Source organism: Bacillus sp. JZ109 (assembly GCF_053903135.1).
This window is the reverse complement of the sequence record NZ_CP096388.1, coordinates 402,679-633,364: the sequence shown is the minus strand read 5'-3', so window position 1 is coordinate 633,364 and position 230,686 is coordinate 402,679. Positions and strand designations below refer to the sequence as shown.

The window sequence follows — 230,686 nt, the reverse complement described above, 5'->3', positions numbered from 1 at the left end:
GCTCATTGATTATCAGCTTATTGATTCAACTGAGGAGCTCGCGGCTATATTAGGCTGCGGGCACCCCTCCTCTATCCATAAAATCACTCGGGTGCGGCTGGCAAATGATATTCCGATGGCGATTGAGTCCTCACATATTCCGTTTGAGCTTGCGGGTGAATTGAACGAATCGCATTTTCAGTCGTCGATCTATGATCATATTGAAAGGTATAACAGCATACCGATTTCCCGTGCAAAACAGGAGCTTGAGCCAAGCGCTGCCACCATGGAAGAAGCGAATATTCTTGGTATTCAAAAGGGAGCGCCTGTCCTATTAATTAAACGAACGACATATCTGCAGAACGGAACTGCTTTTGAGCATGCAAAATCCGTATACAGAGGCGACCGTTATACATTTGTCCACTATATGGATCGTCTTTCATAAAAAAAGCCTCCAACCCTTTTTAAGGATTGGAGACATGGCGAAAATCAAACTGGTCTGGTGCCGGACGATATGTTTCTTTTTTCGTCTTGAACTTCCAGATCGGTGATTTCGTTTTGCCGTTAAAACTGTCTTCCACTATAATGTACCAATAATAAACAGACTGCGGTTCAAGATGATCCCAGCGGAATTCAGCTGTATCCCCGCTCTTCACTTGCTCCCGTTTTCCGAGCTCTTCATTGGTATATACGTTACATTCAAAATAATCGGTTTCCACCTTTTTGATTCTTGGCTTCAAATCAAGCGAAAGGGAAAATTCATCCTTGTTGCCATAGGTATCCGTATCATAGTAATTCTTATCCTTTACATACGGAGAATACGTCGATACGTGCACCATGTCATTGGCCTGGTCAAATTGAAGCAAACGCAAATACCCTTGACCGCCTTCTGGCCCGCCCTGATAATCGGCCAGCATTTGATGCACAAGACGATCCGGTTTCCCATCACCATCATCATCCAGCTCATCTGTTTTTCTCATCGCACTATGATAATGCCCGCTCAATACCATCACGACATTCGGGTTCGGCTTTACGATTTCTTTGAATATTTTCTCTCCGATCGGGCTTCTGTTTCCGCTGACCAGCAAATACTCATGAAAAGCTAAAATTGCCATCCGGTCAGGGTGTTTCTTCAGCACCTGATTCATCCACGCGATGTCTTCATCCGTAATGCCCCACCCCATGTACAGCATGATATAATCATTGCCGTTGCTAGAAATCAGATCATAATGTCCGCGGTTATTTTTATAGGAACCGCCATAATGCAATTTTTTATCAAAACGATCGCTGCCAAAATATTTGCCAAACGCCCTGTAGGAGCCGTCCTTATGCCCGACATCGTGATTGCCGGCCAGCACGCCGTAAGGAATTCCGTTCTTATCCAGAACGGACATTGACCGATCAGCGTTTTTCCACTGTCTGATATCGGCGGAATCATCTACAATATCACCCGTGTGGAACACATATTTGATATTGAGCTGCTTTTGATTATCTTTTATCCATTCGGTCTGTTTATCAAAAATATGCGGATAGCTTTCGGCGTAATACTGTGTATCAGACATCCAGACAAATGTGTACATATCCTTCGCAGGAGGAATTTCATCCTGTACAATCACATTCATTTTCGACTCCCGTACAAAATCGGCGGCAATCACAGACGCTTTCAGCGTAAACGGTTTGTCATCCTTCGCGACGAAGCTGTCAACAGGCTGCCATTCGTTTGTCCGATAATTCCAAGCATACATCGTCACCTTTCTCCCCGGCAAAGAACTGCCCTTCCAAACCGCTTCTGCCAGATCATTCTCATCAATTGATGGATCAACCGTCACTTCAAAGCGATGATAAGGGAAAAGCTCTTTGTTTTCTGTCGATACTGTTTTTCCATCAGCAGCTGATACCCGCTCCAATTCTTTATTCGTAAATGGGGTCTCCCTTTCCGGCACAAAGCTTTTCGGCGGTTCAGTCAGTGACGCGTGCTTAAATATTTTCACATGATTTCGCGCTGTATATTGAAATCCCCTATAAAAACCAACATCCATGGCATCATTCGTCGGATCTTTCACCCGGACAGAAAGCTTGGCCTTATGCGTGTCGGCATCGCTGTCTATAACCTCCGGCTGGTCCGGATGCTCTCGTTCGGTTTTAAACGTCCTCTCAATCACTGTTTTATTGCCCGCGAGATCCGTTGCTGTCACTTTTAGAGAATGTTTTCCCGGCAAAAGGTCAGAAGATGACGTATGATATGGGAGTGTAATGCTTTCTCCATCTAAAGACGCCTCCGCTTCCTCAATTTTGCTCCATTTATCATACATATCGGCCTGCAGGATAAGGTTTCCCTTATACGTTTGCCCCTCGGTGATATTCGGCTCAATGTGAGGTCCTGAATTATCTACCCGTACAACCAGGCTGACATTTTCCTTGCCGTCGCTTGCTTGAATATGGTGAGCGCCTTCAGAAAGCTTTGATGTGTCCCACTCCAGCAGCTGTGATGTAAATAGTCCGTCAGGCAGATTGAACTGAAATTGCCAGCTTTTATTCGAGCGCTGATTATCGCCAATAAAGAGTTCCTTCTCAGGAGACACCCTCTGATCCCTGATCACCGTTCCATCCGATAACACCAATCGGGCGTTTTTGACTAAGAAGTCATCACGGTTTTCAGCCGTATCAAACGGAGACACCTTCGAACCCGATCGTATTGTAATACGCTGCAGCTGCTTCCCTTTCCGAAGCAGTGTCTCTGGCAATGGAACAGAATAGGTGCGGTATTTATTTGTTGTATCATCGAACACCTTCAGCACTTTTCCTTCCATCGTTACCGCGTTTTTAAAATAAAGGTTCGTTTTCCTCGTATCGAACGCAAAATATACTTCTTTTTCCATCGCGGGCTCTGTCACTTGTTTTTTCCCGTCAATCCATAGCTTAATGCGGTCAGCTCGCCCTTCTGTCGTGGCTTTGAGAAATTGAGTTCCCGACAGCGTGTCTCTGTTTTCAATATTCATCCGCAGACCGTGCGACTTGCTTGTTTGTTTAATATCAATCATTTTGACCGGCGTTCTCGCTTCATTGATCCCGTCCCCGGCCGCCACATAATACTCTAGCTGATCCTTCCCGATCAATTCAGGCGAATACACAATATAATGGTAGAGATTATCGTTGCGGTCTTTTTCAGCAAGAATTCGCTTAAACGGTTTGTTCTCATCCGTCCGGTAGTAAAAGGCCGCTGTTTTCACTAGACTTCGGTCCCGTATGTCAGCCCGCAGCTCAATGCTTTCAGCAGGGCGGACAGGCTTGCGGTCAGTCAAATCCTCAATGACCGGCTTTTCTTTATCGAGCTTGATTTTCCGTTTCTGCTCGGGCACCTGTGCCTGTAATACGGTTCCGGGAGACGGATTCTTTTCCCCGATTGAAATGTTCAGAAGTTCTGCGGTTCCGTTCAACGGATACTTATAAAGCACTGATGACAGCCGGCGCAGCGCATGTTTCCGATAATGCGCAACCGAAATGTCCTTTCCTGTATTCGTTGATATCACAACGGCCCGCGGCCTCGTATTGGCCATACCCTCTGTCTCGTCTATCACCGCGAGATTTTTTCCTTCTTTTAGTTGTGTCTGATAATAACGATTGAAATCCTCTGACGTCAATTCTGGATGCCCGGCAGGCTTCAGCCAGACGACAAACGTTTCGCCGGATGGTATCAAGATCCTTTCATCAGGTCTCCAAATCAGATCGGAGTCAGGCCCTTCTTTTGGGTAGCGGTAACGGAAATGGTAGTCTTTAAAATCAATCGTTCTGTCAGTCGTATTAAAAATCTCAATAAATTCATAACCGTCTGCACGTCCTATATTCTTCGTATCAACCGCCAGCTCTGTGATCAGAAGCTCCGGAATATGGGCAAGGTCAGCCTGGTATCCTTCAAGCTTCAGTTTCTTCGTCTCCGACTCCACCCGCTGCTTCCCATTCGACATCACAATGTAATACTCAAGCTCGCTGTTCCAAATCAAACGTTTCGGAATTTGTGCCAAAAACTTGCGGACCGCTCCGGGGGTCGGGTCCATCGGCACCATTTTGTAGCCCAGCTCATTACTTTGTTTATAAAAAAGAAAGGCGGAAAATGCTTGATACGAATTATCGCGAACTTGAGCCTCAATCATTAGATTGTTTCTCATTTCAGCTTTCACATCAATTTGAGGAGGATTTTCAAGCAAGGGTATGTAATGAGGCGTTTGAAATAGTTCCTGCTGTACAACAGGAAAAGCTTTTGATTCATGATGGCCGCCAGACAAAACGGAAAGAAAAGACAGTAATATAGAAGCAATAACCGTGTATTTCCTCATCAAAGCACCTCCCTTTTCATGTATTTTGCGTCTGAACAGGGAAGCTTATGAGTTCATTTTTGTGCATAAAGAACAAAAAAACGTCTGCCTCTTGAAAATTCCACTATTCCCCAGTAAACTAAGGATAGTTAACCAGTTAACAATTAAATCAGAGAGGCAAATTGATGAACAACAGCATTCATGATGAATTATTTCAAGCTATACAACAATTCGCATTAAAAAGAGATAAACGCGTCTGGCAAAAGGTGCAGATTCCGTCCTCACAACATCTCGACCACCTCAAAAAAGACTGGACATTGACCCAGCTTCACATTGTTTCCTGTTTACATACCAGCAAAAATGTGAATAACAGCTTCTTAGCATCCCGCTTACATATCTCAAAAGCAGCTGTTTCAAAAGCAATTCAAGCTTTGTTGAAACATAACATCATTACAGTGACAAAAAAGCCGGGCAACAAAAAAGAAATTTTTTATACGTTAACTGAAAGCGGCAAAGAACTGGCGGGGTTACATGAACGGCTTCATCAAAAAGCAAAGGAGCAATACAAACAGCTCTTCAATGAATTTTCAATTGATGAGTTGAAAACAGTGACTGCGTTTATTAACTTGTGGATCAAGCATATGTAAAAAAGCCTCACCCGCACGGGAGAGACCTTTCCATATTATTAAGCCCTGTCAAATACAATATGAAGTGAGACGGGTCCGCGTGTATACAGACCGGACTCAGCATAACAAAAATCTTCCTCTAATCTGATATTCCGCATCTTATCCAGCACAATATTAGCTACAATTTCGATTTCGGTTTTGGCAAAAGCTGCTCCTACACAGTTATGAATGCCGGATCCGAAAGCGAGATGCCGGGCGGCGCCGCTAAAAGCGCTCTTGATGCCAAGATCTTCCCGATGAATATTAAACACGTCAGGCTGTTCAAATGCTTCAGGGTCCCGGTTAGCCGCACCGATCATACAAAAAACAATCGTATCTTTTTTGATTTCCATACCGCCGACCACTGTATCTTGGGACAGCTGCCGCGGAATCAGCTGAACCGGCGGTTTATAACGCAATGTCTCCGCAATGGCTCTCGGAACTAACGAACGGTCAGCCAAAACATCATTCATCTGCTCAGGATTGTTGAGCAAATGGTAGATCATCAGTGCCAGCGTCTTATCAGCCGGTTCCGTTGCGGCTAACAGCACATTAAGAATCAGTGCGAGTATATCCTTGTCCGACATCGCCATGCCTTCATATTCAGAAGTACATAGGATGGAAATTAAATCTGATCCCGGATTGACGCGACGTTCTTCAATGACCGGCATCAAGTATTGGGAAAGCTGTTCGCTGCACCATAACGAATGTGCCCGCGCTTCAGGAGATTGAGAGATACTCGTGATAAAATCGGCAACTCCGCTGTGCCACTCAGAGATTTTTTCATGGTCTCTTTTATCCAGCCCGAGCATGTCCATCGTGACGCACACCGCAAACGTCTTTCCAAAATCATTGACGAGATCAATTTTCCCTCTTTCAAGATAGGGCGCTAACAAGTTTTCTGCATTTTGTTTAATCAATGGAGACAGATGATCCAGTGCGTCACCGATGAAGCTTCTCACTACAATTCTTCTTTTGGCAGAGTGTTCTTTTCCATGCATTTGGGCCAGTACAGGGCCTCGCATTACTGGTTCGGCACGCTCAACAAGTGATTTCGTCGTGAAAATATCCGGATGCTGAAGGATATAGCGGACATCATGATAGCGGCTGATAAAATAACTGTCTATCGACTCTTCATAATGAACCGGATCTTCCTCCCGCAGTTGTGAAAAATAAGCATATGGATTGTTTTGAAATTGATCAGAAAGCACACTAAACAATTTAATCGATTGGCTCATGTTTTACTCCCCCTATCATCCTTCACATGTGATCCGTTTCTCAGAAAGCATCTGCGCCATTTCCTGTACAATGAGATACCCTTGATTCGGCCGCATACAAATAGAAAATTCATGGTTACTGATCTTCTCACCGAGCTTCCACGGACGATGATAAGCAAGGAGCGTCTCTTCCACCTCTAAAATATCCGGAGCTCCGATAAAAAACGGCAGCTCAGCTATGACATATTCCACAGCCAAATTCAGCATATCCTCACTGACTTCTTCCATCATCAAACTGACGCCCCGTGCACGCCCGATTATCGCTTCACGAGACATGTCCAAACAAGCATGTCGAAAATGAGGCTGCTCAAAAAAAGCATGTTCAACTTCTTGTCTCAACAGCTGGTAGGCTTTGTTATCCATAAAATCAGAAAATGTATGAATCGCCTTCGGATCCCCGCCATGAGCCACAAGAGCTCTTTCTGCAAATCTCCTGTTTCGTGATACCTCTTTCCTTACTTTTCGTTCAGCCTTTCCTCTCGGAGTTCCAAGCGCTTCTAGAAGATTAGCGGCCTCATGCCCCGCAAGTAAAACAGAAACGCTTTTAAATTGAGCTTTCGCCCATCCAATTAATCTGTAAATATAATCCTCTGAAAACCTGCTGTTAAATGGGCTGATCCCCACCAAAACATGCCTGCGCCGTTCAAATATTTCTCTGCAGTTTTCCGTTAATGGCTCAGCAATAAAATGCACAGACCTTCTTTCCGTTACCATTCCGGTCATCTCATTCACCCCTAAAACTTATCCCGCTTTAAGTCATCACCCTCAAATACAAGATGGAATAGCTAGAACAACTGAACAAGACGAATGGCAGGCATCACTTAAAGTTTCCAAATGTTTTTTAAGATTTTAATAATCATTTTCAATACCCATATCATGATAAATGTTTACTAGTAAACATTAGTCATTTTATCCCTTTTCCTTCCAAACGTCAATATGATCTGTGCCCAAATATTTGAAAATAAATGTAAACATCACATTTTCCACACACTTTTTACACGCATATTCAGCATGACATATCAACAAATAGTCTAAACACCAACAATTGACAACGAAAACAAGAAAAGATAAAATAAAATTGTTCACCAGTAAACGATTTGTTTTATTGTTTCATCGTAAACTATTATTCCTAAGAAAGAAGGTAGCCTATGTCTGATTTGACAAAACAGATGATATACGACATATACGTGAGACTGCTGCACCTTAATGAACAAAAAGCGAACACTTCACTTCAGCAATTTTTTAAGGAGGCCGCAGAAGAAGATGTAGCTGAAATTCCCAAAAATATGACAAGCATTCACGTCATTGACTGCATCGGCCAGCATGAACCCATTAACAATGCGGGGATTGCCAGAAAAATGAACTTATCGAAAGCGAATGTAACGAAAATCAGCACAAAACTGATCAAGGAAGAATTCATTAACAGCTATCAGCTGACAGATAACAAAAAAGAAGTTTATTTTAAATTAACCCGTAAAGGCAGACGGATTTTCGACTTACATGAGAAACTGCATAAAAAAAAGGAGCTGGCTTTTTACCAATTCCTCGATTCATTTTCACAAGAAGAACAAAAGGCTGTATTGAAGTTTCTAGAGCAGTTGACGTCAACACTTGAAGCAGAACAAACCGATGGGACTCCGGACAAACCTGTAAAGTAAACAAAAAGGCGGTGTACACTTTGGCTCATACAAAATCAAAGGCAGTATTGATCTTATACACTGTTTGCTTCAGTGCATTTTTTGCATCTTTAAGCCAGAACATTTATTCACCTATTCTTCCGATCATTAAAGAATCATTCCATGTTTCCACAGCTATGGTGAACCTGTCAGTCTCAGTTTTTATGATTGTGACAGCAATAATGCAAATTATATTAGGAGCGATCATTGATTTTAAAGGCGCTCGGATCGTCTTGATTACCGGTATTCTGGCAACGGCAGCAGCCAGCATCGGCTGTGCGGTGACTACTGACTTTACTTTGTTTCTGATATTCAGAATGATACAGGCAGCCGGTTCCGCAGCACTGCCTCTTATTGCTGCCACAACGATCGGACAGCTGTTTACAGGCAATGAACGCGGGAGTGCAATGGGAACGTATCAAATGCTCCTGTCTGTCGCACCGGCTATTGCCCCAGTTCTAGGAGGATTCATAGGCGGAGCAGCCGGATACGAAGGGATTTTTTGGATACTTGCGGCCATCTCGATCGTTTTGCTGGTGACAAACAGCATCACCTTTCCTAAAGATTCTCCAACTGAATCTATGCAGCAAGCCAAAGGCAATGTGTTCGCTCATTATAAATCAATATTTACAAATCGAACAGGGAACGTCATTTTGACTTTAAGTTTTGTTCTCTTTTTCATTTATTTTGCAGTAATTGTCTACCTCCCAATATTGCTGACAGAGCATTACCATATAGATGTGGGTATAGCAGGACTGTTATATTTGCCGCTGGCGCTGAGCACGATTGCAGGTACGTTTCTGTTTAAAAGAATACAGGCAAAAATCGGGCTGCACACCTTGTTTATCGGAAGCAATGTGATTGCCGCCTGCAGCATCATTTTATTTGCTGTTACACATTCCGTTTCTCTCGTTCTCATGGCTCTGACGCTGGCACTGTTTGGCATCTCGATGGGGGTTATTCCTCCCTTGTACTCTACAATGATTACTAATGAATTTGAGCACAACAGAGGGAGTGCAATCGGAATGTTTAACTTTATCCGATATACAGGCATGGCAGCAGGTCCGATGGTATCTGCCTACTTGCTCACAATGATGCCGTCTGCCATGTCCTTTAGCCTCCTAGGCCTTGGATTTGCCGCATTGAGCTTTTGCCTTCTTCCGCCAATGTTTTCGCCGCAGAAGCGCACGAAACAAAAAAAGCACCACATGTAAAAAAGCTGCCTTTGCGGGCAGCTTTTTTTATTTTTTTCTAAGCGGCTCTAAAATGCCTTTTTGAATCAGCAAATGGAAGACCGACAGGATAACGGATGCCCATATCGCTGTGCCGAAGCCGTCGATTTGAAAGCTGTCACCCATTATGGACGCGGTCATCATAAGCGTGATGGCGTTAATCACAAACAAGAAGAGTCCAAGCGTCACCATGGTGACCGGCAGTGTAAAGATAATTAAAAGCGGTTTAATCAGCACGTTTAAGATCGATAAAATGAGGCTGGCGATAATCGCTGCCCCAATGCTGCTGATATGGATGGAGTCAATATATCCATCAATGACGATTAATAACAATGCATTGACTAAAATGCTGACTGCCCATTTTACCATGTCATTTCATATCCCTTTCTGACGGGACGATAAAAATCCAAATGATATAAATGAGCAAAACCGGCAAGACACTTGTCATAATGGCTAAGATGACAGTTATGACTCTGAGGAGTGATGCGTCCCAATTGAAATATTCCGCGAGACCTCCGATAACACCGGCGATTTTCTTATTTTTTTCTGAGCGATAAAGCTTATTCATTCGATCACCTCTGTGAGTACTTTAGTTTGATGGCGCCTGTTAGTGATTCTGAGAAGACGGTGATGTTTTGATCATGTGCTTGATTTGAAGTGAACATCATTTCTTTTTGAATGGTATCATTTTTTTCCTTCAGCATCTCAACATCCATTAATTCATGGGACAGCGAACCAAGATTGCTTTTCAGCTCTGCCTTCACTGCGAGATCGTCCGGAATCGCAAGCTCCACACTTCCAGTCGTTGTTTTTGCATAAATGGAGCGGCAGTCTGATTCTGTTACGTTAATCGCAATATTTCCGTTAAAGCTTTGAACGTCAATGGATTCGCTTTTCCCTCTGAGATCGATCAATCCGTTAATGGTTTCCGCTTCTATCGTTCCGCAGCTGTGGCTGGCGAGCTTAATTTGCCCGTTGGCCGTTTCAGCTATGGCTTTTTCGGCTGTTAAGTGCGAGAACGACAGCACGCCGTTTGTCGTTTTCGCTGAGAACTCTTTTACATGTAAATGTTCCCCTCTGACCGGACCGTTAAACAGCTTCACTCGAATCTTATCATACTCCTTCTGAGGAATATACAAAGTGACATTCGTTTTCATCGTCTTTTTCTCAGTACGGATAAAAAACTTATTTCCTTTGATTTCACATTCAATATGCTGAAGAAATGCGTGTCTCGCCGCATCCTGGCTATCAGCGCGATATACCTTCGCCTGGCATTCCGCTCTGATATCGTCATCTTCCCAAGGGACGATATTCACGCTGCCATTGGCAATTTGCAGCTCAACACTGGAAAAATCAGTATCTTTAAATTGAAAAATGTGCTGAACATCATACGCATGGCCAAAGTTTAAATCAAGGTCAACTTCCTTGACCTTTTTTACAGCAGAATCAATCCAGTCAAACAGCTTGGCTCCTAAAGACGGCTTGCCGCTTTCTTTTTTTGCCGTTGTAAATGGCTCTTCCTCGTCATGAACGTGAACTGAGAGCGCTGTGATTTTCTCTTCTTTTTCCTTGTAGTCGCTGTCAAGCTTTTCAATCAGTGTCAAAGCTTCTTGTGCTGTAAGCTTCCCTTCCTCAACAAGCTTAAGGATTCGTTCCTTTTCTTGCTTCATTACGATCTCCTCCCCATTGTCTACTTATGCTGCACGCAGGACCTTAATGCCCTGAATCACATTCCAAATAATAATGCCAATGACAACTAAGAAATAAATAACCGCTCCCCCGATGATTACAAATACAGGAAGCAAGCTGTCTCCATCAATCGCAACGGCTCCGCCAAGTAAAGCAATAAAAAGGAACAGCCAGCCGACAAACGGAACAATGTGAGAAATAAGAGAGCGTATCGCATGGTGTTTTGTTTCTTTCTCATTTACAACAAAATATGCGACAATCGGCACAATGATTGGCGCAATGAACACACTGAAATAACAAAGTGATGCAATAATAGCTTGATTACGGTTCAATTCATTCCACACTCCTATTGTGAATTGTCCATGACAAAAGATCAGGGACGTTTTACTTATTTATACGTTTAAAATCTCTTCAGGTTTCAAATTCATTCTTTAGACATGCTCCGATTTACGGAAATTGGATTTTAAAAAGTTTTAGAAGTAGAATCTTCCGGCTATACCGATTACAATATGTAAAAAGCTTACGGCAACCAAGGAGGCTGGACAAGCAATGGAGAAAGATCCCAGTGACTATACAGTAACACAAGAATCAGTGTTAAAGCTGATTCATGAACAAAAAAGAATGAATCGTGAAATGATCGCCGAGCTTGAGCAGATTCACGGACCCTTCCCGATCTCTCACGATATCCAATATATAAAAGTGCTGCTCGACAGCAGCAACACGCATATTGTTCAAGATTTAATGAGTGTAAGTAAGCAGCTGTATAAGAAGACTTTGTAATTGCGGAAAACATATCATTCATTATAACTGAAACAAAGTTAAAGGTTAGATGACAATATCTTGCCTTTTTTGTTTTGAAAAAACAAGTGATTCCCTGGCTGTCACAAAATGATTGTAACAAAAAAAGCCTGCCGGCACATCCAGTTAATGGACTCTGTCGGCAAGCTGTAACTATCAGAAAGAGATAGCCGTTCAAAATTAACGTAACAATTGAAGCACGTTTTGCGGCTGTTGGTTTGCTTGGGCAAGCATCGCTTGAGAAGCTTGAGAAAGAATGTTGTTCTTTGTGAAATCGCTCATTTCTTTCGCCATGTCAACGTCACGGATGCGAGACTCAGCAGCTGTTAAGTTTTCAGAAGAAGCACCAAGGTTGTTGATTGTGTGCTCTAGACGGTTTTGTACCGCACCAAGTTTAGCACGTTGGTTTGAAACACTTGTAATTGCACTATCGATTTTAACAATCTCAGTGTCAAAACTAAAATCATCTGCTGAAACATCGATACCTTTTACTCCTAAAGTTGTTGCATCCATGTTACCAATTGTAACATTAATATTTTGGCCAGCATTTGCACCAATTTGGAATGTAAATCCTGCTGTTTCACTACCGTCTAAAAGTTTTTTTCCGTTAAATTCAGTACGTTGAGAAATTCCATCGATCTCTTCAGTTAAAGCATCCATTTCATCTTTAATTGCAGTTAAATCTTCAGTTTGCTGTGTACCTGTGTTTCCTGCTTGAACAGTAAGTTCACGCATACGTTGAAGGATTGCATGGGTTTCAGTCAATGCACCCTCAGCTGTTTGGATAAGAGAAATTCCATCTTGAGAGTTTTTAGAAGCCATTTCAAGACCTCTGATTTGTCCTCTCATTTTTTCAGAAATCGCAAGACCCGCTGCGTCATCTCCCGCACGGTTGATGCGAAGACCAGAAGAAAGTTTCTCCATGTTTTTTGAGCTCGCACTGTTGTTTGAAGACAAACGGTTTAGTGTGTTAAGCGCTGCAATATTGTGGTTGATTCTCATGTGAAAAATACCTCCATGTGTATATGTTTTTGAAATCAAAGACTTCCTTTTCTTTGATTTCTGGCGTATCAGATTCCAATAAAGCTTCTAACCTATGTAGATTCAGTTATTGCTTAAGGATGCCTTTAAGCCCCTTAATAGGGTTTGTCTGCTTAATTTGGAAATCATCATCCGCCTTTCAATTCATATATCGACAGCAATTTGTAAATGTTTAGGCGTTTTTCCAAAGAAATTTTACCAAAGACGAATCTAAACCTATTATGCCGTAAAGAAAAAGCTTGCCTGCTAAGCCCAAGGATGGACTTGCTGACAAGCTGTTCTCTCGTAATAAAGTTTTTAAGATGTAGCTGTTTCTTTCGCTTTCAAGAGCGATTTCATGCGTGTTTTGTCACGTTCGATAACAGGCTGCAAATAACGGCCTGTATACGATTCTTCCACTTCAGTGATTTCCTCAGGCGTTCCTGACGCGACAATGGTTCCGCCTCCGGCTCCGCCTTCCGGGCCCAAATCCACAATGTAATCGGCCGTCTTAATGATATCAAGGTTGTGCTCAATAACCAGTACAGTGTCTCCGTTGTCTACCAACCGTTGCAGCACGACAAGAAGCCTGGCGATATCGTCGACATGCAAACCTGTCGTCGGCTCATCTAAAATGTAGAGCGTGCGTCCGGTCGAGCGTTTGTGCAGCTCAGATGCGAGCTTCACGCGCTGCGCTTCTCCGCCTGACAAGGTCGTCGCCGGCTGGCCAAGCGTAATATAACCTAAACCAACATCATAAAGGGTTTGGAGCTTGCGTTTGATTTTCGGGATATTTTCAAAGAAAGAAAGAGCATCTTCAACTGTCATATCAAGCACATCAGAGATGCTTTTTCCTTTGTACGTCACTTCAAGCGTTTCACGGTTATAGCGTTTGCCGTGACACACCTCGCATGGAACGTATACGTCAGGAAGGAAGTGCATTTCAATTTTAATAATCCCGTCTCCGCGGCAGGCTTCACATCGTCCGCCCTTCACGTTGAAGCTGAAACGGCCTTTTTTATAGCCGCGGACCTTCGCTTCATTTGTCTGCGCGAATACATCACGAATGTCATCAAATACACCGGTGTATGTCGCAGGGTTGGACCTCGGCGTTCTTCCGATTGGCGCCTGGTCAATGTCAATGACTTTGTCTAAATGATCCAAACCTTTAATCTCTTTATGGCTGCCGGGCTTCGCTTTCGCTTTATGAAGCTTTTGCGCCAGCGCCTTATGCAAAATTTCATTAACGAGTGTACTCTTTCCTGAACCGGAAACACCTGTAACTGCTGTAAACGTCCCAAGCGGGAACTTGGCATTCACTTTTTTCAGGTTGTTTTCTGAAGCACCTTTAATTTCAATGTAACGTCCGTCCGGCTTTCTTCTTTCAGGAGGCAATGGGATAAACTTTTTCCCTGATAAATAGCTGCCCGTTAATGAGTTTGGATCTTCCATCACTTCTTCCGGCGTACCCGCAGATATCACCTGTCCGCCGTGAATGCCGGCTCCCGGTCCAATGTCTATTAAATAATCTGCTGCCATCATCGTGTCCTCATCATGTTCGACAACAATCAGCGTGTTCCCGAGATCTCTCATATTTTTCAGTGCGCTGATCAAGCGGTCGTTATCACGCTGATGCAGACCGATAGACGGCTCATCTAAAATATAAAGCACACCGGATAAACGCGAGCCAATTTGAGTCGCCAGCCTGATGCGCTGCGCCTCTCCTCCGGACAATGTACCCGCTGCCCTGCTCAATGTCAGGTAATCGAGACCGACTTTGTCCAGAAAGCTTAAGCGCTCCACAATTTCGCGCAAAATCAAATTGGCGATCTGCATATCCTTCTCAGAAAGGGTAAGGTCTTTAAAGAAGGCAAGTGCGTCGGCGACAGACAGCTCGGTAATTTTTCCAATGTGGCGGCCGTCAATCAGTACGGCAAGCGCCTCTTTCTTTAACCGATAGCCTTTGCACGTCGGACAAGACTTCTGAGACATATACTGCTCCATTTGCTCACGTATGAAATCGGAGCCTGTCTCCTTATAGCGTCTTTCAATGTTGCGCAATACGCCTTCAAATTGAATTTCACCTTCGCGGATTTGTCCAAAATCATTTTCATATCGGAAATAAATCAGGTCATCTCCGCTGCCGTACAGCACTTTATCCAGTTGATGCTTCGGCAAATCTTTGACCGGCACATCCATATCAATCCCGTAGTGGGTGCAGACTGCCTCAAGCAGCTGAGGATAATATTGTGAGCTGATCGGTGTCCAAGGGGCGACCGCATTCTCCTTCAATGACAAATCTTGATTGGGGATGACAAGATCGGCATCCACTTCAAGCTTCATTCCGAGACCGTCACACGTCGGACACGCCCCGAACGGACTGTTAAACGAAAACAGACGCGGCTCAAGCTCACCAATTGAAAATCCGCAGTGCGGACAGGCATGATGCTCGCTGAACATCAGCTCTTCCTCACCGATGACATCGATCATAACCCGTCCTTCACCTAAACGGAGCGCCGTTTCCAATGAATCTGACAGCCGGGCTGCCACGCCTTCTTTCACGACAATCCGGTCAATGACTACCTCAATGGAATGCTTCTTGTTCTTTTCTAATTCGATATCGTCGGAAAGCTCAGCCATCTCGCCGTCAATTCTGACTCTGACATAGCCTTGTTTTCTAATCTGTTCAAGCACTTTGACATGAGCGCCTTTTCGGCCCGAGACAATCGGCGCCAGCACCTGAAGCTTCGTCCGTTCCGGGTATTCCAGAATTCTGTCCACCATTTGCTCGATGGTCTGGGATGTAATCTCAATTCCGTGTTCCGGACAATGAGGCTTCCCTACTCTCGCATATAAAAGACGCAGATAATCATAAATCTCAGTTACCGTACCGACAGTAGACCTCGGATTGCGGCTCGTTGTTTTCTGATCAATGCTGATGGCGGGAGAGAGCCCCTCAATTGCATCCACATCAGGCTTATCCATTTGCCCTAAAAACTGGCGGGCATAAGCAGACAGCGACTCGACATACCGTCTCTGTCCTTCAGCATATATCGTGTCAAAGGCAAGGGAGGATTTACCTGATCCGGACAAACCCGTGACAACGACAAGCTGATCTCTCGGAATCGTTACATCTATATTTTTCAGGTTATGCGCCCTGGCTCCCTTCACCTCTATCCGATCCATAGCCATTTGTTCATCATCCTTCCGCTTTTAGCTCTAAAAGTAAATCGCGAAGCTCCGCGGCTCTCTCAAAGTCAAGCGCCTTGGCGGCTTCCTTCATTTCATGCTCCATCTGTTCAACGACTTTCTGGCGTTCTTTCTTCGTCATTTTCGACAGCTTCGGCGCAGCTTTTGTTTTGTATTCCGCTTTATCCTCAGCTGCTACTGTGGCACGAATGACATCGCGAATTTCTTTATTTATCGTTTTCGGCGTAATGCCGTGCTCTTCATTAAACCGCTCCTGCTGCTCGCGTCGGCGTTTTGTTTCATTAATCGCAATTTCCATAGACTTCGTTATTTTATCGGCGTACATAATGACGCGGCCTTCCGCATTTCTCGCTGCCCGTCCGATGGTCTGGATCAGCGACCGCTCCGAACGAAGGAAACCTTCCTTATCCGCATCCAAAATCGCAACAAGGGATACTTCGGGAATGTCCAAACCTTCCCTCAGCAGGTTGATGCCGACAAGCACATCGTACTTGCCAAGGCGCAGGTCGCGGATAATTTCAATCCGTTCAAGCGTCTTGATTTCAGAATGCAGATAGTTTACTTTAATGCCGATTTCCTTTAAATAATCGGTCAGATCCTCTGACATCTTCTTCGTCAAAGTTGTCACAAGCACCCGTTCATTCCGCTCTATTCTAGCTTGAATTTCGCCGATCAAGTCGTCAATCTGACCTTCGATTGGACGGACGTCAATAAGCGGGTCAAGAAGCCCCGTCGGACGAATGATCTGTTCGACCATTTCATCTGTATGTTCAATCTCGTACGGCCCTGGTGTTGCGGATACATACACGATATTGTGCATATGCTTTTCAAATTCCTCAAAACGAAGCGGACGGTTATCAAGCGCTGATGGAAGCCGGAAGCCGTGATCCACGAGCACCTGTTTCCGCGCCTGGTCTCCGTTAAACATGCCGCGCACCTGGGGAATTGTCACATGCGACTCATCCACCACGATCATAAAATCGTCTGGGAAATAATCAAGAAGCGTATACGGCGTTGAACCTGGAGGCCGCAGAGTCAAATGTCTTGAATAGTTCTCGATGCCGGAGCAGAAACCCATTTCACGCATCATTTCAAGATCATATCTTGTCCGCTGCTCTAAACGCTGCGCTTCAAGGAGCTTTCCGTTTTCATGCATGACCTTTAGCTGCTCCTCAAGCTCCTTCTCGATATTTTGAATCGCCTTCTCCATTTTCTCGGCCCGCGTTACGAAGTGGGAAGCCGGGAAAATCGCAACATGATCTCGGTCGCCGAGAATTTCTCCTGTCAGCGCATCCACTTCCCGAATCCGTTCGATTTCGTCACCGAAAAATTCAACTCTGATACAATGCTCATCACGGGATGCCGGAAAGATTTCCACTACATCCCCGCGCACACGAAATGTACCGCGCTGAAAGTCGATATCGTTGCGGGCATATTGGATGTCTACAAGTTTTCTGAGCAGCTCATTGCGCTCAATTTCCATTTCAGTCCGCAGTGACACGACCATTTCCCGGTATTCCTCAGGCGAACCGAGGCCGTATATACAAGACACACTCGCAATAATAATGACATCTCTGCGCTCAAACAAAGCTGATGTGGCGGAGTGTCTCAGTTTATCAATTTCATCATTAATACTAGCGTCTTTCTCTATAAATGTATCCGTTTGAGGCACATACGCCTCCGGCTGATAATAATCATAGTAGCTGACAAAATACTCGACAGCATTGTTCGGAAAAAATTCCTTGAACTCACTGTAAAGCTGTCCAGCAAGGGTTTTGTTATGGGCAATCACGAGAGTCGGCTTATTGACTTCTTTAATCAAATTAGACACCGTAAATGTTTTCCCAGTTCCTGTCGCACCCAGCAGAGTCTGATGCTTCTTGCCCTCCTGAATTCCTTTCACAAGCTTTTCAATGGCTTTCGGCTGATCTCCCTGGGGCTGATATTTCGAGACTAACTCAAAGCGATCTTTCACAAAAATAAGCCTCCGTTTCTTTAACGAAATCTTCCTATAGATATAGTAACACAATGGAAAGCAAAATCACTAAAAATACGAACTAAAGTTCGGTGGTTTTTTATTTCCAGCTGTTTTTGTGTATAAAAAACCTGCTTTTAAATCGTAAAAGCAGGTATTCAGTCTTTATATTCATTATGTCCGATTTATTCTTCTTTTTTCTCTGCAGCTTTTTTGGCCATGTACAGTCCGCCAGCCACAAGAGACACAACATCCAATCCTACAATAAAATACGTTTCTGTATAGCCTTTTAAATAAGAGGCAAACAGCAATGCAGCTGTTAAAGCGATCGCCACATAATGATTAAAGGTGACTCTAGTAAATAGAACAACAAGCATAAAAGGGAAAAACAATGCAAAAACGGCTTTTGTAATCAACAAAAACCCTCCTCAGGGATTCTTCATCTGATCTGATTATAGTAAAAAATGAAGAATCGGACAATCGTGCATTCGCTCCCTCTCCTACACCATACCCCTTTTCAGCCAAAATCAATCACCATATTTGCATTTTGGTGCTGGTCAAAACTTATTCCATGGTGCCGCTGTTCTAATCAGCGGCACTTTTTTTATTACATCATCAAGTCCGTCGCCAGATTCCGAGAATAAAAGAAAATAGGCATACAGTACCAGTACGGCCGCATTTTCCAGGATAATATAACCAACTTAACTATTCATTTTATTTAGGACTTTCTGCGTTTGACAGCATTTTCCTGAAAACCTACAATTGAATGATAGTGTTTACTATCATTTTTTAAACACAGGCTCCGCAATAAAAAGACTAGAGAGAAAAACAAAATGAATGAAGAAAAGAGGGGTTTCAAATATGTATTCTGTTTTATTTCGCCAGGCAGAAGAGTCCAGCCAGCTGGCTGGAGCAAAAGGAATGAATTTGATTAAATTGACCAAACACGGTCTTCCTGTTCCGGACGGGTTTATTATTCAAACGAATGCGCTCGCACGTTTTATGGAGGACAACCAGCTTCAAGAGACTAGTGAAAACGTCGAAAGCGGGATCATTTCTGGAACATTTTCGGATGAGCTGAAAGATGAGCTGACTAGTTCCTTTTATAAGCTTAGAGAATCATATCGATCCGTAGCCGTGCGTTCTTCGTCTGCTTCGGAAGATTTAGAAGGCGCCTCATTCGCGGGTCAATATGAAACCTACTTAAATATCAAAACAGAGGAAGAGTTTCTGGCTAAAGTGAAAGAATGCTGGGCCTCATTTTTTTCTGGGCGGGTCAGCAGCTATAAGAAAAAAATGAACAATCAAATCGCAGAGTCGTTAATGGGAATAGTCGTTCAGGGGCTGATCGATTCAGAAATGTCAGGTGTTATCTTCAGCCGCAACCCTGTTACCCATGATGATAGAGAGCTTTTAATCAGCGCCAGCTACGGGTTGGGTGAAGCTGTTGTTTCAGGAAGTGTTACCCCAGACACGTTCATTGTTAATAAATCTTCGTTTGAGATTCAGAAAGAAATAGGTGCAAAGGAAATCTACATGGAGTCTGCGGCAGAAGGAATTGCTGAAAAAGAAACGAGTGAAGACATGCGCAGCCGTTTTTGCCTTACAGATGAACAAGTGATTGAATTGGCTGAAATCACAAAAAAAACCGAAGACCTGTACGGATATCCTGTCGATATAGAATTTGGAATTGCTGATCATCAAATATACCTTCTGCAAGCTCGCCCGATTACAACCATTGATCAGGACAAAAAGGCGGCAGAAGAAAAACGCAGCTTCATGATTACCGACACTGATATGAATGATTTCTGGCTTAACATGGAGTCTAATATTGAAGGTCCGGTGAGTCCGTTATTTTCATCCTTCATCGTGCCAGCATTGGAATATGGCTTGAAGAAGAGCATGCAAAAGTTTCCGATTGGTGTAGTTGTTGATGAAGTAAAACTTTATCGCGGACATATTTATTCCAAAAACCAAGGTGGACAGCAGCCTCCTTCTGAAGACTGCGGCAAAGAGCTTTTCCCGATTTTATCGGAGCATATGTATGACATCATCAATCACACATACCTCCCTTTTTACCGGACACTGGACCAGCTCGCACAAACTGAGCATACCGCAGAAAGCGCACTGGATGCTTTTCAAAAACTAAAGGCCTTTTATCTCACGGCTTATGAAGAGCACTTCAATATCGTTTTCCCGCAAATCCTTTTAACAAACAAACTGCAAGCGATGTATCAGGACATTCAAGGAGAGTCCGAAAACGCTCATTTTTATGAGATGCTGACAGGAAAAATGAACAAATCACTGGAAACGGACCGTTGCTTATGGCTATTTTCTATGGAAGTTCAGGAGAACCCGAACCTTCTGACCATTTTTGAAAACAACAAGCCTGAACAGCTCCAGGAGAAATTAGAACAAACAGATGAGGGGAGACACTTCCTGAAGAACGTCCATGAATTCTTGCAAGAATACGGATGGAGATCTGTTAAAAGTCATGATCTGATTGAACAAATCTGGGTGGAAAATCCGTATTTCGCTCTGGCTAATATTCAAAATTATGTCCGTAATGGCTATCATTTTGACAATGAATTTCAGAAAACGAAAGAAAAACGAGAGAAATTATACAATGAATTCTTGGAAAACATAGAAGATCCCGGTTTGCGCACCGAATTTGACCGCTATTATCAATGGACACTGAACTCTGCAAATATAAAAGATGATCACCACTTTTATATTGACGCCATGCTGGATGCCAAGGCGAGAATCTTTCTGCTGAAGATAGGTGAATTGCTGGCGGAAAACGGTGTCATTCAAGATCGTGAGGACCTTTGGTTTTTATATGACGACGAAGTGGAACAAGCGCTTCTTCACCCTGTATCCCTGCAAGAAAAGGCTGAAAAACGCAGACAGATTTTTCATGAGTATGAGCTGGCCCAAGCCCCTGCCTACCTCGGCACCCCGACAAAAGAACAGCTCAAAGCAGCTGAAGAAATTGTCGGCGCTGTGATAGAGGATGAAAAAAACACAGAGAATCATATTTTTGGCATTGCGGCATCAAGCGGCATTGCGACAGGTCCGGTGAAAATCATTCGGGACGCCAATGAATTTTCTCAATTCGCGCCTGGGGACGTACTCGTTTGCAAGATGACCACACCGCTATGGACCAGCCTGTTTCAAGACGCCAAAGCGATTATTACAGACACAGGCGGCATTTTGTCTCACGCTGCGATTATTGCCCGTGAATACGGCATTCCAGCCGTTCTCGGCACACGCACGGCAACCGAAAGACTGCGAGACGGTGACATCATCACTGTTGACGGAAGCAGCGGCAAAATCACAGTTGTCAGCCGGTCCTGATGCGTCCCCCTCTTTCTTATACAAGCGGGGCGGGTGTATACTTGTCCTGCCAGTATACTCGTGAGGTGAAACGTATTGAGACCGACAAACAAGAGAATCCTTGACGCTGCCATGCAGCTGCTCGTCAAAAAAGGATATCGCGCAACAACTACAAAAGAAATTGCAGAAAAAGCAAATGTAAGTGAAGCGACGATTTTCAGGAACTTTAAAAACAAACAAGGACTAGTTGAGGCTTTGCTTTCTCAGCATTCTTCAAACAGAGGCAGCATTTTGGAACAAACAGAAGGGGATTTGTACAAAGACCTGCTTCATATCGGAACCTGTCTCTTGGAGGAGCTCGAACATAGAAAAGATATCATTAAAATCAGCTTTCGTGAACCGGCCATGTTTCAGGATGTCATTAACCACGTCACTGAATATCCCCAATCTATGAAACAGCTATTGGTTGATTATCTCAAAACAATGGGTGAGAAAGGGGTTATTCAGACAGGAAATGAAGCGGAGCATGCCGACGTGTTCATGTCGATTATCTTCGGTTATTTCATTCACCGTCTCCACTTAGGAGACCGGGTCATATCAATGCCCCAGGAAAAAATGCTGGAGCACAGCACAGCTCTATTTGTCAAAGGAATTTCTGCTGATTAACTCCTTGGCATAATAAAAAGGAGGATCCCAATGAGCTCAAGAAAAGAATGGGCGCTGATCGTCTCGCTATTATTGGGGGCCATTCTGGCTCCCATTAATTCAACGATGATCGCGGTCGCGCTCTCATCTATTTCCCATACGTATAACGAGTCCATCGCAAGCATCACTTGGGTGGTTACCGTTTATTTAATCGTGATGGCAGTCACACAGCCGATTGCAGGAAAGCTGGGTGACATGTACGGCAATAAAACAATGTACTTATGGGGAGTCGGCCTTTTTCTAATCGCATCTCTAGGCTGCGCCCTTTCACCGAGTCTGCTCCTGTTAATTGTTTTTCGGGCATTGCAGGCTGTCGGCGGGGCATTGCTTACGCCAAACAGCATTGCCATTATCCGGCATGTTGTTTCTGAAAAACGCCTACCGAAAGTGTTTGGATTTTTCGGACTGGGTGCGGGACTTGGTGCAGCACTCGGGCCTTTTATCGGCTCTATACTGATTGACAGCTTCAGCTGGCATTCGATTTTTTGGGTCAACATCCCGTTCCTCGCTATTGCTTTATTTACGGCATTAACGATGTTTCCTCAATATAAAGAAAATAAATCTGACGCGCCGCTGGATATCATCGGCTCTCTCTTGCTTGCAGGCAGCATCGTTTCCATTATCCTGCTGACGAAAAATGAGGCTCCATGGGGATATGCGGTATACAGTGTATTGATACTTCTTTTTGTTCCGCTTTTTTTCAGAAGAGAAAAACGTACCAAGCACCCTATCATTGACTTTGCACTGTTTAAAAGCTCAACCTTTACAAATGCGAATTTATCAGTCTTGTTAAGCAATTTGATGATGTATGCCGTCTTATTGATTATGCCGTTATTTATGACGAACCAATTTGGGCTTAATACGTCTAACAGCGGGATGGCGCTTTCTATATTTTCAATCTTCATGTCAGCCAGCAACTGGGTGGGCGCGCAGCTCCATCACAAATGGGGAGCCAAAAAAATCATTTTTCTTTCATTTGCCATGATGGCTGGTGCGAATCTATTATTTTTGCTGTTAAGCAGCTCGCATTCTGTCTTGTTCCTCATGCTCTCTCTTATCCTTGGCGGGCTCGCTTCCGGAGTCGGTCTGACCAGCATGCAGGTGTCATCCCTTGCCACAGTAGACCCCGGAATGTCAGGAGTGGCATCCGGTATTTTCTCGACCTTCCGTTATTTCGGAAGCATCATTTCATCAGCCTTAATTGGCCTGATTTCGGGATATCACATCCTATTTATGATTCTCTTTGCTGTATCCATCATCGGCGTTTTTGTTTCATTGGGCATCAAATCTGATGAAACGGCACGGATAGAAAAAAACTCAGCGTAACACAAAACAGCCCGGCATCGCATCTTCCTGCGGTGCCGGGCTGCCTTTTATGATCCAGAAGCGACTGCTTCGTCTTCACGGTCATCCTTTACGAAGAGGATGCCCAATTCATGATGTTCTCCTTCATAAGAAGCTCGCTGGTCAAAACGAATTTCTCCATTCAAACCGATAATTTCAAGCTTCACATATGCACGGTTATGCTGAAGCGCTTCATAGAAATCAGAAACGTTCTTAACCGGTATGCCATTGACTTTCGTTATGATTTCCCCGATTTTCAATTCCAGGTCCTCAGCCGGCGTATTGGGGATAATCCCAAGCACCATTAAGCCCTGATCCCTTTTCGAGAAGTAAAACGGAGCCGCGTTATCATTCACTCTTTGCTTTATGGACAGAAAAATGCGCCCTAACAAAGCAGTACAGACCGCTGCACCCGCAAGCGGCGTCCACAGTAAGCTCGCTGCACCGAGAACTGCGACGGCAAGACCGAGAATACAAACGCGTTTCGCTGTGATCCTTATACTCGTTTCAGGCAGCGATCCCTGTACCCTTTGTCCAAATCCGACAAAGTAAGGAATCCATAGAAAATGGAATGAGCCGCCGGGAACAGTAAACACGGGCCACCAGCTAAGGTGCGATTCTAAACCATTACCGGGCACGAGAAGGAACAGCGGCAAAAGCCAAACCCGTTTTGCCAGCTGCTGTCCGATCGGCAAACCGCGGCTGCTTACGACAAGTGCCGGTGATGTTCTCACATGCGCAGAACGATAAGCAACCGCTCCTTCAGTGATAATCAGCAAACCTAGAAACACAGCTACAGCCGGCCAAACAACTGCAAATCCTTGCGGAAATCTCTCCAGAAAGGGCTCCGCCTGATATATTTGCAGTCCAAAACCTATCAGCATACTCACACTGACGATATATGCAGCAGACATCCAGTTTGCGCGAAGAGTGAACGCTGCCGCTGCAGTGATAACGGCAATAATCGCAAGTAAACCGAGAGGAATCGATAATCCGAGTCCACCTAAAATAACTGACAAAAGAAGACCTGGAATCAGTCCCTTTGTATATGTAAATTTCAGATCATCATAAATATCTGCTATTCTTGTATGAAAGGTTTTTCGTTCCCGTTTGATTCTTACATAGCCGAAAGCCAGGGTTATGATGATAAAAAACCAGAAAAGCGGGTGTAAGAAGAACAAGCCCGCGCTTTTTAACAGTTCAATTCCCCATTGAACAGACACTATCTCTCACCGCCTCAAGCCAAACATGTTACTCATATTCTATCAAATATTAAATGGCTTGGATATCCTCAGGAGAGTTTATCTCTCTTGCGTCATCCACAGCGTGACATTCGATAGTGAAAAATCCTTTAAATAGTGGTTTACATCCACATCCAATAACCCGCTGATTAGATGCATCGACCTTTTTATATCTGTCAGATTAATTCCTAATCGCTTATGATTTTTCATTAAGTAGTTAAAATAATGTTTGGCGCATTCCTCATTAATGTCATTTACTGATTCGACATTGGTGTAATTGACCAAATATCTGCTGAACAGCATAAGAAGACTTAGTGCTTTTGTAGCTGAAAATGTTACGTCTTGTGTTCTGTCTTTTAATTGTTCCACTAATTCATAATATTTTTTTTCACGCACAATACTTGCCCTCTTCAATTGTGAACCCCCATTTTCTTTATACAGATAAGCACGGGCCAGTATAAGCAGCAGTACTGGAGTGCTAACAAGCATTCTCGCTAACGTTACTCTTTAAATACCTGTCGTTCAGCTGCCATTAACCTGATTACTGTTCTTTTTAGAACCTTCTTATATTGTATGAAGTAAACAAAGACTAGGCAACTTGCAAAAGTTTCATTTTAAATGCATATTAACTCGTTAGAAAGTCTCTCTCATATATTGATATCGGGTAATAACAGTCCTTTATAAATGTTTATTTGTGAAAATTTTTTTAATTTCTTGTCAAAAACTCATTTTTTATGTGACTTATGATCCATAATCTCTTTAAGCACAAAGAAACAGGAGATGGAATACCATCTCCTTTAATTGACAAATAATGATTTCAATGCTGTTTGAAGCTGCAAATCATTTTTTTCATCTGATTTTTTCTTTTCTATCTGCCGGTTTAATGTCTCTGCAGTGCGAGTGTCGATCACACCGGTTTTATTCAGCTTGTTTTGATCCTGAAAAGCCATAACCGCTTTTTTCATGTCTTTGCTGAAATAGCCATCCTCACGTCCCGGATCAAAGCTGAGACCTTTTAACAATACCTGCGCATGCTTGACGTCTTCATTGTTCATGTCCACTTTAAGCGGCTCTTTCAGCTGTAAAGGCCCGGCGGAAAAATAATCGGGCTGCTTAATCGCAATGGTCGGTTCAATTCCTTTCTTATGAATCCAGTTTCCATTTGGCGTCAGCCACTTGTAAAGCGTTAATTTGATGTTGCTGCCGTCCCCCATTGGCACAGCCTGTTGAACCGTTCCCTTTCCAAAAGACGTATCGCCTACAACATCATAATGGCCAGCTTCCTTTAATGCGCCGGCAAGAATTTCTGATGCAGAGGCACTTCCTTTATCCGTAATCACATTGACAGGGTACGCTTTTTTATGGGTCAATGTTGAAAAATAACGTTTTTTATCCCCATTGCGTTCAGCAATCTGAATATACGGCTGATTCTTTGTAACGAAATGCTTAAGAATTTCTTCCACACTTTGAAGATATCCGCCCGGGTTGCCGCGTACATCAATGACAAGTCCTTCTATTTCTTTTTTCTCAAGCTCCCTCAGCGCTTTTGCAAAATCCTCTGCGGTGTGCTCAGAAAAAGTAGAGATGGCAATATATCCGACAGAATGCCCCTGTACTTTTTTCTCTGATGCAAAAACCGTTTCGAGTGGAATCTCAGCTCTCTTGATCCGGAATGACAGCTGCTTCTTCGTTCCAGGCCGCTGAATCTTCATTGAAACGCTGGACCCTTTTTTTCCTCTTATTTTTAACACAGCGTGGTTTAAATCCTTGCCGGCCATCGATTCTCCATTGATGCTGATAATTTCATCATTAGGCTTCAACCCGGCTTTTTCCGCTGGCGATTTCTTGAATGGGGAAACAATAATAATTTTGCCGTCTTCCATGCCAACCTCAGCCCCGATGCCTTCAAATGAGGAATCAAGAGAATCAGAAAATTGCTTAGCTGTCTGCTTATCCATGTAAACAGAATAAGGATCATTTAGCGTAGACAGCATTCCCTGGATGGCTCCCTCGAGCAGCTTTTCTCTATCTACTTTTTCTACGTACTCATTCGAAATTAACTCATACGCTTTTTCGATTTTGTCCATAGCTTTATCCCGTTCAGAGTCAGCTTGTGCCGTCGCGGGAACTGCTGCAGTCTGGGGCTTATCCATCTCAAGCAGGTTGATTCCCGCATATACACCGGCGCCTCCGAACAGCATGCTCCCTGCTGCTATCACAGCCATTATTTTTTGATTCATCCTTTACTCCTCCTGTATGCCAGACTGTCTTTACCAAAACCTAGAGATAGTATATGTAAAGGATGGAGATTTCATGTAATCATAGAAGAAAAAGAAGGCAAATGAAAAGCCGTCCCGAAAGCGGAACGGCTTTTTCACTTTATACTCGCAAAAACTTGCGGATGGAAGTCAGACTTCCCCATACTCCAATTACTGCGCCGATTGCAATCAGCACTAGCGAAACTTGGAATACAAATGGATTATAAGGAAGAAGAGAGACAAATGATCCTTGAACCTTTGGAACGACCCATCCGATGACGTATTGGTAAGTGCTCAGCACCAGTGCAATCGGAATCACAGAACCGAATACGCCTAGCAGCAATCCTTCAAGGAAAAACGGCCAGCGGATAAACCAGTTTGTCGCGCCGACAAGCTTCATGATTTCAATTTCTTTTCTTCTTGCGAAAATTGTAATTTTAATGGTGTTGGAAATTAAGAACATCGCCGTAAATACCAGGCCGATAATTAACGCGATTCCAATGTTGCGGGAAACGCCGACCACTTTAAACAAACGGCTGACCTCTTCTTTTCCATAAGTGACTTTATAAACATGATCCATTTTTTCGATCTTTTTCGCCACGTTCGGCGTATCATGCGGATCTGTCGTTTTGACGACAAACGCATCATTAAGCGGGTTTTCCTGATCCTTCATTGTCAGAGATTTTCCGCTGTCACCAAAACTGTCAACCAGCTGGTCAAGCTCTTTTTCTTTAGATGAAAAAGTAACACTCTGAATGCCCTTCAGTTCCTTAATATCGTTCTGAAGCTTGTCCTGTGCCTTCTGATCTGCAGTCAGATCAATCAGCACTTTGATTTCAACTTGTTTTTCAGCATTCGTGGCCATGTTATTCAAATTCAGCATAATCACTAAAAACACGCCGACTAAAATCAGCGTAACGGTTACAGCACTAATGGATGCAAATGTCATCCATGTGTTTCTACCGAGAGATTTAAAACTCTCACGCAAGTGGCGCCCGAGAATTTTAATCATATGAACCATACTCCCCTCTTGACTCATCACGCACAATGATACCATCTTCGATTGCAATGACACGTTTCTTCATGGTGTTTACGATTTCTTTATTATGTGTCGCCATCACGACTGTTGTCCCGCGGTTGTTAATTTCCTCCAGCGTCTTCATGACTTCCCAAGACGTATCCGGATCAAGGTTTCCTGTCGGTTCATCAGCAATGACAACATCAGGATTGTTCACAATTGATCTTGCAATAGATACACGCTGCTGCTCCCCGCCTGAAAGCTGGTCAGGAAATTGTCGCGCTTTATGCTTCAACTGCACGAGATCAAGCACTTCAAGCACCCGTTTCTTAATGACAGACGGCTGTTCTCCAATCACTTCAAGGGCAAATGCCACATTTTCAAAAACAGTAAGTTTCGGAAGAAGCTTGAAATCCTGAAAGACAACGCCTATTTTGCGGCGCACGAAAGGAATCTCTTTTTCTTTAATTGTCGCGAGATCTTTATGATTGATTAAAATTTGTCCTTTTGTCGGTTTTTCTTCTCTGTAAATCATTTTAATAAAAGTAGATTTACCCGCTCCGCTCGGACCAACAACATACACAAACTCGCCGGGATGAATGGTAACAGAAATCCCATTGAGCGCTTTTACGCCGTTCGGATAGGCTTTATATACTTCCTTCATCTCTATCATGAAATCACCTAATCTTTTATATCATTTTATCTATCACACGGTCATACTCTTCGAATGCATTCGACAATTTATGACCCATTCATTTGTAAAAAGATGAAAAATCTGAAAGTTCCCTTTTTCAATACACTTCATTATACGTCAAATTTAGACATAATACTATTACAGTTTCTTTTCATTCATATTGTCAAGGCATAAAAACATCCTTGCCGGCACTCGGCAAGGATGTTTTTATCTTACTTTTTTTCTGACAGCCATTTGGCAATAACAGCGGCTTCGTTATCCTCTACAAGCCCCTTTGGCATATTGCCGCGGCCGTTTTTAATAATGCTTTCAATTTTGTGTTCATCGTATTTGCCTCCGACCTCTTGGAGATTAGGCCCTGACACACCTTCTAAATCCTTGCCGTGGCAGCCTACGCAGCTTTGCTGATATAATTCTTCCCCTTCAGATGCAGTGGCTTCCGTCTTGCTGCCGGTGTCTGCCTTCTCTTCTTTTGCATCGTTTGATCCGCAGGCAGCTAACAGAACAGAAAGCGCAAATCCAATCATTAGTATCGATAACTTTGATTTCATGTTGAGAAGCACAACTCCTTTACGATCTCTTCCATATTATAACCTCGTTTAAGCGCGTTTGAAACCCTCGCCCAGCACCTCGCTCGCGTCTGCTACAATCACAAAAGCTGACTCATCAATCTGTTTGACGATTTGTTTCAATTTGGTGAATTCAGTTTGCCCAACCACGCACATTAAAATCGGACGGTCATCGTCAGTATATCCGCCGACTGCAGAAATTTTTGTCACGCCTCTGTCAATCTTCTGTAAGACAGCCTCCTTGACAGCCTGCTCCTGCTTTGTAATGATGAGTGCCATTTTTGAACGATTAAAGCCGACTTGCACAACATCAATGGTTTTGCTGGACACATAGACGCCAAGCATGGCATATAAGCCTTGCTCAATATTAAATACGATCATAGCCGTAACAACAATCATTCCGTCAATGATGGCGAGGCACTTCCCCAATGACAGACCGGAGTACTTATGAATGATCTGTGCAGCCAAGGCTGTACCTCCCGTCGAACCTTTCCCTAAGTACACAATACCAATTCCGATACCTATCCCGACACCGCCAAAAATCGCCGCCAAGAGTTCATGATGAGTGGCGGGCTGAATATCCCTTGTCAGAAACACTACTAGCGGCAAAAACACAGAACCTGCAAGCGTCTTTAGTCCAAATTTCCCGCCGAGCAAAATGACGCCAGCAATAAATAAAGGGATATTAATAATCCACTGTACATACGCTGCTTCAAAACCATATGATTGTAAAATCGTACTGATCCCGCTGACACCGCCGGCGGCAATCTTATTCGGAAGCAAAAATACATTAAAGGACACGGCCGTAATCGCTGCTCCTATCAATATGTATACATAATCCCGTAAAATCCACAATGTTTTATTCCGTACGTCCATCATATATCCTCCGTTTCTTCCAATGCTCTCCGATAGCATTTTAATCCTTCCCTGATTAGATGTAAATAACACCCAAATACAGTGGTAATATGCTAAAGCAGCAGTGAAATCAAGGATATAAGGAAAAAAAACACACCCGTATGCATCAGGTGTGTTTTTCAGCTTATGAAAGCTTAGAACGCAGGTAGGCATCAATAAACGTATCAATGTCACCATCCATTACAGCTTGAACGTTCCCCATTTCTGTATTGGTCCGATGGTCTTTTACCATGGAATACGGATGGAATACATAAGAACGGATTTGGCTGCCCCAGCCGATTTCTTTTTGTTCACCGCGAATTTCATCCAGCTCTGCCTGCTGCTCTTCAATTCTGCGCTGATACAGCTTGGCCTTCAGCATTTTCATGGCTCTTTCACGGTTTTTAATTTGTGAGCGCTCCGTTTGGCATGTCACAACTACGTTCGTCGGCAAGTGAGTAATCCGAACGGCTGAATCCGTCGTATTGACGTGCTGTCCGCCCGCGCCGCTTGCACGGTACGTGTCAACTTTAATATCCTCCGTACGAATATCAATATCAATTTCATCGTTAAATTCAGGCATAACTTCACATGAAACGAAAGATGTGTGGCGGCGGCCTGATGAATCAAATGGTGAGATCCGCACAAGACGATGGACACCTTTTTCTGCTTTGAGATACCCGTAAGCGTTATGTCCTTTGATGAGCAATGTCACTGACTTGATTCCAGCCTCGTCACCTGGAAGGTAATCGAGTGTTTCTACTTTAAAGCCGCGGCGCTCTCCCCATCTTGTATACATTCTAAGAAGCATAGAGCCCCAGTCCTGTGACTCTGTACCGCCAGCACCAGGGTGCAGTTCTAAAATCGCGTTATTTTTATCATACGGTTCGCTGAGAAGAAGCTGAAGCTCAAACTCATTGAACTCTTTTGTTAATGATTTTAGTTCTTTTTCAAGCTCAAGCTGGAGATCAGTGTCCGGCTCTTCTTTCAAAAGATCATGAGTCATTTGTAATTCTTCGTGGGATTCATTCAATTTTTTATACGAATTGACATAATCCTTTAAACCGTTTGCTTCATTTATAACCGTTTGAGCTTTTTGCTGATCATTCCAGAATTCCGGATCAGCCATTTGTTCATCTAGCTCAGCAATGCGGGCCTCCTTTGATTCGAGGTCAAAGAGACCCCCTAAAGTCCGCTAAACGAGAAGCCATATTTTCGAGCTCTGCTCTGATTTCTGATAATTCCATTTCATTCACCTCATTAAAAGATCCGCAGGCGCCTGCAGGCGCCGCGGTCAGTAAACTTGCCGGGGCGAACTATTCAGTACGGCCGCAGCAATTTTTATATTTTTTCCCGCTTCCGCAGTGGCATGGGGCATTTCGTCCGATATCAACCACTTTGCGAACCGGTGCTTTCTTCGCTTTTTTGTTATCGTCGCCTTCTTGCGGCTGATGAGCTGTTGTTTGGCCTTGTACAACCTCTTCACGCTCCAGATTATTTTCAATCTCAGCCTTCATCACAAATTTTGCGACTTCGTCCTCAATTGATTCAATCATATGCTCAAACATCGCAAAGCCTTCCATTTGATACTCACGAAGCGGGTTCGTCTGCGCGTAAGCACGAAGGTGAATCCCTTGGCGGAGCTGATCCATCGCATCAATATGATCCATCCATTTAGAATCAACGGCACGAAGAACGATAACTTTTTCGAATTCGCGCATTTGCTCTTTTCCGAATTGCTCTTCCTTCTCATTATATTTTGTGATGATGCGATCCATAATGAGCTCAAGCATTTCATCCGGTTCTTTCCCGAAGATATCGCTCTTCTCAAGCGCACCTTCATCAAGATAAGTTGTGTTGATAAGATCAACTAGACCGTCAAGCTTCCACTCCTCAGGAAGCTCTTCTCTTGGCGTATAGGCTGCAATTGCGCGTTCGAGAGAAGACTTGATCATATTTTCAACGATTTCACGCAGGTTTTCAGAGTCAATGACTTCAAAGCGCTGCTTATAAATGACCTCACGCTGCTGGCGGAGAACATCATCATATTGCAGAAGCTGTTTACGCGAATCGAAGTTATTGCCTTCGACACGTTTTTGAGACGATTCAACCGCGCGAGAGACCATTTTGCTTTGGATTGGAGTAGAGTCGTCCATGCCGAAGCGGTCCAGCATCGCCATTGTCCGCTCAGCTCCGAATCTGCGCATCAATTCATCTTCCATAGAAAGATAAAATTGAGTAATCCCCGGGTCTCCCTGACGTCCGGAACGACCTCGAAGCTGATTGTCAATCCGGCGTGATTCATGTCGTTCTGTTCCGACTACAGCGAGTCCGCCAAGCTCTTTTACACCTTCGCCAAGCTTAATGTCCGTTCCGCGCCCCGCCATGTTAGTCGCAATCGTAACTGCGCCTTTTTGGCCGGCCTCTTCAATGATCTGCGCTTCACGTTCATGGTTTTTGGCATTTAACACTTGATGCGGAATTCCTTTGTTTTTAAGCAGCTTAGAAATCAATTCAGATGTTTCAACGGCAACCGTACCGACTAGAACAGGCTGTCCCGTCATGTAACGCTGTGCGACATCCTCCGCAACTGCCTTAAACTTTCCTTCCATCGTGCGGTAAATTAAATCCGGGCGGTCATCACGGACAACAGGCCTGTTGGTAGGGATCGTGACAACCTGCATGTTGTAGATGTTGCGGAATTCTTCTTCCTCTGTCTTAGCTGTACCCGTCATACCGGCAAGTTTTTCGTACATCCGGAAGTAATTTTGGAACGTAATCGTCGCCAAGGTCATGCTTTCGTTTTGAATCTCAAGCCCTTCCTTCGCTTCAATCGCTTGGTGAAGCCCCTCACTGTAGCGGCGGCCTTTCATCAAACGTCCCGTGAAGGAATCAACAATAACAACCTGTCCGTCTTCCACTACATAGTCAACGTCCTTTTGCATCGCAACGTGAGCTTTTAAGGCCTGGTTGATATGGTGGTTGAGCGCGACATGCTTCACATCAAAGAGGTTATCGATGCCGAACGCTTTTTCCGCCTTCGTCATTCCTTCTTCAGTAAGCTGTACAGCTTTTGTTTTGATATCGTACGTGTAATCCTTCTCCGCTTTTAACGTGCGGACAAAAGCATTTGCCTGTACGTACAGCTTAGTGGATTTTGCAGCTTGTCCAGAAATGATAAGCGGTGTTCTCGCTTCATCAATTAAAATAGAGTCAACTTCATCTATTACCGCAAAATGAAGCGGGCGCTGAACCATCTGCTCTTTATAAAGAACCATATTGTCACGCAAATAATCGAAGCCAAGCTCGTTGTTTGTGGAGTAAGTAATATCAGCGGCATAAGCTTCCCGTTTTTCGTCTTTTGACATTGAGTTTAAATTCAAGCCGACAGTCAGACCGAGAAACTCGAAAATTTTCCCCATTTGTTCAGCGTCACGGCTTGCCAAGTATTCGTTGACAGTCACGACGTGTACGCCTTTACCTGTTAACGCATTTAAATAAACAGGCAGAGTAGACGTTAATGTTTTCCCTTCCCCTGTTTTCATTTCCGCGATATTTCCGTCATGAAGCGCTACGCCCCCCATGAGCTGGACTTTAAACGGAAACATACCTGTTACGCGGCGTGAAGCTTCTCGAACAACAGCGAAAGCTTCAACAAGAAGATCATCTGTTGTCGCCCCTTTTTCAAGACGCTCTTTAAATTCAATTGTTTTATGTTTCAACGCGTCGTCAGAGAGATTTTCATAGTCTCCGCGAATCGCATCAATATCGTTAGCAATTTTTTCGTATCTATTCAGCGTACGTTTTGTTGGATCAAACATTTTATTTAAAATTCCAAGCATTTATAACGCTCCTCTATCATCACATGCCTATTTTAAAGGCATGTATAAATAATTTACTAGTCCATGTATACCTCTCATTATCATATCATACCTTTTGTTATTTCCAAAGAATTTGCAAATAAGAAAAACAAAAACCTTCCGCGGACATCACGGAAGGCTTCTCTTCATTATTCAGTCGGTTCAATTAAGCCATATTTCCCGTCATTTCTGCGGTACACGACATTTGTAAGGTTTGTTTCCGCATTTGTGAAAACAAAGAAATTATGGCCGAGCATATTCATTTGCAGGATCGCTTCTTCACTATCCATCGGCTTTAAATTAAAGCGTTTCTGACGGACGATATCCAAGCTCTCCTCCTCTTCTATGTCATCCTGAACCGCAATATCTGTATCAGAGCCAAGACCGTTTGCCAATAAATATTTTGGAGAGCCCTGCTCACGGAATTTACGGTTTACTTTCGTTTTATGCTTACGGATTTGACGTTCCAGTTTGTTTGTTGCGAGATCAATTGCGTTGTACATATCCTCGTTATGCACCTCGGACCGAAGCGCCAGATCTGTCATCGGAATCGTAACCTCAACCTTAGACTCCTTGTCATTGTAAAACTTCAAGTTGACGTTCACATCAGCATCCACGCTATGGTCAAAATAGCGCTCCAGCTTGCCGATCTTCCTCTCGACATGATCCTTTAACGCGGGTGTCACTTCAATATTTTCTCCTCTGATGTTATAGTTCATCAAAGAACGCCTCCCTTTTATTAAGGATATGTATCTATTTCTCTTTTACCCTTTACAATTCCTGCTGAAACATAAATCTTTTGTGAAAATTCAGTGAACTTTGTCGAATTTTGTTTGTATTTGCTCTGTTATTGGCGGTTCGGAGGTATATGTATATGCTGATTGAACGAAACAAATACCTCACACACGCCTAATTGATTAAAAAGGGTTCCATACATTGATGAATAGACAGCATCCATTTTCTATAATGAATCAGAAAATGTTCCTTTAAATACTCACAGAACTCATGAGAGGGAAAAGAGAAAGAGACCAATTGATCAAACTCCGCAAAAATTTGGTCAAATGCTTTCACACAAATTTCAGCACACCGCGAATCCATAATGAAGAGAAGTGTTGAATGTGTTGAATCCAAATAAAAAAAGGCTTGGATCAGATCTTGGTAGATCCGATCCCCTTCTGTTTTTGATAAATTCTCTTCAGCCTCTATCAAATAACACAACCCTTCTTCAATGGTAAAAAGAAGATGATAATAAGCTGATAAAAGCGTATAATCTTCAATGCTCTTCAAGGCACTCACCTATTTACGCTTGTCATAATATGTGCCGTCAATCGTAATGTTGTTATAAGGATTTAAATACGTCGTATGCATCACACGTTTTCTTTTCATCTGCTGAAGTTCTGCTGCGATTGACTGCTTCAGTCGTTCCATTTCCTTCACAATAAGCTGATCCCATGTCAGCACAAGCTTCATCTGCTTTCGCTCTTCTTCTGAAAGCGGCAGAGATATCTCCTGAATCAGTTCAGACCGTGTAGCCACAAAGTCTTCAATTTGTTTTAAAAGTTCATCGCTTTCCGGCGTATTTTGTATGTGTGACAGCATACTCTTCGTCTCAGTGTATAGTTGATCTATATTATTCATGCGATCCCGCCTGATCCGTGCCGGTCCTTCCGCTCACTTTGAATGGCCTGTTTCCAAGCATCGCGAAAATCTGTTACATAGCCTTCAACCTCAGCCAGCATGCCCGTATCATTTTTGATATTTGCCTGTACCAATCTTCGATACATATAATCGTACATCGCACCCATGGAAGCGGAAAGCTCTATGTTACGGTTAAGTGTAAAATTTAATTCCTGAATAATATTTTGCGCTTTAATCAGATTCTCATTTTTACGTTCCATATCATCATTCTCGATGGCCTGAGAGGCAAGTCTTATAAATTTCAAACAGCCATTATACAGCATAAGCGTCAGTTCACCGGGTGTAGCCGTATTCACTGAATTTTGCTGATAGGCTGTATAAGGATTTTGGATCGCCATGTGTCATCCTCCAAATTACATTTATTGTACAAGAAGCTGTGATAAATAGGACGCTTGTTCGTTCATTTTTTGAATCGCAGAATCCATTGCACTGAATTTTGAATAATAGCGGTTTTCTATTGTGGTTAACCGGTCCTGCATTTTGGTAATATCAGTGCTGATCGTATTTAAATTTTTACCGATTGAATAATCATTGGTTCCCATTGTCGAGTTGCCGGCTTTTGCTTCAATGCTTTTCACCGTACTTTTCAGGGTGTCACCGATGCGTTTCATAATCCCTTTATCACTATAGGCGCTGCTGTTCGATCCACTTGTAAATAAAGCGGCAACACTTTGCGGATCTTCTTGTATTTTGGCTTTCAGTTTGTCTTCATTAATCTCTAAATGTCCCCGCATTTGGTAAGTACTTGAGGTTGTTATGCCGAATTCTGTCAATTGATAGGTTTTCCCATCCGCATTAACTTGAGTATAAAAGTCAGTCCGCATTTGGTTCGTGCCGGTGCTGATGCTGGAATCATTTCTAAGCAATCCGCTTTTTGCCTTCTCCTCCCAGAGCTCTACCTCTTTATCGGACATGGCTTCTTTTTGTTCACTTGTCAACGGAGTATAGTCTCGGTATTTTTCTTCTTTCAGCTTTTCATTCAGGCTGTCAACCATTTCATTGTATTTATCTACAAACTCTTTGATTTGATTATAAATCCCGTCAACATCAGTAGAAACAGATGTGGTAACAGGACCTGTGGCTGCAGTTGTATTTTTAATCGAGTAAGTAACACCATTCACCGTGAAATTGTTTGTCAGCTTCTCCATTTCAAAGCCGTTAATTGTGACTTTGGCATTTGTGCCTTCTTTGTAAGCAGTGAGCTTATTATCAGCATCCAAAGAAAAACCAAGCTGACCGGACATAAAGTCAGCTGTAGCAGAGTCTGCTGCCTGTATACTGCCCCCTGCACCTGTTGCTTTAGAAGAAAACGCAATGGTTTCTACGTACTCTGTACCATTCCAAATTTTATCTTTAAAAGCTGATACTCCTAGATCTGAACTGTTAAGTTTAGAAATCACATTATCAATCGTATCGGCGCTCGTCACACTGATGTTCACTGTTTTTGCCGTTGTCTCACCAGGCGCAACAACGTTAAATGCCAAATTATAATCGCCTTGTGTATAATCCGTATAATTGTTTGCCTTATACGTTGCTGCGGTTGCCAAGCTCGCCACTTCAACAGTAGAAGAAGAGTTTGGTGCACTTGCGCTTCCTGTAGCAGTTAACACAGACTCATTAGAGCTTGTCACAGTTTTGCTCTGATACGTGCTAGGATATGTCAACGTATTTTTAGACATATAATCTTGCAATTCTTTTATTTTTGTATTGACTTCACGATAGCTGTCACGCTGCCATTCAAGAGTCTGCTTTTTTTGCTTCAGCTTATCAAGCGGCGCTCTTTCTGTCTGCATCAGCTTTGATACAATATCATCTATATCCATTCCTGATGCCAGACCTGTTATTCTTGTGACCATCTCAAACCACTCCTATTCTACTTTTTTTCATCTACAAATAACCCGAGAAATTCAGTCATAGCCGCATAAAAATCAAGCCACCGTTTTGGTGGAATTTCGCGGATCACTTCATTTGTAGAGTCCTCTATTACTTTTACATAGTATTCATTTAACTTCTCATGAAGCTCAAACTTCAGGTGAACTTGCGAAGGTTCCAAAAGCTTGTTCATTTCCCCCACCATTTCAGCAAGATTGGTATATGAAACTTGATGAACAGGAACCTCGTTATCATTATCTTTCTGATTATGTATTTGAGTATCATAACGATCCCAAACAGGTTGTAACGTAGTGAGCCTTTCAATGTTCAATTGATCATCCCCTATGCCCCAATCTATCGTTTATATCGACTAAATCGAGATAAGATTACACATATTTTTGGAAAAAAATCTTCTGTTTTAGATTTCTTGTTTGGAAATACATTTATAAAAAGTTAGTGGAGAATCCGGTTATTATATCACGAGTTAGTGACAGCAAGGGGGAAGTATTCGGAGCTAGAAACATTAAATAAAAGACCTTGGCGTTGCCAAGGTCTTTTTTAAAATTAACGTAATAATTGAAGTACGTTTTGCGGCTGTTGGTTTGCTTGAGCAAGCATCGCTTGAGAAGCCTGAGAAAGAATGTTGTTCTTTGTGAACTCACTCATTTCTTTAGCCATGTCAACGTCACGGATACGAGACTCAGCAGCTGTCAAGTTTTCACCAGAAGCGCTTAAGTTGTTGATTGTGTGCTCTAGACGGTTTTGTACCGCACCAAGTTTACCACGCTCAGAAGATACTTTGTTAATTGCAGAATCTACTTTAGTTAAAAGCGCATCTGTGTTAGCTGCCGTAGCTGTTGTTACTTTGTAATCTGCTTTTAACATGTCAAGACCTGTAGCAGCAGTACTCATATCCCCAATGTTAACTGTTAATTGTTGACCTTTGTTGGCACCGATTTGGAAAGTGAATCCATTTGTCTGCGTACCATCAAGAAGGTTTTTACCGTTAAAAGCTGTACGTTGAGAAATTCCATCTACCTCATCAAGAAGGTTATCAATTTCATCTTGAATGGCTTGAAGGTCTGTCGTTGCATCTTGAGTACCAGTGTTACCCGCTTGAACAGTTAACTCACGAACACGTTGAAGAATTGAGTGAGTTTCAGTCAATGCACCCTCAGCTGTTTGGATAAGAGAGATTCCGTCTTGAGAGTTTTTAGAAGCCATATCAAGACCTCTGATTTGTCCTCTCATTTTTTCAGAGATCGCAAGACCTGCTGCGTCATCTCCCGCACGGTTGATACGAAGACCTGAAGAAAGTTTCTCCATGTTTTTTTGTGATGCACCGTTGTTTGAAGACAAACGGTTCAGTGTGTTAAGCGCTGCGATATTGTGGTTAATTCTCATTTTTATTTCCTCCCTGAATATGTTGTTAAGGCACGTCCTTGTGCCCTTATTTTTGTAACTGGCGGAGTCTTTTTCGCCTCCTCCCGGCTACATCATTAATATCGGATTGTCTCTGATTTTGTTAATACAAAAATAAAAAAATCCTCACTTTTTTTGTGAGGATAATGCGGAGATCACATCGCTGGATAAGGCTGCCGCACGGTTATTTTCTTCCTGAATGGTCAAGTAGATTTCTTTCCTGTGAATATCAATATGCTTTGGGGCGTCAATTCCAAGCTTCACTTGATCCCCCTCAACCGCAATCACTTTCACTTCAATATCAGCACCTATTTGAATCGCTTCGTTTATTTTCCGCGATAAAACTAGCATGATTCTCCTCCAATCGGATGCTTTGTCGTATATGAGGAGTCGTGTAAAACGACTTGCTTAGCCATCATGTTCTTGCGATTCACAATAATGGGGGCCAATAAATTCGCAGTAGAATTTTCAAATGGCTCTGCCATAGTCAATATTGTCATGACTTCTACGTCTTGAATATTATCGATATCCAAAAGTTCAGCAGTTGATTCATCAAGGTCAAATTCATAATTCTTAAAAAAGATAAACGGACTTACAACGATAAACGCAAGATTTTCTGAAGTGACGGACTGCAGTGCCACGAATGGGGAGTCTTCTGAAAGCGGAAGTATGACGAACTGTTTTTCTTCTAAAAAGCCTGGAATCCCGCTTTCAAAAAGAATGATTTGTTCTTCTTTTATGTTCATTTGGCCATGGTACTTCGTATGAATGATCATTTTTCACGATCCTTTTCTTTTTACTTTTCGGGTGATTCTTTCGGGTATTCTACATCTATATTTAAATCAGGGTATTGGAGCATGTCAACCTTAACATTTCCTGGCGTATATTCAACAATTGGCTTATGCGGCTCAGCCTGAATAACAGGCTTTCGCGGCGTAATCTGAACATCAAGCTGTGACGGAGTATATTGTATTTTCACCCTAGATAGAGAAGGAGCATAATTTTCGCCTAATTGAATTTGGTGCATTTCAGAGTTCCTCCTTGCTTGTGAAGCGATTGGGTTCCCCTTATTTTCAATCCTCATAAGCTCGTCGCCTTCTTCTGCAGTGCGTGCTATTCCCTCCATTACATTCTCATGCCCTTGTTGGGCGGCTTCTTCAATTCTCTTGAAAACATGCTTTCTGTCTAATTCTTCCCATGCTTGTGTCTGGTCAATCGTGAGTTTTCCAGATGTCACCGATATTTCCATTTCCGCACTCGGCTGTTCGATCTCTAGATCAGCTTGAGGCTGCTCCATTTTTAAGCTGGCAGGCGTCGTTGTTAAACCAATTTTTCCTTGAACACTATGCATAATCAATCTGGGAATCTGCATCACTCTACCTCCTGAACTATAAAAAAAGCGAACTCCTAAGAGCCGCTTACTTTAAAAAGTCAATCAATGTAGGCTGAACAATTTGCGCATTAACAGCCAGAGTAGCCCTGTGAACGCTTTGCTGCGCAATAAATTCAGTTATTACTTCTTCCAGTTCTACATCTTCATTGTCTGATAACACTTTAGTAGCTGTTTCTTCTTGCGCTGATAGTCTTGTATTAACCAGTTCAAGACGATTATATCTCGCTCCAAGATCAGATCGTTCAGCGCTCATGCCGTCAGAAAAATGATCAATATCATCTAAAACACTGTCCATGCCATCTAGCGAACCAGAATTTAGTGCTTTCTCAAAAGAATCAAGCATTTCAAATACATTCTGCCCGCTTTCAGAAGTGCCTCCAAAAGCTGACTTTGGATCTGAATTCACTTTCAATGACATATTATTTGATATATTGACTACGACATCAGCTGTATCAGAAATTGTATAAGTTCCGTCTCCGTTATCTGTAACCGGAGGCTTATCTGAATTTGTGCCATTAAAGATATATCTGCCGTTCACTTGTGTATTCGCAATATTTAAAAGCTGTTCCTTTAACTGCTTTACCTCTACGCCAATCGCTTGCCGCTCCGACTCGCCGTTTGTATCATTTTGAGCTTCAACCGCTAATTCTCTGACCTTTGACAGGATGTCAATTCCTTCTGTAATGTTTGTTTCTGTGTTTTCGAGCCAGGTAAAGGCTTGAGAAGCATTGCTTTTGTACTGCTGCACTTGAGACAGTTGCGTATTATACTTTAAGCTTTTCATTGCTACTACAGGATCGTCGGAAGCTTTTGAGATTTTTTTCCCTGAAGAAATCTGCGACTGGAGTTTATCCAGCTTCGAGTAGCTCGAACCGATATATCTCAGTGAGTTTTGCTGTATCATGCCTTGTGTTACTCTCATGTGACTCTACCTACCTTCCTCCAACACCCATGCCGTTGATCACTTTATCAAGTAATTCGTCTTGTAAAGTCACCATTCTTGCAGCTGCATTGTATGCGTGTTGGAATTGAATCATATTCGTCATTTCTTCGTCTAAAGAAACTGCGCTCATTTGCTGACGGTTTATGTCAGCATCATTCAGCTGTGTTTCTGTATTAGACGCCAGTCGATTAGCCTCTTGAGCTTCGATCCCTAGCTCGCCAATCAGACCCGCATAATAATCTAAAACACTAGTTTCTTTACCGTTAATAGTTATTTTACCGGTTAAAACATTTGCTAATTTTGTAGCATTTGCGTTATCGTTGGCTGCGCCAGTCAGTGAGAAAGCAATGTTTGCGCCTTTTGAATCTATTATGCTGTCAGCCACTTTGATCTTGCCCGCCGCGCCCTTGGCAGGTTCAGTTTCACCGCCAGTAAAATCAAAAAAGTCTCCGCCTTGTTCACCGCTCTTGGTCACACCATTTCTGTGCACTTCATTGAAAGCTTTCGCGAATTCAAGCGCCATATTGTCAAGATCAGAAAGCATTTCCGGGTATACGCCCTTTTCTTGGCCATCTGCTGTTATATACCCATAAGACTCTATAAATCCTAAAAGGGATCCCTTGCTGCTAAAGGACTCCGCCTGCACAGCTGTATCCCCGATTGAAATACTTGATACTAACCCAGTTTCATTATCATAGTTGGCTGCAAGTTCTGAAACCTCGTAATTTTTACCGTCCAAAACAGTTCCTAGCGACTGTTTATTTTTATCAAGGATTTCAATTGATACAGTTCCTTCAGCAGATGCAAGTGCATTCCCACCTGATTTGTTGTAGTTGACTTTGATATCAACCATTGAGGATAATTTATCGATCAGCAAATCTCGCTGGTCATATAAACCATTCGGAAGAAGCCCGACCGGCTCTACTTGTGCAATTTGCTTATTTAAACTGTTTAATTGAGAAAGCAGAGAATTGACATCCAACACAGTTGTATTTAGCTCTGCTTTTAAATTCGATTGGACATTTGTAAGTGATTCAGAAATATAATTAAACGTTTCAGCTACAGCTTGTCCTTTTCGAGCAACAACAGAACGTGCACTTTCTTCATTTGTATTATTCGATAATTCCTGCAGGGAATTCCAAAACGAATTGAGCACACTGTTCAAGCCGCTGTCATCCGTTTCATTTAAAACGCCTTCCATTTGGGACAGCGCTTTTGCCTTCGTGTCATAGTATCCGGCACTGTTGTTTTGAAGACGGTATTGGTAGTCAAGAAAGATATCTCTTATTCTCTCAACTGATTTTCCTTGAACGCCCGTACCCATTTGTCCCGCTGTTTTTTCTGCATTTTTAGATACAGCAGGGAAATAGTCAGTTGCCTCCAATGAGACCCGCTGTCTTGTATAACCATCAGTATTGGCATTTGCCACGTTATTTGCAGTAGTGCTTAACGCTGCCTGCTGAGCGCTTAACGCCCGCCTTGCAGTTTCAAGCCCCATAAAGGTAGATGTCATTTTCTGAATTCCTTTCTGCTAAGCTTTTGAATCAAACAGTTTCATTTGGCTGCTTTTCGGCAGCTCAGCTTTAATTGATTTGCTGTAATTGAAGTTATTTTCCTTAGGAACCAGCATATCGTACGAAATAGAGATGAATTGCAGCGCGTCTCTTGTCAGCTGCCTATTCATCTCATTTACTTTTTTCAGACGTCCGAGAACTTGAGAAAGAGATTCGTATAATTGTTCCAGCTCTTCCTTTTCACTGCCTGAGGTTTTGGCGATACATGCGGAAATAGTATTATTTTCGCTATATCCGAGAAAGGCCGAAGTTGTTTTGATCCGGTCATCTTCTGTCTGCGTGATTGCTTGAATATATTTTTGCTCTTTTGTCAAAATGTTAGAAAGCTCTTTTGTTTTGCCGGCTTTGAGCGCTTCCGTCTTTTCTTCAGACAGCGTGAGCAGGTGCTCATGCAGAACGCAAAGTCGCTTCAATTGTTCAATAATTGCCTTCGCTGACATGGGCTTTCTCCTTTTTTATTGCTTTTTATAAAAATTAATTATATTTTTCGCGATATGATTTGCGTCTACTTTGTATGACCCGTTTTCAATTTGCGCTTTAAGCTGCGCAATTTTTTCCTGTCGTGAACCAGTGACTGCGTCGGATGCATGTTGCATTTCTTTAGCCTGTGATGAAATTTCAATTTTATCTTGAGGCTGTGCAGCAGTTTTTTGCACCGCTTGCTTATCATAATTTTTTTGATATGGATTAACGGATTGTGTTCCAAATTGATTGATTTTCATAGGATTCCTCTCGCTTTCCGTTGCAGTCTTTAAACAATCTTAACCCTTTTATCGACTGCGTTTTCAGTTAGTTTAGGGAATCAGCTGTTTTTGGTATTATAGGCATAGTATGTGTCTTTTTTACTATTTTCTTTCTCGATTTTCAGAGCATCCTCGTGGTTCAAATGATCCATTTGATCCTTAATATCGGACTGGCAAGCCTTGCAGAACTTGCCTTCTCTAATCGATGTCCCGCACCTTTCACAAGGGTATGCCAAATTAGGAAGATGAGTGATCTGAATTCGCTTCTGCCTGATGAATTTCAATATCAGCTCTTCTTCCACACCTGTTTCCTCAGTTATCCGGCTCAAAGTTGATTGCCGGTTTTCCTGTTTTCTTAAAAATTTATAGACAGTCTCAAATGATTTTTCTTCTTCCTTAATACACGCCTGACATACGGTTTGCAGCTTTGTTTTTAAAAATAAAGCATTGCATTTCGGACAATTAGCCAGTTCTCCCATCTTTTTTTCTCCTTATTAGATAATATGCCTGTGTCAATTTCTAGTGATTATATCGGCATAAAAACAGAATCATTTAGCTTCTGATCAAGGTAAAAGATGACACTGAAGCGGCTTTTCCTTTTTCTAATAAACAGCGGGCTGCGAAGTGCAAGGTGGCGCCTGTTGTATAAAGATCGTCTATTAAAATGATATCCATACCTTCTGCTGAATTATTTTTTGTATCAAAAATGCGCTCTGACAGCAGGCGTTCTGTTTTCTTTTTCTTTGACTGTTTCTCATTATTCAGGCGAATGAGGGGATGGTGGGAAGGCCGGTCTAAACATTCTGCCAAGAGCTGTGCCTGGTTAAATCCGCGCTCTTCTTCCCGTTCCTTGCTCAGCGGAATAGGTACAAGAACAAAATGCTTATCGGGGTAAACCTTAGAAAAGGTTGAAGAAAAATCACTTTTAAATGCATTTATGATTTCTGCATCTCCTCTAAATTTAAAACGGGAGAGCGTTTCTTTCATCATATCATTATATGTGTAAACTGAACGGTTCTGACGCAATAGCAAACTGTCTCTGATCCTTGTTCTCCACACCTCGCAATCCCTGCATACGGCATGAACAGATTGAGGTCTGCCGCACAGGGGGCAGATATGTCCTGTGATTTTCTTTAATTTGCTTCTGCAAGAATAACAAACCTTTTCATCAGGCTTTAGTAAAAAAAGGGCTCTCCATGTAACATCTTGAGAAAATTGCGAATCACATAATAAACAGATCAGTTTATGAATACCTCCTCCTGCTTCGTGTGACATAAATCGCTTGGACTCTCTGAAACTACTGCAGCAGATTCAGCCAAAATGACAAGCATTGCTGTGTTTTTTTGTTTATCTACCAGCTCAGCTTTCGTATATGCGATCTTTTTAAGATCAGTAACGTAGGATGGACTCACTTTGTTTAAAGAAAGTGCCAATACATCGTTCTGGCATACTTGGCAAGTACAGGCCATATGAAGCTGGTCCATATATCGGTCGAGCAGTTCTTTCATTACGATTTCTTTTGAATTGACAAGCATTTTTACAGCTCCTCATCATCGGTTATATGAGTATACTGTACCACGTTTTCAAATAATGGCTAGTCTGTACATTCAACTTTTGCTGCCAATTCATTCATTTCTTTTATATGCTTTCTTGCATCGAGCATACTCTTTGTTTTGCCGAAGTGAAAGAAAATGACATCGCCGTCCGCATATTCTTTATGCCGGCCGGTTCTTCCTGCAATTTGAACAAGTGCGCTTTCCGTAAAGATAGGTGATTCCGCTCCTAGTACACCCGTTTGCACCTTGGGGACTGTGACGCCTCTTTCCAGTATTGTTGTTGTGATTAATAGATCGAGCTGACCATCTCTGAATTGCTGCACTTTCTCCTTTCTATGCTTGTCTTCCGCGTGCACAGATGCGGTTCGGCAATGAACACCTCTAAAGCACGCAGCAGCCTTTTCCAGAATAGAAACGGAAGGAACGAATAAAAAAACAGGCCTCCCTTCTTTTACATGAAACTCTATCCATCTTTTCACCGCTGGCGGAATTTTATTTCGGTTTAATTTCTTCTTCCAGTTTCCACACCATACAAAGCGCGGTTCGGGTAAAGGTTTCCGGTGGTGTCTTGCGGGGATGCGAACTGAATGTAACTGTCCGTTCAGTGCTTTTCTTTTTAATTCTTTAGGAGGTGTTGCACTTAAATAAACGAGGGTGCTGTTTTTCTTTCTTGCTTTTTGAACAGCGAATTGAAGGGTTTGATCAGCAGAATATGGAAAAGCGTCAACTTCATCAATGATCATAACATCGATTGCATCTTTATATCGCAAAAGCTGATGCGTAGTGGAAATCATAAGCGGAGATAGCCGCCCTTTGTCATCGCTTCCTCCGTAAAGCGCTGAAATTTCAGCACCCTGAAAGGCAGCCTTGAGCCTTGGAGCAAGCTCTAATACAACATCGGTGCGAGGTGTTGCAATACATACACGCAGTCCTTGATTTAACGCTGATTCTATACCAGGAAACAGCATTTCTGTTTTGCCAGCGCCGCAAACCGCCCAGATGAGGAGCTCTTCTTTTTTTGATATTGCTTCAATTAAAACATTGGCGGCTTTTTGCTGTCCGCTTGAAAGCTTGCCGTCCCATGTCAGTTTAATTGACTTCCAGTTTGGTGCATTTTCCTCTTCCCATGAATATAAAGGAACCTCCTCACTCACTCTGCCCATCATGACACAGGAACGGCAATACAGCTTATTCTTTCCAGATGAGTGATAAAAAGAAAAATATCGCTGATCAGTTTGGCCGCACCTATTACATCTATATCCCCGTTTATTTATGGATATAGAATTTTCAGCAGTGATATATCCATTCTTGATATGCCATTCAATCATCTCATCGGAAAATGAGAGCTCAGTCCTGAGCAAATGACGGCTTCGAAGCGTCTGCTGCAATTCTCTAGAAAAGGAACTGTTTTTTTCAACTGGCACATTCACATAGCACCGCCTCCTTTCGAGACAGTATGCCTGAATGAATATTTTCTGTCCAACTATTAAAATAAGAATATAAAAAAAATCTCCGCTCTAAAAACGGAGATTTTACATTATTTAAAACACCAGCAAATTCCTAACGCACCTTCACCCAAATGAGTGCCGATTACCGCGCCAAAATAGCTGTTATAAAATTCAACATGAGGATATTTTGCAGAAAGCTCTTCAATGATTTTCGCTGCTTCTTCCTCTCGATTAGCGTGGATAACAGCAGCTCGCATAGGCAACCCTTTACTCGCATCTTCGTCTAAAAGCTCATAAATTCGCGAAATTGCTTTTTTACGTGTGCGAATCTTCTCAAAAGGCACAATTACCTTATTGTCAAAATGAAGGATAGGCTTTACCTTTAGAAGACTACCAATGAAGGCTTGGGCGCTGCTTAATCGCCCGCCGCGCTGAAGATGAGCTAAGTCATCTACCATAAAATAAGCACGAACTGTTTTTTTCATTTCTTCCAGTTCTTTTATAATATCTTCCGGCGATGATGCTCCGTTTTTGATTAATTCAGCAGCTTTAAGGGCATAAAAGCCTTGAGCCAAGCAACTGATCTCTGAGTCAAATGGATACACATCAATATTGTCGACCATCGAATCAGCCGCTGCTGCACTGCTGAATGTTCCGCTGATCCCGCTGGAAAGATGGATACTGATAACCGCATCATAAGACTTGCCAAGCTCTTCATATAGCGCAACCAACTCGCCGATTGGCGGCTGAGAAGTCGTCGGGAGCTCATTATGCTTTTTCACTTCTTCGTAAAAGCTTTTCCAGTCCAACTCAATTTCTTCACGGTAAGTCTCCTCCCCAAAAACAACCTGGAGAGGGATCATATGTATCTGATGTTGTTCACGCATTTCTTTCGGAATATATGCCGTGCTGTCTGTTACGACTGCAATATTCATAGCTTCGATACCTGCCTTATTGCTTTATAACTCTATTGTAAGGGAAACGGCAGCCTAAAAAAAGACCTGCCTAGAAAAAGGCAAGTCTCCTATTATACTATCTCATTTCTACCCAGCCATTTTTAATGGCGACCACAACGGCTTGCGTCCGGTCGTTTACATTCATTTTTTGTAAAATATTGCTGACATGGTTTTTAACGGTTTTCTCACTGATAAACAATGATTCACCAATTCCGCGGTTGCTTTTTCCGTCTGCAAGCATCTGCAGCACTTCACATTCCCGCCTAGTTAAAATATGTAATGGTCTGCGGATTTCAGGGTAAACCTCATGTTGAGGGTGTGCAGAAACTCCGCTTGTTGCAAGGCGGCGGAATTCGTTAACGAGGTTGTGAGTAACCTTCGGATGAAGGTAAGATCCGCCCTCAGCCACTACTTTAACCGCTTCAATTAATGTATCAGCATCCATCTCTTTCAGCAGATAACCTCTTGCACCTGTTTTCAGGGCATGTGTTACATAATTTTCGTCATCGTGAATTGATAGAATAATTACTTTAGATTCAGGATACAGCTCTACAAGCTGTTTTGTAGCTTCCACACCATTTACGTTTGGCATATTGATATCCATGATCACAACATCAGGATGATAGTGCTCAACAATACGAGCCGCTTCGTCTCCGTCATCACCTTCGGCTACCACTTCAAAGGTAGGTTCAAAATCCAATATCCGTTTAACACCTTCACGAAATAACTGATGGTCGTCGATAATAACAATGTTTACTTTAGTCACAAGCCACGCCTCCTTGTATTATTGTTCTATATACTCTAGCATTCGGTCAATATGCCTTTTGGCTCTATTTTACAAATCATAGTCAAAGAGATAACGGAACCTTAATCATAATAAATGTCCCAAGACCTATTTTCGAATCTATTGTCATCGTTCCTTCCAATAAATCTACTCTTTCTTTCATGCCCAGCAAGCCGAATGATTTGTTTTTCTTCTCTTTCGCTTCCTTCAGGTCGAACCCTTTACCGTTATCTTTTATCATTAAAATCACAAAATCCTTTGTGATCTCAACTTTGACTGTAATTTCTTCAGATTCAGAATGCTTTAGCGCATTAGACACAGCTTCCTGTGCGAGCCTGAAGAGCGCAACCTCAAACTGAGGCGCTAGCCTCTGATCCTCTGTTTCTCCAATGCACTGAAAATGTATTTTGACCTTCCCGTTATATTCCTCGGTTGTATATAGATATTTTCTTAAAGTTGGAATCAGGCCTAGGTCATCAAGGGCCATCGGTCTTAAATCATATATAATCCTTCTCACTTCGTAAAGGGCATTCCGAACATTTTGGCGTAGATTTTTAATTTCTTGGAATCCGTCCTCTGCGCCCCGGTCACGGAAAATCCGCTCGATTAATTCCGATCTCATCATAACATTCGCCAGCATTTGAGCTGGTCCGTCATGGATTTCTCTTGAGACTCTTTTTCGCTCTTCTTCCTGCGCCTCAATAATTCTTAAGCCGAAATCCTGTTTTGCCTGAGCATCAGCAAGAAGCAGTCCAACTTCGCGCAAATCCTGATTCAAGTAGTTGAGCACAACTGTAATTTGGCTTACTAATGATTCTGACCGCTCAATGATTTCCTGAAGCCCTAGCAATCTGCGCTCCAAATCGTCCCGCCGTTCGCGCAATTGCTTCTCACGCTGCTGGATCATCGTCAATTCTACCTGCAGCTTATGGGCTTTTTCATAAGCATTGCGGATTTCCTCTTCACTGAATCTATGAAAATTACGGCTGACCTCGGATAAACGGTTTCTCGCATGGCGGGTTTGCACTTCAAGTTTATCGCCAAGCTCGATCACTTCATACACCTGCTGTTTAATTTGTTTCAGTTCTTCAACCAGCTGTTCATACTGCTGGCGTGACTGCTCACCGATTTGAAAAACTTCGTCCTTGCTCCCGTCAACGGTTTTCAGCATCTTCATCAAAATAGAATCCAGCACTTTGGAATCCATCTTTGTTTTATTCATAATTTCCCTCCGTCACGGCGTTGTCATATATTTTTATTATAAATGTAATTGATCTGCAAATTATGTCGAATTATAATGAAAGAATGCGTATATTCTAGAAAAAAACATTTTTATATACTATCTACTCTTTATGATACCAAAATACGCACAAAAATTCTAAAGACTGTACGAATTTGTATAGGCAGTCTTTTATGCTTAGCAGGAGGGTCAGCTAGCATGCTGCACAGCTATTTTACTGTGAAAGAAGCAGGAGAACACGAGATTGTTATAGAAAAATCGCGTTTTATCTGTCATTTAAGCCGTGTTTCTACCGAACAAGAGGCACAGGAATTTATACAGAAAATAAAGAAACAGCACTGGAATGCGACTCATAATTGCTCGGCTTATGTTATTGGCGAGAATGATCATATCCAAAAAGCCAATGATGACGGGGAACCAAGCGGTACAGCGGGAGTGCCGATGCTCGAGGTTTTAAAAAAACGCAGGCTGAAGGATACTTGCGCCGTCGTTACACGCTACTTCGGAGGCATTAAGCTTGGTGCTGGCGGATTAATTCGCGCTTATGGGAAATCAGTGTCTGAAGGATTAAATCATATAGGTGTTGTAGAACGGAAGCTTATGCGAATCATGCATACTTCTGCAGATTACACATGGCTTGGCAAGATTGAAAATGAATTAAGGGAGTCACAATTTCTGTTAAAGGAAATCCATTATTCAGAAAATGTTGAATTCGAAACATACGTCGAAGAAAAAGAAACAAACGCTTTTTCTGAATGGATGACAGAACTGACAAATGGAAAGAGTGATATTAAAGAGGGAGAGTTGACGTATCTTGAAAAAGCCGTCAATCACATAAAGGAGACTGAATAATGGCTGAACGCGTTAGAGTGCGTGTGCGAAAAAAGAAAAAGAGCAAACGCAGGAAAATTTTAAAAAGAATTATGTTATTGTTCGCCCTTGCACTATTGGTAGTTGTAGGGCTTGGCGGGTATAAACTTTATAAAACAATTAACGCTGCGGATGAATCGTACGATGCCCTATCCCGCGGGAATAAATCAAATCTTCGCAACGAAGTTGTAGACATGAAGAAAAAACCGTTTTCTATTTTATTTATGGGAATAGAGGATTACGCGACTAAAGGACAAAAAGGGAGATCAGACTCTCTTATTGTTGTTACCCTGGATCCCAAAAATAAAACCATGAAAATGCTGAGCATTCCGCGTGACACACGTGTGCAATTAGCTGGTGACACAACGGGAAGCAAGACGAAGATCAATGCCGCTTACAGCAAAGGCGGTAAAGATGAGACAGTTGAAACTGTTGAAAACTTCTTGCAAATCCCGATTGATAAATATGTCACAGTTGATTTTGACGGATTTAAAGATGTGATTAATGAAGTCGGCGGTATTGATGTAGACGTGCCTTTCGATTTCGATGAAAAAAGTGATGTAGACGAAAGCAAACGGATTTACTTCAAAAAAGGCGAGATGCATTTGAACGGCGAAGAAGCCTTGGCATATGCCCGGATGAGAAAACAGGATAAACGCGGAGACTTTGGCCGTAATGACAGACAAAAACAAATCTTAAACGCGCTGATTGACCGAATGTCAAGTGCAAGCAACATTGCTAAAATTGATAAAATCGCAGAAAAAGCCAGCGAAAACGTTGAAACCAATATTCGCATTACTGAAGGTTTAGCGCTTCAGCAGATTTACAGCGGCTTTACCAGCAAAAAAATCGACACATTGAGCATTACAGGTTCTGATTTGTATTTAGGGCCTAACAACACATATTACTTTGAACCTGATGCTACAAATCTCGAGAAAGTCAGAAAAACGCTTCAAGAGCATTTAGATTATACTCCTGATACAAGCACTGGCATTTCCGGTACCGGAAATGCAACAGACGGGACTGACAGCTCAAGCAGTTCTGGCAGCACTGGCACAACAACTGACGGGACGACGAGCGGAAACAGCTATTCGAATGACAGCAGCACAAGCTCAAACAACAGTACAACGAATTCAACAACTGATTCATCCTATTAAAAAATGCCCGGTCCTTTTAGAGGATCGGGCATTTTTGCGCAGAAAAAAACTCCGGCACATAAGCCGGAATTTTTAATTCCTTTTCACCAGCCGTTTATAAAACTTTGTAAACGGCTTAAATTTTTCATTCACGAGTCCTGTCACTTCTGCTATGATTTGCATAAAAATAATTAAAATGAAGATAATAAACAAAGAAAGCCAAATTGTGGCACTTTTAAGTACTATCGCACTGATACTGAAAATAAATCCAATTAAATAAATAACTAAGACCGACATCCGATGTGAAAGGCCAAAGGCCATCAATCTATGGTGAATATGCGACTTATCAGGCGCTGAAATCGGCTGTTTGTTTAATATTCTCCTGATGATAGCAAATGTTGTATCAAAAATCGGTACGCCTAATATAATAATCGGGATAACGATACTGAACAATGTGACACTTTTATACAGGCCTAATAATGAAAGAATCGAAATACTATACCCTAAAAAAAGTGATCCCGTATCTCCCATAAAGATTTTTGCCGGGTGGAAGTTGTAAAACAAAAACCCCAGCGTGCTGGCAATAACCACTAATGAGAGTGACAGAATGAGCACTTTTCCGCCGGATAGCGCCATGACAGCGATCGTTGACAGGCCGATAACAGAAAGACCGGCAGCAAGGCCATCCAATCCATCAATCAGGTTAATTGCGTTCGTGATGCCGACAATCCATAATACCGTCAGCGGATAAGCCATCCATCCTAACTCAAACCGTTCTGTTAAAAAAGGTACTGAGAAAAAGTCCATTTTTAAGCCAGTGCTTACAATCATTATGGCTACACCTAATTGAATCAAAAACTTAACTTTTGCACTTAATTGATATTTATCGTCAAGAATACCTAACACAATAATGATGAATGCTCCGACTGTAATTGCCGTCATCCTTGTTTCTGTGTAAATACCGGATGCAAGCACGCCTGCAACCACCCCGATAAATATGGCCAGCCCGCCCATACGGGGCATGATTTTGTCATGTACTTTTCGATTGCTGGGCTGGTCAACTGCACCTATTTTAATCGCAATCCTTTTTACGATTGGGGTTATGATTAAAACTGTCAGCAGCGAGACAATAAACGCAACAACAATGCGAATCATGCGTTCGTCAAGCATAAAGAAGTCTCCTTTGGAATTAAATGAAGTCTTTATTTATATAGAGAACCGTTCCTTCCATTATACCTTCTCCTTAGTTATTATAACAAGCTTCATCAAAAAGAAACACGTATAATCAAAAAACGCGCATCCCAATTTATAGGACTACGCATGTTTTTGAATCCCTGTATATTTCATAATTTGTCTAAATAAGCAATTCCAATCTTGTGTCCGGGCGATGTTTCGGCGCATTTCTTTATAGGTTTCGTCTCCGTTTTGTCCGAGAACTTTTTCACAAGCTGCTATAAAATCAATTGGATGATCACCTTCTACATATTCGTATACATACGGCTTTTGCATTTTTGAGGTTGACGGGAGATTAGAGCCGACGACAGGTTTTCCTGCCGCTAAAAATTCAAATAGTTTCAGCGGAAACACAGCTTGATTATACGGTGATTGTTTATATGGCATGATGCCAATGTCGATAAGCTCCATAAAATGCGGAACTTCTTTCGGATCTGCCGGGCCGGTCCATATGACATTTGGAAGCCTCAGCAGCTCTTGAAACGAAACATCACCATTGGTGGCATCCGGGCCAACCCATAAAAATATCCAATCAGGCTTTTGCAGTGCCGCTTCTTTAATCATTTTAAAATCGAGCTTCGGTTTAATCCCGCCAATAAAGCCTAACACCGTTCCTTCTCTCCCCTGCAGTATACTGCGATCGGTAGCTTGTTTATGTGCAGAAAACAGCTCATACTCCACACCGTTTTCCACAGTATGAACCTTTTCTCGTCCTGCAGTCAGTTTTTTGTCTACTTCCTTGTGAAGATAATCTGATGAACAGGTTATTGAATCTGCTCGTTGTATAATTCTCAGCTCTGCCGATTTAATGACTTTTCGCCGGAATTCAGACAGCAGATTTGATCGGCCGCTGATCGGCGCCGCCCATAAGTCACTGCAGTCATAAATGACCTGATCCCAAGGATACAGCGAAGACAGCAGCGGGAATCCCGGAAACGTGTACCATAAACAGCAGCGTTCACCGTTTGCAGAAGCAGATGTAAGCTCATCGAGTAATGGGGAGAGCTTATGTCTGTAAAAGACATCTGTATATCGTCCGAAACGAAACATTTTTTTCTGCAGCAGGTCTTTGACAGCGAATTGCCTGATGCCAGAATGGACTTCCTGAAACTCTTTCCCTTGGACACGCGGAGCCGGACATACCCAAATAACTTCCTTCGTTTCCTCCTGAGCAGCTAAAAATTCTGCCAGCCGGTGCCTTCTGTATCTCAATTGGTCTTTTCCCCATTCAGCAGTGGCAACGATGACATGAATGATTGCTTCTTTTGTTTCCACCTTCATCACCTTTTCTCTCTGTTTGCGGCTATAATCTTTTTTTCACCGCGTTTTTTGCATATTGAACAAAACACCATGTTGCTTTTATAAAATGAAGCCGTTCGATCTCCCTGTAGACAAACCACGTTTTTTTCGCAGCCTTCCATTTGTTGCTGGAAATTGAGTTATTGACAAGCCGATATTCAGCCAGGCATTCATTCATTCCATAGGCAGTAAATCCTTTTTTTAAAAGAGACAGCCATGTGGCTAAGTCCTGTCTCGTTCTGATATTCGGCATTTGGATCTGTCCCGTTTGCTCCCTGTCAATCATCACCGTCAAGCAGCCGATAATTGTATTTTTCAGGGCGTCATCGTACGTCAGGCTTTCCGGCGCATGAATAAATTTATCGAGTGGGGTCCCGTCCTGCGCCATTAAGCTGTAGCCCGTGAAAGAAAACGCACAGGAGCGCTCCATCATAAACTCAAGCTGCTTTTCCAGTTTGTCTTTTTTCCATTTGTCATCACTGTCCAAAAATGCTACGTAGCGCCCTTGAGCGCGTTCCAACGCTTTGTTGCGAGCAACCGCAGCTCCGGAGTTCTCTTCCAAATACACCACATGAATTCTTTCGTCTATTTTTTCATACTGCTGTAAAATGTCGCGGGTCCCATCCGTTGAGCAATCATCCACGATAATCATTTCCCAATGAGGATGGCTCTGATCTAATACCGAATGAACCGTGTCTTCAATATAGTCACGCGCATTATAGGAAGGTGTAATGACAGATACGAGAGGTTTCCAATTGGTCATGATCACATCTCCATCGTATGATTTTAAAAGGATTCTCTGAAAAATTCAGGAATGACAACGAACATAAAGGCAATCGTAAGGCCAATCATAACGCCGAGAACTGCTTTCTTTTTCGGAGACATTCCCCCGCCTGCTGTCTCACTTACGGTTTCGGAATCAGTAATACTGGCCGCTTTCAGGTTAAGCTGTGTGTTTTTGAGCTCATATAAAAATCTCTCTTTATCCACTTTGGAATCCTCGCTCACCGACTCGCCTTCAAGCGCGTCTATGCTGCTGCGGATAACGGCTTCTCTTTCTGCATACAGCTTTTGATCATTTTTGAGGAAGGTGGAGGATATGGCGTTTAAGACAGATTCCGTTCTATCCTTATCCTCGTCGCTATAGCTTAAAGTCAGTAACGATTTGGATTCCGTTTTGATGGTAAGCTTCTCTTTGATCTCTGCTACATCTTCATCCTTTTCATCAGGAAGCGCCTCCTTCAAAAAAGAGTCGCTCTTAAGCAGAAGCGGAATCTCTTCTGTGCTGTTATAAACCGGATGATCATAGCTCCCCACAGCCAAAGTATCTTCAGCTGTATAGCTCTTTTGATCAGCGATCTGTGACGGCAGGATATACCCCGCCGCACCTAATATAATTGGCACCGCTATGATCCAAATGATATTTTTTTTTATGCGACGGGCTATTCTTATCAATATATCGTTCATATAAGTCTCCCTGCTTTTTGTAGTCTGTTTATCTGTACATCGGCTCAGGCATTTGTCTGGATCGCCTTAACACATTCACGGCGGCGATGACGAGCGCCATAAACACCCAATGGAAAAATAAATTTGAAACAGAGCTTGGGCTGATACTTGATACCAGGAAACTGACCATAGCGGTAATAAGTCCTTCTGTGATCAGTTTTGACTGATTTTCTAATTTTCTTTCATAAAACTTGTAAAGCACCCATATGAGGTAGGCATAAACGGACAGATATCCCAGCATGATGAACAAGCCAAAATTAGCAAGAATTTCAACAAGCCAGTTATGCACCTCTGCCACATTGTCAGTATCATATACAGCATAATGCTCAAGATAATAGGATACATTTCCTGCCCCGACTCCGAATCCGTATGAATCAAGGAAAAAATGCCAAGCGTTTTTCAGCAGATTTGCCCGAGCCACATTTGATGGAAGCCTGTCATGAAATGAATGCAGCGTCTGCGGAGCCAGAAACAGCTCCCAAAACTTTGAATAGATTTTGCTGGCGAAAAAAACTGCGAAAAGAGCAATTCCCGCCGCCGACAGCCATATAGCCATTTTCTTTAAAACAGGCGGCAATACAATGAAGATGTAGACAGCAATACCTGCAAAAATACCCAGAAGGCTGGCTCTTGAACCAGTGGCAAAAATTAAATACAACGCACAGAGCGAGAGCACAAGGCCAATTGCCTTGATGTATCCATTCTTAATGTTTTTCATCATCGTGATGTAAAAAAAGAAGCTGATGGATAAAAAGGTCGCAAAGTCATTTTGATTAAAAAAGACCGATGTCGGATAATGCTGCTTATACTCCGGTCCGCTGTACAATGTGGAACTCGCAAGATGATGGTGGGTGATATGATTGTAAAAGCCAATGATCATCAGAAATACCGTCATCACCAGCCAAATGGCATAAACAATCATCAGCCGCTCCATTTTTTGCACGTACATGACAATAAGATAAATGAAGAAAATTCCCATTGCCAATAAGGCTAAATACTTGAGGCCAACTGTTACCGACTTGGCCCACAGCAGAGAAACAAGGCCATATATAAACCAAAAGGCGAAAAAGAGTAAAATCCCTTTTACTTGCAGCCCATGCCATCTTTCAATATGGGTTCGATTCCGAACCATGCCGAAAATATGAAGGCAACCCGCTGCGATGAGCAGAAGCCGGTAAAGGAACAAACTGAAAAATCCAAGATGAATAGCGAAAAATGCATTATTTAAAAAAGTGCAGGCGATCAAAATATAGATTACAGCCATAAAGAGCCGTTCTTTTGTTGTAAATGCGGTTGCAAGCGTCAGTAAAAACAGGCCAATTGCCAACACCGCAAGCACAGCAGCCATCTGCATGAAACCTATATCTTTATGGATGGCTCCCAGCAATAGGACGACTCCAAATATAGCAGCGGCCAGTAACGCTAGCGTATGGACCGCTGATCGTTTGATACTCACATGTTTAACCCCTTTCCTGATGTTTCAGGAGCCGGCGGCCGAGCCTAGCAGCCGGCAGCTTCAACCAAGTAACACTTTTTCTTTTTATAAATTGACGCTTCCCAAGTCTTTAGCCAATTCTTCAAGCGGCAAGCCCGGAAAATACTTGTCAGAAGGTTCCGTTCCCCGAACAACGGGACGGCCGATAGAGTGATAAATGTATCCGGCTGCCTGCATCTCTTCAAGTGAAAATAAATTTCTGCCGTCGATGATGACTGGCTGTTTTAAGAGGGTTTTCACTTTTACAAGCTCCATTTCTTTCACTTCCGGCCAATCCGTTAAAATCAGGCATGCATCAGTGTCTTCCATCGCAGCATACACATCTGTGTAATACTCGACCTGTTCGCCAAGGATCGCTGAAGCTTCAGGAATAGCAATCGGATCGTATGCTTTTACATGGGCGCCCAGCTGCTGCAGCATTGGGATAATATCAAGCGCTGGAGCGGATCTCACATCGTTCGTATTCGGTTTGAAGGCTAATCCCAGGACTGAAATGGTTCTCCCTTTGACGCTTCCCATAACAGTCAAAAGTTTATCTACAATATGAACACGCTGCTTTTCGTTCGTTTCAATGACAGCTTCGATGAGCTTGAATGGATAGCCTGCCGATTTTGCGATTTGAAGCAACGCGGTTGTATCCTTTGGAAAACATGAACCGCCGAATCCAATACCCGCTTTAAGGAACTTTCTGCCGATACGGCTGTCAAGACCAACACCATCAGCAACTTTTGAAACGTCTGCGCCGACTCGCTCACAAATGTTTGCGATATCGTTGATAAAGGAAATCTTTGTCGCCAGAAATGCATTCGCGGCGTATTTAATCATTTCTGCACTTTCTAGGTTTGTTTTAATGACAGGAGCATGGAATGGCTGATGAAGTTCCTCAATGATGGCAGCGGCTTTATGACTTGTTGAACCAATCACGGCACGCTCCATATTCATCGTGTCATGAATCGCTGACCCTTCCCGAAGGAATTCAGGGTTAGATACAACATCAAATGAGTATCTCCCCTTTGAGGCTTTTTGAACGATAGATTGCACCAGTTTCCCTGTTCCAACCGGGACTGTGCTTTTATTTACGATCACTTTGTAGCCGTTAAGATGCTCACCGATTGTTTTCGCCGCCGCTTTGACGTACGTTAAATCAGCTTCACCTGTTTTGGACATAGGCGTTCCGACTGCAATATAAATAATATCTGAGGCCCGAATGGCAGACGGGATATCGTTCGTAAAGGTCAAGCGCTGATCCAGCACATTTTTTTCAACTAAGTCTGCAAGCCCTGGTTCATAGATTGGGATTACCCCATTTTTCAGACTTCTGATTTTTGATTCATCGATATCACAGCAAACAACTTTATTGCCGATCTCCGCAAAGCAAGTGCCTGATACGAGTCCTACATAACCTGTTCCAATGACAGCTATTTTTTTCACAGCGCTCATCCCTCTCCTGTAAAATGATCTTCCTATTTATATTGGTCGCAGTTTCTTACGATTAAACGGACGTTTTCGTGACCGTCTGATACTGATGATGCAAAGCCTTGGCGTTTTTCCCTGCGTCAAATTGAGCTTGCACGGTTTCATACAAGTCATCTGCTACTTCCGGCTTCCATATTTGCTCATGTTCGTACCGAGTGATCGCTTCTGCCAAGGCTTGAGCGGATTTCGGTTTAATCAGCAGATGTTGGTGCTTTCCGAATAAAGACGACACTCCGCCAACATCCGTACAAATAACAGGAACCCTTAGCGCCAGCGCCTCAATCACAACAGTCGGCATCCCCTCACTGTAAGAAGGAAGTACAAATAGATCTGCCGCAAGTAAATAGTCTCTTACCTGATGATTCGGCACTTGGCCTGTGACGATATGCCCCTTCTGCGTCAGCGTCGATTTTGCGGGACCATCCCCGACAAAGACTGCCTTAGGAGAGTCCTGCAGCGATTCGATCGCTTCAGACAGTTCAAAAATGCCTTTCTCTCTGACCAGCCGGCCGACATAGACAGCCAGACGCTGATCGAGCGGGAGTCCGAGTCTTTTTCTGATTTCCTCTTTCGTCTCCTCATTCTCCTGAAAGCGGCTGAGCTGTATGCCGATTGGCAAAACCGAGCTGTCAAAGCCCGAAAGCTTTTTGGCTTCTTCCTGAAGCTTGTGGCTGACTGCTAAAACAACTGACGCAGAACCTACGGCACGCTTGAAGGCTTTAAACGCTCCTTTGCTGTAATGCGGATAGACATTCACATCACTGCCATGCAAGGTCAGGACATAAGGAATTTGCGCTGACTTTGACACGACTGCCGCAGCCCCGCCCGATGGCATGGCAAAATGCGCATGGATCAGATCCGGATATAGGTCGCGCTGTTTCATGGTTTTTAAAACGGCTGATGCGATTCTCCGATGAGGCTGCGCCCACTTCAGCTGGCCGGGAACTGCCCGATAGAAAGGCCGGTAAACCGGTATTCCCTTTCTAATCTCATACTCCGGTCTGGCATCCTTTTTTCGATATGTCTTTTTCAGCATGCGGACAGGTGCTGAATGAAAAGGCCGTGGGCATATCACAGTGATATCAAGCCCGAGTTTTTGCAGCTCTTGCACCTGTGTCTCATGAAACACACCCTCTCCGGGTTTCATACTGCTCGGATATACGCTTGTGATCCACAAAATCTTCATGACAAACGTCCTTTTCTTAGTAGTTTGCTTTTTGTTTGAGGGTACGCTTTTACCAAAAGAAAGAGATAGCACAGCGCCCCGGCCGCAACTGAAATGGCCAGCCGCATTTCTGCCTGCATACTGAAGTGTTCGGTACTGAGGCTTACACCAAACGCGATGATGCCCATCGCCGCAGTAATCAGAAATGGCTTCATAATCGACTGGAAATAAGCCGAAAGGTTAAGCTTGATGACATATGCCAAAAGCCAGCGCCCGATCAGGAAATTAACAACGCTGATAATGGCATACACCCATGCGACTGTCAGCAGGCTTCCCGTCTGTACAGCTGCAAACAGTGATAATCCGTACAGCAGCAGCACGCCGGAATCCCAATAAAACGCTAAGTCAGCTCTTCCTTTAGCCAGCAACACAGATCCATTTGGATTCATGAGCACTCTTAGTATTCCGACAATCGCCAGAACATTTAGGATCGGAACAGCAGCAAGCCATTTTTCTCCGAAAACCGCTGTGATAAAGGCGTCTGACACAGACACGAGCCCGATTAACAGCGGAAACGAAACAAGCGCCAGCATTTTTGTCATATTCAGAAAGCCTTCTCTGATCACGCTGTTTTCATATTTGTTTTTTGCGAAAACAGGGAATGCCACCCGTGTGACAATCGGATTGATCTTCAAAACCGGAATGGTGACAATCTGATAAGCGAGGTTATAAATCCCCAATGCTTCAGCACCAATAAACCGGCCGATCAAAATCATGTCGATATTTGCTCCCAGTCTGTTCACAAGACGGGATGAAAGCTGAAAGGCTCCAAAAGTAAAGAAATCCTTCAGGCCTCTCAAATCAAAAACAAAAGCAGGATGCCACTTTTTTCGGTATACAGCCCAATATAAAATCCCTTTACTGGACTGCAGCAGGACTTGAGAAATCACGTACGCCAAAATCGCATCCATCATAAAAACTGCTATCGCTAAATATCCGAATGACAATACATTTGAAAAAATCTCTATTTTGCTTAACGTATTAAAATGCAGCTGCTTTTGCAGCATATACTGATATTGCTGTCCAATTGGCGCGATCAAAAACATAATCGCCAGAATCCGAACCAGAAACACCAGCTCTTCTCTTTGATAAAATCCCGCAATGACAGGACTGCTCACATATAAAAGAACAAACAGCAAAACGCCCGTCATAATGTTAAGCCAATACAATGTTGACAGCTGGCGCTCCGTCGCGTCGTCTCTCTGAATTAATGCTGCGCCAAAACCCATATCGAGCACAATCTGGGCGAAAACTGTAACCGTTGTGATCATGCCGACAAGCCCAAATTCTGTTAAGGTCATCATATTTCCAAGCAGGGCAAACTGAACAATTTGTATGATTGTAATACACATGGTTGAAATACTTGTCCACTTTGCACCGCTCATGATTTGTTTTGTAATACTTGGCATCATATTCCCTACTTCTTTTTAAGCTCAGATTGATGGTGAATAATGGAATCCCGTTTTATCTTGCACCATCACCCGTCCAAACTACTTTACAAGTTTTTAACATAATTTTTAATTCTAAAGTGAAAGTCAGATTGCGAATGTAATATAAATCAAATATCAGCTTTTCCTTCGGCGTCATATCGTAACCGCCGTTCACCTGAGCCCAGCCGCTCAATCCCGGTTTAACAGCCAGACGCTGTGTAAAGCCTGGAATCTCATTCTGGAATTTTTCCGTAAATACGGGCCGTTCCGGACGAGGGCCAATCATACTCATATCGCCTTTCAGCACATTAAACAGCTGAGGAAGCTCGTCAATTCTCGTTCTTCTGATAAAAGCTCCGATCCTTGTCACCCGCGGATCTTGCTTCTGTGCCCAAACCGCCCCAGACTTCTCGGCATCTATTTTCATGGAACGAAGCTTATAAAGCTTAAATAGTTTCCCGCCTTTCCCTACGCGTTCCTGCGTATAAATGGCAGGCCCCGGCGTCTCCAAACAAATCAATATTGAAAATACCGCAATCATTGGCAGCGCAATCGCCAACCCAATGAGCGCAAACCAAATATCCATTACGCGCTTTATTGCCAAATAACGAGCCGTCTTTTCAGATAATGTAAAAGAATGTATTTGCTGAACTGAGAATTCACGACTCACATTCATGCTTTTCTCTGCACTCACTGACACACACCTCACGATTTGTTTGGGATGTTATGATGACCTATGCCAGTCAGTTTAGCAGACGGATGTTAATTGGATGTAAATGGTATGTTAAGAAGTGTGAATTTGTTATTTTTTCTGACATTTATCCGTAAACTTTTTATTGTTTTAGACACTTTTTTTAAAAATTAAGCATATTGTTTAAAAAAAGAGACAAATCATTTTACTGATTTGTCTCTTTTCGTTGTGAAGCATTTAATATTGAAAATAAAACTTTGATTTAGAGGTTAACAGCTTGTATTGAACCTCAACCATTTTACTAAAGAATAACATGGATTTTCGTTCCACATTCCTTGTGTCCAAGACAATTGCTTGGTTATCCACTTTTGCACTTATTTTATTTTGAGAAGTGTTTATCGCAAATTCAATTAATCGCTCTTTCTTTACATGAGCTAGCTGTTCAAGCAAACTCTGCACGTTTACCGTCAATTTTGTGCAATTAGGCTCTAACTCTATACGTTTTACCGGTAATGAGATTTCAGACTGTCCGGTATTCACAATCATTTTTGAATGATTTGGCAAACAGATCTGCTTATCTTTAAAAATAAATGATAAATCTTTTGATTCAGTTTCATATGAAAGTTCTGCTTCAGTATAGGCATGTTTCTTTATATCAATCGAAAGATTATCGTAATTCATTGTGAAATATGGTCTTGCACTGAAGACAAACAACGCATTATGCCCTAAATACATCGTGTTTGTTGAATACTTATACGCAGCACGCTTGTTTCCGATTCTCGCCCTTAATTTATAGCCATCTATTGACGATTCAATAAAGAAATCCCAAACGCCTAAATCTTCTTCTGCAGATGCCAGTTCATCAAACTTGCACTCAAATGTAAATGTTGAATTTTCATACTTAGCCGGCGCAATGTATTTTTCCGCCTTTGTATCACGATGAACAAATACTCCTGTCAGAGATTGATTTTGATTCGTTTCATCATCCAACAATTTGTGTTTAATGGTTCCTTGAATGCTGAGGCTGTGATCGCTAAATTCAATATTCTGCAGATAATGTTCAAGCTTATTTTTATAATTTACTTTTAATAACTCTTCAGAAATTGGATAGCGTTCTAAGCTCGGATAACGTGCAATTAAATCCCCATTATTTACAACACAGAACTTTTTAATGTCTTGTTCTTCACGCTCATACTGGGTTAACCCCTGCAAATCATTATTCCGAATAAACAGCAGCCGCAATTTGATATGCGGAAGCACAAATTGGTCAGCCTCTTCAGGTACTGCATGAATAAATGAGGACAAATATTTAAACCATTCAGCTCTTTCTTCATCTGTCTTCATTTTTATTGTGACATTTTTTGTCCGCGAAAAATCGAAATGCCTGTTTAAAAATACTGCCATCAGTTTCGTTTTTCTTGCTTCTTCTAGATCACTAGCCTTGATAGCAGAGATAATATCTTCCATTGCTCCATAAAAGTTCTCTGGGGGAACATAAGCGACACTCATATGCTCACCGTCTCTTTTGACCAGATAGTAATAATCATAGTCAGCTGAAACAGAAATCTTCTTTGCTTTTAAATAAGCGTTCATTGTGAAGACTTGATCTTCCGCTGCTTTTATGTGAGTAGGGAAGATGATTTGATTTTCTTTTAAAAGTGAGGCTTTAAACAGTTTTTGGGGTCCCAATGTGAAAACAATTTTGGAATCAACCAAATCAACATCTGGATTTGTTTCCTTAAACATTGATTTGGGAACACCTCGGCCGTTTATCCCTTTTAACTTACCTAAAGTAATATCTGAATCATTCTCTTTTGAGAAATTGTACCATCTTAACAATGCTTCATTGCCTAGATAGTCATCGGAATCAACAAACAGGATGTATTCACCTTTGGCAATTTTTATTGCATCATTCCGCGGTGCACCTGGACCGCCTGAATTTACGGTTCTTTCAATAACAACAATATTGTCATATTTCTTTTTATATTGATTCAAAATGTCTAAAGATGAATCCGTAGATTTATCATCGACACATATAATCTCATAATCCTCTTTTGGCATCGTTTGGTTAACTAAGCTATCAAGACATTCGGAAATAAGATCTTCTGAATTATATACAGGGATAACAATGCTTATTTTCATCGATTACCTCACTACCCTAATGGATCGGTTATATTTTTGCCTGATAATTATATCAAAAACATCTGTCAATAAGAATAGGCCTAACCTTAAATTTTGTTAAACTTTTACATAGCATATGTGGTTTAAAATTTTTCTCATTTTATCGTATAAAAAAGCTTGCCGGCAATTCCTGATGGGTTCTGCCGGCAAGCCGCTATTGATGTCTACTAATTTAATCCCCTAATAATATCCAATGATTCCTTCATATATTGCTTGAGCTGCTTTTTCTTGATACAAAGCACTCTTTAACTTACTTGCGTCGTTCGCATTTGAAATGAACGCCAGCTCCGCTAAACTGCTCGGCATCGTTGATTCTCTGATGACATGGAAATTCCCGATTTTCACGCCGCGGTTTTGAGTATTGAGTGCTTTATAGAGTCTGTTTTGTATTTCTGTCGCAAGCCGTTTGCTGTTTTCTGACTCATATTTTGTATAATAGTAGGTTTCAGTACCGGTTGCTGCTGGGCTCGCTGAATTGGCGTGAATACTCACAAATAGGTTTGCATTATTGCTTTTTGCTTTTGCAACCCGCTCCGAAAGCTCTAAGAAAACATCTGTAGATCTGGCCATAATCGGAATGGCTCCACCATTGGAAAGTTTGCTGTTTACAAGCTTAGCAACGGCAAGGTTAACATCTTTCTCTTTTAAACCATTACCTACCGCGCCGCTGTCATAACCACCGTGTCCTGCATCCACAAATACCTTTTTGCCTACAATTACATTTTTAAGCTGGTTCACGACATTTGTTGTCACTGAAATAGTTCCCCCAAGAACTGTGAAGGTATTCTTGCTATTTGATCCGATGACTGTTCTTGTTGCAGTCGGCAATGAACCGGCGTCAGTAAATAGCATTGGGCGATTTTGCTTCGCCGCCAGCACAGAACCCGCTAAAGCATCTGCATATTGATAGCCATTGCTGACAAATGCAGCTTTTGATGAAGAATAATATTTTTTCGCTATGTTTGCAGCCACTTCAAAACGGCTGTTTCCGCCGATTCTTGTTGGTGAAGGAAGCTGGCTGTAAACATTTTTAGAGACACTGATTTCTCCTCCGACCACAATAGTCGATGATGTCCCTTTGCTGTTCATCGCACTTTTCGTTGGTGCAGGAATGGAGCTTGCAGTAGTCAGTAAAATTGGAATACCATTACGGGCAGCATAAGAACCGATCGCCAGACTGTCAGCATATGCCGTGCCATTTGCGATTACCGCTTTTGAATTTGAAGATAACTTTTTAGAAATATTTTGGGCAACTTCATAGCGGCTTCTTCCGCCGATCCGTTCCACATTGGAAATACCCAATTTTTTAATGTCGCTTACAACGTTGTTAGAAACACTGATCGTTCCGCCAATGACGATGACCTTGCTCGGTTTAAGCTGGCTGATTCTGTCTTTAGTCGGCGCAGTCAGTTTAGATGATTCCGTCAATAGAATCGGGGCATTGTATTTGTAAGCCAAAGGTGCAGCAGTTAATACATCGGCATATGCTGTTCCGTTTGCTATAACAACCGTGCCCGCACTGCTCCAGCCTTGTTTTGATACATTTACTGCAACCTCATATCTGCTTGCTCCATCCAGCCTTGTAACAGAGTTTGCCGCAAACGCATTTGGTACAAATAACACGACTCCTAGTATCAGCATAGGTATGCTTTTAAGAAAGATCCGCAAAGATAGTCCCTCCAAAGATTCATAATGATTCATAAATCAAATAACGAACAAAGGAGGCATCTCGCCTCCTTTGACTCTAACAATCTTTTAATAGCTTGATAGAGTTGTTCCCGGATAGTAAAAACTTAAAATTGTTGTATAAGATTGTCCGGCAGCTGCTCTGGCATTGGCTCCGTACTGACTCATGCCTATGCCATGTCCGTATCCTTTACCGCTAATGAGAAAGGCGTTTGTATTGCTTGAGACAGAAGCGTATGTACTCTTCATATTCGAAGCGCCAAGCATTGTTCTCAGCTCTGTTGCCGGTACTGAAATTGTTGCCGTTTTTTCACTCAGGCTTCCATTTGAAAGAACGTAGCCATTTGATTTTTCTTTCACGAAATATGAGAATGTGACACTTGCTGTTTCCGGCCGCTGACCGGCAGTTTTCTCCGTGCTGAATTTCACACTGGATATTTTTGTGATTTTGATAGACTCAGCATTGCTGTATTTATTTTTAATAAACCAGCTTTTCAAACCGCTCAAATATGCTGAATTTGTTTCATTTTTAGAGCTCCACCAAGATCCAGGGCTTTTCAGATTCAGAGCGCTTTTATCAATCTGGGTTTTATTTAAAGACAGAGACCAGCTGATTTGCGGGTCGTATGTATCTTTTTTGGCGATTAAATAAGGAAGCTGGCTGCTCCACACCTCACCGCTCGCTTCTGTATAGCCGCCGTTGCTTGAGGAATACGTAGCTGAAATCAAATTTCCATTGTATTTCAAAACTTTTCCTTTTGTAGCTTCAACAACTTCTGAAGTTTTCGAATTCCAGTCATATCCGCCATATACCTGAAAAGCAGTGGTGTCTTTTACTTCTTTTCCGGCCGAATTGATGGAATAAGTTCTCGCTGCGACAGCTTGGGCTTTAAGCGCTTCTTTCTGCCAGCTGGCCGGCATTTCATGAGGCACAACACCCTTTAAATAATCTTCAAAGGGGATATTCACATTGATCGGACGAATATATTTGCCTGACTCTATTGTAAATTTCATGTTTCCGAGATATGGCGTTCCATTTAGACTGATAGAATTTGTAGTTGCATACTTTTTAGGCTGTGCTGTAAAAGACGTTCCAAGCGTCTTGATTGCAGTACTGTTTTTATAAAGCACCAGGTTTCCGCCGGTTAACTTGACTGTATATCCAGTTCCTGCAAAAGTATCTGCCAGTTTGTTCTTTAGCGTATCACTGATGGAGATGCTTCCTCCAAGCAGTGCAAATGACTGAGTCCCTTTTGACGCTACCACATCAGCGACTGGTGACGGCAGGCTTCCTGATTCAACCAGCAGTAAAGGGCTTCCCTGCTTTGCTGCAAGCACAGATCCCGTTAATGCATCCGCGAATGTTTGGCCGTTTGACATAAATACCTTTGTTGCTTTCATATTTAATTCTTTAACGATATTGGCAGATACCTCATATCGTGAAACGCCGCCAATCCGTTTCACAGTTGCCTTCTTTTTTAATGCAGCTTCCACACCAGTGCTGACACTCAACGGACCGCCGACAATTGTAACCTTGCTTGGAATTTTGTAATCACTGCGGATGTTATTGTCTCCCGCAAGTAAAATCGGATAACCGTTCATTGCAGCATATGGCGCGATTGACAGGGCGTCCGTAAAGACCATGCCTGTGGCCACTACTGCCTGGCTGTAATTCCCCATCCGATCGGCTATGTTTTTAGAAACCTCGTAACGGGTTGCTCCGCCAATCCGATCGATAGAACCATATTTTTTTAATGTATTTTCTACATTTTTAGAAACACTGATTGTCCCGCCAATGATGAGAATATTGTCAGGATTTAATTTTGCAATTTCGCTTTCTGTTTTTGGTGTTAGCGCATCTGCGTCTGTTAATAAAATCGGTGCATCGTACTTTTTGGCAAGCGGGGTTGCTGAGAGCGCATCGGCAAAAGCGTCCCGATTAACAATGACCACAGTCGTTGGATTTGTCCATCCGGCAGAGGCGACATTATTGGCAACATCAAAACGAGTTGCTCCTCCATATCGCTCCGTATCCGCAATTCTTGAGCCGGAAATTTCATATCCGCCTGTGATATCGACATCCAAACTTGATTTGCTGCCTACATAATTACTCAGCTTAACCGAAATGGTTTTATCTGCGGCTTTCGCAGTCTGCATAAACGCCGGACATGCTACAGCCGCCGCAGTGACTGACGATAGAAGCAAGAGCTTCATTTTTTTCAAAACATGGAACCCCCTAAGAGTTTTTTATTACTTTGTCTCAAGATCCTTAAGCATTAAAGCGCCATTTGAATCTTTTGTATATTTGACAACAACTTTTTGCCCTTCTGAAATGCTGTTCATTTTGTCCTGAAGGTCTGAACCAACCTGAATCGACGTCTCTTTATCATCAATAGTGACTGCAATTGTATGGCTGTCCGCCAAACCGGCAAAAGTGCCTTCCTTCGTTACTGTCTCTTCTGCAGCTGCATCCTGGCTGTCTGAATTTGTTTCTGCTCCTGATGTGTTCTGAGCTGTGCCGCACGCAGACAAAAGAAGCAGCATTGAGAACATTAAAATAGCAATTTTTTTCATTCCTATATCACCTCTCCACTTTTTATCGACAATTTTAAGCTTATTTTAAGATTTCTTTCAAAACAACGAAAAATTTTTGCGGATTTTCTTAAAATACCGAAACATTTGTTACAAGGAGCCGTCTATTGTAAAGAATCAGACAAATTTTAGTTGTTTTCAAATATTAAGAAACTTATAATCGTACTAGATTACAAAAAAGCGAGGACTTTATTATGAGAGCTGAAAAAAGAAAGAAAAAAAGAAAGGCGTTACTTGTCATTTTAGCCATTGTGGCCGTATTTGTACTCGGAACTGGAGGCTATGCATACTACTTATGGCATAAAGCAGCATCAACCGTGGCAAGTATTCATGAAAGCATTGATAAATCGAAAAAGAGGGATAAAGAGGTCAGTATCAATAAAAAAGATCCTTTTTCCGTCTTAATCATGGGTGTGGATGAACGCGACGGCGATAAGGGCCGTGCCGATACGCTCATTTATATGACTGTTAACCCAAAAACGAATACAACCGACATGGTCAGCATTCCGCGTGACACGTATACAAAAATTATCGGAAAAGGCACAATGGATAAAATCAACCATTCATACGCTTTCGGCGGCACGCAGATGACGGTTGACACGGTCGAGAACTTCCTCGATGTTCCGGTTGATTATTTTGTAAAAGTGAACATGGAAAGCTTTAGAGACGTTGTTGATACACTTGGCGGCATTACAGTTAACAGCACATTCGCCTTCAGCTATGACGGTTATTCGTTCGGCAAAGGAGAAATCACACTGAACGGAAAAGAAGCGCTCGCTTATACCCGGATGAGAAAAGAAGATCCGAGAGGCGACTTCGGACGCCAGGACCGCCAGCGCCAAGTCATCCAAGGTATTATTAATAAAGGCGCTAATATTTCTTCCATCACGAAATTCGGAGATATGTTTAAAGTTGTTGAAGATAATGTGAAAACGAATTTGACCTTCGATAACATGTGGGATATCCAGTCGGATTACAAAGGTGCGCGGAAACATATTAAACAGCACGAACTAAAAGGTACAGGCACGAAAATCAATGGAATTTACTACTACCAAGCTGATGAAAGCGCCCTTTCCGATATTACAAAAGAGCTGAAGGAAAGCCTCGAAAAGTAAAACAAAAAGAAGCTTCGCACAATGTGCAAAGCTTCTTTTTTATTTGCCTGTAAATGAATCCGGTTGTTCTTTCCGATACCCATAATGAAACAGCAATTCTTCCACAATCCGGCGGGAAGCCTCTCCATCTCCATACGGATTAGAAGCCTGGGACATTTTCTTGTACTCATCATGATCAGTTAACAGCTGTTTTGCCAGCTGATAAATGTTTTCCTCATCCGTCCCTGCAAGTTTCAGCGTTCCCGCTTCCACTCCTTCAGGCCGTTCCGTCGTATCACGCAGAACAAGCACCGGTTTCCCGAGAGATGGGGCTTCCTCCTGCACGCCGCCCGAATCTGTCAATATAAAATGCGATTTCGCTGCAAAGTTATGGAAATCAATCACCTCTAAAGGTTCAATCAGATGCACTCTGTCAGAATCACCAAAATGCTTCTGAGCCGCTTCCCGGACAACAGGATTCAGGTGCACAGGGTAAACGACTTGTACATCTTCAAATTCCCCTACAATTCTGCGGATGGCCTTGAACATGTTTTCCATTGGCTCACCCAAATTTTCCCGGCGGTGAGCGGTCAAGAGAATCATTTTATCCTCACCCACCTGATCGAGAACAGGATGTGAGTAACCATCCCTAACCGTTGTGTTGAGTGCGTCAATCGCTGTATTGCCCGTTACAAAAATAGAGTCGGCCTTTTTGTTTTCTTTTAATAAATTGTCTTTCGCCTGGCCTGTCGGAGCAAAATGCAAATCAGCAATCGCCCCTGTCATCTGTCGATTGAGCTCTTCCGGAAACGGGGAATACTTATTCCCTGTACGGAGCCCCGCCTCCACATGACCGACAGCAATTTGATGGTAAAAAGCGGCTAGGCTTCCGGCAAACGTCGTCGTCGTATCACCATGGACAAGCACAATATCGGGTTTGATATCTTTAAACAACTCATCCAATTTTACAAGTGCGTTAGACGTAATCTCTGCCAGTGTCTGCCGCTCCTTCATAATGTTCAAATCGAAGTCAGGCTTGATGTGAAACGCATCTAACACCTGATCGAGCATCTGTCTGTGCTGTGCAGTTACCGTTACATAGGAATCTATTTCAGGATATTTTTTCAATTCAAGCACAAGCGGTGCCATCTTGATCGCTTCAGGCCTGGTCCCGAAAACGGTCATCACTTTTAGTTTTTTCATATTTGTCACCTGGTTTCTTTGTTTAACGGGCTGTTAGATAGAATTTCGATTGGTCCGATTGTATAAATAGATCTACTTTCTTCTTTATTTTAAAGCACCATAGCTTTTTTTCAATATTTTTACTGCAAAAGTACACACTGACATCCTTTTTCGGAACCAATGTGGTTTTATAAGAATTAATGGATAAAACAATATTGGTGTTTTGTAAATAAGCCGGAGCAAACTTTTGCTGAACGAGATTCCGATCAACCTGTATCACTGTCCCATCAGCTGAACTGATTTGATTTTTTATTGGGATTAAAAACTCTTGGTTATTGCATTCGAGCAATAATAAAGATTGCTTCGGAAAAAACAATTGGCTTCCAGGAAATACGAACGTTAAATGCTGGTCCGAATCATTATCTCTGAATTCGACTTTCAGAACTTCCTGCTTTCTGATATCCACCGACAAATTATCATAGGTTTTAGTAAAGTACGGCCGTGCGCTGAAAGCATATTCCCCGTTATTCCCAATATATTTAGCATGTTTTGAATAAGGATACGGTTCTCTGCTGCTGCCAATTCGGACGCGTTTTTTATAGCCGTCTATCCCCGATTCAATAAAGAAATCCCAAACACCAATATCTTCTTCATGAATAGCCAAATCAGTAAACTTCGTGAGAAATTCAAATTCTCCGTCCTTGGAATACACTGGAGAAATGATTTTTTCAGTTTTTCTATCACGGTGCACCCAAATGCCGTATAAAGTTTGCATAGCTTGATGCTCTGGTTGTAAAGCCGTGTGGGTAACCGACCCTCTTAATGTGAAAGTGTTGTCCTTCATTTGAAATTCGCTCACGTAATGACTGATTTTGTTTCTGTCATCAACAATCCGTTCATTCTCTGCCAAATGATATGAGATAAGGCTGGGATAGTTTGCTATGATATGACCATTTTTAACTGACGTATATTGGGCCATATTTTCTTTATCAGCTTCAAACTGCTTCAAGCCCTTTAGGTCATTATGGCGTACAAAGTGTAATTTTAACCGCGTATGAGAATGAACAAGCTTATCAATTTCCCGTGGTATATTTTGTTCAACAAAATGATGCAGCTCTGTCATCCATGTTTGCTGCTCCCGTTCGTCCTCGATTGTTACGGTAAAGTCCGTTGTTCTGGAAAAATCAAAATGACGATTTAAAAACTTCGCCATAAACTTCATTTTGCGATTATGTGAAAGACGGCTATTACGAATCATATCTATGATTACCTTCATTGCGCCATAGTAGCTTTGAGGCGCAACGTATGCAAACGTCATATGCTCGCCGTCATGCTGTACAGCATAGTAATAATCATAATCGGCCAAGACAGAAATTTTGTCCGCTTCTAAATAAGCCTGCATGACAAATACCTGATCCTCTGTAGCCTGTATATTAGAGGGGAAATATATGTCATGCATTCTAAGCAGTGAAACTTTAAAAAGTTTTGTCGGTCCTATTGAGTAAACAAGCGGAGATTTTACAAGATCCGCCTCAGGTTTCGTTTCCTTAAAAATAGCTTGCGGGACCGATCTGCCGTTTACACCGACCATTTTCCCAAGCACAATATCTGAATCATGCTGTTTTGCAAATTGATACATTCTCTCAAACGCTTCGATTCCTACATAATCATCGGAATCAATAAAAAAAATGTATTCACCGTTCGCAGCACGTATCGCCTGGTTTCGCGGCTCTCCCGGCCCTCCCGAGTTTTTTTCTCGTTCTATAACCGTTATATTAGAATACTGTTCACTGTACTTTTTTAATATTGAAACCGTGCCATCCTGAGAACAATCATCTACACAAATAATTTCGTACTCATTATTCGGCATGGTTTGTTGAACCATACTATCCAGGCAGCGGGAGATAAAATGTTCTGAGTTGTATGTGGGTACTGCTGCAGTAATTTTCACCATGACACCTCTATCCTTATCCGCTTCTATTTCATTCACAAAAGCTCATATAATGAACAAAAACAGTATAAAAAAGCACTATTTCGTCATTTCAAATACTTCTTCCCATCTTTCAAATAATCGGGCTTCACTATATTCAGTATCCATTAAGTTCTTTGCGTTTTTTCCGTATTGAATGGCTCTCTCAGGGTTGTCGTACAAATAAATGATACTTTCAGCAAGCATGTCAATATTATCAGGTTCTACAAGCATTCCCGTTTCGTGTTCTTTTATGAGCTCCCTCGGGCTGTATTTCACATCAAAACTGACAACAGGGGTTGCGCACGAAAACGATTCACAAATCGCGAGACTAAACCCCTCAAATTTTGATGTTAATAATGTGGCAAGTGCCTGCTGATAAAATGGAGCAGGATTTGCGACATACCCTTTTAAATGTACATTATCTAACTTAAGATCATCGATCAATTGCTGGTATTCCTTATGGCCAGGACCGCTGCCATATATATTCAGGACAATATCCGGCCGGGATTTTTTTACGATTCCCATTGCTTTTATGACCTTATCGATCCCTTTTTCCTCATGATATCTGGCCACCATGACAAACTCGTTTTTCTTTTTTTCATACGTTTCTAATTTTTCAAGCCTTCTTGGTGCATGAGGAATAACAAAAATATTATTGTTCGACTCAAAATCCTTCATGATATCTTCTTTTTGTTCATTCGTTAATACGATCAGCCCGTCATAATCCTTAATATGCTCCATCGCATATTGATGATTGTTTCGAACTTTGCTGCCTAACGTATAAGGATAATCTAAATGATTTGAGTGAACACAGTAAAATCTTTTTGCCAATCCTGCACGCATTTCATTTACTTTTGAAGCACTTCCGACTCCATCACAGATGATAATAGGGTCCTTTTCTTTCTCACATAACGTTTCAAGCCAATGTGTATGAAACTGGTGCTTGTTTTTGAAAAATACAGCTTCCTTTTCATCACGGCCAAACAGCATAACTCCTTGACTGGCTCCTGTTTTAAAATGGTACCATTCTGTTAAATAACAGAAACCGTCGGGTGCTGTGTAGTGAATTTGATTGATTTTTCCGCTTCTTGTATCGAATATCACAGTTTTATTTACATAACCGCCATGAAAGAATTCTCGCTTTGTCATTTGCATATTTTCATTGAAATGATCTACATATAAAAGATTATCCGACTCATCCCATTTTTTCTTTTTTATATATAAGCCATTCTTGAAGTATTCCGTTTCTAATTTTTCCTCATTATGATGCGCAGCATATGGTTCTTCAAAGCGATTACAATTTTGATCATAGTAACTTTGTTGCGCTTCCCCAATTTTTATATGCTTATGCTGATTTTTATAGTCATCATAAATATTGAGGATATTTACATCAGCATGCAGCCTTCCAGCGCTCTTCAGCACTTGCTCAATCTGATCATAATTGTCTTTATAATCAAGTGTAACCAAATCGATTTTATGGCCGCGCTCCGCAAATGTAAAAGATCTTGACATCATAGAGCTTGTAATGCCGCCTTTTTCAATGTCTATTTCATATATTAGTGAAAAGATCCTTCTCATCTTCAAGCTCCTTCTTCTGGTAAAACCTTGTCTGCTATTTTTTCACAAACAGCCGTTTCATTAATTTTCTCCGAAATCCCTCGGCAGTCTGAACACGCAAATAATTATTTTCTTTTTCTAAAGTAACTTGCCAGCCTGAAATACTTTGTTCTGATAATGGAATTTCCTTTGAACCGGTTATTCGCACACCTGATGCAAAGAAGCTATTATCCCACTCGGAACAGAGATGCAATTCAATGGTGGACAACTGATCTAATACAGAGTGAACACGAAGTGTACCGCTTACGGTAAATATTAGTTCTTCCTCGCTGTTTACTTTTGCGTTAAACGTGCTTTCAGTGCCGCTCTTTTTATTTTTTAACTTCCAATACATTTTATGGCGGCCTACAGAATGGGGAGGAATGCAGCCTTTAAATTCAACCTTGGCTGACAGATATAAATCGGATTTTGATTGCCATTCTGCCATTAACAGCTCAACATTCATATCCTTCAATTGATTATTAAATGGCACCTGATCTATTAGTTTGTCCACAAAACGCTTGCGGGTAAACGGCTCTTCAGAAACGTAATAAATATTTGTGCGAGGCCCCGTATTTTTAATTATGTCATGATATCTCTTCAAGGAAGGAACCACGAAAGCATCAAGGTGGCCTATTTCCTTTTCAAGGTTTTCCAACATCTCATTCGTCTCTATAAAACCTAGATACATGGAAGAATATTCAACTGAAAGAGATTTTAATGTAGTATATAACTCAACTTCAGAAGTCATAAATAAATAATCCGCTTCCTTTATCAAGCGGCTCAGAAAATAACGGGAAAGTTCATTTTCTGAATACAATACACTGACTATATTCTCTTTTTCGTCAAAAATGACAATTTTTTCAGTTGTTCCATCATTCTTATACCATTTTGTCATATAACAAGTGCCATCTGCCCTTAAATAAAGATGCTGCTTCGGTTTGTTAGTGTCCAGATCCATGTACATTAAGCTGTGTACATATCCAGACAAATCATATTCTTCCCTTTTAAACCTTTGCCTGCTTTCATTAAAGTAATCAATGACAGCAAGTTCTCCTGATGCTGTAAACCTTTGATATTTGATATAACGTCCATTATTGTAATAACGATAAATTGGCTTATTTGGTTCTTGAATATATGTTAAACCTTCTTGTTCAATCGGATGCTTGATTTTATCTTTCTGAGGTTCAGAACCTTTAAAGTAGCTGTACATATTAATAACAGCAGTATCTTTAAAAGAAGAAGGCCCATTGGGCTCATGATGTAAAGTGACAATTTCCATTGGATAATTCCAATCGATCGTATTGATACTAAACTTTTTTGCAGCATTCAGCTCTTGACAAACAAATGCTAATTTTGGAGTAGAAACCTTAATTGTCATCATCTATTTATTACCTTTCGAATAAATTCGTACAGTCACATTTTCAGAACTACATTATATCACTTTTGCTGAGCAGGCTCTAGAGATGAAGAAGCTGTTATATTTCTTGAAATACCGGATCAGGTGAAACTGTTATATCTATCAATTAATGATATTTTTTTGTATTTCCTCGACCCCAAAGTCACTGAATTGACTCTTGTTTAATATTGGTTTTTCTTATATGATTAAATGTGTTTAACAGAATGAAAATAGGGTATTGATGAGAAAAGAAACTCAAACATTTTAAATACTCAGCATTCAAAAGAGTGACCCTAAATCTGTTCTTAAGGAAGGTGCTTTGAAATTGAAAAAAGTACGTAAAGCCATAATCCCTGCCGCAGGTCTCGGAACGAGATTCTTGCCGGCTACGAAAGCAATGCCGAAAGAAATGCTTCCTATCGTTGATAAACCTACCATTCAATACATAATTGAAGAAGCTGTTGAAGCCGGTATTGAAGATATTATTATCGTAACAGGAAAAAGCAAGCGTGCGATTGAGGATCATTTTGATTACTCTCCTGAGCTTGAAAGAAACCTAGAAGAAAAAGGAAAAACTGAGCTGCTTGAAAAAGTGAAAAAGGCTTCTAACCTGGCTGACATTCACTATATCCGCCAAAAAGAACCTAAAGGTCTCGGACATGCTGTCTGGTGCGCGCGCAACTTTATCGGCGATGAGCCGTTTGCGGTACTGCTTGGAGACGATATTGTTCAGGCTGAAACACCAGGGTTGCGCCAATTAATGGATGAATATGAAAAAACACTTTCTTCTATTATCGGTGTTCAGCAGGTGCCTGAAGAAGAAACACACCGCTACGGCATTATTGACCCGCTGACAAGTGAAGGCCGCCGTTATCAGGTGAAAAACTTCGTTGAAAAACCGCCTAAAGGCACAGCACCTTCTAATCTTGCCATCTTAGGCCGTTACGTATTCACGCCTGAGATCTTCATGTATTTAGAAGAGCAGCAGGTTGGCGCCGGCGGAGAAATTCAGCTCACAGACGCCATTCAAAAACTGAATGAAATTCAAAGAGTGTTTGCTTACGACTTTGAAGGCAAGCGTTATGATGTTGGTGAAAAGCTCGGCTTTATCACAACAACTCTAGAATTTGCGATGCAGGATAAAGAGCTTCGCGATCAGCTCGTTCCATTTATGGAAGGTTTACTAAACAAAGAAGAAATCTAAACAAAAAGGCTATTGGACATTCATCCAATAGCCTTTTTTTATTTCAACATCAAAGTCAGTGTATGCTCTTCATTATCAACTGCAAAAACCTGATCAGCTGTATTCACAAGAAAACGCTTCTTGCTGCTGTCATACAATACATCGCTATCACTTAAGGATAGTGACGCCGGGGTGATAGGAGAAATGTTATGAAAAATAAGCTCTGTTGCTTTATCATTCTCCAACACATAGCTGATTTTTTCATAATCAAAATCTAACGTTTTTCTGCCGTCAGCCGTATCCCCTTCAGTATATCCATTCAACTTGGATTGAATGCTGGTTCTGCTGTCTCCCAGGAATTTCAGAAAGTATTCATAGGAAGAAGCTGCGTTTTGCGAGACATAAGACGTAAATGCAGCGGCATGCAATTCAGCATGTTTCATGTTAGCTGCAACAGCGCTCTTTTTCACATAATAAGAGTGCCCGTCAAATTTTATTTTCGCTGCTTGTTTGCCTTTTGCAGCTACCGTCACCTCTGTACCGAATGGCAGTGTAACGTCAGCCTTCTGTTTCAAACCCTGATCTTTATAAGCAGCGGCTTTTTCATTTGCTATAAACCCTTGCTTATTGACTGCAGTTAAGCGTTCCTCTGACTTGCCCTTTGCATTGCCATGATGGTTCTTCACTTCATTTTGCGGAATAGCGCCAAACGAAGCAATTGTACGAAGCGGAGCATTAAAGAACATCGTTCCTGCCATGAATACAGTCAGGATAGACAAAATAGCAATTTGAACCGCATTAGCCAATGATTTCGGCTTTTTCTTCTTTTGGCGGAAACGGGCAAACGCTTCAGGATCTTCTTTCTTCCTCTCTTCCGTCTGCTCTTTTTTATATGTCTCTTTTTCTTTTTTAGACAGCTTATTAAACCAGTCAATAAACGCTTTATACTCTTTGACAACCGTTTTTGTTTCATCAAACATACGAAGCTCGCCATAGTGCATCCAAGCAACACGGTCACACATCTTTTCAATCTGACCGATTGAGTGGCTGACAAAGAAAATCGTTTTTCCTTGCTTTTTAAACTCATTTATTCTGTCTACACACTTCTGATAAAACGTTTGGTCCCCTACAGAAAGCGCTTCGTCAATTATTAAAATGTCAGGGTCAATATGCACGGAAATCGCAAAACCGAGACGAGATTTCATCCCGCTAGAATAGTTTTTAACCGGCTGATTAATAAAATCGCCAATCTCGGCAAATTCAACGATGCTGTCATACATATCATCAATTTCTTTATTGGTTAACCCCATCATCAAACACTTGAGCCGGACATTGTCCCGGCCCGTTAATTGGTTATTTAAACCGGCAGCAATCGCAATCAGCGACGGCTGGCCGTTCATTTCAATTTCACCGCTGGTCGGCGGAATAATTTTAGCCAGCAGGTTAGACATGGTTGATTTCCCTGATCCATTTATCCCTACAAAGCCGATTGTCTCTCCCTCATACACGTCAAAGGAGACATTCCGCACAGCAAAAAAACCATTATCCTTAGCCGGAAAAAACAATCCTTTTATCTTGTCCGATTGTTTTTTATACAAATGATATTGCTTTGAAACATTTCGAAACGAAACTTTTAGTTTCATCGTACAATCTCCTTACGTATTAAAGAAAGTCAACAAACTTGTCTCTGAATTTCATATGCAGAATAGAACCCACTAACAATAAAAGGAATGTGAACAGCCAGAAATACAGCGTGTACTTCATGTCTTGGAAAAACCATTTTCCGTCTAAGAAGCTGTTCCTAAATCCTTCTATCAGATAAAAAATCGGATTCAGCTTAAGCACAGGCAGAAGATTCGGGTGATTTTTCCCGAGCTGCTCTGAGATATTCCAAAAAATCGGAAGTAAAAAGAACAATAATCTGGTTACGGCCTGCAGCAGAAATTGATAATCTCTGACAAGCACACTGATTGTAGAGTTAAACAAGCTAAATGAAAACATAAACACAATCATGCAGATTAAATAGTAAATATATTGTATCCAATGCAAGCTAGGATAAATACCGCTTGCTAAAAGCACAATGACATAAACACCCATCATTACAAAATAACTAAATAAATTTGAAGCAATCACAACAGAAGGCAGTGAACTGATCGGAAAATTCATTTTCGCCACCATATTGATCCGTTTAAATACACTGTTTGATCCATCCAGAATCGTCGGGCTAATAAAAAACCACGGGATCAAACCAGCCAGCATCCAAACAATAAAAGGAACTTCTCCAATACCTGTTATGACTGGCTTGCTGTTACGAATCCCCATACCAAATACAAACCAATACGCCAGCATTTGAATGAGAGGATTGAGAAACTGCCATAATACGCCAAGATAATTCATCTGATACTGAGACTTTGTCTCATACGAAGCTAAGCGCAAAATTAAAGGAAACGATGTCACTTGCTCTTTTACGATTCTTACTAATGCATTCATTGTTTATCTTCCTTAGACTTAAATGATTTTTTGGATCTTTCGGTTAAAGAAATTTGAAAGCACCGGTGAATATTGTAACAGATATTCATTCATTTTTCATGTAATAGTCGACAGACCCACTTGTTAATTTAAAAATCCAATATACAACTAATATAAAAAGAATAGTTCTAAAAAAAGATAAGATAACAACAACCTTATTTTAGAACTATTCATGTAATTAATTTTTCATTTGGTCTTCTGATGTGATTTTTAATAATCTGTTAAAAAATTCTCTGTAGTAATCTGATTCATAATGAGAATAAGATAAACCATAAGGATATCTTTCATCTCCTATAAACTTTGTATCAGACAAATCTATTACCTTTGCTGAAGGGGCAATAGACAGGAAATAATTATCTAATTTATCCCAAAAGTAATTATTTCTCCTTATCATTGGAATATCATCAAATGTTTTTATTTTACCATCCATTCCATAATATGTTTCGGTAAATCTGCCCTTATTCAATATAATTTTATCTTCAGGAATAATGGTTTTTAACTTATCGAGAAATTTACCAATATTTTTCTTCCAAAGCTCAAAATACCTCTGATTTTCATGATGATTTATGATGTGTATGTTATCCCAATTTGATAAGAACTTACTTACTTCAATAAAATAGTTACAAGTCACATAATTATTTTCCTGAGTTCTAATGACCGGCTTACTCGCGTCGCAATAAAAATCAATAATAATGTAATCCGGTTTTGCTTCTTTCAACTTTACAAAGAAGTTTTTTTTAAAATCCGTTTCTACCCATGGCCGATCACTTTCTTTAACATCATTAAATTGATTAAAATCTATATCTACAGGATCAGACATCAAACTGATGACTGATGAATGGAATTGTGTATAACAACATTTATAAAATTTTTTGTAATCAGGGTTAAAAAATGATGACGAATTGAATGCATTTCTGCTAAAACAAGTACCTAAAACAGCTATATTAAGTGTATCTGCATCTTTATTTGAGTCAAAAAGCATATACAAAGATAATCGATTTCCACCATTTTTAAAGAACTTCACTTTATATCCATCAGCTATATTAAAATAATCAGTCTCAATATTTTCATTACAGCTAATATAAACATAGTCTTTACTATCAATTAAAATGAACACGTCCCATACACTCGCATGATCTTTTCTTAGCAATTTTAACAAATTTCCTTTGTCTATCTCACAAAAAAATCGATCACCGTTATTTAGAAGACTGTATTCTTGAGAAAAATAATATTCGAAACCATTTCCTTTTTTCTCTCTTTTTCTAAAAACTACTTTACATTGTGAATTTATCTTAGTATTTATCTTAATATAAAGCCTTACGATCTTGTCATTTTCTTCAAATGAGGTTAATTGAGCAATATTTGTATCTTTTCGATATGTGTGCAGAGATAATGAGTTGCTTCCTGTTTTGTTTAATTTGACATAATGAAATGGGTGGCTTCTCAGTGCACTTAATTTATCAAGAGAACTTGGCAATTCTTTATCAACTAAACAAGAAAGCAAAATAGATTCAGAATTATTGTCTAATTTGATATAAAAATCCCAAATGTTTGAATCGTCAACAATAATATTATCCGGAAGATTATATAAATCAAGGTCAACCTCAAAGTGGTCATCAGTTTGAGACAGTTTTCCAAGTTCTATTTGTTCTTCATGAAATTGATAAAGGGTTCCATGTGGCCTACGTGAAAGAACGAATAGTAAATCGTTGTTTTCAAATAATTTATGCTTCTCTCCCTTTATTTGAAGTTTTAAATGAAGCTTGTCAGGTGAATTACCCTCTTCAATACTAAATATACTGAATTTTGCATTGTCAGGCTGTACTGTAATGACTAATTTATTATTCACTAATGAGCAGACCCCAAAATACAAAGAATCTGGTTGCTTTATTTCTAGTTTGTGTTGACCATCGAGACAGCTAATTAGTAATTGGGCATCTTGGTTTAATACTGTCAATTCCCACTCATTAGAGAAGGCGAGTTTTTTCGACTTTATTATATGAGCAAATTTCACTTCACATAAGAAATAACCTTCCTTATGCATATAAGAATAAGGAAGCTTTATCTGAATAGGCTGCTCAAAGGCTATGTTATTAGTCTTTAATTTTAAAGCCAGGCCCTCAAATTCCTCGATTCTGTGTGTATGACCAAAGATTATCCACCCATCATTTTTAAGATTTACAGAAATGTTCATTATCTCAATTTTCACGATGAATCCTCCGTATACTATTTATTTAAAGACTGAGTTTTTTAACTGGTCCAAAAAATTGGTATAGTAATCCATTGTATAATGAACATAAAATTTGCCCCATGGATGGTTTTCATATGAATTATATTTTTTATTTTCGAATAAACTTATTGCCTCTACATCACTGAAGCTGTCTAATACGTACGAATCAAATTTGCTCCAAACACTATTATAATAATCAACATCAATTATCTTGATGTTTCCTCCATTAATAAGCAACTTTTTCTTATCTTCTTTATCAAAAAAATGATGAACATTTCTTGCACTATTTAAGATAATTTTGATATCGGGACAATTTAATTTCACATAGTTATAAAAAAGATTAAACTTTTGTTTCCATAGTGAAAAATATTTTTCAAAATGATCTTCAATATTAAAGCTTTGCTTTTTATTTTGAATTGAAAGTTTATAGTAATTTGTTTTAGGAAGTGTCCACCTGTTATTTGTAATATACTGATTGCTAGAAATTTCTACGTAACCAAAATGCACATCTGCAAAAAAATCTAAAATTAATATATCTGGCTGAACAGATTTAATCTCGGTTAGAAAGCTATTCTCAAAATCCGTCTTTAAAGTGTTTTTTTCATGATTAGACATGTTCTCATTATCAATAACAATGTAGTTAGGTTTACTCATTGTTGAAATAATGGACGATTGGTTTTGGGTCAATACACAATCAAAAAAATTTTTATAATCAGCATTAAATTGAGAGTTAAAATTATCCCGTGTAACACAACTACCGTAAACCGCTACTTTTTTCATTTCTTTATTCCCTCTTTAATATTAGTTCCTAGACTAATAATTTGTTGATAAACACGTTTACAGTTTTCTTTATCCGTATACTTATAAAATTGATTTACTCTATCAATATATTTGGCATCCATTATACAATCGTTTTCCATACAATTTATCAGCTTATCAACTAAAGCATCTTTATCAGCAATTACTTCTCCAAACCCCATTGAATTGTAATCAAAATACCCTTTTTCCAAGTGATTTTTTTCGTATTGGAAGTAAAAAACAGGTTTTTTAAGATAAGCAAAGTCAAATGCAACGGATGAATAATCTGTAACTAAAATCGCACTATTATTGAAATGATCTCGATAACTTTCATTAATGTCCGCAATCCTCACTGAACTATTTTTGTTGAAATCTTTCAACTGCTGAACAATATTTGGATGCGGGAAGAATACGATCTCGTATCCTTTTTCATTAGCCTCATTAATAAGTTTAGCATCATTTAATAAATTATTAAGTTCATTAAAATAAACTGAGTTTTTAAAGAGTGGTGAATAATCTCTTTTCCCTGTTTGCGGATTTATTTTTCCTACTAAATGATTTCTCCATGTTGGCATAATTAATATCTTTTTATGATTATGATTAACAAGCTTATCAAATCTAGGAAATCCAGTTAGAATTACTTCTCTTTTTGAATAATTATAATGACCATTAATTATAGACTCATACTCAGGTTGAGCGGCTGTTATAAATAGTCTAATATTTTTCTTATACTTATTAAGCCATCCCGAAATATCATCTTTCGTAATTCCATGTTGAAGAAAAACAAAGTTAAATTTAAATAAGTCCTTATAATATTTCCTCATATTCACAAACGGGTTGACTACATAATCATCTGCATGTGAAGAGATAATTTCATCGGCAAGTAAATGTAAAAATTTGTGCTTAGGTGACCCGTATGCAACAACTGGTCCTATTTTTTTCAGCCTGTTATAATCTGGACTATCTTTACTGATAATAAAATATTTTTTGATGCCATCATTCTGCTGCATTGCATATTCAAATAATGCTTCAGCATTATCATCTGCCTTGTTGATTCTATCCATAAAAAGCCATACTCTTTTATTTTTCTTTATTTTATAGAGGTGTTCCATAATCTTTCTTACATTTGATGCTTTCTCAGCACCTATTTTATTAAAGGTCTTAAAACGTCTTTGAGCCCGCTTTTCTTTTGCTCTAATAATCTGATTTTTATCTTTTAGAACTACTAAATTATTAAGTTTATGATCGAAATAAATCCCTATACCATTTTTGGTATAGAAATCAACTATATGTTTATCCAGCGGGAATAATCGTCCAAAGTTAATTTTTACTTTTATTAGTTTTCCATTTGATGAAATCATCATTTCAATATTCGAGTTATTTGCAAGCTCACCAACTGGGATATCAACCTTAAAGCCCAGGTACTCTTTAACTGGCTTATTTAAGCAATATAAGTTGTGTACTGTTCTATCAATTTTTTCGGCATGATATATTTTGTCATTGACACATGCTTTCACTTCTAATTCTGCGGCATCAAATAATGAACCAAAATTACCTTCAAGGGTTAAAATCCCCTTTTCAATACTTAATAGCTCCATTGTTATAGCTTCATATCTCATAGAATTAATTAATTTCTCTTTAAAATATAAATTCACATTACGATTCAAAAAGATCTTTTTAAATACATTTTTTTCATTTCGATATTTCAATTTGATTAAAAAATATTTTCTGTGTAAGTTTAGAGATTTTTGTTCAAAGATTATGTCGTCATCTATAAATGCAAGTATTCTTTCTAGCAAGTCAAAAAACTCTTCAACTTCCTTATCCGTCAAAACATCAGTTCTGTCTTCTATATTTATTCTCCACTGCAAGTCATAGGCAATCATATACTGAATGTATCTTGGAACGTATCCTAATGTTGTAATACTATGATTAATTAATTCTCGAGAGAAATTCTTCAAATAATCTACATACCATTTTTTATCATTTTTACCTGTTTGAGTTGCAGATGACGCATCTTCTCTTCGTCGATAATTATATTGTCCTTCTGACACAATACCGTATACTTGGCGCTTCATTATAATTTTAGTCAGCCATTCACTATCTTCAGCGTAGGCCATATCTTCATTAAAAAAGTGATTTTTAACAGCTTCTTTTTTCACGAATGAACTTGGTGCTGATAATTGAATTCCTGTATGTTCTTTCAAGATATGAACTAGCCTAGTTTTATCAAATTTATAATTTAATAAGTGTGGACCACTTGTTTTACCAAACATCATCATTGGAATAGAAACTACATCGACTTTAGAATAATTCTTTTCAAAGAAATCATATACTTTTAAAAGGGTTGAAGGGGACAATGTATCATCAGGATCTAAGAAATTAATATATTTACCTTTGGCATATTTTAAACCCTCATTACGCGCACTACTTGCTCCGCCATTCTCCTTATCGATAAAGACTATATTTTCTGGATACGCTTCTTTATACTTTAAGCAAATTTCCCCTGATGCATCAACACTTCCATCGTTGACTAAAATCAACTGTATATGATGCTCAAAATCAAGTGCCTGATCAATTATGCTTGTTATTGCTTCATCTAAAAATTCTTCAACATTGTAAATTGCCATTATAATAGAAAAGAAAAAATTCTTTTGTTCCAAGTTTTCATTCTCCTTTTGAATTTTGTTTTATAGAAAAGAATTAGATTCGTATTAACCTCTTAAATAATTTATTTAAAACATTGACTTTTTGGAGATAAACATAATGATTATCTTTTTCAACTATAAACCTAAAAAAAATAACTCCTAAAGGAATTTTTAATTGGTAAGAAGAATATTTTCTATCTCTAACAGTAGTTTTCCAAATAACAATATTCTTTTGTGTTTGTTCATTTAACTTGGCCCTTATGAATTTTTTTCCATAAGAGATGTAAACATTATTTTCATCTTTAATTGCAGATTCTTCATTACTCAAACTCACAGTTAGCTCAATAGAAAATTTATTGACTCTCCATGAAGTAATTACAACTTTTTCGTTTTCAATTTTTCCTATTTGAATAAGTTTATTAACAGGATAACCCCATCGTTTAAATGAAATCAGATACTCTTTTAAGTATGTTTTCATTTTTTGATTGATAATTAACTTTTCATCCATATATTTTAAAATTTTATATAATTCTCTGAAGAACTCCAGTTGTTCTGTCTCATCTAGTACTTCATAAATCAAGTTATTGTTTTTTTGAATAATAAATAACTTTACATGATTTAGAATTAAGCATTGAATATAAGGTATTACCTCACCGTATTCCTCTAATGATCTTTTGATCATTTCCTCATAACCATTTTTAAGTAAAAAAGTATACCTATTTTTTTTATACCATGAAGTGTCTACGAGAGAATTTTCCTCTTTTCTTTTTCTATAGAAATACTTAGCATCAGGAATAAGACCATATTTTTGTTCTTTAATTAAAAAAGTATTAATAAATAAAACATCTTCCCAAAAATCCATCTGTTCATTAAAAGAAATTCCTAAACGATCTATTGCTTTTTTCCGAAAAAATGTTCCACCAATGTGATAGTGAACAGAAGAGTAATTATCAGTTATGTTTACAATGTTTTTATTACTTTTAAATCTATAATTAAGTGAATGCTCTCCATTTTTATTGTCAAAGAAAAATAGCGGCAGCACCGCTAAATTAATATCGGTATGTTTTTTAAAAAACTTTAATACTTCTACAATAGCATTTGGTGAAATTTTGTCGTCTGAATCAATAAAGCCTATAAATTCACTATTTTCACAAAATTTTAATCCATTATTTCTTGCTAAACTGACATTTGGTGTATCTTGATAAATAATTTTTATATTATTCGGAAATGCTGTTGCATATTTTTCACATATGTTTTTCGAATTGTCGATACTATTATTTTCAATTAATATAATTTCGATGTTTTCTTCAAAATTAAAAGTTTGATCAATGATACTGTCAATGGCTTCACTTAGATATAACCCCGAATTATAAACAGGCATTACAATTGAAAACAACATTTCAAGTACTCCTTTAAAAGAAAATGTTTTTATCCAAGTATTTCTTCAACAACTTTTTTAGATGAATCACCTTTTTCCAAATAACAAAATTGATCATAAAACGAAGTAAGGTTTTCATCCTGCTTATAGTGCTTTGTTTTGTGTATGGCTTCAATTACTTTTTCTGTTGTTTTAAGAAGAGGTCCCGGAGCACATTTTTCAAAATCATAGTAAAAGCCTCTTAGTTTATCTCTATAAAATTCAATATCAGGAACATAAAAAAGGATCGGCCTTTTTAAACCGGCAAAATCAAAAAACACCGAAGAATAATCTGTTATTAATATATCTGATATTAAATATAGCTCTCTAATATCATTATGATTTGAAAAATCATAAGCAAAACCCTTGTACGCAGTTAAGTTAATATTCTCAGATACAAGATAGTGCATCCTTAAAATAAGAATATATTCATCACTTAATTGGTCTTTAAGACTTTCTAAATCTAAAACCATATTAAATTTATATTTACCTTTAGCATAAAATGAGTTGTCTCTCCAAGTTGGGGCATACAAAATAATTTTCTTATCTCTATCAATACCTAATCTGTCTTTTATTTTTAGCATTTCTTCATATTTATTTTCTTTATGTAAAAAGTCATTCCTCGGATAGCCAGATTCAATAAAGGTTCTTTTAAACTGAAAAGCACTTCTAAAAATCTCCGTAGAGTATGCATTAGGGGAAATGAGATAATCCCATTTACTAGCTTCTTTCAGGAAGTTTTTTTTATATTGTTCAGTCGTCGTGCCGGGCATATGTACTTCGTCCATGTCATTTGCAAGTTTTTTTAGGGGAGTTCCGTGCCAAGTCTGCACATATGTGGTTTTTCTCGGTTTTGGGATCCATAACGGCAAGCGGCTGTTTGTTATCCAATATTTCGCTGTAGCCATATACCATAGCCATTTGAGAGAGAATCTTTTTAAATATTTCACATCTAAATTATCAAATAAATCTTTGTTTCTTTTATCTATACTCCAGATTAATCGGTAATCATATTTATCTTTATTTTCCTCAAGATACTCAAAAATTGCTCGTGGATTACAGCTGAATTGTTTGCCGGAATAGCTTTCGAAGATGATTAATTTTTCATTCCTGGGCAAAAGCCCAATTGTTCTAAAAGCAATTGAGTATACTCTGACCAATAGACTTCTATATTTCATTAAAATCTTTGATTTCATTTTAGACTCCTTAAATGTCGAACAATTAAATACTTATCTCAGCAAACAAGAAAAAAAGAAGCAACTGAATTACTTCAAGCCTCTTTAAGTTAGTGCTTCTATAAACTAGCCATGTCTTTTTTGATTTGGGTAGTTGAAATGCCTTCTGTTCTCGGAAGGTAAATGACCTCACAATATTCCTTTAAGAAGTCAAATTTCCCTTTCCAATCATCGCCGATCACAAATGTATCTATATCGTACTTTTGAATATCTGAAATTTTTTGTTCCCAGTTTTTTTCGGGAATCACTTCATCCACAAAATCAATTGTTTCTAAAATGAATTTTCGATGTTCATAGGAATGATGCGATTTTTTTTGTTTTTGAAGATTAAATTCATCTGTAGATAATCCCACGATTAAGTAATCACCCAGATTTTTTGCTCTTTGTAGCAGCTTCATGTGTCCATAATGAAATAAATCAAATGTTCCGTACGTTATCACTTTCTTCATCAGATAACATCACCTTCCAACTGTTTTCAACTGAGAGTACCAGAAAAAACCACAAACCTTAACAGATTGTTTATAATTTCGACACATTTTTTACGTACCATTAATATTGAACAATAATAGCATAAGTTCCTATAAAAGTTAAGGCTCTTTAAAAATGTCAATCACCAGCATTTTTTGGTATCATCGTTGTATTGATGTATAATTTTTACAGGTCTAATGTCTTATCCATACCCATTATAACAAGTTTTCTTTTTCGAAAAAATCGAATCTTTTGTCGTGTTTTTAAGTGAAACGATTTTCTTTCTGCTGCGTCATTTATTTTGTACGCCCTCCTCATATTAATTCATCGTCAAAACGTGAAGGAATTGTAATGTGAATGTTAAAAGTTCCTAAAGATTTTTGTGGTAAGATAGAGTAAAATGTTTTCAGACAAAGAGTCTTTAATCAAACTATACGAATGACACGTGTTTTTTATAGACATATAGATGAAAAGGAGGGTTGATACGATGCAAACGAAACCCATTAATCAATTAGATTTTGTAGACGGTGAACTGACTTCATTTGTATCACATTTAGAAATGTCATTTTTGGACCAGAATAAAGGTGCGTTCATCGTAACAGCGAATCCTGAAATCGGATTTGAAGCGATGCAAAATCCGCGTTATGAAGCGGTTCTTTCATCTGCTGATTTTATTTTGCCGGATGGCATTGGTGTTGTGTTGGTTTCCAAGCTAATTGGTAAGCCGCTTCAATCCAGAATCGCCGGTTATGATTTGTTTACGTCTTTGCTTGAGAAGGCTGATCAAAAGAAAAAACGGGTTTTCTTTTACGGTGCAGCTAAGCATGTGATTGCTCAGACAATCGAGCGAGTCGAACGTGATTATCCTGGGATTGAAATTGCCGGATATTCTGACGGTTATGTGAAGAATCAACATGAGGTGGCAGACAAGATCGCAGCCTCAAATCCTGACATGGTATTTGTTGCTTTAGGTTATCCTAATCAGGAGTTCTTTATCCATAAATACCGACATCTATTCCCTCAGGCTGTTTCTGTAGGGCTGGGCGGAAGCTTTGATGTGTTCAGCGGCAATGTCAAAAGAGCGCCCTCATTTTTTATCCGTTTTCACCTTGAATGGATGTACAGGCTGATCACAAACCCTGCGCGCTGGAGAAGAATGCTTAGCATTCCTAAGTATGTTACAGCCGTGCTGAAACATGAACGAACTTCAGCAAAGCCGCAATATACGGGACAGGTCAAAGATCAATCACGCCATCTGTAATGGGCCTTAAAGGAGCTATGGTATGTAATGAAATGCATGAATCTTTCGCTGTGCCTGCCGACAATCCGCGGCAGCCGTTTTGAGCTGATGACAGATTGAAATCCTGGTTTGCGTTTTTTTACTATTTGTTCATCAAAGTCATCGGCGCATTGCTGTTTTGGGTCAAACCGGGAAGTCAAGTGACCCTTCTTGTTTCCTTTCCTGATAATGCCCGGGCAATATTAAAGGAATATCAGATGGGACACTACTCATTTCCCATTCATGTACTTCTGACCCAGCATGCCAAATCGCTGGAAACAGAATTTCCTGAGCTTACTGTTTCAGTTATTAACGAAAAACACCCGCTTCATATATATAAAGCGGTCTTTTCTATGCTGAGCAGTAAAGCTGTGATTGTTGATAACTATTTTGTTTTGACAACCGTTTTGACCTGCAGACCTGATATCGAGTGTATCCAAGTTTGGCATGCGAATGGAGCGTTTAAACGATTTGGGTTAAAGGATATCAACACACAGAATCGTTCGCGGGCTGACGTGAGACGCTTTCGCAAAGTGTATGCTTCATTTGACCGGATTGTCGTCGGTTCTGAACATATGGCTGACATATTCAAGGAATTCTTCGATATAAAAGGTGATAAATTTCTTCGGTTTGGCGTGCCTTTAACCGATGCTTACTATGAGGTGAAAGAAAACAGCAATGACCTTAAAAGCAAATATCACCTGCCAGCAGAGAAAAAAATCATCCTGTATGCGCCAACCTTTAGGGATCATCAGTTTGAAAGCTTTTCGCTGCCGTTTTCAGAAAAACAGCTGCAGCATGATTTAAAAGGAGAATATTTACTTGCAGTAAAACTTCATCCTGTTATGAAGCAATCTGCTCAATTGCATGGGGATAGTGCGTGGATAAAAGACGTATCAGATCTCCCTCTTGCAGACCTTTTAAAAATGAGTGATCTGTTAATATCAGATTATTCTTCTGTCCCTTTTGAATTTGCTTTGCTGGACAAACCCATTTTGTTTTATACGTATGATATGGAGGCTTACAACAGAACCCGCGGTTTAATCTGCCATTATACAGAGGTAATCCCTGGGGTTCCTTGCCGTGATTCAGGAATGCTCTTGGACCAGCTGAAAGATATGAACAGGCTTCAATCTGAAGTGGAGCGCTTTTCACGTGAATGGAATCTGTACTCGAGAGGGAATGCCAGCAAGCTGCTTTTAAGCTATGTAAATGAGAAATTAAACTGATCTTTATATATAATAGAGATCGGTATTGCAAATAATATGAAAACCTTTTATAAAACATTATGTTGTAGTAAGGAAGGAGTCATTTTATGATTTATGCTGAGATTCTAGCCGGTGGAAAAGGTTCCCGCATGGGGAACGTTAATATGCCAAAACAGTTTTTGCCGTTAAATAAACGCCCAATTATCATTCATACGGTTGAAAAGTTTTTATTAAATGACCGTTTCGATAAGATTTTAATCGTCTCCCCTAAAGAGTGGATTAACCATACAAAAGACATTTTAAAGAAATTCATCGGGCAGGATGATCGCCTGATTGTCGTTGAAGGCGGCAGCGACCGTAATGAATCTATTATGAGCGGCATCCGCTATATTGAAAAAGAATTCGGTATTCAGGATGATGACGTGATCATCACTCACGATTCTGTGCGTCCGTTTCTCACTCATCGCATTATCGATGAAAACATTGATGCTGTTCTTCAATACGGCGCGGTTGATACTGTTATCTCAGCCATTGATACAATTATTGCTTCAGAAGACCAGGAATTTATTTCTGATATCCCTGTCCGCGATAACATGTATCAGGGGCAAACACCGCAAAGCTTCCGGATCAGCAAATTGGTCGAGCTTTATAATAAACTGTCCGATGAGCAAAAAGCTGTCCTTACTGACGCTTGCAAGATCTGCTCGTTAGCGGGTGAAAAAGTGAAGCTGGTCCGCGGTGAAGTCTTTAACATTAAAGTAACGACACCATATGACTTAAAAGTGGCTAATGCCATTTTACAGGAGCGAATTTCACAATGATTAATCAAACATATCGTTTAGTTTCTGCCCGACAATTTGAAGTGACATATAAAGATAAAGTTGTCCATTCAGATAAGGTCGTCGTCCGTCCTACCCATTTATCCATCTGTGCTGCAGACCAGCGTTATTATACTGGCTCACGCGGCAAAGAAGCGATGGACAAAAAACTGCCGATGGCTCTGATCCATGAAGGGATCGGAAAAGTCATGTTTGATCCAACAGGCACATTTAAAGTCGGAACCCGGGTTGTTATGGTGCCAAATACACCGGTTGAAGAGCATGAAGTCATCGCAGAGAATTACCTGCGTTCCAGCAGATTCCGTTCAAGCGGTTATGATGGATTTATGCAGGATTATATGTTCATGGCGCCTGATCGGCTTGTTGAGCTTCCAGACAGCATTAATCCGCATGTCGCAGCCTTCACTGAGCTTATTACAATTGCAGTTCACGCGCTTTCCCGCTTTGAGCGCATGGCGCATAAGAAGCGTGACACATTCGGTGTCTGGGGGGACGGAAATCTCGGATTTATCATGACGCTTCTACTGAAGAAAAAATATCCAGACAGCAAGGTGTTTATTTTCGGAAAAACACCTTACAAGCTTGATCATTTTTCTTTTGTTGATGCAGCTTATCAAATTAACGACATTCCTGAAGATGTCAGAATTGATCATGCCTTTGAATGCGTGGGCGGACGCGGCAGCGAAAGCGCAATTGAGCAAATCATTGCCCATGTCCATCCTGAAGCGTGTGTAGCGCTCCTAGGCGTGTCTGAATACCCTGTTGAAATTGAAACAAGAATGGTGCTTGAAAAAGGGATTACGCTGATCGGCAGCAGCCGCAGCGGACGCGAGGATTTTGCCCGTACTGTAGACTTTTTAGCTCAATACCCTGAAGTCGTTGATTATTTAGAAACATTAGTTGGCGGACGCTTCCCGGTACGCAGTATTGAGGAAATTACAAACGCGTTTGAAGCAGATTTGACTTCATCTTGGGGAAAAACTGTTATTGAATGGGAAATTTAAACAGTGAAAACATTCCTTACACGAATTGTAAAAGGAGTATTCGGCACTGCTTATAAACTATTGAGCGCTTTATTACCAGTACAGCACAACAAAATTGTCATAGCTTCCTATCGTGAGGATCATTTAAGTGATAATTTTAAAGGTGTCTATGAAAAGCTGAAGCAAGATCCGTCTCTTCGCATCACCCTGCTGTTCCGCAAGATGGATAAGGGGCTGATTGGACGAGCTGCATATTTGCTTCACCTTTTCAGCTCGTTATATCACCTTGCAACATGCCGCGTGCTTTTGTTGGATGATTATTATTTTCCTTTGTATGTTGTGCCAAAACGAAAGGAAACTGTTGCCATCCAGCTTTGGCATGCTTGCGGCGCGTTTAAAAAATTTGGCTACAGCATTGTGAACAAGCCGTTCGGCCCTTCTTCTGATTATTTGAAGATTGTTCCCGTGCATTCAAACTATGATTATGCCATTGTCAGTGCACCCGCTGCCGTTCCGCATTTCGCCGAAGCCTTTCAAATGGAGCAAAAGCAGATTTTGCCGCTCGGCATTCCAAGAACGGATTATTTTTATCATAAGGAACATATTCGCACTGTACTGGATGAGTTTCATCGGGTTTATCCTGAACTGAAGCATAAAAAAAAGCTTTTGTATGCTCCTACTTTTCGAGGCAGCGGACATCATCAAGAGGGTGACGCTATACCGCTTGATCTGCTACAATTAAAATCGGCGCTAAACCATAAAGATTATGTCGTGATCCTCCATCTTCATCCGTATATGCGCAAACATGCGCACACGGAAGAGGATGATTTTGTGCTGGATTTAACTGATTCGTACTCTTTGTACGATTTGATGGCAATCTCTGATGGGCTGATAACCGATTATTCTTCAGTTATTTTCGAGTACAGCCTGCTGAAACGTCCGATGTATTTTTACTGTCCGGATTTAGAAGACTACTTGGAAGAACGTGATTTCTACTACCCGTTTGAATCGTTTGTACCCGGGCCGATTTCGAAAGACGTTCCATCGCTTGTACACGATATCGAGAGTGATCACGAGGCTGATACGAAACGTATTGAAGATTTTTCACAGGCATTTATCACCCATCAGGACGGCAAATCTTCAGAGCGGGTGGCCGATTTTATTTCATCATTTTTAACATCTGGTGCCGATTAGGAGAAAGTGAGGTACAAAGTGAAGCTGGCAAGAAAGATTAAGAACAGACTTTTCAGATCAAAAAAGAAAACGCAAAAAGAAAATGCAGCTGTCATTGTCCATCCAGCTGATAACAGGGTTTTTTCTCTATTTGATAAAACGAAGCGAATTGAAGAAAACCAGCAAGTCCCTGTCAGAAAGATTTCTGAGTTTTCTTGGAATGGGTCAATTCTAAAAATTGCGGGTTATATGTATATCAAGGGCCTGCCGCTTCAAAAAGAGGATCAGGTTCGAAAACGTTTATTATTGGTGAACAACGGTGTTTTATTTACAGCTGTTTCACTGCGGGATGTTCCGGTAGATAAGCTGTCAATTGATACTTCAAATGTGCCTGGAGCCTATAAGTGGGCAGGATTTTCACAGCAGATTAACTTTTCTAAGCTGATGAATGACAAACCTCTTCCGCAGGGCGAGTATAAGCTGTTTCTCGAGATTGAAGCTGTAGATGACCAAAATGTAAAACATCAGGAAGTGCATACAGTCGGAAATGTAAGTAATTTCCTTTCTAATGATGTGTATGCCACAAAAATGGAATTTCATTCTGCTAAAAAGCTGATGAAGTTCAATTTGATCGTTAATTATGATGAGGGCGAAAAGACGATTAATTTGTCTTGCAACAAACTGCAGGAAATTGATCCGAGCCTTTTGGAGCTGGATACTGGAAAAGAGGCAAACCGCTTTTTGCGCAAGCTGAATACAAGCTTATTCCATTTTGTTTATGATGTATTCCGCCTGCTTCCAATTAAGTCTAATAAAATTGTATTTGCTTCTGACAGCCGGCTTGATATGACAGGAAACTTCGAATTTGTTTATGAAGAGCTGCTGAAACGTGAAGAAAATTTTGATTTCAAATTTTTCTTAAAGAGCAGCATTCGAGATAGAAAAAGCCTGTCTGAACTGATGTCGATGGCTTATCATTTTGCGACAAGCAAAATCATTTTTATAGATGATTTTTATCCGATTATTTATCCGTTAAAAATCCGTAAAAATGCGGACCTTGTCCAGCTGTGGCATGCTGTCGGCGCTTTTAAGACATTCGGCTACAGCCGAATCGGTCTGCCAGGAGGACCGTCACCGCATTCGAAAAACCATAGAAACTACACGAAGGTTATTGTCAGCTCTGAAAATATACGGAAGCACTACGCAGAGGGCTTTGGGGTAGACATTGAGAACGTCATTGCTACGGGCGTACCGCGAACAGACTTTTTCTTTGATGAAGCGAAGAAGGCATTTGTAAAAGAACGCCTTTACACGGAATATCCGTTTCTAAAGGACAAAAAGGTCATTCTTTTTGCTCCAACCTTCCGCGGAAACGGTCAGCAATCAGCTCATTATCCTTTTGAAGTGCTTGATTTTGACCGTCTGTATCGAGAGTTAAAGGATGAATATATCTTCTTATTCAAAATTCATCCATTCGTACGAAACGATGCCAATATACCTTATCAGTACAGCGATTTCTTTTATGATTTCTCTTCGTTCAGGGAAATTAACGAGCTATTGCTCGTAACAGATATTCTGATAACGGATTACTCTTCTGTTTGCTTTGAGTATGCTTTATTAAATAAACCAATGATCTTCTTCAGCTATGATGTAGATGATTATATTCGCAAACGTGATTTCTATTACGATTACTTTGACTTTATTCCTGGCCCTCTTGCGAAAACGTCTGAGCAAATGATTTCGATCATTAAAGAAGAGAAGTATAACTTTGAGCAAATTGATTCATTTGTTCATTATTTCTTCGATGATCTTGATGGAAAAGCAAGTGAGCGAGTCGTCGATCAAATTGTTTTCCCTCAGGAAGAAGAGCCATCAGAGGATAAGGTTCTTAAAAGATAAATCAAAAACACCTTTTGCAGCCGCAAAAGGTGTTTTTTTTATTGATATTCCGGAACATCAAAGTAAAGTGTATAGCCGTCCAGCAATGAATACAGGCTGTACATGCGGTTTACTTGTTTGTACGCCCAGCCGATGTCTGTTGCGTATTGATGTGTCGCTGTAGCTGACCATCTCATTTTGTACAGTGTGTCCTGATTGTAAGCTGTGTTGTGGATATACGATGAGCCTATGAATTTAGCTCCGCCGATAATGGCCGCTTCTGGTGTGAACCAGCCCTGTTCGTACGCATATTTGGCTCCGTAGTAATTCGGATTGCTGTCGTATGCTCCAATTCCATACATGTTGTATACGGTTTTTCCGTTATAGGTTAATCCATTGGCTAAGGCGGATGTCCCGTTTCCTGTTTCCAGAAGAGCGTGTGAGATTAAATACAGTTCGTTGATGCTATATTGATTGGCGGCATCGATAAATGCCTTTGCTCTCCCTGTCAGGATGCCTTTACCCGCAAGCACTTTCTGATTGACCTCAGTAACGCTGAGGCCCGCTGTCTGTGACAGCTTGAGAAATTGGAAGTAGTATTTGCTGTCTCTGGAAAAGTTATTCGGATCCACGTATTGAACTACTTCATCACTGCTTGCGTTTCGCCAGCCCAAATTGATCTTAGCCCAGCCGTTTATCTGTCCGATGATTTTCACTTTATCGCCTTTTTTAAATTGGCCGATCACGTTTGTCGGGCTGACTTCCGGCGTTGACCGGATATTTAGTACATCAGCCGTAACGGTTGATGTTGCTGTATTAATGTACGTGAGCGATACGTAAGCCGCTCCGTCTGTTTGCGGACTTACTGTCATTTGTTTTTGGACCATATCACGAAGCGAGAGATTGTAATTTGTTTTCATGATTTGCGGGCCGTTTTTGATCTTCACGATAGATGATGTCCATCCGTATAATTGTTTTAGCTTCGTTGATGCCGCAGCAGCTGTATCATTGCCTGTGAACTGCTCATTTACGCTGATTTTATAAAGCGTATTGCTTTTCGTTGTATAGCTCGGGGTTACACTTTTCGATTTAAGATAGGTTAACCCATTGTTCAATGCTGTTTTGCTGCTGAGCTGTGTTGTCACGATTTTGTATTGTGTATATGCAGTCTGGCCTGTTTTTGATGTTGTGACTGCGATTTTATTTTGTTTGAAAAATGTTAAAACGCGGTCAATCTCTTCTTGGCTGATGATAGCTTCAGTTGTGATTTGGTAGCTGCTCGCAGCTGTCTGACCGGTTTTCTGGCTTGCTGCTGATATATGATTCGATTTGAAAAACGTGAGTGCCTGATTGACTTTCGTTTGATCAAGCAGAGATTCGGTTGTGATTTTAAACGTGTCAGCTATTTGTTTTTTGACGGATTTCGCAGAAGCACTCAGCTGATTTTTCTTTAATATGTTCAAACCCTTTGTGACCTTTGCTTGATCTGATGTTTCTTCTGAGATGAGCTGATATTGATTTTCTGCTGTTGATCCAGCTGCTGTTTTTGCAGCTTTTACTTTTTTCTGAGCAAAGAAGGCTGCTGCTTTGTTTGCTTGCTGCTCGCCTAAAATCTTTGCCGTCGTGATTTGATAAGCTGCAGACGTTGTCGTTTTTTTGACGCTGGATGACGTGTAATGCCATTTTTTCTTTTTAAAGAAAGTGTCTATTTTTTGGAGCTGCTGTTTTGTTATACCCTTCATATTCACGGTATATGATGTGCTTTTTCCAACCTGTTGATAACTGCCGGATACGCCGGTGTTTTTCTTGATTTGGCTGATGGCATCCTTTACTGTATTCAGTCCTTTGAAATAAGCTGATTGGACATTGTATGACTCAACGGTTGTTTTTTGATTGATGGACTTGTAGCTGCCTGTGATGCCAGTGCTCTGTTTCAGCTGCTGCAATAGAGTCTTGGCATTCGCTTCACCTGAAATGGCAGCAGTTGTGAACGTATAATAGGCTTGCCCTTTCACCGTTTCCTTTAATGATGCATGCAGCCCCGATTCCTTTTGGAAGGCGTTTTTGATCTGCGCTGCTCTGCTGTCTCCCACGATTGTGCCAGACTGAATGGTTGTGACAGACACCGTGTGTGTGATGGGCTGATACGAGCTTTTAATCCCCGTTTGCTTAGCCAGGCTCTGGATAAGCGCCTTGACTTTTGTCTCATCAGCAATGTCTGATGTCATGACGTTCATATAGGGCTGAGCTGCTCCGTAAGCTTTTACAGCGCCAGCCACTCCCGTCTCCTGTTTCAGCTTTGCTAGGATAGTGTTGGCCTGTTTTTCTCCGGAGATGGCACCTGACGAGATGGTGACATATGGCTGTTTGCTTCCAACAGGACTTGACGTTCCTGTAATCGATGTCTGTTTGGCGAGTCCGCTCAGTATTGCTTTCGCTTCTGATTCGCTATGAATGCCTGAGGCGGAAATTTGGTAGGTCGTTGTTGTGCCTGAAGCCTGATAGGATGCATCCCAGCCAGTATCTTTTTCCAGTTTGGCGACAGCTTGTGAGGCTTGGCTTTCTGTACTGAACGTATTCGACGGCTCTACTTTATATAGTGAGTAGTCGGTATACGCGGCTGCCTGGGCAGAACCAGATATGGCAAAAAAGGCAAGGGACGCGGCGGATAGAAGCATAGGTGCGATTAGTCTCTTTTTCATTCCTTCTCCTCTTTCTTATTCTATGAGTATATAAAACTAGTTTATTTATCGGCACGCGCATGCTTCATTTATAGGTGAATCACTTCCATTTTCTAATAAAAAAACTTAATCTCAAAGTGAGATTAAGTTTAAATATGAGACACGATAAGGGTACAAGTTCCTTTTATCGTAAAATCGGGCATTTGAGACGGCAAAATAAAGTGATCGCCTTTTTTGAGCAGACATGTTTTGTCCTCATACATGAGCAAACCGCTTCCTTCTATCACGCTGCAAATCAGAAAGGATTCATCCTGAGCCATTTCAGCTTCGCCATTGATGTCCCATTTATACACCGAAAAATATTCCCCTTGGACAAATGTTTTAATGGTTATGCCTTTTCTTGATTCTGTCGATTCATCTATATACCCGTCCACATGAGGAACCGTGGCGGCATTGACCGCTTTGGCAAAATGAAGCTCTCTTGGCTTCCCGTTGTCATCAACCCGGTCATAATCATACACCCGGTATGTGGCATCTGAATTTTGCTGAGTCTCTAAAACAAGGGCCCCCTTGCACAATGCATGCAGCGTTCCGCTCGGCACATAATAAAAATCACCCGGTTTAATTTTGATTCTTCGCAGCAGGCCCTCCCAGTCACCGCTGTTGATCATTGTGACAAGTTCGGTTTTTGAGCGGGCCGTATGCCCGTAAATGATTTCTGCGTTTTCCTTACAGTCGATAATGTACCAGCATTCCGTCTTGCCGAGTTCTCCCTCTTCGTTTTCTCCGGCATAGTAATCATCAGGGTGAACTTTAATTGACGTATCTTCCCTCACATCCAGCAGCTTTGTCAGAAGCGGAAACCGATCCCCCTCTACGCCGCCGAATACTTCACGGTGCTCTTCCCAAAGCTCGATTAATGTCTTTCCTTTATACGGGCCATTTGCAACAGTGCTCGGTCCTTTTGGATGAGCGGAAATGGCCCAGCATTCCCCCGTTGATTCTGAAGGAATACTGTATCCAAATCTATCTCGTAAAGCGGTTCCGCCCCAGATTTTTTCTTTAAACACAGGCGTTAGAAAAATCGGTGATTGCGTCATGATCCGTACCCCTCCCCTGTAAATAACTGATCATCATTTTCCCGGTGCGCCCCTCTTACAAACGCCCGTATAAGCTGTCTTTTTTCCGATGACAACATATGTACAAAGCATCATCTTTTCACTACCCCTTCAAAGAAAACGCTTCCTATCTATTATATCACGTCGAAAAGAAGCTTTGTTTCAGCCTTTTCCTCGATAAGAATAATTCTCCTTTTTTGATACAAATTAATAAAAACCGTCAATCTGTTTACGAAGGAGAGAAACTATGCAAATCGACTCTGATCTCCAACGCAATATAGAGACATTGAAAAAAAAGTTGGGACAAAACGACGATATCATGTTTTATACGTTTTCATTTGGAGGCAGCAGACAGAAAGCGTGCCTACTGTATATTGACGGTTTGACAGAAAATAAACTTCTGGCGCAATACGTCATTTCTCCTTTACAAAAAGAAGCGTTAGACAAAAAAGAGGGCTTGATTGAAGATTTATCCGCTTTCTTTTTCGGCTATCATCACAATGTAATCTCTACTATAAAGGAAATACAGCAGCTTATTTTTTCCGGACATGCCATCTTGCTGGCCGATGGATACAGCGGAGGGCTGGCTTTTGATACGAAAACATTCATGACGCGCGCCTTTGAAGAACCTTCCTCTGAAATCGTAGAACGCGGTCCGAAGATTGGCTTTATTGAAAATCTCCGGACAAACACGGCGCTTTTACGAGAGCGGACGAGTGACCCTAATCTCATCATAAAAGAAATGACGATAGGCAAAAGGACAAAAAAAAAGATAGCTGTCGCATATATTCAGGATATTGCCCCTGATTATGTCGTAAAAGAAGTGTTTAAACGCCTAAAATCCATCATAACAGATGATTTGCCGGAATCAGGCACACTTGAGCAGCTCATTGAAGATGAACCTTTTTCGATCTTTCCGACGATCTTAAGTACAGAGCGTCCAGATCGTGTAGAAAGCTCATTGTTGGAAGGCCGGGTTTCCATTTTGGTGGATGGCACGCCGTTTGCACTCGTTGTCCCCGCAACGCTTGATGAATTTATTCATTCACCGGATGATTACAGCCAGCGCTGGATTACAATGTCACTTATTCGTTTGCTTCGTTATTCCAGCATCCTGATTACCATTTATTTGCCGGGCTTATATATTTCTCTCGTTTCCTTCCATACGGGGCTTTTGCCGACGAGAATGGCTATTTCAATTGCAGGCAGCAGGCTGAATGTGCCCTTTCCGCCTTTTGTTGAAGCCTTTATTATGATATTTACGATAGAACTGATCCGGGAAGCCGGTTTACGGCTGCCAAAGCCGATCGGACAGACGATTGGGCTTATTGGAGGCGTTGTCATCGGACAGGCAGCTGTGCAGGCGCAAATTGTCAGCGCACTGATGGTCATTGTCGTTTCCGTTACGGCATTGGCGTCCTTTACCGTTCCTTCATACGCCTTTAACTTTCCGCTGCGGATTATTCGTATCGCAGCAATGATAAGTGCAGCTGTATTGGGCATGTATGGCGTCATCATGGTCTTTCTGTTAGTAATTGGCCATTTAATGCGTTTGAAAAGCTTTGGCCAGGATTACATTATTCCGATAATGGCACAGCCCGGACAAGATTTGAAAGACACGATTATTCGCGTTCCCACCCTATTTTTAAAAAGAAGACCTACCCGCAAAGGCACAAAAGATAAAATCAGACAAAGGTGATGGCTATGAGGCAATCAGAGGACAAGCTTACATTTATGCAGACGCTTATTATGGTAAGCAGTACAATGATCGGTGCTGGCGTCTTAACCCTTCCCCGCTCAGCCGCTGAAACCGACAGTCCGATTGGATGGATCATGATCCTGCTGCAGGGCGTTATTTTTATTATTTTTTCTCTGCTTTTTTTGCCTTTTCTTCAACGAAACAGCGGGAAAACGATTTTTGAGCTCAACAGCATTGCAGCGGGAAAAGTGGTTGGTTTCTTTTTGAATGTATTTATTTCCCTGTATTTTATCGGTATCGTATGTTTTCAGACACGGATTTTAGGCGAGGTTGTCGGATTCTTTCTTTTAAAAAACACACCGATGGCGGTTGTTGTGATCATTTTTCTGGCAGTTGCCATTTATCATGTGGCTGGGGGCGTATACCCCATTGCGAAGGTATATGCATATATCTTCCCTATTACAATTATTATTTTTCTCATGCTTTTGATGTTTAGCTTTCGTTTGTTTCAGTTAGATTTTATACGGCCCGTTTTTGAAGGCGGCTTTCAAAGTTTTTTTTCTTTATTTCCTAAAACCCTTTTATATTTTTCTGGATTTGAAATTATTTTTTATCTCGTTCCCTTTATGAAAGATCCAAAGCAGGTAAAAAAAGCTGTCGCCTTTGGTATTGTAACCTCAACTGTTTTCTACAGCATTACTTTGTTTATTGTCATTGGCTGTATGAGTGTGGCTGAGGCAAAAACAGTGACGTGGCCGACGATTTCACTCATTCATGCATTAGAAATCCCGGGCATTTTTATTGAACGGTTTGACCTGTTTTTACAGTTAACTTGGACAGCACAGCAATTTGCATGTATGCTCGGCTCCTTTAAAGGGGCGCATATCGGATTAACAGATATCTTCCACCTGAAAAATAAAAACAATCCTTGGCTGCTTACTGCATTGCTGGCTGTTACATTTTTTCTATCAATGTTTCCTGAAGATCTTAATGCCGTGTTTTATTACGGTACACTTCTCGGATATATATTTCTAGGCATCATTGTAATACCATTTTTCATCTGGTTTTTAAGCTGGATACAGAAAAAACTGGGGAGGGGGCAGCTGCAATGAAGACAATGCTGAAACTTTTTGTAATGGTTCTGATGCTGCAGATGCTCTGCGGATGCTGGGATGTAAAAAATATTGAAAAATTGTCTTTCGCGAGAGGACTTGCGCTCGATGAAACGGATGACCACCAGTATAAATTAACATACCAAAACCTTCTTCCCCAAAGTGAAGACAGCCAAGCATCCGGAAAACCCGAATTTGTTAATGTGACATCCCATGGGAAAACCATTCTAGAAGCAGTCAGTGATGTATCCATCAAGGACCCTCCTATTTATAGCGATCATTTAAAAGTCATTCTTCTTGGAGAAAAGCTAATGAGGAATCAAAACATAGATCAGGTCTTCAATCATTTTATCCGGGATGATGAGCTGCGGCGCAGCAGCTATTTGATGGCAGCAAGAGGGAAAGCCGGAGATATTTTCACAAAAGGAAGTCCGAAGCAGCAGCTGCCGATGCCTTCCGAAAAGCTAATTGATCTGACCAATAACAGCGGGTATAACGGGAAGATTATGATGCCGCTTCGTATCGGCAGAGCTTCTATCTATTGCCAAAATGGCTACAGTTTTCTTATTCAAGCCGTAAAAAACCAAAAGGGAAAAGCCAAGTATGACGGTTCAGGCGTTATCAAAAGAGGCAGCAATAAACTCGTTGGGTTTCTTTCAGCTGATGAAACCCAAACACTGACATGGGTCATGGGGACGATCCAAGGCGGTGTCATGCCAACGACAGATAAAGGACATCCGATTACGTTTGAAATTAAAAAGTCGAAAACGAAAATTAAGCCCGTCATTGAAAACGGAAAGCCTGTCTTTCAGATTTCTGTTAAAACAAAGGGCATCCTGACAGAAGACCAAAACCCGAATGAAAACTCCTTTAGCAAAAGTTATTTGCACAGGCTGGAAAACATTTTTGAAAAAAAGCTTGAACGAGATGTAAAGCAGGTGATGGATAAACTGCAGCACGAGTATAAAACCGATCCGGTCTTTTTATCAGACCACATAAGGATTCAACACCCTGACTACTGGAATAAAGTAAAAGGGCATTGGGATGAAATATTTTCTGAGACTGATTTTAAGTACGATATTTCTTTTAAAATCATTAACTTTGGCACGGTGGGAAAGTAAGCAATCAAAAGGGTGCGCATGATCGCGCACCCTTTTTTATGTTCCGACAGTCTGCTGTTTTCCGGCCGCTCCTCCCTGTCCGTTTTTGTCCCGTAAATCCTGCTCAATTTCTTCAAGGCTTTTTCCCTTTGTCTCTGTCACTTTAAATCGAACAAATAAGAACGCCATGATACCGATCGCGGCATAAATCAGGAATAAATAACTGATTCCGATCGCTTCCATTAATATTGGATAGGTTAGTGAAACAATCAGTGTCCCAACGTGCAACATTAAGGTCGAAACACCGGTCCCGATTCCTCTGACGTGAAGGGGGAACAATTCAGGAAGCATCACCCACACAACCGGTCCCCAGCTGACCGCAAAGACAACGATAAACACGCCTAAACAAATGACGGTCGTCCATGAGGCAGCCGGAGTGTTATCGAAAAAGAGATTTACTAAAGCGAGAACGATCAAGCTGATCACCATTCCCGCATTCCCGAATAGCAATAACGGCTTTCTTCCAATCTTGTCGATGATTTTAATCGCTACTAATGTCATGACAACATTGACTGTGCCGATTCCGACCGTGCCTAAAATCGAAGCGGAGTTTCCGAATCCGACGTTTGTAAAGGTCTTTGGCGCATAGTAGATGATCGTATTCGTTCCGATAAATTGCTGCAAAAAAGCGAGTCCCAAACCTGCAATAAGCGCTGGGCGCACCCATGGATCGAACAGCTCCTTCAGGCCGCCTTCATCCTGCTTTTCCGCTTCTTTTATATCATGTATTTCCTGATCAATATCTTTTGTGCCACGCAATTTTTCAAGAATTTTCTTCGCTTTGCTTTCTTCGCCATTCGTGAACAGCCAGCGCGGGCTCTCCGGCATAAACAAAATGCCAATGAGCAAGAGCAATGACGGCACGGCAGCCAATCCAAGCATCCAGCGCCACGCTTCGGCATCGGCAAATATGTAATTGACAATGTAAGAAAGAAGGATGCCGACCGTGATCATCAGCTGATTCAGTGATGACAGCGCCCCGCGTTTATGTTTTGGCGCCAGTTCAGATAAATAAAGGGGCACGATTGTCGTCGATGTTCCGACTGCAAGTCCCAAAATGATGCGAAACAGCACCATGACTCCCGTATTTGGGGCCAGTGCCACACCAAGACCGCCTATACAAAACAGCAGCGCGGCTGCCATAATTGCTTTTTTTCTTCCGAAACGGTCAGTCAGCTTGCCGGCTGCTCCTGAGCCTAATATCGCCCCAACCAGCAAGGAGCTGACAACAAGACCTTCTGTAAACGCGTTTAAGCCTAACTCCTTTTTCATAAATAAAATAGCTCCGGAAATCACTCCGGTATCATAGCCATATAACGCGCCTCCAAGAGCTCCGAAAAAATAAAGCCATATATTTGACTGCTTTTTCATAAAAATGACTCCCTTTCTCCATCAGCTGCAATGACATTGTCTGTGGGATTTTTTTAGAAATCTTTTAGCCTCTTTTTCCGGCTATTAAACCTTTTTATTTTGCTGATCATAGGTTTTCCAATCATTTACTTGTATTTTTTTCAATGTCACTGAAACATTTTACCTGCTGCGGCGTCCAATATAAGGTGATTCAGCACATCATCATTATCAATTTTCAAAAACAAGAACTTATAAATATAGGAATATTTATCGAAAAATGTCTTTCGAGGAGTTGCCCCATGGCAAATAGAATGGTACGCTTCAAATATTAAAGAAACGTGAGGTATTGATATATGGAAGAACGAACACAACGCAGAAAGAAAAAGAGAAAACTGAGAAAATGGGTGAAAGTCGTTGCCGGTTTAATGGCTTTTCTAGTCATTGCGGCAGGCTCTGTCGGCGCCTACGCTTTTGTAAAGCTGAACAATGCTTCTAAGGAAGCTCACGTCAGCCTTGCACGCGGAGAACAATCCGTAAAACGGATCAAAGAATTTGATCCTGGAAAAGATTCATTTTCTGTATTGCTCTTAGGAATTGATGCCAGGGAGAAAAACGGCGAGACCGTCGATCAGGCAAGAAGTGACGCGAATGTGCTGGTTACATTTAATCGGAAAGAAAAAACAGCTAAAATGCTGAGCATTCCGCGTGATGCCTATGTAAATATCCCAGGCCACGGGTATGATAAATTCACACATGCTCACGCCTACGGCGGCGTTGACCTGACTGTGAAAACAGTTGAACAAATGCTGGATATTCCCGTCGATTATGTCGTAGAAAGCAATTTCACGGCTTTTGAAGACGTCGTAAACGAGTTAAATGGCGTCAAAGTAACGGTAAAAAGCGATAAAGTCATTCAGCAAATCAAAAAAGATACAAAAGGTAAAGTCGTTCTTCAAAAAGGAACACATACGCTTGATGGTGAAGAAGCGCTCGCTTACGTAAGAACACGTAAAGCAGACAGTGACCTTTTACGCGGGCAAAGACAAATGGAAGTGCTGAGCGCCATTATAGATAAATCAAAATCATTGAGCTCAATTCCGGCTTATGATGATATTGTGGATACGATGGGGCAAAATTTAAAAATGAACTTATCTCTTAAAGATGCCATCGGCCTGTTCCCGTTCATCACTTCATTGAAATCAGTTGAGTCTATTCAGCTGACGGGTTATGATTATGAACCTGCCGGAGTCTATTATTTCAAATTGAATCAGCAAAAGCTGCAGGAAGTTAAAGAAGAGCTGCAAAACGATTTAGGTGTATAATGAACGGGATGGCGATTACGCCATCCCGTTTTACATATTTCCTTATTGAAAATTATCAAAGTAACGATTAGCCTTAATTTATATGGATTATGTTTCACAGGCAAGCTGAACATACTACACGAAGCAGCTTCATTTTTAAGGAGGTTCCCCTACATATGAAATGTATTGCGATTGATCTTGACGGAACATTACTGAATAAAGAAAGCGTCATTTCTGTGGAAAACAGAGAGGCGATCAAGCGGGCCGTTGATGCCGGCATCCTCGTCACCATTTGCACGGGAAGAGCGACATTTGATGTAAAAGCGCTGCTGAATGACTTGGACATCCCTATCATTGCAGCTAATGGCGGTACGATCCATGACACGGGTTACCGTTTGATCAGCCGGACATTAATGGATCAGGAAGCTGGTAAAGCGATTGCTGATTACTTACTTTCAAAAAACATTTATTTTGAGGTATATACAGATGACCATCTGCTATCTCCTTTTGACGGCGAAGCTAAGCTGCACGCGGAGCTTGACATTCTAAAGAGCGCAAACCCAAACGAGCAGACGGATGAATTGTGGCAAGGAGCCATGACTCAATTCAAACAGTTTGGCATTAAACCAATCCCTCATATCGAATCGGTTTTTGACGGGAGTGAAAACATTTATAAGCTTCTTTGCTTCTCCTTTGATATGGACAAGCTGAAACAAGCGAAGGAAGAACTGAAGCATCATAAAAAACTGGCTCAAACCTCTTCAGGAAAACATATTATCGAAATCCTGCCGGCCTCGTCAGGAAAAGGACGCGCGTTAACAAAGCTCGCTGACCTATACGGAATTGAACCACAGGATATCTATGCGATCGGCGATAGTCCAAACGATTTATCCATGTTTGAAGTCGCCGGACACCGTATCGCCATGGAAAATGCGATTGATGAATTAAAAGAAAAAAGCACCTTTGTCACAAAAAGCAATGACGAAAATGGTGTGGCCTACTTTATAGACCAGCTTCTTTCAGGACAATATGCATAAAGAAAAGACTCCAGAGATTGGAGTCTTTTTCTTTTATTGCACCCGTATACTTCCTGCGTATTTATCCTTCCAATATGTGCTCGTGTTCATATTGGTGATGGTCACGCCGTTTGATAATGTGACATGAACAACTTGTCCGTTTCCGATATAGATGGAGGGATTTAAGCTTGTTGATTGAAAGAACACAATGTCTCCCGGCTTCAGGTCCGCCTTCTCAATCTTAGTTCCGGCATTGTACTGGCTTGTTGCGTATCGAGGCAGGGAAATACCAGCTGCTTTCTGGTATACATATTGGACAAATCCAGCTGTATCAAATCCTGTCTCAGGTGTTACTCCGCCCTGTTTATAAGGTACTTCTCCGACATAAAGCGTCGCTTCGGAAACAATCGGATTTTCTTTCGGGATTGTCAGGTTGTCAAATCGGCGAATACCCGTCATCTTCGATTTCCAGTAATCCTCTGACAAATAGGAAATGGTTACTTTTTCTGACCGGCTTGCCTGAATGAACCTGCCTGCGCCCGCATAAATGCCTGCATGTGAAATTCCCGTTTTATACGTATTGCTGAAATAGACGACATCACCAGGCTTTATGTTCTGAGGGGCTACCTTCTCGCCCACTGCCCACTGCTGTTCGGCTGATCGTGGCAGATAAATGCCGAGTGCCTGTTGAAACACATATTGCACAAGCCCCGAGCAATCAAAGCCCTCTGACGGCGTGCTTCCGCCAAACACATATGGGACACCGATATATTTTTCAGCCTCCTGTACGACAGGAACATCAGCCGTTGCCGGATCGGCAGCGATTCGTCTCGCCCCGATATAAGTTCCGCTCCAATAGCTGCTTTTTTTGTAATTGGTGATGATAACCCCTTTTGACTGTGTACTGTGAACCATTTGGCCGTCTCCGATATAAAGGGCGTCATGTGTCGGAACAGTGCCGGTGCTTCCCTCTTTCTTGAAAAACAAAATATCACCCGGCTTCAGGTTTTCCGGCTTTACAGCTGTTCCGATTTTATACTGGTCGTTTACAGATCTCGGCAGATGAATATCAGCCTTACTGAACACATATTGTATCAATCCTGATGGATCGAAACCCTCTTTCGGCGTTTCCCCGCCATATTTATACTGATATCCAAGCAGGTTTTTTGCTTCGCTGACAATCAATTCTGATGATGTATCAGCTTCCGCAATCTCCGCTTTTGTCATAATTGGAACCAAAAAACAAATGATAACCGCCACAAGCAAAAACTTCTTCCAGTTTGCCAGTGTGTTCACTTTTATTATCTCCTCCTCTTTTTGCAGTTTTAACATCGGTATTTTTTTGAATATGTTAAGAGACTTTTTGATATTTTTACAGAATGAATATGCTGGGCAAATAAAAAGAGAGTGTCTCATCAGACACTCTCTTTTTTGAATTATTTATTGGCGTTTACCGGTTCTTCCTGCTGTTGGATTTTATTCATTTCCATATCAATCTTCTGTTTTTCCTGATCTGTCAGCTGATCATTGAATTTAAAAGCTGACATAAACATGAACACGATGGCTACGGCAACAAATGGCCAGATGGCTTTGACAAATTTCATCTTTATCACTCCGTTTATTTAGATTTTAGTTTGTCACTATGATCAATATCAAACGTCAGTTTTCCGTCTTCTACTTTCCAAGCGAAATTAGAGTCTTTCGTCAGTTCGCGAATAATGGTTTTCTGTTTAAGGCTGTCTTTTTTCACAGGTGCAGGTGTCGCTTCATGGATGTCGATCGGTGTCACTTCAAAGCGTCCTGTTCCATTTTTCTTCAGGTGATACTGAACCAGTGCACTGTCTCTTGTTCTCGTCCAGCCTTGGTCAAAGACAAAGTTGCCGAGGCTGTAGAAAATGACGGTTCCGTTATATACTTCAATCGGTTCTAAGACGTGCGGATGATGGCCGACGATGATGTCAGCTCCCGCATCAGACATGGCTCTTGCAAGCTGGCGCTGGCGGTCATTTGGATCATTGTCATACTCTTGTCCCCAGTGTGACTGCACAACAACAATGTCCGCATGTTTTTTCGCTTCTGAAATCATAGGGATGAAGATTTCAGGATCTGCGGGCAGCACGCCCGGCGTATTCTTTTTAGCCGCAAAACCTTTCCCGGACACATCGGTAAAGCCAAGCGTCGCAATCGTTACCCCGTTGACTTTCTGGTACGAAATTTTCTTTTTCGCATCACTTAAGCTGTATCCCGCTCCAACGATATCAAGGTTTTGCTTCGCAAATTCTCCAAGTGTATCTTTCATGCCCTGAACGCCGTAATCCATTGCGTGGTTGTTGGCGCTGTTGAGAACTGTGAAATTCATGTCCTTCAAGACTTTTACTGATTCCTTATTCGTCTGCAGATGAATCTTTTTATCTGCTTGTTTATAATTCTTTTGATAGGTTACCGGGTTTTCAAAGTTTCCTGCTACATAATCCGAAGCTCTAAAGATCGGTTCAACATATTGAAAAATACTGTCTGCCCCTTTTTGCTCCGTTACTTTTTCAACATAGCGTCCCATCATAATATCGCCTACAAATGAGGCTGAGAGTACGTCGTCAGAATACGTTTTGACCTTCGGCGTTTCCGCTTTTCCCGCCCACATGAAAGCGAACATAAGGACAAAAACGATCGGAATGGCAATAAATACGTGCTTATTGGTTTTCTTTTTTTGCTGTTTTGTCAGCTTTAGCAGCTTTTCATGAAAGCTCAGTTCTTTTTTCATCGTTTGACACACCTTACATTAAATTAAGTAGTAAACAAACATGATTGCAAAGGTCGCTCCGCTCAATAGCAGCGTGCTTCCGAACGTAATAGTTAAACCTTGTTTCTGAATGGTATTGGCAATTAAACCTGGCACGATGATGCCGATTCCTCTAAATTCTGCGATTTCAAATGGTACAATCGGGTATAGAAAATCAAATGCGATTTTCAGTACGATCCCTGTTATCAGCATGGCAGCGAATTTTCTGCGTCCGTACAAAATCATAAATTTGGATAAACCGTATTTCACAATGACATACGTGAGCAAGCTCACTAGCAAAACAAGTAAAATAAAGACCGGCTGATTAAACACAAGTCCTAAATATCCCGGTACAACAAGTCCTGCCGGCACGATCCCTGTTTTTTCCGCAAAAATTAAACTGAGTAGTACACCTAAAATTAGTGCGATGTATAAATCTGATCCGAACATGTCTGCATTTCCCCCTAGCTTACGAGCTGCTTTACCTTGTATTCGTGGATTTTTTCAATTAAAGGCTCTGCGGCACCATGAATATTGCCGACGCCATATATGACACGGTTGTGCATTCTTTTCTTTAACAATTCCATAATTTCATCTGTTGACTTATACTCTAGATCATGCAGTTTGTCTGCAGGAATTTTGCCTTCTTCGTAGGCTTTTACGATCGGTTCTGTTGTTTCACCGATTAAGATTAGTTCACTTGCTTCAATATAAGGCAATACGTCATTTGCGAATTGCTGTGTCCGATCGACACGGTCTGCGCGGCAGTTCATGATGATGATCGGATCATCGGTCGGGTAACCGATTTCTTTTACACGTTTCCATATATTCAAAGTAGAAGAAGCGTCGTTTGCGGCAAACCCATTAACAAAGTGCCCAGGCTCGCTCGGACTGATCAGCGGAAGAATTCTCATTGCTCCCGGATCTGGCGGCGCATTCAGCATTCCCTTAAATGCTGTTTCTTCGTCAATGCCGAGTGCTTGAGCCACACCCAGCGCCAGAGAAGCGTTATCAGGGAATACCATGTATTCAAATTTACGTAAATATTCATCTGTAATTTTTGAGTTATCAGCAATGATGACTTTTGTGTTTCGTTCTTTTGCTTTTTGTTTAAAGAACTCGGTATATTCACTATCTGTAATGACAAGATGGCCATTATAAGGAATTGTAGCGGTAAACGCTTCTGCAATTTCATCAAGCGTCGGCCCCATGACATCCATATGGTCTTCTAAAACATTCACAATGACGCCGATATTGGCCTGCAGAAGTTCTTCCTGAAAGATGATTTGATAATCTGGGTTAACAGCCATGCATTCACTGACAATCGCGTTAGCCCCTCTTTCTACTGTTTCTCTCATGACTTCTTTTTGCTCTCCGATATTCGGCCCCTGAGGTTTCCGTTTAATCGGCTTTTCCTCCGGTGTGTCCCAGTAAATCATTCTTGCATCTGTTCCTGTTGTTTTTCCAACAGTTTTGTAACCGGCTTCTATTAATATTCCGGTTGTCAGCCTTGTCACAGTCGATTTTCCGCGGATGCCGTTAATATTCACCCGAACAGGGAGGGCATCAATGTTTTTCTGATGTCGTCGTTTTTCTAATATTCCGATGACCAGTATGACAGCACAGGCTATAATGAGTAACCACATTGCTTTTCGACATCTCCTTCTATATTGTTGTAAATTCATTCATCAGTATATAGAATCACTATGAATTCTCAATCGGCATTATGTAACATAATCTTCCCTAATCGACTAAGCCAAACTTCTCTTTTGAAAGAGATTTTATACCTACAAACTGTTTTCTATTTTTGGAAAACAGCAGGACTTACACCTTATCACTTTTTTTAAAAACCAAAGAAAATGCGCTTTCATTTTTCTCCTGATATCCTTCTGGACGTATAGTCACACCCCGCTGTTTGTATTTAATATGCATTTCAAATCAATCTTTTTTCAGCCTGTGTTATCAAGCATCTCCTGCTATCATGCGTGTTTCCGGTTCTTATGAACACAAAATAGTTTTATCCTGTTTCTTAAGGACAAGGTCATAATGTCATCCTTTCTGCATGGAAGCGGCAATATTAGGCCCATTCCAAAATGACTAATGGGACCAGCCATGAAAACGCTAAACATACGAGTCCGAATTCTCTAACATAATTAAACATTTTCTGGGATGATAGTCTTTTCTGTTTCTCACCATTTACAGGTCTAAACGCATGACTTTGAAACAATTTTAATAAAACTTAATATTTGTTCAAGAAATCTTCATCCATATTTGTGAAGACTTTGTCAAAAAAAGAGTGAAAACCTTAAATTTTTCAATTATATATACAATTTACAAGTAGATTTCTTTTGATATTTTTATTGCTAACTTCGGATTGTTCATGATAATCTATCTATGTAAACGGTTACATAAACAAGGAGGAGCTGTTTTGGCTACAATTAAAGATGTCGCCGGAGCGGCGGGCGTTTCAGTTGCGACGGTTTCCCGCGTCCTGAATGATAACGGCTATGTACACGAAGAAACGCGAACGCGTGTCATAGCTGCGATGGCGAAGCTGAACTATTACCCGAATGAAGTCGCCAGATCTCTATATAAAAGAGAATCCCGACTGATCGGACTTTTGCTCCCGGATATCACAAACCCTTTCTTCCCCCAGCTTGCCCGCGGTGCGGAGGATGAATTGAACCGGGAAGGCTATCGCCTTATTTTCGGCAACAGTGACGAGGAATTGAAAAAAGAACTTGAATACCTTCAAACCTTTAAGCAAAATCATGTCGCAGGCATTATTGCCGCAACAAATTACCCGGATCTCGAGGAATACAGCGGCATGAATTATCCAGTTGTTTTTCTGGACAGAACACTTGAAGGGGCTCCTTCTGTGTCCAGTGACGGCTATACAGGAGGAAAGTTAGCCGCTCAGGCTATCATTCACGGAAAAAGCCAGCGCATTACGCTCTTGAGAGGACCCGCTCACCTGCCGACCGCTCAAGATCGATTTAACGGTGCTTTGGAAATCTTAAAGCAGGCTGAAGTTGATTTTCAGGTCATTGAGACGGCTTCATTTTCAATTAAAGATGCACAATCGATGGCGAAGGAGCTGTTTGCCGCTTATCCAGCGACAGATGGTGTGATCGCGAGTAATGATATTCAAGCCGCTGCCGTTTTACATGAAGCATTGCGGCGCGGAAAAAACGTGCCGGAGGACATTCAAATTATCGGCTATGATGACATTCCGCAAAGCGGACTTCTGTTCCCGCCACTTTCTACAATTAAACAGCCCGCATATGATATGGGGAGAGAAGCTGCCAAACTGCTTTTGGGTATCATCAAAAAACAGCCGCTGGCAGAAACGGCAATTCAAATGCCTGTCACCTATATAGGAAGAAAGACGACAAGAAAGGAAGATTAAGATGCGTAATATTTGTGTGATTGGTAGCTGTTCTATGGATTTAGTGGTCACCTCGGACAAACGCCCAAAAGCCGGTGAAACGGTTCTTGGCACGTCATTTCAGACTGTGCCGGGCGGCAAAGGAGCAAATCAGGCCGTTGCCGCAGCCAGACTTGGGGCGCAAGTGTTTATGATTGGCAAGGTCGGAGACGATCATTATGGAACAGCTATTTTGAATAATCTCAAAGCTAACGGCGTTTGCACTGACTATATGGAACCGGTTACACATACGGAAAGCGGAACCGCTCATATTGTGCTTGCTGAAGGCGACAACAGCATTGTCGTTGTCAAAGGCGCGAACGATGACATCACCCCAGCGTATGCGTTAAACGCGCTCGAACAGATTGAAAAGGTCGATATGGTGCTGATTCAGCAGGAGATCCCAGAAGAAACGGTTGATGAGGTGTGCAAATACTGCCATTCTCATGATATCCCGATCATGCTAAACCCAGCACCGGCCCGCCCGCTCAAGCAGGAAACAATTGATCACGCCACCTATCTGACGCCAAATGAACACGAGGCTTCGATTTTATTCCCTGAGCTTACCATTTCTGAAGCTCTGGCGCTTTATCCGGCAAAGCTCTTTATTACGGAAGGAAAACAAGGCGTCCGCTATTCGGCTGGCAGCAAAGAGGTGCTCATCCCGTCCTTCCCTGTAGAGCCCGTTGATACAACCGGAGCCGGTGATACGTTTAACGCAGCATTTGCCGTGGCCCTGGCTGAGGGAAAAGACATTGAAGCCGCATTGCGGTTTGCCAATCGTGCCGCTTCCCTTTCTGTCTGTTCCTTCGGTGCCCAAGGCGGAATGCCGACAAGAAATAAAGTAGAGGAGCTGCTGTCATGAAAAAACACGGTATACTGAACAGCCATCTTGCCAAGATTTTAGCCGACCTTGGCCACACTGATAAAATTGTCATCGCGGATGCCGGACTGCCGGTTCCTGACGGCGTTTTGAAAATTGATCTTTCACTGAAGCCGGGCCTTCCGGCTTTCCAAGATACAGCGGCAGTGCTCGCTGACGAGATGGTCATCGAAAAAGTCATTGCTGCAGCTGACATAAAAGCATCCAATCAGGAGAATGCGAAATTTCTAGAAAATCTTTTCTCTGAACAAGAGATTGAATACCTTTCTCACGAGGAGTTTAAGCTGCTGACAAAAGAAGCAAAGGCAGTCATAAGAACAGGAGAATTCACACCATATGCCAACTGCATCCTGCAGGCGGGTGTGCTTTTCTAGAAAGGAGGATGAAACATGCAGATTGAAATGAAAGACATTCATAAAGCATTCGGAAAAAACCAGGTGCTGTCAGGTGTTTCCTTTCAGCTCATGCCTGGCGAGGTTCACGCATTAATGGGAGAAAACGGCGCCGGCAAGTCCACGCTTATGAACATTTTGACAGGCCTGCACAAATCGGATCATGGTCAAATCAGCATAAACGGAAACGAAACGTATTTTTCCAATCCAAAAGAAGCGGAACAGCATGGAATAGCCTTTATCCATCAGGAATTGAATATCTGGCCGGAAATGACCGTTCTTGAGAATCTATTTATCGGTAAAGAGATATCCTCCAAGCTGGGCGTCTTACAAACAAGAAAAATGAAAGCGCTAGCAAAGGAGCAGTTTGACAAACTCTCCGTCTCTCTTTCTCTTGATCAAGAAGCCGGCGAATGTTCCGTCGGACAGCAGCAAATGATCGAAATCGCAAAAGCGCTTATGACAAATGCCGAGGTCATCATTATGGATGAACCGACCGCAGCGTTGACTGAACGTGAAATCAGCAAGCTCTTTGAGGTCATTACAGCGTTAAAAAAGAACGGCGTCTCCATTGTCTATATTTCGCATCGCATGGAAGAAATTTTTGCGATTTGCGACAGAATTACCATCATGCGTGACGGAAAAACGGTAGATACAACAAACATCTCAGAAACTGATTTTGATGAAGTCGTCAAAAAAATGGTCGGACGGGAGCTGACTGAACGATATCCAAAACGCACTCCTTCTCTCGGTGACAAAGTATTCGAGGTGAAAAATGCCTCCGTAAAAGGGAGTTTTGAGGATGTCAGCTTCTATGTGCGTTCCGGTGAGATCGTCGGTGTTTCAGGATTAATGGGAGCCGGCCGGACAGAAATGATGAGAGCGCTGTTCGGCGTTGACAGGCTGGACACGGGTGAGATATGGATCGCTGGGAAAAAAACGGCTATTAAGAACCCGCAGGAAGCCGTGAAAAAAGGTCTCGGCTTTATTACAGAGAATCGCAAGGATGAAGGGCTCCTGCTCGACACCTCGATCCGCGAAAATATTGCCCTGCCCAATCTGTCCAGCTTCTCACCAAAGGGTCTCATTGATCATAAGCGGGAGGCTGAATTTGTCGATCTGTTAATCAAACGCCTCACTATCAAAACAGCATCACCGGAAACGCACGCACGCCATTTATCAGGAGGAAACCAGCAAAAAGTGGTGATAGCCAAGTGGATCGGCATCGGACCGAAAGTGCTTATCTTGGATGAGCCAACCAGAGGTGTGGATGTTGGCGCCAAACGAGAGATTTATACGCTGATGAATGAGCTGACCGAACGCGGCGTCGCTATCATCATGGTGTCATCAGAGCTGCCTGAAATTCTGGGAATGAGCGATCGGATTATCGTTGTCCATGAAGGCAGAATCAGCGGAGAAATCCATGCGCGAGAAGCAACACAAGAACGAATTATGACACTTGCCACGGGAGGGCGGTAATATGAAAACGGAACAACTGCAAACAGAACAAAAACGGATTCACTTCGACGGAGTCATGCAAAAACTCGGCCCGTTTCTTGGTTTATTTATTCTCGTTATCATTGTATCTATTTTAAATCCCAGCTTTCTTGAACCGCTGAATATTTTAAACCTGCTTCGCCAGGTCGCCATTAACGGATTAATTGCGTTCGGGATGACCTTTGTCATTTTGACAGGCGGCATTGATCTTTCTGTCGGCGCTATTCTTGCCCTGTCCAGTGCTTTAGTTGCGGGGATGATTGTGTCCGGTGTCGATCCGGTTCTCGCGATCATCCTTGGCTGTATCATTGGTGCCGTACTAGGCATGATCAACGGATTATTGATTACTAAAGGAAAAATGGCGCCCTTTATCGCCACGCTTGCGACCATGACTGTGTTTCGCGGACTGACGCTAGTGTATACAGATGGAAATCCGATTACCGGACTTGGCACAAACTACGCTTTTCAGATGTTCGGACGCGGTTACTTTTTAGGCATTCCTGTACCGGCGATTACGATGGTTCTTGCCTTTGTCATCCTTTGGGTGCTTCTTCATAAAACACCATTCGGACGCCGGACGTACGCAATCGGCGGCAACGAGAAAGCCGCGCTCATTTCAGGCATCAAAGTGACGCGCGTGAAAGTGATGATCTATTCTTTAGCCGGGCTTTTATCCGCTCTTGCAGGTGCCATATTGACTTCCCGCCTGCATTCGGCCCAGCCGACTGCGGGGGAATCGTACGAACTTGATGCTATCGCGGCAGTCGTCTTAGGCGGAACAAGTCTTTCTGGCGGCCGAGGACGCATTGTCGGCACGTTAATCGGGGTACTGATCATCGGCACACTTAATAACGGACTTAATCTGCTTGGCGTCTCATCATTTTATCAGCTGGTTGTCAAAGGGATTGTTATCTTGATTGCGGTATTATTAGACCGCAAGAAGTCAGCTTAGGAGGGTTTTCACATGAAAAAGGCTGTATCCGTCATTTTAACGTTATCATTATTTTTGTTAACCGCCTGTTCGCTTGAGCCTCCCCAATGGGCAAAGCCGTCAAACTCGGGGAACAAAAAGGAATTCACCATTGGCTTGTCCGTCTCAACACTTAATAATCCTTTTTTTGTCTCATTAAAAAAGGGTATCGAAAAAGAAGCTAAAAAACGGGGAATGAAAGTCATCATTGTTGATGCACAAAATGATTCATCGAAACAGACGAGTGACGTGGAAGATTTAATTCAGCAAGGTGTTGATGCATTATTAATCAACCCGACTGATTCTTCGGCGATCTCAACGGCAGTAGAATCTGCAAACGCAGTCGGTGTGCCCGTCGTAACAATCGATCGATCTGCCGAACAAGGAAAAGTTGAAACCCTCGTTGCTTCCGATAATGTAAAAGGCGGTGAAATGGCCGCGGCGTTTATTGCCGACAAACTTGGAAAAAGAGCAAAGGTGGCAGAGCTTGAAGGCGTCCCCGGCGCATCTGCCACACGGGAACGCGGCTCAGGATTCCATAACATCGCAGACCAAAAGCTCCATGTTGTCACAAAACAATCAGCTGACTTTGACCGCACGAAAGGCCTGACTGTCATGGAAAACCTGCTGCAGGGACATCCTGATATCCAAGCTGTTTTTGCTCACAACGATGAAATGGCGCTCGGTGCTCTAGAGGCAATTAACAGCTCGGGGAAAGACATATTGGTGATCGGTTTTGACGGCAATAAAGATGCGCTCGCTTCCATTAAAGACGGAAAGCTGTCAGCCACCGTAGCTCAGCAGCCTGAATTAATCGGTAAATTGGCTACAGAAGCAGCAGATGATATTTTGCACGGAAAAAAAGTGCAAAAAACAATATCCGCGCCTCTCAAACTAGAAACACAAAAATAATTGTCTGATGTTTAGGAACCTGCGATAACGTGAATAGAGATATAGAATGAATTATTTCTCTTACGTGAGGAGAGGAACGGCATGAACAAACCAACAAAAATATTTTCAACATTAGCACTTGCGGCTGGAATGACTGCGGCGGCTGCTGGCGGCGCTGGAACGATCCATGCTCAACAGCCAGAAACAACGGTAAGCATTGATGATTTATACAGTTATCCGATTGATTCTTATTTGGTATCAGCAGAGGCTCTAAATGTCAGAACGAAGCCTTCCGCATCAAGCCAGAAAGCCGATACGCTGCACCTAGGAGATAGCTTAAAGCTGATTTCCTTCTCAAATGCTGACTGGGCAAAGGTTCAGTATAAAAACGGAAAAATAGGATTTGTCTCCACTCATTACATTGTAAAAGCAGCGACAACGGTAAAAACCAAAACAAAAACAAAAGTATATACTTCCGCTGACGGAAAGAGCATTAAGACTCTTCCAGCAGACACAAGCGTTTCTTTTTTAGGCTGGAGTAAAACGAATAAAGGCGGTTTTGATTTTGATTGGGTATTCGTTGATTACGGCGGTGCGACAGGTTATATGAAAACAAAGGATTTACACATGACAAAATAATTGAGAGGGATTCCGCATTTATGCGGAATCCCTTTTATTATGAATTGATTTGTCGCATTCCCAAGATATTTCTCAGGAAATATTGTCGTATGCTGTGTCGAAACCTTACATGATCATCGACATTTTTGTTCACGCTAAAAAGCGGAGGTGTAAATATGGATCAATTTGAAGCAGCATATGAATCGTATAAAGCCCGGCAAACAACTGTCGATCAAGAAAATGTTCCATCTGGAAAAGAAGAAATTATTGCTGTTAGAAGAAATGAGGAAGACAATATTATCGCAGTGAAAACCAATACAGGAAGAGAGCTCGACTACCCTACTGCGCTGTCAGAAGCAAAATCAGGAAAACTCGCTCATGTTGATGTCTTCCATAAATACGGGCGTGACATTTTGCGAAGTGAACCGGACGGCATCAAGGAAAATAACCTGTCTGAGCTGCCGGATTTTTAAACAAATACAGCCCTGCCGTATGTTGGACAGGGCTGTATTTTAAACAAAAGGCTGCTGGATGTATTCGGCTAACCGTTTTGCACTGTGAGAAATATCCTCTGCAGCTGCATAATTCACGCCATAGAACACATATGGAGGCAGATACTTCATGCCGATCAGATTACTCGTGGCCTGAAATGGTTTCAATAGCTCACTGATCGAGTAATGATTTGCTCCGCCCGCTTGATATTTTTCCGCTTCGCTCCCTGTTGATACAGCCAGCATCAGCTCCTTGCCATGCAAGGCATTTCCTTCTGAACCAAAAGCCCAGCCGTAAGTCAGCACAAGATCCTGCCATTTTTTCAAGAGCGGCGGAGAGCTGTACCAATATAGCGGGAATTGAAAGACAATCCGATCGTATTCCTCGCACAGCTGCTGTTCCTTCGCAACATCTATTTCTTCATCCGGGTATTCCTTATAAAGATCCCGTACTGTGATATTGTCATGTTTACTCAATTCCTCAGCCCACGCCTTATTGACAACTGAGGTCTCCATATGAGGATGAACTGCCAAAACCAATATTTTCATCAGACCACACCTTTACTGTTTTGATGTTATTTTATCTAAAATCAGGAAAAGAGCCAAATAAAAAGAAAGCCCTGTAAAAGGGGCTTTCTTTTTTTCTTTTATTCAGGGCTTCCTTCAGTTGTTTCGATATCTTTCGCAAAATCAGGGTTATCCAGATTCGCATTAAAGAAATCCGCTGTGTTCGGAAGTCTGAGATTCATGTTCATTTTTTGAGAAATCGTAACCGTGCAATCCTCAAGCACATAGTCAAAAACGTGTCCGCCTGAATTGCGTCCTTCGTCAATGAAGTGCAGGTGATAGCCTGAAACGGCGATTCCGTTTGCATAAGCTGGTGTCAAGAAACCTACGATCGTCCCTCTCACGTTGTCGAAGTTGAAAATCGGCTGTGTTTTGACCGCTTCAACCATTGGCACGTAAGGTTTTTCTTGAAGTTCTACCGTTCTTGTCTGCACCTTTTTAAACAATCCGTCAATACGAATTGCATAAAATAAGTTTCTGCTTGGCAGCATGCTGTTGATCTCTTTTTCAAAGTCTTCGCGTGTCATTTTCGCATCAATTTTGTGCGTCATGTCCGGTGTAAAGAACGTAAATGAACAGAACGGTGAACGGTCTCCTTTTTGGACCGGTGTCGCGGTTCCGTCTGAGCGAAGACGGTAAAATTCGCCGTCAAACCCAATCAGCTCTCCGTCAAGCTTGTTAAAGGTTCCGATACCGAAGTCTCCATATTTCGGAATCTCTGACAGTTCAAAATCTCCGTCATATACTCCGTCTAATAGAGAAGTCATTGTTGATACTTGATAAATCTGGCTCACAGGCTGATCTTTTTGACCGCGGCTGAGCACTTGAATGTTGCTTTCTCGTTTCATATTTCCCTTCACTCCTTTTATTTAGTGCTGTTCATAAAACAGTGTCGTGATGCGCAGAGTGCTAGAGAGCTTTCGTTTTCATGAGTTCCCCGAATTCTTTCGGAAGCTTGTCACTTGCTAAATTAATGTTATCACTGTAGTCAACCGGGACATCGATGATGACAGGACCTTCAGCGTTCATGCCTTGACGCAGAACATCTGCCAGCTGGTCTGGTGATTCCACGCGCAAGCCAGTTGCTCCGAAGCTTTCCGCATATTTTACGATATCGATATTTCCGAAATCGACCGCAGATGTACGGTTATATTTTTTCAATTGCTGGAATGCAACCATGTCATATGTGCTGTCGTTCCATACAATGTGTACAATTGGTGCTTTTAGTCGTACCGCTGTCTCTAATTCCATTGCTGAGAATAAGAAACCGCCGTCACCCGAGACAGAAACCACTTTTTCTCCCGGTTTCACCAATGAAGCGCCGATTGCCCAAGGAAGCGCAACGCCGAGTGTTTGCATACCGTTACTGATCATTAATGTTAACGGCTCGTAGCTGCGGAAATAACGTGACATCCAAATGGCGTGCGAACCGATATCGCAAGTTACTGTAACATGATCATCGACTGCATTACGCAACTCTTTAACGATTTCAAGAGGGTGCGCTCTGTCTGATTTCCAATCTGCAGGCACCTGCTCACCTTCATGCATATATTGTTTTAAATCAGAAAGAATTTTCTGCTCACGCTCTGCAAATTCCACTTTCACAGCATCGTGTTCGATATGATTAATCGTGGACGGAATGTCACCGATCAATTCAAGATCAGGCTGGTAAGCATGATCAATGTCAGCGATAATCTCGTCTAAATGGATAATTGTCCGGTCTCCATTGACATTCCAGAATTTCGGATCATATTCAATCGGGTCATAGCCGATCGTCAGAACAACATCTGCCTGCTCTAGCAGTAAATCGCCAGGCTGGTTGCGGAACAAACCGATACGGCCAAAATACTGATCCTCTAAATCTCTAGAAAGGGTACCGGCAGCTTGATATGTTTCAACAAATGGAAGCTGAACCTTTTTCAAAAGCTTGCGAACCGCTTTAATTGCTTCCGGTCTTCCGCCTTTCATGCCGACCAAAACGACAGGAAGTTTTGCTGTTTGGATTTTTGCTATGGCCGCACTGATTGCATCATCTGCTGCAGGACCGAGTTTTGGTGCTGCAACAGCACGCACGTTTTTCGTATTTGTGACTTCATTCACAACATCTTGCGGAAAGCTCACAAAAGCGGCCCCAGCCTGCCCTGCTGACGCTATCCTAAATGCATTTGTAACAGCTTCCGGTATATTTTTTACATCTTGAACTTCTACACTGTATTTTGTAATCGGCTGGAATAGCGCCGCATTATCCAAAGATTGATGTGTCCGTTTTAAACGATCTGCACGGATCACGTTTCCAGCAAGCGCAACGACAGGGTCTCCTTCAGTGTTCGCTGTCAGCAGGCCTGTTGCCAAGTTAGAGGCACCCGGTCCTGATGTGACTAACACGACTCCCGGTTTTCCAGTTAAACGGCCGACTGCTTGGGCCATGAATGCTGCGTTTTGTTCGTGCCGAGCAACGATAATTTCAGGTCCTTTATCTTGTAAAGCGTCAAATACCGCATCAATTTTTGCACCTGGAATGCCAAATACATGTGTGACACCTTGCTCCACCAAGCAATCAACAACAAGCTCCGCCCCTCTGTTTTTCACAAGGGATTTTTGTTCTTTTGTTGCTTTTGTCAACACCCTCACTCCTTATTATGCATTTTAAACGTAAAATTTTAAATATCTTGTGATAAGTTTCACTATACACTCTTTGGAAATTGACCTCCAATATCGATTCGCCTTATGATTAATATGTAATACGAATTATTAACCTATGGAAAGGAATGCATATTGAATGGAGCTTCGCCATCTTCAATACTTTATCGCAGTAGCCGAAGAGCTTCATTTCGGAAAGGCTGCCCGGCGGCTGAACATGACGCAGCCTCCTCTCAGCCAGCAGATCAAACAGCTGGAGGAAGAAGTCGGAGTTACGCTTCTGAAAAGGACAAAACGATTTGTCGAGCTTACCGCAGCAGGAGAAATCTTTTTAAATCATTGCCGCATGGCCTTGATGCAAATCGGACAAGGAATTGAACTGGCACAGCGGACGGCCCGCGGCGAGCAAGGCCTTCTCGTAATCGGTTTTGTCGGATCAGCTACATATGAATTTCTGCCGCCGATTGTCCGGGAATATCGTAAAAAATTCCCATCTGTGAAAATAGAACTGCGTGAAATATCCTCGTCTAGGCAGCAAGAGGAGCTACTAAAGGGCAACATTGATATTGGTATACTTCATCCTCCCTTACAGCATACAGCTTTACATATCGAAACCGCCCAAAGCAGCCCTTGTGTTTTAGCTTTGCCTAAGCAACACCCATTGACTTCTAAGGAATCAATTACGATTGAGGATTTAAGAGATGAACCAATTATTACTGTTGCTAAAGAAGCATGGCCTACTCTATACATGGATTTTATTCAGTTCTGTGAACAAGCGGGCTTCAGACCCAACATTGTCCAGGAAGCCACAGAATATCAAATGGTGATTGGTTTAGTCAGCGCCGGAATTGGTATGACATTTGTTCCTTCCTCAGCCAAAAAATTATTTAATTTGGATGTTACTTATCGAAAAATGGACCAAATACAGCTTAATGCCGAATGGGTTATCGCTTACCGCAAAGACAATCATAATCCGCTTATAAAGCATTTTATTCATATTTCAAATTGTCAGCAGACAAGAACTAAAGAGAGTGATGCAGGTACATGAACGATACTTGCAATCTCTTTTTTCTTTTGGGATTCTTATGGAAATTTTATTAATTTAATATAATCGCTTAGTACAACTTCATATCAGTATACGTATACATACAGTACAAATAGTTGGCAAGGACATTAGTAAGCGCAGGACATTAGTTTGATTTTAAAAATGAAAGATAGAGAGGTGAAGTAAATTATTGAGTTCACCGGCATATTCACATTGCTCGCTTTTTTCGTAACAATGATTTTTATTTTCTGGAGACCAAAAGGACTAAATGAAGCTATCCCCGCCACATTTGGTGCTTTAATGGTTTTATTGTGCGGAAGTGTGTCATTGGCAGACTTAGGGGAAATCGGAACAAAAGTCACGGGTGCATCGGTTACAATCCTTGCCACTATGATTATGGCCATTGCACTAGAAAGCTTTGGTTTCTTTTATTGGGTGGCTGCAAAACTGCTCCAACAATCCAAGGGTTCAGGCATCAAGCTTTTTTGGCTAACCAATTTGCTCTGCTTTCTCATGACCATTTTCCTGAATAATGATGGGAGCATTTTGATCACAACTCCAATCCTTTTGCTTGTACTAAAATATTTAGGTTTAAAAAAACATCAAAAAACCCCATATTTATTAAGCGGTGTTTTAATAGCCACAGCCTCTAGCGCACCGATTGGCGTAAGTAATATTGTTAATTTAATTTCTCTCAAAATCATTGGAATGGATCTATATCTTCACACTGCCATGATGTTTGTCCCTAGTATGATGGGACTCATTTTTATGACTTGTCTACTGTTTATGTTCTTTTATAAACGTCTTCCCAAGAACCTGCCAGATATACCGAGCCATTTTCAGTCTCTGCGGCATAGAAGGTACCATCCTCTTCATTCGCCATCAGCTCCTTTACCAGAACGAAATCAAACAAAAATCATGTTGTTTGTGCTTGCATTTGTTTTTCTCGTCAGAATGAGTCTATTTGCAGCATCATATACCGGTATTTCTGTTCCTCTAGTCGCTGTCATCGGATCTTTTATCCTGTTGAGCTGGAGATGGATTTATTTCAAAACCTCCCCAAGAGACTTGTTATATAAATCGCCTTGGCACATTTTTATATTCGCTTTTACTATGTATGTCTTAATTTATGGTCTGCATAATATTGGATTCACTGAGTTACTTGTGAATTATTTTGAACCTGTCGTTTCTGGAAGCCTCGCCCACGCAACTTTCGCATCAGGTATCTCTACTTCAGTTTTTTCTAATCTCTTTAACAACCATCCAGCTTTAATGATCAGTACTTTTACCTTAACTGAAATGACCCTGAATCCTTCAACAACAAAAATCATCTACTTGGCAAATATTATCGGCAGTGATATCGGTTCATTATTATTACCTATGGGAACCTTAGCAACGCTTATTTGGATGCATATATTAAAACAGCATGATGAAAGTATTTCATGGGGCGAATATATAAAAACGACCATTATCATCATTCCGCTGACTGTTCTTTTTACGTTAACATGTTTATATTTTTGGATCAGTTGGTTATTTCTTTAGTACAGTATGAAACGAAAAACTGCCTTCTGCTATTCAAGAGGGCAGTTTTGCATACACTAGGGAAGATGCATTGTCTTTAGATGATTTAACTTCCAAATGATTGGCTCTCCATTTGCGTTAATAAGCTCAATGATATTATTAGAGACATCCTTTAATAGACCAACTTTTTCTGGCACCTCTCCCATATCAAATATGACCAATTCACCAATATTTTTTTTGATCTGCTCCTCAAAATTACGCACAAGAGGAACTTTGGAAGGCACGACAGGCAATTGTGAGTTGTCAAGAGTGTACGGTGTTTGTTCAGTTGAATAAGGGGTAAACCATTTTAAATGATGCATAGATATAAAAAGTATTTTAAATACAGGTGAGAAAAATACAATATAATCGTTTAAAACATTTGTAACATACCCATGGATCGATCGACCCCCAGTTACATAAACTTCAATAAACTGGCCTTTGACCTTGTTTAATGTATTTCTATATGAAAAAGCTTGAGTTTCTGCCTCTATCATTGGATCTTCCGGATTGATCAAAAATGGCTTCTCAGTACTGGTCATTATTTTCGCCTTTTTCATTTGATGAAGATGCAACAAGGGAATATAAAGATAATTGCAGCCATCAAAAATAACAAAAATATCCTGTCCGATATCTATGAGGGTGCCGACAAACCTTGTATCTCCTGAAATGACAACCTCAACATCTGTGTTAAGGAATTGATTCAAACCTTTCACGATTCTCCTCCTTTAACTGAAAAAGGGCATCACTTAATCTGATGCTCCTCCATTATCTATTAAAATTTACGTTTCCAGTGATAGTCTATCGTTCTGACAATCGTTTCATAGCTATAATCTTCCTTTTGTTTTCCTGAACTTTTTATTGAACTTGAATAACCTGGTGATCTTGATGATTGATAATCTGAAGATCTTGGTGATCGTTTAGATGATTTTGATGAACTCTTTGAACCTGATGAGCTGTATGATTTTGATGATTGATAATCTGATGATCTTGGCGATCGTTTAGATGATTTTGATGAACTTTTTGAACGTGACGAACAGCCAGATTTGGATGATTGATAATCCGAAGATTTTAGTGATCGTTTAGATGATTTTGATGAACTTTTTGAACGTGACGAACGACCAGATTTGGATGATTGATAATCTGAAGATTTTAGTGATCGTTTAGATGATTTTGATGAGCTATATGATTTTGATGAGCTATATGATTTTGATGAAATGAACGAATTGCTGTCCTTATCATTATTGTCTTCCTGGCTTTGTTCATTCTTTTGATCCTCTTTTTTGTACGACCCTTTTGGGCCTAAGCTGATGCTTTTTATGTGATAAGAATAGATGCGAAGCACCTCTTGATTTTTCACTATAGTATAATGGCCGTCGGCATTATCTACAAGGATACCCTCAATGGCTTCCGGACCTCCACGATTAATTGAAACCCATTTATGAGTCAGACTCTTAAAAACCTCTCTTAAATCATCAGCTTCCAAGACACCTGATGGCGTCTGTCCTTCTATTTTCAAATCGGGCTCATGTTTACTTATACTCTTTATGTGATGGATATTAAAATACACTACCCCATCCTCATTTGTGTTTAACGCAGCGTAATCATCTCCCAGCCAGACCAATCTTCCTTTTTTAGATTCCGGACCCCCTTGATTAAATTGAACTGATTGGTTCATGAATTGTCCGATTAAGCTATGAAAATCGTCAGCGTCGGGCATTTCCTCAGTCTCAATTGCTGTGGTGCTATTATTGGTATCCTCAGTAATACTTTTCACATGATCCAACTGATAATAAATTATTTTTTTTTCAGCTTGTAAAGCAATATAATCTGATTTTACAGCAGTTAATTTCCCTTTTTTAGATTCCGGACCTCCACGATATACAGTAACAATTTTATCTTTCATTGAATGCAAAAAGTTATAATAAGATATTTCATCATTTGAATGATACTTCATTCTCCTCTTGCTCATTCAAGTTCCTCCTAGTCACTTATACATAGATGATAAACATATTGCATATATACGTGTCACGTTTATTTGTTGAACTAATTCAATAGCCTAATTGTCGCTTTTTCAGCAGAATACCTATTTTCACACATTCATAAAATACTTAAATTATTTTTGAGGTATTGTGAACGGTTTTTAATATATTCACAAATCACATCCGGCTCGCGGTCAAAACGCTCAACATCATTCTTTTTGTATGGGTCCATCAAGATAAAAGGCCTAATCCGCTCATACATCGCCATGATTTTCGGTTCCATATATTCTATCGTAAAAAGAGATTGGAGCGTTTTTTCTAACAGGCGCTTGTAGGACTTGCGAAACTCGGATTCATCCAATATCCGGGCGGTTAGTGTATTAAATCCTTGAATTCTTACATAATCGGCAGCCATCCGCTCTCCATGGATATCCCTGCCCCAGGTCGCATCATAATCCCAAGGAATCACCTCAAATAATCCGGTTTCCCCGCTTCTGTATAATGCGTAGTTGTGGACAAACCCGTCATAGTTCGAGGTGAATACAATACCGGCAAGCCAGCGCAAATACTTATCGACATCCACGTGTTTTGTCACTTCTGACTTAAACTGAGCTTTAGGGACAGTATTAATTTTAAAAATCATATCCTGTAAATAAAAATCATCTTCCACAGTCCCTGTCTTCTTTTCATATCCAAGCTCCAGCGACGTCTTCGTTTCCTTTTCCAAATCGCTCATCAGAGAAAAATTAGCATCATCATCCACCGCGTAAAAAATCGCGCCATCAGCCAGCTTCCTTTTCGCCAAATAATATTCATCTACGGATTCAAGTTCAAGATAAACCCCTTCATTCTTCCCGTTCACCTTTACAAACACAAACTCTGCCTTTGGAGACAGTGTCCCTAGCTCCGAGAAAAAATCCAGAGACAATTTGTTTCTCATCAAGGAAGGGTCTTTATACTCCGCATTTAAGTGAATCTCTCGCGCGCCGCGGAATGTTTTCGGCTGATAAAAGGAAATATGGTATGACTTCTTTTTGAAGTCTCTGATATGTGATCCCCGATAAGCGATATCAATATCCAGCCTTTTTTGATTTACCTTCATCACAGCTGGCACCGGATCATCGTCCCATATATCCTTTTTTAATTCACGCAAATCTTTTGGATGAACAAACAGCTGATAAAGCGGTAAATTGGATTGATTCTTCATCCATAATCCTCCTTACAAATATTAGGCTTTTATTTTTATAAGATCTCAGCGGAACACTTATACACTTTTTAAAACCGCGCGTACTATGAGGGTAGTAAGGATCTTCATCCTTAACATCATTTTTAAAAGGAGGATTTCAAATTGGGCCACTATTCCCATTCTGACATCAAAGAAGCGGTGAAATCCGCAAAAAAAGAAGGTTTAAAGGATTATTTATACCAAGAGCCTCATGGAAAAAAACGCAGTCATAAAAAGTCGCACCGCACTCACAAAAAATCTCGCAGCCATAAAAAATCATACTGCTCTCACAAAAAATCTCGCAGTCACAAAAAATCATTCTGTTCTAACAAAAAATCATACTGCTCTCACAAGAAATCACGCAGCCACAAAAAATCGTACCGTTCTCACAAAAAATCTCGCAGCTATAAAAAATCTTGCCGTTCTTACAAAAAATCTCGCAGCTATAAAAAATCTTGCCGTTCTTACAAAAAATCTCGCAGCTACAAAAAATCTTGCCGTTCTTACAAAAAATCTCGCAGCTATAAGAAGTCATGCCGTACACACAAAAAATCTTATCGATCCCATAAGAAATACTACAAAAAACCGCACCACCACTGCGACGACTACAAAAGACACGATGATTATGACAGCAAAAAAGAATACTGGAAAGACGGCAATTGCTGGGTAGTCAAAAAGAAATACAAATAATCTAAGTTTTCATTGTTTCAATAGGCTGCCGGCGGAGGTACGGAAGCCTATTTTTTTATTTGCCCTGTATTAGATATATGTCATGACATAACATATGCAACCCGCATCATTTGGTTTCCTTTAAACCATTTCGTTATAATCAAGGTATCCTAACGATAAAGGCGGTTGTTGCTATGTACATATTTCAAGCTGATCAGCTTAGTGCCAAAGACACATACAAGCTATTGTCAGGTACCGTTATTCCCCGCCCCATTGCATTTGTGACAACACTTTCTTCAGAAGGAGCGGTCAATGCCGCGCCTTTCAGTTTTTATAACGTCGTCAGCTCAGATCCTCCGCTTCTCAGTATTTCTGTTAACAGGACGGAAGGACGCCAAAAAGATACAGCGCGAAACGCAGTGGAGAACGGAGAATTTGTCGTTCATGTCAGTGATGAAGCCATCATTGAAGATATCAATGAAACAGCTGCAAGCTTAAGGCCGGATGAAAGCGAGCTTACACGCACCTCGCTTCATCCTGTTGAAAGCAAAGCTGTTTCAGTTCCCGGCATTAAGGAAGCCCGCGTTCGCTTTGAGTGCAAATTAGAGCGGCATATTACCTTTGACAATGATCAAGGCATCACTACAGCAGATCTGCTCATCGGAAGGGTTGTCTGCTTCCACCTAGATGAAAAGGTGTATGATGCAGAAAAGGGATATATTTTAACGGATGAATTAAAGCCTGCCTCACGCTTGGCGGGAAATCACTATGCCAAGCTGGGGGAAGAATTCACACTGATTCGTCCCAGCTGAAGAGAAGGACTATTTAAATAGAAGAAACTAGTCAAAAAGACCTTATGATTACATAAATAACGCCTGTAAAAAACTGAAAAAGTATCAAAAAAAAGAACACCCAGAGTAAGCTCGGGGTGTTCTTTTATGAAACGTTTTTCCTTTTTCTTCGTATAAAGGTAGATTAGGAGGAATTGGAATGACAAACTTTTGGATTTTAATGCTGATCGCTATTACCATCAGTCTCGCCTCTCAATTTTTTATAAAGAAAAAATACGGTATTGATAAATCCGGCTGGCGATATAAGCATGTCAGCAATACACACAAATGGATCGAAATCACTTTACTTATTTTGTTTGTGGTTTCACTCTCCTTTTTTCCAGTTGAATATTTGCTTCTTTTATTTTTTATTGTGATTGACTCAATACGAATTTTTATGGAGTGGCATTATAGACCTGAAGATAAACAGTATATGTACCACATTGTAGAGGTCTCCCTTATGTTTATGCTTTTGATTTATATTTGTACCCTATAGTTATTTAAATCCCCACAGCCGCTCCGTCTCCCCGAGGATCGGCTCCGCCTTGGAGAAAGCCTTCTTCATCAACTTTGATTGCAGCCGCGTGTCCCATCAGCGGATCATAGTCACCGACAACCTCCACGAGATGCCCGCTGTCTTTCAGTTTTTGGATTGTTTTGTCTGTGAATCTGCCCTCGACTCTGAGACCTTCGTATTCCTCTCCCCACGTTCTGCCCCATACCCAGCGCGGTTCGCTGATTGCCTGTTGTGGATGCATTTCGTAGTCCAGCATTCGGGTAATGATGGCCGTCTGGGTCTGCGGCTGGCCTTCGCCGCCTTGTGTGCCGTACAGAATTTTTGGCTTTCCGCCTTTACAGACCATAGCCGGCATCAACGTATGGAAGGTGCGCTTTCTCGGTTCAAGCGTGTTGACATGATTTTCATCCAGTGAGAAAAATGATCCGCGGTTTTGCAGTAATATGCCTGTATCACCGGCAGTGACTGCCGAGCCAAATTCAAAGTACAGGCTTTGAATGAATGACACTGCGTTGCCATCCGCATCGATTACTGCCGCATATGCCGTATCACTTCCCACCGGCCTGCTTTCTGCCGGTTCTGCCAGATAGCCGATTTCTCCCGCCAATCGTTTCGCATAATTTTTATCTAAAAGCCTTTCAAGCGGAATGTCAGCAAACGCAGGGTCAGTCAAAAAGGCATTCCGATCTACAAAACTCTTTTTCAACGCCTCCACAAGCACATGATAATACTCAAATGAACCGTGCTCGATTTGTGTGAAATCATAGTTTTCCAAAATGTTCAGTGTTAATAAACCGGTAAATCCCTGAGAATTCGGCGGCGCCTGATACACACTGTATCCTCGATAATCACTTGATACAGGCGCTGCCCACTCACCCCGATGCGCTTTAAAATCATCGATTGTCATGTAACTGCCGTTATTCTGTAAATGTGAGACAATCCGCTGAGCGAGATCTCCTTCATAAAATGCGCTTCTTCCTTTTTCAGCAATCAAGTTCAGACTGTCTGCAAGCTCTTTTTGCACAAATCGCTCTCCCGGGACAGGTGCTTTGCCCCTTCTCGTGAAGATGTCAGCCGTGTAAGGCGTGGAAGCCAGCAATTCAATATTCTTTTCTGTGTGACGACACTGATCAGCTGATACAGGAAACCCATTTTGGGCATAATCGCGTGCGGGCTCCAATACATCTGCAAGAGACAGACGCCCGTACTCCTTCAGGACCGCATCCCAGCTATCAACCATTCCCGGCACGGTAATGGCACTGTCAATCCCCCGCAGCGGAATCGCGCTTTTTCCCTTATATACATCTCTCGTTACGTTTTTTCCTGAACGGCCGCTGCCATTGTAGACTCTTACTGCCTTTGTTTCCTGGTGAAAGGTCAGCCAAAAGGAATCCCCGCCAAGTCCGGTCATATGCGGGTACACAACCGCAAGACAAGCACTCACCGCAACAGCGGCGTCAAACGCGTTGCCTCCCTTATCCAGTATAAGGTTTCCGGCTTGAGAAGCGAGGTAATGCGGACTGACGACCATTTGCTTTGTACCGATGACAGATTTGTTCATCACAAGTCCCCTTTTTTAAGAAATTTTCTTCAGTATAGGGAGCCTGATTTTTCACATCTACTGATCCGGCAGAAAAACTGACGAACTTTCTTCTTTTCGCAAATAATAAGATATTTTCGCATTCATTTCGAAAACAAATGAAAAATTATTATTTCGATACGTAACTTTTATGATAAAATGATTGCTAAAAGGCTACGAAAGCAGGTGGAGCAATTGAGTCATGAATATCAAATCCCCAACCTTGTACTTGATGAGACTGATAAACAAATTCTCACGATTTTGCATGAAGAAGGCAGAATTTCTTATACGGATCTTGGCAAAAGAGTCGATTTATCACGGGTCGCCGTCCAGGCCCGTATCAACCAATTAATTGAAGCCGGTGTTATTGAAAAATTCACCGCTGTCATCAATCCCGCTAAAATCGGCATTCATGTTTCCGTGTTTTTCAATGTCGAGGTAGAACCGCAATTTTTAGAAGAGGTCGCTCTTAAGCTTGAGGAAGAGCCTGCGGTCACCAGCCTTTATCACATGACAGGCCCGAGCAAGCTGCATATGCATGGGATCTTTGCCAACGATCAAGAAATGGAAGAATTTTTAACAAAACGGCTGTATCCATTGCGAGGCGTCGTCAGTGTTGATTGCCAGATGCTGATCAAACGATACAAAAGCCGTATGGGAATGAAGCTGTAAAGGAGAGAAACGAATGAAAAACCATCCTTATCGGGATATGACGGCCGCAATGGTTCGCACCGGCATATTAGGGTTCGGCGGCGGACCTTCCGTGATTCCGCTGATCCGCCATGAAGCGGTCAATAAATATAAATGGATTGACGATGATGAATTCGGAGAAATATTAGCAATCGCTAATGCGCTTCCCGGACCGATTGCCACCAAAATGGCTGCTTATCTGGGCTTTAAGCTAAAAGGCACAATAGGTGCAGTTGTGGCGACCCTCGCCCACACTCTGCCTACATGTCTTGCGATGGTGGGCTTGTTTGCGGCTGTAAATGTGTTAAGCCATTCAGCAATTGTTGCAGGTATGATCGGTGCCGTCACGCCGGTAATTGCTGTAATGCTCGGAATCATGGCGTACGAGTTTGGCCAAAAAGCGCTAAAAGGTTTCGGCTGGGTCACCGGCATCCTGTTTTTTATCATCGCTTTTATCGGCCTGCAAACTTTACAGATTAATCCCGGCCTTGTCATTATTATTTTCTTAGCGTACGGGGCGTTTCATTTTAAACTGAAAGACAAAATCACAAATAAACATTCAAAAGATAAAGGAATGTCAGCCTCATGATATCGATCTATTTATTTATGGCGTTTTTTATCGCAAACCTACTGGGATATGGCGGCGGACCTGCGTCTATCCCGCTAATGTTTGAAGAAGTTGTAAACAGATACAGCTGGCTCTCAAACGATCAATTCTCAAATATGCTCGCACTTGCGAACGCTTTGCCGGGCCCGATCGCCACGAAAATCGCTGCGTATGTCGGCTACAGCGCAGGCGGGTGGCCCGGCTTCCTAATTGCCCTGATCGCAACCGTCGTACCGTCGGCGCTCGCATTGATCGTCCTGCTGCGCATCATCCAGCGCTTCCGCCAATCACCTGTCATCAAAGGCATGACGCTGTCCGTCCAGCCTGTCATCGCGGTCATGATGCTCATTCTTACCTGGCAAATCGGCGCAGACGGCATCAAAGCGATCGGCTGGATCCAATCTATTGTGATTGCGGGGATCTCCCTCCTTGCCATGACAAAATTCAAGATGCATCCGGCGTTCCTGATTATCGCGGCGTTTTTGTATGGCGGCCTTGTGATTCCTCATTTATAGAAAAAAGCACCTGGACAGGTGCTTTTTTATTTTGGCCCAGAAATGCGGTTTGATATGACAGCTGTTTCTTCTCCTGCGTCACTCTTGATCATGTGCTTGACTTGCAGCGTGGTTCCTGCCATTCTCACAGATTGCTTCAACTGGGACGAATTGGTTTCAACTTGTATCCAAACAGGAGGCTGGACCTTCCAAAATAAATAGAGTGCAAGAATCAGCAAGCCAGCAATGACCGACAGCAAAAACTTCATATCGCATCGCTTCTTTTCAGTAAGCGGCTCGCAGCGGACAGCGCCTGATGATCACGAAGAATATCGCCTGGACGATTGCCTTCTCCCAGCACATAGCCTTTAAAGGACATTCCCATAAAATGAAAAATATGTTCGAATTGCTGAATCAGCGGCAGCCCTTTTATTTTTGGATTGTCTCCGCCCACTGCTATTACATATGCCTGTTTCACTGACATTTGCTGTTTAAAATCAGGAAATCTCGGATCTTTCAACGTCTGTGACCAGCGATCAATAAACAGCTTTAATGTCCCTGACATGCCAAACCAATAAATTGGGGTGGCGAATACAAGAATATGGCACTGCAATATCCGTTCAATGATAGAATCGTAGTCATCTTGAACAGGACGAAAGCCGCCTTGGGCGTGACGCAGATCTTCAATTGGCTGAATTCGATATTTCTGCAAATAAATGTGCTCCGCATCGAATCCTTGAACAGCCTTCTCCGCAAGAACATCCGTATTTCCGCCAGACCGAGTTCCGCCGTTAATAACCGCAATTTTCATGATGCATCTGCTCCTTTGTTTACGAATGATTTTCTTCATCTTATAATGGATTCATCAATCAAGACAGATGATTATTTCGATTAATCCAATCGCTAAAACCGATTTAGAAAGGAAGAGAACAAGTGGAATTGAAGCAGCTGATCACCTTTATTACGGCGGCAGAACATGTAAACTTCACCCTAACCGCCAAAATGCTTAATTATGCACAATCAAGCGTTACCTCTCAGATCAAATCACTTGAAGAAGAAATTGGGACGCCTTTATTTGAACGGCTCGGCAAGCGGCTTATCTTGACAGAAGCAGGAAAAACGTTCAAATCTTATGCACAGAAGATCATTGCGTTAACAGAAGAAGCGAAAATGGCCACAAATCAAGTAAGAGAAACAACCGGAACCTTAAAAATCGGGGCGACAGAAAGCCAGTGCACATACCGCCTGCCCCCTATCATAAAAGAATTTAAACAGGCTTTTCCCCAAGTAAAGCTCATATTCAAACCATATATCTCCAATGAACAAGCGAAAGAACAGCTCTTACAGGGCCAGCTTGATATCACCTTCATCTTGGATGTAAACCGGATGGAAGACGCACTGCACGTTGAATCTTTGATTCAGGATGAGATCAAAATGGTGGCTGCTAATGACCATCCTTTTCCTGCGGATTTACCAATAACATTGAAGGATCTTCAAAACGAAACTCTTCTGCTGACAGAGGACGGCTGCTCGTACCGCACGCTCTTTGAGAACAATTTGCATGACTCCGGTGTCTATCCTAACAAATTGGAATTCGTCAGCATAGAAGCCATCAAACAATGCGTGATGGCCGGACTTGGGATTGGAATCTTGCCTGAAATGACAGTAAAAGATGATATTGCAGCAGGCCGGATGAAAGAACTCAATTGGCAGAGCGATTGCCCCGTTTTCACTCAATTAGCATGGCATAAGGACAAATGGATGTCTGCGCCATTAAAGGCTTTTATCGATTTGACACGGAAAACATTCAAATAAAACCTCTCCACAAGGACGACAAGGTTTTTGAGACCAGGAAAGCACACACATACAAAAAAACACTTGATGACTTAGAGCCCCAAGTGTTACATGTGATTTTTCTGATAAAACGTTCGCAAAACATGCGTTTCAAGGTCAGCCAGGCGGACAGGGATCGGCAATCTGCTTTCTTGATTGATCAAGCTCATCGTGATCTGATAGCTGCTGTCTAAATCAATATAATTACCGCAAGACAAGAAAATAGGCTTCACGTCCCCCCGCGTTCGCAGCGCCCGGCCATATACCTCGCCGTCAATGAGAATATCGGTGTATGCACCGACTTCATTTTCAGGCATCACGAAATCATAGCCTTTGATTTTGAGATAGGTTTTCGCAATCCCAATCGTCGGCTTGCCCAGAAAAAAAGCCGCATGGGTGGCAACGCCCATATGATTGTAATGCAGATATCCGTTGCCATCAAACAAGAAGACATCCGGCTCCGTCTCCAGCTTTTTCGCCGCCTCGATGATCAAAGGCAGCTCACGAAACGCAAGAAAACCGGAAACATACGGTACGCTGATTTTCCCCATACTATGCACTTTTTCAATGACTTCTTTTGTATCAGCGTCAATCACGATAATACTGCACACTCCGTATGGTTCTCCGTTCTGCTCCCAATAGGCGAGATCGACGCCTGCGCAGGTGTTGATGGAGTTGGGATGGATCGTGTGGGATAGGTTGATACGATTTCTAAGGGATTGTTGTGTTTGAACAAAATCCGATTCATCTTTTAGATGAAAATCGTGTATTTGATGTATTTCCATTTTACTTGTTTCCCTCTCTTCGCGCTCAATTGTCCTGCATGTCGATTCTAGCAATGACACCAAATTATATCATTGAAAAAAGCAGATAGTATAATCTGCTTTTTTATTACTATTCATTTTTCATTTCTTTCATAAAAATATAATCCAATTGTTTAATTAATTCTTTAAGTTCAGTACACATAATATCCTCTAAAGGATTTTCCCAATCTTCGTTTTTTATCAGTTCAATCCCATAGCTTCCGGCTGGATCACCTTCTGGGTACCACCCTACGTCAAGCAGCAAATTTTTTGTCTTATGAGAAATCTGCAGGAGATCTTGATTAAAGTCAAATAACCAAGCATCATCATTTGCCTCTAGCGTCTTAGGATCAGTATCTTTTAATGTAATATAATCAACAGTCCAACCAGCCGGTATCTTTAGCCTTAAAAAATTGGGAATCTGTTGGCTTAGTGGCTGCAAACCCTCTAAAACCCCGCTTCCCACACTCCAGATTTGATATTCTAACTCTTCTAATAATTGTTCTATCTCATTAAAAGACTCATCTTCATAAATCTTATCTGTTTTTAAGCCAGCTACTTTGATATGGTATTGATTATTTTCATAACTTACCTTAATAAAGGCCTTACGTTTTTCATTTTGTAGTATTAGTAATTCACATTTTTCTTGCATTCTTTTTTCTGAACATAAATTGTTCAGTACTACAGACCAGCCATTACAGATTTTTAATGGCTGTAGTTGAGAAATATGGTCTCTTTCCATCCCGCTTCTCCTTCATTATTCTAAAAAATCTGCCGATTGACAACCCAAAAAGAAGTTTAAACTATTCTAATATATCAGTAAACAAGGCACTTCTAACGTTAACCTCTATTGAAAGCTGTATACAATGAGAAACAAAAACGCCAGCCCTTGGTGTCCATAGACTGACGTTTCTTGAAAACCTCTCTTAACCTTTTTTAAAAACGATAAAATTCCCGTTAGGATAATCGCCATTCCAACCACACGGGAAATAACCCGCTTTATAAATTTCAAAAACCTTTTCAAAAAAATTATTTGTATTACCATTAATTGCTCTATTAATAGCACAATTGTTTAGGTCAGCTACTATATCCTCAAAAAAAGTCTTGAATTCAGTAGAAGCATGTCTGATGCTCTCAGAAAAAATATCTAATAATGCGTCTATATTTTCCGGCTTTTGATTATCTTCTAATTCGTAAAACCGCTCCCATACTTCACTCATTTCAATTTCCCTTATATCTTTCCATGTATACTCATCTTCTCCATATACTTCTTCATAAGCCAAGTATTCAGCCTTTTCTTGGTCATTAATTATTTGAGTAAAATTAGATACATTAACTGATTTTATAGGCTTGAAGGTTTTTGAAAATTCAACTACCTCTTCCACCAGATTATGATATTTTCCAAAATTCATTACTTGTTATACCACCTTTCCCAAAGATCAACTGTTGCTCCACCGCCTCTTTTCCAAACGGGTTTTCTTGAGGCGCTACCTTCTTTCCTTTCTAATTTATATGCTTCTAATCCTTTCTCCTTTATTTTCTTTAATTCTGTTTCTAAATAATCATCCCTCATATAAAGAGGCAACCCTTTTTCTTGTAATTCTCTTAATTTTTGTTGTAAATCATATACCTGTTTTTCAATGACGTCTACACTTTGGTTAACATTAATCTCATCTAATTTTTTTCTCACAAAACTACTATAAACTGAATGATATCCCTTATGCCGTGAAGTAGCACTTATATCATCATCCGGGACCCTTAAGAAAAAGCCATTTGACGCATCATCCATATCCATTCCTAACTTCTTCAAAACAGGATGACTTCGAAACTCCTTCGGGATAATATGTTGAGCCTGATATGGAGTACGTTTTGTTGAACGTGGAAGTCCCATTTGCTCAAACATATTTTTACCTAATTTAGTTGAACTCCCCCCTGTAACCTTTCCTGGGGTCCCTGGAATTAATCTTGTGGTAGTGTTTCCACTGCTACCTCTACCCACCATCTTCACAACCCCAAGATCTTTCACAGCTTTCGTTTTCACATCAGCGTGAACAATTGGGAAAGTTGTCCCATCCGGTGTGACAGTCTTGTGGACACGAATTTTTACATTCGTCGGCACTTTGAATTCTTTTACTTGATCTAGAATCTTTCTCCCTTTTTCAACTTTTGCTACTTGTGGCGATTTAGCAAGCGGGATGCCTTTATCAATATGTTTCGCCAATGCACCGGCTCCAACCAAGCTCAATGCCGCTTCGAGCGCCCCTTGCTTCCGCTTCTCCTCAGACACTTTGTTTCCAAACATATCCCGTCCCGTGACGGCTTCTGAGAATCCGTTTGACGCAATAAGGCCGTATGCGCCCATTTCAGTCATTTTGAGAATGTCTAAGGATTTGCCTGTTTTGTAGGCATCTAATGCGTGTTCAGCAGCGATAGCTGCTTTTCCGGTTTTGTAGATGGCTTTTCCGCCTTTGAAGGCCCGGCCTGCCCAGCCGACGACTGGTATGAATCCGGCAGTGGCCATAGCTCCTGCTGTCACACGCTCTGCGGTGGAGAGTTTTTCTCCGGTAACCGGATCAACGCCTTCGGTTGCTCTTTTATAATCATAATAGCCAGTGACTTCTCCAGTAAAGTTGCAAACTCCATCCCATGTTTTTTCGTACCACGGTTTGTTTGCTTCTTCCTCGGCTTTTTCCTGGAGCCGTCTTGCTTCTGCTTGCTGGGTTTTTGCATCGATATAGGTTGTTCCTTGATTTTCTACTTCAATGACGCTTTTGTAGACTTCATTGCTGTGGAAGGCTTTTTTGTCATAGTACATAGGAGAAGCGCTCTTCCCATTGCTGGTGGCCTGCATGAGAACGGAATATTTGGTGAGCACTGCGTTGTCCAGAGATTCTAAATTTTGATATTCAGTTGTCAGGGATTCATCAAGCTTATCGACAGCTGTGATCGTGTCACGTCTGATTTTTTGGGCATCGCCCATCTTATCTGCATAGTCGTCAAGCGTATACATGTCGAGGTCAATAATATCGCTGATGCCTGACAAAATAGAATCGATTTCTTCTTTATGGGCGGAGACAATCTCTGAGGCTTTCAGGTCTCCATTGGGCAGCTCATGATCCAAAAAAGAAGTTTCCACATATGAATCATTCAGTTCTTGATCTTTAATATCTCCTGAAATGCCATTTAAAAACGCAATTTGAGCAGAGACAAGCGTCAGCCAGCTGTCTACGATTTCCGCCTGTCCCTGAAAAAAATCTTTAATATTGTCCGCGCCTTTTCCTTTAAAATTATCGCCTAAATCTGCAACTCCCTGAAACGCTTTTTTCAGCGTATTCAGCTGCTCCTCAAGCGTCTCATATTGCTTTTTTCTGCTCTTCGCTTCTTCGATTAAAGATTTAGATTCAAATACTTTGCTCATCGCACTGCCCTTTCTGTTCTATTTTACCGCTATCGCCTCGTCCTGCTCTTTGAGTGAATCTACATTATCCTTTGTATCCTCGATATTTTTCTGTACCGCTTTTTTGTAATCTCCGAGCATGGTTTTGATGTTCTCCTCACGCTCATGATATTTTTTCGTATAATCGAGTTTGTTTTTTCCATTGGACCCCGCGGCGCCGATTGATACGTCAGCAAGCGCATCTTTGACAGAATCCAATGTTTTGATTACAGTATCGTATTTCAATTTAATTTCTGACATAAAAAAGATCACCACAATTTAATAGATTTAATTTGATTAACAGCATCCTCCAAGAATTCTTCACCCTTAGCAAGAGTATGACCAGCAAAATTCGCTAGCTTTAATTCTTTGTCATAGAGAAATTTCATAGATTCCAACTGAATAATCTCCATTTGAATCGAAGCCATATACTCGTTATATTTATCATTCACAATCTTAGATGCTTCCGATTTCGCCTCTTCTCTTCCCTTGTCGAAATCATCGGCTTTTGTTCCCGTCCAATGCTTGCCCAATTCTGGTTTCACAATTTCTTTGATTTCAGTGATTGCCTCTTCTTGCAGTGTGTCTATGTCCTTTTTTGCTTTTTTCAGTTTTTCGATCTTGTCTTCCACGTCGGAAATTTTTCCGTTGAGCGAACTTTTGATATCCGCCAGCATACTTTCATAACCCATCTGAATCACCTCTTAATACTCAAAAAGTCGTATGGAGGGGCTGATGAAGATAGACTTTTCCATACTTTATTTCCATATATTATATTTTAAAATAGCCAGAAGGCGGCTTAAATAGGGTAAATGGCTTAATTTAGGCATATAACGCTCTTGAAATGTAGGTATTTGATCTTGTTTTTGTTCGTTATACAGCTAATAAAAGCGTTTTATAAAATGAAATCACCTAATGTCATAGTTATAAAGGCACTTGAAAGAGGCAGATGCTGTTGATCTGCCTCTGTTCATGTTTATGTTCTTCATCTGGTCGGCCACGTCTGATTTTGTCATTTGGCTTATATTATTTCCGCTTCTGACCCTTTGGATCAAAAGCTTGTATTAGCTGCAGTCCCAGTTGTACAGAACGTTTGAAAAGTCTTTTTTCCTTAGATCTTCAGGTGTGATGAAAAAATTGGCGATGCCGACGTCTCCCCACATTGAATCGATATCATCGTCTGAATCAATTTGTAAAAGCATGATGGTGTGTTCTTTATATGCGTATTCCCGTGGATCATGCTGGGTAAAAGAAGCGTATCCGCCGATTTTATGGCCAAATCCGTTTTCAGCCAGTTCATTATAAATGTCTTCTTCATCCTCGCCGAACTGACCAAAGAACTCCATTGTTTCCATGCCCGTATACTGCTCAAATTGAAAATCTGTAGGCAGCACCCATTCCGAAGATTTCACAGGCTCGACTGCCGCTTCTGATAAAATCGGAAAATCACATTCGCCTGTGCCAATAAATGAAAAATCAGAAACAAGCTCGTCATCGTTTTCTACGATATTTTCAAAATAGATCACTCTGAAATTCTTTTGTTCACATCGATCGTCAAAATTCAATCCATAGACGTCATCATGAACAGAAATGTAGAACTGCAGGATACCTGAAGAAGGGTAGCCGTCAAGCTGGGGAATGTGCGAGAAATTAATCTGCGCCAGAAGCTTCATCGGCTGTCCATTTTCATCAGTCGGATATGTTTCATGCTTGGGGAAATAGGGATCACCGGCAATTTTGCTGTCATATCGTCCTGTTTTCCCCTTTCTCACATTCAGTTTCACGTATTCTTTCGCTGATTTCTCCAGCAAGTCGCGGTACGGTCTCATTTTTTCGGGCAGATGATTCATCAGATTCTCTCCTTTTCCGGCATCTCCAAGGTTTTATTTTCTGGTTTTCTTCTAATGTTTTTCAAACGAATGTTTAAAGAAGCCCTACTTCTGCATAATTTTCCAAACAATAGTTAAATAGTAGCAAATGTATTCAGCACCCCGCAATAGATGAAAAAAAGACTGGTGCGCAACCAGCCTTTCTTTTTCAACTATTGAATTGCACCTGACGGAACAACCGCCTTTCGACCGACAGAATAATACTCCACTCCTGCAGCCGCAGCTTCATCCAATGTGTAGCAGTTTCTGCCGTCAAATATGAGCGGCGTTTCCATCAAATCCTGATAAGCCGCTAACGGAAATTGTTTAATGTCAGCCCAGTCGGTTAAAATCATGACGGCGTCAGAACCTTTGACAGCTTCCTCGATCGTCTCTTTATATTCAACAGCTTGCGGGAGAACATGCTTTGCATGGCCGACTGCAATGGGATCGTAGGCTCTAATACGGGCGTCGAGCGCAGCGAGACGGTCTGCAATAACAATTGACGGCGCTTCTCTCATATCGTCGGTATTCGGTTTAAATGACAGGCCTAAAAGGGCAATCGTTTTTCCCGTCACCCCGCCGAGCCTGTTCAGCGCTTTATCAACCAGCATCGCCTGCTGATTGTTGTTGACTTTGATAACCGATTTCAGCAGTTCAAAATCATGCTCGACATTGCCGGCAATTTGCACGAGGGCGTTTGTGTCCTTTGGAAAACAAGAGCCGCCGTAGCCTATGCCCGCTTTCAAAAACTGGCTCCCGATCCGCTTATCCTGTCCCATCCCGTACGCGACTGCTTCAATATCGGCGCCGACCTTTTCACATATATTCGAAATTTCGTTTATAAAACTGATCTTAGTGGCCAGAAAAGCATTTGAGGCATATTTGATCATCTCGGCGCTTCTGATATCCGTTTGGTATATCGGGATTTGAAACGGACGGAAAAGCTCCTCCAGCGTATTTGCTGTTTTCTCATCGGCCGTCCCGATCACGATCCTGTCACCATGAAAGGTATCATAGATCGCCGACCCCTCACGCAAAAATTCCGGATTGGATGCGACCGAAATACTGACAGGCTCCGCTAGATGTTCAGTGATCAGTCCATTAATCAAATCGTTTGTCCCAACGGGCACTGTGCTTTTCGTTACCACGACTGTATCTCGTTTGACATGCTTTGCGATGCGTTTGGCCGCATCTGTAATTTGCTCCAGATTGGCGTGCCCGTCGCTTTTCTGCGGTGTGCCGACCGCTATAAAAATGATGTCTGCCTGTGCCAAGCCTTTCTCATAGCTCGTTTCAAAGTTCAGCCGTCCATCAGCTGTATTTTTTCTCATCAGCTCTTCAAGACCTGGTTCAAATATGGGTGAAATGCCCTTTCTCATTTCATCAATCTTGTGAGCGTCAATATCAATGCAGGTTACATGATGTCCAATCTCAGAAAGAGAAACACCTGTCACAAGACCGACATAGCCTGTTCCGATGACTGTTATATTCATTGTTTCCCTCCAACAGTTAAATTGCTGCTTTGCAGCTTCCGTAATATCGTATGAGAACATCCTATCATGAATGCGAATGATCTCCCGCATAGCCTGTCGGGTACAGCCTGTACAGATTTCTGAAATGTGATTCAACCATACAATACACTATTATATCGCTCTCAAAAAGAAAGTGGTGAAATGAGAATCGGCTGTTAAAAAAAACCAAACAATTTTCTTCTTTTGACCGGTTGCGGAGGCTGTCTGAAGATGGTCTGATTCCGCAGGAGAAGCTCTGCATTTTCCGTCAGCATATAAGGAAGTTCCGAGCCGAATTCTTTCTCTAGAACATAAAGAGCCTCTTGAGTGTGAAAATTTCTCGTTTTCACATTATGGGCATCTGAGGCTACGAAATGGATCAAATTGGCTTCAACCAGCCGGAGAGAAAATGCTTTCAGCTGCTTGCCGAAGGTCCCCGCAAGACTTCCTGAAGTAATCTGAGATGCTGCTCCTTTTTCCACAAGATGATACAGCAAAGACGGGTTTTCGCGAATTTCCCTGTTGCGTTCAGGATGGGCGATAACCGGAATATATCCTTTCAGCTGCAAATCATAAAAAAGCTGCTCCGCATATCGGGGAACGTGATCAAACGGAAACTCAATCAAGATGTATTTTGTATCATTCAGCGAAAGCAGCTGCTGTTTGGCAAGGTCTTGTTCCACCTCGCCGTAGATTCTGATTTCCTGTCCTGGAAGCACATGTAAAGGAATGTCTTCTTTAATTAAACGTTTGTTTAACTGATTTGCTGCTTCTCTGACTGCGGCTGGCTCGTTTTTATACACACCGTTGTTATGATGAGGTGTCGCAATGATCGTCCGGATTCCCTGACGAACAGCGGCTCTTGCCATTTCTATGCTGTCAGCCGAATCACCTGCCCCGTCATCCATTGCGGGAAGAATGTGACAGTGAATATCGATCATGTCCTAGCCCCCTTTTTTCGCAAAAATAAATAACGGGCACGATGCACGTTATTTATTTTGCATGAAATTGTCCTTGTTTCCGTAATATCCGTATTCAGAGTGCTTCGAAAGCTTTTTGCCGTTTATAATCGCCCCAAGGAGCTTGCTTTTGCACGTTTCAAGCGCCTCTTTCGCTTTTGCGGCTTGTTCTTTTTCTGTTTTCCCACTTGAAATAACCAGAACAGAACCGTCTGCCACGTTGCCTAAAATCTGTGCATCTGCTACGGCAAGAATAGGCGGCGTATCAAAAATGACCATATCATATGCCGCACACGCTTCGTATGCAAGCTCCTTCATCCACTTCGAGGAGAGAAGCTCGGCCGGGTTTGGCGGGATCGGGCCGCTCGTCAGCACGTCAAGATGTTTTTCATTCGATGCTTGTACAGCCTGCTCCATAGAGCTTTTCTTTAATAAAACAGATGTTAAGCCAACCGTATTTTCAAGAAAAAAGGCCGTATGTACTGTTGGTTTTCGCAAATCAGCATCAATCAGGAGCACTTTTTTTCCCTGTTGGGCGAATACGACAGCCAGATTGGCGGCCGTTGTTGATTTTCCTTCCCCCGGACAAGCCGATGTAATCATGACTGATTTCATTTGCCGGTCCACTGAAGCAAATTCTATATTCGTGCGAATCGTCCGATATTGTTCAGAGTTCAAGGATTTCGGCTCTGTCATTGCAATGACATTTCTCCGCATCCGCGAGTCTCTGCTTTTTCTAAGCGCCAAAATGTCCACTCCCCGTTTTTTCAGATTGGAAACCCTGTAAGGTCTTTGCTGTTTTCTGCTCATTCGCAATGGTGGAAACTGTCCCTAAAACAGGTATGTCCAGCAAGGATTCGAGCTGCTCTTCCGATTTGATCGTATTATCCAAATGCTCAAGCAGGAAGGCCAGTCCGATGCTTCCCGCCAATCCGGCCGCAAACGCGATGGCAATGTTTAGAAGCGGCTTTGGCGATACAGGGGACGGATGTTCTGAGACCTCGGCTTTTGACAGAATGCTGACATTGTCAACATTCATAATAGATGTGATTTTGTCTTGAAAAACAGATGCTATAGTATTGGCAATATGAGCCGCTGTTTCCGCGTTTTCATCCCTGACTGATATGTTGACCACTTGGGAGTCCTGTTCGCTGGATACGGTAATTTTGTCATTCAGTTCTTGGGATGTCATCGACAGGCCCATTTCTTTAATGACTTCATCTAAAATGGCAGGGCTCTTAATGATGACATTGTACGTATTGATTAACTGAAGATTGGTTTGGACATCGTTAAATTGGACTTCTTTTCGTTCATTTTTCGATTGGTTGACCAGAATCTGAGTTGAATTTTCATAGATGGGTGTAAGTGCGAAGAAACTAATGAGTCCGCCGGCAGCAGTGGCAGCCGCGGTTACAATCATAATCAAAAGTATGCGTTTTGTTAACGTTGATAATATCTCTTTTAAGCTTGTAGATTCTCCCATGATACCTCCAAATCTCTTATAACATCCTTTTCCATCTACGATTATACAACGTTGAAACCGCATTTCTCCAGCTTTTCACGTGACATAATTCGACATTTTTTTACAATGCGTTATGTTAGCACTTTTTATGTAAGCGCTGTATTTACTGTGTTGACAGTGCTGTCTCATTTTCTCTTATTCGTGCAGTCACGTCCTCTCGCATAAAAAAATCCCGCTAAAGGCGTGCGGGATTTTTATGTTGCATATCCATTTTTAATATGAGAAATCAAATTTTCAAGCATTTCCTTCGTCGTCATCTCAGATGACTGCTCACCAATTTCATGTGCATGCATCAAAATTTTCAGAAATTCTTCTTGATTCAATTTCTTTTCACTCATCTTTTTATTCCTTTCAGCTTCCATTAAGTTGAAAACACGATTATTATATGATGCTGGTTATCAATTTGCAATCTCTAATACATCATTCGACACATCCCATTTTTTATGTCCTTTTTTAGGAAAAACTTTTTAAGGCCGATGTGTTGCGATATAATAGAGAAATTGGATCTTTTTATTACGTGACTCGGTTAGGAGCGATAATCATGCTTCAGAATATGATTTCCAAAGACGATGTGCTGGCATCTGCTGAACAGTTAAAAGAACTTCTTCCTTACAATGAAGAAAATGTTCAGCTGATTAAAAAAGCCCTTATTTTATATCGGCAGGATTCAGTCTATCGTTTACAAGCAGTGAGTCCGACGGAAGTTACGGCTTACGTGCAGGATGTTGTGCCTGTGCGGGTCACATTGAACTTGTTTGTCATAGTCAAAAGCGGCTGTTCATGTCCGTCCGGAAGAATCTGCCGCCATATGCTGGCTGTGTTTTTATATGTATATGCAATGTTCGAGCGAGTGGGTACTTTTACAGAGTATTGGCTCGAGAGGGAAAAGCTTGAGGAAAGCAAAGAGCTCGTCCGCCGCCAGTTTCAGGAAAAGGTGCTGCCTAATGAAGAATCGCTTTCAAGCTGGCTTGCTTTTTTTGATTCAGAGTTTTCTCTCTGGCAGGCACGTACGCCAGAAGGCAGCCAAAACATGCAGGGCCTCTATTACGGCTACCTGTCCGCATTAAAAAAACATGCGCCGAACAAGCCGGAGCTGAAAAGCCTGTACCAGATTCATTCCGCGATTGCGGTTTGGCTTCGCATGTTCACATTGATTGAAGCGGGCAAGCTGAACCCCGAACAAGATTTTTATTCCCTCAATCCGTACGTTGAACAGCTGATGGATACAATCTACAGCTCTATTGATAAATTAAAAACGTACGCGCTGTCTTTTGCGCTTGATCCGTTTTTGGATAAAACACCGGATGTTATCCGACCTTTGCTGTTGAAAGAAGAAATTTTCCAATATGAACGCATCCGCGTCTTCGGTGAAATTTGGAGTGCGCTGCTGTCGCGGCCAAAATGGGTGGCACGCGAACAGGAGATATTGAAAAAAGAAGCTGGACGGCGTTTTTCTCCCGAATTGCAATTCGGGCGCCTGCATTTGGAATTCCTGCAAAAGAATGATGACGTTATTTTTGCGGAAGCGGATCAATTCCCGCCGGAAGCGCTCCCTTATACGTTCCAATGGCTGAGTGAAATGACTGCCAAGAAGGACTGGAAACGGCTTAAAATATGGTACCAGCAAATTGAACCAATTGCGATGGGTTATACGAAGCTGGATAAGCCGTTTAAAGAGATTCGCGATGTGATCGGCGAGCTGTTCCTTCTGTTGAATGCCTATGTGAAGCAAACCAATGATCAAGCGCTGTTTGAACGCTTTGCCGCGGGCTGTCTGCCGTATACGTTCACAGAATACAGCCATCATTTATATGAAAAAAAACGCTATGCCGAGTGGATTGAAATTCATAGCCTTGTCGGCTTTTCCATCAATGAAATGGATAAAATGATGCTCAAGGAAATTGCAGCGAGCGACCCTGAGGCGCTTATACCGGCTTACCATAGAGAAGTGGCTTTTTTCATTGATCAGAAGAACCGCAGCTCGTACAAGGAAGCCGCCCGGTATTTGAAAAAATTGCGCACCCTGTACAAAAAAGCGAAAAAGCAGAAGGTGTGGGAGCGGTATATTCAGCTGCTGAGCTCGCATTACAAGCGCCTGCGTGCGCTTCAAGAAGAACTGCAGAAAGGAAAGTTGATTGATGGCGAGTCTTAAAGAAATTCTCATCCACGTCGAACAAATGGAAGATGGGTCATTTACGCTCTCAGCCTTTGATGAGAATGAGCAGCCTCTTCCCTACAACCATATGAAAAAGCATTTGTTCCAATGGCATGAATCCTCATTTTACGGAACCTTTCTAGAGGATGTCAGCTTCATCGGGACGACTGCTGTCCTGCTATCTCCATGGATGACTGTAGAGCTTCTCGGCAAAAACTCGTTCAACTCATTCAGCTCCGTGCAGCTTACAGAAGAAACGGAGCCGCTGATCGAGGCGGCATCGACCATCTATGAATTTATCGCGGACGGCGATTTTATGCCTGACTATGACGCATGGACAAACGGTGTTTTTCGCTGGAAGGACCGCGATAATATACTGGAGGGCTTTACTGCGGAATGGTTTTCCGCTGCCGTACAGGATTACATCCAGTACGACGATGACCTGCGGGAGAAATGGGAACATATCAAGGAGAAATCGCCTGCGGTTACGACATTCCGCGGCCATTTTCTTGATGAAGAGGATTTTCTGGAAGGCATTGGCTGGATTGACGACCAATCTCCATTTACTGTCGGCTTACGCTTAAATGAACCGGACTTTGACGGAGACGATTGGAAAATTGAGATGTTTTTACGTGATAAAAAGAGCGGTGCTGTAGAATTTTTTGACGGGCTGAAGAGCCTCAAAAAATCGTGGCAGGCATACAGCGATAAAATCGCGCGTGAGCAGGACCGCTTTCACAGAACGGTTCCGTGGCTGTCGTTTGATTCCGGGACAACGCTGATCTCGGAGGAAGAAGCCTGGATCTTCCTGTCAGAAGCAAGTGAGACGCTTGTCGATATGGGGGTAGAAATCCTCCTGCCGTCCTGGTGGCAGATTGTCAGAGACAGCAACATGATGCTGAAAGCAAAGGTGTCGTCCTCCCCGCGCGGCGAGTCATTTGTCGGCATGAATGCACTGCTTGATTTCAACTGGCGGTTTGCGACAAATGGAATTGAACTGACTGAGGCTGAATTTAATGAGCTTGTCGCCAGCAACAGGCGCCTTGTTAATATCCGCGGGCAATGGGTTAAAATCGATCCGCAGTTTATCAAACAGATGAAACGCCTGATGGAAAAAGCAGAATCAGAGGGACTCCACATGTCTGATATTCTGGCGCGTGAGCTAATGGATCAGCAGGATGGCGGACTTGAGGATTCGGATCTGATTGATACATCCGCTTTCGCCGGCATTCAGTTTGATCTGTCTAAACAGCTCAGGTCACTGATTCGAAAGCTCACTGCCGCGGAAAACCTGCCGGAGCACGAAGTCAGTCCTTCTTTCAAAGGAACGCTCCGCCCTTATCAGAAATACGGCATGAACTGGCTGCTGTTTCTGCGGGAAAGCGGTTTTGGCGCCTGTCTGGCTGACGATATGGGGCTTGGGAAAACGATTCAAATGATCGCCTATTTCCTTCACGTGAAGGAAATAGGCCGGCAAAAAACGCCTCATTTGATTATTGCGCCGACATCCGTACTTGGCAACTGGCAGCGGGAGCTTCAAACCTTTGCCCCTGATCTGTCTGTCGCGCTCCATTATGGGCCGCGCCGGCCAAAGGGTGATGATTTCGCCGCGCATTATGAAAACGCAGACGTGGTGCTCACTTCATATGGACTGTCACATGCCGATACTGAAGAGCTTTCTTCTGTGACATGGAACACGATCTGCCTTGATGAAGCGCAAAATATTAAAAACGCGCATACGAAGCAATCACGCGCAATCAGGAAGCTGAAGGGGCTCCACCATATCGCGCTGAGCGGCACGCCGATGGAAAACCGACTGACGGAGCTGTGGTCTATTTTTGACTTCATGAATAAAGGCTACCTCGGCAGTTTGACCGGCTTCCATAAACGCTATGTGCTGCCGATCGAAAAAGACCGGGACGAAAAGAGAATCGGACAGCTTCAGCAATTAATCCGGCCATTCCTTCTCCGCCGGACGAAACGGGATGAAGAGGTCGCGCTTAATCTTCCTGAGAAGCTGGAAGAAAAAGAATTTATCCCGCTGTCAGCCGAGCAGGCATCCCTTTATGAGCAGCTCGTCAAAGACACTTTTGACCATATGACATCCCTGACCGGCATGCAGCGAAAAGCGCTGATCCTCAGCATGCTTGGACGGCTCAAGCAAATATGCGATCATCCCGCGCTTTATTTAAAGGAAGAGCAAACCGAGCTGCTGGCCGGCAGATCAGTCAAGCTCGAAAAATTGCTGGAACTGATGACAGCGATCCGCGCCCAAAACGAAAGCTGCCTGATTTTCACGCAATACATTCAGATGGGGAACATGATGAAGCGGCTGCTTGAAAAAACGTTCGGGGAACCTGTGCAATTTTTAAATGGGAGTCTCTCCAAGCAAGAGCGGGATACACTCGTTGAGAAATTTCAAAGGAAAGAATATCCGACACTGATTCTTTCACTCAAAGCTGGAGGCACCGGACTTAATTTGACCGCCGCCAATCACGTCATCCATTATGACAGATGGTGGAACCCGGCGGTTGAAAATCAAGCGACTGACCGTGCATACCGCATAGGCCAGGAGCGCTTTGTCCACGTTCATAAAATGATTACGACGGGAACAATCGAAGAAAAAATTGATGTCATGCTTGAATCCAAGCAAACCCTGAACGATCAAATTATCCAAAGTGAAAACTGGATTACCGAGCTTTCCACACAGGAGCTCGAAGAATTGTTTACATTAAGCGCTACAGCGCAATAATCATGACTAAAAAAGCTGGCTCTTTTAGAGCCAGCTTTTTCCGTTCATAGCCGTCACGCCGAATTTCCAAAAAATCCGTTACGCCGGTTATCAACAGGATGCGCTTTTGTGGCAGCACATATACCTACAGCAAATGTTTCATCATATGTGCGACACCATGTTCGTCATTGGTTAAGGTGACAGCATCGGCTATCGATTTGATGTCTTCCCGGGCATTGCCCATCGCTACACCTTTTCCCGCAGCCTCCAGCATCGATTTGTCATTTAAACTGTCACCTACAGCAGCGGTTTCCTCGAGCGGAATATTCAGCTGTTCCGCAAGCCTCTTCAGCGCCTGCCCCTTGGAAGCTTTTCGGGAAGAAAGCTCAAAGTTGTGCTCAGCCGAACTGACAAGCGTCAAATCTTCGGCATGCTCATATCTTTTCCAGCCTGCCTCAAGCTTTTCTTTGAAGAAAGAAAAGCCGAGAATATTATAAAAATCGATTGGCTCATCGGCTTCAAACAGCTCTTGAAAGGAGTTAATGTAAGCAAAGCCCGATTGGCTGTATTGCACCTCGGCCGCCTGCTTAAGGACAGAAAGATCCGCTTCCGGATTTGCGCTTCTGAATCTGTCCAGCTCAACATCAAGAAGTTCTCTGCCGTTTTGCGGCGTATAAATCGCTGAACCTGTGAATACCTCATAATAATAGTTTTCCGACTCAAGCCATGAGAGAATGTCATACGCCCGTTTCGTATCAATCGTTTCGTGATGATAAAGCCTGCCGTCGGGATCGTGAATGACGGCGCCGTTTGCACTGATGACCCATGTTTTGATCCCCAGCGGTTCAAAGATTGACATGACGTCAAAATGAGCGCGCCCAGTTGACACCACCACTTCAATGCCGTCCAGCTGCGCCTGCCGCAGTGCGTTTTCATTTTCCAAGCTTACCTGATGCTTGCTGTTGAGTAAGGTTCCATCTAAATCAATCGCAATTAATTTCACGTTTGTCAGTCCTTTCCTTCATCCTGCTCTGTCACGAGAAGCTCAACGCCGTTTCGGTCAAGCAAGTCACAAAATGCCTGATTCGGCAGCCTGTCTGTAATCAAAAGGTCGATTTCATTCAGCTCCGCATACTGATAAAAACTGGTGCTGCCCAGCTTCGAATGATCTGCAAGCGCGATGACCTGCTTTGCCTGCTGTATCATTTTCCGCTTCACCATGCCATCCTCTTCATGCGCAATTGTAATGCCATGTTCGGAAATACCGACCACACCAATCAGCGCTTTATCAACATGGTAGCTTGAGAGCTTTTCAATCACAGAGGACCCGTACAGAAAGCGGTGCTCCTTTTCCAGCTTGCCTCCCAGCAGATAAATTTCAATTCCCTCTTTATCGGACAGCACATCCGCAAGATTAATCGAATTGGTGATTACCGTACAATCAACCGCATTCAAATGCTTTGCACATGCCTGAACAGTTGTAGAGGCGTCTAAAATCACCCGGTCACCATCATGAATAAGCGATGCTGCAAGCCTGCCGATCTTATTTTTTTCCTCAGACACTGTTTTCAGGCGGCCGGAATAGCTTTGAATTTTCTGATGCACAGTCGGCAAAATGGCGCCGCCTCTTGTGCGGATGATGGCATTCTGTTCCTCAAGTTTCACAAGATCTCGTCGCGCTGTATCCCTTGACACTTGCAGGAGCGTACAGATCTGCTCCGTTGTAATTCGGTTATGCTGTTTTAAAAAATCCAAAATCGCTACTAATCTTTCTTCTTGGTACACGCCCTCATTCCTTTTCTCAGCAATCATTTATAAGTAATTATAAGTTTTTATTTAATCTTATTCAATATTAATAAGTGATTTTAAGTAAAAATGCGTCGAGAGAACCAATTTTTCCTAAGTGGACAAAAAGAAAGAACCAGTCTGGTCGACTGGTCAATTTTGAGGGGATGATGCGGAGATCCGGATAATAGTGAATGGATAGATAACGGGAGGAGCAGGGGGTGTCAATCAGCAGCTTTTTCCCGGGGTTTAGGGTCCATAAAACGAACAGTGTCAGCCAACACTTCTGTTACATACACGTTAACGCCTTCCGCGTTTTCATAGCTTCTTGTCTGAATCCGTCCGCTTACGCCGACGAGAGAACCTTTTTGGCAATACAACGCCGTGTTTTCAGCTGTTTTTCTCCAAAGTGTGCAATTGACGTAATCAGCTTCGATTTCACCTGAAGCATTCTTGAAGCTGCGGTTCACCGCGAGCGTAACATGTGCAACTGCCGCACCGGCGGAAGTGTAGCGAAGATCAGGATCTTTTGTAAGACGTCCGACAAGCATGACCTGATTGAACATGCGATTCCTCCTCTCCTTGCGGTTGTATGTATTGTAAATGATGCAACAAGAAAAGAAAAACGCTTAAAAATGGCTTTCAGCCTCTGTTTTTATCTTTCGTTTTCATTTTTCCTTCAGCTAAAAACATCTTTTGCTTTTTTCCTTTGAAGAAATATGTACTTTTTAAAAAACGGAAAAAGATTTGCTTTGTCAGCCAGTTTTGCGTATTCATGCGCACATAGGAAGAGCCATCCCACGCAAACCACTGAAAGCTCAATTTTTTTTCCGGCATTGACAGCTTGATTTTATACTGCTCCATGCCATCTTGTGTTTCGTATAAAAAACTTATTCTTCCTTTTTTGTTCAGATGAACCTCAAACACTTCTTTACGGCTTAACATATATGTTACTTCCTTTTGAATCAAATGACTTTCAGAAGGAACGCCGTCAATATAAATTTCTTTTAAACGAAATTGATTCATACCACATCTCTCCGTAATCCATAGTCAGTTACAGTATAATGAAAAAATAGAAATTATTAAATGTTTCGCTCATACAAAATTCTTTAGCCCCAACATTGCAGGATTTTTTCCTCGAAAACGTTTATGTTATAATGGAAGGCAAGAAAACTTTGGAAGTAATCGGGGTGAGAAGAAATGAAAACCTTTAAACTGGTTGACCTGAATGTGGAACGAGTGGACAAGGAAGAACAATCAATTGAACAGTTTCCCCTTATTGACGGACTGATTATAAATAAAGAAGACGGTGAAAATCACTGGCTGATTGAGGCGCTTGTACAGAAAGAACATCTGTCTTTTTTTGAACAGCTTCAAAACAGCCAATCTGAAGCCAAAGTATTTGTAACGATCACGAAAAAAAGCAATCGCCCCGCCCAGCTGACAGCAGCAGTGAAAAATATCGTCAAGCTGGAAGAAAGCATTCAGGTTTTACTCTACGGACAAATGGTCACAAGAAAACAGCAGGGCACTGAAACCATTCTCGAGTCCCTTGTAAAAGAGGGCTATACAGGAACAAAACTCATTGAGGCATTTAAACAAAAGTTATAAATACGAGGGGGCATGTTCCCCAAAACAGACACAGAACCGAAGAGCATCACAATAAACATTTAGAATAGATATGTTCTGCATGAAAAAAGCTGCCGTTTTAAACGGCAGCTTTTCTTTTCCATATTTAATTTGTATGGCCAAAAGAATCAACCAATTCCCCTTTCACAACAAGGCGCCCTTCAGTTTTGACAGCCTTGTCACATGTGATTAACGTAATCTCCTTTTTGTTTGTCTCCTCAACTACATCTGCATCCATTTCCGATATGATGTCTTTAGATGTTACAGAATAGATATAATCCTTTTTAAAATCCGTGATGACAATTTGTGCACCTGTTTTTATGTTTTCCAGAGGTCCGAACAGGAGATTCTTTTGCTTCAAATGATGGCCCGCCAACGGATAATTTCCCTCGCCCATTTTTTGATCCGGGCGCATTGTTGCCGCCCCTATCAAAAGATTTTCATTGGTTGTGCCTTTTACGATCGGAAGCTCCAGATCAACACTTTTAATTGTTATCCGCCCGATAACCGCTTTTTGATCGTGATCAAAGCCGGCCTTTACAGCATCCATCAACTCAGGCGGCTCGATTGAATCAAATTCATATTCCGCTTCTCTCTCATTATTTTTTTTCAGCTGCTCCACAGTTAAGGCCGATTCACTCTGGCTTTTGCTAAGATAAGCTATAATTCCACCTTTGATATAAGGAGAAGAGATCAGCAGCAGTCCGAAAAGGATGAACACCGTAATGATCATTTTCTTGTACATGCAAAAAACCCTTTCTTATGCATCCTTCTAAAAACGCTCCGTGTCACTTTCACTTTTCAAAAAAGCACCTGATCGATTCTTCGATGATCAGGTGCCTTCAACTTTATCCTTTTCTTTGTTTCTTTCTTGAGGCAACAGCTAAGCCTCCGCCTGCCATAAGCAGCAGGATACCGATCATTGCTGTCAGCATGCTGTCTGTATCTCCGGTTTTTGGAAGGGTTTTGTCTGTGTTCGACTGACCATCCGAGCTGCCATCTGTACCATTGGTATTCGGATGATCTCCATCATCTTTTCCATTTCCACCCGGTGCAGGTTTATCAGGATGATCATGTTTATCAGGCGCTGGTGTTTTCACTTTTTGATTAGAAACTACGATCTCAACAGCTTTTGACTGTCCTTTTTCAATTGTGAATTCAATCGGTGTTTCGTCAAGTTTATAACCTTCGGGAGCCTTCGTTTCAATCAATTGGTAGCTTCCCGGCGCAAGGCCTTTTACAGTGAACTGCCCATTTTGATCTGTTTTCCAGAGTTCAGAAAGCTCTTTTCCATACCCGTCAGTTTTTACAGGCTTGCCGCTTTCGTCCAATAACTTGAATTCAGCGCCCTCCAAAACGGTATTTTTATCGTCTTGATCCACTTTTTTCACATTTACGTCACCTGGTGCCAATATGTTTTCCGCGGTGATTTCGACTGTTTTCGTGTCTGTGTTTGTGATCTTGAACGATATAGGAGTTTGGTCCAACTCATAATCTTTAGGCGCTTTTGTTTCAACAAACTGATATTCGCCAGCTTTAAGGCCGTGCACCGTGATTTGTCCTTTGTCATCGGTAACCAAACCGGACTTCAGCACTTTGCCGTTGGCATCTGTCAAATTGAACTCCGCACCTTGCAGAACTTTATGCTGATCATGCTGATCCACTTTGGTGAGGACAACAAGGTTCTTCGTATTAACCGCTGTTGCTTTCACTTGCTCAGGTTTGCCGCCATATTCTGCTTTAATGGTGAATGACACTGGCTTTTCGGATAAAAGATATCCATCTGGCGCCTGTTTTTCGATAAATTGATAGCTTCCCGGCGCTAACCCGTCAACTTCAATTTTGCCGCCTTCTTTTGAGACTAGATCGTCTCTCACTGTTTTCCCATTGCTGTCCGTGATTTTGAATACCGCGCCTGCCAAGCCATTTCCATCTTGATCTTCCTTCATCAGCTGAACCGATCCTTGATAGTTCACGGCGATCCCGGCATCTGCGGCTTCAGGCTTTCCTGCTGCAGATTCTGAGATGGTAAACTCTATTTTCTCCGTGTTCAGCACATAACCGGCTGGCGCTTTCGTTTCAACAAAGGCGTAACGTCCCGGCGCAAGGCCCGAAGCCTTTACTTTTCCATCTTTATCGGAAGTCAGCTCTTCTTGAACCGTATTTCCTTCCTCGTCGACAATGTTGAAAACTGCACCTTCAAGCTTCTTGCCTTCAGCATTTTCCTTCGTCAACTCAACGGAGCCTTTATGGTTAGTAGCGATCCCGGCATCTGTAGCTTCAGGCTTTCCTTCAGAGGAATCAGAGATCTCAAACTCAATTTTCTCTGTATTCAGCACATAGCCCGCTGGCGCTTTTGTTTCAACAAAAGCGTAGTGTCCCGGTGCAAGTGCTGAAGCTGCGACTTTCCCATTTTTATCTGAGGTCAGTCCTTCTTGAACCGTATTACCTTCCTTGTCGATAATCTTAAAGACGGCTCCTTCAAGCTTCTGGCCATCGGCATCTTCCTTCGTCAGCTCAACAGAGCCTTTATCGTTAACGGCGATTCCGGCATCTGCGGCTTCAGGCTTTCCTGCTGCAGATTCTGAGATGGTAAATTCTTTTTTCTTTGTATTCAGCACATAGCCGGCTGGCGCTTTTATTTCCACAAAGGCGTAGCGTCCCGGCGCAAGACCCGAAGCCTCGATTTTACCGTCTTTATCTGAAGTCAGCTTCTCTTGAACGACCTTTCCATCTTGATCGACAATGTTGAATACTGCGCCTTCAAGTTTCTGGCCTTCAGCATTCTCCTTCGTCAGTGAGACTTTTCCTTGATAGTTGGTCATTTTCCCTAAATTAACGTCAGACACTTGATTCTTTTCATTCTTTGCGACTGAGAAGTGAATCGCTTTTGTATTTACGATAAAGCCTTCAGGAGCTTGTGTTTCTGTCAAGCGATAGTAGCCCGCCGGCAAACCGTTCATTTCTACTTTTCCGTTTTTATCAGATTTTATATCTGTTCGTATGAGAGTATAGGTGCCGTCATTTGATTTTTTCTCCAGCTTGAAAACAGCACCCGCCAAAGGATTGTTTTGTTCGTCTTGTTTGATAAGCGTCACCTTGTTCTGTTGATTTATGACTTTGTGCAGCGCTCCTGTCTTGGAGGAGTTGCTGTCTATCTTAACAGAGACTCCTTTTGCATAAGCATCACTGATGGTATATCCGTCAGGCGCTTTGACTTCTTTTAATACATAGGAACCGTAGCGAATATTTCCGAATGTAAGCTTCCCGCCGGCATCCGTCGTACCAGTGCGGAGGAGCTGTTTGGAGTCCTCAGACCATAACTGGAATTCTGCTCCTTCAAGAGCTTTATCGTCCTCTCCAGTCTTAAAAATCGTCAGGCTTCCTTTTTCTCCGGATCCGGAACCGTCGCCGCTTGAAATGGCAACAAAGATCGAGCTGCTGTTTTCTTGAGTCTGCTCCTTCACATTTGTTCCTGAAATGGACACCTTATTTTTAACGTGGCCGTTCGTGCCGGCTATGTTAATCAGTGACCGGTATTTGATCACATAGGCGCGGTCAATTTGTTTATAGCTGCCTATGAATTTCAGGACAAACGATTGTTCACCTGTTGTATTGTCCGTTTTGATGTCTAACGTGTAGTCTTTGTCTTTTTGAAGCTCGACATCTCCCGCAGTCAGATTTCCACTGCTGTCTTTGACCACTCCGTTTTCATCATATTTTGCTTGATACACTTTAAAAGAATCCGCATCTAATATTTGATTTTCATCCGGCGTATCAGTAACTTTGACGTCATCCAGCGTTGATTGGCTGGAGTTGACATTGATGTTCCAATCGATATAGCTTCCATTTTGTTTACCGCCTTTGAAAACCAGACTTCCTCCGTTCGTAACTGAAACAGAGCCCGTCAGTGTGCGGTCTGCATAACCGTCATTATAGTAGGTTGCCTTGTTTGTGTACTGATTCTGATCAATGACCTGTCCTTTGAGTGATGTCTTAAACTCAATCAGATATGGTACAGAATCGCCTGTTTTAAGGTGTACCGTCAGCGTGCGTTCATTTTTTGCAGAAGGCTCTTCGACATCATACTTGGAAGGATCAAGCGCGTCTCCTTCTGTGATCGAGCCGTTTTTATTGATCGTATAACTCTTAACGACAACGGAACCCGGCACAAATTGCTGAGGATCTGTTATGGCATCTTTGATATAAGGGTTTTTCGTCGGCTCGCCGTTATAGTTGACGCCGATTTTCCACGTGATTTCCTTTGAAACCGCGTTATATGATCCGTTTTTGAAACCATTATTTGAAGTCTGATGATTCGGCGTAAAACCGCTTGATACCTTATTCGTGCGCTCATTGCCGTTTTGATCAGTCCATGTCGACTGAGCTGTATTCTTAACGCTTTCGTTAGAATAATCGGCATTGAACGTTGTCGTATAAGTGATCTTAAATTGACTGTCTGTTTTTGCATAATCCCCGATCAATGCCAAAGTAAAGCCTTTATGATCCGGTTTTTTTATTAACGTGTAGTCTTTGTCTTTCTGCAATGTTTTGTTGTTCGTTGTGTCTTGAAGCTTGAACGATTCATCAATCAGTACCAATCCGCCGCTTTCGAATTGATCATCCAAAGTCCAATTGTTCATCAAGTATTTATTTTTATTAACTGTAATCGTCCAATCAGCCGTCTTCTTCTCATAATCTACGTTTGAATATCCTTTGATGAGGTTTTGCTGAATGGCTATTCCGGAAGCCTCTTTTGAATCCCCTGTTCCGGTCACAACGCTGTTGGTGTATGTTGTCGATTTATCAATGATCACTCCGCTGTTGACCTTTGTTTGATATGTGATTTTGTACGCGCTGGTAATGGTTTTATTAAATTTGACTTCAAATCCGCTTCCATTATCGATCAGCGTATAGTCCTCGCCTTCCTTTAAAGGCGTTCCCGCTTGCTCGCTGCCGTTCTGTCCAAAGGTAATAGGAATAACCTTCAAAGAATCTTTCACAAGATGCAAATCGCCAGTTCCAAAAGCATCTTTAATGCTGGCCTTGGATTGGTCGATCTGTTTCTCACCGTAATTGTATGAAAGAGCCCAGCTGAATGTTTGAGATTCTCCATCATAGCCGGTCGATGATTTCGCGATCATTTTTCCATATTTGGCTGTAACAGTGGCTTCGGCAGAAATCGGTTCCAAGTTGTCTCCGCTGAATGCCGCCTTGTTCGTCAGCGTTACATTTCCGCCTTCACTCGGCTTCGCACTATTGTCAATGTCGGTTTCGTATACAAGGCGGTATGCTGAATCAATTGTCCCGTCAAATGTGACATTTCCTTTTGAATCAACACTGTAGCCGGAAGAAACTTCATTTCCTCTGCTGACAGAACCATCAATGTTCACATTGAGTTCATACACTTTAACTGAACGGTAGATTACGCCATCCGGAAGGCTTTCCGTGAGTTTGGCATTTTTGACTTGATCCAACTTTTTATTGACATCGACCGTCCATGTTACTTTATCAGGGTTGATGCCTTTATCCAGCACACCTGATTTATCAATGGTTTTACTCACATTGGGTTTAAAATAAACTGTTGTTTCAGGAGTATCGGCATTCACAGGAAATGGAATCTTTTGTGTTGTCGAACCCGTTATTTTTTTCTCGTTGAACTGCGTATTGATAACCAATGTGCCTTTGACATTAGAACTGTCTTTTACCTCGCCGTTAAATGTCATTACCACATGTCCGTTCGTATCAATAGAAAATGTCCCGTATGTGGTGTCTCCGGCGCTTAAAGGCAGGTTCACAATGTCATTATGCATAATAAATTCTTTAGGCAAATCAAATTCATATTTATCGCCGGCATTGATTGTTTTTCCTAAATTGTCGGGAATGGCCCAATCAATTGAAATTTTCACCGGAGAATTCGTATTGGCGCGATTGCCCTTGTCATATGGCTTTCCGTTTTCGTCCGTCAACGTCACGCCAGTTAAAATATTTTGCGTGATTTGTTTTTCTTCAGTTTGCAAGCTTTTGAAAGCTGATTGACTTGAGGATGACACTTTTTTTGAATCATCACTCTTAGAGGCTTCGACGCTCTTAGCGTCATCTGACGGCTGCTGTTCTTCCTCTTTTTGATCCTTGCTGACTGAAGGTGCAGGTTTGTCATCTTTCCCTTCCTGATCACCCGCAGTATCAGAAGAGTCGTTTTTTGGCTCTTCCGCCTCGGCATCTGGTGTCTCCTCTTTCTTAACAGGAATGATCACCTGCTGGGTTTTGCCTCCCCCTAGCTGAAAAAGGGCTGCTGCTGTATGTTCATCGCCTTTTACATCTGCAGTAAACTTAGCTGGCAGTGTAATGGTCCCCTGGGCATCAGGAGAATCCGCGGATGCAGTTGTTAATTTTACTGTCATGGTGCTGCTGCCCGCCGGCACTTGATAGCTGCCGATGACCTGATCAGCAGATTTGATCTCACCTTCTGCACCTTTATCAAATGTAAAGCTTTTAGGTATCTCCACATTGATATCCTGTTCGCTATCTGCTTTTTTGTCTTTTTTCAATGACCATTCATATGTCAGTTTCACTTCGTCCCCCGGTGTTAGTGCCGGTTTGTTTCCTTTTGATCCGTCAACAATCTGGCCCTTGGCGTCCTTAACTGTTACCGAATCGAAGAATTGGCTGTCACTTGACGTTACGTCCACAGCCTGTGCTGTAAGAGTATAGCTGGCGATCTGGCTGAAGAAGAAAAAGATGGCAAGGCTTATGATCATAACGATCCGCCCGCTTTTTTTCAGCCCTAAGGGAAAACTCCTCGTTCTCAACTTTTCATTCCTCCCTTTCTTATCTATCTTTCACTTGCCGATTGATCCGCGAGACCATAACATCATGTCTCATCCCCCAAAAAGAACTGCTAATACCGAATGAGTTTCAAAACTTAGATTTGCCATCCGAACCAAACTACATTGTATGAAATGGAACTATACAATTTCTGTACAACTCAGAAATCATGTATGATTGAAGTGAATTGGAGAGAGTTGAAGTTTCACCCAGGAGACATATGGCGAGGGCCTTCCCTTTAAGTGCACAAAAAAACCAGTGTGCATCGAAAGGCAATCGACACATACTGGTTTGGAGTTCTTTAATTAATTTGATCCTTCATTTGTTTGTAACGCTGATATTCTTTTATCGCCTCTTCTACCTTCCCGTTTTTGTTGAATAGCTGCAGCTTGTATTGCATAATTTTATGATCGCATGGCTCAATTTTCTCGGCTTGCAGGCAAATGTCCATCGCTTGATGATCGTTCATTTCATGAATATGATAATCGATCAGTTCATAAGCCTTTCCAAGCCAAAGCTGGGAAAGACGCGTCTTTTCCGGTTCTGCCCAAAGATAACCGTGCTCCATTAGGTAATGATTTTGATAGGACATGAAAATATCCATGTGCAGATGTAATGTAGCCGTATTGAGCGGCGGCGCCCCTTTTAGTGATTTTTCCCATTCGACAACATCGATTTTTGCGCCTGAAAGCCGAAGAATATACCCAGTATCAGTCTTCTCGATAGTTTGGCTGAAAGGGATCTGGCTGAATAATTTTCGTATTTGGTAAATGGTGGAGTAAAGTTGGGTGCTTGCTTTTGAAACATCGTAATGAGGCCAAAAAAGATCGATTAGCATGTCTTTACTGACCACATGGCCTTGATTGTGAAGCAAAAATAAGTATATTTCACGTGCTTTCGACGTTCTCCACTTGACTGGAATGCTTGTTTTGACATCCTTTAAGGTTTGATGAAACTGCAAGCTCCCAAAACATTGGATGGAAAAATGCGCCTCGGTATTTTCTGCATTTTGTCTGAGCATATTATTCGTTTTGATTCGTTCAACAGTTGTCTCAAGCCGCTTGTATATGACAGGCTTCAGCAAATAATCAATGGCATTTAGCTCAAACGCTTTGATAGCAAACTCATTATAAGCCGTGATGAAAACGACTTGGATGTTTTCATTCATCGATTGAATCGCCTCAGCAAGCTCAATGCCGTTTACCCCCGGCATTTCAATATCAAGAAACACCGCATCTACAGCAGGAGTCTCAGGATGCTCTAAGGCTTCAACTGGATCTTGATACGCCATAATAGATTGAAAGGCGTTTGTTCGTTCAAGCATTTTCTTAAAATGAAGCAATGCCAAGTGCTCATCATCAACAATTAACGCTTTCACAAAACATCCCACCCTATATGTAAAATCGAGATATCAGTAAATAACTTCTATTATATCATGACAAATAACCCCTTTATCTGGATTCTTTTTCTTTCTATTGTAGTTTTTGAAATTTTGCACTTACAATATTTATAAAAAGGTAGGAATTTAGAATGAGCCTGCTTGAATAAAGGAGCTATAATATGAAAGAAAAATTCATCTTTACTTCAATTATTTTCGGTTACGCTGCATTTTTTATGGTTTTCATTGCCATTGACCATTTTTCCGGAACAACGCTTCCTGCGGCAAGGCAGGGGGTCATGAACCTGGAGAAGTGGGATTTTCAAAAGGATGGGAATGTACAGCTGAACGGAGAATGGACATTGTATCCAAATCAGATTCTGTCACCAAAAGAGATCGCCTCAGCAAAAGGAAAAGATCCTCTCTTCGTTGATGTCCCCAGCAATGTGAAGCTAGCCAAGCAGGGTATCAATGTGGATTACGGAACGTATAAGCTGACCATCAGATCAAAGCAAGACAATCAGGTTTTTGGGATCAGCACGTCGTTTATTTACAGTGCCAATCGCATCTATTTTAATGGACAATTCATTGGCCAAAGCGGCAACCCTTCAAATAAACCTGATTTTGCGGCACAAAACCGCCCATATACGAGCTTTTTTACGCTTCACAAGGGTGACAATGAACTTGTCGTACAATTTTCGAACTTCGGAAAAACGCCGGGATGGGGAATCGCAAAGCCAATTACTTTTGGCACCCAGGAGCAAATAGTGCGGGAAAATAAAATTTCCTTTCTTAATGATACAATCATGATTACAGCTTTTTTCATTACCGGATTATATTTTCTGGGCTTTTTCCTGCAAAGAAAAAAAGATAAACATTTGTTGTTTTTTTCTGTTATGTGTCTTCTGTTTTCGTTCATTATTCTGATGATCGGAAAAGAGCGGATTATATTTCTCCTCTTTCCGTCAATTTCATTTTCACTGCTAAATTCATTGAGGGCAATCTCTACAGTGCTCGTCAGCATTGCGGTTTTTCTCTATCTCTTTTTTGCTTACAGAGAGATTGTTTCAAAGCGTTTTATTCGCATTGCCACTGTTTCTTCCGGGCTGGTCTTAGTCACAGATTTTTTAACCGTGGGTTTTATCGGCCATACCTCGTACATCTTACATTCTGTGCTAGCCGTCTCGACTCTGGTTTATATTACATATATTTTTACGATTGCTGCGATCCGCAAAATGGAAGGAAGTCTGTATCTTACTATTGCATCTATATCAATGAGTGCTTTTGTCATTTTAACCACCATTTCAGCTTATAGCGGCAAAACGGCTTTTTCCTTTAATTCGATTTATTCACTGCCAACAGTTATCGCTTTACTGGCGATCGTTCTGCTGATGGCGCAGCAATTTGCCGGAGCATTCCGTGAAAATGAAGTGCTGTCGTGGAAATTGCTCAGAATTGACCGGCTAAAGGATGAATTTATCGCCAAAACATCACATGAATTCAAAACACCGCTGAACAGCATCATTAATATATGCCAGACCCTGCTGGCCGGCAAAGGAAAAAGAACGATAGAAGAAGAGAAAGAAAATATGCAGCTCGTCATCCGCATGGGCTACAGGCTGTCCAATCTGGTAAATGACATTCTAGATTTAGAAAAAATAAAGCAGGGCATGCTTCAAATCCACCCGGTTCCTGTTGATATTTATACTTTAGTTTGTTCGGAAATGAATTTCTACAATCTTTTATCGAGACATAAAAACTTGAATATGATGAACCATATCCCTGACGATCTTCCTTTAGTGCTCGCAGATGAAAACCGCTTCCGCCAAATATTAACCAATTTAGTAGACAATGCAATCAAATATACAACAGAGGGCCAAATCATACTTTCTGCTTCAAGACTGAACGACAACATGATCAAAGTGACAGTAGCGGATACAGGAAGCGGCATTTCAGAAGCCGATCGCCAAACCATCTTTGAGTCTTTTCAGCAAGCCGAAAAGAATAAAGACGATGGTGCCGGTCTTGGCCTCAGCATTGTCAAACAGCTGGTTCAGCTCCATAACGGAGACATTTGGGTCGAATCGGAAGAAGGAAAAGGTTCGGCATTCCATTTCACCTTGCCGATCGCCCAAAATGAACCTGTATCTGAAACAAAAAAACGCCTTCCTGAATTACAATCCGAGAGAGATCTATCAGATATCTCATTTAGCACGCCTTATTACTCTGAGCATATTGACGCTCCAACCATCCTGATTGTCGATGATAACATTGACAGTTTAAAAATTTTGAGCGATATGCTTGAAGGTGTGCCCTACAATGTGATTGCTGTGAAGAACGGAAAGGAAGCATTAGAAATCATCTCTTGCACGAAGCTTGATTTGGTTATTTTGGACTTGATGATGCCGGATATGACTGGTTTCGAAGTCTGTATGAAAATTCGCGAACGATTCAGCATGGTTGATCTTCCGGTTCTGATCATTACAGCTGCCATTATCGGCCATGACAAATACAAGGCTTTTCATGCCGGAGCGAATGACATTTTGCAAAAACCTTATCATTACTCTGAATTTATGGCGCGTATTCAAAACCTGATCATGATGAAACATACAGCAAATCAAGCCACTAGAATGGAAATGGCATTTCTCCAATCGCAAATCAAGCCTCATTTTCTTTATAATGTATTAAACACGATTATTTCTCTCACTCATTTGGATATTGAAAAGGCCCGGGAGGTAACAGAGGAATTTACTAACTATTTAAGAATGAGTTTTGACTTTCAAAATACATCAGCCATCAGTTCCTTCAGACATGAGCTTTCGATTATCAATTCCTATCTTTCTATAGAAAAGACGCGATTCGGTAATCGGCTTGAGGTTCTTTTCGATATAGATGAAGACATTGACTTTATCCTTCCGCCTTTAATGATTCAGCCCTTGGTGGAAAATGCCGTTCTCCACGGTGTCAGCAAGAAAAGAGGCGGAGGATGGATCAAACTGACAGCTAAAAAACAAAGCAAAAATGAGTATTACATTAAAGTAGAGGATAACGGTGCCGGGATGACTCCTGAAAAACAAAAGGACCTCTTATCTGCGGATTTCGATCGCAGCGTCGGATTGAAAAATATCAATCAGCGGCTGAAACATTTTTGCGGAAGCGAGTTGATGATCAGCAGCATTCCGGATGCAGGCACCTCTGTCTCAATGCTCATTCATCTCGCTGAAACAACAGAAAGCCCTGCAGAACTGAAGGACACAGAACGAACCTAAACGAAAATTGAGATAAAAAAAGACGCCGTTTCTAACGGCATCTTTTTTATTCCGGCGACTTTGCTTGCTGCTTCAGCAGGTCTCTGATTTCTTTCAGCAGCTCCTCCTGCGCATCCACCGCTTCCTCCGCAGCCTCTTCTTCTGCTGCTTCTTTTTTGCGCCTTAACCCATTCAAAGTCCGAATGACGATAAAAATGGAGAACGATATAATTAAGAAGTTCACAATCGTCTGTATAAAACTTCCATATTTCACTACAGCATCGCCAAACGTAAACGACAGGCCTGAAAAGTCAAGCCCTCCCAGCAGCAAACCGACCAAAGGCATAATGATATCATTTACTAGAGATGTGACGATCTTTCCGAAAGCGCCGCCTATCACAACACCAATCGCAAGGTCTACGATATTCCCCCGCATGGCAAAGGCTTTAAATTCATTCCACATACAATCACCTGCTTTTCTATATTTGTAAAGAAAAAAAGACAAATGTGCCGCTGGCCATTTGCCTTTTTTCAATTATTCTCCGAGGGCAAAAGTCAGTTCTACTTCGCAAACGACTTCGCCATCAACTGTGGCAACGCCTTTTCCGCGCCCGATTGTGCCGCGGGCACGATTGATTTCAACCTCAAGGTGAAGCTGGTCACCAGGCTTGACTTGTTTTTTAAAGCGGCAGTTATCAATGCCTGCAAAAAAAGCCAGTCTGCCGCGGTTTTCTTCTTTAATCAACATCGCAACAGCTCCGACTTGAGCGAGTGCTTCTACGATTAATACGCCGGGCATAACTGGGTACTGAGGAAAATGTCCGTTAAAGAACTCTTCATTAGCGGTTACATTTTTATAGCCTTTTGCCCGTTTGCCCTCTTCAACTTCCGTAATCCGATCCACAAGCAAAAACGGATAACGGTGAGGAATAATTTCTTTAATTTGCTGAGTATCAAGCATTGTCTTGACATCTCCTTCATCTGCATTAGTATGTATAGCAATCATCAAAGATCCAATCTGTACATTTGAAAAGTATATTATGAATTAATCTCTTTTTCAACCGCGCTAAAATGTAACCAACTGTCAATGAGAGCCGTCAAAAGTTATGATATGATAATTATAGATTTTACCAATAGCAAAGAGGTAGGAAAATGATTTCGAAGTTTATTGAAAAAAGAATGCTAAACATGTTAGACGAGTGGTATTCCGCAATGAGCAAACGCAAAATGAATCACGTTTGCACACTGAAAGAGAAAATTGACCAGCACCTTCCGAAGATCAAAAAAAACACAAAACTTTGGATGCGTTATCAATTGTTTCAGGCCCGCCATCAGCTGCTTTTTGAAAACCAGAACGGACTCGATTCATTGTTCGATGACCTATATGGCCTGGAAGACAAAATGGATGATGAATTGAAATATTATCTGTATTTTTTCTCTGGGTTATACGAGATGGTAAAAACAGCTCCGAAACATGCAGTACATCATTTTAAAAAAGCTGAACAGTACCTGGCCGCCATTCAAAATACGTTTGAAGCCGCTGATTTATATTATCAAACCGCCGGCGCCTATTACTTGATGAAATCACCGCCGCTTTCCATCCAATACGTCAAAAAAGCATTACACATCTATTTGCACCAATTCGGCTATATCAAAAAGGTAATCACCTGTAAACTTTTGCTCGCCGTGAATTATATTGATCAAGAACGCTATGAAAAAGCTGAACAGCTTTTCAAAGAAATCATTAAGAAAACCCAGCAACTACATGACGAAAACCTGCTATGCCACGCTTATTATAACCTTGGCTTTTTAAAAGCGACCGAGAAAAAAGACCAGGAAGCGCTTCTTTACTTTAGAAAAGTATTAAAGAATCAAGAATTTGAAATGAATTCACCAGTCTCATATCTTCATTGTGTGTACGAGTCTGTCAGAGCGCTTTTTAAAACAGGGAACATCACAGAAGCTAAAGCCGTCCTTCATAAAGGAAAAGAATTATCTGAAAAGGTAGACATTCAAACCATTTATTTAAAATTAAAAACGCTTGAAGCCCTCTACACATCAGCCGAAGACCCTTATGAGCAGTTGCTCGAATATGTGCTTGAATTAGAAAAAATCGAGGCGTGGGTGGATTTAGAAGTGCTGTTAGAAGATATTACGGAATACTACAAAAAAAAGGACGATTTCGAAAAAGCCGCTTTTTTTATCATGCGCGGCTGATTGAAAAACGCCCATTTTCTTATTATCTGACTGAATTGATTAAACCGAGCATTTGATCTCCCATTGTGATCGTTCTGCTGTTCAGCTGATATGAACGCTGGGACGTGATCAAATCTGTCATTTGTTCTGAAATATCGACATTGGACATCTCAAGTGAGCCCTGCTGCATGCCGATGTTTTGTCTATTAGCGCCGTTCAGCTCTTCAAAAGCTGCCGCATTATCAATAGAGAAAAGGTTATTCCCTTCGGATTTCAGCTCTTGAGGGTTATTCACTTGGACAACGCCAAGATTAAACCGCTGAACCGCGTTTCCGTCAGATGCGGTTAAGGTGCCGTTCTTATTGATGGTGATATTCTTCATTGAGCTGTCGATGTTCACTGTATTGCCGTTCTCATCAAGTACGGGATACCCATTTCCAGTGACAAGCTGCAGCTGGTTGGCATTCGCAGCGGACGGCGTTACATACAGCGCCCCGTCCCTCGTATACTGGCGGTTTCCATTTACATTTACCTGAAGATACTGGTATGGAGACGTAAATGCGATATCCAGATCGCGATCGGTCTTCTGAATGCTTCCTTGATCAGAGACCAGACGTGAATTCATCATCGCTCCGACGCCAAGGCGCAAGCCGGGCGGCGTTTTTCGGGCTTTTGCCACTTCCTCGTTTTTTTCATCAACCTGATCGAATTGCTGTCTGACAAGCTCAGAAAAATTCGTATCTTTTGCCTTATAGCCGGTTGTGTTGCTGTTTGAAAGGTTGCTGCTGATTGTGTCAATCTGCTGCTGCAGCTGGTTTAAGGTTGTTGATGCCGTTAGCATTGACCTGAGCATAGTTGATGTCCCCCGTTTTTTCTTCCGTTATCTTAAATTTTTCCAATTTCATTTGCTGCTTTATCCATACTTTTATCGTAAGCCTGAATAACCTTCTGATTCGCCTCAAACGATCTGTACGCTTCAGTCATTTCTGTATAGGCGCTTGTCACATCCACGTTTGAAAGCTCTGAGACGCCTTGTTTTAATGAATAGGCTACCTGATTATTTCCGGCTGCGCTTGGCAGATCATTACCGTCCGCCGTGCTGTACAAATCATTTCCGTCCCGTTTGAGATTGCGGACATCTTCCGCCATTCTGACATCAATCTGGCCGGCTGTGCGTCCGTTCGTTGTCACAGTACCGTTTTCAGACACAGTGAAATTCTCATTATCAACAGTGATTGGCTGGCGATCCGTCGATAAAATAGGGCGTCCGTTGATCGTCAGCTGATTGTTTTCATTTAGTGAAAATGTGCTGCTTTTTGAATAACGGATTCCATCCGCTGTTTGAACCGGATAAAAAAGAGCAGCTTTTTCATTGGTTTCCGCATTCATCGGAACTTGATTTTCGATCAATGCAATGTCTGTAGGCTGGTCTGTGGACTTCAGGCTTCCCTGTGTAAAGAGAGGCTTGAGCTCCTGCATATATACTCCGGTATTCACGGAACCGATTTCCGTCCTTGATGTCCCGGCCGGAGATTTTGATTCTATTCTGCTGAGCAGCATCTCAGGGAACGCGCGCATAGAGCCTTGATCAGCTTTATATCCTGATGTATTTGCGTTAGCAATATTATTTGAAAGCATTTCCGTTCTTCGCTGCTGGGCAATCATTGCGGATGTTGCTGTATATAATCCTTTTAACAAATTTCCCACCTCTAAAAATGGCATTTTTTCCAGTTGTCATATAGGAACGTTCGTTCTATAATAAAAACTCAGTATTTTATCCTATTATCGTCATTTAACATCTTTTCGTGAAGGCTTTTTCATAAAAAAACCTCATTCTTTTTCAGAATGAGGTTTGTGAAATCAGCTTAGTTTGCGTTTAGGAAGCTTGTCCATATTATCAAGCATGACACCTGTGCCGATGGCTACGCAATCCATAGGATTTTCAGCAACGAGGACCGGTACCTTCAGCTCTTCAGCAAGCAGCTGGTCAAGGCCGTTTAAGAGCGCGCCTCCGCCGGTAATAATAACGCCGCGGTCAATAATATCAGCAGAAAGTTCAGGCGGTGTTCTTTCGAGCACTTGTTTCGCAGCCTGAACAATAACAGCGACAGATTCACGAAGGGCTTCTTCAACTTCTTTACTGTTTACTGTAATTGTTCTTGGAAGTCCGGAAACCATGTCCCGTCCGCGAATGGAAATTTCCTCGTGACGTGCGTCTGGGAAAACAGTTGCGACTTTAATCTTAATATCCTCCGCAGTACGTTCGCCGATCAGCAGCTTGTACTCGCGTTTGATATAATTTAAGATTTCCATGTCAAACTTGTCCCCAGCCATTTTAATAGAAGAGGAGGTGACAATATCGCCCATTGAAATAACCGCGATATCCGTCGTCCCGCCTCCGATGTCTACAACCATGTTACCGCTTGGCTGGAATATTTCCATACCCGCGCCGATAGCGGCAACTTTAGGTTCTTCTTCAAGGTACACATGTTTCCCGCCGCTTTTTTCTGCAGCTTCTTTAATTGCTTTTTGCTCAACGGATGTAATATTCGTCGGGCAGCAAATGAGCATGCGCGGCTTTGAGAACAGGCCTTTTACATTCAGCTTGTTAATAAAATGTTTCAGCATTGCTTCTGTTACTTCAAAGTCAGCAATAACTCCGTCTTTCAGCGGGCGAATCGCAACAATATTCCCAGGTGTACGTCCAACCATTCGTCTTGCCTCTTCGCCAACCGCCAGCACTTTGCCGCTGTTTTTATCAAGTGCAACAACGGAAGGTTCATTCAGAACAATTCCTTTACCTTTAACATGGATCAGTACATTTGCAGTACCGAGGTCAATACCAATATCCCTTGCAAACATCTATTTATATCCTCCTTGAAAATCTGTTTCACAGTAAATATCCACATTGTGCCCTAATTATATATATTATCATAAAATATAGAAAAAAAGTTGGAAGCACAATAAGTTCTTTACAAATTTTTGCGGATGTTTTATGAACGATTTCAAGAAGGCAATGCCAGGTGATTACGATTGCTGAACAGGCTCTCCTTCGAGAATTTCATCTTTTTTATATTTGAGCTTTGTCGCTTCTCCTCCTCTTAAATGCCTGATGGATTTATGATAATCGAGTATTTCTTTCACTTCGTTTGCCAAGTCGGGGTTAATTTCAGGCAGACGCTCTGTTAAATCCTTGTGTACTGTACTTTTGGAAACACCAAATTCCTTCGCAATGACACGAACGGTTTTCTTTGTCTCCACGATGTACTTCCCTATCTTGATTGTTCGCTCTTTGATGTAATCGTGCACACCACTCGACCTCCCTAAAATGGATGTGAGAAGTGTGAAATGAGATCCGTATTCTGTAAAGAGTCGTTCATTATGCCGCTTCTTCGTTGTATGGTTTTAAAAGTAAGTTTGTGAAATATGCCCACGATCCCTCACCTCAAACACTCTCTTTGTTAGGTTTGTAACAGTGTATTAGCATTCTTTTGGGAATATGCTAAAAACTCAATAAGGACAAGGGGTGAAACGAACTTTTTCAGATTCAGCAAACTATTTCGCGTCACTAAATTTTCATCTTTACAACTATTGATCGCTCCTGTAAAATGAAATAAGCAATTAGTTACTTAGGTAAGTTTTTTAGAAGGAGACCGACATGTCCTACGTCAACAGACACCTCATTCATCAAATCAACCAAAGCGCCCGCCTGATTGCCAAGAAAGCCAATGAACAGCTAGAGCCATTCGGCCTTTATTCATCTCAATGGTCAGTTTTATATTGTTTGCGTACGATCGGACCAATGACTCAAAAAGAGATTTGGTCCTATTTAAATGTGGAAGCGCCGACTGTGACTCGGACGATCAAACGCCTGGAGGAGAACGGCTGGGTTCAGAGACGGCAAGGTGAAGACAAACGGGAAAAACTTGTTGTCCTCACAAAAGAAGCCGAGAAAAAATACGAAGAAATCAATGTGAAAATGCTGAAATTCGAGGAAGAGCTGCTTGCAGATTTCCGGGATGAAGATAAAGAAGCTTTTTCTCATTTATTCCGCATGTTTTTACAACAATGAAAATAAGGAAGTGACATACATTTGAAAAAAGCGGATGCGATATGGACCAAGGATTTTATTATGGTCCTGCTTGTCAATTTATTTGTGTTTGTGTTCTTTTATACATTTTTAACTGTATTGCCGATCTATACACTGCAAGAGCTTGGCGGCACAGAATCACAAGGCGGGCTTTTAATCAGCCTGTTCCTTCTGTCTGCGATCATTACACGGCCTTTCTCCGGAGCCATCGTTGAGCGTTTCGGGAAGAAAAGAATGGCGATTGTATCAATGGCGCTCTTCGCCCTATCATCTTTTCTGTATATGCCGATTCATAACTTTTCCCTGCTGCTCGGATTGCGGTTCTTCCAAGGAATTTGGTTCAGCATTTTAACGACTGTTACAGGTGCAATTGCCGCTGATATTATTCCAGCCAAACGGCGCGGTGAAGGGCTTGGATACTTTGCCATGTCTATGAACCTCGCTATGGCGATCGGGCCTTTCCTTGGTCTGAATTTGATGAGAGTGGTAAGCTTTCCTGTATTCTTTACAGCCTTTGCGCTGTTTATGGTTGCGGGCTTACTTGTTTCGTTCTTGATAAAAGTGCCGCAAAGTAAGGACAGCGGCACGACTGTATTCCGTTTTGCGTTCTCGGATATGTTTGAAAAGGGCGCACTCAAAATTGCGACGGTCGGTTTGTTTATTTCTTTCTGTTATTCAACAGTCACATCATATCTGTCTGTATTCGCCAAATCAGTTGACCTTTCGGATATCAGCGGATATTTCTTTGTTTGCTTTGCGGTGACAATGATGATTGCACGCCCGTTCACAGGGAAATTGTTCGACAAAGTCGGACCGGGCATTGTCATTTATCCATCAATCCTGATTTTCTCTGTTGGACTCTGCATGCTGTCCTTCACACATAGCGGCTTAATGCTTCTGCTTTCAGGGGCGGTTATCGGTCTTGGCTACGGATCAATCGTTCCTTGCATGCAAACATTGGCGATTCAGAAATCTCCGGCTCACCGCTCCGGTTTTGCAACGGCAACGTTCTTTACCTTCTTTGACAGCGGAATTGCTGTAGGATCGTATGTATTCGGATTGTTTGTAGCATCTGCCGGCTTCTCTGCCATTTATTTAACAGCGGGGCTGTTCGTTTTAATTGCTCTGCTTCTCTATACGTGGAGCCAGAAAAAACCTGCAGAGGCTGAAGGAAAAGTGTCTATTGCAGAATAAATTTCAGGCTGCCGGGAAATCCCGGCAGTCTTTTTTGCATATAAAAAACGGCGTCCCTCTCGGTTGAACGAGAGAACGCCGCTTATAGCAATTATTCAATGACAGGCCGCGCAGGTGAATCAGGATCTGACGAAAAATCATAGGACGCTTCATCACGAAACATCGGATCGGCATAAATGGATTGCTGATCGTTTTTTGTTGCTTTTCGATACGAAGAGAATGAATCATATTCTTTCTTTTTCCACATCCATATGCCGTCTTGATCCGCTTCCTTGTGGTACACGTTATGATTGACCGTATTTCCTTCATTTTCTGTAAAATCGTTTCCGATAAATAATCTGGAATCACCGGCGGTCAATATATTCTTTTCAATTGTGTTGTTTTTCGTATCGTACTGCAGCAGCAGCTGTCCGCCATACAGTCCCTTTGTGTCATTCCGGTACATAATATTGCGGGCAATCAGAGAATTGCTGGTGCCGCCCCGCTTTTTGTCATATCCTCCGATTGAAATACCGGTGTACGCATTGTTGTACACTTTGTTGTCAGTGATCTGAATGGCATTTGCATACTTTCCTTTGTGTTCAGACGTTGCTTCAATCCCAATATCGTTATCGTAAACTGTGTTGTTCTTAATTTCGATATCGTGTCCTCCATCGACATAAATCCCGCCCGCTGAGTATTCATCTCCATAAGCAGGATTGCCGTAAGTCGAGTTTTGATAAACTGTATTGTTTTCTACGACTCCGTTTCGCACGTAATCGTTTTTATCCGCGGTTCCCTCATAACCAATTAGATCAATCCCGATGTTATTATTGTTGCGGACCACATTGCCTGCAACTGTGAAGCCGTCGATATTACCGTTCAGCACAACTGCTTCACTCGCTCCAAGCGTCAGTTTCTCAACTGTATTGTCCTCGATTCGGATGTCTTTCATGCTGCCAGTCCCATAAACTGCGATTCCGTGAGCATTTCCTTCATCCGCTGTTGTCTTAATCCCCCGGATGTGATTATCCTTAATGGCGATATGACTGCTGGACCCTGATACATAAATCCCTATAGCAGTTGCTTCCTCAGATGAAACAGAAAGATCTTGAATTGTTAAACCGCTGATGGCAATGTCATGTTTATCGTGAATACGAATAAGCGGTGTTTCATATTCAGCGTCCGTAACGGATTCACCGCTAATCACGACGTTTTCATTTTCATAGTTTCGGAATGTGATAGGCTTTCCGTCCGTACCGCTGTGCTTTACATCAAGGGTCTCATGATACGTGCCCTCCCGAATCATGACAGTTGTGCCGGCAGCAGCCTTCTCAGATGCGTGTGCCAATGTACGAAACGGCTTTTCTTTTGTTCCTTCATTTTGATCACTGCCATTTGGCGAAACATACAGATAATCCCCAGATCCTTCCTCATTCGCTTTTGTCTTATCATAAACGAAAGCGAGGATGACAGACGTTAAAACACCCGCCAAAAGAATAAAATACCATTTTCTCATTTTCGATTCCCATTTCGTTTTAGAATAGATTTCTAAAACCATTATAAATGTTCTATTTATGGAAAACCATTCAAAAATATGAAAATATACCGTCTAAATAGATCTTATTCAGCCTGGCTGACCTGCGCATGTTCAACCGTTTCAATTGCCAATGATGCAGGCGGGTGAACACGCATCAGAACAATGTAGAAAAGAAAGGAGATTAGTACACCTACAAACCAAGATATATCGTATAAGCTCTTCAATGCAGGAACATACATGCCAATCAGCGAAATCAGCGCCCCTAACATTGTGGCTGCAAACGCACGGTAATTGTAGCCCTTCCAATACACATACCGTCCTGTTTCGGAATACAGGTCATCTACCGAGAGCTCACGTTTGCGAATGATAAAATAGTCGGCCATCATCACGCCTGCCACCGGTCCAAGCATGCCGCCTATTAAGCCAAGAAACGCATACACGCTTGTCGCGCTCTCCATCAGCTTCCATGGAACCGTAAATAAAGCGAGCAACGCTGTGATAAAGCTGCCACGTTTGAAATTGATATATTTCGGCAGGGCATTCGCTATATCATAAGCGGGCGATACGATGTTCGCCGCGACATTTACAGAGATCGTGGCGATGCAGAGCGTGATCACGGACAAGACGATGACATAAGGGTTATCAAACCGCGCCAAAATATCGACAACATCCCAAATCGGCTCTCCGAACGCGACCTGCGAGCCGGATGTCACCGTAATACTGGCGAATGCGAACAGCGCAAACGTTCCCGGCAAGCCGTAAAATTGTCCTTTGATTTGCTCTTTTTGTGTTTCAGCAAACCGTGTAAAATCAGGTATATTTAAGATCAATGTCGCCCAGATGCCGATGATGCCAGTAACTCCGGCAGCAAACGGCCAGAATGTTTCTGAAAACGTATGAAACTTTCCTGGTTGAGAGTATATCGGGCCCAATCCTCCGGCAATATCAACGGCCCACCATACCATGCCGCCAAATACCAGATACACTAAAGGCCCTGCCCACACCTCAAAACGTTTAATCGACTCCATGCCGTGATGCAATACGAGTAAATGAATAGCCCAAAAGAATACAAAGGAAAGCAAACCGGACAAGTGAATGCCGAGAATGTTCCACTCGCCGCCAATTTCTCCCCAGCCTGGCCACATATTCAAAAGCAAAATGTTCAGTGCCGTGCTACCCGCAAAGGTCTGGATGCCAAGCCACATGATAGCTGTAAATGCCCTTAGAAGCGCGGGGATATTCGCGCCGTATATCCCGTAAGAAGCCCGAATGATCACTGGAAACGGCAGCCCGTATTTTGTCCCCGCATGGCCGTTTAAGGCAAGAGCGCCAAATAGGATAAGTGATGCCGTAATAATGATCGCCAGCACCTGCCAAGGCGAAAGGCCGATCGCAATTAATCCTCCCACCGTCGCGTAGGTCGGTATGTTATGTATACATCCCATCCAAATGGAGGCAAAGTTCATTGCTTTCCACGTCCGTTTTTCCTGTCCCAAAGGCACCAGATCTTCATTGCTCAGCCTGTTGGATTGCTGCTGACTCTCTTTTAATTTCATAGCCGGCTCCCCTTTCCATATTGTCTATATGTCATCACGTTATGTTTTTTGACATTAGATGTCACTTAATATAACTGAAGAGTCAGACAATAACACTGGCTATGATATACAATTTTCCCGTTTGTATTTGAACAGCTTAAACAAGAAAAAGAGACAGACCTCAGAGCCCATCTCTTTCTTAAGATGCAGTTTTCATTAATGCAGCAAATCTCACAGCCATTAACAGGCTTGCTCCGCCCGCTATGATCATAATGATTCCCATCATATCAAAATGGGCTGCCGTGATTTCTTTACCAAAAAGAATGCCAAGGATCACCGAAGACAAAATCGATCCTAGGTAACGGCAGGTTTGAAACAGGCCTGAAGTCGTTCCTACCATGTTGGAAGGACTCGTTTCCAGCATCGCTGCCTGAAGCGCGACATTGCCCAGTCCGTAGCCTATACCCAAGAGCGACAGAATGAGCCCTTTACCGATGATCTGGACATTGATAAAAAAGATGGTTAAGAGCACGGCTCCAGCCGTCATCAAAAGCGCTCCGGCAAAGATCGGCTTGACGACACCAGATCGGTCGATCCATTTGCCAGTTAGAGGTGACACAACGATGCTCATTCCAGACATAAACAGCATAATCAGGCCGCTCGTTTGAACAGAAAGATGCATTTCATCCTGAAAGTAACTTGGCAAACCAAAAAATAAACAATAGAAGAAAACATTCAATAAAATAAACTGAACATACACGGCTGACAGGTTTCGCTGTGTTTTAAACAGACGGACATCAATAAACGGCTTATCCGTTTTCAGCTCGCGCCAGACAAACGCACAGAGCAGAAGCAAGCCAAGCACACCTTCAACCGCATGCGGCGACGTGCTGAACGACAGCAAAAAGGATAGAAGGAAAATGATTCCCCCGGCAAATAAAACAATTCCAAGAATATCGAGCTGCCGAATAATGGTTTTGATTCCTGCCCCTTTTTTCTGATCTTTCGGGAACATATACAGGCCCAATAAGAAGCTGAGGATAATAAACGGCAAATTAACGATAAAGATCGCCGGCCAGCCTCCCCATACAATCAAAAACCCGCCGACTGTCGGCCCCAGCGCCGTCATGGCGGACGCAAAAATAGAGAGTACAGCCAAGGCTGAAGCTTGGCGCTCATGAATATGATTCCGAATCAAGCCGACACCTGACGGATAAATCGCACTGCTCCCCACCGATTGAAACAGCCGCATGACCAATAATGTCATAAACGTCGGCGCAAACGGCGCCCCGATGGCAGAAACCGCAACAAGAATAAGCCCGAATAAAAACAAGCGTTTCCGCCCAATCAAATCACCGAGCTTTCCCGTTACGGGCTGCGCTACGGCACTCGCCAAGTAAAACGAGGAAATCAGCCAGGAAACCGTTGTAAACGAGAGGTGAAACTCATGCTGGATGCTATGGAGCGCAAGAGAGATCATAGACGAGTTCAGCGGATTCAGCATTGTTCCCGAAGCCACAGCTGTTAAAAAAACAGCCCGGCTTTTTTTCGATAACATCATTTCACTTGTTCCAGAAACTCTTCCGTTGTCCGCGATTTACCGATTCTCGGGAAAATAAAGCGCAGTGTGGCTTCATGCTCTTCATCGCTAAATGTGGACATGGCATCTGTAATAAAAATCTGCTGATAGCCAAGCTGAAATGCCTCCCGTGCTGTGCTTTCCACCCCGATATTCGTTGCGATGCCGCACAATACAATCGTATCAATGCCGCGACGTCTCAGCTGCAAGTCTAAATCTGTGCCAAAAAAAGCACCCCATTGCCGTTTTGTCACAGTATAATCGCCATCCTGCACGCCGATTTCGGGAACAAATTCGGCCCAGTCCGCCGGCATTTCCCCTGAACCTCTCTGCGCAGGCTCATCCGTTTGCGGCTTCAGGGCGTCCGCTCCATCATGAAAGGCTACATTTACAAAGCTGATGAACCCGTTATGTTTCCGAAATTCATCTACGAGCTTTTTCGCGTTCGGGACAACCTGGCCGCTTTGATCAATCGGCACAATCCCCTTTTGTAAATCAATGATAACCAATGCTGTTTTTTGAAAATCAATGTTGAGTGTATTCATCATACGTTCCCTCCTGATACTGTTAGTGTTTCTCACATTGCATATTTTACTCTTCACACTGCCTAAGTTCTTTTATGATGCTTGTGAAATTCTCAGAAGGAACGTTTTCTCATGATTTTTCTTTTATGTAGTAGTAACAGGTTGTGCATACGAACAAACCGGCAAGCACTGTAATCATAAGGGGCGTCATCGCTTCATCACCTGCCTGCTGTCTATCGGTTCCTGCCTGAAAATGCCCATGAATTTGCGGCGGTCCATCCAAAGCAGGATAAGACACATAACCATTAATATCGTGCTAAGATCCTGCACGCCAATATCAAAACAATAGTTAATCAAGACGATGTTCACAATAATGGGCATAAAAATAACCGCCCCTAATGCAGCCGTTCGCGGAATCAGTAATAAAACAGCTGCCAGGATTTCACCAAAACCTATAAACAGTTCATAGACATGAGAATAACCGAAAAATGTCCACGCGATCGTAAACCCCTTCCCGGCAGCCGCCTCGATTTCAGGCGTCACCTCGCCAAACTGGCCAATTACCACTTTCGCCAGACCGTACACGAAAAAATTAAAGGCTAAAAACAATCGGAACGTCGCGGGAATCGACTTGCGTACCGCTTTCCTCAGCCTGCCGCCTTTCTTCATCATACATCCCCCTCAGTGTATTATTTGATATAGTACACTTAATACAGTATATAGTATTCTAATTAATGTCAATTCCCTTTTCAGCTCATATGAATAACTTCTTTTATAGATACAAAGTCTTATATCGTAAAAAATGTCGTTCTCCTTTCTTTCCGTCCCTCGATAACATTTCTTAAAAACCATGTTAGGAAATCTTACATGAAAATGTTTTATCATTCTTTTTTCTCTATAATGAAGAAATATAATAATTGCTTTTTATTCTGAAAGATACGGAGGAATGAGACATGCAAATGGGCGATACAGTTTTTATGTTCTTTTGCGCTTTACTCGTGTGGCTGATGACCCCGGGATTAGCGTTATTTTATGGAGGAATGGTAAAGAGCAAAAATGTGCTGAGCACTGCCATGCACAGTTTCTCTTCCATTGCCATCGTTTCCATCGTTTGGGTGCTGTTCGGATATACACTTGCCTTCGCACCAGGCAATTCAATCATCGGCGGGCTGGAGTGGGCCGGCCTCAAAGGGGTCGGATTTGATCCGGGAGATTACAGCGATACCATCCCCCACTCGTTATTTATGATGTTCCAAATGACGTTCGCCGTTCTGACTACAGCGATTATTTCCGGGGCTTTCGCAGAGCGGATGCGATTCGGCGCTTTTCTTTTATTCTCGGTTTTATGGGCCTCTTTGGTTTACACACCCGTAGCGCACTGGGTATGGGGCGGCGGCTGGATCGGCCAGCTTGGAGCGCTCGATTTTGCTGGCGGCAATGTTGTTCATATTTCCTCCGGTGTGGCAGGACTTGTTCTTGCCATTGTGCTCGGCAAACGGAAAGACGGTACAGCGTCTTCTCCGCATAACCTCATTTACACCTTCTTAGGAGGAGCTTTGATTTGGTTCGGCTGGTTCGGCTTTAACGTCGGCAGCGCTTTGACTTTAGATGGTGTAGCCATGTACGCGTTCATCAACACAAACACCGCGGCTGCAGCCGGGATCGCCGGCTGGATCTTAGTAGAATGGATCATTAACAAAAAACCGACAATGCTCGGAGCGGTATCTGGCGCAATCGCCGGGCTTGTCGCCATTACGCCGGCTGCCGGATTTGTCACACCGTTCGCTTCTATTATTATCGGCATCATCGGCGGGGCAGTTTGTTTCTGGGGAGTATTCTCGCTTAAAAAGAAATTCGGATACGACGACGCGCTTGACGCCTTTGGCCTGCACGGGATCGGCGGCACATGGGGCGGAATCGCAACAGGATTATTCGCAACAACCTCTGTTAACTCAGCGGGCGCAGATGGGTTATTTTACGGTGATGCAAGCTTAATCTGGAAACAAATCGTCGCCATCGCCGCCACTTATGTTTTTGTATTTATTGTCACTTTCGTTATTATTAAATTTGTAAGCCTCTTCCTTCCCCTTCGCGCAACTGAAGAAGAAGAGTCACTTGGGCTTGACTTAACGATGCACGGGGAAAAAGCATATCAAGATTCTATGTGAGGAGTGACGCTATGAGCGGTCAAATGTTCAAGGTAGAAATTGTAACGCGTCCGGCAAATTTTGAAAAGCTGAAGCAGGAACTCGGAAAAATCGGAGTGACCTCTCTGACTTTCTCCAATGTACACGGCTGCGGCCTTCAAAAAGCACATACGGAGCTCTATCGAGGGGTAAAAATAGAAAGCAATGTATACGAGCGTTTAAAAATAGAAATCGTGGTCAGCAAGGTTCCTGTTGATCAAGTGACAGAGACCGCTAAAAGGGTGCTGAAAACGGGATCACCGGGTGACGGTAAAATATTTGTCTATGAAATCAGCAATACGATCAACATCCGCACAGGCGAAGAAGGACCTGAAGCACTTTAATATCGGTACGAGATTCGGACACTCCGGATCTCTTTTTTTTGTGCACAGAATCCCCCCAGAAACCGCGATTCCTCTTCGAATTCTCTTCAAGCGCCGTTATTTCAGACAATCTCTATTTTTATTTGAAACTTTTCATGAGTAAGATTAGTCTACTAAATATAAAAATGTAAAAGGTGATTATTTGAACTACGAAATTTTTAAAGCAATCCATGGACTATCTCATCACAATTCAGTTCTCGATTCCATTATGGTCTTCATCACGGAATATGCCATTGTCGCCTATGCCCTTATCCTATTGGCAATCTGGCTGTTTGGGAACACACAAAGCAGAAAACATGTGCTATACGCAGGCATCACAGGAATTGCAGGCCTTGTGATCAACTATTTGATTACGCTTGTTTATTTCGAACCGCGCCCGTTCGTTGCGCATACAGTGCATACACTGATTCCGCATGCTGCGGATGCTTCATTTCCAAGTGACCATACGACAGGTGCATTAGCGATTTCTATTGCGATGCTTTTCAGAAACCGCAAAATCGGCTGGCCGCTTGTCATTTTTGGGCTTTTGACAGGCTTTTCGAGAATTTGGGTGGGACATCACTATCCGGTAGATGTATTGGGCAGCCTCGTTGTCGCCATCATTATCGGGTTCCTTTTCTTTAGATTTTCAGATCTGCTTCGCCCGTTCGTCGATTTGATCGTGAGGATCTATGAAGCCATCATCAATAAACTGACGAAAAAACCAACCGATCAAAATTTCTAAGAAAGACAAAAGCCGGCGTCTGAAATCAAGACAGCCGGCTTTAATATTTCTCATACATCTCTTGTTTTCTTCGCTTCGCCAACACATATAAACCATAAAACAACCCAATTCCAACAGCATCGATGAGCACATCCCGGATACAACCATTCCTGCTGAAGAAGAGCTGAAGAACTTCTGTGAAAAAAGCAAACGCAAATGAGCCGGCTGCAGCTGATCTTATGCTGCCCCGCTGTTTCCACAGCAAATATGTCAGCACAAAGAAGGAAAACGCGTGTCCGATTTTTTGAATAAACGCTTCAGGTACAGTAAGCTCAGTAAAATCCATAACTAAAAATTGAGACAGATCAGGGTGCGGCTGAAAATGAAAAGCCACCGTTTACGATACGACCATGCCGCTGAAGCTTTCCGTACAGACAGAAAGCAGGATAAAAAAGATCCAGCCTGCGAGCAATAGGCGGTTCATGACATAACCTCCTTTATAACGTACGTGCCTACATGTAACAACATAGACGGTAAAACAAAGCAAAAAGTAACAGAAAAAAAACGCCCATCACAAGGATAGACGTTTTCTTCATTAAGACTGTTCAGTGTCTTCTGTTGTGCTGCTTTCTTTAGAACCAGATTTGTCAGTTGAATCATCCTTTTTCTCACCGGATTTTTCTTCTGTTCCTTTTTCAGTTGATCCGTCCTTTTTCTCGGAAGATTGCTGAATGGATTCTTCTGTTTCTTGGGTGGCAGCTTTTTCTTCAGCAGCTGCTGCTTTTTCAATAGAAGAAACTGGTTTGTCCATAAAGTTTAACGGATTCATTGCGACCCCATCTTTACGGATTTCAAAGTGCACGTGGTTTCCGCTGTCTTCACTGTAAAGGTTCTTGCCAGATTTTCCGATCACTTGATTTTGTTTTACTTTGTCACCTTGCTCAACGCTTACTTCGGAAAGAGATTGATACACAGTCGATAAACCGTCGGCATGTTCTACTTCCACAACATATCCCAGCACTGGATCTTTTTCAGCTTTAACAACCGTACCGCTCAGAGAAGCAGAGACATCGAAATCTTTTCCGTCTTTCTCAGCTAAGTCAATTCCTTTGCTTAGGCTGTACGTGTTATTATAGGTAACGAGTGCTGCTTCTTTCTCTTCTTTTGCGGCATCGGTTTCATAGAACTTTTTCACAACAGAAACGTTTTCAGAATCAACAACCGGCATTGCGACATTTTCCATTGACTTTCCTACTTCAACTGCATCGTCGTTGTTGTCATATGCGGAGTTTCCGCCGTTATCAGCCAACTGATCCTTTACCTCATCATTTGATACTGATTGATACCAAAGGACAGCTGTTAAAATGACGGCCGCACTGACTAAGTAAATTGCAGGGAACACCCAGCGTTTACGAAAAAACTGCTGAAGTTTTTTGACTTGAGAAGTTTTCTTTTCTTCCTCTCTCATTGTTTCATCACCTCAGCAACATTCTGAACACTTTTCTGAAAATATATACAACCTATCCAAAAAAACTTTTTTAGATGTAGTTTGCACAGACTGAACGAAAATATGTATTTTTTTGAGAGGAGTGCCAAAAACGTATGAACATGACATTGCGCCTTGCTGAAAATAAAGATCTAGAGGCTGTTGTGGCGATTTATAATTCAACGATTGCTTCTCGAATGGTAACAGCCGATACCGAACCGGTAACTCCTGAAGACCGGATGGAATGGTTTTCGGGACATACAGAGGCACGTCCGCTCTATGTGGCCGAGGATGAAAACGGAAACGTCGCTGCCTGGATCAGCTTTGAAACATTTTATGGAAGGCCAGCCTATAATAAAACAGCGGAGGTCAGCATATACATTGACGAAGCATGCCGCGGCAAAGGTGTTGGATCATATTTGCTTCAAGAAGCGCTCCGCATTGCCCCGAATCTTGGCATCCGCTCACTTATGGCCTTCATTTTCGGGCATAATAAACCAAGCCTGAAGCTGTTTGAAAAGCACGGGTTTGCAGAATGGGGACTATTCCCCGGCATCGCCGAAATGGACGGGAAAAGATACGATTTAAAAATTTTAGGGAGAGAGCTTTCATGATTAGTCTGGATAAAGATGAAAACGAAATTGAAAATCATAATGAAGAAAATAGCCTTGTTGAACAGGAGACTGCACCTGTTGAACAGGAGACCCGCCAGCTGAGCGCCTCCGCTGTCAAGTCGCTATCCGACATTGCCAAGTGGGGCAAAATTTCTGGCATCTTGTTAATCATTATGGGATCGCTGGTCACTCTGACCGCCTTGATGACAGTGATTGGCGCCATCCCGGGCGTACTGCTCATTATTTCAGGCGTATTTTTGATGCGCTCAGCAAAAGCAGCCGCGGAAGCCGACGGAACTCTTACCGGCGCCGCGGGTGAAAGCATGCTTGAGAACTATGGAACGTTTATTAAAATGCAGCTGTTTTACGCAGCATCCAGTATCGCCATGGGACTGATTGGCATCATTTTGGCCATTTTCTTGCTGGTGATTATCGGCATAGCCGCTTATGAAAACACCGATACGTATGAAGATCCGGATTCCTATTATTATGAGGATGATCCGGTGTTTGAATAATGATGAGTCAGGACAGGGCATGAGTTCCATATAAACGGAACCATGCCTATTTTATTTGACTATTCAAAGCAGGCCGGCGTAAACACCAAATCCTGAAGCAAGCATACAATAGACATCTCTAGTAGAGGAAATCAACAAAGCAACGCTGTTACCCTGAAATGAATATCAAAAAAACGGATGAAGTCGGAATCAATCCGAAACCGCACTTTTTATTTCGGGTATCTGCATGCAAAAAAACACACCCGGATCGTCTGGAAAATCTCAACAATCCGGGTGCAGCTCTTCTTTAATACATTTTTTTGCGTCTGTCTTCCTCAGTCAAAAATTCAACAAAACTCCGCATCGCAAAAGGCTCTTCCTTTATTTGTCGTGCGTAGGAGCTTTTCCGCTCTTCTGAAAGGATTTCGCTCTTTTTGATCCTGTTCAGCATATAGATGTGAACCGTTTTTTGGATTTGTTTATGCTGATAGCCTGCCTCTTTAAAAAATGCGAGCCCGAGCGCCGCCAAAAGGGCGAATATGCCTGCGCTGATCAGGGACTCCCTGTCAGCTGAAGCATGAAATAGAAAAGCAGCTAAATTAAAGAGAGAGAATGCAGCAAGCGGAATAGCAAGAAAACGGTAAATGACGGTTTTTTTCATGAAAGGCTGTACGGCCTTTTGAATTTTTTGCATTTCTGTTTTGATGAACCCCGGCATTTGTTCGACTCTGTAAAAGTTCATGTAATCCTCCCCCTTTATTTGATGTTTCAAGCTTCACGAACGTTATCATATGTGTTTATTTTAACGCAGGTGCAAGCTGGTTTTAAAGAAATCTGCCCGTATTTTTCACGAAGAATCTGGATCGCCGCTCTTTATTCTTTTAAAATGTGAGTGTTATAATTTGTAATGGGAATCAGATCACTGTTATTCATGGAATACTAATGGCAATCTTCTTGATAAATATGAATGAGCGGGGTTACAAAGTGAGTATTTCTTCCATCCTTTTATCACTTTTTTTCATTTTAAATATTCTTTTGGCCATCATTGTCATCTTCAAAGAACGGCGCGATGCCAGTGCATCTTGGGCGTGGCTGCTTGTTCTTTTCTTTATTCCCGTTTTAGGCTTTATTTTATACTTATTATTCGGCCATAATCTCAGACGCAAGCATTTGTTTCAATGGGAAGACCGGAAAAAGATTGGAATTGAAAGGCTGCTGAAGCATCAGCTTGAAGATTTAGAAACCAAGCAATTCCAGTTTAACAACCGGGCAACCTTTGATAACAAAGATTTAATTTATATGCTGATTATGAATAACCATGCTGTGTTTACAGAGGATAATTCAGTTGACGTCATTACAGATGGACGGGATAAATTTCAGCGGCTGCTGAGTGACATTTCAAAGGCAAAGGATCATATCCATTTACAGTATTATATTTATAAAGGCGATGAATTAGGCAAAAAATTGCGGGACGCTCTCATCCAAAAGGCGAAAGAAGGTGTTCAGGTCAGAGTGCTTTATGATGAACTCGGGTCCAGAACGCTGAGAAAAAAGTTTTTTAAAGAGCTTCGCGAGGCTGGCGGGCATGTGGAGGTCTTTTTCCCGTCAAAGCTCAGGCCGATTAACCTGCGGCTGAATTACCGGAACCATCGAAAGCTTGTGATCATAGACGGTATGACCGGTTATGTCGGAGGCTTTAACGTCGGAGATGAGTATCTAGGGCTTAATCCAAAATTCGGTTATTGGCGGGATACGCATATCCGGCTGCAAGGAACGGCCGTGCACGCCATCCAAACACGGTTCATCCTTGACTGGAACCAAGCTTCTCATCACCATACGCTGACATATATTCCAAATCACTTTCCTGATTACGGCCCAAAAGGCAACGTCGGGATGCAGATTGTCACAAGCGGCCCTGATTCGGAATGGGAACAAATTAAAAATGGCTACATCAAAATGATTTCAAACGCCAAGCGTTCCATTTTGATACAAACACCTTATTTTATCCCAGATGCAAGCCTGCTGGATGCTTTAAGGATCGCTTGCCTTTCGGGCATTGACGTTAACATTATGATTCCGAACAAGCCCGATCACGCCTTTGTATACTGGGCGACACTTTCGTATATCGGCGATCTGCTGAAAGCCGGAGCCACTGTCTATATTTACGATAACGGCTTTATTCACGCGAAAACCATTGTGGTGGATGACGAAATCGCGTCAGTCGGCACAGCCAACATTGATGTCCGAAGCTTCAGGCTGAATTTTGAGGTTAATGCATTTATATACGATATCACCATTGCTAAAAAATTGGTTTCAACTTTTAAAGAAGATTTGCTAGTATCCAGAAAATTCACCTATGAGGAGTATCTGCAGCGCCCGTTGTGGATTCGAATAAAAGAATCCGTCTCGCGGCTGTTGTCGCCGATCTTATAAGATGCGCCAAAAACCCCCGGCCTTTACGGCCGGGGGTTTTCCTGATGGTCACAGTAAATGATGATTGCCTCCCGCAAAAAAGCGGCAAGACCTTCTCCATATTGATTGATTGAATCGGTAAATCGCTCGTCAGTGATATACACTTCCCCGAGTCCTCTGAAAATGTCGAGGGTGCAATCGTAATGATATTGGCAAATATGATCGCGAAATGCCCCCACTGCGGCCTGAACCTCTGCATCATCGGGCCCATGCTTCATTCGCGCCGCAATTCGTCTGTAAATCGAATCAAATTCAGCCATGATCGTGCGCCAATCATCTGCCGAGTATGCAGATGTCCTTTTCTCTGTTTCTTCTGCGATTTCCTTTCCATACAGCTTTCTGACTTCATCAGCGTATGTCTGCTGGTGCTCTTCAATGTCTTTCATGCTTAATCCGGCAAATAAATCCCTCTTATTCATCGTTTCCCCTCCATCAACGGACAAAAGCGTCCTGTCAATTGTTTGAATCATCTCATCCATTCTTTGTTTTTTCTTCATCAATATCTCCTTTTGCGACTGAAGTGCCGCTTTCCGGTCAAAATTCGGATGATCCAGCATCTCCTTAATCTCATCCAGACGAAACCCGATTTCCTTGAAAAATAAAATCTGCTGCAGTCTTTCCAGGTCTGCGTCACTGTACAAACGATACCCAGCATCAGTAAGCGCTGAAGGATTCAGAAGCTCAATATTGTCATAGTGATGAAGCGTCCGAATGCTAACACCTGATATCTCCGCCACTTGTTTAACTTGATATTTCATACATAACACCTCCTCTTTTTTATCGTAAACAATCACGCAACGTTAGGGTCAATCCCCAAAATGTTATTTACTATATACAAAACTTCTCACAAATAGTGTATAAAAGAAAAGTGAGTATTTTTTTGTAAAGGGGAGCCAGTATACATGAATCCTGAAACAATGAACAAAACCCTCATCAGTATTTCGAAATGGGGAAAAGCTACAGGCATTTTATTTATTATTATGGGCGCAATTACCGCGCTTTCAGGCGCGTTCTTTTTTCTAATCGGTGCCGTGCCAGGCGTACTGCAAATTATTTCCGGTATCTTTTTGATGAGGTCAGCTAGGGAAGCAGGCCAAATGGCTGAATACAATAGCGGACAGTCTGAAGACTTAATGCTGGAGAATTACGCGAAATTCGTAAAGATGCAAGGGATTTATTTGATCGTAAGCATTGCTGTATCCATTCTTGCGATTATCGCCTTCTTCATCTTTTTAATGCTTGGGATTGCTGACGGCCTTTTCAGCGATACGTACAGCACTTATTAATGAGAAAAACCCGGAGCTGGCTCCGGGTTTTTTATTATTCCGCTTCGCTTACCACTGTGAAGCGTTCATTTTTGTGTTCGGGATGTTCAAGCTCGTCCAACACGGCAATGGCATAATCTGCATAGCTGATATAGCTGTCGCCTTTTGCATTTACGATGACATTGTCTTTTCCTTTTTGGTAAGAGCCAGTCCGTTTTCCTGCTGGATCAAAAAATGCCGCAGGACTGAGGAACGTCCAGGAAATGGAGTCTGTCTGCTGCAAATCTTTCAGGTTCTCGCCTTGATTTGATGCGGTTGGCAAATATTCTTTCGGAAATTCCGGCGTATCCATTAAACGGGTTGTTTTGGCTTCATCAACAAACAGGCTTCCCGCTCCGCCAACAACAAGCAATCTTGTGTGCTTCGCGTCCTTTAAAATGCTGATGAGTTCTCTTCCTGCTTCAACATGAAGATGTTCTTGGCCGGGTGCTGCTCCAAAAGCGTTTACGACCGCGTCGAAAGGCTTGATGTCTTCCGCAGTCAGTTCAAACACATCTTTTTCCAAAATCGCTACGTCTTGCTCCTGCACTTTTGAAGCGTTTCTGACGATGGCTGTCACTTCATGGCCTCTTTTTTTCGCTTCTTTCAAAATCTCGTTTCCCGCTTTCCCGCTTGCGCCTATAATACCAATTTTCATTTTTCATTTCCTCCTTATTTGTAACAATTTTAGTTACATGTTAGCGGTGAGAAGTCATCCCTTTTGATTAAAAGAGATGATTCATAACATCTTTTAATGACTTGCTCGCCAGTTCATTTTCCATCGCTCTTTGCACACTTTCAAACGTTTCATCCAGAGCGTTCTGAATTTTTTTCCCTACCGGACATTTCGGATTCGGGTTTTCATGAACCGCAAAGAGTTCTTCTTGCTTTTGGACAGCCCGGTACACTTCTAAAAGAGAAATATCAGCAGGATCTTTTTTGAGGCTTGCACCCGGCACCCCGGCGCGTGATGTGAGAATATCAGCTTTTTTCAGCAGGCTGATCATTCTTCGCACAACTACCGGATTCGTGTTGACACTGTCTGCAATGATTTCTGAAGATGTTTTTTCATCCATCGAGATGAGGGATAAAATATGAATGGCAACAGCAAGACGGCTGTTAATCATGTTTTTTCACCACCGTTGTAACTATAATAGTTACATTTGATTCGTTTGTCAACATCTAATATACACTAAATACACGGGTTTTGTGCACCGTTTTTAGTCAATAGAACGGCCGGATGCACTCCGGCCGCGTCTTATCAGAATAAGAAATATCTTTGTCCAAGTGGGACATAATCGACAGGCTGGCAAGACAATTCCTCCCCGTCAGCAAAGACCTGATAGGTTTTTGGATCAATCTCAATCTTCGGCAAAGCCGAATTCAGCTTCATATCCAGCTTGCTCAGCTTTCTGATATTTTTGACTGGAGAAATCCTTTTTTCCAGCCCTAAGCTTTCCGCCACACCACGCTCTATGCTTGCCTGAGACATAAATGTAATCGAGGTTGAGCGGTTGGCTTTTCCGTAAGACGCATACATTTGGCGCATGAAAACCGGTTCAGGAGTCGGGATGGACGCGTTCGGATCTCCCATTTGCGCACGTGCAATCATGCCGCCCTTTAAGACCAGTTCCGGTTTTACGCCGAAAAATACTGGGTCCCACAGAACGAGATCAGCAAGCTTCCCTTTTTCCACCGAGCCGACTTCATGGCTGAGCCCGTGCGTAATTGCCGGATTAATCGTGTATTTGGCAATGTACCGTTTTGCGCGCACATTGTCATTCCCGTTTTCGCCGGCAAGAGCGCCGCGCTGTTTTTTCATTTTATCGGCTACCTGCCATGTTCGGATGATCACTTCACCGACCCGCCCCATCGCTTGGGAATCCGATGATGTCATGCTGATCGCACCGATATCATGGAGAATATCCTCCGCGGCAATCGTCGCAGCCCTGATTCTGGAATGGCTGAACGCCACATCTTCAGGCACTTTCGCATCTAAATGGTGGCAGACCATCATCATGTCAAGATGCTCATCCATCGTATTAACGGTATAAGGAATGGTTGGCGTTGTAGATGACGGCAGAATGTTCGCGTAAGAGGCGAGCTTCATAATATCCGGGGCATGGCCGCCGCCTGCACCTTCAATGTGATAAGTATGAATGACCCGGTCCCCGATTGCGTCGAGCGTGTTTTCCAAAAAGCCCGCTTCGTTAATCGTATCGGTATGGATGGCAACTTGAATATCAGCCTCGTCCACGACTTCCATACACGTTTTAATGGCGCTTGGCGTCGTGCCCCAGTCTTCATGAAGCTTAAGGCCGATGGCGCCTGCTTCCACCTGCTCGATCAGCGGCGCTTTATCGGATGCATTCCCTTTCCCTAAGAAGCCGACATTGATCGGAAACTCCTCGGCCGCTTCCAGCATCCTTGCCATATACCACGCGCCGGATGTACATGTTGTCGCTTTGCTTCCTGTAGCGGGTCCTGTTCCGCCTCCCAAAAGGGTCGTCACACCTGAAGAAAGCGCAACTTCCATCTGCTGAGGACAAATAAAATGAATGTGCGTGTCCACTCCCCCGGCTGTTAAAATTTTGCCTTCACCGGAAATCACCTCTGTCCCCGCTCCGATGACCATGTGCGGATCGACTCCATCCATGATATCAGGATTTCCGCTTTTTCCGACACCGACAATCCGGCCGTCTTTCACACCGACATCCGCTTTGACAATGCCTGTGTAATCCAATAGCACGACGTTGGTGATAACCAAATCCAAAGCGCCGTCCTTCCCTGTGATTCTGCCGTTTTGGCCCATGCCGTCGCGGATTGTTTTTCCGCCGCCAAAGATCATTTCTTCACCATATACTGTGAAATCCCTTTCGACTTCGATCCATAAATCCGTGTCGCCCAATCTGATTTTATCGCCCGTTGTCGGGCCAAACAGTTCCGCATATTCCTCCCGTGACATTTTCATCGGATTACACCCTCCATCCAGCCGGCTTGTTTTAAGTTGGCCAACGTTTTTTCTTTGCCGCGTTCATCGATAAACGTGTCGGCCATTCCGTTCAGCCCTCTAATTGTCTTGCGTCCTCTGATTTCCACTAGTGAGACCGTTTTCTGCTCTCCAGGCTCAAAACGGACCGACGTGCCTGATGGAACATCAAGACGCATGCCGATCGCCAGCTCACGGTCAAATAATAAAGCCCCGTTGGCCTCCGCAAAATGAAAATGCGAACCGACTTGAATGGAGCGTGATCCGGTGTTTTTTACCGTTACCTCCCGTATCTCACGGCCTTCATTAATCGTAATGGTTCCCTCAGCAATTTGAAATGCTCCCGGCTTCATGACTTCACCTCCGCAGAAATTGGCTGATGTACCGTAACAAGCTTTACTCCATCCGGAAATGTGGCCTCCACCTGAATGCTGTCAAGCATCTCAGGCACCCCCTCCATCACATCTTTTTCCGTTAATACATGGCGGCCGGCTTCCATCAGCTCTGCTACTCCCTTCCCATCACGTGCGCCTTCCATAATAAAGCAGGTGATATAAGCAGCAGCCTCAGGATAGTTCAGCAGAACGCCCCGCGCCTTTCGCTGTTTGGCTAATTCCCCCGCTGCAAAAATGAGCAATTTTTCTTGTTCAACCGGTGTCAGTTTCATCTGTAATCCTCCTTCTTTTGTCATATAAAGCGGATGCGGTTACTATGAATTTGTGAAGCATGCAGGCGGGACATCACCTCCCTTTCTTCGAGAATGGGGGTCATACGGTAGGGTGCCTTTCAAAGCGGCATGCCGTTTCTTCATCAGCCTTGCCATGGTCAACAACCGTTCCCCTGTCGATCACGGAAAGATAGTCAGCACAGATTAACGCGTTTTCCAGACTGCGCTCGACTAAGATAACAAATGTCTTTTTTTCTGGAAATTTCTATAATAACTTGTCTGACTAGTTCGACAATTAAAATCTGAATTCCTTCCAATTGTTCATTAAGTAAAATATTTTTCAGATTTACCATCAGCGCTCTGGCAATTGCAAGCTGCTGCTGTTGGCCGCCTTTTCGTTTTGAACAAATGTTTGATTAAAACAAATAGCCCCCCTGTTTAGCCGAAAGCGGCCTAATACAGCAACAATCTGCCCCGGGTGAACCTCTATGCTAAGGCTGTGCTAAACCATCGATTGATCATAACCAGACGTTACATTCCTGATGGCAGCCCGTTGTTTTGCTCCGCAACCGGAAGCATGCATGGAGGCCAGTCTGAGGCGCCGTCCTCCACGATACCGAGAACCCGACTATTGCCATTAACTCCGCATCATGGACGGTCACTTCGCTAATCGCCACCGTTCCTCTTAACGAGTGAAGAATTCCGGCCTTCACTGAATCCCGCTTGTGTCGATATCAACTGTTTTTTCGCACTCCCGCTGGCTTCCGACACTTTCTTCGGTGCAGTACATTCCGTCATCCAAACTCCTTTGTTTGATTTCTCAAATGATGTAATAAAAGTTTACAACTTATGTCATTATTATATAGAAGAGGCCTATTAATTCAAAGAATATTTAAAAAATTTAGTTACCTTGACCAAATCAGCTTCTTTTTTTGTTATATTTATTCACATCAGAAAAAGCGAACAAAAAAAGACAAGAAACATTTCGTTTCCTGCCTCTTCCGTACGATTAATCTTTATCTGAAAATTTATCCTTGGCTTTCCCGATATCCTTTTGGATTTCGCCTTTCGCCTTATCTTTTTTGCCTTCAGCCTGCATGTCCGTTCTGTCAGCCATATCTCCGACTTTATCCTTCACTTCTCCTTTGGCTTTATTGAAGCCGCCCTTCATTTTGTCTTTTACACTATCGTTACCCATGTTAATTCTCCCCTCTCAATTATGTGTGTACTTGTTACCTTCCCGATCTGAGAGGCAATAAACATTCTAATGTTATTTATCGATTTCGTAGCGCTCTCCGTAACGGAGCACCTTGTATATCGCCAGCCCGTCTGATGACTTTTTCTCCGAATATCGGACCGGCAGCAGGGCAAAAAACACATAATACGTAGAAAAATAGACAAACTGATAGAAAAACACATTCGGCTTTAATACACTGTGTATAATCAGCAGATTGATTGCAAAAATCGTGATGAGGTTAAACAAGCAGCCCCCTGCATACACGAGTGCATTTGAGAATCGATTGTCAATTTTCAACTCCCCGTACCGGCAAAAAGAATCGATAAAATAAATCGTTCTGAACCGTATGGGTCCAATTTTAAGCAGCGTTTTTCCCATGCCTATATCCAACGATCCTTTTCCGCCAAAAATAAAAGCCATAAAGCTGTGCCCTGAAACATGTATAATCTGTACAAGCGGCAGAACAATGAGGAAAGACCACAGAAACTTCACCATATCATTAAAACCAAACATTGAATTCCCCCTCACGTGCAGATGCATCCCAAAACGGCTTTTGTTCAAAAAACAGTGCTGTAGCGATTTTTCCTGTTCTCCCCGGAAATAAACGTTCCGATGCTCCCCTTTTTTTGCATAAAAAAAAACCATCTGCCAGCAGATGGTTTTGCCTCATACTTCATATAAGCAATCGTTCCTTTGAATCATCTCTCTCATGCTGACCGCTTTTTCATAAAAATACACCGCTTCTTTATATTGTTCGCGATGACTGAAATAGGAGGCAGCATCTAAAGCAAATTCTTCAATATATACGTACAGGCCCTTTTCTTCCATATAATCAAATACTTCTTGAATCATATCCAAATTGACAGATTCCACATATAATGCCTGCAGAAATTTATATTTTGCCAGACTGAAGAAGTCGTTTCGTTTTTGGGCAATGGCAATCCCTTTTTCATAGTACCGCATCGCGGCTTGGCTATCTTGTTTTTTGAAAAGAACGCGAGTCAGGCTGAAGAGCGCTTTTGGAAGCTGTTCCAGCTGATAATCCTCGAAGACAGGAAGCGCTTTTTCAAAGTATTCGGCGGCCTGATCCAGCTCCCCCTTGTCATCATAGCAATTCCCAATGTTATAAAGGGCTGATCCGATTAAACGGGGCTGTCCTTCCAATAAAGCAAGGCGATACGCGTCATCTAAATGTTCAAGCGCTTTTTCATAATTTCTGTAGTCAATGTAGTTTCCTGATATGACGAAATGGCATTGAATTCTTCTGACTCTGTAAAAATCGTGAGCCTTATACGTCTCCAGCGCCTGTACGGCGTGGTTCATGGAAAAGTGCGTCTGCTTCATAATATAAAAGACTTCCGCCACTTTAAAATGAAATTCCGCTCTTTCAATTTCATCTTCTACAAACGCAAGCATCTTCTCAGCTTTCCGATAAAAGGATATAGCCGAGATGTAATTGTTCTGTTCAAATTCGTACATTCCTCTAAACAAGTGAAAATAATACTCAGATAATCCGGAGATGCTGTCCTGATTGCTTTCCAGCGTTTTGATCAATTCACGATATTGAAGCTGAGATTCCTCGTGCAGGTCAGGCTTTACATAATCCAGCATAATTTGGTGCCGGTAGCTGATCAGCTGATAATACAGGAGAAGCAGCTGATCCTCTTCCATCTGTTCTATATCTAGATCAATTTCTTCCTTCAGCTTTACGGCATCAGCCACTTGAAATGCTAAAATGTGCTTATACCACTTATTGATTTTCACTCCTACTTGAGATGACGGGATCTCGTACGCGGCCATGCCCCTCCAACCCTTTCTAATTTTCTAATTGGTTATATTTTATCATAATGTATGGCTTTGGAATTAAATTTTCTTACAATGATTCCTTCTTTATGCCTATCCTTATATATTTCGGTTTTTATACGTATTTTTTGCACTCGGATTCTAATAAAAAAGCTTACCGGACAGTGCCGATAAGCTTTTGACTTCATTTTACCCGCCAATATAAGACATTTCCACTTTCTTTTTGCCAGATGCTTTTGATAGCGTACGATCGACTGAATACTGATCGATCCGATTTTTCCATACTGTCCCGATCATTTCTGATAGTTCGTCATCACTTAATTCCTGGCGAACCGGAGCTCTGAGGTCAAATCCGCTTGAAGCGAATAAGCAGGTAAACAGCTCTCCTCTTGCAGAAAGACGGGCTCTGTTGCAAGATCCGCAGAACGCATCAGATACAGATGATATGACGCCGATTTCTCCGGAGCCGTCCAAGTAGCGGAATCTGGAAGCCACTTCGCCTATATAATTAGGCGCTATCGGCTCAACAGGCATGTGTTCATTGATCAAATCTATGATTTCCGCCTTTGTCATGACGTCTTTTTTTTCCCATTGGTTGGTGTTGCCTACGTCCATAAATTCAATGAATCTCAGGATATGCCCTTTTTCTTTAAAATAACGGGCCATAGGCAGTATATCTTTTTCATTGACGCCCTTTTGAACGACCATATTGATTTTAACACCGAGCCCCGCTTGCTTCGCCGCTTCAATGCCTTCCAGCACCTTGCTGACAGAAACACCGCGCCCGTTTATCTTCTTAAAACGCTCGTCTTCTAAAGAATCAAGGCTGATCGTAACCCTTTTCAGCCCAGCCTCCTTGAGCCTCTTAGCATAAACAGGCAGCAGTGATCCGTTTGTCGTCATCGCGATGTCACGAATACCCGGTATGCGGGCCAGTTTTTTGATTAACTCCGGCATATCCTTTCTCATGAGGGGCTCTCCGCCGGTCAAGCGGATTTTTTCAACGCCAAATCTTGTGACAAACAATGTCGCAAGCCGTTCCAGCTCCTCAAATGAAAGCAGCTCCTCTTTCTTTAAAAAAGGATAATCAGGGCCGAATAATTCGGCGGGCATACAGTACGTGCATCGGAAGTTGCAGCGGTCTGTAACAGAAATGCGAAGGTCTCTCAGCGGTCTGTTTCTTTTATCCAACATCTGACGCGACTCTGTAATCATAGCTACAGCCCCTTCCTACTCCCTGATTCTCTCAGGGTGTGTATATACATTAAATGATCCGTTTCTGACAAATCCAATCGCTGTGATATTCAATTCTTCAGCCATTTGAATCGCAAGCTCCGTCGGGGCCGATTTGGAAATGACAATCGACACGCCGATTTTGGCCGCTTTTAACAGGACCTCTGATGAGATTCTGCCGCTGAACACAATCAGTTTGTCGCGTACGGACATCCCGTTTAAAAGGCAGTGTCCGTATAGTTTATCAAGTGCGTTATGCCGACCGATATCTGTGCGCATCAACAGAAGCTTCTCTGTGTCGCAAAGCGCCGCATTATGGACGCCTCCCGTATCCTGAAACGTCCCGCTCCCTTGCTGCATGTCTTTCATAAGCGCCAGACATGCCTCAGGCGATATCTTGATTTGGCTGACAGCCGTCTTGGCTGTTTTGACATCCTGCTGAAAATAAAAATGACGGCCCTTTCCGCAGCATGAGCCGATCACCCGTTTCGTATAATCCTTTTGATCCAATGTCTCAGGGTGAACGAGGTCGACATATACAAAACCGAGACTTTCATCTATTGTAAACCTTTTAATTTCTTTTTGAAATCGTATAACACCCTCTGATGCGAGAAATCCGATGACAAGCTCTTCGATATGCTCAGGCGTACAAACGAGCGTCACAAATTCACTGCCATTCAGTATCACTGTCAAAGGGAATTCCGTCACCATCCGGTCTTCTACTTTGCTTATTTCCCCTTGTTCATAGCGCCATACATCCCTGACCGCAGTTACTTTATCGTTCAATGTCTCTTCCCCTCCGCAATGTTCCTGCCTTTATATTTTTTCACACTCCTCGGATTTTGTCGAATTCTGAGACACAAAAAGAGCCCTCTATATAAAGGGCTTTCACAGGATGTGATGACGGCGGTGTTTAGGCAGGGCGCCTAAGCATTTAGCCACCATTCCTTTTACCAATGTGCATTGACAACGAACGCGGGGTTTGTCGACACGCTGAGAGCCCTCTATAGAAAGGACTCTATGGTTGATTATACTGATTCTTTTTCAGAACCGTAAACAGCACAATAGCTGCGATCAAGGTGAGAATGCTGACAAAAAAGAAGGCTGCCAGTTTTAGAAGAACACCAAGCAATATAAATGCAACGGTGGCTATAAGAAAAATCATTCCTAATAATTTCATATGTTCAACCCCTTTTTAGGGTATCATTCCCGCCCAAATTGTTTTTAAACCAATAAAAAAAGGCGCCTGGGGGAGCGCCTGATTTTTAGGTTCCTTACTCAGTAAATTTTTGTGCTTCTTTTTCCCAAGCCTGTTCGAACTCATCCGCACTGTTCGCTGAAATATATTCTCCGCCGCCAGCGACAGCTGCTTGTTTCATCTCTTCATTACCCTTGACATCAAAGTTGAAGCCAATGATGTTTACAATCGTATCCACATTTGATGCACGGAGCTTTTCGATTTCCGCCGCAGGGTCTCCGCCGCACGTTTCTTCACCGTCAGTGATTAAATACACCACGTTTTTCCCGTCTGCGTCAAATGCTTCAAATTCTTTTCTTGTGTCTGCAAGTGCTTTGGCAATCGGTGTCCATCCAGTCGGCTTGAGCTCACTCAATGAATTGTCAAACAGAGACCCTTCATATGGATGAAGACCGTAAATGGTTTCCGTCGTACTGCACGAAAGGGCTTTACCGGATAGTTTATTGTTCCCCGCATGCCCGAAAACGCGAAGCATAAGATTTGTATCCTTTGGAAGAAGTTCGGCAAAAGATTTTACTGATTTTTTGGCAATGTCTATTTTGCGCTCTCCTCCTGTTTTTTGAACCATGCTTCCGCTTCCGTCAAACAAAACAGCTACATTTGTATCAGCCTGTTTCTCAGCGGCAAAAGACGGGGAGGCAATGGAAACAGTCAACAATCCAATGATACCGGCAGCCAGCAATTTTTTCATACGATTACTTCCTTTCTTTTTCATATTTTCCAACTATATGTTGGATTCTTCTTTATGCTAGAATACGAAAATGCAAAAAGATATAGGACATGCTGCCTTTTGTGCTGCTTTCACGATCTGTCCAAAATCGCTTGAAATGCCGTTCATTTTTAGCCATTTCCGCCCAGAAAGCATAAACAGATTGTGTGATCATTCATTCTTTTTTCGCCTTGATTATGACAGAAAAACGGAAATCTGCTACTATGCTACAGGCAGACAGCTAATTAGTTTTGAAGTTTTTGTTACATACAAAAAGAGGCTGACCATCACCAGCCTCTTTTTTCTTATTTAGATAACATTAGTGATTGCTGAGTGAAAATTTTCTCAACATCTTTTTGGGTATAAGCCGGGAAGTATTCACCGCCGCCTACTTTCGCAATTGCGTTCAGCTGGCCTTTGTATCCCTCTTTATAATCAAAGCCGATCACATTAACAGTGATATTGTCTTTTTGCAGTTCCTTTGCTGTTTTAATCGGGTTTCCTCCACACGTTTCCTCACCGTCTGTCAACAGATACACCACTTTTTCCCCTTTTGCATCAAGCTGGTCAAAAGAAGATTTCGCTTCGTTCAGCGCTTTGGCAATTGGCGTCCAGCCAGTCGGCCCAATTGTATTGAGAGAATTGAGGAAGCTTTGCTCGTTAAAGCTTTGGAAGCCGTATACGTTGCGAATGGCTTCACATGACTGAACTTTTCCGGAATTTTTATTGTTTCCTTCAGAGCCAAACACGCTCATTTTCACCTGAGTTCCTTCTGGCAATGAGCTCGCAAACTTTGAAATTTCTTTTTTGGCTGAATTAAATTTAGATACACCATCTATTCTTTTCGCCATACTTCCGCTGGCATCAAGCAAGACCGCCACGTTCGCCGGCGCTTTAGCCTCCGTTTCTGTCTTTTCAGCTGCAAAAGCAGGTGAAGTTAATCCAAAAAGCAATCCTGTCATCATGATCAGTGAAAATCTTTTCTTCATGTTCGTACCCCTTTACCAATTTGTTTCTGCGTGCAGATGTTCAACGCTGAACATAATCTATCGTAATCAACAAAAACCGAGAAATAAATAGGGCGGGCTTCCCCATTGCTGTTGTTTACTTTTGCATAGAAACCTATGTTTTTATTAGTGATTTCCACCTAACGCCCCTATGAAAAGAGAAGATTGTCCGCCTTTCGGCTTTCGTTATATGAGTCTGTCGAAGTCTGTCGACAAATGTGGATGACTTTACCACAATCTCAAAGCCTGAAATCAGGAAAAAAGGACTGATCCTTAAAGACGGTCAGAAGCTCCTCTAAACCGTTTCAGCCGCTCTTAGATAAAAGACATTCAGGAACAGAAAAAGACGCCCAAAGAGCGTCTTTTTCTACTTTTTCGCCATATATTTATTCAAAAACGCATCTGCCTCAGAAATTTGTGTGCCTTGGTAATAGTACTTTACAATGTCATCAACCGTTTTGCCTTCTTTGGCCATAAAATTCGCTCCGTATTGGCTCATCCCAACACCGTGGCCAAATCCTCTCGTCGTGACTGTAATTGTGTCTCCATTTCGCTTCCATTCAAAATCGGCGGAGTTGAGACCCAGCTTTTCACGTATGTCTCTTCCTTTCAGCGTCTTGCCGTTAATGACGGCAGTTGCGACCTGGTGGCCCGGTGTCTCGCCGGTAATCTTCCCTACTGCGCTAGATCCATCCAGCTTGACGCCAAGCTTTTGCTGAAATTCTGCCGCTGTAAAGGTTTTCGTTGCCTTATATTTCGGAGACTTTTTATCCCATGGGCTTTTGACGCTTTTTAAATATGGGATAGCACTTGTCCAATAAGCTTCTGCATTCTCTGTGTAGCCGTTGCTTGTGGAGAAAAAGGAGGCTTCAATCGGCTGGTTGTTGTACGTTAAGATTTTGCCTTGCGTACTGGCTACCGCAGCTGTGATTTTCTTCAGTTTTGTCTCATAGCTTGTGCCCCACTGTTTTTTCAGCTCCGCTTTGTTTTTATACACCTGGAACATCTGTGTATCATCCACCAGTGAGCCTTTAGGAGCCTCAACCGCTGAATTTGACACCATCAGTCTGACAATAAATGTTCTGGCGGCGAGGGCCTGGGCTTTCAGTGCTTCAGATTCAAAGGTTGCCGGCATTTCGGAGGCGACGACTCCAATCACATACTCTTCAAGCGGAATGTTTTCTACGGATTGATTTGCGGTTCGATAGACGGGAATAGAAACAGGTGATGCTTTCAATGTTTCTGCTCCTTTCGATGCTGGTTTCGTGCTGACTGCTGTCTTTTCTGATTCTACGCTGGCCCCCGCTTCCTTATTATGCTGGAATGGTATAACCAAGAGTGTGGGAACCAAGAGAATCAATGCACATAGTACGGATAGTGTGATTGCGAATTGTTTCATATTCAGCTGCCTCCTGCTCGGGATTCGACTCTAGTCTAGTCTATGGGCAGGGACAAGCTAATATGACTCTCGTTTTGGACAGAAACTTTATTTGTCATTTACGTATTCTTTTTTGCTATTTTGCGCATAATGATGATAATACACAAAAAATAAAAAACCAGTATGCCAGAGTGACATACTGATTTTCAAGTAAGTTTATGCATTTAAGTCAGAAACGACTTCTTTATTCTCTTGCTCAGAAGCAGACTCATCATTTACACGTTCGATGTCTGCGCCCAGAGCGGCAAGCTTCTGATGGAAATCAACGTAACCGCGGTCTAAGTGCTTCAATTCAGTAACACGTGTGTGACCTTCAGCCACTAACCCCGCAAGAATCAGCGCTGCACCTGCACGCAAATCAGTCGCTGCAACTTCAGCTCCCTGAAGCTGTACAGGACCGTTAATGATGACAGAACGTCCTTCAATCTTGATATCACCATTCATACGGCGGAATTCTTCCGCATGCATAAAACGGTTTTCAAAAACGGTTTCTGTAATCATGCTTGTGCCGCTTGCACGAAGCAGAAGCGCCATCATTTGTGACTGCATATCAGTCGGGAAGCCCGGGTGAGGCATTGTTTTGATGTCAATCGGTTTAAGTTCTTTCGGGCCGATGACACGCAGGCCTTCACCTTCATCCTTAATTGTTACACCCATCTCTTCCATTTTTGCAATTAAAGAGGTGAGGTGCTCAGGAACCGCTCCTTTTACTAATACGTTTCCTTCAGTGATTGCAGCAGCAACCATAAATGTGCCCGCTTCAATACGGTCAGGAATAATATGGTGTTTTACGCCGTGAAGCTTTTCGACTCCTTCAATTTTGATGGTGCCGGTGCCAGCTCCGCGGATTTTTCCGCCCATGCCGTTGATATAGTTTGCTAAATCAACGATTTCGGGTTCTTTTGCCACGTTTTCCAGCGTTGTTGTTCCTTCAGCTAGAGCGGCTGCCATAATCAGGTTCTCTGTAGCTCCTACACTTGGGAAGTCCAGATAAATTTTTGCGCCTTGCAGTCGGCCTTTTACTTCAGCTTCAATGAAGCCATTACCGACTTTGATTTCTGCGCCCATTGCTTCAAAACCTTTTAAATGCTGATCAATCGGTCTGGAACCAATTGCGCATCCGCCCGGAAGTGCAACTCTTGCATGACCTGTACGCGCAAGAAGCGGCCCCATGACAAGCACAGACGCACGCATTTTACGAACATATTCAAAAGGTGCTTCAGTTTGCAAAGCGTATGAAGCATTTACAGTAACTTCATTATTTTCAAAATGCACATCTGCTCCTAAATGACGCAACACTTCGTTAATTGTATATACATCGGAGAGCGTAGGTACATCACAAATTACGCTTTTTTCTTCACTTGCTAATAAAGATGCAGCGATAACAGGTAAAACGGCATTTTTAGCGCCTTCAACTTTGACTGTGCCGTTTAACTTCTGACCGCCGCGGACGATGATTTTTTCCAAGGTATTCCCCTCCGCGTCCCTAAATTCTCTATATTAATATTCAGTCGTAACGATTGGTGTGCCAACCGTAACGGTATGTTTTCCGCCCATTCCTGCACTTCTAAGTGCAATTTGCAAATTCATTTTATGTTTCGAGGTCATAATGTACTCTTCCCACTCATCTGTAAACGCAGAAATAGAAACGAAATTTGGCTCAACTACATGTTCTACTGATCTTGCTTGAAATTCATTTAATAACTGATTTGCTTTTTTTTGCAAAACAATATTCATATTATCATCTAAGTGACCATTTAGACAAGTAAAAATAACTACTTTTTCTTGGAATATCCCAAGTGTCTCCCGTTCAAACTGTTCATATGTATCATTCCAGCTATCCGGTGTCTCTAGACTCATTTGCTCATATAATAAATACGAAGTTGGATTGTGTTTTTTGAGGGTTGTGACAAGCTGCAGTCTAAAAGAAGTACGATTTTTTTTGTCAGTATATGTGCCAATTGCCTTTATCATTTTATCTTCCCGTGCAATCACCCAATCATATTGACGATACTCTGATTTTAAACGTTGCACTTTTTGATAAAATTCTTTTTCGGTCAGTGACATGTTTTGTTTTGCATGCAATGTCCACTTATCTATTGACACATCTTGGCGTTCCATCCCCTCTGCCATTTTTGCTAACGGCGTTAATTCACTCGCATGAATGGTATGGAAAACAGCAATGACGAAGCTTAACATGACGGAAATGATAATAGCGTGGCTTACTTGTTTTTTCTTCATGTTCATCTCTCCCCCTTATCCCCAGTTTTACCGGAGGCAAGAGGCGCCATACGTAAAAATCTTCGTCAAAACTCGAGCTATTCGCTTCAACCCGCTTCTCCCAACCATTTAATGATAATAATGTTCAAAACCTATTAAAATAGATAGGGAAGCTGCTGTGAATAATTGAGATAATCTAAAAAGAAATTGGCAACGGCCGTTCCAATGGCAATTGTCAGCAAAATCATCAGGAGTCTAGCCTGCACGACTTTGCCTTTTTTGATTAACGGATCTATATTGACGGCTTGCAACGCCCACCAAGTCACTGCTATAAAAATCAGGTGAACGACAATGCCGATTGCAGCCTGCTGTCCCAATACACTCATCTATTACACTCCTTTCTCTGCGTTCATACCCTTTCTTATTATATAAGAAGCACAGATAAAGATGATACATTTTATACAGAACGGAATAATCAGCCAAATCTAGGGCTAATCCCCGCTTAAAGTGCGATTCTTTTACATGGTATACTTTATTGGAAAGGAGCTGGCAAATGTGAATCATTCTTTTTTTCAGCCTGAAAAGCAATATGGTGAGGACCTGCCAATTTTTGATCAGGAATGGGAAGCAATTGCATTCTATTATGATTATAGACAGTCACAGATTGAAGAACTGAATGAATTGTGTCAGTTTTTTAACATTTCTCTTACCTATACGAGAGAAAGCCTTGAAGAGCTTGAAAACCTTTATTTTCAAAGTATACAAGAGCTTTTGCTTGCTGATTGGAATCTTCCTATTGAAGAATTCGAGAAAATGATCAGTGTTTATCTTATAGATTGCGTGATTGCCCGCCATGAAGATGCTGAATGGGTTGTAAAACCTTATCCCTATAAAGACGGCGCTTATACACTTGGCTTTAGAAGACATCGCAAATCGTGGCATACAATGAATGCCTGTGATGGTTTATACCTGCGCCAAAAAGAGGATCGCCCGCTGTTATCGCTGTTTGATTCTCTTGTGCGTTCATAAAAAAATCCTTCTCATAAAGAGAAGGATTTTTCTTATTTCCCTGCTACATCCAATCTGTTCAAAGCCCGCTGTAACGCAAGCTCAGCCCGACGAATGTCAGTATCATCTGATTGAGTATTCAAACGCTCCTGCGCCCGCTGGCGTGCAGCTTCAGCGCGCTCTTTATCGATGCCTTCTGCTGTCTCGGCAGCCTGGGCAAGGATGGTGACCTGATCAGGACGGACTTCTACAAAACCGCCGCTGACGGCAACCATTTCAGTCTGCCCGTCTTTTTTCAGACGGACAGCGCCGATTTTAAGAGGAGCCACGGTAGGAATATGGCCTGGCAAAATACCGAGATCGCCGCTTTCGGCTCTCACACTCACCATTTCGATATCCGCATCGTATACTGGGCCGTCGGGAGTAACGATATTGACTTTAACGGTCTTCATGCTTTTACCCTCCTAGGACCAGATTAAACTTCTACACCCATTTCTTTTGCTTTCTCAACAACTTCTTCAATACGGCCTACAAGACGGAACGCATCTTCTGGAAGATGGTCATATTTACCGGCTAAGATTTCTTTGAAGCCTTGTACCGTCTCTTTTACAGGCACGTAAGAACCTTTTTGTCCAGTGAACTGTTCAGCCACGTGGAAGTTCTGAGAAAGGAAGAACTGGATACGGCGTGCGCGGTGAACGACAAGTTTGTCTTCCTCGCCTAATTCATCCATACCGAGAATCGCAATGATATCTTGAAGCTCTTTGTAACGCTGAAGCGTTGACTGTACTTCACGCGCAACCGCATAGTGCTCTTCTCCAACAATTTCAGGAGCAAGGGCGCGTGATGTAGATGCCAACGGATCAACCGCAGGGTAAATACCCATTTCAGTTAATTTACGCTCAAGGTTTGTTGTCGCATCCAAGTGAGCGAACGTTGTTGCCGGCGCCGGGTCAGTGTAGTCATCGGCAGGCACGTAGATCGCCTGGATAGATGTAACTGATCCAACGTTCGTAGACGTGATACGCTCTTGGAGCTGACCCATCTCAGTTGCAAGCGTCGGCTGATAACCAACCGCTGAAGGCATACGGCCAAGAAGGGCTGAAACCTCTGAACCCGCTTGTGTGAAACGGAAAATGTTATCGATGAAGAACAGTACGTCCTGTCCTTGTACATCACGGAAGTGCTCAGCCATTGTAAGGCCTGTCAAAGCAACACGCATACGTGCGCCCGGCGGCTCGTTCATTTGTCCGAATACCATGGCTGTTTTGTTGATAACGCCAGAGTCACTCATTTCGTAGAAAAGGTCGTTCCCTTCACGAGTACGCTCTCCTACGCCGGCGAATACAGAGATACCGCCGTGCTCTTGCGCGATGTTGTTGATTAATTCCTGGATTAATACGGTTTTACCTACACCGGCACCACCGAACAATCCGATTTTACCGCCCTTAATGTAAGGAGCAAGCAAATCAACAACCTTAATACCTGTTTCAAGAATTTCAACTTCTGTTGAAAGCTGATCGAATGAAGGCGCCTGTCTGTGAATCGGATCCTTTTTCGCATCCGCAGGAACCGGCTCATTCAAATCAATATTTTCTCCGAGAACGTTAAATACACGTCCAAGTGTTACATCACCAACCGGTACTGAGATTGGCGCTCCTGTATCTACAGCTTCCATACCGCGCTGAACACCATCTGTAGATGCCATTGCGATTGTACGGACTGTATCATCACCTAAATGAAGAGCGACCTCAAGCGTTAAATCAATACCTACTTCGTTTTCACTTGCAGCTGGCTGTGAAATTTTAATCGCATTATAAATTTCAGGCAAGTGACCGTCTTCAAAACGCACGTCGACGACCGGTCCTAATACCTGGCTAACGCGTCCTTTCTTCATCGCTATCCCTCCTGACAAAATCTTTCTATTCTAAAGCGGCTGCTCCGCCGACAATTTCTGTTATTTCTTGTGTGATGGCTGCTTGGCGAGCGCGGTTGTAAGATAGCGAAAGTGAATCGATAAGTTCCTTCGCGTTGTCTGTCGCATTTTTCATCGCCGTCATTCTTGCAGCGTGCTCACTTGCTTTACTGTCAAGAAGCGCACCGAAGATTAAGCTTTCTGCATATTGAGGAAGCAAAACCTCCAGAACCTCCTCTTCAGATGGTTCAAATTCATAAGACGCCGTTCTTTTTCCGCCGCCGCTGCCCAAATCAGATAACGGCAGAAGTTTTTTCTCCGTTACTTCTTGAGTAATGGCGCTGACAAAATGGTTATAAACAAGGTGCAATTCATCAAACGCACCGTCTATAAACATTTGGATCGTTTGACGGGCAAGATCTTTAATTTCTGTAAACGTCACTTCATCCCCAAGTCCTGTTAACTCGGAAATGATCGGAATCTCACGTTTCTTAAAGAAATCACGGCCCACTCTTCCGATGGCAATCACCGCATACTCATCCTTAGACTGATGACGTTCTTGCATGGCCTGATAAGCACTCCGTAAAACCGAACTGTTAAAAGCGCCGGCAAGACCGCGGTCAGACGTAATGATAAGGTATGCCGTTTTTTTCACTTCTCTGCTGAGAAGCATCGGGTGCTTCACGTTGCCGGAAACTCTTCCGACGTTTGACACAACCTCTTGAATTTTATCCATATATGGCACAAATGATTTTGCATTGTTTTCAGCACGATTCAGCTTAGCCGCAGATACCATCTGCATGGCTTTTGTAATCTGACTTGTTTTTTTCGTTGACGTGATCCTTGACTTAATATCGCGTAATGAGGCCAAAGATTTCACCACCTTTTCTCTTCATCTGCGTAAAAAGAGAGAAAAAGAGAACCTTTTTCTCTCATCAGCATTCGAGTTAGTTGCTTGGTGCAAATGTGCGTTTGAAGCCTTCGATTGCAGCATTGAAGTCTTCATCAGCAGGAAGGTTTCCTGTTTTCGCAATTCCGTCAAGCAGGTCTTTATGGTTTTGGTCAAGGTACATGTAGTACTCTTCTTCAAAACGTCTGATATCCGCCACAGGAATATCATCGAGATATCCTTTTGTCAGCGCATAAAGAATGGCTACTTGCTTTTCAACCGGAAGCGGCTTGTTCAGATCCTGCTTCAGCACTTCAACTGTACGCGCACCGCGGTTCAGTTTTGCCTGAGTCGCTTGGTCGAGGTCAGAACCGAATTGAGCGAATGCTTCCAGCTCACGGTATGACGCAAGGTCAAGACGCAAAGTACCTGATACTTTTTTCATCGCTTTGATTTGCGCTGAGCCGCCGACACGGGATACAGACAATCCGGCATTGATCGCTGGACGTACGCCTGAGAAGAACAAATCAGATTGCAGGAAGATCTGTCCGTCGGTGATGGAAATGACGTTCGTCGGAATATAAGCAGAGATATCTCCGGCTTGTGTTTCTACGAACGGCAGAGCTGTAATTGATCCTGCGCCTTTCGCGTCGCTAAGCTTTGCTGCACGCTCAAGCAGACGGGAATGAAGATAGAATACATCCCCAGGGAACGCTTCACGGCCTGGCGGACGGCGAAGAAGCAAGGACAGCTCACGGTAAGCAGCCGCTTGTTTAGAAAGATCATCGTATACAACAAGAACGTGCTTGCCGCTGTACATAAATTCTTCTGCCATTGTAACCCCAGCATACGGTGCCAGGTACAGAAGCGGTGCCGGCTGTGACGCAGACGCCGTTACAACAATTGTATAATCAAGCGCGCCGTGTTTACGCAATGTTTCTACTACGCCGCGGACTGTTGATTCTTTTTGACCGATCGCAACATATACGCAGATCATGTCTTGGTCTTTTTGGTTCAGGATCGCATCGATCGCAACAGATGTTTTACCTGTTTGACGGTCACCGATGATCAGCTCACGCTGGCCGCGGCCGATTGGAATCAGTGCATCGATCGCTTTGATACCGGTTTGAAGCGGTTCATGAACGGATTTACGGTCCATAACGCCTGGTGCAGGGCTTTCGATCGGACGAGTTTTGCTTGTCAGAATCGGGCCTAGTCCGTCAACCGGCTGGCCTAGCGGGTTTACAATACGGCCGATTAACTCTTCACCAACAGGAACCTCCATGATGCGGCCTGTTCTTTTTACTTCGTCTCCCTCACGGATCTCACTGAAAGGTCCTAAGATGACGATACCTACGTTTGATTCCTCAAGGTTTTGAGCCATACCCAAAACACCGTTTGAAAATTCGACAAGTTCACCGGCCATACAGTTGTCAAGGCCGTGCACACGTGCAATACCGTCACCGACTTGGATGACTGTACCTACGTCTTGAACTTCAATATCAGATTGATAATTTTGTATTTGCTGTTTTATCAGCGTGCTAATCTCTTCAGCTTTGATGCTCACTTAGGTTTCACCCCTTCTATCGATTTTCCCCGGCTAATTGACGTTCAATGCGCTGAAGCTTCCCGCTTACGCTGCCGTCATAAATCCGGTTTCCAATGCGGACTTTAATGCCGCCTATTAAATCCGTCTGCACTTCATTTCTGATTCTCAGTGAAGCGACTCCGGCTTTTTTTGCAAACACTTGTGATAATGGTAACATTTCTGCATCCGTCAGCGGTTTCACTGAATATACGATTGCGTCTTCTGTTTGACGGGCCTCATTTGCGAGTTTGATAAACTCATCTGTGAGCTCAGGCACAATCGCGGCACGATGGCGGTCAATCAAAAGAAAAATCGTATTAAGCACGGACTGTGACAAAGAGCCAAATGCATTTTGGATCAGCTCTTTTTTCTTCGCAGCCGGCACCTTCGGATGGTTCAACACATCATTAAGCGCTTTTTCATTTTGAAATACTTGTTTTACAACAGTTAGCTCTTCTTCTACTTGATTCAGCTGAGCGGACTCATTGGCTATATCAAAAAGAGCTGATGCATATCGTTTAGAGACAGCTGATCCACTCATCGGCTTTCTCCTACCTCTTTAAGATAGTCCTGGATCAATTTCTCTTGCGCTTGTTCATCCAGTTCTTTTTCGATCACTTTCGACGCAATCATGACAGAAAGAGACGCTACTTGCTCACGGAGAGCAGAAACCGCCTGTTCTTTTTCCTTCACGATTTCAGTTCTTGCTGCTTCTTTCAGACGTTCAGATTCTGCACGTGCAGCCTGAATAATCTCTTCTTTTTGCTTCTCTCCCAGTTTCTTTGCGTTTTCGATAAGAGTTTGGGATTCCTGTCTTGCTTCTTTTAAAAGAACGCGCTGCTCTTCAATCAGCTGCTGCGCTTCTTTATTTTTTTCTTCAGCAGACGTAATTTCTCCAGCGATGTGGTCTTCACGCTGTTTCATTATGTTTAATAGCGGCCCTAAAGCGTATTTCTTCAGAAGCGCTAATAAGATTAACATAGCTAACAGTTGGAACAGGATATCTCCGCCGTTAAACGACAATCCTAGTTCAAGTGGTAATTGAGACATCTACTACGGCAACTCCCTTCTGCAGGTTTTTCTTTGCTGATCCAGCAGCCGCACTTGTCTCTTTTCAGCCGGCAAGGCGGGATGCTTATCAGACATAAAGCAATGGCGAAGGTTCTCTTGGAATGATCTTCGCCATTTTTAGTTCATATAAGGCTTTTATGCTTAGCCAAAGAACGCTAAGAATGCGATAACGACAGCGATAATAGGAAGGGCTTCAACTAATGCGATACCCATGAACATAAGAGTTCTCAGTTCTTTACCTGCTTCCGGCTGACGGGCAATCCCCTCTACCGTACGTGAAACAATCAAACCGTTACCAATACCTGCACCAAGTGCGCCTAAACCAATTGCAATCGCAGCTGCTATTAAATTCATGAAAAAGTTCCTCCTTTAAAATGTTATCCGTTTGGATATAATGTTTTAATGATCATGACTGATTTTATGAGACATGTACACCATCGTCAGCATTGTAAAGATAAATGCCTGGATAGCACCAATAAATAAACTGAATGCTTGCCATGCCAGCATCGGCAGAATGGCACCGATTGTACCGACAAGACCGAGAGCCACGCTTTGCGAATAATGGCTTGTTGCTAATCCCGCAAGCAGGCCCAGAAGAATCTCACCGGCGAAGATGTTACCATACAGCCGCAAACCTAGAGTCAGCGTATTCGCAAACTCTTCGATGATTTTCATCGGGAGCATGAATGGAACAGGTCTTAAATAGTCTTTGGAATATTCCTTGAGCCCTTTCATCTTCACACCATAGTAGTGGGTTAAAGCAACAACCATCACGGCTAGCGTTAATGTAATGGCAGGATCGGCTGTCGGAGACTTCCACCAGAGCTCATGTCCGATTGTAATAGAGAACGGCAGCCCCAGCATATTCGACACAAATATGTACATCAGCAATGTGACACCAAGTGCCAAGAAGTTAGCCCCTGTTTTTAAATCCATTGTACTGCCAATAATATTGCGGACGAAATCAACAATCCATTCCATAAAGTTCTGGGCTTTTCCGGGACGGATCGAAAGCGTTCTTGTCGTCAATATAGCAATCAATAAAACAATCACACTCGCCACAGTAATCATCAGAATGTTTGTCAGATTAAAAGTAAGACCTAGAAATTCTATAGTTCTGTAACCATGATTCAAAGGGTTTTCACCTCTCTTCCATTGATGAACGTTTAAGCTGGATAAAGGAATCTATCATAATGACAGGGTATATTGTCATTAATCCAATAACTGTACTTGCCATATGAAAGTATTCGGGATTTTTATAGGCAACAGCCACAGCAAGAATCGCATTGCACCACCGCGCTGCGCTCCCGAGAGATCGTATGGACTTTCCTTTCTCAACAGCTCTGTCAAAAGCATTCATTCTTCTGACGAGCAGTAAAAAATTAAACAAACTGAAAACAGTTCCCAGAATAAGGCCTAAAAAAACGGTTTTATACGCTGTTAAACCATAACCCAGTACATACACTGCCAAAATGAACAATAAATATTTGCGTTGTCTGCTAAATGTAAGCTTGGGATCGTCCATCAATTATCTGTCTCCTGATGAAAAAATAATGTATAGCTTGGATACGGCAAAAATCAGCGGTTAACCCTTAGTAGAAGACCTTTTTTGACCGGCAAAACGGGCCTGTTCGAAAAAATCATTCATCCGCAAGCCTTGCAGGGATGCTGTTTCATTCGCTTAAATAAATCCTCATAATACGGGTTTGCTGAGAGGATTTACATTGAGGATGAGGACTATAATGAAAGCTATGAAAACCTTCTCATAATACCCTCGTTTAGCATACAATAGCCCCTAACATGTGTCAATCTGTTTAAAGTTAAAAAACTTTTTATACTTTACGTCTCCACAGAATGTTCACATTTTCACCTATAATTGTATACAGATTCACCGAATAGCAAAAAACTGGATAAAAAAATGAAACCCCCTTTTGGGGATTTCATTTTTTATTTTGTTCCAAACATGCGGTCACCCGCATCTCCGAGACCCGGAACAATATATCCTTTTTCATTTAATTTTTCATCTAGCGCCGCAATGTAAATATCAACGTCCGAATGATGCTTCTGCAATTCTTCCACACCCTCCGGCGCTGCTACAAGACACATGAAACGGATATTTTTCGCACCGCGTTTTTTAAGGCTGTGAATGGCTTCAACTGCGGAACCGCCTGTAGCGAGCATCGGGTCAACCACGATGAATTCACGCTCTTCCACATCAGAAGGAAGCTTGACATAGTATTCCACGGGTTTTAAGGTTTCTGGATCACGGTAAAGGCCGACATGTCCCACTTTTGCCGCAGGAATCAGCTTTAAAATGCCGTCAACCATTCCCAATCCTGCTCTGAGGATAGGAACCACTCCGAGTTTTTTCCCTGAGATGACTTTCGATTTCGCAGCCTGAACCGGTGTATTGATATCCACTTCTTCCAGAGGAAGATCGCGGGTAATTTCAAATGCCATGAGTGTAGCCACTTCATCTACTAACTCTCTAAAATCCTTCGTACCTGTATTTTCATTCCGTATATATGTCAGCTTGTGCTGAATTAAAGGATGATCAAATACATAAACCTTTCCCATACTGTGTTTCAGCTCCTTTTTTATTGTCCCATCAACAATTACACACTTCTATTGATTCTACAAAAAAAGACATTGAGTTTCAAGAACATCGTCAAAAAACCCGCCGGGCATAAGCCCCAGCGGGTTTTAGAATCTTAATAATCTAATTCTTTATATAAAGGAAATTTATCAGTCAGAGCAGCTACACGCTGTCTTGCTTCTTCAAGTTTTCCTTCGTCTTCGTGGTTTTTCAATGCAAGCGCAATGATAGCACCGACTTCTTCTAAAGCGTCTCCGTCAAAACCGCGGCTGGTTACAGCAGCTGTACCAAGACGGATGCCGCTTGTTACGAAAGGTTTTTCAGGATCATATGGAATCGCGTTTTTGTTAGACGTAATACCGATTTCATCAAGTACATGCTCCGCAACCTTACCAGTCAGTCCGAGCGACCGAAGGTCAACAAGGATAAGGTGGTTGTCTGTTCCGCCTGAAACGAGCTGGATGCCCTCTTTCGTTAAGGCTTCAGCCAGACGTTTCGCATTTGAAATGACGTTTTGTGCATATGTTTTGAAATCGTCCTGCAATACTTCACCGAATGAAACAGCTTTTGCGGCAATAACGTGCATCAGCGGGCCGCCTTGAATTCCAGGGAAGATCGATTTATCAATTTTCTTGCCAAACTCTTCACGGCAAAGGATCATACCGCCTCGAGGACCGCGAAGTGTTTTATGTGTTGTTGTTGTAACGAAATCAGCGTAAGGAACCGGGTTTGGATGAAGGCCTGCCGCAACAAGTCCTGCGATATGTGCCATATCCACCATGAAGTAAGCGCCGACTTCATCAGCAATTTCACGGAATTTCTTAAAGTCGATTGTACGAGGATACGCACTTGCTCCTGCTACGATAAGCTTCGGTTTATGAGCGAGGGCTTTTTCACGCACGTCATCGTAATCAATATATTGAGTTTCTTTATCTACGCCGTACTCAACAAAGTTATATTGAACACCGCTGAAGTTGACTGGGCTTCCGTGTGTTAAATGGCCGCCGTGGGAGAGGTTCATCCCAAGTACAGTATCGCCTTGCTCCAAAATCGTGAAGTACACTGCCATGTTTGCTTGCGCGCCTGAATGAGGCTGAACGTTTACATGCTCCGCTCCAAAGATTTCCTTCGCGCGGTCACGGGCGATATCTTCAACGACATCGACGTGCTCGCATCCGCCGTAGTAGCGTTTGCCCGGATATCCTTCTGCGTATTTATTTGTCAAAACAGATCCTTGTGCTTCCATAACAGCTTCACTTACAAAGTTCTCAGAAGCAATCAATTCGATCTTAGTCTGTTGGCGTTCACGCTCATTTTTAATGGCGTTAAACACTTGTTCGTCTTGCGCAGGTAAATGTTTCATCAGCGAGATCCTCTCCTATCCGTATCCTGTTCTTTGTTTTTACCATCACTATTGTACATGGTTTTTAAGGCCGATGTAAAAGATTATTTTTAAAAAATCTAAATTTTTATTGGTAAAAACGAATATTAATAACTTAAATTTAATTTAAAGTTCGGAATTTATTTCACTGTCTTAAAATAAAAGAAAAGACTGGCTATGCAGTCCTTTCATTCGCACTCATAAACCGCCCGCACTCCGCCGATTAGTTTCGGCCGTGTACGCGCCAATGTCACATGAGCTGAACCGAGGCTGTTTTGAGAGACACGCACAGGGACAGCCACCGGCTTCAGATGCATGCCGATAAACGTATCGCCTATATCAATTCCGGCGTCAGCCTGAATGGTTTCAACAAGAACAGGAGACTTCATCTGCTTAAACGCATAAGACGCCATCGCTCCGCCCGCTTTTGGAACGGGCACGGCAGAAACGGTTGGAAGCCTGAACAGCTTGGCTGTTTCTGCTTCGACGACAAGCGCTCTGTTTAAATGCTCGCAGCATTGAAACGCCAGATGGATTCCCGTTTTTTCCCGGAGCTCAGCAAGTCCGCTGTAGATGCTTTCAGCGATATCTACACTGCCCGATGTGCCGATCCGGCTGCCGGCCACTTCGCTCGTACTGCATCCAAGGACGAAGAGCTGATCTTGTTTCAATTCCGCTTGGTCCTGAAACTCAGACAGCATCGTCTTCCACGTTTGTTTCAACTCATTCATTAAACAGCACCCCTACAGGTTTTTCTCTTCATAATCTGAGATTTTTCCAATACGCGTTTGGTGTCTTCCCCCGGTAAACTCAGTAGTCAGCCAGATTTTTGCGATTTCCCGAGCCAAACCAGGTCCGATCACCCGTTCACCCATCGCAAGGATGTTTGTGTCATTATGCTCCCTCGTCGCCTTCGCGCTGAAGGTATCGTGCGCCAGCGCGCAGCGAATCCCTTTTACTTTATTAGCGGAAATGCTCATGCCGATGCCTGTCCCGCAAATTAAAATGCCTCTGTCAACTTCGCCGCTAACCACTTTTTCGGCCACCGGAAAAGCATAATCCGGATAATCGACAGAGCCGCTGCCGCAGTCACAGCCCATATCAATATATTCAATTTGCAATTCGTCCATTAACTCTTTGATTTCATTTCGAATGTGAACGCCGCCATGATCCGATGCAATGGCTACTTTCATCTGCTTTTCCTCCCAGCGTGTGTGATGCGGCCCGCCCGCTTTATTGACCGCGCAGCCTGTCCGCTCTTTGATTCACACCATATGATGTGCTTTTCACTATATTCTACTCCTTCACGCAGGATTTGCAAATGACCTGTTTACAGATTTTCTGACAACTTATCTGCGGTCTTTTTTCAGCTGTTTTGCCAGCTGCCGAAGAAGCTCTTCAAGCTCATCTCGCGTTTGTTTATAGATGTCAATTGAGCCGCCGAACGGATCGATGACATCACCATGGCTGCCTGTGACATATTCTTTTAACGTAAACACTTTATCACGATAACGTCCAAATTGGCTGGCAATGATCTGCTTGTGCTGATGGGTCATAGCCAGAACCAAATCAGCCGACTCCATATGTTCTTCAGTTAATGGAGAAGACACATGATTAAGGGCAATGTGTTTTTCAAACAGCGCTTCGACTGCATGAGGCGTCGCTTTCCCATTAGGTGAAGCAAACACGCCTGCCGAGCGGACATTGACATTCAGCCCTTCCATTTCTGCAATTGATTTAAAAAGCGCCTCAGCCATTGGGCTGCGGCACGTATTTCCAGTACAGACAAAAATAATATCCATGTCAGTCACCCCTTATTTTTCTCTATTATATATGAAGAAAAAAGAAACGGCGACTTCGTTTCTTTTATTGGTATATTAAATTGGCAAAAGCAGCTTTAATCCAAACACGATTAATATGATGCCCCCGAGCGCTTCGCTGTATGTGCCAAGCCATGACTGCACTTGTTTTCCGACCAGCAGGCCCAGCCATGTCAACATCATGCTGAACAGCCCGAACAGGGTAATTGTGAGGAGCGGATGCGAGCCGTATATACCTAAGCTCAAGCCGACGGAAAAGCTGTCAAGGCTGACGCCGATGGCAAACAGCAATAAGCCCGGCCCTGCCGGTGACATGAATCGTTCTTCTGATTGTTTAAAAGAGGCCATAAGCATTTGAACCCCAAGAACAAAAAGCAGCGCCCCACCGATATAAACCGCTAACACGCCGAGGAGCCCTGACAGCATGTTACCGGCCGCCATCCCTGCGAGAGGCATGATGACGTGAAAGAGGCCGATGATGAAACCAATATAGAATATCTGCTTCTTTCTAAGTTTGACCATGCCCATTCCAAGGCCGACAGAAAAAGCATCCATCCCTAAAGCAAACGCCATGATGCTTAATGTAATCAGTTCGCCTATAAACAAATCCGACATACATAAATAACCCCCTTGGACACGCCCCGCTTTTTTAGCCTATGCGTGTCCAAAAAGGGTTAGAACATCTGACTGCTTTCAGCGAATCACTCTTCCTCCGGCGGCTTTCATCAGCCTGTTCATAATAGCAAGACCGACACCTGTGTCCGGAAAGGATTCCGCAATAATAAAGTCCACCTTATTCTCATCAAAGCTGCGCAAAGCATCATACAGCCCTGCCGCAACAGTCTCAAGCTGAGCCCGTCTTCCGCAGCTCTTCACATAATCAGCGGAATAAACGCCCGCGTTTTCTTCTGTCGTCAGGACACCGACCCGTCTTCCGCCCTGTTGATATTCTTGAATGAGGTGCTGAATGCGCTCTGGGCTGCCTTCGCAAATGGCAAGAGGCGCTGTCGGCGCATAATGTGTATATTTCATCCCTGGAGAAATCGGCTTCTCGTTTTGGTCGCTGAGCCCTTTATCCACATGGATCGGCCCGATCACCGCTTCAATTTGTTCCTTCGTAATGCCGCCAGGACGCAAGAGAACAGGGATGTCGTCCGCACATGAAAGCACGGTTGATTCGACCCCGATTCCGGTAGGGCCTCCATCCATAATACCGGCTATGCGGCCATCCAAGTCGTGAGCCACATGCTCTGCTTTTGTGGGACTTGGCTTGCCTGATAGATTGGCGCTCGGTGCTGCAATCGGCAGTCCCGATTCGCGAATCAATGCAAGGGCAAGCGGATGATCCGGCATTCTAATGGCAACCGTTTCAAGACCTGCCGTTACACGAGGTGAAAGCGCATCAGGTTTGCAAGGCAGAATGAGCGTAAGTGCTCCCGGCCAAAACCGTTTCATCAATGTTTTCGCCTTTTCCGGCGCTGGGCCCGTTAAATCCTCAAGCTGGCTGATATCCGCAATGTGGACAATCAGGGGATTATCGCTCGGCCGCCCTTTCGCCTCATATATTTTTTTGACGGCATCCGTATTTTTTGCGTTTGCGCCTAGGCCATATACTGTTTCTGTCGGAAAGGCAACGACCTCATTTTCTCGGAGCAAAGCGGCTGCTTGTGCAATTTGTGGATCATTTGTGGATAACTCGTCAGTTACATCCACAAACCATCTTTTCGTTTTCATTTCTGACCAAACTCCTTATTCACAACAATAAAACGATTGTTTTACGCGTGTAATCCTTTTGAAAGTATAAAAGATGTCCTGTAATAAAACAAGCGTTATCCACAAATTGTGGACAACGCTAATAAAGAAGTGGATAAGTATGTGTATAAACTGCACTTATCCAGGCGCTTTTTTCATTAAAACGGCTCCTTCTGTTTGCCGCGATTCACAGAAGTGATCAGAAGAAAACAGCTCCTCCGGTACACTCTCAGCTCTTTCAAAACCCATAGCCGTCAGAAAGTCCGCAGAGGAATGCTGATTTGCTACTAGGTACACGGTTTTGATCTGATGCTTTTCGCACAGCACCTCCATGCTTTGAAAAAGCGTGACAATGTGGCCTTGGTGAAGCTTGTCCGATATGACAAGTGATCGCAGCAGCCCCTGGTCACAGCTTATTTTTTCAATACCGAGGCATCCGGCAATGTTTTTCTCACTGTCCTCCAGCATAAGAAATTGAGTGAAGCCTTCTTTCACGCCTTCATAGCTGGTTTTTGCCTGTTTTAAAAATGCCTCGAGCACATCTCCGTCTTTTTCCCTTGCCACCCGCAGTTGATAAAACATCCGTTCACCCCGTTTTTGCGTTCTTTCTTCCAATCTATGAGGCAAATCTATTTTTAGACCAGATGATTAGGAAAAAAGGTCGGAAATCCATTCGACTAAAAAGAATTTCACTTCTGTGCCGTCTTCTTTTTCTTCGTTCTCTTCTTTTTTGGCTTTTTCCGCTTTAGCGGTTACGTCCTCAAGCACTTTTTCAGTCTGCTTTTTTGAGGCTTCTTTATCTTCTTGTTCTTTGACGGCTTCCCCGTTAGAAAAATCGAGAAAGCAGAGGGGCGGGAACAGCACACACCACCAGTTGGCGCCGTCTCCTTTTCCAAGCGTAATCAAAATCGCTTCATACTCACCAGCGGGATATACCATGTTGCCGTAAAGCTTTGTCGGAAACGAGATTTTGTCAAAATCAACGGATATCGACTGATTCGCTCCTTCTTTCTCCATTGTTTCCTTTGCAATTGCTTTGATTTCAGGCAGCTTTGAACGAATCACGCGACGCGCTTCTTCAATAGAAGTAATATCCTTTACCCAAGTTGTGATTTCTTTATTCACCGCGTCTCTTATATGACGTTTTAATTGCTGGTCTTGATCACTATCGCTGTTTGCCAATATTCTCAAACGAATCGCCTGATCCGGTATGACCACCGGCTGATTTTCCGATTTTTGTGCCGTCTCTTCTTTTGCCAGCCCTACGAGCGCTCCAGATAATAAAAGAAAGATATATATACAAATGATTACTGTTTTTTTCATCGGTCCCCACCGTTCCTCTCCGTGCTTTGTTTCTAGCCCTATTATGGACAAGGAGAGCCGGGGGTAAACGTGCAGGGTGAAAAAAATCTAGCAAGCTGTTAATCTTATTTATGGTACGATAGTGTTTTAGGAGGTTTATGATGAAATACAATTATACAGTGCTGTTATCAGCATTCACGATGTCCGTTCTTTATTCAGTAATTTATATTCATTCATTTATCATTGCCGCTCTCATCACAATGGCATTTTATTTTCTGTTTCCTTATTTGATCTTCGCACTGCCGCTTCAAATCATGATGAATAAAAAGCCGAAACGGTTCAGCCCTTTGTATCTGCTGTATTACCTTGTCGCTGCTTTTATTGCCAACGCGATCATTTTCGGCGTGCTTCAGCCTTCGGGACAATCTTTGTTTCAAAATACAGCCTTCTATCTTTTCGCTGTATTAACAGCTCTTATCTATTGGATATGGGACTCTGTTTTACTGCAAAAAAAGGAAGCCTAAGAGGCTTCCTTTTTTATTAAAACAAAATCGTCAGCAAATAACATAGAATGGAAGGTATCGCCGCAACAAAGAAAGCGGCCGCCATTTTCATGCGAGATGTACGGCCTTCTTTGGTTTCTGAATGGTAGTTTGCCCGCTGATCGCTTCCGCTTACAGCCAAACCCGATGTAATGATCGCGAGCCCCACTAAAACGAGAGACGCAACGCCAAAAATCGCTTCATATGAAAGAGCCTGCGGAAAAATGGTGCCAATCATGCTCTCAATCGCAATGAGCAGGATTCCTGCTGTCAGGGCCTTTTTCATGTTTACATCCCCTTTGCTGGTGTTAAACAGCTTGATCCATTCACTCGCCAGCAAGCTGCTTATTTATTTTTATGAATCAGAGCGCATATGGTTCTGTCTTTTCCATTAATATCTTTCAGCACTTCCACTTCCGCCCCCTTAAACGCCTTGAGGATCAGGTCTTTGACCGCCGCTCCCTGTTTCCAGCCGATTTCAAAAACGACAAATACTTTATCCTTCATGACAAGCGGAATGTCTTCCATAAACCGCTTATAAAATTTCAGCCCATCTCCGCCATCGGTGAGCGCGTGCAGCGGCTCATGAAAACGGACAATTTCCGATAGATCAGCCATTTCTTCCTCTGAAATATATGGCGGGTTTGAGACAATGATATCCGCTTTTTTTCCCGCCTTAATAAAAGGCTCAAGCAGATCGCCCTGATAAAAGCGCACTTTTGCTCCGAGTTTTTCTGCATTGGCAGAGGCGACTTGCAGCGCCTCTTTCGAAATATCGACCGCCGACACAGAAAAGTTTTGGTTTTCAAGCGCAAGCGTGACGGCTATTGCGCCGCTCCCTGTACCAACGTCAACAACTTCGAGCTTGCCGTCTTCAGAAAAGACACTCCGATATTTTTCAAGCAAATGAAAGACAACTTCTTCAGTTTCCGGCCGCGGGATCAGCACATCATCATTCACCATAAATTCCCGTCCATAAAAAAACTCTTTTCCTATAATGTATTGAACCGGCACGCCCTCTTTATGCATCTCAACGTGACGCTTAAAGCGATACAGCTCGTCTTCACCAATCGGTTCCTGTAAGCTTGCGAGCAGTTTGCTTCTCTCCATTCCGGTATCATAAAGCAATAGGAGCTCGGCAGCATTTTCTTCTCTTCCCGCTTCGGTTAAATAAGAAGAAGCCCATTTCAGGGCTTCGAATATCGTCTTCATCTTAACCTTCCGACTGCTGAAGCTTGCTTGCCTGATCTTCAACAATCAGCGCTTCAACCACTTCGTCAAGTTTTCCTTCAAGAATCTGATCAAGCTTTTGAATCGTCAAACCGATTCTGTGATCCGTCACACGGTTTTGCGGGAAGTTGTATGTGCGGATACGTTCAGAGCGGTCACCAGATCCGACTGCTGATTTCCGTGTTTGATCATATTCAGCCTGGGCTTCCTGCTGAAATTTATCATAGATTCTGGCACGGAGAACCTTCATTGCTTTTTCTTTGTTCTTAATTTGAGATTTTTCATCCTGGCATGATACAACTACACCTGTCGGCAAGTGAGTCAGACGAACCGCAGACATTGTTGTGTTAACGCTTTGTCCGCCCGGTCCGCTTGAAGCAAACGTATCGACACGGATATCCTTCTCATGGATGTCAACCTCTACCTCTTCTGCCTCAGGAAGACATGCTACTGTTGCAGTGGATGTATGGATGCGTCCGCCCGATTCTGTTTCCGGAACACGCTGTACGCGGTGGGCGCCGTTTTCATATTTGAGTTTAGAATACGCGCCGCTTCCCGTAATCATAAAGATGATCTCTTTGTAGCCGCCTGTTCCGGTTACATTCGCTTCCATGACCTCTGTCTTCCAGCCCTGAAGCTCGGCATAACGGGAATACATTCTGTACAGGTTGCCCGCGAATAAAGCGGCTTCCTCGCCTCCCGCGGCTCCGCGGATCTCCATAATAACGTTTTTATCATCATTAGGATCTTTCGGGATCAAGAGCACTTTCAGCCGTTCTGACAGTGTTTCCGTTTCCTTCTGAAGTTCAGAAATCTCTTCCTTCACCATGTCGCGCATCTCAGCGTCCAGCTTCTCTTCAAGCATCGCTTTTGCATCAGCCAGCTGTTCTGACGCATCTCTGTATTGTCTATATACGTCAACTGTTTCTTGTATATCAGATTGCTCTTTTGAATATTCTCTCAGCTTTTTCGGATCGTTGACTACTTCTGGATCGCTTAAAAGCTCATTTAATTTTTCGTATCGTTCTTCGATTGATTTTAAACGGTCTAACACGGTCTTCACCTCTGTTTTCCTGTGCGTAACATTCTCATTATAGTATAGTGATTAACCCCAGTCAAAAGCATTTCAATCCCAGCTGGAAAAGCCCCCTCTGCTATACTGGGAATCGAGGAGGGATATTGTTGCTGAAATCCATACATCATATTGCAATCATATGTTCAGATTACGAAAAGTCGAAAGCTTTCTACGTACATAAGCTTGGTTTTCAGGTGATTCAAGAAACGTACCGCGAAGAGCGCGGCTCCTATAAGCTTGATTTGTCGCTTAACGGCTCGTATGTCATTGAGCTGTTCTCGTTTCCCGATCCGCCCAAACGACAAACCCGGCCTGAAGCCGCAGGCCTGCGCCACCTCGCCTTTACAGTCAGCAGCTTGGATAAGGCGGTTCAGGAGCTTCATGAAAAAGGAATCGAAACAGAGCCAATCAGAACAGACCCGCTGACCGGCAAACGTTTCACCTTCTTTTTTGATCCTGACCAGCTTCCATTAGAACTGTATGAACAATAACAGTTTTTGAAGAAAAAAAGGAGATACCCACTTTCTTTGCCGAATCTTTTCTTGTTTTGTCTAACGGGAAGGGAACCTCATTCTATGGTCGAATACCTAGCTTAAAAGGAGGTATGGGATCATGAATACAAATATGGTAGCAAGTGAACTCGGCGTCTCCGCAAAAACGGTGCAGCGGTGGGTGAAGCAGCTGAATCTTCCGGCCGAACGCAATGAGCTCGGACACTATTCGTTCACAGCAGAAGACGTGAAGGTTCTAAAATCCGTTCAAAAACAAATCTCTGAAGGCACGGCGATTCAGGATATTCATCTGCCGAAAAGCGCTAAAAAGCGCACAGGCTTCCTTGTCCAAAAAACAAATAGCGACACAGAACGAAGAATCGAGCAGCTTGAACAAAAGCTGGACACCCTTTTACAGCAAAGGCAGGACGAAAGTGAATTGATGGCAAGGATGTCGGAACTGGAACGCCAGCTGAAACAAAAAGCCGATGAAGGTGTATCTTACCAGCTGCTTCAGCACCGCAGAGAAATCGATGATATTCTTGCAGATCTGCAATCACTGACCTCACAAATGAAAGAATTCACCGCTCAGCCGATCCCCGAGACTGCTGCTGCTTCTGAAAAAACCAAAACGAGAAAAAAACCGCTGCTGTCACTGTTCAAATTTCAAACCTAAAGCAAAAAGCTCCCCGTAAAGGGAGCTTTTTTTGTTACGCAGTAAGCGCGATAATGATTGGAAGTGAAATCAATGACAGAATCGCACTGACCACAAACGCAGTTGCAGTTTCTTCTTCTTGTTTCTCGAAACGAGTCGCAATCATGGCTGCAACGGCAGAACCAGGGAATGCAACAAGAAGGATTGCTTTTGTTGTTTGGTCAGCCGGAAGTCCGATAGCAAGAGCAATCAAGAACATTAATGCAGGCTGAACCGCAACTTTTAGTAACGCAATACCGATAGCCGGCATACTGAGTTTAATTTTACGAATACCAACGGTAACACCGACAGCAAAGAGAGCAACACCAGATGTTGTGCTTCCAAGCTGATCAAGCATTTTAACACCCAGCTCAGGAAGAGTGAAATTGAAAACCAGCACTAAGATCATACTGATTAACGGAGCAGCTGCAAGCGGCTCACAAAGACCATGCAGGATTGATTTTCCTGTCATCTTCCAGAAGCTGTCGCCACTCTCTTCGTTTTTCTTAGAAGACTCACCAACAGTAGCGATAATGATCGCGAGCGGATCAAGAATCGCGTTAACCACGATACCTGTGACCGCGATCGGAATCGCAACTTCATTCGCTCCGAATAAGCTTCCCAATACCGGGATACCCATAAATGCGAATGTCGGCTGTGCAGAGTTCAAAGAAAATACAGATGAGTTCGTTAAATCATACTTGAAAATAAATCTGCAAACCAAAAGAATGATGATATAGAAACCAACAATCCCAATAATTAAAGAAATCATTAAAGGTACTTGTGATAAAAATTCACTTCTGGAAGTTGTCAAAATACCAGCGATAAAGTGAGCTGGAAGTGCGTATTTCGTTACTAACGTACTTACCCCTTTTGCCGACTTGGCATCATAACTTCCAAAATGTCCTGCAAACCAACCCAGCACGATAACAAAGAAGATCGGCGCCAGGAGGATTAAGATATCTAAGATGCTCAAAATATTCTCCTCCAAATCCTATGTCCGTATACTTTAGCTTTACAAAAAGCTTTCCCTCGGACAGAAAAATTTACTCGCTAATTATTTCGCGATGACTTTTTTGTATTCAGGTGTCCACATTGCATCAAGTACCGCTTGTTTCACATCTTCAGGCTGACGATTTGCCACGCCGTCTTTAATTGCTGCTTCAGCAACGGCAATCGCAACTTGGATAGAAACCTCTTGAAGCTTATCAATGCTTGGAAGCAATCCTGCTCCAGGTGTTTCAAGATCAACCATTTCAGCAATCGCATCAGCAGTTGCAGCAAACATAGCAGGTGTAATGATACGCGCTTCAGCTACAATTGAACCAAGTCCAAGGCCAGGGAACGCGAATGCGTTGTTAGATTGTCCGATTTCATAAGAAACACCGTTGTATTCTACATTGTCAAATGGGCTTCCTGTTGCAATAAGCACTTTTCCGTCAGTCCATTTGAACAGATCTTCAGGAACAGCTTCAGCAAGGTGAGTCGGGTTAGACATCGGCATGATAACCGGACGGTCTACGTGAGATGCCATTTCTTTTACAATTTCCTCTGTGAATGCACCTGAAACCCCTGAAGTACCAATCAAGATCGTTGGTTTCGCTTGACGAACAACTTCATCGAATGGAATTTGACCTTTTTCATCGCGCTTCCAGTCTTTCACTTCATCCGCATTGCGAAGGTAAGGTTTTTGGAAATCAAGGATGCCTTCGATGTCTTCAGTCAGCAAGCCTCTGTAATCAAGTGTGTAGAAACGTTTGTTAGCTTCTTCTTCAGATAATCCGGCTAGCACCATTGTGTCACGGATTTGGTCAGCAATACCGATACCAGCAGAACCAGCACCGAAGATAACAACACGCTGATCTTTAATAGAAGCGCCGGTTTTCTTCATAGCGGCAAGCACACCTGCAAGTGTAATCGCGCCAGTACCTTGAATATCATCATTAAATGTCAGGATTTCATGATTGTATTTTTTCATGATGTTGCGTGCATTTTTGTTGCCAAGGTCTTCCCAGTGAAGAAGCGCTTTAGGGAAGAATTTCAATGCAGCTTTTACATAAGCGTCAATGAAAGCTTCGTAGCGTTCACCTTGAACACGTTCATGCTTGTTACCAATATATAAAGGATCGTTTAGAAGTTTTTCGTTGTTCGTACCGACATCAAGCACAACCGGGATAACACGGCTAGGGTCAATACCAGCTGCAGCAGTGTAAACAGCCAATTTACCGATTGCGATATTAATACCGCCTACACCCCAGTCACCGATACCGAGAATGCTTTCGGAGTCAGTAGCAACGATAAGATCAATATCGCCTGCTGTCGCATGAAGGTTTTCAAACGCTTTTTCAATACCGTCAATGTTATCGATTGACAAGTAGATTCCTTGAGGTCTTCTATATTCATGGCTGTATTCCTGAATCGCTTCACCAACTGTTGGCGTGTACACAACAGGAAGCATTTCGCGAAGATGGTTTTTCAGCAATTTATAGAAAAGAACTTCGTTACGGTTTGCAAGATCACTTAAGTAAACATTTTGACGAAGGCGGTCAGGCTGCGCTTGGAATTGCTCGTACGCGCGTTGTGCTTGTTGATCAAGAGAAAGTACAGTTGGCGGCAGAAGCCCTTCTAAGCCGAGTTCTTGTCTTTCTTCTAGTGAAAAAGCAACGCCTTTATTTAAAGTAGGAATAGATAAAACTTCTTTTCCTCTAAGAGTTGTTTCTAAGTGGCCTTCTTTCGTTTTTTTTATGTTATTCAAGCAAATCTCCTTCTTTCTTGAAATAGTTAACCAAGTTAAGTAATAACCCATCTAAAATATGACCGATCATGATCTTTATGCGACTTTGTGACAATTATTCGAACAATGTCTCAAAACTATTTACATTACGTAAGCTATTGTATGCCTGTCAAAATCAAAATTCAAGGGAAGAAAATTACTTAATTTTTTAATATACTTATTTAAATTTTTTAATTGAATATTATCAGAATATAAAAAAAACACCGGTGTTTTTAGCCGGTGCATTCTATCTTTATACCCATGTTTTGGACTATTTTTTAGATTTACCTGGGACTTCGTGATGATGTCTGCATCTTGCTTCATATGATTCAGATGCACCAACCAAAATGACCGGATCATCGTAAGAAGCAGGTTTGCCGTCAATGAGGCGCTGGGTTCTGCTCGCCGGTGATCCACAAACAGAACAGACGGCTTGCAGCTTTGTCACACTTTCCGCAATCGCCATGATATTCGGGACGACACCGAACGGCTCTCCCCTAAAATCCATATCAAGGCCTGCTGCTATCACACGGTAGCCTTTATCGGCAAGAGATGATAAAACCTCAACAATTTCCTGATCAAAAAACTGCACTTCATCAACCGCAATCACATCTGTACTTTCACTGATGTGATCCCAAATGTCCGCAGCAGACGAAATGGCATAGCTCGTCATCGATGTTCCATTATGGGAGACAACAGCAGCTTCGCTGTATCGGTTATCAATTACAGGCTTAAATACCCTGACTTCCTGCTTGGCATAAGTTGCTCTCTTCACTCTTCTGATCAGCTCTTCAGATTTCCCCGAGAACATGCTGCCGCAAATCAGCTCAAGCCACCCGCTTTGTTTCATTATGTACATAGGCTTCGCTCCCCTCTCTCTGCCAGCTGTGTTTTAGACAATATAAAAAACAGGCAAGACTGCTGCTTGCCTGTTGAGAAATCTATTATTACTTAAGACCGTATTTTTTGTTAAAGCGATCAACACGACCATCAGCAGAAGCGAATTTTTGACGGCCAGTGTAGAATGGGTGGCATTCAGAGCAAATCTCAACGCGTACCTCTTCTTTTACTGAGCCTGTTTCAAATTCATTTCCGCAAGCGCATTTAACTGTTGCTTTTTTGAAATTAGGATGAATTCCTGCTTTCATTGTATCCATCTCCTTCCGCCCTGAATCCCGTGTGGAAACAGAGTTATTATTTCGGAGCATTGTCCGAAACGCATATGAGAAAATTATATCAGTGATTTACTTCTTTTGCAAATACAATTTACCTTCTTGCAGATGATAGATTTGCCTGTTTCCATTCTTGATTGAGAATATCGAAAAATTCCTGGTTTGTTTTGGTTTTTTTCATTTTTCTCATGAACTTTTCTGCGAAATCAGGTGAATCAGACATCGTTTTGCGGATAGACCATAAACGATCAAGATGCTCTTTAGGCACAAGCAGCTCTTCTTTGCGCGTTCCTGAACGGCGGATATCGATGGCAGGGAAGATGCGGCGCTCGGCAAGAGAGCGGTCAAGATGGAGCTCCATGTTGCCTGTTCCCTTGAATTCTTCATAAATGACATCATCCATACGTGAACCTGTATCAACCAGAGCCGTAGCAAGGATGGTTAAGCTGCCGCCCTCTTCGATATTTCTCGCAGCCCCAAAGAAGCGTTTCGGACGGTGGAACGCCGCTGGGTCAATCCCCCCGGAAAGCGTTCTTCCACTTGGCGGAATCACTAAGTTGTAGGCGCGGGCAAGCCGTGTGATGCTGTCCATCAGGATAATGACGTCTTTTTTGTGTTCCACGAGACGCATCGCACGTTCAAGCACAAGCTCGGCCACTTTGATATGGTTTTCCGGCACTTCATCAAACGTTGAGCTGACGACATCCCCAGCTACAGAGCGCTCGATATCGGTTACTTCCTCAGGTCTTTCGTCAATTAAAAGCACGATCAGCTCTGCTTCAGGCTGGTTCGCTGTAATGCTGTTGGCAATTTCCTTCAGCAGCATCGTTTTTCCGGCTTTCGGCGGCGCAACAATCAATCCGCGCTGCCCAAATCCAACCGGCGCCATCATGTCCATAATTCTTGTAGACAAGAAGTTCGGCTTTGTTTCAAGCACCATTTGACGATCCGGATAAAGGGGCGTAAGAGCCGGGAAATGCACACGCTCTTTTGCAGATTCGGGATCATCCCCATTTACTGCTTCAACGTGCAAAAGTCCATAGTAACGCTCATTTTCTTTTGGCGGGCGAACCTTGCCAGATACTTTGTCTCCGTTCCGCAAATCGAAACGGCGGATTTGTGAAGCTGAGATGTAAATGTCTTCTGAGCTTGGTGAGTAGTTGATCGGTCTCAGGAAGCCGAAACCTTCAGACTGGATGATCTCAAGAACGCCTTCCATAAACAGCAGATCTTCCTGTTCTGCATTCGCTTTCAGAATGGCGAAAATGAGTTCTTTTTTTGTCAGTTTACTGTAATAGGAGATTTTATAATGTCTTGCAAGTTCATAAAGCTCTTTCAATTTCATATTTTCCAAAGAGGAAATAGATACGTCTTTCATAAAAACACCACGCTTTTCATAGTCAATATCTTACTCTGAACATGTCATCTGCTGCTTTTGCACAACATCCGCCAAAGCACATTCTTTTTTTAACATAAAGGAACTTCTATCGGTAACACTTCCACCCATGATCGGCGCTTTTGTTAAAAGGATTGTCTTAATGAGTTTTGAAGGAAGCGAGGACAAAAACATGAGAAGATCAATACTTATATCGTCTGTATGCGGTAGAAATTGAAACTTTCCTAGTGCTTAAAAGAAGGTATTACGCAGAAAAATTCGCAGCACTCTTTATTTTTACCTTATTTCAAAAAATTATTCAACTGAAATAAGGTTTTGACACGGAATTGATAGAGTTGACGCTTTTCTGCAAAAGTTAAAGCGGGCTCACACCCGCTTTTTCTGTTTGTTATGGACGGATTACAAGATTTGGTTTCTTTTTCAAGCTGTGTCTGCCGTCAACGAAACGAACAGTGCCGGATTTTGCACGGATAACTAAGCTTTCAGTTGTACCGACAGAGCCTTTGAATTGAACTCCTTTTAACAGCTCGCCGTCAGTAACCCCTGTAGCTGCAAAAATCGCGTCATCACCCTTCACAAGGTCTTCCATGCGAAGGACTTTGCTTAAATCAAGGCCCATTTTGTGACAGCGAGTGATTTCTTCTTCGCTTTGCGGAAGAAGTTTACCAATGATTTCTCCGCCGAGTGCTTTTAGCGCAACAGCGGAAAGCACACCCTCGGGAGCGCCGCCTGATCCGAACAGGATATCAACGCCCGTGTGGTCGAAAGCCGTGTTGATGGCGCCTGCGACATCGCCGTCATTGATCAATTTGATTCTGGCGCCGGCCTCACGAAGCTCGGAAATGATTTTTGCGTGTCTTTCACGGTTTAAAATTGTGGCAACGACGTCCTCAACGTCCTTGTTTTTCGCTTTTGCCACCGCTTTAAGGTTGTCAATGACAGGTGCTTCGATGTCAATGCAGCCCACCGCTTCGGGACCGACTGCGATTTTTTGCATATACATGTCAGGAGCATTCAGAAGCGTGCCGTGGTCTGCGACAGCGATAACCGTCAGCGCGTTCCAGCCGCCGCTTGCTAAGATGTTTGTGCCTTCAAGAGGGTCAACTGCGACATCAACGCGAGGGCCGTACCCGTTTCCGAGTTTTTCCCCGATATACAGCATCGGCGCTTCGTCCATTTCCCCTTCACCGATTACAACGGTCCCTTTCATCGGCACTGTATCAAAAACGTCTCTCATTGCACTTGTTGCTGCTTCATCAGCCTCATCTTTTTTTCCCCGGCCCATCCATCTTGCTGATGCCAATGCCGCAGCCTCGGTTACACGTACCAATTCCATTGATAAACTTCTTTCCATTTCAACACGATCTCCTCTCACAAGAAACCATTATGAATTTTGAAGCTGTTCTATTTCTTCGTCAGTCATTCTTTCACGCCAAATTGTCGCTCCAAGCCCCTCAAGCTTCTTCTCAAGGCTGCTGTATCCGCGGTCAATATGCTCCAGTCCCGTAATTTCCGTGACGCCATCAGCCATTAGTCCGGCTACCACCAAGCAGGCTCCGGCACGCAGATCACTCGCCTTCACTTTTGCGCCTTGAAGCTCGACAGGACCTGTGATGATGGCAGATCTGCCTTCTACTTTCATATTGGCACCCATTCGTCTCAGCTCATCAATGTGCTTGAATCTTGCCGAGTAGATGGTGTCTGTGACGACACTCGTCCCTTTCGCCCTTGTCAGGAGCGCCGTCATCGGCTGCTGTAAATCAGTCGGAAACCCCGGGTATACGAGGGTTTTGACGTCAACCGGCTTTAAGTTCTTCTGCCCGCCGACAATGAGGAGCTGGTCGTCACTTGTTTCGATATGATAGCCCATTTCTCTCAGCTTTGCCGTTAACGACTCAAGATGAGTGGGAATGACATTATCGATAATGACTTCCTTGCCCATTGCAGCCCCTGCAATCATAAATGTCCCGGCTTCAATTCTGTCCGGAATGATCGTATGCTTGCAGCCGTGCAGCTCCTTCACGCCGTCGATTCGAATCACATTGGTGCCCGCACCTTTGATTTTGGCGCCCATGCTAGTAAGCAATGTCGCGACGTCAATGATCTCAGGCTCCTTGGCAGCGTTTTCGATGATCGTTTTCCCTTCTGCCAAAACAGCGGCAAGCATAATGTTAATCGTTGCCCCAACGCTTACGACATCTAAATAAATCCTTGCGCCTCTCAGCCTTTCAGCTCGCAAATAAATGGCGCCTTGTTCATTGGTTACTTCAGCTCCGAGTGCTTCAAAGCCTTTGATATGCTGATCAATCGGACGGGGCCCTAAGTGACAGCCGCCAGGCAATCCAATGACCGCCTGCTTGAAGCGGCCGAGCATCGCCCCCATTAAATAATATGACGCGCGAAGCTTTTTTACTTTCCCGTTAGGAAGCGGCATGCTGATCATCGACGTAGGGTCAACAACCATTTCCCCATTCTCAAAATGCACGTTGCCGCCGATTTCCTTTAACAGGTCACGCAGCGTTTCAATATCTGAAATCTCTGGAAGCCCTTCAATTGTCACCTCGGAATTTGCCAAAATGGTTGCAGGTATTAACGCAACAGCGCTGTTTTTAGCGCCGCTGATATGTACTGTACCGTTTAACGAGTCACCGCCGGCAATATTCAACTTTTCCATGATAGTCTCCTTCCATAAGAAGATAGCTGCGGAGCTAAATAAAATGTCATTTTATTCTGTCTCTGCAAATAAAGCTCATGTCCAAAATCTAGCCAATTCGAAGAGAAAGAATACAACACATTGTAAAATATCAGGAAGAAAATAGCGAAGCTTTGGGGGGTACAGGTTTCAAAAGATGCACAGAGACCCGCCGGCTCGAGAGACATCGTCGTCATCCGGCAAAAGCAGTACGCATACCCTTCATTCCGATATCAGCTTCTGCAGCCCAATGATTCCTTCTCTGTAAAGCGGCGTCAGCATCTGAAGATCCGCTGTATCAGGTCGGTGAAATACAAAGGCCGCGGCAAACAGGCATAAAGCTGTTTGCCGCCCCTTTCATTATTTGTTCCAGTCTGCCAGGAATTGTTCGATTCCTTTGTCTGTTAATGGGTGCTTCGTGAGCGCATGAATGACTTTCAGCGGCATTGTGCCGATATGAGCCCCTCTAAGAGCAGCTTCTGTCACGTGCTGCGGATGGCGGATTGACGCTGCAATGATTTGCGTGTCAAGGCCGTGAATGTCAAAAATCTGTTTAACTTCTGAAATCAGGTCAAGCCCGTTGTGGCCGATGTCATCTAAACGTCCCAGGAATGGAGATACATATGTTGCCCCCGCTCTGGCAGCAAGAAGCGCCTGGTTGGCATTGAAGATCAATGTAACGTTTGTTTTGATGCCTAAGTCAGTAAGTGCTCTTACCGCTTTTAAACCGTCAGACGTCATTGGGATTTTCACCGTAATGTTCGGAGCGATCTTCGCCAGTTCTTTTCCTTCCTCGATCATTTCCTCAGCTTTCAAAGAAATAACCTCTGCGCTTACAGACCCTTTCACGACGTCTGTGATCTCGCGAAGACGGTCGTGGAATGATACGTTAGCTTCCTTTGCTACTAAACTAGGATTCGTCGTTACACCGGCGAGAATTCCTAATTCATTCGCTTCTCTAATTTCATCGATATTGGCTGTATCAACAAAGAATAACATTTTCAAAAAGCCTCCCTGATTAAGAAATTTTCTGAACTGTGAATATGATTGCGCTTTCTAAAGATAGACGGAAAACCGCCTGTCAAGCTGTCAGGCGGCTATAAAAAGTTCCAATTGAATTAAGCTTGGTTTGAAGAACCAAATTCACGCATTTTACCGATAACTGTTTCTTTGATCGCTTCACGAGCTGGTCCAAGGTATTTACGTGGATCGTACTCGTCAGGCTTAGCTGCCAATGTTTCGCGAACAGCTTTTGCAGAAGAAATTTGGTTTTCAGTATTCACGTTGATTTTAGCTGTACCAAGTGAAATTGATTTTTTGATGTCAGCAGTCGGAATTCCAGTACCGCCGTGAAGAACTAGCGGAAGACCAGTTGATTTTCCAATCTCTTCCATTTCTTTGAAGCCAAGGTTTGGCTCACCTTTGTAAGGGCCGTGAACAGAACCTAATGCAGGTGCAAGGCAGTCGATGCCAGTGCGCTCAACAAGCTCTTGGCACTCTTTAGGATCAGCGTAGATTACGCCTTCAGCGATAACGTCATCTTCTTGTCCGCCTACTGTTCCAAGCTCAGCTTCTACAGATACTCCGTGGAAATGAGCAAGCTCAACAACTTTAGCAGTTGTTGCTACGTTTTCTTCAAATGGATGGTGAGAAGCGTCGATCATTAC

At 42.5% G+C, this 230,686-nt stretch carries 227 protein-coding genes and 3 pseudogenes (2 of these 230 running past the window's edge); 60 read left to right on the top strand and 170 right to left on the bottom strand.

What is annotated here, in order from left to right:
• On the top strand, window positions 1-424 hold the 3' portion of the coding sequence (nagR, locus tag M1D94_RS03230) for an N-acetylglucosamine utilization transcriptional regulator NagR (RefSeq protein WP_072175108.1). Its footprint begins 308 nt before the window's first position; only the last 424 of its 732 coding nucleotides appear in the window; the start codon falls outside the window, past its left edge; the stop codon is at window positions 422-424.
• A 19-nt stretch (window positions 425-443) separates the two neighbouring features.
• Here the strand turns inward: nagR and M1D94_RS03225 are convergent, their stop codons facing one another.
• On the bottom strand, window positions 444-4,313 hold the full coding sequence (locus M1D94_RS03225) for a metallophosphoesterase (protein WP_302897035.1): 3,870 nt from the start codon (window positions 4,311-4,313) through the stop codon (window positions 444-446).
• A gap of 164 nt (window positions 4,314-4,477) precedes the next feature.
• Here M1D94_RS03225 and M1D94_RS03220 point away from each other — a divergent pair, with 164 nt between their 5' ends.
• A complete protein-coding gene (locus M1D94_RS03220) occupies window positions 4,478-4,939 on the top strand; it encodes a MarR family transcriptional regulator (protein WP_021480697.1) in 462 nt (153 codons plus the stop codon).
• Between the two features lie 38 nt (window positions 4,940-4,977).
• Here M1D94_RS03220 and cypX read toward each other — a convergent pair whose 3' ends face one another.
• Both cypX and pchC read right to left on the bottom strand, forming a co-directional pair.
• Complete coding sequence (cypX, locus tag M1D94_RS03215; RefSeq protein ID WP_021480698.1) at window positions 4,978-6,195, bottom strand: pulcherriminic acid synthase; 1,218 nt, start codon at window positions 6,193-6,195, stop codon at window positions 4,978-4,980.
• 15 nt (window positions 6,196-6,210) lie between these two features.
• Window positions 6,211-6,957 (bottom strand): cyclo(L-leucyl-L-leucyl) synthase, encoded by a 747-nt coding sequence (gene pchC / locus M1D94_RS03210; RefSeq protein WP_021480699.1) that lies wholly within the window; start codon window positions 6,955-6,957, stop codon window positions 6,211-6,213.
• A gap of 425 nt (window positions 6,958-7,382) precedes the next feature.
• Between pchC and pchR the strand changes: the two genes are divergently transcribed.
• Window positions 7,383-7,892 carry a pulcherriminic acid biosynthesis transcriptional regulator PchR gene (gene pchR / locus M1D94_RS03205; RefSeq protein WP_003228073.1) on the top strand — a complete coding sequence of 170 codons (510 nt, stop codon included), beginning with the start codon at window positions 7,383-7,385 and terminating at the stop codon, window positions 7,890-7,892.
• A 20-nt stretch (window positions 7,893-7,912) separates the two neighbouring features.
• Entirely contained in the window at window positions 7,913-9,124 is a 1,212-nt protein-coding gene (locus M1D94_RS03200; protein ID WP_003228068.1) for an MFS transporter, read from the top strand.
• Between the two features lie 27 nt (window positions 9,125-9,151).
• Here M1D94_RS03200 and M1D94_RS03195 read toward each other — a convergent pair whose 3' ends face one another.
• Genes M1D94_RS03195 through yvlA form a run of 4 tightly spaced genes read right to left on the bottom strand, consistent with a single transcriptional unit; the run spans window position 9,152 to window position 11,163 of the window.
• Complete coding sequence (locus tag M1D94_RS03195; RefSeq protein ID WP_003228066.1) at window positions 9,152-9,511, bottom strand: phage holin family protein; 360 nt, start codon at window positions 9,509-9,511, stop codon at window positions 9,152-9,154.
• A 1-nt stretch (window position 9,512) separates the two neighbouring features.
• On the bottom strand, window positions 9,513-9,710 hold the full coding sequence (locus M1D94_RS03190; RefSeq protein WP_003228065.1) for a PspC domain-containing protein: 198 nt from the start codon (window positions 9,708-9,710) through the stop codon (window positions 9,513-9,515).
• A gap of 4 nt (window positions 9,711-9,714) precedes the next feature.
• Window positions 9,715-10,812, bottom strand: coding sequence for a DUF4097 family beta strand repeat-containing protein (locus M1D94_RS03185; protein ID WP_014478112.1), 1,098 nt, complete (start codon window positions 10,810-10,812; stop codon window positions 9,715-9,717).
• Between the two features lie 24 nt (window positions 10,813-10,836).
• Window positions 10,837-11,163 carry a protein YvlA gene (gene yvlA / locus M1D94_RS03180; protein WP_072173460.1) on the bottom strand — a complete coding sequence of 109 codons (327 nt, stop codon included), beginning with the start codon at window positions 11,161-11,163 and terminating at the stop codon, window positions 10,837-10,839.
• A gap of 217 nt (window positions 11,164-11,380) precedes the next feature.
• Between yvlA and M1D94_RS03175 the strand changes: the two genes are divergently transcribed.
• Window positions 11,381-11,611, top strand: a complete 231-nt coding sequence (locus M1D94_RS03175; RefSeq protein WP_003235419.1) for a hypothetical protein — start codon at window positions 11,381-11,383, stop codon at window positions 11,609-11,611.
• A 198-nt stretch (window positions 11,612-11,809) separates the two neighbouring features.
• On the opposite strand, the gene hag (M1D94_RS03170) is transcribed toward M1D94_RS03175, so the two are convergent.
• The 4 genes from hag (M1D94_RS03170) to M1D94_RS03155 form a co-directional block, all read right to left on the bottom strand.
• Window positions 11,810-12,631, bottom strand: a complete 822-nt coding sequence (gene hag, locus M1D94_RS03170) for a flagellin Hag (RefSeq protein ID WP_029318328.1) — start codon at window positions 12,629-12,631, stop codon at window positions 11,810-11,812.
• A gap of 336 nt (window positions 12,632-12,967) precedes the next feature.
• Entirely contained in the window at window positions 12,968-15,841 is a 2,874-nt protein-coding gene (gene uvrA, locus M1D94_RS03165; RefSeq protein WP_103803408.1) for an excinuclease ABC subunit UvrA, read from the bottom strand.
• A 7-nt stretch (window positions 15,842-15,848) separates the two neighbouring features.
• Window positions 15,849-17,834 carry an excinuclease ABC subunit UvrB gene (gene uvrB / locus M1D94_RS03160; RefSeq protein WP_003228054.1) on the bottom strand — a complete coding sequence of 662 codons (1,986 nt, stop codon included), beginning with the start codon at window positions 17,832-17,834 and terminating at the stop codon, window positions 15,849-15,851.
• A 185-nt stretch (window positions 17,835-18,019) separates the two neighbouring features.
• Complete coding sequence (locus M1D94_RS03155; protein WP_003228053.1) at window positions 18,020-18,250, bottom strand: CsbA family protein; 231 nt, start codon at window positions 18,248-18,250, stop codon at window positions 18,020-18,022.
• Between the two features lie 445 nt (window positions 18,251-18,695).
• Here M1D94_RS03155 and M1D94_RS03150 point away from each other — a divergent pair, with 445 nt between their 5' ends.
• From M1D94_RS03150 to M1D94_RS03140, 3 genes are all read left to right on the top strand, one after another.
• Window positions 18,696-21,191: a PEP/pyruvate-binding domain-containing protein gene (locus M1D94_RS03150; protein WP_032726941.1), complete on the top strand. Its 2,496-nt coding sequence runs from the start codon at window positions 18,696-18,698 to the stop codon at window positions 21,189-21,191.
• A gap of 75 nt (window positions 21,192-21,266) precedes the next feature.
• Window positions 21,267-21,836 carry a TetR/AcrR family transcriptional regulator gene (locus M1D94_RS03145; RefSeq protein ID WP_003244088.1) on the top strand — a complete coding sequence of 190 codons (570 nt, stop codon included), beginning with the start codon at window positions 21,267-21,269 and terminating at the stop codon, window positions 21,834-21,836.
• A gap of 30 nt (window positions 21,837-21,866) precedes the next feature.
• Window positions 21,867-23,201, top strand: coding sequence for an MFS transporter (locus M1D94_RS03140; RefSeq protein WP_456270413.1), 1,335 nt, complete (start codon window positions 21,867-21,869; stop codon window positions 23,199-23,201).
• Between the two features lie 47 nt (window positions 23,202-23,248).
• Here M1D94_RS03140 and minJ read toward each other — a convergent pair whose 3' ends face one another.
• From minJ to degS, 30 genes are all read right to left on the bottom strand, one after another.
• The gene (gene minJ / locus M1D94_RS03135; protein WP_456270412.1) at window positions 23,249-24,442 is read right to left on the bottom strand and encodes a cell division topological determinant MinJ; all 1,194 of its coding nucleotides are present in this window, start codon (window positions 24,440-24,442) and stop codon (window positions 23,249-23,251) included.
• Window positions 24,443-24,520: 78 nt separating this feature from the next.
• Window positions 24,521-24,874, bottom strand: a complete 354-nt coding sequence (swrA, locus tag M1D94_RS03130) for a swarming motility protein SwrAA (RefSeq protein WP_015251121.1) — start codon at window positions 24,872-24,874, stop codon at window positions 24,521-24,523.
• Between the two features lie 383 nt (window positions 24,875-25,257).
• The gene (gene ctpB, locus M1D94_RS03125; protein WP_153257056.1) at window positions 25,258-26,700 is read right to left on the bottom strand and encodes a carboxy-terminal processing protease CtpB; all 1,443 of its coding nucleotides are present in this window, start codon (window positions 26,698-26,700) and stop codon (window positions 25,258-25,260) included.
• Between the two features lie 139 nt (window positions 26,701-26,839).
• Complete coding sequence (gene ftsX, locus M1D94_RS03120; RefSeq protein WP_009968247.1) at window positions 26,840-27,730, bottom strand: permease-like cell division protein FtsX; 891 nt, start codon at window positions 27,728-27,730, stop codon at window positions 26,840-26,842.
• On the bottom strand, window positions 27,723-28,409 hold the full coding sequence (ftsE, locus tag M1D94_RS03115) for a cell division ATP-binding protein FtsE (RefSeq protein ID WP_003228039.1): 687 nt from the start codon (window positions 28,407-28,409) through the stop codon (window positions 27,723-27,725). The genes ftsX and ftsE overlap by 8 nt, the downstream gene beginning before the upstream one ends.
• 233 nt (window positions 28,410-28,642) lie before the next feature.
• Window positions 28,643-28,981 carry a cytochrome c551 gene (gene cccB, locus M1D94_RS03110; protein WP_021480707.1) on the bottom strand — a complete coding sequence of 113 codons (339 nt, stop codon included), beginning with the start codon at window positions 28,979-28,981 and terminating at the stop codon, window positions 28,643-28,645.
• Between the two features lie 48 nt (window positions 28,982-29,029).
• The gene (locus M1D94_RS03105; protein ID WP_003242677.1) at window positions 29,030-29,875 is read right to left on the bottom strand and encodes a YitT family protein; all 846 of its coding nucleotides are present in this window, start codon (window positions 29,873-29,875) and stop codon (window positions 29,030-29,032) included.
• 163 nt (window positions 29,876-30,038) lie between these two features.
• Window positions 30,039-31,140 (bottom strand): peptide chain release factor 2 gene (gene prfB, locus M1D94_RS03100; RefSeq protein ID WP_010886623.1). Its coding sequence is split into 2 segments (ribosomal slippage): window positions 30,039-31,067 and window positions 31,069-31,140, totalling 1,101 coding nucleotides; the frame shifts between segments, so codons are not numbered across the junction.
• Window positions 31,141-31,209: 69 nt separating this feature from the next.
• Window positions 31,210-33,735 carry a preprotein translocase subunit SecA gene (gene secA, locus M1D94_RS03095; RefSeq protein WP_003228033.1) on the bottom strand — a complete coding sequence of 842 codons (2,526 nt, stop codon included), beginning with the start codon at window positions 33,733-33,735 and terminating at the stop codon, window positions 31,210-31,212.
• A 167-nt stretch (window positions 33,736-33,902) separates the two neighbouring features.
• A complete protein-coding gene (gene hpf, locus M1D94_RS03090) occupies window positions 33,903-34,472 on the bottom strand; it encodes a ribosome hibernation promotion factor (protein ID WP_003228031.1) in 570 nt (189 codons plus the stop codon).
• A gap of 190 nt (window positions 34,473-34,662) precedes the next feature.
• Window positions 34,663-35,040, bottom strand: coding sequence for a hypothetical protein (locus tag M1D94_RS03085; RefSeq protein WP_003244377.1), 378 nt, complete (start codon window positions 35,038-35,040; stop codon window positions 34,663-34,665).
• Window positions 35,041-35,049: 9 nt separating this feature from the next.
• Entirely contained in the window at window positions 35,050-35,391 is a 342-nt protein-coding gene (gene fliT, locus M1D94_RS03080) for a flagella biosynthesis regulatory protein FliT (protein WP_042975227.1), read from the bottom strand.
• A complete protein-coding gene (fliS, locus tag M1D94_RS03075; protein WP_014481041.1) occupies window positions 35,388-35,789 on the bottom strand; it encodes a flagellar export chaperone FliS in 402 nt (133 codons plus the stop codon). Before fliS ends, fliT begins: the two co-directional genes overlap by 4 nt.
• 21 nt (window positions 35,790-35,810) lie before the next feature.
• Window positions 35,811-37,307, bottom strand: a complete 1,497-nt coding sequence (locus M1D94_RS03070; protein ID WP_456270411.1) for a flagellar hook-associated protein 2 — start codon at window positions 37,305-37,307, stop codon at window positions 35,811-35,813.
• A gap of 17 nt (window positions 37,308-37,324) precedes the next feature.
• Window positions 37,325-37,654: a flagellar protein FlaG gene (gene flaG / locus M1D94_RS03065; protein WP_021480710.1), complete on the bottom strand. Its 330-nt coding sequence runs from the start codon at window positions 37,652-37,654 to the stop codon at window positions 37,325-37,327.
• A 233-nt stretch (window positions 37,655-37,887) separates the two neighbouring features.
• Window positions 37,888-38,727, bottom strand: a complete 840-nt coding sequence (gene hag / locus M1D94_RS03060) for a flagellin Hag (protein WP_120027546.1) — start codon at window positions 38,725-38,727, stop codon at window positions 37,888-37,890.
• A gap of 144 nt (window positions 38,728-38,871) precedes the next feature.
• On the bottom strand, window positions 38,872-39,096 hold the full coding sequence (gene csrA / locus M1D94_RS03055) for a carbon storage regulator CsrA (protein WP_003219727.1): 225 nt from the start codon (window positions 39,094-39,096) through the stop codon (window positions 38,872-38,874).
• Window positions 39,090-39,521: a flagellar assembly protein FliW gene (gene fliW, locus M1D94_RS03050; RefSeq protein ID WP_032726959.1), complete on the bottom strand. Its 432-nt coding sequence runs from the start codon at window positions 39,519-39,521 to the stop codon at window positions 39,090-39,092. Before fliW ends, csrA begins: the two co-directional genes overlap by 7 nt.
• 20 nt (window positions 39,522-39,541) lie before the next feature.
• On the bottom strand, window positions 39,542-40,117 hold the full coding sequence (locus M1D94_RS03045) for a DUF6470 family protein (protein WP_046160904.1): 576 nt from the start codon (window positions 40,115-40,117) through the stop codon (window positions 39,542-39,544).
• Between the two features lie 46 nt (window positions 40,118-40,163).
• Window positions 40,164-41,060 carry a flagellar hook-associated protein FlgL gene (gene flgL / locus M1D94_RS03040; RefSeq protein WP_015714797.1) on the bottom strand — a complete coding sequence of 299 codons (897 nt, stop codon included), beginning with the start codon at window positions 41,058-41,060 and terminating at the stop codon, window positions 40,164-40,166.
• Between the two features lie 10 nt (window positions 41,061-41,070).
• Window positions 41,071-42,594 (bottom strand): flagellar hook-associated protein FlgK, encoded by a 1,524-nt coding sequence (flgK, locus tag M1D94_RS03035; protein WP_046160905.1) that lies wholly within the window; start codon window positions 42,592-42,594, stop codon window positions 41,071-41,073.
• An 18-nt stretch (window positions 42,595-42,612) separates the two neighbouring features.
• The gene (gene flgN, locus M1D94_RS03030; protein ID WP_014481048.1) at window positions 42,613-43,095 is read right to left on the bottom strand and encodes a flagellar protein FlgN; all 483 of its coding nucleotides are present in this window, start codon (window positions 43,093-43,095) and stop codon (window positions 42,613-42,615) included.
• A 15-nt stretch (window positions 43,096-43,110) separates the two neighbouring features.
• Window positions 43,111-43,377: a flagellar biosynthesis anti-sigma factor FlgM gene (gene flgM / locus M1D94_RS03025; protein ID WP_014481049.1), complete on the bottom strand. Its 267-nt coding sequence runs from the start codon at window positions 43,375-43,377 to the stop codon at window positions 43,111-43,113.
• 80 nt (window positions 43,378-43,457) lie between these two features.
• Complete coding sequence (locus M1D94_RS03020) at window positions 43,458-43,877, bottom strand: TIGR03826 family flagellar region protein (protein WP_003227995.1); 420 nt, start codon at window positions 43,875-43,877, stop codon at window positions 43,458-43,460.
• A gap of 73 nt (window positions 43,878-43,950) precedes the next feature.
• Window positions 43,951-44,673 (bottom strand): comF operon protein ComFC, encoded by a 723-nt coding sequence (comFC, locus tag M1D94_RS03015; protein WP_305090688.1) that lies wholly within the window; start codon window positions 44,671-44,673, stop codon window positions 43,951-43,953.
• Entirely contained in the window at window positions 44,637-44,933 is a 297-nt protein-coding gene (gene comFB / locus M1D94_RS03010; RefSeq protein WP_116315796.1) for a late competence protein ComFB, read from the bottom strand. The genes comFC and comFB overlap by 37 nt, the downstream gene beginning before the upstream one ends.
• Before the next feature lie 59 nt (window positions 44,934-44,992).
• A complete protein-coding gene (gene comFA / locus M1D94_RS03005; protein WP_133954007.1) occupies window positions 44,993-46,384 on the bottom strand; it encodes an ATP-dependent helicase ComFA in 1,392 nt (463 codons plus the stop codon).
• A gap of 107 nt (window positions 46,385-46,491) precedes the next feature.
• Window positions 46,492-47,337, bottom strand: a complete 846-nt coding sequence (locus M1D94_RS03000) for a DegV family protein (RefSeq protein ID WP_003227986.1) — start codon at window positions 47,335-47,337, stop codon at window positions 46,492-46,494.
• 97 nt (window positions 47,338-47,434) lie between these two features.
• Complete coding sequence (gene degU / locus M1D94_RS02995) at window positions 47,435-48,124, bottom strand: two-component system response regulator DegU (RefSeq protein WP_003219701.1); 690 nt, start codon at window positions 48,122-48,124, stop codon at window positions 47,435-47,437.
• A gap of 82 nt (window positions 48,125-48,206) precedes the next feature.
• Window positions 48,207-49,364 (bottom strand): two-component sensor histidine kinase DegS, encoded by a 1,158-nt coding sequence (degS, locus tag M1D94_RS02990; protein ID WP_003227983.1) that lies wholly within the window; start codon window positions 49,362-49,364, stop codon window positions 48,207-48,209.
• 216 nt (window positions 49,365-49,580) lie between these two features.
• Here degS and M1D94_RS02985 point away from each other — a divergent pair, with 216 nt between their 5' ends.
• Window positions 49,581-50,234, top strand: coding sequence for a YigZ family protein (locus M1D94_RS02985; protein ID WP_003227979.1), 654 nt, complete (start codon window positions 49,581-49,583; stop codon window positions 50,232-50,234).
• Window positions 50,234-51,409, top strand: a complete 1,176-nt coding sequence (gene tagV, locus M1D94_RS02980; RefSeq protein ID WP_015714802.1) for a polyisoprenyl-teichoic acid--peptidoglycan teichoic acid transferase TagV — start codon at window positions 50,234-50,236, stop codon at window positions 51,407-51,409. The genes M1D94_RS02985 and tagV overlap by 1 nt, the downstream gene beginning before the upstream one ends.
• A gap of 72 nt (window positions 51,410-51,481) precedes the next feature.
• Here tagV and M1D94_RS02975 read toward each other — a convergent pair whose 3' ends face one another.
• The 13 genes from M1D94_RS02975 to M1D94_RS02915 all read right to left on the bottom strand — a co-directional run bounded on the left by M1D94_RS02975 (window position 51,482) and on the right by M1D94_RS02915 (window position 68,184).
• Window positions 51,482-52,558: an MraY family glycosyltransferase gene (locus M1D94_RS02975; protein WP_003227975.1), complete on the bottom strand. Its 1,077-nt coding sequence runs from the start codon at window positions 52,556-52,558 to the stop codon at window positions 51,482-51,484.
• 144 nt (window positions 52,559-52,702) lie between these two features.
• On the bottom strand, window positions 52,703-53,896 hold the full coding sequence (gene tuaH / locus M1D94_RS02970) for a teichuronic acid biosynthesis protein TuaH (protein ID WP_456270518.1): 1,194 nt from the start codon (window positions 53,894-53,896) through the stop codon (window positions 52,703-52,705).
• A 28-nt stretch (window positions 53,897-53,924) separates the two neighbouring features.
• Window positions 53,925-54,683 (bottom strand): teichuronic acid biosynthesis protein TuaG, encoded by a 759-nt coding sequence (gene tuaG / locus M1D94_RS02965; protein ID WP_153257061.1) that lies wholly within the window; start codon window positions 54,681-54,683, stop codon window positions 53,925-53,927.
• Between the two features lie 23 nt (window positions 54,684-54,706).
• Window positions 54,707-55,387: a teichuronic acid biosynthesis protein TuaF gene (gene tuaF / locus M1D94_RS02960; protein ID WP_024573113.1), complete on the bottom strand. Its 681-nt coding sequence runs from the start codon at window positions 55,385-55,387 to the stop codon at window positions 54,707-54,709.
• A gap of 28 nt (window positions 55,388-55,415) precedes the next feature.
• Window positions 55,416-56,882 carry a teichuronic acid biosynthesis protein TuaE gene (gene tuaE, locus M1D94_RS02955; protein ID WP_151870022.1) on the bottom strand — a complete coding sequence of 489 codons (1,467 nt, stop codon included), beginning with the start codon at window positions 56,880-56,882 and terminating at the stop codon, window positions 55,416-55,418.
• Window positions 56,883-56,966: 84 nt separating this feature from the next.
• Window positions 56,967-58,352 carry a UDP-glucose 6-dehydrogenase TuaD gene (gene tuaD / locus M1D94_RS02950; protein WP_151870021.1) on the bottom strand — a complete coding sequence of 462 codons (1,386 nt, stop codon included), beginning with the start codon at window positions 58,350-58,352 and terminating at the stop codon, window positions 56,967-56,969.
• Window positions 58,353-58,413: 61 nt separating this feature from the next.
• Window positions 58,414-59,583, bottom strand: coding sequence for a teichuronic acid biosynthesis protein TuaC (gene tuaC / locus M1D94_RS02945; protein ID WP_070547874.1), 1,170 nt, complete (start codon window positions 59,581-59,583; stop codon window positions 58,414-58,416).
• A complete protein-coding gene (gene tuaB, locus M1D94_RS02940; protein WP_072173526.1) occupies window positions 59,580-61,031 on the bottom strand; it encodes a teichuronic acid biosynthesis protein TuaB in 1,452 nt (483 codons plus the stop codon). Before tuaB ends, tuaC begins: the two co-directional genes overlap by 4 nt.
• A 55-nt stretch (window positions 61,032-61,086) precedes the next feature.
• A complete protein-coding gene (locus tag M1D94_RS02935; protein ID WP_456270410.1) occupies window positions 61,087-61,746 on the bottom strand; it encodes an exopolysaccharide biosynthesis polyprenyl glycosylphosphotransferase in 660 nt (219 codons plus the stop codon).
• Between the two features lie 234 nt (window positions 61,747-61,980).
• Window positions 61,981-63,885, bottom strand: a complete 1,905-nt coding sequence (gene tarQ / locus M1D94_RS02930; RefSeq protein ID WP_172861530.1) for a (poly)ribitol-phosphate teichoic acid beta-D-glucosyltransferase TarQ — start codon at window positions 63,883-63,885, stop codon at window positions 61,981-61,983.
• Window positions 63,886-64,104: 219 nt separating this feature from the next.
• A complete protein-coding gene (locus tag M1D94_RS02925) occupies window positions 64,105-65,592 on the bottom strand; it encodes an N-acetylmuramoyl-L-alanine amidase (RefSeq protein ID WP_031315357.1) in 1,488 nt (495 codons plus the stop codon).
• 87 nt (window positions 65,593-65,679) lie between these two features.
• Complete coding sequence (locus M1D94_RS02920; RefSeq protein WP_070547879.1) at window positions 65,680-67,833, bottom strand: SpoIID/LytB domain-containing protein; 2,154 nt, start codon at window positions 67,831-67,833, stop codon at window positions 65,680-65,682.
• Window positions 67,834-67,860: 27 nt separating this feature from the next.
• Entirely contained in the window at window positions 67,861-68,184 is a 324-nt protein-coding gene (locus M1D94_RS02915; RefSeq protein WP_038427952.1) for a hypothetical protein, read from the bottom strand.
• Window positions 68,185-68,396: 212 nt separating this feature from the next.
• Here M1D94_RS02915 and tagU point away from each other — a divergent pair, with 212 nt between their 5' ends.
• Window positions 68,397-69,317, top strand: a complete 921-nt coding sequence (tagU, locus tag M1D94_RS02910) for a polyisoprenyl-teichoic acid--peptidoglycan teichoic acid transferase TagU (protein WP_015251104.1) — start codon at window positions 68,397-68,399, stop codon at window positions 69,315-69,317.
• 39 nt (window positions 69,318-69,356) lie between these two features.
• Here the strand turns inward: tagU and wecB are convergent, their stop codons facing one another.
• From wecB to M1D94_RS02890, 4 genes are all read right to left on the bottom strand, one after another.
• A complete protein-coding gene (gene wecB / locus M1D94_RS02905) occupies window positions 69,357-70,499 on the bottom strand; it encodes a non-hydrolyzing UDP-N-acetylglucosamine 2-epimerase (protein WP_021480729.1) in 1,143 nt (380 codons plus the stop codon).
• Window positions 70,500-70,521: 22 nt separating this feature from the next.
• Window positions 70,522-72,432, bottom strand: a complete 1,911-nt coding sequence (locus M1D94_RS02900) for a glycosyltransferase (RefSeq protein WP_069703633.1) — start codon at window positions 72,430-72,432, stop codon at window positions 70,522-70,524.
• 75 nt (window positions 72,433-72,507) lie between these two features.
• Window positions 72,508-74,028, bottom strand: coding sequence for a glycosyltransferase (locus M1D94_RS02895; protein WP_141949241.1), 1,521 nt, complete (start codon window positions 74,026-74,028; stop codon window positions 72,508-72,510).
• Between the two features lie 34 nt (window positions 74,029-74,062).
• Window positions 74,063-75,430 (bottom strand): alpha-glucosyltransferase N-terminal domain-containing protein, encoded by a 1,368-nt coding sequence (locus M1D94_RS02890; RefSeq protein ID WP_212082510.1) that lies wholly within the window; start codon window positions 75,428-75,430, stop codon window positions 74,063-74,065.
• A gap of 340 nt (window positions 75,431-75,770) precedes the next feature.
• Here M1D94_RS02890 and galU point away from each other — a divergent pair, with 340 nt between their 5' ends.
• Window positions 75,771-76,649 (top strand): UTP--glucose-1-phosphate uridylyltransferase GalU, encoded by an 879-nt coding sequence (gene galU, locus M1D94_RS02885; RefSeq protein WP_003227944.1) that lies wholly within the window; start codon window positions 75,771-75,773, stop codon window positions 76,647-76,649.
• A gap of 38 nt (window positions 76,650-76,687) precedes the next feature.
• Here galU and tagH read toward each other — a convergent pair whose 3' ends face one another.
• The 8 genes from tagH to tagD all read right to left on the bottom strand — a co-directional run bounded on the left by tagH (window position 76,688) and on the right by tagD (window position 87,934).
• Window positions 76,688-78,271 carry a teichoic acids export ABC transporter ATP-binding subunit TagH gene (tagH, locus tag M1D94_RS02880; protein ID WP_038829885.1) on the bottom strand — a complete coding sequence of 528 codons (1,584 nt, stop codon included), beginning with the start codon at window positions 78,269-78,271 and terminating at the stop codon, window positions 76,688-76,690.
• Window positions 78,272-78,290: 19 nt separating this feature from the next.
• Window positions 78,291-79,118, bottom strand: a complete 828-nt coding sequence (gene tagG, locus M1D94_RS02875) for a teichoic acids export ABC transporter permease subunit TagG (protein ID WP_003235506.1) — start codon at window positions 79,116-79,118, stop codon at window positions 78,291-78,293.
• Window positions 79,119-79,335: 217 nt separating this feature from the next.
• Complete coding sequence (locus M1D94_RS02870; protein WP_456270409.1) at window positions 79,336-81,366, bottom strand: DUF6270 domain-containing protein; 2,031 nt, start codon at window positions 81,364-81,366, stop codon at window positions 79,336-79,338.
• A 21-nt stretch (window positions 81,367-81,387) separates the two neighbouring features.
• Entirely contained in the window at window positions 81,388-82,167 is a 780-nt protein-coding gene (locus tag M1D94_RS02865) for a DUF6270 domain-containing protein (RefSeq protein WP_172884376.1), read from the bottom strand.
• Window positions 82,164-84,848 carry a bifunctional glycosyltransferase/CDP-glycerol:glycerophosphate glycerophosphotransferase gene (locus M1D94_RS02860; RefSeq protein ID WP_282627126.1) on the bottom strand — a complete coding sequence of 895 codons (2,685 nt, stop codon included), beginning with the start codon at window positions 84,846-84,848 and terminating at the stop codon, window positions 82,164-82,166. Before M1D94_RS02860 ends, M1D94_RS02865 begins: the two co-directional genes overlap by 4 nt.
• A 40-nt stretch (window positions 84,849-84,888) precedes the next feature.
• Window positions 84,889-86,232 (bottom strand): glycosyltransferase family 2 protein, encoded by a 1,344-nt coding sequence (locus M1D94_RS02855; protein WP_144500501.1) that lies wholly within the window; start codon window positions 86,230-86,232, stop codon window positions 84,889-84,891.
• A 29-nt stretch (window positions 86,233-86,261) separates the two neighbouring features.
• Window positions 86,262-87,446: a CDP-glycerol glycerophosphotransferase family protein gene (locus tag M1D94_RS02850; RefSeq protein ID WP_029726008.1), complete on the bottom strand. Its 1,185-nt coding sequence runs from the start codon at window positions 87,444-87,446 to the stop codon at window positions 86,262-86,264.
• Between the two features lie 98 nt (window positions 87,447-87,544).
• On the bottom strand, window positions 87,545-87,934 hold the full coding sequence (gene tagD, locus M1D94_RS02845) for a glycerol-3-phosphate cytidylyltransferase (RefSeq protein ID WP_029318766.1): 390 nt from the start codon (window positions 87,932-87,934) through the stop codon (window positions 87,545-87,547).
• 506 nt (window positions 87,935-88,440) lie between these two features.
• Between tagD and M1D94_RS02840 the strand changes: the two genes are divergently transcribed.
• The 6 genes from M1D94_RS02840 to M1D94_RS02815 all read left to right on the top strand — a co-directional run bounded on the left by M1D94_RS02840 (window position 88,441) and on the right by M1D94_RS02815 (window position 95,334).
• The gene (locus M1D94_RS02840; RefSeq protein WP_077671004.1) at window positions 88,441-89,214 is read left to right on the top strand and encodes a WecB/TagA/CpsF family glycosyltransferase; all 774 of its coding nucleotides are present in this window, start codon (window positions 88,441-88,443) and stop codon (window positions 89,212-89,214) included.
• A 95-nt stretch (window positions 89,215-89,309) separates the two neighbouring features.
• Window positions 89,310-90,461, top strand: a complete 1,152-nt coding sequence (locus M1D94_RS02835) for a CDP-glycerol glycerophosphotransferase family protein (protein ID WP_326243074.1) — start codon at window positions 89,310-89,312, stop codon at window positions 90,459-90,461.
• Between the two features lie 86 nt (window positions 90,462-90,547).
• The gene (locus M1D94_RS02830; RefSeq protein ID WP_003235520.1) at window positions 90,548-91,261 is read left to right on the top strand and encodes an IspD/TarI family cytidylyltransferase; all 714 of its coding nucleotides are present in this window, start codon (window positions 90,548-90,550) and stop codon (window positions 91,259-91,261) included.
• Entirely contained in the window at window positions 91,258-92,283 is a 1,026-nt protein-coding gene (locus tag M1D94_RS02825; protein WP_003235523.1) for a ribitol-5-phosphate dehydrogenase, read from the top strand. The genes M1D94_RS02830 and M1D94_RS02825 overlap by 4 nt, the downstream gene beginning before the upstream one ends.
• 3 nt (window positions 92,284-92,286) lie before the next feature.
• Window positions 92,287-93,456 (top strand): CDP-glycerol glycerophosphotransferase family protein, encoded by a 1,170-nt coding sequence (locus tag M1D94_RS02820; RefSeq protein WP_024571914.1) that lies wholly within the window; start codon window positions 92,287-92,289, stop codon window positions 93,454-93,456.
• 18 nt (window positions 93,457-93,474) lie between these two features.
• Window positions 93,475-95,334: a CDP-glycerol glycerophosphotransferase family protein gene (locus M1D94_RS02815; protein ID WP_326243122.1), complete on the top strand. Its 1,860-nt coding sequence runs from the start codon at window positions 93,475-93,477 to the stop codon at window positions 95,332-95,334.
• A gap of 38 nt (window positions 95,335-95,372) precedes the next feature.
• Here M1D94_RS02815 and lytD read toward each other — a convergent pair whose 3' ends face one another.
• Complete coding sequence (gene lytD, locus M1D94_RS02810) at window positions 95,373-98,015, bottom strand: beta-N-acetylglucosaminidase LytD (protein WP_456270408.1); 2,643 nt, start codon at window positions 98,013-98,015, stop codon at window positions 95,373-95,375.
• A 128-nt stretch (window positions 98,016-98,143) separates the two neighbouring features.
• Window positions 98,144-99,094, bottom strand: a complete 951-nt coding sequence (gene manA, locus M1D94_RS02805) for a mannose-6-phosphate isomerase, class I (RefSeq protein ID WP_249850815.1) — start codon at window positions 99,092-99,094, stop codon at window positions 98,144-98,146.
• 265 nt (window positions 99,095-99,359) lie between these two features.
• Between manA and M1D94_RS02800 the strand changes: the two genes are divergently transcribed.
• Genes M1D94_RS02800 through M1D94_RS02790 form a run of 3 tightly spaced genes read left to right on the top strand, consistent with a single transcriptional unit; the run spans window position 99,360 to window position 103,044 of the window.
• Complete coding sequence (locus M1D94_RS02800) at window positions 99,360-100,811, top strand: spore germination protein (RefSeq protein ID WP_014481095.1); 1,452 nt, start codon at window positions 99,360-99,362, stop codon at window positions 100,809-100,811.
• A 5-nt stretch (window positions 100,812-100,816) separates the two neighbouring features.
• Window positions 100,817-101,923, top strand: a complete 1,107-nt coding sequence (locus tag M1D94_RS02795; RefSeq protein ID WP_021480748.1) for a spore germination protein — start codon at window positions 100,817-100,819, stop codon at window positions 101,921-101,923.
• A complete protein-coding gene (locus M1D94_RS02790; protein WP_456270407.1) occupies window positions 101,920-103,044 on the top strand; it encodes a Ger(x)C family spore germination protein in 1,125 nt (374 codons plus the stop codon). Before M1D94_RS02795 ends, M1D94_RS02790 begins: the two co-directional genes overlap by 4 nt.
• A 36-nt stretch (window positions 103,045-103,080) precedes the next feature.
• On the opposite strand, the gene M1D94_RS02785 is transcribed toward M1D94_RS02790, so the two are convergent.
• Window positions 103,081-104,454 carry a sugar porter family MFS transporter gene (locus tag M1D94_RS02785; RefSeq protein ID WP_038429742.1) on the bottom strand — a complete coding sequence of 458 codons (1,374 nt, stop codon included), beginning with the start codon at window positions 104,452-104,454 and terminating at the stop codon, window positions 103,081-103,083.
• A gap of 332 nt (window positions 104,455-104,786) precedes the next feature.
• Here M1D94_RS02785 and tagT point away from each other — a divergent pair, with 332 nt between their 5' ends.
• Window positions 104,787-105,755, top strand: a complete 969-nt coding sequence (gene tagT / locus M1D94_RS02780) for a polyisoprenyl-teichoic acid--peptidoglycan teichoic acid transferase TagT (RefSeq protein WP_015714819.1) — start codon at window positions 104,787-104,789, stop codon at window positions 105,753-105,755.
• Between the two features lie 155 nt (window positions 105,756-105,910).
• Window positions 105,911-106,771 carry a 5-amino-6-(5-phospho-D-ribitylamino)uracil phosphatase YwtE gene (ywtE, locus tag M1D94_RS02775; protein WP_283857137.1) on the top strand — a complete coding sequence of 287 codons (861 nt, stop codon included), beginning with the start codon at window positions 105,911-105,913 and terminating at the stop codon, window positions 106,769-106,771.
• 33 nt (window positions 106,772-106,804) lie between these two features.
• On the opposite strand, the gene pgdS is transcribed toward ywtE, so the two are convergent.
• The 5 genes from pgdS to pgsB all read right to left on the bottom strand — a co-directional run bounded on the left by pgdS (window position 106,805) and on the right by pgsB (window position 111,175).
• The gene (pgdS, locus tag M1D94_RS02770) at window positions 106,805-108,046 is read right to left on the bottom strand and encodes a gamma-DL-glutamyl hydrolase (protein WP_003242751.1); all 1,242 of its coding nucleotides are present in this window, start codon (window positions 108,044-108,046) and stop codon (window positions 106,805-106,807) included.
• Between the two features lie 140 nt (window positions 108,047-108,186).
• Complete coding sequence (gene edmS / locus M1D94_RS02765) at window positions 108,187-108,354, bottom strand: extrachromosomal elements maintenance protein EdmS (RefSeq protein ID WP_003227896.1); 168 nt, start codon at window positions 108,352-108,354, stop codon at window positions 108,187-108,189.
• 14 nt (window positions 108,355-108,368) lie between these two features.
• The gene (pgsA, locus tag M1D94_RS02760) at window positions 108,369-109,511 is read right to left on the bottom strand and encodes a capsular polyglutamate synthetase PgsA (protein WP_003227891.1); all 1,143 of its coding nucleotides are present in this window, start codon (window positions 109,509-109,511) and stop codon (window positions 108,369-108,371) included.
• Window positions 109,512-109,529: 18 nt separating this feature from the next.
• Entirely contained in the window at window positions 109,530-109,979 is a 450-nt protein-coding gene (gene pgsC, locus M1D94_RS02755) for a poly-gamma-glutamate biosynthesis protein PgsC (protein ID WP_003227889.1), read from the bottom strand.
• Between the two features lie 14 nt (window positions 109,980-109,993).
• Window positions 109,994-111,175 carry a poly-gamma-glutamate synthase PgsB gene (gene pgsB / locus M1D94_RS02750; RefSeq protein WP_003227883.1) on the bottom strand — a complete coding sequence of 394 codons (1,182 nt, stop codon included), beginning with the start codon at window positions 111,173-111,175 and terminating at the stop codon, window positions 109,994-109,996.
• A 782-nt stretch (window positions 111,176-111,957) separates the two neighbouring features.
• Between pgsB and M1D94_RS02745 the strand changes: the two genes are divergently transcribed.
• The 8 genes from M1D94_RS02745 to M1D94_RS02710 all read left to right on the top strand — a co-directional run bounded on the left by M1D94_RS02745 (window position 111,958) and on the right by M1D94_RS02710 (window position 118,680).
• The gene (locus tag M1D94_RS02745; protein WP_015714821.1) at window positions 111,958-112,938 is read left to right on the top strand and encodes a LacI family DNA-binding transcriptional regulator; all 981 of its coding nucleotides are present in this window, start codon (window positions 111,958-111,960) and stop codon (window positions 112,936-112,938) included.
• Between the two features lies 1 nt (window position 112,939).
• Entirely contained in the window at window positions 112,940-113,821 is an 882-nt protein-coding gene (rbsK, locus tag M1D94_RS02740) for a ribokinase (protein WP_172850294.1), read from the top strand.
• The gene (rbsD, locus tag M1D94_RS02735; RefSeq protein WP_021480755.1) at window positions 113,818-114,213 is read left to right on the top strand and encodes a D-ribose pyranase; all 396 of its coding nucleotides are present in this window, start codon (window positions 113,818-113,820) and stop codon (window positions 114,211-114,213) included. The genes rbsK and rbsD overlap by 4 nt, the downstream gene beginning before the upstream one ends.
• Before the next feature lie 15 nt (window positions 114,214-114,228).
• Entirely contained in the window at window positions 114,229-115,710 is a 1,482-nt protein-coding gene (gene rbsA / locus M1D94_RS02730; RefSeq protein WP_032726997.1) for a ribose ABC transporter ATP-binding protein RbsA, read from the top strand.
• Window position 115,711: 1 nt separating this feature from the next.
• The gene (rbsC, locus tag M1D94_RS02725) at window positions 115,712-116,680 is read left to right on the top strand and encodes a ribose ABC transporter permease RbsC (RefSeq protein WP_003227873.1); all 969 of its coding nucleotides are present in this window, start codon (window positions 115,712-115,714) and stop codon (window positions 116,678-116,680) included.
• 12 nt (window positions 116,681-116,692) lie between these two features.
• A complete protein-coding gene (rbsB, locus tag M1D94_RS02720; protein WP_151870014.1) occupies window positions 116,693-117,610 on the top strand; it encodes a ribose ABC transporter substrate-binding protein RbsB in 918 nt (305 codons plus the stop codon).
• A gap of 81 nt (window positions 117,611-117,691) precedes the next feature.
• Window positions 117,692-118,228 carry an SH3 domain-containing protein gene (locus M1D94_RS02715; RefSeq protein WP_151870013.1) on the top strand — a complete coding sequence of 179 codons (537 nt, stop codon included), beginning with the start codon at window positions 117,692-117,694 and terminating at the stop codon, window positions 118,226-118,228.
• 155 nt (window positions 118,229-118,383) lie between these two features.
• Window positions 118,384-118,680: a DUF3892 domain-containing protein gene (locus M1D94_RS02710; RefSeq protein ID WP_003227867.1), complete on the top strand. Its 297-nt coding sequence runs from the start codon at window positions 118,384-118,386 to the stop codon at window positions 118,678-118,680.
• Between the two features lie 39 nt (window positions 118,681-118,719).
• Here the strand turns inward: M1D94_RS02710 and M1D94_RS02705 are convergent, their stop codons facing one another.
• From M1D94_RS02705 to alsS, 3 genes are all read right to left on the bottom strand, one after another.
• The gene (locus M1D94_RS02705; protein WP_015714827.1) at window positions 118,720-119,247 is read right to left on the bottom strand and encodes an NAD(P)H-dependent oxidoreductase; all 528 of its coding nucleotides are present in this window, start codon (window positions 119,245-119,247) and stop codon (window positions 118,720-118,722) included.
• A gap of 98 nt (window positions 119,248-119,345) precedes the next feature.
• Window positions 119,346-120,113, bottom strand: a complete 768-nt coding sequence (gene budA, locus M1D94_RS02700) for an acetolactate decarboxylase (RefSeq protein ID WP_024572687.1) — start codon at window positions 120,111-120,113, stop codon at window positions 119,346-119,348.
• A 61-nt stretch (window positions 120,114-120,174) separates the two neighbouring features.
• The gene (alsS, locus tag M1D94_RS02695) at window positions 120,175-121,887 is read right to left on the bottom strand and encodes an acetolactate synthase AlsS (protein WP_014478171.1); all 1,713 of its coding nucleotides are present in this window, start codon (window positions 121,885-121,887) and stop codon (window positions 120,175-120,177) included.
• A 157-nt stretch (window positions 121,888-122,044) separates the two neighbouring features.
• On the opposite strand from alsS, the gene alsR reads away from it, so the two are divergent.
• Together alsR and M1D94_RS02685 are read left to right on the top strand one after the other, a co-directional pair.
• Window positions 122,045-122,953 (top strand): acetoin biosynthesis transcriptional regulator AlsR, encoded by a 909-nt coding sequence (gene alsR / locus M1D94_RS02690; protein ID WP_003227859.1) that lies wholly within the window; start codon window positions 122,045-122,047, stop codon window positions 122,951-122,953.
• 210 nt (window positions 122,954-123,163) lie between these two features.
• The gene (locus M1D94_RS02685; protein ID WP_077670997.1) at window positions 123,164-124,492 is read left to right on the top strand and encodes an arsenic transporter; all 1,329 of its coding nucleotides are present in this window, start codon (window positions 123,164-123,166) and stop codon (window positions 124,490-124,492) included.
• 56 nt (window positions 124,493-124,548) lie between these two features.
• Here M1D94_RS02685 and M1D94_RS02680 read toward each other — a convergent pair whose 3' ends face one another.
• The 3 genes from M1D94_RS02680 to cotH form a co-directional block, all read right to left on the bottom strand.
• A complete protein-coding gene (locus M1D94_RS02680) occupies window positions 124,549-125,226 on the bottom strand; it encodes a DUF2642 domain-containing protein (RefSeq protein ID WP_064671505.1) in 678 nt (225 codons plus the stop codon).
• 59 nt (window positions 125,227-125,285) lie between these two features.
• Window positions 125,286-126,482, bottom strand: a complete 1,197-nt coding sequence (locus M1D94_RS02675; RefSeq protein ID WP_456270406.1) for a spore coat protein CotH — start codon at window positions 126,480-126,482, stop codon at window positions 125,286-125,288.
• Between the two features lie 128 nt (window positions 126,483-126,610).
• A complete protein-coding gene (gene cotH, locus M1D94_RS02670) occupies window positions 126,611-127,699 on the bottom strand; it encodes a spore coat protein CotH (protein ID WP_014478176.1) in 1,089 nt (362 codons plus the stop codon).
• A 141-nt stretch (window positions 127,700-127,840) separates the two neighbouring features.
• Here cotH and cotG point away from each other — a divergent pair, with 141 nt between their 5' ends.
• From cotG to M1D94_RS02655, 3 genes are all read left to right on the top strand, one after another.
• Complete coding sequence (cotG, locus tag M1D94_RS02665) at window positions 127,841-128,407, top strand: spore coat protein CotG (protein WP_456280234.1); 567 nt, start codon at window positions 127,841-127,843, stop codon at window positions 128,405-128,407.
• A gap of 173 nt (window positions 128,408-128,580) precedes the next feature.
• On the top strand, window positions 128,581-129,198 hold the full coding sequence (locus M1D94_RS02660; protein ID WP_014481120.1) for a flavin reductase family protein: 618 nt from the start codon (window positions 128,581-128,583) through the stop codon (window positions 129,196-129,198).
• Between the two features lie 178 nt (window positions 129,199-129,376).
• On the top strand, window positions 129,377-129,712 hold the full coding sequence (locus M1D94_RS02655; RefSeq protein WP_046160935.1) for a DUF4181 domain-containing protein: 336 nt from the start codon (window positions 129,377-129,379) through the stop codon (window positions 129,710-129,712).
• 4 nt (window positions 129,713-129,716) lie between these two features.
• On the opposite strand, the gene ggt is transcribed toward M1D94_RS02655, so the two are convergent.
• The gene (ggt, locus tag M1D94_RS02650) at window positions 129,717-131,294 is read right to left on the bottom strand and encodes a gamma-glutamyltransferase (RefSeq protein WP_456270405.1); all 1,578 of its coding nucleotides are present in this window, start codon (window positions 131,292-131,294) and stop codon (window positions 129,717-129,719) included.
• A 213-nt stretch (window positions 131,295-131,507) separates the two neighbouring features.
• Between ggt and chrS the strand changes: the two genes are divergently transcribed.
• From chrS to chrA, 3 genes are read left to right on the top strand one after another with little or no spacing between them, the layout of a single operon-like run.
• Entirely contained in the window at window positions 131,508-131,984 is a 477-nt protein-coding gene (gene chrS / locus M1D94_RS02645; RefSeq protein ID WP_014478181.1) for a chromate efflux transcriptional regulator ChrS, read from the top strand.
• Between the two features lie 13 nt (window positions 131,985-131,997).
• Window positions 131,998-132,591 carry a chromate efflux transporter subunit ChrB gene (gene chrB / locus M1D94_RS02640; protein ID WP_038829866.1) on the top strand — a complete coding sequence of 198 codons (594 nt, stop codon included), beginning with the start codon at window positions 131,998-132,000 and terminating at the stop codon, window positions 132,589-132,591.
• A complete protein-coding gene (gene chrA / locus M1D94_RS02635) occupies window positions 132,588-133,124 on the top strand; it encodes a chromate resistance efflux protein ChrA (protein ID WP_014665634.1) in 537 nt (178 codons plus the stop codon). The genes chrB and chrA overlap by 4 nt, the downstream gene beginning before the upstream one ends.
• A 26-nt stretch (window positions 133,125-133,150) precedes the next feature.
• Here the strand turns inward: chrA and M1D94_RS02630 are convergent, their stop codons facing one another.
• Together M1D94_RS02630 and M1D94_RS02625 are read right to left on the bottom strand one after the other, a co-directional pair.
• Window positions 133,151-133,372 (bottom strand): hypothetical protein, encoded by a 222-nt coding sequence (locus M1D94_RS02630; RefSeq protein ID WP_038829865.1) that lies wholly within the window; start codon window positions 133,370-133,372, stop codon window positions 133,151-133,153.
• A complete protein-coding gene (locus M1D94_RS02625; protein WP_038829864.1) occupies window positions 133,369-133,914 on the bottom strand; it encodes a flavodoxin family protein in 546 nt (181 codons plus the stop codon). Before M1D94_RS02625 ends, M1D94_RS02630 begins: the two co-directional genes overlap by 4 nt.
• A 122-nt stretch (window positions 133,915-134,036) precedes the next feature.
• Between M1D94_RS02625 and M1D94_RS02620 the strand changes: the two genes are divergently transcribed.
• Window positions 134,037-134,918: a LysR family transcriptional regulator gene (locus M1D94_RS02620; protein WP_029726024.1), complete on the top strand. Its 882-nt coding sequence runs from the start codon at window positions 134,037-134,039 to the stop codon at window positions 134,916-134,918.
• 86 nt (window positions 134,919-135,004) lie between these two features.
• On the opposite strand, the gene M1D94_RS02615 is transcribed toward M1D94_RS02620, so the two are convergent.
• The 13 genes from M1D94_RS02615 to M1D94_RS02555 form a co-directional block, all read right to left on the bottom strand.
• A complete protein-coding gene (locus M1D94_RS02615; protein WP_038829863.1) occupies window positions 135,005-135,721 on the bottom strand; it encodes an endonuclease V in 717 nt (238 codons plus the stop codon).
• A gap of 109 nt (window positions 135,722-135,830) precedes the next feature.
• The gene (locus M1D94_RS02610; RefSeq protein ID WP_038829862.1) at window positions 135,831-136,481 is read right to left on the bottom strand and encodes a hypothetical protein; all 651 of its coding nucleotides are present in this window, start codon (window positions 136,479-136,481) and stop codon (window positions 135,831-135,833) included.
• Between the two features lie 184 nt (window positions 136,482-136,665).
• A complete protein-coding gene (locus M1D94_RS02605; protein WP_038829861.1) occupies window positions 136,666-137,151 on the bottom strand; it encodes a hypothetical protein in 486 nt (161 codons plus the stop codon).
• Complete coding sequence (locus M1D94_RS02600; protein ID WP_038829860.1) at window positions 137,151-139,157, bottom strand: T7SS effector LXG polymorphic toxin; 2,007 nt, start codon at window positions 139,155-139,157, stop codon at window positions 137,151-137,153. The genes M1D94_RS02605 and M1D94_RS02600 overlap by 1 nt, the downstream gene beginning before the upstream one ends.
• 18 nt (window positions 139,158-139,175) lie before the next feature.
• Entirely contained in the window at window positions 139,176-139,436 is a 261-nt protein-coding gene (locus tag M1D94_RS02595; RefSeq protein ID WP_003227825.1) for a YwqI/YxiC family protein, read from the bottom strand.
• An 8-nt stretch (window positions 139,437-139,444) separates the two neighbouring features.
• Complete coding sequence (locus M1D94_RS02590; RefSeq protein ID WP_017696586.1) at window positions 139,445-139,867, bottom strand: YwqH-like family protein; 423 nt, start codon at window positions 139,865-139,867, stop codon at window positions 139,445-139,447.
• Window positions 139,868-140,083: 216 nt separating this feature from the next.
• On the bottom strand, window positions 140,084-140,191 hold the full coding sequence (locus tag M1D94_RS02585; protein WP_154213109.1) for a hypothetical protein: 108 nt from the start codon (window positions 140,189-140,191) through the stop codon (window positions 140,084-140,086).
• Window positions 140,192-140,239: 48 nt separating this feature from the next.
• Window positions 140,240-141,025, bottom strand: a complete 786-nt coding sequence (locus M1D94_RS02580) for a YwqG family protein (RefSeq protein WP_003244223.1) — start codon at window positions 141,023-141,025, stop codon at window positions 140,240-140,242.
• A 191-nt stretch (window positions 141,026-141,216) separates the two neighbouring features.
• Entirely contained in the window at window positions 141,217-142,539 is a 1,323-nt protein-coding gene (uglF, locus tag M1D94_RS02575; protein WP_038829859.1) for a UDP-glucose 6-dehydrogenase UglF, read from the bottom strand.
• Window positions 142,540-142,733: 194 nt separating this feature from the next.
• Complete coding sequence (locus tag M1D94_RS02570) at window positions 142,734-143,498, bottom strand: tyrosine-protein phosphatase (RefSeq protein WP_077670986.1); 765 nt, start codon at window positions 143,496-143,498, stop codon at window positions 142,734-142,736.
• Between the two features lie 48 nt (window positions 143,499-143,546).
• Window positions 143,547-144,263: a tyrosine-protein kinase PtkA gene (gene ptkA / locus M1D94_RS02565; protein WP_041519554.1), complete on the bottom strand. Its 717-nt coding sequence runs from the start codon at window positions 144,261-144,263 to the stop codon at window positions 143,547-143,549.
• A complete protein-coding gene (gene tkmA, locus M1D94_RS02560; protein ID WP_003227811.1) occupies window positions 144,253-144,999 on the bottom strand; it encodes a protein-tyrosine kinase activator TkmA in 747 nt (248 codons plus the stop codon). The genes ptkA and tkmA overlap by 11 nt, the downstream gene beginning before the upstream one ends.
• Window positions 145,000-145,232: 233 nt before the next feature.
• Window positions 145,233-145,376, bottom strand: coding sequence for a hypothetical protein (locus tag M1D94_RS02555; protein WP_003242876.1), 144 nt, complete (start codon window positions 145,374-145,376; stop codon window positions 145,233-145,235).
• Window positions 145,377-145,579: 203 nt separating this feature from the next.
• On the opposite strand from M1D94_RS02555, the gene M1D94_RS02550 reads away from it, so the two are divergent.
• Both M1D94_RS02550 and M1D94_RS02545 read left to right on the top strand, forming a co-directional pair.
• On the top strand, window positions 145,580-147,190 hold the full coding sequence (locus M1D94_RS02550; protein ID WP_151870004.1) for an SWIM zinc finger family protein: 1,611 nt from the start codon (window positions 145,580-145,582) through the stop codon (window positions 147,188-147,190).
• On the top strand, window positions 147,177-149,945 hold the full coding sequence (locus M1D94_RS02545) for a DEAD/DEAH box helicase (protein WP_456270404.1): 2,769 nt from the start codon (window positions 147,177-147,179) through the stop codon (window positions 149,943-149,945). Before M1D94_RS02550 ends, M1D94_RS02545 begins: the two co-directional genes overlap by 14 nt.
• 124 nt (window positions 149,946-150,069) lie before the next feature.
• Here the strand turns inward: M1D94_RS02545 and ywpJ are convergent, their stop codons facing one another.
• From ywpJ to ywpG, 4 genes are all read right to left on the bottom strand, one after another.
• Window positions 150,070-150,927, bottom strand: a complete 858-nt coding sequence (gene ywpJ, locus M1D94_RS02540) for a phosphatase YwpJ (RefSeq protein WP_072173789.1) — start codon at window positions 150,925-150,927, stop codon at window positions 150,070-150,072.
• Between the two features lie 5 nt (window positions 150,928-150,932).
• Window positions 150,933-151,709 (bottom strand): transcriptional regulator GlcR, encoded by a 777-nt coding sequence (gene glcR, locus M1D94_RS02535; RefSeq protein WP_003244075.1) that lies wholly within the window; start codon window positions 151,707-151,709, stop codon window positions 150,933-150,935.
• Between the two features lie 224 nt (window positions 151,710-151,933).
• Entirely contained in the window at window positions 151,934-152,275 is a 342-nt protein-coding gene (ssbB, locus tag M1D94_RS02530; RefSeq protein ID WP_014478203.1) for a single-stranded DNA-binding protein SsbB, read from the bottom strand.
• Window positions 152,276-152,351: 76 nt separating this feature from the next.
• The gene (gene ywpG, locus M1D94_RS02525) at window positions 152,352-152,735 is read right to left on the bottom strand and encodes a DynA interaction protein YwpG (RefSeq protein ID WP_003227796.1); all 384 of its coding nucleotides are present in this window, start codon (window positions 152,733-152,735) and stop codon (window positions 152,352-152,354) included.
• A gap of 174 nt (window positions 152,736-152,909) precedes the next feature.
• Here ywpG and M1D94_RS02520 point away from each other — a divergent pair, with 174 nt between their 5' ends.
• Window positions 152,910-153,320 (top strand): YwpF-like family protein, encoded by a 411-nt coding sequence (locus M1D94_RS02520; protein ID WP_003227794.1) that lies wholly within the window; start codon window positions 152,910-152,912, stop codon window positions 153,318-153,320.
• Window positions 153,321-153,444: 124 nt separating this feature from the next.
• On the opposite strand, the gene M1D94_RS02515 is transcribed toward M1D94_RS02520, so the two are convergent.
• From M1D94_RS02515 to M1D94_RS02505, 3 genes are all read right to left on the bottom strand, one after another.
• On the bottom strand, window positions 153,445-154,083 hold the full coding sequence (locus M1D94_RS02515) for a class A sortase (protein ID WP_032727025.1): 639 nt from the start codon (window positions 154,081-154,083) through the stop codon (window positions 153,445-153,447).
• A 103-nt stretch (window positions 154,084-154,186) separates the two neighbouring features.
• On the bottom strand, window positions 154,187-160,150 hold the full coding sequence (locus M1D94_RS02510) for a SpaA isopeptide-forming pilin-related protein (protein WP_456270403.1): 5,964 nt from the start codon (window positions 160,148-160,150) through the stop codon (window positions 154,187-154,189).
• A gap of 317 nt (window positions 160,151-160,467) precedes the next feature.
• A complete protein-coding gene (locus M1D94_RS02505; RefSeq protein ID WP_015384861.1) occupies window positions 160,468-161,544 on the bottom strand; it encodes a response regulator in 1,077 nt (358 codons plus the stop codon).
• Between the two features lie 182 nt (window positions 161,545-161,726).
• Here M1D94_RS02505 and M1D94_RS02500 point away from each other — a divergent pair.
• Together M1D94_RS02500 and M1D94_RS02495 are read left to right on the top strand one after the other, a co-directional pair.
• Window positions 161,727-163,664 (top strand): annotated as a pseudogene (locus tag M1D94_RS02500) (sensor histidine kinase); the annotation flags it as partial.
• Between the two features lie 177 nt (window positions 163,665-163,841).
• Complete coding sequence (locus M1D94_RS02495) at window positions 163,842-164,813, top strand: histidine kinase (protein ID WP_250634848.1); 972 nt, start codon at window positions 163,842-163,844, stop codon at window positions 164,811-164,813.
• A 46-nt stretch (window positions 164,814-164,859) separates the two neighbouring features.
• Here the strand turns inward: M1D94_RS02495 and mscL are convergent, their stop codons facing one another.
• Together mscL and fabZ are read right to left on the bottom strand one after the other, a co-directional pair.
• Window positions 164,860-165,255 (bottom strand): large conductance mechanosensitive channel protein MscL, encoded by a 396-nt coding sequence (mscL, locus tag M1D94_RS02490; protein WP_021445844.1) that lies wholly within the window; start codon window positions 165,253-165,255, stop codon window positions 164,860-164,862.
• Between the two features lie 72 nt (window positions 165,256-165,327).
• Window positions 165,328-165,753 (bottom strand): 3-hydroxyacyl-ACP dehydratase FabZ, encoded by a 426-nt coding sequence (gene fabZ, locus M1D94_RS02485; RefSeq protein ID WP_424934899.1) that lies wholly within the window; start codon window positions 165,751-165,753, stop codon window positions 165,328-165,330.
• Window positions 165,754-165,944: 191 nt separating this feature from the next.
• Between fabZ and rapD the strand changes: the two genes are divergently transcribed.
• On the top strand, window positions 165,945-167,009 hold the full coding sequence (rapD, locus tag M1D94_RS02480; protein WP_021480787.1) for an aspartate phosphatase RapD: 1,065 nt from the start codon (window positions 165,945-165,947) through the stop codon (window positions 167,007-167,009).
• Window positions 167,010-167,031: 22 nt separating this feature from the next.
• Here rapD and flhP read toward each other — a convergent pair whose 3' ends face one another.
• The 5 genes from flhP to M1D94_RS02455 form a co-directional block, all read right to left on the bottom strand.
• On the bottom strand, window positions 167,032-167,841 hold the full coding sequence (gene flhP, locus M1D94_RS02475) for a flagellar hook-basal body complex protein FlhP (protein ID WP_014478212.1): 810 nt from the start codon (window positions 167,839-167,841) through the stop codon (window positions 167,032-167,034).
• Between the two features lie 32 nt (window positions 167,842-167,873).
• Window positions 167,874-168,686 (bottom strand): flagellar hook-basal body complex protein FlhO, encoded by an 813-nt coding sequence (flhO, locus tag M1D94_RS02470; RefSeq protein WP_032727034.1) that lies wholly within the window; start codon window positions 168,684-168,686, stop codon window positions 167,874-167,876.
• A 162-nt stretch (window positions 168,687-168,848) separates the two neighbouring features.
• A complete protein-coding gene (gene mbl, locus M1D94_RS02465) occupies window positions 168,849-169,850 on the bottom strand; it encodes a cell shape-determining protein Mbl (RefSeq protein WP_003227776.1) in 1,002 nt (333 codons plus the stop codon).
• Window positions 169,851-170,015: 165 nt separating this feature from the next.
• On the bottom strand, window positions 170,016-170,297 hold the full coding sequence (gene spoIIID / locus M1D94_RS02460; RefSeq protein ID WP_003221804.1) for a sporulation transcriptional regulator SpoIIID: 282 nt from the start codon (window positions 170,295-170,297) through the stop codon (window positions 170,016-170,018).
• A gap of 14 nt (window positions 170,298-170,311) precedes the next feature.
• Window positions 170,312-170,422, bottom strand: coding sequence for a protein usd (locus tag M1D94_RS02455; protein WP_010886628.1), 111 nt, complete (start codon window positions 170,420-170,422; stop codon window positions 170,312-170,314).
• A gap of 224 nt (window positions 170,423-170,646) precedes the next feature.
• Here M1D94_RS02455 and M1D94_RS02450 point away from each other — a divergent pair, with 224 nt between their 5' ends.
• Both M1D94_RS02450 and M1D94_RS02445 read left to right on the top strand, forming a co-directional pair.
• On the top strand, window positions 170,647-171,060 hold the full coding sequence (locus M1D94_RS02450) for a MarR family winged helix-turn-helix transcriptional regulator (protein ID WP_003227771.1): 414 nt from the start codon (window positions 170,647-170,649) through the stop codon (window positions 171,058-171,060).
• Window positions 171,061-171,081: 21 nt separating this feature from the next.
• Entirely contained in the window at window positions 171,082-172,272 is a 1,191-nt protein-coding gene (locus M1D94_RS02445) for an MFS transporter (protein WP_003227769.1), read from the top strand.
• A gap of 91 nt (window positions 172,273-172,363) precedes the next feature.
• On the opposite strand, the gene M1D94_RS02440 is transcribed toward M1D94_RS02445, so the two are convergent.
• The 5 genes from M1D94_RS02440 to M1D94_RS02420 all read right to left on the bottom strand — a co-directional run bounded on the left by M1D94_RS02440 (window position 172,364) and on the right by M1D94_RS02420 (window position 178,101).
• The gene (locus M1D94_RS02440; RefSeq protein ID WP_424934898.1) at window positions 172,364-173,770 is read right to left on the bottom strand and encodes a right-handed parallel beta-helix repeat-containing protein; all 1,407 of its coding nucleotides are present in this window, start codon (window positions 173,768-173,770) and stop codon (window positions 172,364-172,366) included.
• A 104-nt stretch (window positions 173,771-173,874) separates the two neighbouring features.
• Window positions 173,875-175,347 (bottom strand): allantoin permease, encoded by a 1,473-nt coding sequence (pucI, locus tag M1D94_RS02435; protein WP_014481153.1) that lies wholly within the window; start codon window positions 175,345-175,347, stop codon window positions 173,875-173,877.
• 178 nt (window positions 175,348-175,525) lie between these two features.
• Window positions 175,526-176,884, bottom strand: coding sequence for an MFS transporter (locus tag M1D94_RS02430; protein ID WP_424934947.1), 1,359 nt, complete (start codon window positions 176,882-176,884; stop codon window positions 175,526-175,528).
• Complete coding sequence (locus tag M1D94_RS02425; protein ID WP_038829842.1) at window positions 176,884-177,453, bottom strand: hydrolase; 570 nt, start codon at window positions 177,451-177,453, stop codon at window positions 176,884-176,886. Before M1D94_RS02425 ends, M1D94_RS02430 begins: the two co-directional genes overlap by 1 nt.
• 183 nt (window positions 177,454-177,636) lie before the next feature.
• Window positions 177,637-178,101 (bottom strand): hypothetical protein, encoded by a 465-nt coding sequence (locus M1D94_RS02420; RefSeq protein ID WP_072173785.1) that lies wholly within the window; start codon window positions 178,099-178,101, stop codon window positions 177,637-177,639.
• Between the two features lie 281 nt (window positions 178,102-178,382).
• Here M1D94_RS02420 and amtB point away from each other — a divergent pair, with 281 nt between their 5' ends.
• From amtB to bcrC, 3 genes are all read left to right on the top strand, one after another.
• Complete coding sequence (gene amtB / locus M1D94_RS02415; protein WP_015251031.1) at window positions 178,383-179,597, top strand: ammonium transporter AmtB; 1,215 nt, start codon at window positions 178,383-178,385, stop codon at window positions 179,595-179,597.
• A gap of 11 nt (window positions 179,598-179,608) precedes the next feature.
• Window positions 179,609-179,959: a P-II family nitrogen regulator gene (locus M1D94_RS02410; RefSeq protein WP_003221829.1), complete on the top strand. Its 351-nt coding sequence runs from the start codon at window positions 179,609-179,611 to the stop codon at window positions 179,957-179,959.
• A gap of 181 nt (window positions 179,960-180,140) precedes the next feature.
• Window positions 180,141-180,722 carry an undecaprenyl-diphosphate phosphatase BcrC gene (bcrC, locus tag M1D94_RS02405; protein WP_015714854.1) on the top strand — a complete coding sequence of 194 codons (582 nt, stop codon included), beginning with the start codon at window positions 180,141-180,143 and terminating at the stop codon, window positions 180,720-180,722.
• Window positions 180,723-180,762: 40 nt separating this feature from the next.
• Here bcrC and M1D94_RS02400 read toward each other — a convergent pair.
• Both M1D94_RS02400 and spoIIQ read right to left on the bottom strand, forming a co-directional pair.
• Window positions 180,763-181,185, bottom strand: a pseudogene (locus M1D94_RS02400) (VanZ family protein).
• A 111-nt stretch (window positions 181,186-181,296) separates the two neighbouring features.
• The gene (gene spoIIQ, locus M1D94_RS02395) at window positions 181,297-182,169 is read right to left on the bottom strand and encodes a stage II sporulation protein spoIIQ (RefSeq protein WP_014481160.1); all 873 of its coding nucleotides are present in this window, start codon (window positions 182,167-182,169) and stop codon (window positions 181,297-181,299) included.
• A 140-nt stretch (window positions 182,170-182,309) separates the two neighbouring features.
• Between spoIIQ and M1D94_RS02390 the strand changes: the two genes are divergently transcribed.
• The 3 genes from M1D94_RS02390 to M1D94_RS02380 all read left to right on the top strand — a co-directional run bounded on the left by M1D94_RS02390 (window position 182,310) and on the right by M1D94_RS02380 (window position 183,606).
• A complete protein-coding gene (locus tag M1D94_RS02390; protein WP_072173812.1) occupies window positions 182,310-182,801 on the top strand; it encodes a GNAT family N-acetyltransferase in 492 nt (163 codons plus the stop codon).
• Complete coding sequence (locus M1D94_RS02385; protein ID WP_041850429.1) at window positions 182,798-183,316, top strand: DUF5362 family protein; 519 nt, start codon at window positions 182,798-182,800, stop codon at window positions 183,314-183,316. Before M1D94_RS02390 ends, M1D94_RS02385 begins: the two co-directional genes overlap by 4 nt.
• Window positions 183,317-183,474: 158 nt before the next feature.
• Window positions 183,475-183,606, top strand: a complete 132-nt coding sequence (locus M1D94_RS02380; RefSeq protein ID WP_017696029.1) for a hypothetical protein — start codon at window positions 183,475-183,477, stop codon at window positions 183,604-183,606.
• Here M1D94_RS02380 and M1D94_RS02375 read toward each other — a convergent pair.
• Entirely contained in the window at window positions 183,603-184,037 is a 435-nt protein-coding gene (locus M1D94_RS02375; protein WP_003244359.1) for a DUF5392 family protein, read from the bottom strand. The genes M1D94_RS02380 and M1D94_RS02375 overlap by 4 nt on opposite strands.
• A 242-nt stretch (window positions 184,038-184,279) precedes the next feature.
• Between M1D94_RS02375 and cls the strand changes: the two genes are divergently transcribed.
• Window positions 184,280-185,728, top strand: a complete 1,449-nt coding sequence (gene cls, locus M1D94_RS02370; protein ID WP_003243311.1) for a cardiolipin synthase — start codon at window positions 184,280-184,282, stop codon at window positions 185,726-185,728.
• Window positions 185,729-185,751: 23 nt separating this feature from the next.
• Here the strand turns inward: cls and mta are convergent, their stop codons facing one another.
• Window positions 185,752-186,525: a transcriptional activator Mta gene (gene mta, locus M1D94_RS02365; protein ID WP_015483809.1), complete on the bottom strand. Its 774-nt coding sequence runs from the start codon at window positions 186,523-186,525 to the stop codon at window positions 185,752-185,754.
• 144 nt (window positions 186,526-186,669) lie between these two features.
• Here mta and M1D94_RS02360 point away from each other — a divergent pair, with 144 nt between their 5' ends.
• Window positions 186,670-187,053 carry a DUF5362 family protein gene (locus tag M1D94_RS02360; protein ID WP_072173784.1) on the top strand — a complete coding sequence of 128 codons (384 nt, stop codon included), beginning with the start codon at window positions 186,670-186,672 and terminating at the stop codon, window positions 187,051-187,053.
• 34 nt (window positions 187,054-187,087) lie between these two features.
• On the opposite strand, the gene M1D94_RS02355 is transcribed toward M1D94_RS02360, so the two are convergent.
• The 20 genes and pseudogenes from M1D94_RS02355 to M1D94_RS02260 form a co-directional block, all read right to left on the bottom strand.
• Window positions 187,088-187,729: an NAD(P)-dependent oxidoreductase gene (locus tag M1D94_RS02355; protein WP_072173783.1), complete on the bottom strand. Its 642-nt coding sequence runs from the start codon at window positions 187,727-187,729 to the stop codon at window positions 187,088-187,090.
• Between the two features lie 67 nt (window positions 187,730-187,796).
• On the bottom strand, window positions 187,797-188,198 hold the full coding sequence (locus M1D94_RS02350) for an Rrf2 family transcriptional regulator (RefSeq protein ID WP_003227734.1): 402 nt from the start codon (window positions 188,196-188,198) through the stop codon (window positions 187,797-187,799).
• Window positions 188,199-188,332: 134 nt separating this feature from the next.
• Complete coding sequence (ureC, locus tag M1D94_RS02345) at window positions 188,333-190,042, bottom strand: urease subunit alpha (RefSeq protein ID WP_049140963.1); 1,710 nt, start codon at window positions 190,040-190,042, stop codon at window positions 188,333-188,335.
• Window positions 190,039-190,413 carry an urease subunit beta gene (ureB, locus tag M1D94_RS02340; protein ID WP_003227726.1) on the bottom strand — a complete coding sequence of 125 codons (375 nt, stop codon included), beginning with the start codon at window positions 190,411-190,413 and terminating at the stop codon, window positions 190,039-190,041. Before ureB ends, ureC begins: the two co-directional genes overlap by 4 nt.
• The gene (gene ureA / locus M1D94_RS02335) at window positions 190,410-190,727 is read right to left on the bottom strand and encodes an urease subunit gamma (protein WP_003227724.1); all 318 of its coding nucleotides are present in this window, start codon (window positions 190,725-190,727) and stop codon (window positions 190,410-190,412) included. Before ureA ends, ureB begins: the two co-directional genes overlap by 4 nt.
• 194 nt (window positions 190,728-190,921) lie before the next feature.
• On the bottom strand, window positions 190,922-191,080 hold the full coding sequence (locus M1D94_RS02330) for a hypothetical protein (RefSeq protein WP_142388230.1): 159 nt from the start codon (window positions 191,078-191,080) through the stop codon (window positions 190,922-190,924).
• 232 nt (window positions 191,081-191,312) lie between these two features.
• Window positions 191,313-191,525 (bottom strand): annotated as a pseudogene (locus M1D94_RS02325) (urea ABC transporter substrate-binding protein); the annotation flags it as partial.
• A 211-nt stretch (window positions 191,526-191,736) separates the two neighbouring features.
• A complete protein-coding gene (gene csbD, locus M1D94_RS02320) occupies window positions 191,737-191,925 on the bottom strand; it encodes a stress response protein CsbD (RefSeq protein ID WP_003227718.1) in 189 nt (62 codons plus the stop codon).
• Between the two features lie 72 nt (window positions 191,926-191,997).
• Window positions 191,998-192,477, bottom strand: coding sequence for a hypothetical protein (locus M1D94_RS02315; protein WP_003244390.1), 480 nt, complete (start codon window positions 192,475-192,477; stop codon window positions 191,998-192,000).
• Between the two features lie 153 nt (window positions 192,478-192,630).
• Complete coding sequence (gene rapB / locus M1D94_RS02310; protein ID WP_014478242.1) at window positions 192,631-193,764, bottom strand: response regulator aspartate phosphatase RapB; 1,134 nt, start codon at window positions 193,762-193,764, stop codon at window positions 192,631-192,633.
• A gap of 192 nt (window positions 193,765-193,956) precedes the next feature.
• Entirely contained in the window at window positions 193,957-194,982 is a 1,026-nt protein-coding gene (gene moaA / locus M1D94_RS02305; RefSeq protein WP_015483814.1) for a GTP 3',8-cyclase MoaA, read from the bottom strand.
• A gap of 15 nt (window positions 194,983-194,997) precedes the next feature.
• The gene (gene fdhD, locus M1D94_RS02300; RefSeq protein ID WP_003227709.1) at window positions 194,998-195,786 is read right to left on the bottom strand and encodes a formate dehydrogenase accessory sulfurtransferase FdhD; all 789 of its coding nucleotides are present in this window, start codon (window positions 195,784-195,786) and stop codon (window positions 194,998-195,000) included.
• 232 nt (window positions 195,787-196,018) lie between these two features.
• Window positions 196,019-196,180, bottom strand: coding sequence for a hypothetical protein (locus M1D94_RS02295; protein ID WP_021480806.1), 162 nt, complete (start codon window positions 196,178-196,180; stop codon window positions 196,019-196,021).
• A 94-nt stretch (window positions 196,181-196,274) separates the two neighbouring features.
• On the bottom strand, window positions 196,275-196,949 hold the full coding sequence (locus M1D94_RS02290; RefSeq protein WP_003243553.1) for a vWA domain-containing protein: 675 nt from the start codon (window positions 196,947-196,949) through the stop codon (window positions 196,275-196,277).
• 52 nt (window positions 196,950-197,001) lie between these two features.
• Window positions 197,002-197,142: a hypothetical protein gene (locus tag M1D94_RS02285; RefSeq protein ID WP_014478246.1), complete on the bottom strand. Its 141-nt coding sequence runs from the start codon at window positions 197,140-197,142 to the stop codon at window positions 197,002-197,004.
• Between the two features lie 130 nt (window positions 197,143-197,272).
• Entirely contained in the window at window positions 197,273-197,956 is a 684-nt protein-coding gene (locus tag M1D94_RS02280) for a vWA domain-containing protein (RefSeq protein ID WP_003227700.1), read from the bottom strand.
• Window positions 197,957-198,341: 385 nt separating this feature from the next.
• On the bottom strand, window positions 198,342-199,373 hold the full coding sequence (gene spoIID / locus M1D94_RS02275; RefSeq protein ID WP_014478250.1) for a stage II sporulation protein D: 1,032 nt from the start codon (window positions 199,371-199,373) through the stop codon (window positions 198,342-198,344).
• 195 nt (window positions 199,374-199,568) lie between these two features.
• Window positions 199,569-200,879: a UDP-N-acetylglucosamine 1-carboxyvinyltransferase gene (murA, locus tag M1D94_RS02270; protein WP_003227695.1), complete on the bottom strand. Its 1,311-nt coding sequence runs from the start codon at window positions 200,877-200,879 to the stop codon at window positions 199,569-199,571.
• 33 nt (window positions 200,880-200,912) lie between these two features.
• Window positions 200,913-201,653 (bottom strand): YwmB family TATA-box binding protein, encoded by a 741-nt coding sequence (locus M1D94_RS02265; RefSeq protein ID WP_032727046.1) that lies wholly within the window; start codon window positions 201,651-201,653, stop codon window positions 200,913-200,915.
• A gap of 134 nt (window positions 201,654-201,787) precedes the next feature.
• Window positions 201,788-202,018 carry a DUF1146 family protein gene (locus M1D94_RS02260; RefSeq protein ID WP_003227691.1) on the bottom strand — a complete coding sequence of 77 codons (231 nt, stop codon included), beginning with the start codon at window positions 202,016-202,018 and terminating at the stop codon, window positions 201,788-201,790.
• A gap of 169 nt (window positions 202,019-202,187) precedes the next feature.
• Between M1D94_RS02260 and M1D94_RS02255 the strand changes: the two genes are divergently transcribed.
• Entirely contained in the window at window positions 202,188-202,661 is a 474-nt protein-coding gene (locus M1D94_RS02255) for a hypothetical protein (protein WP_043940215.1), read from the top strand.
• Window positions 202,662-202,693: 32 nt separating this feature from the next.
• On the opposite strand, the gene M1D94_RS02250 is transcribed toward M1D94_RS02255, so the two are convergent.
• From M1D94_RS02250 to spoIIR, 18 genes are all read right to left on the bottom strand, one after another.
• Entirely contained in the window at window positions 202,694-203,092 is a 399-nt protein-coding gene (locus tag M1D94_RS02250; RefSeq protein WP_021480810.1) for a F0F1 ATP synthase subunit epsilon, read from the bottom strand.
• 23 nt (window positions 203,093-203,115) lie between these two features.
• Window positions 203,116-204,537 (bottom strand): F0F1 ATP synthase subunit beta, encoded by a 1,422-nt coding sequence (atpD, locus tag M1D94_RS02245; protein WP_003227686.1) that lies wholly within the window; start codon window positions 204,535-204,537, stop codon window positions 203,116-203,118.
• A 25-nt stretch (window positions 204,538-204,562) separates the two neighbouring features.
• Window positions 204,563-205,426, bottom strand: coding sequence for an ATP synthase F1 subunit gamma (atpG, locus tag M1D94_RS02240; RefSeq protein ID WP_424926099.1), 864 nt, complete (start codon window positions 205,424-205,426; stop codon window positions 204,563-204,565).
• A 76-nt stretch (window positions 205,427-205,502) separates the two neighbouring features.
• Window positions 205,503-207,011 (bottom strand): F0F1 ATP synthase subunit alpha, encoded by a 1,509-nt coding sequence (gene atpA / locus M1D94_RS02235; protein ID WP_014481186.1) that lies wholly within the window; start codon window positions 207,009-207,011, stop codon window positions 205,503-205,505.
• Between the two features lie 16 nt (window positions 207,012-207,027).
• Window positions 207,028-207,573 (bottom strand): F0F1 ATP synthase subunit delta, encoded by a 546-nt coding sequence (locus M1D94_RS02230; RefSeq protein WP_017696011.1) that lies wholly within the window; start codon window positions 207,571-207,573, stop codon window positions 207,028-207,030.
• A complete protein-coding gene (atpF, locus tag M1D94_RS02225; RefSeq protein ID WP_003244051.1) occupies window positions 207,570-208,082 on the bottom strand; it encodes a F0F1 ATP synthase subunit B in 513 nt (170 codons plus the stop codon). Before atpF ends, M1D94_RS02230 begins: the two co-directional genes overlap by 4 nt.
• Before the next feature lie 162 nt (window positions 208,083-208,244).
• Window positions 208,245-208,457, bottom strand: coding sequence for a F0F1 ATP synthase subunit C (gene atpE / locus M1D94_RS02220; RefSeq protein WP_003151167.1), 213 nt, complete (start codon window positions 208,455-208,457; stop codon window positions 208,245-208,247).
• A 45-nt stretch (window positions 208,458-208,502) separates the two neighbouring features.
• Window positions 208,503-209,237: a F0F1 ATP synthase subunit A gene (gene atpB / locus M1D94_RS02215; protein ID WP_003242621.1), complete on the bottom strand. Its 735-nt coding sequence runs from the start codon at window positions 209,235-209,237 to the stop codon at window positions 208,503-208,505.
• Between the two features lie 7 nt (window positions 209,238-209,244).
• Window positions 209,245-209,628: an ATP synthase subunit I gene (gene atpI, locus M1D94_RS02210; protein ID WP_003243159.1), complete on the bottom strand. Its 384-nt coding sequence runs from the start codon at window positions 209,626-209,628 to the stop codon at window positions 209,245-209,247.
• A 422-nt stretch (window positions 209,629-210,050) separates the two neighbouring features.
• Window positions 210,051-210,680: a uracil phosphoribosyltransferase gene (upp, locus tag M1D94_RS02205; protein ID WP_003227670.1), complete on the bottom strand. Its 630-nt coding sequence runs from the start codon at window positions 210,678-210,680 to the stop codon at window positions 210,051-210,053.
• 134 nt (window positions 210,681-210,814) lie between these two features.
• Window positions 210,815-212,062 (bottom strand): serine hydroxymethyltransferase, encoded by a 1,248-nt coding sequence (glyA, locus tag M1D94_RS02200; RefSeq protein WP_003227669.1) that lies wholly within the window; start codon window positions 212,060-212,062, stop codon window positions 210,815-210,817.
• A 206-nt stretch (window positions 212,063-212,268) separates the two neighbouring features.
• Entirely contained in the window at window positions 212,269-212,811 is a 543-nt protein-coding gene (locus M1D94_RS02195; protein ID WP_003227667.1) for a TIGR01440 family protein, read from the bottom strand.
• Between the two features lie 12 nt (window positions 212,812-212,823).
• Window positions 212,824-213,273 carry a ribose 5-phosphate isomerase B gene (rpiB, locus tag M1D94_RS02190; RefSeq protein WP_003221910.1) on the bottom strand — a complete coding sequence of 150 codons (450 nt, stop codon included), beginning with the start codon at window positions 213,271-213,273 and terminating at the stop codon, window positions 212,824-212,826.
• A 156-nt stretch (window positions 213,274-213,429) separates the two neighbouring features.
• Window positions 213,430-213,882 carry a protein arginine phosphatase PrpB gene (prpB, locus tag M1D94_RS02185; protein WP_015384897.1) on the bottom strand — a complete coding sequence of 151 codons (453 nt, stop codon included), beginning with the start codon at window positions 213,880-213,882 and terminating at the stop codon, window positions 213,430-213,432.
• A 75-nt stretch (window positions 213,883-213,957) separates the two neighbouring features.
• A complete protein-coding gene (locus M1D94_RS02180; RefSeq protein WP_003227661.1) occupies window positions 213,958-214,515 on the bottom strand; it encodes a manganese efflux pump MntP in 558 nt (185 codons plus the stop codon).
• A 78-nt stretch (window positions 214,516-214,593) separates the two neighbouring features.
• The gene (locus tag M1D94_RS02175; RefSeq protein ID WP_019712588.1) at window positions 214,594-215,634 is read right to left on the bottom strand and encodes an L-threonylcarbamoyladenylate synthase; all 1,041 of its coding nucleotides are present in this window, start codon (window positions 215,632-215,634) and stop codon (window positions 214,594-214,596) included.
• Window positions 215,635-215,790: 156 nt separating this feature from the next.
• The gene (locus M1D94_RS02170; RefSeq protein WP_103804168.1) at window positions 215,791-216,234 is read right to left on the bottom strand and encodes a GNAT family N-acetyltransferase; all 444 of its coding nucleotides are present in this window, start codon (window positions 216,232-216,234) and stop codon (window positions 215,791-215,793) included.
• Window positions 216,235-216,300: 66 nt separating this feature from the next.
• The gene (gene spoIIR, locus M1D94_RS02165; RefSeq protein ID WP_015714872.1) at window positions 216,301-216,975 is read right to left on the bottom strand and encodes a stage II sporulation protein R; all 675 of its coding nucleotides are present in this window, start codon (window positions 216,973-216,975) and stop codon (window positions 216,301-216,303) included.
• Window positions 216,976-217,115: 140 nt separating this feature from the next.
• Between spoIIR and M1D94_RS02160 the strand changes: the two genes are divergently transcribed.
• A complete protein-coding gene (locus M1D94_RS02160; RefSeq protein WP_014665730.1) occupies window positions 217,116-217,478 on the top strand; it encodes a UPF0715 family protein in 363 nt (120 codons plus the stop codon).
• A gap of 16 nt (window positions 217,479-217,494) precedes the next feature.
• Here M1D94_RS02160 and M1D94_RS02155 read toward each other — a convergent pair whose 3' ends face one another.
• From M1D94_RS02155 to prfA, 3 genes are read right to left on the bottom strand one after another with little or no spacing between them, the layout of a single operon-like run.
• Window positions 217,495-217,782 (bottom strand): DUF5316 family protein, encoded by a 288-nt coding sequence (locus M1D94_RS02155; protein ID WP_003244050.1) that lies wholly within the window; start codon window positions 217,780-217,782, stop codon window positions 217,495-217,497.
• A gap of 59 nt (window positions 217,783-217,841) precedes the next feature.
• Window positions 217,842-218,708, bottom strand: a complete 867-nt coding sequence (gene prmC / locus M1D94_RS02150; protein ID WP_249849549.1) for a peptide chain release factor N(5)-glutamine methyltransferase — start codon at window positions 218,706-218,708, stop codon at window positions 217,842-217,844.
• A 1-nt stretch (window position 218,709) separates the two neighbouring features.
• A complete protein-coding gene (gene prfA, locus M1D94_RS02145) occupies window positions 218,710-219,780 on the bottom strand; it encodes a peptide chain release factor 1 (RefSeq protein ID WP_003227645.1) in 1,071 nt (356 codons plus the stop codon).
• A gap of 125 nt (window positions 219,781-219,905) precedes the next feature.
• Here prfA and gloA2 point away from each other — a divergent pair, with 125 nt between their 5' ends.
• Together gloA2 and racA are read left to right on the top strand one after the other, a co-directional pair.
• Window positions 219,906-220,292 (top strand): SMU1112c/YaeR family gloxylase I-like metalloprotein, encoded by a 387-nt coding sequence (gene gloA2 / locus M1D94_RS02140; RefSeq protein WP_072173778.1) that lies wholly within the window; start codon window positions 219,906-219,908, stop codon window positions 220,290-220,292.
• Window positions 220,293-220,413: 121 nt separating this feature from the next.
• Window positions 220,414-220,968, top strand: a complete 555-nt coding sequence (gene racA, locus M1D94_RS02135) for a chromosome-anchoring protein RacA (RefSeq protein WP_021480817.1) — start codon at window positions 220,414-220,416, stop codon at window positions 220,966-220,968.
• 34 nt (window positions 220,969-221,002) lie between these two features.
• On the opposite strand, the gene M1D94_RS02130 is transcribed toward racA, so the two are convergent.
• From M1D94_RS02130 to M1D94_RS02085, 10 genes are all read right to left on the bottom strand, one after another.
• Window positions 221,003-221,962: an AEC family transporter gene (locus tag M1D94_RS02130; RefSeq protein WP_003242497.1), complete on the bottom strand. Its 960-nt coding sequence runs from the start codon at window positions 221,960-221,962 to the stop codon at window positions 221,003-221,005.
• Window positions 221,963-222,043: 81 nt separating this feature from the next.
• Window positions 222,044-223,741, bottom strand: coding sequence for an oxaloacetate-decarboxylating malate dehydrogenase (gene malS, locus M1D94_RS02125; RefSeq protein ID WP_003244309.1), 1,698 nt, complete (start codon window positions 223,739-223,741; stop codon window positions 222,044-222,046).
• 289 nt (window positions 223,742-224,030) lie between these two features.
• Window positions 224,031-224,618 carry a thymidine kinase gene (locus M1D94_RS02120; RefSeq protein ID WP_014478269.1) on the bottom strand — a complete coding sequence of 196 codons (588 nt, stop codon included), beginning with the start codon at window positions 224,616-224,618 and terminating at the stop codon, window positions 224,031-224,033.
• 88 nt (window positions 224,619-224,706) lie between these two features.
• A complete protein-coding gene (gene rpmE, locus M1D94_RS02115; protein ID WP_003151132.1) occupies window positions 224,707-224,907 on the bottom strand; it encodes a 50S ribosomal protein L31 in 201 nt (66 codons plus the stop codon).
• 118 nt (window positions 224,908-225,025) lie between these two features.
• Window positions 225,026-226,309: a transcription termination factor Rho gene (rho, locus tag M1D94_RS02110; RefSeq protein ID WP_003221939.1), complete on the bottom strand. Its 1,284-nt coding sequence runs from the start codon at window positions 226,307-226,309 to the stop codon at window positions 225,026-225,028.
• 30 nt (window positions 226,310-226,339) lie between these two features.
• Complete coding sequence (locus tag M1D94_RS02105; RefSeq protein ID WP_003227632.1) at window positions 226,340-226,501, bottom strand: hypothetical protein; 162 nt, start codon at window positions 226,499-226,501, stop codon at window positions 226,340-226,342.
• A gap of 214 nt (window positions 226,502-226,715) precedes the next feature.
• Window positions 226,716-227,681 (bottom strand): class II fructose-bisphosphatase, encoded by a 966-nt coding sequence (glpX, locus tag M1D94_RS02100; protein ID WP_003242962.1) that lies wholly within the window; start codon window positions 227,679-227,681, stop codon window positions 226,716-226,718.
• A gap of 30 nt (window positions 227,682-227,711) precedes the next feature.
• Window positions 227,712-229,001, bottom strand: coding sequence for a UDP-N-acetylglucosamine 1-carboxyvinyltransferase (locus M1D94_RS02095; protein WP_003227628.1), 1,290 nt, complete (start codon window positions 228,999-229,001; stop codon window positions 227,712-227,714).
• A 378-nt stretch (window positions 229,002-229,379) separates the two neighbouring features.
• Entirely contained in the window at window positions 229,380-230,018 is a 639-nt protein-coding gene (gene fsa, locus M1D94_RS02090) for a fructose-6-phosphate aldolase (protein ID WP_003227626.1), read from the bottom strand.
• A 119-nt stretch (window positions 230,019-230,137) separates the two neighbouring features.
• Window positions 230,138-230,686, bottom strand: the 3' portion of a protein-coding gene (locus tag M1D94_RS02085; RefSeq protein ID WP_003243339.1) for a class II fructose-bisphosphate aldolase. It continues 309 nt past the right edge of the window; the window shows 549 of its 858 coding nt (coding positions 310-858); its start codon lies off the right edge, out of view — the gene reads right to left on this strand; it ends in the stop codon at window positions 230,138-230,140.

Coding starts and splice junctions, on each gene's coding strand:
- M1D94_RS02425 (WP_038829842.1), bottom strand. CDS start 177,453: ATGATGAATACACTCAACATTGATTTTCAAAAAACAGCATTGGTTATC.
- moaA (WP_015483814.1), bottom strand. CDS start 194,982: ATGATTACAGAGTCGCGTCAGATGTTGGATAAAAGAAACAGACCGCTG.
- M1D94_RS02160 (WP_014665730.1), top strand. CDS start 217,116: ATGAAATACAATTATACAGTGCTGTTATCAGCATTCACGATGTCCGTT.
- budA (WP_024572687.1), bottom strand. CDS start 120,113: ATGAAACGAGAAAGCAACATTCAAGTGCTCAGCCGCGGTCAAAAAGAT.
- rbsD (WP_021480755.1), top strand. CDS start 113,818: ATGAAAAAACACGGTATACTGAACAGCCATCTTGCCAAGATTTTAGCC.
- M1D94_RS02840 (WP_077671004.1), top strand. CDS start 88,441: ATGCAAACGAAACCCATTAATCAATTAGATTTTGTAGACGGTGAACTG.
- M1D94_RS02570 (WP_077670986.1), bottom strand. CDS start 143,498: ATGATCGATATTCACTGTCACATTCTTCCCGCAATGGATGACGGGGCA.
- M1D94_RS02585 (WP_154213109.1), bottom strand. CDS start 140,191: ATGACAAAATCAGACGTGGCCGACCAGATGAAGAACATAAACATGAAC.
- spoIID (WP_014478250.1), bottom strand. CDS start 199,373: ATGAAACAATTCGCAATCACACTATCCGTACTATGTGCATTGATTCTC.
- hpf (WP_003228031.1), bottom strand. CDS start 34,472: ATGAACTATAACATCAGAGGAGAAAATATTGAAGTGACACCCGCGTTA.
- M1D94_RS02785 (WP_038429742.1), bottom strand. CDS start 104,454: ATGAAAAAGCAGTCAAATATATGGCTTTATTTTTTCGGAGCTCTTGGA.
- M1D94_RS02230 (WP_017696011.1), bottom strand. CDS start 207,573: ATGAGTGGATCAGCTGTCTCTAAACGATATGCATCAGCTCTTTTTGAT.
- spoIIQ (WP_014481160.1), bottom strand. CDS start 182,169: ATGAGAGAGGAAGAAAAGAAAACTTCTCAAGTCAAAAAACTTCAGCAG.
- tarQ (WP_172861530.1), bottom strand. CDS start 63,885: ATGAAAATAAGCATTGTTATCCCTGTATATAATTCAGAAGATCTTATT.
- M1D94_RS02195 (WP_003227667.1), bottom strand. CDS start 212,811: ATGAATGAGTTGAAACAAACGTGGAAGACGATGCTGTCTGAGTTTCAG.
- ywtE (WP_283857137.1), top strand. CDS start 105,911: ATGAAATGTATTGCGATTGATCTTGACGGAACATTACTGAATAAAGAA.
- M1D94_RS02660 (WP_014481120.1), top strand. CDS start 128,581: ATGTACATATTTCAAGCTGATCAGCTTAGTGCCAAAGACACATACAAG.
- rho (WP_003221939.1), bottom strand. CDS start 226,309: ATGAAAGACGTATCTATTTCCTCTTTGGAAAATATGAAATTGAAAGAG.
- pchC (WP_021480699.1), bottom strand. CDS start 6,957: ATGACCGGAATGGTAACGGAAAGAAGGTCTGTGCATTTTATTGCTGAG.
- M1D94_RS02180 (WP_003227661.1), bottom strand. CDS start 214,515: ATGTCGGATTTGTTTATAGGCGAACTGATTACATTAAGCATCATGGCG.
- M1D94_RS03045 (WP_046160904.1), bottom strand. CDS start 40,117: ATGCAGATTCCCAGATTGATTATGCATAGTGTTCAAGGAAAAATTGGT.
- M1D94_RS02890 (WP_212082510.1), bottom strand. CDS start 75,430: ATGATGACAATTAAGGTTTCTACTCCAAAATTAGCATTTGTTTGTCAA.
- M1D94_RS02915 (WP_038427952.1), bottom strand. CDS start 68,184: ATGAAAAAAATTGCTATTTTAATGTTCTCAATGCTGCTTCTTTTGTCT.
- M1D94_RS02495 (WP_250634848.1), top strand. CDS start 163,842: ATGCTTGAAGGTGTGCCCTACAATGTGATTGCTGTGAAGAACGGAAAG.
- M1D94_RS03220 (WP_021480697.1), top strand. CDS start 4,478: ATGAACAACAGCATTCATGATGAATTATTTCAAGCTATACAACAATTC.
- M1D94_RS02705 (WP_015714827.1), bottom strand. CDS start 119,247: ATGAAAATATTGGTTTTGGCAGTTCATCCTCATATGGAGACCTCAGTT.
- ctpB (WP_153257056.1), bottom strand. CDS start 26,700: ATGAATCAAAAAATAATGGCTGTGATAGCAGCAGGGAGCATGCTGTTC.
- M1D94_RS02520 (WP_003227794.1), top strand. CDS start 152,910: ATGAAAACCTTTAAACTGGTTGACCTGAATGTGGAACGAGTGGACAAG.
- M1D94_RS02830 (WP_003235520.1), top strand. CDS start 90,548: ATGATTTATGCTGAGATTCTAGCCGGTGGAAAAGGTTCCCGCATGGGG.
- spoIIR (WP_015714872.1), bottom strand. CDS start 216,975: ATGAAAAAAACAGTAATCATTTGTATATATATCTTTCTTTTATTATCT.
- M1D94_RS02855 (WP_144500501.1), bottom strand. CDS start 86,232: ATGTTGTTTTCAATTGTAATGCCTGTTTATAATTCGGGGTTATATCTA.
- tagV (WP_015714802.1), top strand. CDS start 50,234: ATGGCTGAACGCGTTAGAGTGCGTGTGCGAAAAAAGAAAAAGAGCAAA.
- csrA (WP_003219727.1), bottom strand. CDS start 39,096: ATGCTAGTTTTATCGCGGAAAATAAACGAAGCGATTCAAATAGGTGCT.
- M1D94_RS02595 (WP_003227825.1), bottom strand. CDS start 139,436: ATGTCAGAAATTAAATTGAAATACGATACTGTAATCAAAACATTGGAT.
- tuaC (WP_070547874.1), bottom strand. CDS start 59,583: ATGAAGATTTTGTGGATCACAAGCGTATATCCGAGCAGTATGAAACCC.
- M1D94_RS02555 (WP_003242876.1), bottom strand. CDS start 145,376: ATGAGTGAAAAGAAATTGAATCAAGAAGAATTTCTGAAAATTTTGATG.
- edmS (WP_003227896.1), bottom strand. CDS start 108,354: ATGAAATTTGTCAAAGCCATCTGGCCATTTGTTGCCGTAGCCATCGTG.
- ftsX (WP_009968247.1), bottom strand. CDS start 27,730: ATGATTAAAATTCTCGGGCGCCACTTGCGTGAGAGTTTTAAATCTCTC.
- amtB (WP_015251031.1), top strand. CDS start 178,383: ATGCAAATGGGCGATACAGTTTTTATGTTCTTTTGCGCTTTACTCGTG.
- M1D94_RS02675 (WP_456270406.1), bottom strand. CDS start 126,482: ATGAGCAAGAGGAGAATGAAGTATCATTCAAATGATGAAATATCTTAT.
- flgK (WP_046160905.1), bottom strand. CDS start 42,594: ATGACATCTACCTTTATGGGGCTTGAAACTGCAAGGCGGGCGTTAAGC.
- M1D94_RS02610 (WP_038829862.1), bottom strand. CDS start 136,481: ATGGAAAGAGACCATATTTCTCAACTACAGCCATTAAAAATCTGTAAT.
- chrB (WP_038829866.1), top strand. CDS start 131,998: ATGAAAAACCATCCTTATCGGGATATGACGGCCGCAATGGTTCGCACC.
- glpX (WP_003242962.1), bottom strand. CDS start 227,681: ATGGAAAGAAGTTTATCAATGGAATTGGTACGTGTAACCGAGGCTGCG.
- cccB (WP_021480707.1), bottom strand. CDS start 28,981: ATGAAATCAAAGTTATCGATACTAATGATTGGATTTGCGCTTTCTGTT.
- M1D94_RS02380 (WP_017696029.1), top strand. CDS start 183,475: ATGAATATCAAAAAAACGGATGAAGTCGGAATCAATCCGAAACCGCAC.
- M1D94_RS03070 (WP_456270411.1), bottom strand. CDS start 37,307: ATGGTCACAAGAATAACAGGTCTGGCATCAGGAATGGATATAGATGAT.
- comFC (WP_305090688.1), bottom strand. CDS start 44,673: ATGTCACACGAAGCAGGAGGAGGTATTCATAAACTGATCTGTTTATTA.
- cypX (WP_021480698.1), bottom strand. CDS start 6,195: ATGAGCCAATCGATTAAATTGTTTAGTGTGCTTTCTGATCAATTTCAA.
- mbl (WP_003227776.1), bottom strand. CDS start 169,850: ATGTTTGCAAGGGATATTGGTATTGACCTCGGTACTGCAAATGTACTG.
- M1D94_RS02790 (WP_456270407.1), top strand. CDS start 101,920: ATGAAGACAATGCTGAAACTTTTTGTAATGGTTCTGATGCTGCAGATG.
- M1D94_RS02175 (WP_019712588.1), bottom strand. CDS start 215,634: ATGAAAACGAAAAGATGGTTTGTGGATGTAACTGACGAGTTATCCACA.
- M1D94_RS02095 (WP_003227628.1), bottom strand. CDS start 229,001: ATGGAAAAGTTGAATATTGCCGGCGGTGACTCGTTAAACGGTACAGTA.
- fliT (WP_042975227.1), bottom strand. CDS start 35,391: ATGAATAATATAGATCAACTATACACTGAGACGAAGAGTATGCTGTCA.
- upp (WP_003227670.1), bottom strand. CDS start 210,680: ATGGGAAAGGTTTATGTATTTGATCATCCTTTAATTCAGCACAAGCTG.
- M1D94_RS03195 (WP_003228066.1), bottom strand. CDS start 9,511: ATGGTAAAATGGGCAGTCAGCATTTTAGTCAATGCATTGTTATTAATC.
- pgsB (WP_003227883.1), bottom strand. CDS start 111,175: ATGTGGTTACTCATTATAGCCTGTGCTGTCATACTGGTCATCGGAATA.
- M1D94_RS02260 (WP_003227691.1), bottom strand. CDS start 202,018: ATGAGTGTATTGGGACAGCAGGCTGCAATCGGCATTGTCGTTCACCTG.
- M1D94_RS02600 (WP_038829860.1), bottom strand. CDS start 139,157: ATGAGCAAAGTATTTGAATCTAAATCTTTAATCGAAGAAGCGAAGAGC.
- prpB (WP_015384897.1), bottom strand. CDS start 213,882: ATGGATATTATTTTTGTCTGTACTGGAAATACGTGCCGCAGCCCAATG.
- ureC (WP_049140963.1), bottom strand. CDS start 190,042: ATGAAAATGTCACGGGAGGAATATGCGGAACTGTTTGGCCCGACAACG.
- M1D94_RS02450 (WP_003227771.1), top strand. CDS start 170,647: ATGTCCTACGTCAACAGACACCTCATTCATCAAATCAACCAAAGCGCC.
- rbsK (WP_172850294.1), top strand. CDS start 112,940: ATGCGTAATATTTGTGTGATTGGTAGCTGTTCTATGGATTTAGTGGTC.
- ureB (WP_003227726.1), bottom strand. CDS start 190,413: ATGAAGCCGGGAGCATTTCAAATTGCTGAGGGAACCATTACGATTAAT.
- rpiB (WP_003221910.1), bottom strand. CDS start 213,273: ATGAAAGTAGCCATTGCATCGGATCATGGCGGCGTTCACATTCGAAAT.
- tuaG (WP_153257061.1), bottom strand. CDS start 54,683: ATGACCAATTGGAAACCTCTCGTATCTGTCATTACACCTTCCTATAAT.
- M1D94_RS02865 (WP_172884376.1), bottom strand. CDS start 82,167: ATGAAAAAAGTAGCGGTTTACGGTAGTTGTGTTACACGGGATAATTTT.
- tuaF (WP_024573113.1), bottom strand. CDS start 55,387: ATGAACGATATATTGATAAGAATAGCCCGTCGCATAAAAAAAAATATC.
- M1D94_RS02545 (WP_456270404.1), top strand. CDS start 147,177: ATGGCGAGTCTTAAAGAAATTCTCATCCACGTCGAACAAATGGAAGAT.
- tagU (WP_015251104.1), top strand. CDS start 68,397: ATGAGAGCTGAAAAAAGAAAGAAAAAAAGAAAGGCGTTACTTGTCATT.
- M1D94_RS02580 (WP_003244223.1), bottom strand. CDS start 141,025: ATGAATCATCTGCCCGAAAAAATGAGACCGTACCGCGACTTGCTGGAG.
- M1D94_RS02795 (WP_021480748.1), top strand. CDS start 100,817: ATGAGGCAATCAGAGGACAAGCTTACATTTATGCAGACGCTTATTATG.
- csbD (WP_003227718.1), bottom strand. CDS start 191,925: ATGGGTAACGATAGTGTAAAAGACAAAATGAAGGGCGGCTTCAATAAA.
- M1D94_RS02985 (WP_003227979.1), top strand. CDS start 49,581: ATGCTGCACAGCTATTTTACTGTGAAAGAAGCAGGAGAACACGAGATT.
- M1D94_RS02315 (WP_003244390.1), bottom strand. CDS start 192,477: ATGTTTGGTTTTAATGATATGGTGAAGTTTCTGTGGTCTTTCCTCATT.
- atpD (WP_003227686.1), bottom strand. CDS start 204,537: ATGAAGAAAGGACGCGTTAGCCAGGTATTAGGACCGGTCGTCGACGTG.
- glyA (WP_003227669.1), bottom strand. CDS start 212,062: ATGAAACATTTACCTGCGCAAGACGAACAAGTGTTTAACGCCATTAAA.
- M1D94_RS02120 (WP_014478269.1), bottom strand. CDS start 224,618: ATGTACATAATGAAACAAAGCGGGTGGCTTGAGCTGATTTGCGGCAGC.
- pucI (WP_014481153.1), bottom strand. CDS start 175,347: ATGAAATTAAAAGAGAGTCAGCAGCAATCCAACAGGCTGAGCAATGAA.
- M1D94_RS02825 (WP_003235523.1), top strand. CDS start 91,258: ATGATTAATCAAACATATCGTTTAGTTTCTGCCCGACAATTTGAAGTG.
- pgsC (WP_003227889.1), bottom strand. CDS start 109,979: ATGTTCGGATCAGATTTATACATCGCACTAATTTTAGGTGTACTACTC.
- M1D94_RS02655 (WP_046160935.1), top strand. CDS start 129,377: ATGACAAACTTTTGGATTTTAATGCTGATCGCTATTACCATCAGTCTC.
- tagD (WP_029318766.1), bottom strand. CDS start 87,934: ATGAAGAAAGTGATAACGTACGGAACATTTGATTTATTTCATTATGGA.
- M1D94_RS02430 (WP_424934947.1), bottom strand. CDS start 176,884: ATGTTATCGAAAAAAAGCCGGGCTGTTTTTTTAACAGCTGTGGCTTCG.
- M1D94_RS02850 (WP_029726008.1), bottom strand. CDS start 87,446: ATGAAATCAAAGATTTTAATGAAATATAGAAGTCTATTGGTCAGAGTA.
- tagT (WP_015714819.1), top strand. CDS start 104,787: ATGGAAGAACGAACACAACGCAGAAAGAAAAAGAGAAAACTGAGAAAA.
- M1D94_RS02285 (WP_014478246.1), bottom strand. CDS start 197,142: ATGATCACACAATCTGTTTATGCTTTCTGGGCGGAAATGGCTAAAAAT.
- M1D94_RS02420 (WP_072173785.1), bottom strand. CDS start 178,101: ATGATGAAGAAAGGCGGCAGGCTGAGGAAAGCGGTACGCAAGTCGATT.
- M1D94_RS03105 (WP_003242677.1), bottom strand. CDS start 29,875: ATGGACGTACGGAATAAAACATTGTGGATTTTACGGGATTATGTATAC.
- ywpG (WP_003227796.1), bottom strand. CDS start 152,735: ATGAATCAATTTCGTTTAAAAGAAATTTATATTGACGGCGTTCCTTCT.
- M1D94_RS02170 (WP_103804168.1), bottom strand. CDS start 216,234: ATGTTTTATCAACTGCGGGTGGCAAGGGAAAAAGACGGAGATGTGCTC.
- M1D94_RS02355 (WP_072173783.1), bottom strand. CDS start 187,729: ATGAAAATTGGTATTATAGGCGCAAGCGGGAAAGCGGGAAACGAGATT.
- racA (WP_021480817.1), top strand. CDS start 220,414: ATGAATACAAATATGGTAGCAAGTGAACTCGGCGTCTCCGCAAAAACG.
- M1D94_RS02615 (WP_038829863.1), bottom strand. CDS start 135,721: ATGGAAATACATCAAATACACGATTTTCATCTAAAAGATGAATCGGAT.
- flgN (WP_014481048.1), bottom strand. CDS start 43,095: ATGTCAGCGAAGGCAATTATTGAACAATTGAAGCGACTTTGCGTTCTG.
- tuaB (WP_072173526.1), bottom strand. CDS start 61,031: ATGCCAAGTATTACAAAACAAATCATGAGCGGTGCAAAGTGGACAAGT.
- comFB (WP_116315796.1), bottom strand. CDS start 44,933: ATGCTTGTCAATTCAAAAGAAATCGTAATGAAAGAACTGCTCGACCGA.
- manA (WP_249850815.1), bottom strand. CDS start 99,094: ATGACGCAATCACCGATTTTTCTAACGCCTGTGTTTAAAGAAAAAATC.
- tkmA (WP_003227811.1), bottom strand. CDS start 144,999: ATGGGAGAATCTACAAGCTTAAAAGAGATATTATCAACGTTAACAAAA.
- fsa (WP_003227626.1), bottom strand. CDS start 230,018: ATGTTATTCTTTGTTGATACAGCCAATATCGATGAAATTAGAGAAGCG.
- M1D94_RS02630 (WP_038829865.1), bottom strand. CDS start 133,372: ATGAAGTTTTTGCTGTCGGTCATTGCTGGCTTGCTGATTCTTGCACTC.
- M1D94_RS02590 (WP_017696586.1), bottom strand. CDS start 139,867: ATGGGTTATGAAAGTATGCTGGCGGATATCAAAAGTTCGCTCAACGGA.
- flgL (WP_015714797.1), bottom strand. CDS start 41,060: ATGAGAGTAACACAAGGCATGATACAGCAAAACTCACTGAGATATATC.
- M1D94_RS02715 (WP_151870013.1), top strand. CDS start 117,692: ATGAACAAACCAACAAAAATATTTTCAACATTAGCACTTGCGGCTGGA.
- mscL (WP_021445844.1), bottom strand. CDS start 165,255: ATGTGGAATGAATTTAAAGCCTTTGCCATGCGGGGGAATATCGTAGAC.
- fliS (WP_014481041.1), bottom strand. CDS start 35,789: ATGGCGATCCAAAATCCTTATACAGCCTATCAGCAAAATTCAGTGAAT.
- M1D94_RS03175 (WP_003235419.1), top strand. CDS start 11,381: ATGGAGAAAGATCCCAGTGACTATACAGTAACACAAGAATCAGTGTTA.
- wecB (WP_021480729.1), bottom strand. CDS start 70,499: ATGAAAAAACTAAAAGTGATGACCGTTTTCGGGACCAGGCCTGAAGCG.
- degS (WP_003227983.1), bottom strand. CDS start 49,364: ATGAATAAAACAAAGATGGATTCCAAAGTGCTGGATTCTATTTTGATG.
- fliW (WP_032726959.1), bottom strand. CDS start 39,521: ATGATCATTCATACGAAGTACCATGGCCAAATGAACATAAAAGAAGAA.
- M1D94_RS02900 (WP_069703633.1), bottom strand. CDS start 72,432: ATGGTGAAAATTACTGCAGCAGTACCCACATACAACTCAGAACATTTT.
- cotH (WP_014478176.1), bottom strand. CDS start 127,699: ATGAAGAATCAATCCAATTTACCGCTTTATCAGCTGTTTGTTCATCCA.
- rpmE (WP_003151132.1), bottom strand. CDS start 224,907: ATGAAAGCAGGAATTCATCCTAATTTCAAAAAAGCAACAGTTAAATGC.
- M1D94_RS02155 (WP_003244050.1), bottom strand. CDS start 217,782: ATGAAAAAGGCCCTGACAGCAGGAATCCTGCTCATTGCGATTGAGAGC.
- ggt (WP_456270405.1), bottom strand. CDS start 131,294: ATGAACAAATCTGTCATCGGTACAAAGCAAATGGTCGTCAGTCCGCAT.
- atpI (WP_003243159.1), bottom strand. CDS start 209,628: ATGGACGATCCCAAGCTTACATTTAGCAGACAACGCAAATATTTATTG.
- hag (WP_120027546.1), bottom strand. CDS start 38,727: ATGAGAATTAACCACAATATCGCAGCGCTTAACACACTGAACCGTTTG.
- rapB (WP_014478242.1), bottom strand. CDS start 193,764: ATGGCCGCGTACGAGATCCCGTCATCTCAAGTAGGAGTGAAAATCAAT.
- chrA (WP_014665634.1), top strand. CDS start 132,588: ATGATATCGATCTATTTATTTATGGCGTTTTTTATCGCAAACCTACTG.
- M1D94_RS02515 (WP_032727025.1), bottom strand. CDS start 154,083: ATGTACAAGAAAATGATCATTACGGTGTTCATCCTTTTCGGACTGCTG.
- fabZ (WP_424934899.1), bottom strand. CDS start 165,753: ATGCTTGATACTCAGCAAATTAAAGAAATTATTCCTCACCGTTATCCG.
- M1D94_RS02895 (WP_141949241.1), bottom strand. CDS start 74,028: ATGAGAAGGATCTTTTCACTAATATATGAAATAGACATTGAAAAAGGC.
- M1D94_RS02105 (WP_003227632.1), bottom strand. CDS start 226,501: ATGTTTTTGTCCTCGCTTCCTTCAAAACTCATTAAGACAATCCTTTTA.
- M1D94_RS03140 (WP_456270413.1), top strand. CDS start 21,867: ATGAGCTCAAGAAAAGAATGGGCGCTGATCGTCTCGCTATTATTGGGG.
- flgM (WP_014481049.1), bottom strand. CDS start 43,377: ATGAAAATCAATCAATTTGGAACACAATCCGTTAATCCATATCAAAAA.
- M1D94_RS02440 (WP_424934898.1), bottom strand. CDS start 173,770: ATGAGAAAATGGTATTTTATTCTTTTGGCGGGTGTTTTAACGTCTGTC.
- M1D94_RS03000 (WP_003227986.1), bottom strand. CDS start 47,337: ATGAATATTGCAGTCGTAACAGACAGCACGGCATATATTCCGAAAGAA.
- M1D94_RS02330 (WP_142388230.1), bottom strand. CDS start 191,080: ATGGTAAATCTGAAAAATATTTTACTTAATGAACAATTGGAAGGAATT.
- uglF (WP_038829859.1), bottom strand. CDS start 142,539: ATGAATATAACAGTCATCGGAACAGGCTATGTCGGTCTTGTGACAGGT.
- pgsA (WP_003227891.1), bottom strand. CDS start 109,511: ATGAAAAAAGAACTGAGCTTTCATGAAAAGCTGCTAAAGCTGACAAAA.
- M1D94_RS03190 (WP_003228065.1), bottom strand. CDS start 9,710: ATGAATAAGCTTTATCGCTCAGAAAAAAATAAGAAAATCGCCGGTGTT.
- M1D94_RS02550 (WP_151870004.1), top strand. CDS start 145,580: ATGCTTCAGAATATGATTTCCAAAGACGATGTGCTGGCATCTGCTGAA.
- rapD (WP_021480787.1), top strand. CDS start 165,945: ATGATTTCGAAGTTTATTGAAAAAAGAATGCTAAACATGTTAGACGAG.
- M1D94_RS02625 (WP_038829864.1), bottom strand. CDS start 133,914: ATGAAAATTGCGGTTATTAACGGCGGAACTCGGTCTGGCGGAAATACG.
- M1D94_RS02360 (WP_072173784.1), top strand. CDS start 186,670: ATGAATCCTGAAACAATGAACAAAACCCTCATCAGTATTTCGAAATGG.
- M1D94_RS02975 (WP_003227975.1), bottom strand. CDS start 52,558: ATGCTTGACGAACGCATGATTCGCATTGTTGTTGCGTTTATTGTCTCG.
- ureA (WP_003227724.1), bottom strand. CDS start 190,727: ATGAAACTGACACCGGTTGAACAAGAAAAATTGCTCATTTTTGCAGCG.
- mta (WP_015483809.1), bottom strand. CDS start 186,525: ATGAAATATCAAGTTAAACAAGTGGCGGAGATATCAGGTGTTAGCATT.
- ssbB (WP_014478203.1), bottom strand. CDS start 152,275: ATGTTCAATCAGGTCATGCTTGTCGGACGTCTTACAAAAGATCCTGAT.
- M1D94_RS02265 (WP_032727046.1), bottom strand. CDS start 201,653: ATGAAGAAAAAACAAGTAAGCCACGCTATTATCATTTCCGTCATGTTA.
- rbsC (WP_003227873.1), top strand. CDS start 115,712: ATGAAAACGGAACAACTGCAAACAGAACAAAAACGGATTCACTTCGAC.
- M1D94_RS02375 (WP_003244359.1), bottom strand. CDS start 184,037: ATGAACTTTTACAGAGTCGAACAAATGCCGGGGTTCATCAAAACAGAA.
- uvrA (WP_103803408.1), bottom strand. CDS start 15,841: ATGGCTATGGATCGGATAGAGGTGAAGGGAGCCAGGGCGCATAACCTG.
- lytD (WP_456270408.1), bottom strand. CDS start 98,015: ATGAAAAAGAGACTAATCGCACCTATGCTTCTATCCGCCGCGTCCCTT.
- pchR (WP_003228073.1), top strand. CDS start 7,383: ATGTCTGATTTGACAAAACAGATGATATACGACATATACGTGAGACTG.
- M1D94_RS02250 (WP_021480810.1), bottom strand. CDS start 203,092: ATGAAGACCGTTAAAGTCAATATCGTTACTCCCGACGGCCCAGTATAC.
- M1D94_RS02710 (WP_003227867.1), top strand. CDS start 118,384: ATGGATCAATTTGAAGCAGCATATGAATCGTATAAAGCCCGGCAAACA.
- M1D94_RS03225 (WP_302897035.1), bottom strand. CDS start 4,313: ATGAGGAAATACACGGTTATTGCTTCTATATTACTGTCTTTTCTTTCC.
- M1D94_RS02390 (WP_072173812.1), top strand. CDS start 182,310: ATGACATTGCGCCTTGCTGAAAATAAAGATCTAGAGGCTGTTGTGGCG.
- M1D94_RS03185 (WP_014478112.1), bottom strand. CDS start 10,812: ATGAAGCAAGAAAAGGAACGAATCCTTAAGCTTGTTGAGGAAGGGAAG.
- hag (WP_029318328.1), bottom strand. CDS start 12,631: ATGAGAATCAACCACAATATTGCAGCGCTTAACACACTAAACCGTTTG.
- M1D94_RS02605 (WP_038829861.1), bottom strand. CDS start 137,151: ATGAATTTTGGAAAATATCATAATCTGGTGGAAGAGGTAGTTGAATTT.
- rbsA (WP_032726997.1), top strand. CDS start 114,229: ATGCAGATTGAAATGAAAGACATTCATAAAGCATTCGGAAAAAACCAG.
- M1D94_RS02350 (WP_003227734.1), bottom strand. CDS start 188,198: ATGATTAACAGCCGTCTTGCTGTTGCCATTCATATTTTATCCCTCATC.
- M1D94_RS02800 (WP_014481095.1), top strand. CDS start 99,360: ATGCAAATCGACTCTGATCTCCAACGCAATATAGAGACATTGAAAAAA.
- secA (WP_003228033.1), bottom strand. CDS start 33,735: ATGCTTGGAATTTTAAATAAAATGTTTGATCCAACAAAACGTACGCTG.
- prmC (WP_249849549.1), bottom strand. CDS start 218,708: ATGAAGACGATATTCGAAGCCCTGAAATGGGCTTCTTCTTATTTAACC.
- M1D94_RS02290 (WP_003243553.1), bottom strand. CDS start 196,949: ATGAAAAAATTGCTGGCTGCCGGTATCATTGGATTGTTGACTGTTTCC.
- M1D94_RS02295 (WP_021480806.1), bottom strand. CDS start 196,180: ATGAAATTATTAGGAATGATTTTTCTTATAGCCACCGTTGCATTTATA.
- tagG (WP_003235506.1), bottom strand. CDS start 79,118: ATGAATGCATTAGTAAGAATCGTAAAAGAGCAAGTGACATCGTTTCCT.
- ftsE (WP_003228039.1), bottom strand. CDS start 28,409: ATGATAGAGATGAAGGAAGTATATAAAGCCTATCCGAACGGCGTAAAA.
- M1D94_RS03150 (WP_032726941.1), top strand. CDS start 18,696: ATGTATTCTGTTTTATTTCGCCAGGCAGAAGAGTCCAGCCAGCTGGCT.
- atpE (WP_003151167.1), bottom strand. CDS start 208,457: ATGAATTTAATAGCAGCTGCGATTGCAATTGGTTTAGGCGCACTTGGT.
- tagH (WP_038829885.1), bottom strand. CDS start 78,271: ATGAAACTAAAAGTTTCGTTTCGAAATGTTTCAAAGCAATATCATTTG.
- M1D94_RS02410 (WP_003221829.1), top strand. CDS start 179,609: ATGAGCGGTCAAATGTTCAAGGTAGAAATTGTAACGCGTCCGGCAAAT.
- atpF (WP_003244051.1), bottom strand. CDS start 208,082: ATGTCTCAATTACCACTTGAACTAGGATTGTCGTTTAACGGCGGAGAT.
- M1D94_RS03020 (WP_003227995.1), bottom strand. CDS start 43,877: ATGGGAGAACTGGCTAATTGTCCGAAATGCAATGCTTTATTTTTAAAA.
- flhP (WP_014478212.1), bottom strand. CDS start 167,841: ATGCTCAGGTCAATGCTAACGGCATCAACAACCTTAAACCAGCTGCAG.
- M1D94_RS02385 (WP_041850429.1), top strand. CDS start 182,798: ATGATTAGTCTGGATAAAGATGAAAACGAAATTGAAAATCATAATGAA.
- alsR (WP_003227859.1), top strand. CDS start 122,045: ATGGAGCTTCGCCATCTTCAATACTTTATCGCAGTAGCCGAAGAGCTT.
- rbsB (WP_151870014.1), top strand. CDS start 116,693: ATGAAAAAGGCTGTATCCGTCATTTTAACGTTATCATTATTTTTGTTA.
- M1D94_RS02280 (WP_003227700.1), bottom strand. CDS start 197,956: ATGAAGAAAAGATTTTCACTGATCATGATGACAGGATTGCTTTTTGGA.